Here is a 230686-nt window from a genome sequence, read left to right as displayed (position 1 = left end):
AAGCCCCCTCGCCACACGGCAGTTGCTACAAAACCCCATGCCAGACATCCCCTCCAAGCACTTGCGCAGCTTCCTACACCATCCCCCGACTAAATGCTAGAATCCCCGCCCATCATGCGGTCATTCTTCGTTATGGCCGAACATTCCTTCAAACAGTGCATCCCATGCTGAAGAAGTTGTTCCAGTCATTCCGTTCTCCCAAGCGTCATACGCAACACATTCGCAGTACGCCTGAAGTGCTCAACAGCGGCCAACATTCGCTGCAAAAGGCACAGTTCAGCCGTTACGCGGTGAATATCGTCGAACGCCTGCAGAACGCCGGTTACCAGGCTTACCTGGTCGGCGGCTGTGTGCGTGACATGCTGCTCGGCATCACGCCGAAAGATTTCGACGTCGCCACCAGTGCCACGCCTGAGCAGGTACGCGCCGAGTTCCGCAATGCGCGGATCATCGGTCGGCGTTTCAAACTGGTGCATATCCACTTTGGCCGCGAAATCATTGAAGTCGCGACCTTCCGCGCCAATCACCCGCAAAACGACGAAGACGAAGACAGCAACCAATCGTCTCGTAATGAAAGCGGGCGAATTCTGCGTGACAACGTCTATGGCACCCTGGAAGAAGACGCGCAACGCCGCGACTTCACCATCAACGCCTTGTATTACGATCCGGTCAGTGAACGCATTCTCGACTACGCCAACGGCGTACACGATATCCGCAATCATCTGATCCGCCTGATCGGCGATCCGAAGCAACGCTACCAGGAAGACCCGGTGCGGATGCTGCGGGCCGTGCGTTTCGCCGCCAAGCTGAATTTCGGCATCGAAAAACACAGCGCCACGCCGATCCGCGAACTGGCGCCGTTGCTGCGCGAGATCCCGTCGGCTCGTCTGTTCGAAGAAGTGCTCAAGCTGTTCCTCTCCGGCTATGCCGCGGACACCTTCGAAATGCTGGTCGACCTGCAGCTGTTCGATCCGCTGTTCCCGGCCAGTGCGGCAGCGTTGGAGTACAACCCGACCTACACCCACACGCTGATCAGTGAAGCGCTGATCAACACAGACCTGCGGATCAAGCAGAACAAACCGGTCACCCCGGCGTTCCTGTTTGCCGCCCTGCTCTGGCCTGCCCTGCCGGCCCGTGTGTTGCGTCTGCAAGAGCGCGGCATGCCGCCGATTCCGGCGATGCAGGAAGCCGCTCACGAGTTGATCGCCGAACAGTGCCAGCGCATCGCCATTCCGAAACGCTTCACCATGCCGATCCGCGAGATCTGGGACATGCAGGAGCGTCTGCCACGGCGCAGCGGCAAACGCGCCGACCTGTTGCTGGACAACCCACGGTTCCGCGCCGGTTACGACTTCCTGCTGCTGCGCGAAAGCGCCGGTGAGCAGACCGATGGCCTGGGCGAGTGGTGGACCGACTATCAGGACGCCAACGACAGCGAACGCCGGGACATGATCCGCGACCTCAGCGGCAAGGACGACGGTACTGGCGCTCCGCGCAAACGTCGCCGCAGCGGCGGCGCCAAGCGCAAGCGCGCTGCCGGCGCACCGAGCGCTACAGGCGAATAAGCCATGGAACGCATCTACATCGGCATGGGCAGCAATCTGGCTGACCCCGCCGAACAGTTGCGCAGCGCTGTCGAAGCGCTGGCGCAATTGCCGCAGACCGAACTGGTCGGGGTTTCCGGGTTTTATCAAAGCGACTCGCTGCTGCCCGGCCAACCGCGTTACACCAACGCGGTCGCCGCGCTCGACAGCAACCTCGCGCCACTGGACCTGCTGGATGCGCTGCAAGCCATCGAGAATGGCCAAGGCCGCGAGCGCCTTGAACGCTGGGGCCCGCGCACGCTGGATCTGGACATCGTGCTGTTCGGCGATCGACTGATTGACGAACCGCGCCTCAAAGTCCCCCACTACCACCTGCAGGAACGGGCCTTTGTGCTCTATCCGCTAGCCGAACTGGCACCGGCTGATCTGCGCCTGGCCGATGACCGCACCCTCACAGAATTACTCACTGCCTGCCCGTTCGTCGGGTTGGAACGCCTCTCCCCGAATTGACAAAAAACCCTGTGGGAGCGGGCTTGCTCGCGAAAGCGGTAGCACATTCAACATTGATGTGACTGATACACCGCCTTCGCGAGCAAGCCCGCTCCCACATTGACTTGTGTCGCGCTCACAAAACCTGCTGAATCGCATCAGTAACGCCGGTAACACCCCACACGTAACAATGCGGTAACACACACAATTGACTTCCCGGGTTCTCCTCACGACTATAGGCGTCCCGCTGCCGCCAACGCGGCGCCAAAGGGCGCAATCCAGGCCTTACAAGCACCACGAAAGAAGGTGCGCCTGTATAAATGACGAATCACGCGCGTTACTCGCAGTAGTTTCCATAGCGCCTGTAATGAGGATTTTTTTCATGCCAGCCATCACCCTGACCACGCTCCAGAGCCTCAAGCAGAAAGGTGAAAAGATCACCATGCTGACCTGCTATGACGCGACCTTCGCCCATGCCTGCAATGAGGCCGGGGTTGAAGTGCTGCTGGTGGGCGACTCCCTCGGCATGGTCTTGCAAGGTCACGACAGCACCCTGCCGGTGACCACCGCTGAAATGGCCTACCACGTGGCGGCCGTCAAACGCGGCAACGCCGATGCCCTGATCCTCGCCGACCTGCCCTTCATGGCCTACGCCACCATTGAACAAACCATGACCAACAGCGCCCTGTTGATGCAGGCCGGTGCGCACATGGTCAAGGTTGAAGGGGCATTGTGGCTCGCAGACTCGATCCGTCTGCTAGCCGAACGTGGCATCCCGGTGTGCGCGCACATGGGGCTGACACCGCAATCGGTCAACATCCTCGGCGGCTATAAAGTCCAGGGCCGCAACGAGAACCAGGCGCGGCAGATGCGTGCCGACGCGATTGCCCTGGAACAGGCCGGTGCGGCCATGCTGCTGCTCGAATGCGTACCCAGCGAACTGGCCGAAGAAATCACCCAGGCGGTGGGTATCCCGGTGATCGGCATCGGCGCCGGCAGCGGCACCGACGGCCAGGTGCTGGTCCTGCACGACATGCTTGGCCTGTCTATTACCGGCCGCGTACCAAAATTCGTGAAGAACTTCATGACTGGCCAAACCAGCATTCAAGCTGCCTTGAGCGCTTACGTCACTGAAGTCAAAGCGGCGACTTTCCCTGGCATCGAACACGGATTTTCTGCATGAACACCGTAAAAACCGTACGCGAACTGCGGGCCGCCGTGGCCCGTGCCCGTAGCGAAGGCAAGCGCATCGGCTTCGTGCCGACCATGGGCAACCTGCACAGCGGGCATATCGCGCTGATTACCAAAGCCACCCAACGGGTGGATTTCGTGGTCGCGAGCATTTTCGTCAACCCGCTGCAGTTCGGTGCCGGTGAAGACCTCGACAAGTACCCGCGGACCCTGGCCGCCGATCAGGAGAAACTGCTCCAGGCCGGCTGCCATCTGCTGTTCGCACCAACCGTCGAAGAAATGTACCCCGACGGCATGGCCGGCCAGACCCGCGTCAGCGTTCCGCAACTGTCTGAAGGCCTCTGCGGCGCCAGCCGTCCGGGGCATTTCGAAGGGGTGGCGACCGTAGTCAGCAAGCTGTTCAACATGGTCCAGCCGGACCTGGCGATTTTCGGCCAGAAAGACTTCCAGCAACTGGCGGTGATTCGCGCCCTGGTGCATGACCTGAACATGCCGATCCAGATCATCGGTGAGCCTACCGTACGTGCCGCCGATGGCTTGGCGCTGTCGTCGCGCAATGGTTTCCTCAGCGAAGAACAACGTGCCGTCGCGCCAGTGGTCTATCGCACCCTGACCCATATTGCCGATGCAATTAAACAGGGTGAGCGCGATTACCCGACGTTGATCAACGAACAGATCAAACAGCTTGAAGCCGCCGGCCTGCGTGCGGACTATCTGGAAATTCGCCATGCACTGACCTTGCGTCCGGCGACGGCGGAAGATCGGGATCTGGTGATTCTAGTGGCGGCGTTCCTCGGCACGACGCGGTTGATCGACAATCTGCATCTGAACCTTGACGCTGCGGTTTAAACGGCAAGATCAAACAGCAACATCAAACAAAACGGCGAGATCAAAAGATCGCAGCCTGCGGCAGCTCCTACGCGCCTGTGGGCGCTCCCGCCGTTCGATTCCGACCTGGGGAAACACTCATGCACGCCATCATGCTCAAGGCCAAGCTGCATCGCGCCGAAGTCACCCATGCTGTACTCGATTATGAAGGCTCTTGCGCCATCGACGGCGAATGGCTGGACCTGTCCGGCATCCGTGAGTACGAACAGATCCAGATCTACAACATCGACAACGGCGAACGCTTCACCACCTACGCGATTCGTGGCGAAGAAGGTTCGCGCATGATTTCGGTCAACGGTGCCGCGGCGCACAAGGCCAAGGTCGGCGACCGCGTGATCATCTGTGCTTACGCCCACTACAGCGAAGCCGAACTGCTCAACTTCAAGCCGCGCATGCTCTACATGGCGCCGGGTAACGAGCTGAGCCACACCAGTAATGCCATTCCGGTTCAGGTCGCCTGATCGAGCCGCGTCCCCTGTCAGCCTTCCGTTTGTCGGACCGCTCCCGGTTTAAATGTTAAAAAAGTACCGGGAGCAGGTCAGACAAAGTCAAGACAGATTGCAGCGCGAGGTTTACTGTATTCGCCCTGCGCCATGAAATCGTGTCGACGCAGTTGACCGGACGCCCACCCGCAGCGCTCCGGGATTTTAGTGTTCAAAAGGCCGTTCAAGTAAAAGGAAAACCGCAGCGATGGCGTATTACCGCACTCCTCACGACGTTACCGCTCTGCCCGCCTGGCAAGCGTTGAATGACCACCGCCAAGCCATGCAGGATTTCAGCATGCGCGAAGCCTTTAATGCCGATCCGCAGCGTTTTACTCAATTCACCCTCAGCAGTTGCGGCCTGTTTCTCGACTACTCGAAAAACCTGATCAACGCCGAGACCCGCAACCTGCTGGTGGGCCTGGCCAACGAAGTCGACCTCAAAGGCGCGATCAAAGCGCTGTTCGATGGCGAAATCGTCAACTCTTCCGAAGGCCGCCCCGCGCTGCACACCGCACTGCGCCGCCCGGTGGGCGACAAGCTGTCGGTCAACGGCGTCAACGTGATGCCCGATGTACACAAGGTGCTGAACCAGATCACCGACCTCGTAGGTCGCATCCACGATGGGTTGTGGCGCGGTTACACCGAGAAGCCGATCACTGACGTGGTGAATATCGGCATCGGTGGCTCGTTCCTCGGCCCTGAGTTGGTATCCGAAGCGCTGCTGTCCTACGCCCAGAAAGGCGTGCGCTGCCATTACCTGGCGAACATCGACGGCAGTGAATTCCACGAACTGACCATGAAGCTGCGCGCCGAGACCACGCTGTTCATCGTCTCGTCGAAATCCTTCAACACCCTCGAAACCCTGAAAAACGCCCAGGCCGCACGCGCCTGGTACCTGGCTCAGGGTGGTTCGGAAGCCGAGCTGTACCGTCACTTCATCGCCGTTTCCAGCAACAATGCGGCGGCGGTAGCGTTCGGTATTCGCGAAGAAAACATCTTCCCGATGTGGGACTGGGTTGGCGGGCGTTACTCGTTGTGGTCGGCTATCGGTCTGCCGATTGCACTGGCCATCGGCATGTCGAACTTCAAGGAGTTGCTGTCCGGTGCCTACACCATGGACCAGCACTTCCAGAGCGCGCCATTCGAACAGAACATGCCGGTGCTGCTGGCGTTGCTCGGCGTCTGGTACGGCAACTTCTGGGGCGCGCAAAGCCACGCGATCCTGCCGTACGACCACTACCTGCGCAACATCACCAAACACTTGCAACAGCTGGATATGGAATCCAACGGCAAGAGCGTGCGCCAGGACGGCACGCCAGTGTCCACCGATACCGGCCCGGTGATCTGGGGCGGCGTCGGTTGCAACGGTCAGCACGCTTACCACCAGTTGCTGCACCAGGGCACCCAGCTGATTCCGGCCGACTTTATCGTGCCGATCGTCAGCTTCAACCCGGTGTCCGACCACCACCAGTGGCTGTACGCCAACTGCCTGTCGCAAAGCCAGGCACTGATGCTCGGCAAGACCCGCGCCGAGGCCGAAGCCGAGTTGCGTGACAAGGGCATGAGCGAGGACGAAGTACAGAAGCTGGCGGCACACAAGGTGATCCCGGGCAACCGTCCGAGCAACACCTTGGTGGTCGAACGCATCAGCCCGCGTCGTCTTGGCGCACTGGTGGCGCTGTACGAACACAAAGTCTTCGTGCAAAGCGTGGTCTGGGGCATCAATGCCTTCGATCAGTGGGGCGTGGAGCTGGGCAAGGAGCTGGGCAAAGGCGTCTACAACCGCCTGGTCGGCAGCGAAGAAACCCCGGCCGACGATGCCTCCACCCAAGGCTTGATCAACTACTTCCGCGGTCGTCACCGCGGGTGATAGGCTGAAGGGGCGGTCTACCCGCCCCTTCACTTGTAGCAACGACAGTTCCACGGCACCGCGTTTACCGCAAAATCGGTGGCGTGCGCTATCACTGTAGGAGCTGCCGAAGGCTGCGATCTTTTGATCTTGATTGTAAAAAACAAGATCAAAAGATCGCAGCCTTCGGCAGCTCCTACGAGGGTCGCGCAGCTCCCCTCTTGTCGCAAAACAAGAATAAGGAACCGTCATGTTCGATATCAGCACGTTCCCCAAAGCCGATGCCGTCCGCCGGGCTGCACAGTTAAGTCAAGACGACTACCAACGCCTGTACCGCCAATCCATCGAGCATCCCAGCACCTTCTGGGCCGAACAGGCCACACGCTTTCTCGACTGGAGCGCGCCGTGGCAAACCGTCCAGCGTTACGACCTGAAAACCGGTGAGGCAAGCTGGTTCGCTGGCGCAACGTTAAACGTCAGTTACAACTGCATCGACCGTCACCTGGAAAAGCGCGGCGATCAAATCGCGATCATCTGGGAAGGTGATGACCCCGCCGAATCCGCCCAGATCACCTACAAAAAACTCCATCACAACGTCTGTCGACTGGCCAACGTGCTCAAAAGCCGTGGCGTGAAGAAAGGCGACCGCGTGTGCATCTACATGCCGATGATCCCCGAAGCCGCCTATGCCATGCTCGCCTGCGCGCGCATCGGCGCGATTCATTCGGTGGTGTTCGGCGGCTTCTCCCCGGACTCGCTGCGTGACCGGATTCTCGACGCCGATTGCCGCACCGTGATCACTGCCGACGAAGGCGTGCGCGGCGGTAAATTCGTGCCGCTCAAACAGAACGTCGACACCGCGCTGCAAAGCTGCCCCGACGTGAACACCGTGATCGTGGTCGAACGCACCCAAGGCCAGGTTAACTGGGTCGACGATCGGGACATCTGGTACCACCAGGCTTTGCGCGACGTCAGCGATGACTGCCCGCCAGAGCCGATGGAGGCCGAAGACCCGCTGTTCATCCTCTACACCTCCGGCAGCACCGGTAAGCCCAAAGGCGTGCTGCACACCACCGGCGGCTACTTGCTGCAAGTCGCCATGACCTTCAAGTACGTGCTCGACTATCGCGATGGTGAAGTTTTCTGGTGCACCGCCGATGTCGGCTGGGTCACCGGCCACAGCTACATCGTCTACGGGCCGCTGGCCAACGGGGCGACCACGCTGATCTTCGAAGGTGTGCCGAGCTACCCCAGCACTTCGCGCTTCTGGCAGGTGATCGACAAGCACCACGTGAACATCTTCTACACCGCTCCGACCGCGTTGCGCGCGTTGATGCGTGAAGGCCCCGAGCCGCTGAAGGAAACGTCCCGCGAGAGCCTGCGGTTACTCGGTACCGTCGGTGAGCCGATCAACCCGGAAGCCTGGGAATGGTATTTCAATACGGTCGGCGAGCAGCGCTGCCCGATTGTCGATACCTGGTGGCAGACCGAAACCGGCGGCATCATGCTCAGCCCGCTGGTCAGCACCCAACGGATCAAACCTGGTTGCGCCACCCAACCGATGTTCGGCGTGCAACCGGTATTGCTCGACGAACACGGTAAGGAAATCAAAGGCGCCGGCAGCGGCATACTGGCCATCAAGTCCAGCTGGCCGGCGCAGATCCGCAGCGTCTACGGCGACCCGAAACGGATGATCGAAACCTACTTCAAGCCCTACCCCGGCTATTACTTCACCGGCGATGGTGCTCGCCGTGACGAGGACGGCGACTACTGGATCACCGGGCGCATCGACGACGTGATCAACGTCTCCGGGCACCGCATCGGCACGGCCGAAGTAGAAAGCGCACTGGTGCTGCACGACAGCATCGCCGAGGCCGCCGTAGTCGGTTACCCCCATGACGTCAAAGGCCAGGGCATCTATGCCTTCGTCACGCCCATGAATGGCACCGAACCCAACGACGAACTGAAGAAACAATTGCTGGCGCATGTCAGCAAGGAAATCGGCAGCTTCGCCAAACCGGACTTGATCCAATGGGCTCCGGCCTTGCCGAAAACCCGTTCGGGCAAGATCATGCGACGAATCCTGCGCAAGATCGCCTGCAACGAACTGGACAGCCTGGGCGACACCTCGACCCTCGCCGACCCGAGCGTGGTGCAAGGGCTGATTGATCAACGTCTGAACCAATGAGCCCTTGTTGTGTACTGGCCGTCGAACGCTAATCACATCCCTGTGGGAGCGAGGCTTGCCCGCGAAGAACGATAACTCGGTACAACAGATAAACCGCGTCATCGTTCTTCGCGGGCAAGCCTCGCTCCTACAGGTTCAGGTTCAGGTTCTTCATCGCCCAAGCTGTTAAACTCCCGCGCCCCCAATTCCCTCCTGCAAGGCGCCCAGCATGTCTTCCTTGAATCAGGCGCTGTGCGCCGCCCTCGATCGTCGCCAGGACCTGCTCGCCGAGCTGCATCAGCAAGGCACCGATTGCTATCGCCTGTTCCACGGCAGCCAGGAAGGCGCCGGCGGCCTGACTATCGATCGCTACGGCCCGCAACTGTTGGTGCAGAGTTTTCATCAGGCACTGGAGCGTGACGCCCTGCTGCAACTGCACGAGATCGTCAATCAACAGCTGGGCCTCGACACCCTGCTGGTCTACAACGACCGTTCCCGTGGCAACTCGCGCATCGACCGCGAAGACACCGTCTACCGCGCCGACGAAGCCGCCCTGCAAGATTTGATCGGCCACGAATGGGGACTGAACTACCGGGTTCGCGGGCGCCACGCTGGCCAGGACCCGTTGCTGTTTCTCGACCTGCGCAACGCTCGCGGCTGGGTCAAGGCGCACAGCAAAAACAAAAGTGTGTTGAACCTGTTTGCCTACACCTGTGGCGTTGGCCTCAGCGCTGCGGCGGGTGGGGCGAGCGAGGTGTGTAACCTGGACTTTGCCGAAGGCAATCTGGCGGTCGGCCGCGAGAACGGTCTGCTCAACCCGCAATTGCCAACGATGGAATTCATTCAGTCCGATTACTTCCCGGCGATTCGTCAACTGGCCGGCCTGCCGATCAGCCAGCGTCGCGGCCAGAAACTGCCGAGCTATCAACGTCTGGACCCACGTCAGTACGATCTGGTGCTGCTTGATCCTCCGGCCTGGGCCAAGAGTGCCTTCGGCACAGTCGACCTGTTGCGTGACTACCAGAGCCTGCTCAAACCGGCGCTGCTGACCACCGCTGACGATGGCGTGCTGATCTGCTGCAACAATCTGGCGAAGGTCAGCATGGACGATTGGCGCGAACAGGTTCTGCGCTGCGCAGAGAAGGCCGGTCGCCCGGTACGTGAGTGGACAGCGCTGACACCGGGCAGCGATTTCCCGTCGATGGACCAGCAGCCGCCGCTGAAAACGCTGATCCTGCAGCTCTGAAAATCCACGCCGATAATCAGATAAATCCTATAAAGCCTGGTTGCTTCGGAACCGCAAACGCATGCCATACTCCAAGGCACTCCGATTCCGACAAATGAAGCCGCACATGCCCAAAGGATTGATTCGCGCTATCGGCGCCTTGTTGACTGCCCTGGCTCTTTATAGCCTGCTGGGGTTTCTGATTTTGCCGGGCATCGCGTTGCGAATCGCCAACCAACAATTGGCCAACTACGCCACGACGCCCGCGACGATTTCACGGATCGAACTCAACCCATTCAGCCTCGAAGTCACCCTCTGGGGTCTGGTCATCGGCGAGCCGGGCAAGGAGCAAGTGGGCTTCGAACGTCTATACGCCAACTTGCAGATCGACAGCCTCTGGACCAAGGCGCTGCACCTGTCCGATATCGAACTGGACAAACCCAAGACCGAAATCCTCTTCAGCAAGGACGGCAAACTCAACCTGCTCGGCCTGTTCAAAATCCCCGCCAGCGAACCGACCCCGGTCGATCCGCAAGCCAAGCCATTCCCGCTGCGCGTGGAACGGATCAAACTGGTCAGCGGCTCCGTCCATTTCGAGGATGCACGCCCCAGCGAACCCATCGAATTCCTCTACGACAAACTCGATTTCGAACTGAAAAACCTCAGCACCTTGCCCGAAGACAGCGCCGACATGACGTTGGTGGCCATCGGCCCGGCAGGTGGACAGATCGACTGGACCGGTAACTTCAGCCTGATCCCGATCGCCTCCGAAGGTAAGCTGAAAATCACCGACGGCAAGATGAAATCCTTTTGGCCCTATGTGCGCGATGCTGTGCCGCTCGCACTCGAAGATGGCGTGGTCAGCCTCAGCACCGACTACAAACTCAACCTGGCCAAGGAAACCGAACTGCTGCTGAGCAACGTTGCCGTCAGCGTCGCGCCATTCGCCATCAAGACTGCGGACGGTCGACCGCTGGCGAAGCTCGAGCGGCTGGACATCAGCGAAACCACCGTGGACCTGGCCAAACAGCAAGTGGTGGTCGGCAAGATCCGCAGCCAGAAACTGGAAACCTGGGCCGCCCTCGAAGCCGATGGGCAACTCGATTGGCAAAAACTGTTCGCCAGCCAGCCGTCCAAAGCGGCCAACAAAGCCAATGCCGAGCCAGCCAGCGCGCCGGCAGTAGCCGATTCGCCGAAGCCTGAACCGACCGCGCCGAGCAAGCCTTGGCAGGTTCTGCTCAAAGACGTGCAGCTACGTGATTATCAGGTGCACCTTGCCGACCGCAAGGCCCAACCGGAGGTGGCGCTGGAGCTGGGCCCGCTGAACCTGGACCTGCAAAATTTCGACAGCCTCAATGGCTCACCTTTCAACCTCAAGCTCGACACCGGCGTGGGCAAGCAAGGCAAGATAACAGCAGATGGCGTGGTCAATCTGGCCCCGATCAGCGCCAAACTGAACGTGCAGACCAAGGACATCGATCTGCGCGTCGCCCAGTCCTACATCAACCCGTTCATTCGTCTCGAACTGCGCAGCGGCATGCTGGGCAGTGATCTGGCGGTCGACCTGAAAAGCACCGAACCGTTGGCGTTCAGCGTCACAGGTAAAGCCCAGGTCGATCAACTGCATACCCTCGACACCCTGAAGACCCGCGACTTCCTCAAGTGGCAACAGTTGGTGCTCGAAGGTCTGAACTATCAGCATGGCGACAGCCTGTCGATCGACAAGGTCAACCTGTTCCAGCCCTATGCGCGCTTCATGATCAACGATGATCGCACCACCAACATTGATGACCTGCTGATCCCGCAACCGGCCGATTCCGGCACCACAGCCGCCGCGGCCAAACCGGCAGCCGGAAAAGAAAAACCGCTGGGCATCCACATTGGCGGCATAGCCATCAATGATGGTTCGGCAAACTTCGCCGACTTCAGCCTGACCCCGAACTTCGCCACTGCTGTTCAACAGCTCAACGGGAAGATCGGCACCATCGACAGCCGCCAGGCAAAACCGGCCAGTGTCGACGTCAAAGGCAAGGTCGACCGCTATGCGCCGGTGACCATCAAGGGTTCGGTCAACCCGTTCGACCCGATGGCCAGCCTGGACATCGCCACCAGTTTCAAACGGATGGAACTGACCACCTTGACGCCCTACTCCGGCAAGTTCGCCGGTTACCGTATCCGCAAGGGCCGACTCAATCTCGACCTGCATTACAAGATCACCAACGGTCAGCTCCTGGCCGAAAACAAAGTGGTGGTCGAGCAGTTGCAACTGGGTGAAAAGGTCGACAGCCCGGACGCAGTGAGCCTGCCGCTGAAATTGGCGATTGCCTTGCTCAAGGATGTCGACGGCAAGATTTCCATCGAGCTGCCGGTGAGCGGCGACCTGAACAATCCACAGTTCAGTGTCATGCCTATTATCTGGCAGACCCTGCGCAACCTGATCGTGAAAGCGGCCGCAGCGCCATTCAAAATGATTGGCGGACTGGTCAGCGGTGGTGGTTCGGAAAACTTGGGCACCGTGGCATTCGCACCGGGTTCAAGCGACCTGAGCAAAGACGCTGAAGCGGCGCTGGTCAAACTGTCTCAGGCGCTCAAGGAGCGTCCGGCCCTGCGCCTGGAAATCGAAGGCACCGCCGCCAAGAGCAGCGATGGCCCGCTGATTGCCGAGCAACGTCTGGAGCGGGAATACCAGTACAACTACTACAAAATGCTCCAGCGCCGCGGTGACAAAGTACCGGCCCAGGCCTCGTTGCTGGAAGTGCCGGACAACGAGAAAGGCCCGCTGCTTGAAGGGATCTACCGCACACGCCTCAAGACTCAGCCGCCTGCCGAATGGAAGGACTTGGGCAAGGAAGAGCGCAGTAAAAAAATGCGTGAAGGCGTGATCGCGTTCTGGAGCTCCAGCGAGGTGCTGTTGCGTCAACTCGGGCAAGAACGAGCCAGCAGCATCAAGGATTATCTGGTGGACAAGGGTCAGTTGGCCGATGACCGCGTGTACTTCATCGACGCCAGCCTCGGCGAAGCAGAAAGCGATGGCCGGGTTATCACGCCTTTGCACCTGGATGCCGAGTGATGGGCACTCGCTGGCTTTTGAGCCTGGCTCTGATGCTGATTGCCGGCCAGGCAGCGGCGGCCGACACCTTGCGCTGCGGTAGTCAATTGATCAGCGTCGGGGACAGGGCCGACGAAGTGCTGCAAAAATGCGGAGAGCCTGTTGCCCGCGACGTGTTGGGCTACAAGCGCAGCGCCAATCGGCGGGAAGAGTTTCAGGTCGAGGAATGGACCTACGGGCCCAACAGCGGGATGTACCAGTACCTGCGCTTTGAAGGAAACCGGCTGGTTCGAATCACCAGCAAGCGTGGCAACTGAACAGATCAAAAGATCGCAGCCTTCGGCAGCTCCTACAGGTGTACTCATTCCCATGTAGGAGCTGCCGAAGGCTGCGATCTTTTGATCTTTCTTTTGATCTTTGTTCCCCAAAATAGAACAGGCCCCGACACGGATGCCGGGGCCTGTAATGGCCACGTCCTTGTGGCCTTCGCATGAACTCTCAAGTAGCGGCAGACGTATGACTCGGCCCGTCTACCGCACCTTCTCCCGGTCCAGGCGAGAAGCCTTGTCTTACTCGGATTTCAGGCCGTCAGCGGATACCGCTTTGACACCTTTGATGTTCTTGGCGATAGCCACGGCGGTTGTTTTCTGAGCGTCTGTCAGAACAGTCATGGAAGACAGGGAAACAACGCCTTTGTTGGTTTCGACTTTGATGTCGGTGCCTGGGATGCCTTTTTCGGTTACCAGGTCTGCTTTGACTTTGGTCGTGATCCAGGTATCGGAAACATCCTCTTTCGCTTCAGTAACTTCACCGGCGGCCAGCATCATGGGTGCCTGAGTCGCTTGGGTGGTCTGTGCAAATGCAGCGTTGGCCATGGTCAGGGTCAACGCGGTAGCAGTAGCGGCAGCGATAGCGAACTTCTTCATACGAGTAACTCCTGTATTTCTGGAAAGTCTGCTGCGTGTCTTGTCAGCAGGGTTACAGGAGATAGTGCGAACGCTGTGCCAACGACTCGATAAAAAATAAATACTTGCAAATCAACAGCTTATAAAAATAGGTGACTTTCGAAATCATGCAAATTGCATGACTACGAAATTATCTACATGCAACTTGCGGGTTTTAACGCAGGCCTAAGGCCATGAATTGTCGGGATTTTCTTGATTATCTAAATCGCCCTTAAATGCCGAGCAAAAAAATGCCCCGCGTCGTGGCGCGGGGCCTTTGAAGGATGAAAATGGATCAGGCGCCAGTGCAGCCTTTAGGCGCGTATTCCTGTTCAGCCGTGGTGGCACATGTCCAGCCACCGGTGAGTGTACGTGTAAGCGTAATGGTTTTGCTGAGCACCGGCCCTGGAGCGTTGAGAATCGTGCAGCCAATAGTGCCTGCACCGTCAGCGGCGGTACCCGATGCCGTAATCGTGCAATTACCGGTGGTCACCGTACCGCCGATCAGTGCGAGGGTGGGGTTAGTGCCCTGGTTGATGATGTCTTCGAAAGGCACTTTCAGTGCCGAAATTTCTGCAAGGGCAGCGGTTACTTTCGCCCGCGCCTGGTACTTCGAATACTGCGGCAATGCGAACGTTGCCAGAATCCCGATGATCGCCACCACGATCAGCAGTTCAATCAGGGTAAAACCATTTTGATTTTTCATAGACAGGCTCCATGCATGAGTCGAAATCTCATGATCTGAACAAGGCACAGCACAGGTCATGCCAAGCCGCGCGCGCCCCTGCCTGCGGGGCGCGAGATCACGCTAAAGACCTTTCCTACCCCAAGGATCCGCACTATCTGACACTTTTTGTCACCTCACCCCGGCTGGTTTGGTTCCACTGCTTGACTAGGCTATAAGACATTAACCGCCTGCGTCCGGAATCCCAATGAATGACATCGCCCTTAGCGGTCTGGCCAAGCAATTGGTGCTGGCCGAACTGATCACTGACCAAAGTGCGCAACAGGCGTATCAGCAGGCCCAACGCAATCGAATTTCGCTGGTCAGCTATCTGGTGCAAAACAAGCTGCTGAAAAGCTGGCAGGTCGCCGAGGTGGCCTCGGAACATTTCGGCATGGCCCTGCTGGACCTCAACTGCCTGGACAAGGACACCCAACCCCGAGGGCTGGTCAGCGAGAAGCTGATCCGTCAGCACCACGCCCTGCCCCTCTGGCGGCGTGGTAACAAGCTGTTCGTGGGGATTTCCGACCCGACCAATCATCAAGCCATCAACGACATCCAGTTCAGCACCGGGCTGAGTACCGAAGCCATTCTGGTGGAGGAAGACAAGCTCAGCGACGCCATCGAAAAATTCTTCGACAACCACTCCACTGGCCTGGAAGACATGGCCGATATCGACCTCGACGGGCTGGACATCGAGTCGGTCGATGAGCAGAAACAGGACCCCATTGCAGGGCAAGATACTGATGACGCGCCCGTGGTGCGATTCGTCCACAAGATGCTGCTCGATGCGATCAAGAGCGGCTCTTCCGACCTGCATTTCGAGCCCTATGAAAAAATCTACCGCGTGCGGATGCGCACCGATGGCATGCTGCGGGAGGTCGCCAGGCCGCCGACACAACTGGCCAACCGAATTGCGTCCCGGCTGAAGATCATGGCCAGCCTCGACATCTCCGAGCGACGCAAACCCCAGGACGGGCGAATCAAGATGCACCTGTCCAAAAGCAAGTCCATCGACTTTCGGGTCAACACTCTGCCGACCTTATGGGGCGAGAAAGTGGTGATACGGATCCTCGACCCGTCCAGTGCCCAAATGGGCATCGATGCCCTCGGCTACGAACCCGACCAGAAAGACCTGTACATGGCCGCCCTCAAGCAGCCACAGGGGATGATCCTGGTGACCGGCCCCACCGGCTCGGGCAAGACCGTGTCGCTCTATACCGGGCTGAACATCCTCAACACCGTCGACATCAATATTTCCACCGCCGAAGACCCGGTAGAAATCAACATTGAAGGCATCAACCAGGTCAACGTCAATCCGAGGCAGGGACTGGATTTCGCCCAGGCGTTGCGCTCGTTTCTGCGTCAGGACCCGGATGTGATCATGGTCGGCGAAATCCGCGACCTCGAAACCGCCGAAATCGCCATCAAGGCTGCCCAGACCGGGCACATGGTGCTTTCCACCCTGCACACCAACAGCGCCGCGCAAACCCTGACCCGCCTGCACAACATGGGGATTCAGGGGTTCAACATCGCGACCTCGGTCAGCCTGATCATCGCCCAGCGCCTGGCGCGCAAACTGTGCAGTCATTGCAAAAAGCCCATCGAGATTCCCCGCGAGGCATTGCTCAAAGAAGGCTTTCCCGAGGAACGCATCGGCTCGTTCACGATCTATGAACCGGTCGGTTGCGATCAGTGCAACAACGGTTACAAAGGGCGAGTAGGGATTTATGAAGTGGTAAAGAACACCCCAGACCTGCAGCGGCTGATCATGGCCGAAGGCAATTCACTGGAAATCGACATCCAGATGCGTAAGGACGGCTTCAACGACCTGCGTACTTCGGGCCTGCTCAAGGCCATGCAAGGCATCACCAGCCTTGAAGAAATCAACCGGGTCACGAAGGACTGAACATGGCGGTCAAAGCAGCGAAAATAAGCGTATATGCCTGGGAAGGCACAGACAAAAAAGGCACAAGAATGACCGGCGAATTGACCGGCCAGAATCCCGCGCTGATCAAGGCTCAGTTACGCAAGCAAGGGATCAACCCGGGCAAGGTGCGGAAAAAAACCGCGTCCATTTTCAGTGCCGGCAAACGCATCAAGGCCCTGGACATTGCCCTGTTTACCCGGCAGATGGCGACCATGATGAAAGCCGGCGTACCGCTGCTGCAATCGTTCGACATTATCGGCGAGGGCTTCGACAACCCGAACATGCGCAAGCTGGTGGACGAGGTGAAACAGGAAGTCGCGGCCGGTAACAGTTTCGCCGCCGCCCTGCGCAAAAAGCCCCAGTATTTCGATGAGCTGTACTGCAACCTGGTGGATGCCGGCGAACAGGCCGGCGCCCTGGATACCTTGCTGGAACGGGTGGCGACCTACAAGGAAAAGAGCGAAAGCCTCAAGGCCAAGATCAAGAAAGCCATGACCTACCCGCTGGCGGTGGTGTTCGTCGCGATCATTGTGACCGGTATTCTGCTGGTCAAGGTTGTGCCGCAGTTCGAGTCGGTGTTCTCGGGGTTTGGCGCCGAGCTGCCAGGGTTCACCGTGATGGTCATCGGCTTGTCGGAGTTCCTGCAGGCCTGGTGGTGGATGGTGCTCGGCATGCTGGGCGCGCTGGTCTTCGGCGTCCGCCATGCCTTTAAAAAGTCCCCGGGCTTTCGGGACCGGATGGACACCTGGCTGCTGAAACTGCCGTTGGTTGGCGCGCTCATGTACAAGTCCGCCGTGGCCCGTTACGCCCGCACCTTGTCGACGACATTTGCCGCCGGGGTGCCACTGGTCGAAGCCCTGGATTCAGTGGCAGGCGCGACCGGCAACATCGTGTTCAAGCGAGCGGTGTTACGCATCAAGCAGGATGTTTCCACCGGCATGCAGCTGAATTTTGCCATGCGCACCTCCGGCATCTTTCCGAACATGGCGATCCAGATGACGGCCATCGGCGAAGAGTCCGGCGCACTGGACGACATGCTCGACAAAGTCGCGAGTTTCTATGAGGACGAAGTGGATAACATGGTCGACAACCTGACCAGTCTGATGGAGCCTTTCATCATGGTGGTGCTGGGGGTTATCGTCGGCGGCCTGGTGGTTGCGATGTACCTGCCCATCTTCCAACTCGGCTCAGCGATCTGATATGTCCGTGAACGAATTTTTGAGTCTCGACCCGCTGGCCTTTACGATCACCGCATTGGTGATCGGCTTGCTGATCGGCAGTTTCCTCAACGTGGTGGTTTGGCGCCTGCCGAAAATGCTTGAGCGTGAATGGCGCTTGCAAGCCCATGACGTCCTGGATTTGCCACCCGAAGCCCCCGGCCCGGCTTACAACCTGATACTGCCTCACTCCGAGTGCCCCGACTGCGGCCATCGGATTCGAGCGTGGGAAAACATTCCCGTACTCAGTTATCTGTTTTTACGTGGGCGATGCTCGAACTGCGCGACGCCGATCAGCAAACGTTACCCGCTGACCGAACTGGCCTGCGGCGTACTGTCGGCGTTCGTCGCCTGGCATTTCGGTTTCGGCTGGCAGGCCTGCATGGTGCTGGTCCTGAGCTGGGGCCTGTTGGCGATGAGCCTGATCGACGCCGAACACCAGCTGTTGCCGGACGTGCTGGTGCTGCCGTTGATATGGCTGGGGTTGATCGTCAACAGCTTCGGGCTCTTCGTGTCTCTGCATGACGCGCTCTGGGGCGCGGTGGCCGGCTACATGGCGCTGTGGACGGTGTTCTGGCTGTTCAAGCTGATCACCGGCAAGGACGGCATGGGCTACGGTGACTTCAAGCTCTTGGCGATGCTTGGCGCTTGGGGCGGCTGGCAGATCTTGCCGCTGACCATCCTGCTGTCATCGTTGCTGGGCGCCATCATCGGGGTGATTTTGCTGCGCCTGCGGGATGCGAAAACCTCGACGCCGCTGCCCTTTGGCCCCTATCTGGCCATTTCCGGCTGGATTGCCTTGCTCTGGGGTGGTCAAATAACCGGCTTCTATTGGCAGTTTGTCGGTTTGAAATGAATACCCCTGTGGAAAAACCCTGGATTCTCGGCCTTACCGGCGGCATCGGCAGCGGCAAAAGCGCGGCCGCCCAACACTTTATCGACCTGGGTGTGCACGTGGTCGACGCTGATCATGCGGCTCGCTGGGTGGTCGAACCCGGTCGCCCGGCACTGGCGAAGATCGCCGAGCACTTTGGCCCCGGCGTGCTGCAAGCCGACGGCCAACTGGATCGCGCGGCGCTGCGCAAGCTGATCTTCGAAGTGCCGGATGAACGCCGCTGGCTCGAAGCACTGCTGCATCCGCTGATCGCCGAAGAAATCACCCACCATCTGTCCAAGGCACAATCGTCTTACGCGATTCTGGTTTCGCCGCTGCTGATCGAGTCCGGGCAGTACGCCATGACCCAACGGGTTTTGGTGATCGATGCTCCGGAACAGTTACAGATCGAACGCACGCTGCAGCGTGACCAGACCAGCGAACAGCAGGTCCAGGCGATCCTCAAGGCCCAGTCCAGCCGACAGGACCGCGTGAGCCATGCCGACGATGTGGTGGTCAACGACCGCGACCTCGCCTGGCTGCACAGCGAGGTCGAACGCCTGCATCACTTTTACCTTACTTTGCGTGGAGGCCAGTCATGAGCCAAACCCCAACCGTCGATTGCCCAACCTGTGGCGCCCCTGTCGAATGGAGCCCCGAGAACACATTCCGGCCGTTCTGCTCGGACCGCTGCAAACTGATCGACCTGGGCGCCTGGGCGTCGGAAGAACACAAGATCCCGGTGGGCCCGGATGCCGAGGACGAAATGTTCAGCGAAGACTTCGACCCGCGTCACTGATCACGCCCCTCAGGGCCGCATAAAGCCATAGTCCTGGCCCTCGTCGAGGTTCTCGGCGAGAAACCGCAACTCATCGGCCAGGTCTTCGATATTGCGTACCGCCTTGCTCTGCTGCACCACCGCACTGAGCAAGGCGCGCAGGCTCAATCCCGGATCGAAGCCCACCTCTTGCGCCACATCCAGACTCTGACGCAACTCCTGCCGGGCCCACTCATACACACTCATGCCATTGCTCCTGAAGGTTTTCCAGAGCATGGATTCGGCAACGTTTTTTGGATTTGATGTGGATCAAGATTTGGGATCGTCGTCCTTCCAGGGCGCCGAAAGGTAGCGCGTGCGATTGAACGTCTCCAGCCATTCGGGGCAGAACACCACCAATGCGCTGACCACCATGCCGTTGATAAATGCTTCGGGAAAAATCAGCAGCCATAGATAACCGACAAAATCTTCCAGCCAATAGGGCATGGCGAAACGTTCGTCGTACCACAGCAATGTGAGCGCCAGAATCAAACACAACAGGGCCGACAACGCAGCGGCAAAAAAACCGGAACAGAAGATGTACACAAAAGGATTACGCGGCTGCGCGCGCTCGACCAGAATCGCGCAGCACTCGGTAATCAGCACCGGCAGCAGAATCAGCAACGCGCCATTGACCCCCATGGCCGCCATGTCCTGCCGACCGAGCAGCACCAATCCCGCTTGCGCGACCAACCCGCCGACAATCGCCAACGGCCAATCCAGCAGTAATGTCACCGCCGTCATGCCGATGAAGTGATAGGACACGCCCGTGTCGAAGTCCCGTCGCACCAGCCAGAGCATGAACAGCGCGAACACCGTGCCGAACAACAGATGCTGACGGCGGCTGTCGCTGAACAGTTCGACCCAAGGGGCTCGCGCAATAGCCCAGATCAGCACCGGTACATAGATCAACCACCCCACCGTCAGGGTTTCGGAGGACAGTAACTCGGCACCGATCATGGCTGGGCACACTCCCTTGTCTGCCGAAAGAGAACAGGGCTTCAGTCTACACCGCCCTTTGTACGCCCTTCGACTTTGCTCCGTAGGGTCGTTTTACGATTGGGGCATATCCGTTACCGAAGAAACGGATATCTACACAATCAAAAAGAGGCCGCGATTGTTACGTTTCCTGCAAGGCTGAATCAGACCCAGGCCCCTTTATCGATTGCGGGCAAAGACTAAAATCCAAGCATCGGAATCGACACGGAGCACAGAAAAATGAAAACCTTGATCAGCCTGTTTCTGACCCTCGCCGCCACCTCGGCCCTGGCCGCCGGCAACGAGCCAGCCGCCACCTCGTACAACCCGGCGCAGCCGATGGACATCGCCAAGGTGGTTTCAGTGACGAACACCGCAACCGCCTGCGGGGTTGTGCCTGCGACCATGGAGTATGTCGATCATCAGGGCCAGACCCATCGCGTGACGTACGAAGTCATGGGTGACTGCACCACTGATCTGTGATCGCCCTGGTTCATAACAGCTTCCAGGTGTAACTGAGGATCAGGCGGTTTTCGTCGATATCGCTGCGGTAGTTGGAGCGCGCCATGACGTTGCGAACACGGATCCCGAGGCCTTTGAGACTGCCGCTCTGCAGCACATAGCCGATATCCAGATCGCGCTCGCGGTCCTTGCCTTCAAAGCCTTTGCCGGTATCGACATTGTTGCCGGTGATGTAGCGCACGGTGCTGGTCAGCCCCGGCACGCCGAGGGCCGCGAAATCGTAGTCGTAACGTGCCTGCCAGGAGCGTTCATCGGTGAAGGCAAACTCGTAGGTCGGCACTTCATTGCCCAGTGGCGAGATGTTGGCAAAAACTCGCGGGAAGGCGCTGTCGCCGAACATGCCCTGATAGCCGACATAAAACGTGTGGCCGCCGCGCTTGGCCGACAGCAAGGAGAAGAACGCCTGGTTGTCGATATTGCCCAGCAACTTTTTGCCGTCTTCACGCGAATCGTAATAGCCAAGGTTGGCGCCCAGGGTCCAGTCGCCCATCGGCTCGCTGTGCTTGAGGCCGAGAAAGCGCTGGTTGTAGATATCTTCCAGTTGCCCGAACCAGGCGCTGACCGAGCTGCGTTTGTCATTGAAGGCGTAATCGGCGCCAGCAAAGTTGAAACCATCGCTGCTGACCTGACGCTGCGGTACATGACCGAGCATGGCTTGCATCTTTTCGTCGCCGGCCTCGTTGCGCAGGCTGGTCGAATTCAAGTGGCCACCTTGCAAGGTCAGCCCATCAATCTCATTGGAGCTGATGCTCGCGCCCTGATAGCTGGGCGGCAGCAACCGGATATCGCTGAAGGCCAGCACCGGCACGTTGGGTTGCAACTCACCCACTTTCAGCTCGGTCTTGGAGTAACGCATCTTCAGCGCACCTTCCAGACGGCTGTACTCATTCGCTGCGCGCCCGTTATCGCGCACCGGCAGCAAACCGGTGTTGACCCGGTCCGGACTGCTGTCGAGCTTGAGGCCGAGCAGGCCAATGACATCCACACCAAAACCGACCGGGCCCTGGGTATAACCGGATTTGACGTTGAGGATGAAGCCTTGCGCCCACTCTTCGGCCTTCGACTGTTGATTGGCCCCGACGATGTCCGAGAAGTCCCGGCTGAAGTAATAGTTACGCGCCTGCAAGGTGGCCGTGGTGTCTTCGATGAAGCCTCCCTCGGCAGCCATCACGCCACTGGAAAAAATCGAGACGAACGCCAGGGACAACACTGAACCGGTTGTTGGAAGAATCTGTTTCATCGTTTTTTCTCTTATTTTTATTGATCGACAGGTTGAAGTACTTCAGTCGCAGCGGTTTCGCTGCGTGGGACGGGACGCCCCGCGCTCAACAGCACGTGCGTGACCATGCCGAAAATCAATCCCCAGAAAGCGGCGGACAGACCAAACAGCGACATGCCCGAGGCGGTGGTGAGAAAGGTCACCAACGCGGCTTCGCGATCGCTCGGTACCGCCATTGCGCCGGCCAACGCCCCGGCTATCGCCGCGAACAGCGCCAGCCCGGCCAGGGCCGCGATCAGTTCCTTGGGGAACGCCGAAAACAACGAAACCAGCGTGGCACCGAAGATCCCCAGCACCAGGTAACACAGCCCGCCCACGACCCCGGCCACATAGCGTTTACGCGGATTTTCATGGGCCTCGCGACCGGTACAAATGGCCGCGGTAATCGCCGCCAGATTCAACCCGTGACAACCAAACGGCGCTAACAGCGCAGTGCCCAACGCGCTACTGGCGATGATCGGGCCCGCCGGCGTTGTGTAGCCGCTGGCACGCAGCACCGCCATGCCGGGAACAAACTGGCCGGTCAGCGCCACCATCACCAGCGGCAACGCGACATTCAGGGTCGCGCTCAGGCTGAACACGGGGGTGATCCATACCGGCGTGGCCAAACCGATCACCAGCGCTTCGCGGTGCAAATCACCTGCGAGATACGCGATGGAACAGCCCACCAGCAGCACCATCAACACCGCATAGCGCGGCATCACCCGCTTGCAGATCAGGTACGTGGCAAACATCGCCAGCACCAGCAGCGGCTTGCCTTGTAGCGAGACGAACAACCCCGTACCGAAGCTGAACAGAATCCCCGCCAGCATCGCCGCCGCAATCGCCGCGGGCAGTTTGCCGATGATCCGGTCAAAAGCCCCCGACACCCCGACCAGAAAGACAATCAGGCTGCTGACCAGATAAGCACCCACCGCCTCCGGCATGGAGATTCCCGGCAACAATGCCACCAGCAATGCCGAACCCGGTGCCGACCACGCGATGATTACCGGGACGCGGTAACGCAGGCTCAAACCGATGCCGAGCACGGCGCTGCCGATGGAAATCGCCCAGATCCAGGACGACAACACTTCCCGCGAGAGATGTGCCGTTTCAGCTGCCTGAAAGATGATCACCAACGGGCCTGCGTAGGAAATCACCGTGGCGATAAATCCGGCGACGGCGGCTGACAGGGAAAAGTCCCGCAATAGAGCTTTCATGACTCAAGCGCCGGTCGATGACAGCACTTGGCTGACACCAGAAGCGCTGCGCTGACTGCTAATGGCGAACACAGTCATGGCGACGGCGGCCACCGCACCGGGCAAGGCAAACGCCATGAAGTTCAGTTGCAGCGGCAGGCTGATCCCCAGTAAGGCACCGCCCAACAGTGGACCGACGATGGCACCGTTGCGGCCGATACCCGACGCCCAACCCAAACCGGTGGAGCGAATGGTCATGGAGTAGAACTGTGCGGCGCAGGCGTACAACAGAATCTGCGAGCCGATAGTGGTGGCGCCGGCAAGGGCGATCAGCAGGTACAACACCGGCATCGGACTGTTGAAGCCCAGCAAACTGATCGATACCGCAGCTACAACGAAGAACACCGCCAACACGCGCGGCAGATTGAGCTTGTCACCCAGCACCCCGCCGCCGACCGCGCCGAATATGGCCCCGAAGTTGAGCACCAGCAGGAACGACAGACTCGAGCCCAGGCTGTAACCGGCGTTGGCCATCAGTTTCGGCAGCCAGGAACTCAAGGCGTAAACCATCAGCAAGCAGCAGAAGAACGCCAGCCACAGCATCAGCGTGCGCAACGCACGGCCCTCACGGAACAGTTGCAACACCGGGGTGCCAGTGCCCTTCACTTCGCTCATGTGCAACTGATCGCTGGCGAGTGCAACGTAAGCCGGGTCAACCCGCTCCAGAACGTTGCGCGCCTCGTCATTGCGCCCCTGACGCAGCATGAAACCCACCGATTCGGGCAGGAAGTACATGATCAGCGGCAATAACAGCAACGGCAGCACCGCCACGTAAAACACTGACTGCCAGCCGAAACTCGGGATCAGCACGATGCCGAGCCCCGCCGAGAGCATGCCGCCCACCGAGTAGCCGCTGAACATGATCGCCACCAGCGTGCTGCGAATTTTCTTCGGCGCGTACTCGTTCATCAGCGCCACAACGTTGGGCATCACCCCGCCGATGCCCAGCCCGGCAATGAACCGGCAGAGGCCAAACTCGGTGGGGTTACGGGCAAAACCATTGAGCACGGTAAAACCGCTGAAGAGCACCACGCAGATCGTGATGGCTTTCTTGCGGCCGATCTTGTCCGACAGCGGACCGAAAAACAGCGCGCCGAACATCATCCCGAACAAGGCATAGCTGCCCAATGCGCCGGCTTGCAGGGGACTGAGCCCCCACTCTTTCATCAGCATCGGCAACACCACGCCGTAGATCACCAAATCGTATCCGTCGAAGATGATGATCAGGGCGCACCAGAACAGCACCATCCAGTGAAAGCGGTTGAATCGAGCGTTGTCGATAACCTCATGTACGTCGATCTTGCGCATGGCATCTATCTCTTGTTGTTGTTTTTTTAAGAGTCGGTAACGCGGCTAACGTCCGTACAGCCGAGGGTAGAGACGCCGGGCACGGGGCAATAGCCGCTTTGCGCAGATCGCTATCCGTTTAGTGCAATGTTTCAAGGAGCCTGCAGTAACCCTGTAGAGGGTTGAACCATGGACTAGACTCACGCGGTTGGTATGGAGTTAAACGTCAAGAGCAGAGGGCCGTCTACGACGCCAGTTTTGCTCGAAGCAATACGACTGGCATAGGTGAGGCTTGGGTCATGGCAAAGGACAAGAAGAAAACCCCTGTTAAAAGTAACGCCGCTGAACCTTTGAAACTGAAGAACAAAGACTACCTTGAGCAGTTACGCCGACTTCATGTCGAAATGGTCAAGTTGCAGGAGTGGGTAAAAGCCAAGGGCATCAAGATCTGTATCGTCTTCGAGGGACGCGACGGCGCCGGCAAGGGTGGGACGATCAAGGCGCTCACCGAGAGGGTGAGCCCGCGCGTCTTTCGGGTGGTGGCGCTACCTGCACCGACCGATCGCGAGAAGAGCCAGATGTACATGCAGCGCTACATGGCGCACATGCCAGCGGCTGGCGAAGTGGTGATCTTCGATCGCAGTTGGTACAACCGCGCAGGGGTCGAGCGTGTGATGGGATTTTGTACCGATGAGCAGGTCACCCGTTTCCTGAGCCTGACCCCCCTCATGGAACGCATGATGGTCGACTCGGGCGTAATCCTGTTCAAGTACTGGCTGGAAGTCAGCGAAGAGGAGCAGACCCGCCGGCTCGAGGCGCGGATCAAGGATGGCCGCAAAACCTGGAAACTGACGCCAATGGATCTCAAGTCATACAGCCGCTGGTATGACTACTCACGCGCACGTGACGACATGTTCAAGGCGACCGACACCGAACATGCTCCGTGGCTTGTGGCCAACTCAAACGACAAGAAGCGGGCCCGCCTCAACATCATCTCTGATTTGCTCAGCCGCATTCCGTACAAGAATGTACCGCGCGAGAAGGTGATTTTGCCCAAACGGCAGAAATCAGGCGGCTATCGTGAACCGAATTATCCGCTGCGGCGAATTCCGGAAAAATTCTGACCGGCACGTTCAAGCGGATCTGCGCTGTACACCAAAGGGCCACAGTCCTATGAGCCATTCGGATGCTTCGCCTCCCGTCCCGGAACCCGGCCGGATTGCCCATCGAGATACCGGCGGCGACAAGGCCGGTTGGGATCGCTGGCTACCGGGACTGCGCACGCTACGCGGATACAAAATAGCCTGGTTGAGGCACGACCTTGTGGCCGGTTTGGTACTGACCACGATGCTGGTGCCTGTCGGCATCGCCTACGCGGTGGCATCGGGCGTACCCGGCATCTATGGCCTTTACGCGACCATCGTTCCGCTGCTCGCGTATGCGCTGTTCGGGCCCAGCCGGATTCTAGTGTTGGGGCCGGATTCATCGCTGGCTGCCGTCATCCTCGCCGTCGTCCTGCCACTGTCCGGCGGTGATCCGCATCGTGCAATCGCCCTTGCGGGCATGATGGCGATCGTGTCGGGGGCGGTGTGCATCCTCGCCGGCATCGCGCGCCTGGGTTTTGTCACGGAGCTTCTTTCCAAACCGATCCGCTACGGGTACATGAACGGGATCGCGCTGACGGTTTTGATCAGCCAACTGCCCAAGTTTTTTGGTTTTTCGATTGAATCCGACGGCCCGCTGAGAAACCTGTGGGCGATCGCTACAGCGATAATGGAGGGAAAAACCAACTGGACCGCGTTCATGGTCGGCGCAGGCACCTTGGCCGTGATTCTGCTGCTCAAGGGCAACAAGCGCATACCGGGCATTCTGATCGCCGTGGCAGGAGCGACCGTCGCCGTGGGTGTGCTGGACCTTGCCACGCGTGCAGGAATATCGGTCCTCGGTTCTCTTCCACAAGGCTTGCCTGCGTTCGCCATCCCCTGGATCACTCGCGCTGATATTGTCCCCGTCCTGATCGGCGGTTGCGCCGTTGCCCTGGTTTCGTTCGCCGATACCAGCGTGCTCTCGCGTGTCTATGCGGCGCGAACCCGTACCTATGTGGACCCGAACCAGGAAATGGTGGGGCTCGGCGTTGCCAACCTGGCCGCCGGTTTTTTTCAGGGTTTTCCAATCAGCAGCAGTTCGTCACGGACGCCCGTGGCCGAGGCTGCAGGCGCCAAAACCCAGCTGACCGGAGTCATCGGCGCGCTGGCTGTTGCCTTACTGCTGGTGGTGGCACCGGATCTGTTGAAGGATTTACCCACCAGCGCACTGGCTGCTGTGGTGATCGCCTCCGCCATCGGCCTGATCGAGGTCACCGACCTGCGACGCATTTATCGAATCCAGCGTTGGGAGTTCTGGCTGTCAATCGTCTGCACCGTCGGCGTGGCCGTGCTGGGTGCGATTGAGGGCATCGGCCTGGCCATCGTGATCGCCGTCATCGAATTTCTGTGGGATGGCTGGCGCCCTTACTCTGCCGTTCTGGGACGCGCGGAAGGCGTCAAGGGTTATCACGACATCAAACGCTATCCCGACGCGCGCCTTGTACCCGGCCTCGTACTGTTTCGCTGGGATGCGCCGTTGTTTTTCGCCAACGCCGAGTTGTTCCATGACCGAGTGCTCGACGCCGTCGCGGCATCGCCTACGCCAGTGCGCTGGTTGGTCGTTGCGGCGGAACCCGTCACCAGCGTGGACGTGACCTCCGCCGACATGTTGGCGGAACTGGACGAAACCTTGCACGCGGCGGGTATCAAGTTGTGCGTGGCCGAGATGAAGGACCCGGTCAAGGACAAGCTGAAGCGATTCGGGCTTTTCGCGCGGCTTGGTGAAACGGCGTTCTTTCCAACAATAGGTACTGCAGTCGACAGCTATCTGATGATTCATCCGGTGGATTGGCAGGACCAGGATCACTGAGTGGCAGCGGAGACACCCGCAGCCAGCGCGTAGATTGCCAGCGCGTCTATGCTGGACTTACCGATCGCATGTCTTTGCCACTCTCTACAGGAGGTAATCAATGGTTCCCACGCCCATGCTCGAAAAGATTTTTTCCCGGGATCTGCTCGATGTGCTGATTCGTGCCGGAGTGATTGCCGTTCTGGTGATGTTCTGCTTTCAGATATTCAGCCCGTTCCTCGACCTGATGCTGTGGTCGGTGATCCTGGCAATCACCCTCTACCCCTTGCAAGTCAGGTTCAAAGGCAAGCTGGGGAACAAAGACGGGCTCACCGCGACGCTGATCGTATTAATCGCCATCAGTATTCTTATGGTGCCTGTTTATTTGTTGGGAGCCTCGCTTGCGGAATCCGTGGAGAAGGTCATGACCATGGTCAAAACCGACAGTTTCCATATTCCGCCACCGTCCGATACGGTAGCCAGCTGGCCGCTCGTGGGAAAACCTCTTTATAACTTGTGGGCGCAAGCCACCACTGACCTGCCCGATCTGGCACAGAAGTTCATACCGCAGATCAAAGGTGTCAGCCTCTCCCTGCTGAGCAAGCTTGCGGGTGTCAGCATGGGGCTCCTTTTATTCATCGTCGCACTGATTATTGCCGGTATTTTTTTAGCGTATGGAGAAGGCGGCCACCGCAGCGCGGTGCGAATCGTTTCGCGCTTCAGCGGTCCGATCAACGGGCCAAAAATCGCCGATCTGTGCACCGCCACCATCCGGGCAGTGGCGTTGGGGGTGGTCGGTATCGCGTTCATCCAGATGCTGTTGGTGGGTATCGGTTTTGTGTTCATGGGCGTCCCCGGCGCCGGTCTTCTCGCCTTGGCGGTGCTGCTTCTTGGCATCATGCAGTTACCGGCGAGCCTGATTACCCTTCCGGTGATCGTCTTTGTTTTCATGAGCGAAGGTGCCAGTACGGCGACCATCATATTTGCCATCTATGTCTTCATCGCGGGATTGGTCGATAACGTCCTCAAACCACTGTTGCTAGGTCGTGGTGTCGATGTACCGATGCCTGTGGTGCTGATCGGTGCCTTGGGCGGCATGGTCACGGGCGGTATCCTCGGCCTGTTTATCGGTCCTGTGATACTCGCGGTCGGCTATCAGCTGTTCTGGGAATGGGTGGATCAAGCGCAAGAACCCGGACCAGACAACCAGGGACAGACCTGATACGGCGGCAGAGGAAATTCCCATGCTGTTGAATCTATTGGCCGGCCTTCCCGTGATGTTGTTCTGCCTGCTAATGCAAGCCGTTTTCATAACTGTATGCCTGCGTTATTACGTTCATTTCAGGCATGCCCAATCCGCTCATGAATCGCAATGGCTGAATATCCTGTTGTTGTCGATGGTCATGCTGCTGATGTCGCTCAGTAATTTCGTGCAGATCGCCATCTGGGCCACGCTGTTCATGCTGCTCGACGAATTCGACGAGTTCCTCACCGCGCTGTATCACTCGGCGGTCAATTTCGCCACGCTGGGCTACGGCGACATCGTCATGTCCTCACGCTGGCGTCTGCTTGGGCCATTGGAGGCAGCCAACGGCATCCTGATGTTTGGTGTCTCCACCTCGGTGATGACCGCTGCGGTGATGGATGTCATAAAGCACAGCATGGACAGGCTAAAGCAGCGTGAACACCCATAGGCATGCCAGAAAAAACGGGCAAGACTCTGTCTGAAGAAATCGAGACAGACTTTTTTCTTTTGCGACAGACTTATTATTCAGATCACATTTGAACGCTAAGCTTGGGCCTATGGATGACTCAGATTATTTACGCCTGCTGACCATTGCGGCCGAGCAAGCCAACACGTTCCTCTCCAATGCCCGCAAATGGGAGCGTGAGCGTTGGGTTTGCCAGCGCCTGCTGCAAGGCTTGAACATTCCGTATCGCGCCGACGAATTTTCCCCCGCAGGGGAGCCGCCGGACGTGTTGTTCCGTGACGCGAATTTCGAGGTATTTTTCGTGCTCGACGAGGGCCGACGCCTCAACGACGAATGGCGCGACGAGCTGCAACGTCGACGCAGCGCGTTTTCCCTGAGCCAGTTGGTGCGCCGCGAGGCCAAGCCCCGGCGCATCCCGGCCAATGAATTTCTGCTGAGACTGGCGCCGACCTTGCGTAAAAAAGCCCACAACTACCAAGAGCGGGGCATGGATTTGGGGGAGTTGGACATCATCGCCTTCGCCAGCCTCAAGCGCGAAGTACTGGACCTCAACAGCCACTTTCCACCGCCCACCGAATACCTGCGTCAGGGCTGGCGTTCGTTGTCGCTGGTCGGCCCGACCTTCGCCAGAGTGCTGTTTGCCCACCCGGATGCCCCGGATTTTCTGCGTAGCAACCTGGGTCGCAGCATCGTCTTCGACGTCGGGATCAGCCTGTGATTCCGTTGCGGGAGTTGGTCGCCGAGTGTTACAAAGTGGAATCAATCGCCTGGACAATACGGTGAGCGTCGAGCCATTCCAGCCATCGGCTAAGCTCCGTTCAACGCAGGATCCCCACGCTGTAGCTTCTACACATTCAGCAACGTCTACCTGACGAGGCCCAATATGACCAGCCGCCTGAACCCGGACGACCAGAAGCATGTCGAAGAGTACCTGCACTTGTCCCAGCACCAAGTCGAGCGCCGGCCTTTCCGGCCGTGGATGCTCCTGGTGCTGGTGTTGGCAGTGACCATTGGTCTAGGCCTGTTGAGCCGACTTATCAGTTACCTGACGCTATGAGCAGCATCGCGCTCGCTCGGGTAACTGCACCGATTTCTTTTAGCCTTGCGAGATATCCCCATGACTCATCGTATTGTCATCGTTGGCGGCGGCGCCGGCGGTCTGGAGTTGGCTACCCGTCTGGGTAAGACTCTGGGCAAGCGCGGCACGGCCAGTGTGATGCTGGTCGACGCGAACCTGACCCACATCTGGAAACCGCTGTTGCACGAAGTGGCGGCAGGTTCCCTGAACTCTTCCGAAGACGAACTCAACTATGTTGCCCAGGCAAAATGGAACCACTTCGAGTTCCAGCTGGGGCGCATGAGCGGGCTCGATCGCGCACAGAAGAAAATCCAGCTGGCCGCCACCTACGACGAAGCCGGTCTGGAACTGGTGCCAGCGCGTGAAGTGCCTTACGACTCGCTGGTGATTGCCGTCGGCAGCACCACCAACGATTTCGGCACGCAGGGCGCGGCGCAACACTGCCTGTTCCTCGACACCCGCAAACAGGCCGAGCGCTTCCATCAGCAACTGCTCAATCATTACCTGCGCGCCCATGCCGGGCAAACTGACACGGTGCAACAGATCAGCGTGGCCATCGTCGGCGCTGGCGCAACCGGCGTCGAACTGGCAGCGGAACTGCACAACGCAGCCCATGAACTCGCGGCCTACGGGCTGGACCGGATCAAACCGGAAAACATGCACATCACTCTGATCGAAGCCGGGCCGCGAGTGCTGCCAGCCCTGCCGGAACGAATCGGCGGGCCTGTGCATAAAACCCTGGAGAAACTCGGGGTCAACGTGATGACCAATGCTGCAGTCAGCGAAGTGACGGCAGACAGCCTGATAACCGCCGATGGCAAAGTGATCAGCGCAAGCCTCAAAGTCTGGGCCGCCGGGATTCGTGCGCCGGGTTTCCTCAAGGACATCGATGGCCTGGAAACCAACCGCATCAATCAGCTGCAAGTGTTGCCGACCCTGCAAACCACCCGCGATGAGAACATCTTCGCCTTCGGTGACTGTGCGGCCTGCCCACAACCGGGCACCGACCGCAATGTGCCGCCGCGCGCCCAGGCTGCGCACCAGCAAGCTTCGTTGCTGGCCAAATCGCTGAAACTGCGGATCGAAGGCAAAGCCCTGCCGGAGTACAAGTACACCGACTACGGCTCGCTGATTTCGCTGTCGCGTTTTTCGGCTGTGGGTAACTTGATGGGCAACCTGACCGGCAGCGTGATGCTCGAGGGCTGGCTGGCACGGATGTTTTACGTGTCGCTGTATCGCATGCACCAGATGGCGCTGTATGGCGCATTTCGTACGGCGATGTTGATGCTGGGTAGCAAGATTGGTCGCGGGACTGAGCCGCGGCTGAAGCTGCATTAACACACATCCATTGTGGGAGCGGGCTTGCTCGCGAAGAGGCCATAACATTCAACATTAATGTTGCCTGTTACACCGCCTTCGCGAGCAAGCCCGCTCCCACATTTGTTCTTCATCAGCCGTAAATCTGTGTCTTACTGTATCCCTTCCCCCGATTCAGCCCTTCGCTTACAAAGCCCCCCTTGCGCGACACAGTAGCGATACACCACGCCCGCTAAATGGCCACACCCGAGCAAGGCACCGCCTGCTTCGGCCATCGCCGCATTCACGTGGCGTCCTTTATCGAGCGGTTGTGTCGTGCAACCCAGGAGATTTGTAATGTCCCGTACTCTCAGCAAAAACACCGTTGGCCTGCTCGGCGCTGTCCTGGCCGGTGGCATGATGTTGTCCGGTTCCGTATTCGCTTCGCAGCCGTTGACTCAAGGCTACCTGCTGGCATCGACGGAACAGGTCGTGAAGACGCCGGAAGGTAAATGTGGCGAAGGCAAGTGCGGCGATGCCTCGATGGCCAAGACCGACACCGACGACGATGGCAAGGTATCCCGCGCGGAATTCCTGAAAGTGGCACCCAAGGCTGACTTCGACAAGATCGACACCAACCATGATGGCCAAATCGATGAACAAGAGGCTTTTGATAACGTGAAAACCAACTACGAAGCCAATGGCAAAAAAATGCCGAAGGGCTTGTTCGAGCACTTGAAAGACAATAGTTAAGCCTCTGAAGGCCCAAGCCCTGCCTCTCCATCGAGAAGCGGGGCTTTTTTGCATTTGCAGCAGACAAAAAAAATCCCCGTATCTTTCGATACGAGGATTTTTAATATGGTCGGGGTAAGGGGATTCGAACTCCTGACATCCTGCTCCCAAAGCAGGCGCGCTACCGGACTGCGCTATACCCCGGTAAAAAAAAGGCACCTTTTAAAGGCGCCTTCTTCGATCAGCGCTTTTGGCCTCTGATCTTAAGATTCGATTCCAGCGCTAACTGGTTTCAAAAATGGTGGGTCGTGTGGGATTCGAACCTACGACCAATTGGTTAAAAGCCAACTGCTCTACCAACTGAGCTAACGACCCAAAAATGGTCGGGGTAAGGGGATTCGAACTCCTGACATCCTGCTCCCAAAGCAGGCGCGCTACCGGACTGCGCTATACCCCGGTTTGAAATTGGCTCCGTGACCAGGACTCGAACCTGGGACCCAATGATTAACAGTCATTTGCTCTACCGACTGAGCTATCACGGAACTACATATTTCAATTTACAACAGTGAAGCTTTACTGCGTTCTCTTCGACCCGTTCGCATCGCTGCGTTCGTGTGTCTGAGGCGCGCTATTCTACAATCTTAAGCACCTCTGTCAACCCCCTAAATTGCTTTCAAGTTAATGATTTGCAACTTATTTCAGATTCCTGCTTGGGGAGCAAAAACCCTTCAGGGCGACTTACTGCGGGGCGCACTTTACAAGCCTTTTCCTTTGAGTTCAACAGCCTGGCGAAAAAAAGGCCTCGCGATGCGAGGCCTTCTTTTATTGCACTGCCGCCGAGCGTCAGACGAAAACGATTTCGTCGTTTTCCACGACACCTTTGGCGGTATCGCCGGGCATGAAGCGACCCGACAGAATCAGCTGCGCCAGCGGGTTCTCGATCCAGCGCTGGATTGCTCGTTTGAGCGGCCGTGCGCCATAGACCGGGTCGTAACCGACAGCGATCAGCTTATCCATCGCTTCCGGACTCAGCTCAAGCTTCAGCTCGCGCTCCGTCAGGCGGCTACGCAGGCGTCCCAACTGGATCTCGGTAATGCCGGCGATCTGATCCCGAGCCAGCGGTTCGAAAATCACCACTTCGTCCACCCGGTTGATGAACTCCGGCCGGAAGTGCGTGGAAATCGCATCCATCACCGCCGCGCGCTGCGCTTCACGATCCCCTACCAGTTCCTGAATCTGCACCGATCCAAGGTTGGAGGTCATGACGATCACGGTATTTTTGAAATCCACCGTGCGGCCATGGCTGTCGGTCAAACGGCCATCTTCAAGCACTTGCAGCAAAATGTTGAATACATCCGGGTGGGCCTTCTCGACCTCGTCCAGGAGGATCACCGAATAAGGCTTGCGACGCACCGCCTCGGTCAGGTAACCGCCCTCTTCATAGCCCACGTAGCCCGGTGGCGCGCCGATCAGTCGAGCCACGGAATGTTTCTCCATGAACTCGGACATGTCGATCCGCACCATCGCCTCTTCGGTATCGAACAGGAACTCGGCCAGCGCCTTGCACAGCTCGGTTTTACCGACACCGGTCGGGCCGAGGAACATGAACGAGCCGCTCGGGCGATTCGGGTCGGACAACCCGGCACGGGAACGCCGCACCGCGTTGGAGACAGCGATCACCGCTTCGTCCTGACCGATCACACGTTGGTGCAACAGGCTTTCCATCTTCATCAGTTTTTCGCGCTCGCCCTCGAGCATTTTCGACACCGGAATGCCGGTCCACTTCGACACGACTTCGGCGATCTCTTCTTCAGTCACCTTGCTGCGCAGCAACTGGTTTTCGCTTTTACCGTGCTGATCGACCATTTGCAGGCTGCGCTCTAGGTCCGGGATCACCCCGTATTGCAACTCGGCCATGCGGTTCAAGTCGCCCTTACGGCGCGCGGCTTCCAGTTCCTGACGGGACTGTTCGATCTTCTGCTGGATCTGCGCCGAACCCTGGACTTCGGCTTTTTCCGAGTTCCAGATTTCTTCGAGATCCGAGTATTCACGCTCGTGACGAACGATTTCTTCCTGCAGTTTTTCCAGACGTTTCTTCGCCGCGTCGTCGCTTTCTTTCTTCAGCGCCTGGGATTCCACCTTCAACTGAATCAAGCGACGTTCCAGACGGTCCAGCACTTCCGGCTTGGAGTCGATCTCCATACGGATGCGGCTGGCGGCTTCGTCGATCAGGTCAATGGCTTTGTCCGGCAGCTGACGGTCGGTGATGTAGCGATGACTGAGCTTGGCCGCGGCGATGATCGCGCCGTCGGTGATCGCCACCTTGTGGTGAACCTCGTAACGCTCTTTCAAGCCACGCAGGATGGCGATGGTGTCTTCTTCGCTCGGCTCATCCACCAATACTTTCTGGAAGCGCCGCTCGAGAGCCGCGTCCTTCTCTATATATTGGCGATACTCGTTGAGCGTGGTCGCGCCCACGCAATGCAGTTCACCACGGGCCAACGCAGGCTTGAGCATGTTGCCGGCATCCATCGAGCCTTCGCCCTTGCCAGCGCCAACCATGGTGTGCAGTTCGTCGATGAACAGTATGATCTGCCCTTCCTGCTTCGATAGTTCGTTGAGCAGGGATTTAAGGCGTTCTTCGAACTCGCCGCGGTATTTGGCACCGGCAATCAAAGCCCCCATGTCCAGAGACAACAGACGCTTGCCTCTCAGGCCATCCGGCACTTCGCCGTTGATGATGCGCTGGGCCAGGCCTTCGGCGATGGCGGTTTTACCCACGCCAGGCTCACCGATCAGCACCGGGTTGTTCTTGGTGCGGCGTTGCAGGACCTGAATGGTGCGACGAATTTCGTCGTCACGGCCAATTACCGGATCGAGCTTGCCTTCTTCAGCACGCTTGGTCAGGTCGATGGTGTATTTATCGAGCGCCTGACGGGATTCTTCGTGGTTGGCATCATTGACTGCCTCACCGCCGCGCAGGTTGTTTATCGCGTTTTCCAGGGCTTTCTTGCTCACGCCCTGGCCCAGCAACAATTTGCCGAGCTTGCTGTTCTCGTCCATGGCGGCGAGCAACACCAGTTCGCTGGAGATGAACTGGTCGCCCTTCTGCTGGGCCAGACGATCGGCCTGGTTGAGCAGGCGCGCCAAATCCTGCGACATGTTCACGTCGCCGGTCGGGTTCTGGATTTTCGGCAGCTGATCGAGGGCTTTGGTCAGCTCTTTACGCAGGCTGTTGACGTCAAAACCCACCTGCATCAGCAGGGGTTTGATCGAACCACCCTGCTGCTCAAGCATGGCCTGCATCAAATGCGCCGGCTCAATGGCCGGATGATCGAGGCCGACGGCCAGGGATTGGGCGTCGGACAAGGCTAACTGCAACTTGCTGGTTAAACGGTCTATACGCATGGGTCACCTTCCTTTTGAGCAGGCCGGACCTATAAACATCCTGAATGAAGAAACCTGCCAGATACCGCTATAGATGCGGTCGATTCTGGGAGATTCAAGCGTCGTACAGTTGATGTAGATCAGAGAAGTCTAGCGTTCAAGCCAGACTAAAGAGGCAAACCGACCGGTGCGTGGGCTACGGCGGTAAGAAAAGAAACGTGGATCGGTCACGGTGCAGAAACCGCCACCATAAACAGCGGTAACGCCGCGAGCGGCCAGACGCAAACGCGCCAGCTCATAGATGTCGGCCATGAACTTGCCGGCATTCTGGCTCGGCACAAAGGCTTTGGCGGCTTCAGGCAATTGCTGGACGAAGGTTTCGCGCACTTCAGGGCCGACTTCAAAAGCTTGTGGGCCAATGGCCGGGCCAAGCCAGACCAGCACGTCTTCAGGCGGCACGGCCAGACTGTCGAGGGTCGCTTCCAGCACACCCGCCGCCAACCCGCGCCAACCGGCATGGGCGGCAGCGACGCGGGTGCCGGCACGGTCGCAAAACAGTGCCGGAAGGCAGTCGGCGGTCATCGCGGTGCAGGCGATACCGGGTGTTGCCGTCCAGCTGGCGTCGGCAGTAACTACCAGGCTTGGGTCCGCTTGGGCCACGACAATGCCGTGAACCTGCTTTAACCAGGCCGGTTGAATAGAGAAATGATCGGTGAGACGACGGCGGTTTTCGGCGACAGCTTCGGGGCTGTCGTCGACATGATCGCCCAGGTTGAGGCTGTCGAACGGCGCCAGACTGACGCCGCCCGCACGGGTGGTGACGCAGGCTTTCACCCCGGCAGGCGCAGGCCAGTCGGGAATCAGCCAGTCACTCATCCGATGAACGCCTCACGATCTTGCTTGAGCAGCGTCAGCAACCAGACAAAGTCATCCGGCAGTGGCGATTCCCAGCTCATGCGTTTACCGGTGGTCGGATGATCCAGCTCCAGGAAGCGCGCATGCAGCGCCTGACGCGGGAAATTCTTCAAGGATTCGACCATGGTCACACTGGCGGCCGGCGGAATTCGGAAACGACCGCCATAGGCAGGGTCTCCGACCAACGGGTAGTTGATGTGCGCCATGTGCACGCGAATCTGGTGCGTACGACCGGTTTCCAGCTTCACCCGCACGTGAGTGTGGGAGCGGAAACGCTCGAGCACGCGATAATGGCTGACGGCTTGCTTGCCACCTTCCATCACGGCCATGCGCTGGCGTTGCTGGCCATGACGACCGATCGGCGCGTTGATCTTGCCGCCGGCTGTCACCACACCGATCACGATGCACTCGTAGATCCGGCTTACGCTGCGGCTCTGCAATTGCGTGACAAGCTGTGTCTGGGCCTGAATGGTCTTGGCCACCACCATCAGACCGGTGGTGTCCTTGTCCAGGCGATGCACGATACCGGCGCGGGGCACATTGATAATGTCCGGCACGTGGTGCAGCAAGGCGTTGAGCAAGGTGCCGTCAGCGTGACCGGCAGCCGGATGCACCACCAGGCCCGCAGGCTTGTTGATGACCAGGATGTCGTCGTCTTCATAGACGATGTCCAGCTCGATGTCTTGAGCGATCCATTCGCCCTGAGCTTCCTGCTCGGCAGTCAGCTCAAGAATGGCGCCACCGTGAACGATGTCTCGCGGGCGGATAACCGCCCCATCCACAGTCAGGCGGCCGTCTTTGATCCAGGCGGAAAGGCGCGAGCGCGAGTGCTCAGCGAATAATTGTGCGGCGACTTGATCGAGGCGTTGGCCGCCCAATTCGGACGGCACCTCTGCGCGAAGTTCAATTTTATCGGACATGCTCAGACTAGGCGTCGGCACAGCCTTTGGTTTCGGCTGCGCGCTTGTGGTTAAATACGGCGTCTTTTGCCCCGAGGCTTTTCAACGGGGCACTCATCATAACAGGACGGCCCCGCCCAAGACAGCGGCCGTCATAGGGACGCAAGCCGCCATGCAAGTGAAACACCTGCTGCTGATCGCCATCCTCGCATTGACCGCTGCTTGCTCATCGAAGGAAGTCGTAGACGAAAACCTGAGCGAAGTCGAGCTGTACCAGCAGGCTCAGCACGATCTGGACAACAATAGCTACACCGCCGCCACAGCCAAGCTGAAGGCGCTGGAGTCGCGTTATCCGTTCGGTCGCTACGCCGATCAGGCTCAACTCGAGCTCATCTACGCCAACTACAAGAATGCCGAGCCTGAGGCTGCGAAGTCCGCCGCCGAGCGTTTCATTCGTCTGCACCCGCAGCACCCGAACGTGGATTACGCCTACTACCTCAAGGGCCTGACCTCTTTCGACCAGGACGTCGGCCTGCTGGCGCGCTTCCTGCCGCTGGACATGACCAAGCGTGACCCGGGCGCTGCTCGCGACTCCTACAACGAGTTCGCGCAACTGACCAGCCGCTTCCCGAACAGCCGCTACTCGCCGGACGCCAAGCAGCGCATGATCTACCTGCGTAACCTGCTGGCTTCCTACGAGATTCACGTTGCCGACTATTACCTGACCCGTCAGGCCTATGTCGCCGCCGCGAACCGTGGTCGTTATGTGGTGGAAAACTTCCAGGAAACCCCTTCGGTCGGTGACGGCCTGGCGGTGATGACTGAAGCCTACCAGCGTCTGCACCTGGACGAACTGGCCGCGACCAGCCTCGAAACCCTGAAGCTCAACTACCCGAACCACCCAAGCCTGGTGGACGGTCAGTTCGTGCCCTCAAAGGACGAAGCCGACAACCGTTCGTGGCTGAGCAAGGCCACCTTGGGCCTGATCGAATCCCGTCCGCCGCTGCCGCCGGGTGAAACCCGCGCCAACCAGGACGTGCAGAGGCAGTTCCAGGATGCCAAGGACTCGATTCCGAACGAGCTCAAGCCTAAAGATGAAAACGGCGATGTGATCGAAGAAGAGGAACACGAGTCCGAAGCCAACAACGCCGATCGCTCGTGGTTCAGCTACATGACCTTCGGCGTGTTCGACTGACGCTGGGGTGTTGTGCCAAGAAGGCGCCTTTTGAGGCGCCTTTTTTATTACTGCATTTCAGGGGTGAGCGTATTGCGCTGTGCGCCTGCTCCGTCCTTGGCTAAACTGCCAATTCATTAGTCAAAAAGCAGCTCACCATGCTTCGTTTATTGTTCTGGATCGCCCTGATTGCCGCTGCGGTATGGCTCTGGCGCAAGTTCAAGGCCCCGGCTTCGGGCGCCAACACACCGCGAGAGCAAGATGCTCCCCCCATGGTCCGCTGTGCCCATTGCGGCGTACACCTGCCCCGCGACCGCGCGCTGAAACTCGAACAACAGTGGTATTGCAGCCAGGCTCACCTTGAGCAAGGCCCGGGCTCCAGTGATCGCTGAGACGTCCAGTCCCGGCAACAAACAGGCCCAGCGACTGCTGCGCCTCTATCACCTCTACCGTTTAAGCATCGGCATCACCTTGGTGCTGTTGATCTCCAGCAACATGGACAACCAGTTGCTGACGTTCGCCAATGACGACTTGCTGCGTAACGGCAGCTGGTTGTACCTGGTGCTGAATATCCTGCTGGTGGTCTTTCAGGGAAACACCCGGCGCCCGGCGCAGTTGTTCAGCCTGGCGCTGGTCGATGTCCTGCTGCTATGCGGCCTGTTCTATGCCGCTGGCGGCATGCCCAGCGCCATCGGCAACCTGTTGATCGTGTCGGTGGTCATCAGCAATACCCTGCTGCGCGGGCGCATCGGACTGCTGATTGCGGCAGTTGGCGCCCTCGGCATCGTGGGTTTGAGCTTCCTTCTGAGCTTCAGCCACCCCACCAGCCCCAACGATTACCTGCAAATCGGCACTCTCGGCGCCCTGTGTTTTGCCGCAGCATTGCTGGTGCAAGGCTTGATCCGAAGGCTGGAAGTCAGCGAAACCCTGGCCGAGCAGCGGGCCAGCGAAGTGCTCAGCCTCGAAGCCCTCAACGCACTGATCCTGCAACGCATGCGCACGGGCATTCTGGTGCTCGACGACCAACGGCGTGTGCAACTGGCCAATCACAGCGCCTTGACCTTGCTGGGGCAGGAAAAGCTGGGTGGCCAGTTGATCGACGACTATTCGATGCCATTGGTCGAGCGGCTCCAACTGTGGTTCAACAATCCGACTTTGCGCCCGCAAAGCCTGAAAATCGCCAGCAATGGCCTAGAGCTGCAACCGAGCTTCATTGCCCTGGACCAAAGCCCGCACCACCAGACGCTGGTTTTTCTCGAAGACCTTGCCCAAATCGCCCAACAGGCCCAGCAACTGAAACTCGCCGCTCTTGGCCGCCTGACTGCCGGTATTGCTCATGAGATCCGCAATCCACTAGGCGCCATTAGTCATGCCGCGCAGTTACTGCAGGAATCCGAGGAACTGAACGGCGCGGATCGGCGTCTGACGCAGATTATTCAAGACCACTCTCAACGAATGAATCGGGTAATTGAAAACGTCCTGCAACTGTCCCGTCGCCAGCAAACCGTGCCGCAACGGCTTGATTTGAAGCCGTGGCTGGAGCATTTCGTCGCCGAAACCCGCGAAGGGGCGACCGAGCATCAGCAGATTCACCTGCGCATCGGCTCGGGAAACTTCAAAACCCTGATGGATCCGAATCAGCTGACCCAGATTCTCGACAATCTGCTGCGCAATGCCTGGCGCCATAGCGCCCTGAACCACGATCAGGCGCAGGTCTGGCTCGAACTGTTTGTCGACCCGGACAGCCATTTGCCGACCCTTGAAGTCCTGGACGATGGCCCCGGCGTGGCGCCGGACCAGCGCTCGCACTTGTTCGAACCGTTTTTCACCACCAGCAGCCAGGGTACTGGCCTGGGGCTTTATCTGTCCCGTGAGCTGTGCGAAAGCAATCAGGCCCGCCTAGACTTCAAACCACGCCAAGGCGGCGGCTGCTTTCGCATCACCTTTGCTCACGGACGGAAACAAAGTTGAACATGAGCCCACGGCAAAAAATCCTGATCGTCGACGATGAGCCGGATATCCGCGAACTCCTGGAAATAACCCTGGGACGGATGAAACTCGACACCTTCAGTGCCCGCAACCTTGCAGAAGCACAGGCGCTGCTGGCACGGGAGACGTTCGACCTGTGCCTGACCGACATGCGCCTGCCCGACGGCACCGGCCTGGCGCTGGTGCAGCACATCCAGCAGCGCTATGCGCAAGTGCCAGTGGCGATGATTACCGCGTACGGCAGCCTGGAAACGGCAATCAACGCCCTCAAGGCTGGCGCCTTCGATTTTCTGACCAAACCGGTCGACCTCACCCGCCTGCGCGAACTGGTCACCAGCGCCTTGAGTCTGCCGGCACCAGGCGGTGCCATCAGCGCCATCGACCGTCGGCTACTGGGCGACTCCCTGCCGATGCGCAGCCTGCGCAAACAAATCGACAAACTGGCGCGCAGCCAGGCCCCGGTGTACATCAGCGGCGAGTCCGGCAGCGGCAAGGAGCTGGTCGCCCGACTGATCCACGATCAAGGCCCCCGCGCCAGCCGACCGTTCGTCCCGGTGAACTGCGGGGCTATCCCGTCAGAATTGATGGAAAGCGAGTTTTTCGGCCATCGCAAAGGCAGTTTCAGCGGCGCCATCGAAGACAAACCCGGGCTGTTCCAGGCCGCCCAGGGCGGCACTTTGTTCCTCGATGAGGTGGCAGACCTGCCGCTGGCGATGCAGGTCAAACTTTTGCGGGCCATTCAAGAGAAAGCCGTGCGCAGCATCGGTGGGCAGCAGGAAACCGTGGTCGATGTGCGCATACTCTGCGCCACCCACAAAGACCTCGATACCGAAGTCGCCGCCGAACGCTTTCGCCAGGACTTGTACTACCGTCTGAACGTGATCGAGCTGCGGGTGCCGCCCTTGCGCGAACGCCGCGACGACATTGAGCTTTTGGCCAACAATATGCTCAAACGACTGGCGACCGGCACTGGCCAACCCGCTGCAAAACTCCACCCGCAAGCCCTCGACGCACTGAAAAGCTATCGTTTTCCAGGAAACGTGCGGGAATTGGAGAACATGCTTGAGCGGGCGCACACCTTGTGCGAGAACAAACAGATCGAAGCCAGCGACCTGCGCTTGGCCGAAGGCAACTGCAACCCGGACGGTGGCGTGCCGGACCTGACACAGATCGACAACCTGGAAGCCTATCTGGAAAACGTCGAACGCAAACTCATCCTCCAGGCCCTGGAAGAAACCCGCTGGAACCGCACGGCAGCGGCTCAGCGGTTGAATCTATCATTTCGGTCGATGCGTTACAGGCTCAAGAAATTGGGGTTGGATTGAGGGCCTCTTCGCGGGCAAGCCTCGCTCCTACAGATTGAAGTTGTTCAAAATTTATTGATCGACTCAAATCCGTAGGAGCTAGGCTTGCCCGCGAAGGCGATCTAACCGGCAACAAAGATCGTTCGGTCAGATCCGCCCGGCCGGCACATACGGCGCAGGATCGATAATCGGCGCCCGTCCCAGCATCACATCCGCAAACAACTGACACGACGCCGGCGCCAGCACCAATCCATTGCGGTAATGCCCGCAGTTGAGCCAGAGCCCGTCAAATCCCGGCACCCGGCCAATATAGGGAATCCCTTCCGGCGACCCCGGCCGCAACCCGGCCCAATGCCCCACCACCTCGGCATCCGCCAGCTCCGGAATCAATTCCACCGCCGAGGCCTTCAGGCTTTCCAGCGCCGTGTCGGTTGGCGTTTTGTCGAAGCCTTGATGCTCCAGCGTACTGCCGATCAGAATGTGCCCGTCGCGCCGAGGAATGGCATAACGCCCCTTGGCCAGGACCATGCTCGGAAGGAAGTCCGCCGCGCACTTGTAGAGAATCATCTGGCCTTTGACCGGCTCGACCGGCAGCTCCAGGCCCAGGCTTTTCAGCAAGTCACCGCTCCAGGCCCCGGCCGTCAAAACCACCTGATCACCCGCAATGGCCCCCATCGAAGTCTGTACCCCGACCACCGCAGCGCCTTCACGGATAAACCCGCTGACCTCGCACTGCTCATGAATCGTCACGTTCGGCAGCGCCAGCAAGGCGGCCTTGAGGGACTTCACCAATCGTGGATTGCGCACATTGGCCACATTGGCCATGTAGATCGCCCGCGAAAAACCGGTGCCCAACACCGGCACCGCATCATGTGCCGCCGAGATATCCACAGCCCGCAACGGACGATTTTCCCGTTTGGCCCAGGCGAGCGCTTCGGCTTCGTCATCCAGGTCCAGCCAGTACAACCCGGTGGTGTGAACTTCAGGATCGACACCCGTGGCGGCGAACAAACGTTCCGCCAGCTGTGGATAAAAATCCTGGGACCAATGAGCCAGCGCAGTGACCGCCGGGCTGTAACGCCACGGGTAGAGGGGCGAGACGATCCCGCCACCGGCCCAGGACGACTCCTGGCCGACATTCGAGCGGTCCAGCAGCACGACGCTCTGTACTTCGGACGCGAGATTGAACGCCGTCAGCAGGCCAATCACCCCGCCGCCGACAATCACCACTTGCTGTTGCCTGCTCATGTTCTGATCCAACCGTTCAATAGACAGAGGGCGTAAAGGGCGCCCGAAAAATAAACTCAGCGACCCCAGCAACTCTTGGTGGTCTGGCCGGCCGTCGCATTGACCATGCTTCTGACGCCCGTGTTGGTGAGCGTGAAATCACCACACTTGTCGCTCGCCATGCTCGATCCGGCCTTGCGTGTTGCCGTCAGCAGAAAGGTCTGATCAGTCAGGGTCGGGGTGATCGTGTAGAAATCATTGCCGGCGCTCAGACCGATGGCATTGGTGTAGACATTATTCTTCGAATAAAAACGCTCGAGTATCTGTGCCTGCTCGGAAAGCAGCCCGGCCACTTCAGTGCGGCGACCCTTTTTTACGTACTCGGTGAGGCTCGGGTAGCCAATGGTGATGACGATCCCGATGATCGCAATCACGATCATGATTTCGATCAGGGTAAAACCTCGGTTGGATCTGCGCATGCCTCACTCTCACTTACTGTATTTGTCGCCACATGATGCGACGGCCGCTGCCGCCGCCAGATTTTTCCACCAGAGTGGTCACGCCACCACCGGAGTCGTTCACAATCTTGCGGGTTGCGTCATTGACGACCGCGTTCAGGGTCGGGATACCACCAGTGAAGATCACCCCGCTGGAAATCGTGTCAGTGCTGTCGACCACCCCATCGGCATTGGTGTCGAGCACCGCGTAATTGAGCATCTTACCGCTGAACGCATCGAGTTCGACCAGTTTGCCGGTGCCGAAGCTGGCGCAAGGGTCAGTGGTATCCACACTGGCCGTGGTAAACACGATTCGCCCCGACACCAGATTGGCCTGATTGATCACCCGCTCACCCGTCAGCACGTTGTTGTACACCAAGGGCAAGTACCAGCCTTTCTTTGCCGGGTAGGTCACCTCGTTCTGGCTAGTGGTGATGAATTGCCCGGTGCTGCCCGAAAACACGCCGGTCAACGCCTGCGCCTGCAAGCTGGACACCGTGATTTGACCCGCGCCTCCTTCTGCATCCCATACTGCGTAGAACGCTTGGAGATCCTTGTTGGTCTTGTCGGCAGCCTCATTTAATTTGCCGGTACCGAACAACACTTGCTTACCTCCCGATGCGTGATCGGCGAGCAGCGGCTGCACAGTGATCGGTTGGGTTGCACCGCCTGCTGTGGTGAACAACGGCTTGCCGGAAAACGCTACGCCCCAGGTGTCCGTGGTCGTGCCACTCAAATCGAACTTCCACAACCGCCCTTTCAGATCGCCCCCATAGGCGGCCTGCACCACATTCTGCGAGTCGACCCTGAGCTTCACCGACGACAAACCGTTGGTGGTTACCGTACTGTCGGCCACGATTTTCTTGATCAGCGAGCCATCGCGGATATCCACCACATACAGCGCTGCCACTCCGGAGTGACTGCCATAACCGTTGGAAATGAACGCCGCCCAGCGACCATCGGCCAAGCGTGCCACTTCGGGACGCGCATAGGCATAACCCAGATCATTGAAAACGTTCGCCGCATCGGCCGTGGCCGGCGCACTGATTTCCCATAACGCCCTGGTCACGTTACCGGCCGATGCGTCGAACAATTGCAGCGCATAGAACGTTTTGCCGCCCGCCCCTGTTCCGCCAATCGCCAGGGTTTTCCAGGCGCTATCAAGTTGAGCATCGAACACACCGACCTGACCGTCGACCAAAAACTTGTGGCTTACACCGTTGATGTAAGTGGGGTCAGCGATGTAGTGCAATGATGGCAGCACATTGGAGGGCATATAGCCGTAGCGTCTGACACCGTTGGTCGAGTTGATGACGTTTACAAAACCGTCGTTGGCGTTCACCACCAGGCTGGCATTCATGTTGGCGGCTTTGGTGGCCAGGTAGGTGCTGTAGCTGGTGTCGCCCACCAGATCGGAGGCGGTTTGGTCCGTAGGTGCGGCCAGAACCAGGGGCGAATTGATGATGTCGCCGAGCAAGACACTGCGCGCTTTCAACCCGGTTTTGTTGGTGCCCTTGCTCCACTCCACCAGATCGCTGCCGGTGATGCCGGTGGGCAGGCTCTGGCTGAGGGAGGTCTGCTGGGCCGGGGAAAAATTGCTGTAAGCCAGGGTGACAGCAGCGTTGGTCAGGGTATTCCAGGACTGGTAGGTCGGCGCGGTAGCACCGGGCACGATCGTGGTATCGGTCGTCCATAGCACTGCGGCCGTGTTAACCGCGCCCGCCGCTGTGAAGCCAAAGGACTTGATGGTGCCCCGCCAGTCCTTGGGGTCGTAGGTGGTCTGGAAGTAGGCTGAGTTGCTGGTCAGGGTCGTGCCGCTGGCAACGCCGCTGCCACCTGATCCGGCCTTGGAGGTGATGTCGCTCAAAGCCGCAGACAGTGCACTGTTCAGTCCCGTGCCATCAATCGCCTGGTAGTACCTTCCCTGTCCGTAGATCGCAGCGTCCGCCAACATCTGGTTCGCTGCAGTGAAACCCACGGTGTAGGTATTCATGTTTTGTCTGGGAAAATCCAGGGCATTCCAGCTTTTGCCCCCGGCATCGGTCCCCGTGGAGCGCATGTCGATGTCAAAGGAAAACTTGGCGATGTCATCCAGAAACAGGGTATCGCCCTCATCGTCGCCGAAGCGGTTGGCGCCATCGTTACTGCTGATACCGTCCCAGTTCGGTAACGCACTGCCACCCAGCGGATCGTCGGTCGGAAAGGTTGCGTCGTAGGTCGGCAAACCTCCAGTGATTACCACCCCGTAATTTCTCTGGCAACGATACTGAATCGGACTGGTGTAGGTGGTGGGCGTCGAGTTGTTGTAAGGCGTCATCCCCCGGAAATAGCGGGTGATCTCATAATAGGCTTCAGCCAGCGGTGTATTGGCCTCGGCGCTCAATTCATCGATTCCGGCGATCAATTCGTTGTAATGGGTATCAGCCTGAGCCTGAGTCACGCTGCCGCTGACTGCCGACAAATCACTGACTGAACGGACGATGTAACCGCCGTCATTCTTATGATTGCCGACGGCCAGATTGAATGTCGCAAGGCCGATACGTAGCGAACGGTTGCTGGTCACTAACGTCTTGGAGACGTTGCGCACCACATTCATCCGGTAATCATTGGGAATCGAACCATCAGTGAAATCCCGGTCGGAATTATTGGCCTGGCTTATCAGATAAGACAGGTAATTCGCGGTGTAGAGAGTGTTCTCGCGGCCCACCGGATCGGGAAGCTTGAGGCAAAGCGAATCCTGATCGGAAACGCTGTTCTTATAAAAACCGTACCATCCGTCTCTATCGCATGTTCCTCGCGTCAAACTCGACAACGCAATATTGGTATCGGTCATGTCAAGCTCGCGGCCTTTCTTGCACGTACCGTTGGAAAGGCAAATAGTCACGGGAGTGCGTGCAACCGTCGGGTCAAATCCTGCCGCCCAGATAATGCTGTTCATGCTTTTCGAGTCATCGAGTAACAGCATCACATTGGGGGCCACGGCGGCGGCGTTCAACAGCGGCGAGTCCGAGGGCGTGAAGGCGTAAGCCGGCGCTGCCAGATAAAGGCTCAACGCCGCGCCGCAGAACAACTGCAACAACCCACGACGCCAGCCTGTGCGGGTCTCAGTACTTCGCATAGATACTCTCCACCACACTGCGCGAATTGCCCGCGATGCCCACGGCGGTCACCCGGTAAAGCGTTGCCGACGTGTTGCTCGGTACGTTCACGGCCGTCAGGGTGGTGCCGATGTTCTGCACCCCGTAAAAGCCGCTGCCGGAGGCGATCCATGTCACCCCCGAGGTGGAATTGAACCCGGCGGCGGTAATGACCGACGCTTCGGCCGGCGGCGCACATTGGTTGGTACCGCTGCAAACCGGTAATGAATAGGTGTTCAGTTGCACCGCGCTTTCGCCGACACGCAACGCCGCTTCTGCGCCCTGGAACGACTGGTTGCGCAGGATCACGCTGCCGGCCATTTTTTCCTGCAACGTCGCGCTCTGCATCGACGAAAGGCCGATCAAGGTCAGCACCAGAAGAAACACCAGGCTGACCAACAGCGCCATGCCGCGCTGGGCGCGAGGGGTCACGGGAGCAATACTCATCGGCCCTCCCCTCATGGCAACCGGTTGCGCAAGGCGGCAACCACGTTGAAGGTTTGTTCGCGTACCCGGTTGTTCGGGTCGGTCAGCGTCAGCGTCAGTCGCACACTGCGGATTCGTGCCGGGTCAGATGGGTTGCTGCTGTAGCTGGAGGCGGCCGTATCTGTGGCCGAACTGGCGAGGCCGAAGCTCACATTGAAGGCACTGACATTGTTCACCAGCACCTGCTGCGTCGGCGTGCCGGCACCGGAGCCCATCAGCAGCTGATTGTTGCTGAAGCTGTAGATCAATCGCCGGATCGGAAATGCCAATTGCCCAGACGTCGGCGTTCGTAGTCCGGTGTAGGCCGTGGCGTCGTTGCGGCAGTCCGAAACTACGGTCCAGGTTGGCGCACCGCCACTGCCGCCGACATCGGCAGTAACAAGCGTTAATTTGAGGTTGGCATTGTCCCAACTGATCGGCGTGAGCTGACTGGCATTGAAACTCCCTGCCGAGCTTTCGTCGGTAATCGTGCCCAGGCAACCGAACATGCCGACCATGCGGATTTCCTGAATCATTTTGCTCAGAACAAACCGTGCATCTTCTTGCATGCCGGCGGCAGTGCTCTGGCTGATATAGGTGTTTTTAGCAGCGATGAAAATCTGCGCCACGCCCAGAATCACTACCAGACTCAAGGCCAGAGCGATCAGCAACTCGATCAGGCCGAAACCTCTGTTGGCTTTGATCATGGTGTCGTCGCCGGGTCAACGGTGGCGCGACTGGTGAGGACGAAACTGCGGCGCGAGTCGGCGGTATTGGCGGCTCGTGAGTCGTCCCAGGTAATGGTGATGGTGTACACCCGCTGGTTGCGGGTGATGCTGCCAGTTGCCGTAGCGCCGCCGAAATTGACGATGTTGCTGGTGAAGTCGTAAAGGTCCTGATCCCGGGCCACGCTCAGGTTCCCCGAGGACGGCGGCGTAACGGTGTAATCGGCGCCGGAGTTGGCGCGTATGCGGTCCATCATGTCGTAGGCGATAAAACTCGCCTGACTGGTCATCCGCGAGCTATCGGTGTACTTCAGCGCATTGAGCTGAATCGCCGCCGCGCCCAACAACCCCACAGCCAGAACCAACAACGCGACCAGTACCTCGATCAGCGTCATGCCCTCCTGTGCGCGCTTGCTCCAACCCCTCATCCGCAACTTCCACCCAATAGAATTCGTCCGTTCAAACACACATTCAGCGTCCGGCTCTGCGCCCCCAGTACATAACTGATCACGACTGCCGTGGACGGTGCCGACAAGCCGCCCAGATTGTTGAAATCAATAGCGGTCACTCCTGAGGTTAGCGTCAGAGTTGCACCACTGCTCATCGCTGGAACAACCCGCAATACATTGGCCGGGTTGCCGGTACCGTCATAAACGGTCAGATCGCCGGTCCAGACACTCCCGCCTGCTGTCGGGCGAACCCGGGTGGTAATGCCCCGGTCGATCGCCTCAAGCCGCGCATAGTTGAGCGCACGTTGCAGGTCGCCGATCTCGGTGTCGGCTTTAGTGTTCTGCACCGAGCGGGTAAACGCCGGAACGGCCAAGGTGATCAGGATCAGAAACACGGCGAGCGCGATCAGCAGCTCAATCAGCGTGAAACCTTTTGTACGATGATCCATCGGTGCCCTCCGTTGCCGTCGGCTATACCTGCTTCTACACGCTAGAACATTCGACCGGCGGATGTACGGTTGTTTTGCCATTACTCGCGCAGGATCGTGCGGGCCGCAGCATTCCAGGGAAGGAAATGACATGCATCAGCAAGGTTTCAGCCTGATCGAACTGCTCATGGGACTGACAATTGTCGGGATTGTTCTGCAACTGGTCAGCCCGGCGTTCGCTGCATTCACAGAATCGAACCATCGGAAGCAGGCGGCGCAGGCGATTGTCAGTGGTATGCGCAATGCCAGAACCGCTGCTATCACACGCAATCAGAGTGTTGTGATACACGGCATCAACGGCGACTGGGGTCAGGGCTGGCGGATCATTCTGGATATCAGCGGCAAGGGCCCGGAGGACAGCAGCAATCCGCTGCTGGTTGAGCACGCGAGCAACACCCGGTTGCCGATTGTCGGCAATTGGGCGGTCAGGCGTTTCGTGCGTTTCAGCAGTCTGGGCGAACCACTGATGCCCGGACGGGCCTTTCAAGCGGGAACATTGCACATTTGCGCAAGCCGCGAGCCGGTGAGTCAGCTCCAGGTGGTGCTGGCCCGGACCGGCCGCGTCAGCCTGCGCAGCCATCAGGCCGAGCAGACGCTGTGTCCAGGGGAAAAACGTTAAAGCAAGGAGCGCACGCGCAGCTCTTTAGGCATGGAGAAGGTGATGTTCTCCTCGCGGCCGGCCAGTTCATCGGCCCCGGTGGCGCCCCAAGCCTGCAATTGCTGGATTACGCCACGAACCAGTACTTCCGGAGCGGAGGCACCGGCAGTGATGCCAATTCGCTCGACACCGTCGAACCAGCTCTTTTGCAGGTCTTCGGCGCCGTCGATCAGATAGGCCGGGGTGGCCATGCGTTCAGCCAGTTCACGCAGGCGATTGGAGTTGGAGCTGTTCGGGCTGCCGACCACCAACACCACATCGCATTCGTCTGCCAGTTGCTTGACGGCATCCTGACGGTTTTGCGTGGCGTAGCAGATGTCGTCCTTGCGCGGACCGCCGATCGCTGGGAATCGAGTACGCAGGGCATCGATCACGCGACTGGTATCGTCCATGGACAGGGTGGTCTGGGTGACGAAGGCCAGTCTTTCAGGGTTATTCACCTGCAACGCGGCGACGTCTTTCTCGTCCTCGACCAGATAGATCGCGCCACCATTACTGCCATCGTACTGGCCCATGGTGCCTTCGACTTCCGGGTGACCGGCGTGGCCGATGAGGATGCATTCACGGCCGTCGCGGCTGTAACGCGCGACTTCGATGTGCACCTTGGTCACCAGCGGGCAGGTCGCGTCGAACACCTTCAGGCCACGGCCAGCGGCTTCAGTACGCACGGCCTGGGAAACGCCATGGGCGCTGAAGATCACGATCACGTCGTCCGGCACCTGATCCAGCTCTTCGACGAAGATCGCCCCACGGGCGCGCAGGTCTTCGACGACGAATTTATTGTGGACCACTTCGTGGCGCACGTAGATCGGCGGCCCGAAGACTTCCAGGGCGCGGTTGACGATTTCGATCGCCCGGTCCACACCGGCGCAGAAGCCACGGGGGTTGGCGAGTTTGATTTGCATGCTGTGCCTCGTGTCTTGCGCGCAGGGAAGTTAGATCATTGCAATCCCTGTAGGAGCAGAGCTTGCTCGCGAAGGCGGTGTGCCAGTCAACATTGATGCTGAATGTGATGACGTCTTCGCGAGCAAGCTCTGCTCCTACAGTATTACAGCGCTTTGACGTTGAAGATCTCGACGTCAAAGGTCAAGGTTTTACCGGCCAGCGGGTGATTGAAGTCGATGGTCACCTCAGCGTCATCGAATTCTTTCACCACACCGGGCAGCTCAGTATTGGCCGCATCGTTGAAGATCACCAGCAAGCCAGGCGACAGTTCCATATCCTTGAACTGCGAACGCGGGATGATCTGCACGTTTTGCGGGTTCGGCTGACCAAAGGCGTTTTCCGGCTCGATGGTCAGGGTGCGTTTGTCGCCGGCCTTGAAGCCGAACAGCGCTGCTTCGAAACCTGGCAACAGGCTGCCGTCGCCAACCTTGAAGGTCGCCGGGGCTTTGTCGAAGGTACTGTCGACGGTGTCGCCGTTCTCCAGACGCAATGCAAAGTGCAAGGTGACTTCCGTGTTCTGGCCGATGCGTTGCTCAGCCAATACCTGTTCAGTCATGAACGGTTTCTCCGGTCTTTTTACTTTTGAACATATCCAGTGCAAGCATCACGGCACCGACAGAAATTGCGCTGTCGGCAAAGTTGAACGCCGGGAAATACCAGCGATTCTGCCAATGCACCAGAATGAAATCGATCACATGGCCCAGGGCAATGCGGTCGTACAGGTTACCCAACGCGCCACCCAGCACCAGCGCCAAGGCGACTGCCAGCCAGGTTTCGTTGCGCCCCAGGCGCTTGAGCCAGATCACCAGCACCGCACTGACCACCACTGCGATCAGGGCGAACAGCCAGCGCTGCCAGCCCGAGCTGTCAGCCAGGAAACTGAACGCCGCGCCGGTGTTGTAGGCCAGGGTCCAGCTGAAGTAATCGGGGATCACCACGATTTGCTGGTACATGCTCAGCGAGCCTTCGAAGTAGAACTTGCTGGCCTGGTCGATGACCAGGACCAGCAAACTCAACCAGAGCCAGCTCAGCCGTCCGAAACGGCCAACGGCGTTAGGCATAGTGACGAACCTCGCCAGCGCCGCTGATGTTGTCTACGCAACGACCGCAGATTTCCGGATGCTCCGGGTTCACGCCGACGTCTTCACGACAGTGCCAGCAACGGGCGCACTTGGCATGGCTCGACTTGACCACTTGCAGTTTCAAACCGCCAACTTCGGTGACTACGGCATCGCCCGGCGCCTGAACGAACGGCGCAACGGTGGCAGTCGAGGTGATCAACACGAAGCGCAGTTCGTTGCTCAGCTTGGCCAGGTCGGCGCTCAGCGCGTCTTCGGCGAACAGCGTCACTTCGGCTTGCAGGTTGCCACCGACGGCCTTCGCCGCGCGCTGGATCTCCATTTCCTTGTTGACCGCCACCTTCACCGCCATGATCCGCTCCCAGTAGGCGCGGTCCAGCTCGAAGCCTTCCGGCAATTCGGTCAGGCCTTCGTACCAGGTGTTGAGCATCACAGACTCGTTACGCTCGCCCGGCAGGTACTGCCACAGCTCGTCGGCGGTGAACGCCAGGATCGGCGCGATCCAGCGCACCAGCGCTTCGCTGATGTGGTACAGCGCGGTTTGCGCCGAACGACGGGCCTTGCTGTTGGCGCCAGTGGTGTACTGACGGTCCTTGATGATGTCGAGGTAGAAACCGCCCAGCTCCTGCACGCAGAAGTTGTGGATCTTGGAGTAGACGTTCCAGAAGCGGTATTCACCGTAGTGCTCTTGCAGCTCGCGTTGCAGCAGCAGGGTGCGGTCCACGGCCCAACGGTCCAGCGCCAGCATTTCTTCGGCCGGCAGGATGTCGGTGGCCGGGTTGAAGCCGGTCAGGTTGGAGAGCAGGAAGCGCGCGGTGTTACGGATCCGCCGGTAGGCGTCCGCACTGCGTTGCAGGATCTGCTCAGAAACCGCCATTTCACCCGAGTAGTCGGTAGAGGCGACCCACAGACGCATGATATCTGCGCCCAGGGTGTCGTTGACCTTCTGCGGCGCGATGACATTGCCCAAAGACTTGGACATTTTGCGACCGGACTCGTCAACGGTGAAACCGTGGGTCAGCAGCTCGCGGTACGGGGCGTGGTCGTCGATGGCGCAACCGGTCAGCAACGACGAGTGGAACCAGCCGCGGTGTTGGTCCGAACCTTCCAGGTACAGGTCGGCGCGTGGACCGGTCTCGTGGCCCATAGAGTGCGAGCCGCGCAGGACGTGCCAATGCGTGGTGCCCGAGTCGAACCAGACGTCCAGGGTGTCGCTGATCTTGTCGTACAGCGGCGCTTCTTCACCGAGCAACTCGGCAGCGTCCATCTTGAACCAGGCTTCGATGCCTTCGACTTCGACGCGCTGGGCGACGATTTCCATCAGCTCGACGGTGCGTGGGTGCAGCTCGCCGCTTTCCTTGTTCAGGAAGAACGGGATCGGCACGCCCCAGTTGCGCTGACGGGAGATGCACCAGTCCGGACGGTTGGCGATCATCGAGTGCAGACGCGCCTGGCCCCAGGCCGGAACGAACTTGGTCTCTTCGATGGCTTTGATCGCCCGCTTGCGCAGGGTTTCGCCAGTCGCAGGCTCTTTGTCCATGCCGATGAACCACTGCGCGGTGGCGCGGTAGATCAGCGGAGTCTTGTGACGCCAGCAATGCATGTAGCTGTGTTCAATGGTTTCGGTGTGCAGCAGCGCGCCGACTTCCGACAGTTTGTCGACGATGGCCGGGTTGGCCTTCCAGATAAACTGGCCGCCGAAGAATTCCAGCGACGTCGCGTACACGCCGTTGCTTTGCACCGGATTGAGGATGTCGTCGTTGACCATGCCATAGGCTTTGCAGGTCACGAAGTCGTCTACGCCGTAGGCTGGCGAGGAGTGAACCACGCCGGTGCCCGCGCCCAGTTCGACGTATTCAGCCAGGTAAACCGGCGACAGTCGATCGTAGAACGGGTGACGGAAGTTGATCAGTTCCAGTTCTTTACCGGTGGTGGTCGCAATGACCGAGCCTTCCAGGCTGTAACGGGCAAGGCACGACTCGACCAGCTCTTCAGCCAGCACCAGCAGTTTGTCGCCGACGTCGACCAGTGCGTAGTTGAATTCCGGGTGAACGTTCAACGCCTGGTTGGCCGGGATGGTCCACGGGGTGGTGGTCCAGATCACGATCGAGGCAGGTTTGCCCAGCGACGGCAGACCGAACGCGGCAGCCAGTTTGGCTTCGTCAGCGATCGGGAACGCCACGTCGATGGTCGCGGATTTTTTGTTCTCGTACTCGACTTCCGCTTCAGCCAGGGCCGAACCACAGTCAAAGCACCAGTTCACAGGCTTCAGGCCCTTGAACACGAAGCCACCCTTGACGATTTCCGCCAGGGCGCGGATTTCACCGGCCTCGTTTTTGAAGTCCATTGTCTTGTACGGGTTGGCGAAGTCGCCCAACACGCCCAGACGGATGAATTCGGACTTCTGGCCTTCGATTTGCTCTGTCGCGTAGGCACGGCACAGTTCGCGGGTCTTGTCCGCGCCCAGGTTCTTGCCGTGGGTCACTTCGACTTTGTGCTCGATCGGCAGGCCGTGGCAGTCCCAGCCCGGAACATAAGGCGCGTCGAAACCCGACAGGGTTTTCGAGCGGATGATCATGTCCTTGAGAATCTTGTTCAGCGCATGACCGATGTGAATCGTGCCGTTGGCGTACGGAGGACCGTCGTGAAGTACGAACTTCGGACGATCCTTGCCAATCTCGCGCAACTTACCGTACAGGCCAATGCTGTCCCAGCGCTGCAGAATCTGCGGTTCGCGCTGAGGCAGGCCGGCCTTCATTGGGAAGGCGGTGTCCGGAAGGTTTAGCGTGGCTTTATAGTCGGTCATTTAAGGCTCTTCATTAGCGATTGGCGCTAGGTGCGACAGGGCACGGGCGGCGGCGACATCCGCATTGATCGCCGTCTTAAGCGCCTCCAGAGAGGCGAAACGCTGCTCTTCACGCAGCTTGTGGTGGAAAACCACCGTCAAACGCCGGTCATACAGATCGCCGGCAAAATCTAAAAGATGTACTTCGAGGTGGGCTTTGCCATCACCTTGGACCGTTGGCCGCACGCCGATATTGGCGACGCCTGGCCAGGTCTTGCCGTCGATGTCGACGTTGACCAGAAAAACCCCGGACAGCGGCACACGACGACGCTTGAGTTGTATGTTGGCGGTCGGCGTACCGAGCTGGCGCGCCAGCTTCTGGCCATGCAGGACTCGCCCGGCAATCCGGTACGGACGACCGAGCAGCCGCTCGGCCAAGGCAAAATCCGCAGCCGCCAAGGCGTTACGCACCTGAGTGCTGCTGACACGAATGCCGTCCAGCTCGACGGTCTGCGCCGCTTCGACGGTAAACCCCTGAAGGACGCCAGCCTGTTGCAGGAAATCGAAATCCCCTAGCCGGTCACAACCGAAACGGAAATCGTCGCCGACTTCCAGATGCTGCACGCCGAGGCCATCCACCAGAATGGTATCGACGAATTCGCTGGCGCTGAGCTTGCTCAGGCGCTGATTGAAAGCCAGGCACAGCACCCGGTCGACACCTTCCACGGCCAGCAACTGCAGTTTGTCCCGCAGGCGGGCCAGACGGGCCGGGGCGGTGTCCGGGGCGAAAAATTCTCGCGGCTGCGGCTCAAAAATCACCACGCAGCTGGGCACGCCCAACTCGAGCGCACGCTCACGCAGCCGGGCCAGGATAGCCTGGTGACCACGGTGAACACCGTCAAAGTTGCCAATAGTGGCGACACAGCCCCGATGCTGGGGGCGCAGGTTGTGGAGGCCTCGAACCAGCTGCATAACGCGCTTCTTGCTCATAAAGTGGTCGATTATAACCACACCCGGCGGCCGACGACAGGCAACACCGTAACCCAAAGTGATCGAGCCGACAAAACCGCCGGCTCGCCCGTGTTTATCGAGACAAAAGCCTCAGCTCAACGCTTTGCGATTGAAGTCGCGCAAACGGAAGCCCATCAACAGCAACATGCCGAAATAGACCACAACGCCGGCGATTACCAATGCGCCCAGACGCAGCAAACGCTCCAGCATATGCCCTTCCACCCAGGCCGGCATGAAGTGCATTGCGCCCAGCAATACCGCGGACATCACCGCCACCGCCACCAGCAGTTTGAGCCCGAACTTTGCCCAGCCCGGTTGCGGCTGATACATCTGCTGCTTGCGCAGCTGATAAAACAGCAGCCCGGCATTGATGCAGGCGCCCGCGCTGATGGCCAGGGCCAGACCGGCATGAGCCAACGGACCGATCAGCACCAGGTTGAACAGCTGGGTGACGATCAGGGTGAAAATCGCGATTTTTACCGGGGTGCGGATGTTTTGTTGCGCATAAAAGCCTGGCGCCAGCACTTTGATCACGATAATCCCCAGCAAGCCGACGGAATAAGCAATCAGCGCGCGCTGGGTCATGGCGGCATCGAAAGCGCTGAACTGACCGTACTGGAACAGCGAAACCGTCAACGGCTCAGCCAGAATCCCCAGCGCCAGGGCGCACGGCAATACCAGCATGAAGCACAGACGCAGCCCCCAATCGAGGATCCGCGAGTATTCGTGGCGATCCTGGCTGGCATAAGTCCTGGCCAGCGTCGGCAGCAGAATCGTGCCCAGAGCCACACCCAGCACACCGGATGGCAATTCCATCAGGCGATCGGCGTAATACATCCAGGAAACGGAACCCGCCACCAGAAACGACGCAAATATGGTGTTGATGATCAGCGAAATCTGACTCACCGAAACGCCGATGATCGCTGGCAGCATCTGTTTCATGACCCGCCAGACGCCGCTATCGCGCAGATTCAGGCGCGGCAGCACCAGCATGCCGATTTTCTTCAGGTGCGGCAGCTGAAACAGCAATTGCGCCAGGCCACCCACCAGAACGGCCCAGCCCAGCGCCATTACCGGCGGATCGAAATACGGTGTCAGGAACACCGCAAAGATGATCATGCTGACATTGAGCAGGGTCGGCACGAAGGCCGGGACCGAGAAACGGTTCCAGGTATTGAGGATCGCTCCAGCCAATGAAGACAGGGAGATCAGCAATATATAAGGAAAAGTGACCCGCAGCAGATCGGTGGTCAGCTCGAATTTTTCCGGGGTAGTGACGAAACCCGGTGCCGTGGCCCAGATGACCCAAGGCGCGGCGAGCATGCCCAGCGCAGTGACCAGCGCCAGAACCAGCGTCAGCAGGCCCGAGACATAAGCAATGAAGGTTCGCGTCGCCTCCTCGCCCTGCTGGCTTTTGTATTCGGCGAGAATCGGCACGAAAGCTTGCGAAAATGCTCCCTCGGCGAAGATCCGCCTCAGCAGATTGGGCAGTTTGAAGGCGATAAAGAAGGCGTCGGTCGCCATTCCCGCCCCAAATGCGCGAGCGATAAGGGTGTCGCGAACAAACCCCAAAACCCGGGAGAGCATCGTGATAGAGCTGACAGCGGCCAACGATTTGAGCAGATTCATTGAAAGAGTTTTTGCCTGTCGATAAACAGCAGGCGAACAACGCGCCCACTTATGCGATACTCCGCGCCGCAACAGCACAGAGCCAAAGCTCGCGAGTTTACAGGTCGCACGCCGGAAAGAAATATCCCGACGTTCTATACCTGCCACTTAGCGGATCGTCTCAACCGCCCTTGACAAGACATCAACTCATCGGCATGATTCGCGGCCTATTTTGTTTGCTATTTCCTAAAAAGTCTTTCGAGGAGCTCGACGGTGGCCAACACACCTTCCGCCAAAAAACGTGCAAAACAGGCTGAGAAGCGTCGCAGCCACAACGCCAGCCTGCGTTCCATGGTTCGTACCTACATCAAGAATGTAGTTAAAGCCATTGACGCAAAAGACGCTGAAAAAGCTCAAGCTGCTTACGTTCTGGCTGTGCCAGTTATCGACCGTATGGCCGATAAAGGCATCATCCACAAGAACAAAGCTGCTCGTCATAAGAGCCGCCTGAATGGCCACGTAAAGGCCCTGAACGTTGCCGCTGCTGCCTAAGCGACACGCTCATTAAAAAACCGACCTCAGGGTCGGTTTTTTATTGCCTGCGATTTGGCAAATACACCGCAAAAAAAATGTGGGAGCGGGCTTGCTCGCGAAGGCGGCGTAACAGTCAACATAGATGCTGAATATCACTCAGTCTTCGCGAGCAAGCCCGCTCCCACACCTGGATCTTCGCTAGCTTATTGAGCGTGCGTCCACGGCAGAATCGGAATCGCCGTCACCGCATTCTGCGGGCTGCCCTCAATCAAACGATCGCTATAAACCAGATACACCAGCGTATTGCGCTTCTTGTCGAGGAATCGCACCACCTGCATGGTCTTGAACACCAGGGACGTGCGCTCCTTGAACACCTCCTCGCCATCCTTGAGTTCACCCTTGAAGTTGATCGGCCCCACCTGACGACACGCTATAGACGCTTCAGCGCGATCCTCGGCCAGACCTAACCCACCCTTTACGCCGCCGGTCTTGGCGCGCGAGAGGTAGCAAGTCACGCCATCCACTTTCGGATCATCAAACGCCTCGACAACAATACGGTCGTTCGGGCCGACGAACTTGAACACCGTCGACACCTGACCAACCTCCTCTGCCGAGGCCAGCAGCGGCATCGCCAACAACAAGCCCAATAATCCTTTTGCCACACGCATTCAGGTATTCCTTCAGACCAGAATCAGGTTATCGCGGTGAACCAGTTCCGGCTCCGCCATGTAACCCAGCAGACCGACAATCGCCTCAGACGACTGACCGATGATTTTTTGTGCCTCCAGAGCACTGTAGTTAGCCAGGCCACGGGCGATTTCACGACCGTCCGGCGCCACACAGACCACCATTTCGCCACGACGGAAACTGCCCTGGACCAGTTTGACACCCACCGGCAGCAAACTTTTGTTGCCTTGGGACAACGCCGTCACCGCACCCGCATCCAGCACCAACGTGCCGCGGGTTTGCAGATGCCCGGCCAGCCACTGCTTGCGCGCCGCCAGCATGCCGCGCTCAGGTGACAACAAGGTGCCGATGCGCTCGCCAGCCTTGAGACGATCCAGCACTCGCTCAATGCGCCCACCGACAATGATGGTGTGCGCACCAGAACGCGCCGCCAGACGCGCAGCGCGCAATTTGGTCTGCATACCGCCACGACCCAGCGCACCGCCTGTGCTGCCAGCCACCGCATCCAGCGCCGGATCATCGGCACGCGCCTCGTAAATCAGCTTGGCGTCGGGATTGTTGCGCGGATCGGCGTCGAACATACCGTCGCGATCGGTGAGGATCACCAGCAAATCAGCTTCGACCAGGTTCGCCACCAGCGCCGCCAACGTGTCGTTGTCGCCGAAACGGATTTCGTCAGTGACCACGGTGTCGTTCTCGTTGATCACCGGGATCACCTTGAGCTCGACCAGCGCGCGCAGCGTACTGCGAGCGTTCAGGTAGCGCTTGCGGTCGGACAAATCGTCGTGAGTCAGGAGAATCTGCGCGGTATGCCGGCCATGCTCGGCAAAGCTCGACTCCCAGGCCTGCACCAACCCCATTTGACCGATGGCGGCAGCGGCCTGCAACTCGTGCATTGCACTGGGTCGTACAGTCCAACCCAGACGGCTCATACCCGCCGCCACTGCCCCGGAGGACACCAGCACCAGCTCAACACCCGCCTCGTGCAGGGCAACCATCTGCTCAACCCAGACACCCATTGCCGCGCGATCCAGGCCCTTGCCGTCCGCCGTCAGCAAAGCGCTGCCGATCTTCACGACCCAACGCTGCGCACCTGTCACCTTGCTCCGCATCATCTTCAACCTTAGCTTGAGGACAGCACGACCCAGCGCTGCCCGTAACGTTATTCGTGACTACCGATTTCCAGATACTAAAACGCCGCTCCAGTGAGCGGCGTTTAAGTTTATCGCAACGAATCAGTCACGCACGTAAATGATTTCCGGACCGTCTTCGTCATCCACATCTTCTTCATCCCAATCGTCGTCACCGATGTCATGGACCGACTTCACGCCACTGCGACGCAGAGCACGCTGATCGTCCAGCGCCTGCAACTGGGCGCGCGCTTCATCTTCGATGCGCTGATCGAGCTCGGCCAGCTCTTCCTTGTAGGCCGGGTCGTTAGCCAGACGATCGGCACGATCTTCCAGGTAACGCATGATGTCATGGCAAAGACGCTCGGTGCCTTGCTTGGCGATTGCGGAGATCACGTAGACCGGACCGGTCCACTCCAGACGATCAACGATCTCCTTGACGCGAGCGTCGTGCTCTTCCTCAAGGATCTGGTCGCACTTGTTCAGCACCAGCCAGCGATCACGCTCAGCCAGGGACGGGCTGAACTTGGTCAGTTCGCTGACGATCACTTCAGCGGCATCCGGAGCACTGGTGTCATCCAGCGGCGCCATGTCGACGAGGTGCAACAGCAGACGGGTACGCGACAAGTGCTTGAGGAAGCGAATCCCCAGGCCCGCGCCGTCGGAAGCACCTTCGATCAGGCCCGGAATGTCCGCCACCACGAAGCTCTTCCAGCGATCGACACTAACCACACCCAGGTTCGGCACCAGAGTGGTGAACGGGTAGTCGGCGACTTTCGGCTTGGCGGCCGATACCGAGCGAATGAAGGTACTTTTGCCAGCGTTCGGCAAACCAAGCAGACCGACGTCCGCCAACACCTTCATCTCCAGCTTCAGGTCGCGCTGCTCACCCGGCTTGCCCGGCGTGGTCTGGCGCGGCGCCCGGTTGGTACTGGATTTGAAACGGGTGTTACCCAAACCGTGCCAGCCACCGTGAGCCACCAGCAGACGCTGGCCGGCCTTGGTCAGGTCGCCGATCACTTCCTGAGTCGCGGAATCGATGACGGTAGTGCCGACCGGAACGCGCAGCACCAGCTCCTCACCTTTCTTGCCGGTGCAGTCGGTGCTGCCGCCGTTGGAACCGCGCTCGGCATCGAAGTGCCGGGTATAACGGTAGTCCACCAGGGTGTTCAGGTTTTCGTCGGCGATCATGTAGACCGAGCCGCCATCACCACCGTCACCGCCGTTCGGGCCGCCGTTTTCAATGAATTTTTCGCGACGGAAGCTCATGCAACCGTTGCCGCCGTCGCCGGCCTTTACTCGAATCGATACTTCATCAACAAACTTCATAACAAAACGCCTCTCGCCATACGGACGAGCCGAAAAAACCTAGACATAAGACTCTTGCAAAAATGAGCGCAGCGACCTCAATCAACGACCGCCAATACAGCGCTGGAGCCCATCACAAACAGCTTTGCAAGAGACTCACCCCACAAACGAAAAAGCCCCGTCGCAAGACAGGGCTTTTCCAGCAACTACGTAATTATGCCGCGACGACGTCAGTCTTCGGGACAATGCTTACGTAACGACGACCGAAGGCGCCTTTTACTTCGAACTTGATCACGCCGTCGATTTTAGCGAACAGAGTGTGATCTTTGCCCATGCCAACGCCGTAGCCAGCGTGGAATTGGGTGCCGCGCTGACGCACGATGATGTTGCCCGGAATGATAACCTGGCCGCCATACATCTTCACGCCAAGGCGTTTGGCTTCTGAGTCGCGACCGTTACGGGTACTACCACCAGCTTTTTTGTGTGCCATGAGTTCAATTCTCCTAGTGAGGAATTAGGCTGAAATTAAGCCTGAATACCGGTGATTTTGATCTCGGTGTACCACTGGCGGTGGCCCATACGCTTCATGTGGTGCTTACGGCGACGGAACTTGATGATGCGGACTTTATCGTGACGACCTTGGGAGATCACTTCAGCCACAACGGTAGCGCCAGGAACAACTGGAGCGCCGATATTCACGTCGTCGCCATTGGCAACCAACAGAACGCGATCAAAAGTAACGGATTCGCCGGTAGCGATTTCCAGTTTTTCGATCTTCAGGTATTCACCTGGAGCAACTTTGTACTGCTTGCCACCAGTAACGATTACTGCATAAGACATGGTATTTCTCCGATAATCCTGCTCACCCAGCTCTTTATAAGAAGAGGTATTGGCTGGCATGGCTGCATAAGGCTGGAAGGCCTGTTTGCAATTGCGTAAGGCAGGTGCTGCCCAGGAAGTTCAGGGTGCGCGATTGTACGCAAGCTGCCGGGGCGATGCAAGAGGCTGTCCATCGTGCCTTGACAGGCCCGGACGTGGGTCCTAGCATGCCGCGCAACCCTTCTGGAGCAACTGTCGCTGATGCAACCCCAAGCTTTCTACCGCGCGGTGGCGGACGATTTTAGCGCCGTCGACGGCATCATCAAGAAACAGCTGACTTCCCGAGTGCCGCTGGTATCGAAAATCGGCGACTACATTACCTCGGCTGGCGGTAAACGCCTGCGCCCGTTGCTCGTGCTGCTGTGCGGCAAGGCACTGGGCCGCGAAGGCGATGACCTGCGCCTGTTGGCCGCGACCATCGAGTTCCTGCACACCGCCACCCTGCTGCACGACGACGTCGTCGATATGTCCGGCATGCGCCGAGGCCGCTCGACCGCCAACGCCATGTGGGGCAACGCACCGAGCGTGCTGGTGGGCGACTTCCTGTATTCGCGTTCTTTCGAAATGATGGTCGAACTGGGCTCCATGCCGGTGATGAAAATCCTTTCGCAAGCCACGCGCATCATCGCTGAAGGCGAAGTGTTGCAGCTGTCGAAGGTCCGCGACGCCAGCACCACCGAAGAAACCTACATGGAAGTCATCCGCGGCAAAACCGCGATGCTCTTCGAGGCCTCGACCCACAGTGCCGCGGCCCTGGCCGGCGCCTCGCCGGAACAGAGCGAAGCACTGCGCACCTTTGGCGACCACCTGGGGGTGGCCTTCCAATTGGTCGACGACCTGCTGGATTACCGTGGCGACGCCGAAACCCTGGGCAAGAACGTCGGCGACGATCTGGCCGAAGGCAAACCGACGCTGCCGCTGATCTACACCATGCGCGAAGGCACTCCGGAGCAGGCCGCACTGGTTCGTCAGGCGATTCAGAAAGGTGGCATCGAAGATCTGGAAAGGATTCGCGAAGCTGTTGAAGCTTCCGGTTCGCTGGATTACACCGCACAACTGGCCCGCGATTACGTGGCCCGTGCGATCAAGTGCCTCGACGCCCTGCCCGCCAGCGAATACCGCGATGCATTGGTGGAATTGAGCGAGTTTGCGGTCGCCCGTACGCATTGACACCCTCTTGCAAGGACCGGCTCCTGTGGGAGCTGGCTTGCCTGCGATGGCATCACTGCGGTGCGCCTGAAACACCGGGGCGCCTGCATCGCGGGCAAGCCCGACTCCCACAGGGTAGTGTTGTCCCCCTCCCCGCATAAAACCCTATATAATGTGCGCTTTTTAGCCATCCTGAATCCAAGGAGCTTTAGTGAGCACGTTGCCACCCTGCCCGAAATGCAATTCCGAATACACCTATGAAGACGGCGCACAGCTGATCTGCCCGGAGTGCGCCCACGAGTGGTCCGCCAGTGGCGAAGCCGAAGTGGCCTCCGATGACACCGTGAAAAAGGATTCGGTCGGCAATGTCCTGCAGGACGGCGATACCATCACCGTAATCAAGGACCTCAAGGTCAAAGGCACGTCGCTGGTGGTCAAGGTCGGCACCAAGGTCAAGAACATCCGCCTATGCGATGGCGACCACGACATCGACTGCAAGATCGATGGCATCGGTCCGATGAAACTCAAATCCGAGTTCGTCAGAAAAGTCTGAATCTGCTGTATTCCATCCCGCGCCCGGCGTGGGATGGTGCTTCGCCCTTCCCCGTATCACCCAGCATTCCCGCGCAATAGCCAAACGCCAGTCGTTTTGATGCTCAGCAATTTCCCCGCAGAAAAAGACACAAACCGCCAATAGGCTCTTGCTATTTGATGAATAAGAATTATTCTCATTGAAACCCATCAATGGAGATGAGACCCATGACTTATTTGATCGATGCCTGGCTGGACCGCCCACACCCTTACCTCAGAATCCTGCATCGGGAAACGGGGGAAGTCTGTGCGGTGCTTGAAGAAGAAGCCTTGAACGAGCTACAGGATCAGGGTGATCTAGACGTCAACGGCCTGAGTTCCAGCGAGCCGGTGGTGCTCAAGGAACTGGTACGCAATCTGTTTCTGTTCTGCTATGCCCGGGCGTTGCGCCCGACGAATGAGCTGCATCACAAGATCGAACTATGAGTAACACTGAAAGCCTCTGTAGGAGCGAAGCTTGCTCGCGAAGCAGGCGACTCGGTTTGAACTTGAAACCGAGTTGATGCTTTCGCGGGCAAGCCTCGCTCCTACAGGATCAAAGGCTTACCGGATTACAGAACGTCGAGCAGCTCGACGTCGAATACCAGTACGCTGTGCGGCGGAATGCTGCCAACGCCTTGAGCGCCGTAAGCCAGTTCGCTCGGCACGTACAGACGCCATTTGCTGCCGGCGTTCATCAGTTGCAGGGCTTCGGTCCAGCCAGCGATAACGCCGCCTACCGGGAATTCTGCAGGCTGACCACGATCGTAGGAGCTGTCGAACACAGTGCCGTCGATCAGGGTGCCGTGGTAGTGAGTGCGCACTTGATCTTCACGGGTTGGCTTGGCGCCTTCACCTTGAGTCAGCACTTCGAATTGCAGGCCGGAAGCCAGAGTGGTGATGCCTTCGCGCTTGGCGTTTTCAGCCAGGAAAGCCAGGCCTTCGCCAGCAGCGGCTTCAGCCTTGGCTGCAGCTTCGGCTTGCATGATTTCGCGGATCACCTTGAAGCTGGCGGACATTTCTTCCTGGCCTACACGGCTTTCCTTGCCGGCGAACGCATCGGTCAGGCCAGCCAGGATCGCGTCCAGGCTAACGCCCGGTGGCGGGTTGTCACGCAGCTGATCACCCAACTGACGGCCAATGCCGTAGCTGACGCGGGTTTCGTCGGTGGACAGATTTACTTCGGACATGACACTGCTCCGCTGTGCGGACGGCCCTGGAACTTGCCGTGCGTGCACAGCGCGTCCCGGAACGCGCCCGGAATCAAAAGGGCGAGCAGACTAGCACAGATGCCGCCACGTTTGAGCGGCGTCAGCGCTGTCACGCGGAACGGAAGGTGATCGGTACTTTCAGGCTTTCCTCGGTGCTGGCACCGCACATTTCGTCATGAACCGAGGCATGCACAACGTTGAACGACAGCTTGGGAAAGGCATGAAGCAGGTCACGCGCATGCTCGACCGAGCGCAGATGCAATATCTCGCCGTGGGCCTCGCGCAATGGGTAGGCCGCGCCATGCATCCGAGCCTCCAGCACGTAGCTCACGCCGTCCACCGAGATCAGGTTCAGCTCATCGACCTTTCCGGCGATGGCATACGCATTCAACTCTTGCAGGTTCATGAACGCACCTCACGCAGTGGCGAGCCAGGATCTCTACATGGATAGGCCTCGACGGGCCAAAGTACAAGCTACAAGCGACACCGCCCGTCTGTTTCACACCTCTGTGGGAGCGGGCTTGCTCGCGAAAACGGCAGCATAGTCAACATTGAAGTCGTCTGACACACCGCTTTCGCGAGCAAGCCCGCTCCCACATGGACTGTGCAGATCAGTGCTTGGTCAGCTTGTCCAGATAGCCCATGGCAAATGCCGACACCACGAAAGTCATGTGAATGACCACGTACCACTTCAAATGCTCGGGATCGACGTTCTTGGCGTCCATGAAGATCCGCAGCAGGTGGATGGACGAAATCGCTACGATGGACGCCGCGACCTTCATCTTCAACGAAGACGAATCCATGGTACCCAGCCAGTTGAGCTTTTCCTTGCTGTCGTCGATATCCAGCTGAGAAACGAAGTTCTCGTAGCCGGAGATCATCACCATCACCAGGAGGCCGCCCACCAGCGCCATGTCGATCAGCGACAGCAGCACCAGAATCAGATCCGACTCGGCCATCGAGAACACGTTAGGGATGACGTGGAAGACTTCCTGGAAGAATTTCAGTGCCAACGCCAGCAAACCCAGGGACAAACCGAAATAGATCGGCGCCAGTAACCAGCGGGAGGCGTACATTGCATTTTCGATAAAGCGTTCCATTGAATCTCACACAAGGGGCTGGAAATGGCGGCGAGTATAACAGCCACCTGTTACACCCAGAAACCGCCGGAAAATCCGCAACCTGCGTGTGTGTGACAAAGTTTTTCTGCTAGTGTCCAGATGATTGACAGGTCAGCGACGTCGGACAGGAAAACTGGAAATGGATGTGCGATTGCCTTTAACGAGTGCCGGACTTTGCCTCACGTTGCTGCTCGGTGGTTGTTCACCCAGTGATGAGAAACGTCAGGTCAGCCTCGAAGAAAAGATCGCACAGTTCGAACAATCCCTGGAGACGATCGAGGATCCCAAACTCAAGGATGCCGTGGCCGAGCTCGGCGGCTCACTACTGTTGCTCGAACGCGCGCAACTCAAGCTCGACACCAAACCAGTGGTCACCGAATACGGCGAAGACGCCCTCGCTGTGCTCAAGCACTACCCCACGCCCCAGGCGCTGGTCGACACCTACATCAACGGTCTGTTCGTGCTGCACAAGGAGTCCAGCTCGGATTACCTGACCGATCTGCAGCCGGTATCCCCCTTCAACTTCAACATTCCCGGCGCGTTCCTTTTTCCTCATGGCCTGGAATGGCAATCGGTGACCCTGAGCGACAAGCGCGTCATCGCGTTTCAGCCGGAATGGTCGGAAACCGATCCCGGCATTCAGCTGAGCCCGTCGAGCTCCAACCTGACCAACCCGGATGATTTGACGGTGACCTACCCCTTCATCGAAGGCCTGGATGTGGATAAGAAGAGCCAACCACAACCGGTGAGCCTGCAAGGCAAGGTGGAAGTCATCGCCCCACGCCGGCTCTACAGCTTCGACCTGACGAAAAAGGATGTCGGCCAGACTCGCACCAACGACAATCTCAGTGTCACCTTATTGAAACTGACCAGTAACTACGCCGAGATCGAATTCAGCAACAGCGCGCCGTTGGCCCCCGAGATACGTGACACATCATTCAATCCACTGATCGTTCAGGCCAGGGACGCCACCGGGCAATTCCTCTCGCGCTCAGGTGCGATCAATGAAACCGCCGCGCAAATTGCGTTTTATCAAAAACAACTGGCGCAAATACAACAGCAGAAGGCCTGGAGCGAGGCGTTCGAAAAACAGCTCGATGACGAGCAGCACGCGTTTGAAAAGCAACAAACCCGGCATTACACCAAGGTCTACTTCAACGGGCCGATCGACACCGTCGAAGTCAGCCTGCTGGACTTCTCGGCGGTCACGGTGACCCACAAGGACCTGAACCTGCCGATACGCCGCTTCGACCCGCACACCACGGAAAAAGCCATCCAGCCACTGACCTTGCCGGTGGTGGTGTATGACGACCAGGCCGCTACCTGGCTCAAGGGCGCAACGCTGGGCGAGGAACAACTGAAAAAAAGCATCAGCATCAGTCAGTCGGTGGATGACCCGAGTGCCGCGCGCATCGAATTCGACCACCCCAGAAGCTTCAATGATGAACTGCTGGGCACCTCATTCAATCCCGGCGAAAGCCCGGTGACGTTCTTTACCCAAGACCGTAATGGCCAGCGCGATGGGCCGATCGAGCTGCCGCCAGAGGCGTATCAGGTCGACCCGATACGCGGCGACATCACCTATGATCTGAACCTGTTTCCGGAAACGCCGGCCTACGCCGTGGGCTCCATGCCGCAGTACCTGGCGACTGTCGACCAGCAAACGTACGACGCCCGCCAATTGCCCAAAGGCCTTGAGCTCAAAGGAAATGCGTTGGTGGTGGATTTGAAGCTGTTTCCAGCCCAGGACTGGCGTTTTTTCGCCAAGGACGACAGTGGCAACTATCTGAAGGAGATTCTTTCGGTCAGTCACGACGCGAGCGCGCAAGGCCCGGCGTTATTCGCAGTGCATTACTTCTATGGCCAGCCCACACGTCTGGAAACTTATCAGCGAACCAACCTCACCACCGTGCAATATGGATTTGAGGTCAAACTCGACAAGGCCGAGCCAGGCAGCCTTGATCAATAGTCTGTTCAGTGCTCAGGCCGAAACTCGGGTCCGCTAAGGTTGCGGTAACGACCACCATTGATCTCTCGCAACTGGGCTTGCAGATGCAGGCACCAGATTTGCGGGTCATCGGCCAGCTCATAGCCATGCAAGGTCAGACTTTCAACGATGGTATCGAGGATCGATTCAGCCACGACCGGCCCACGGAACGGGCCTTGGGCCTTGATGGCAGAAGGCTGCTCGCCGGCCATTCCGGCGGCGAAGAGCAAGGTCCACATGCCCGTATCTCCCGCCAGCGGGCGGATAGCACATTCGATACGGGTCACGAGACCCAGGCATTGACGGGTAAGGCAGAGGTTGCGCGACATGGCGGCGACCCTCGGTAGATCCGGTATTCAGCCTCCACGGGAAGGCTGTCTCGATCCAGTGATTACTGTCGATATCCTTGAGCAGATAATAGAAGAAAAGTCTGGTTCGCACGCGAACCAAGACCAGAAGGTGCCGAGTGGTCACTGTGTGAATATTGACGCCATTTTGACGGCGCTTTTAATTTTGCATTGAACACAAAACCCTGTGGGAGCGGGCTTGCTCGCGAAGGCGGCATAACAGTCGACATTAATGTTGAATGTTCGTCAGTCTTCGCGAGCAAGCCCGCTCCCACATGGAGGGTTGCGTCAGGCCGGTTTGATTTCCAGCATTGCTTCCTGCGCCAACTCTTTTTCGGCTTCCTTGAGGTCTTCCTCGCTGATCATTTCCGCGATCACCCGCAAGCGTTCCACTACCCGCGCATTGATGCTGCCTTCAGGGAATTCGCCATTCTCATCCGGCGCACCGGCCGGCTCGCCGACCAACAGGCTCAGGGCCTCGTCGGCCTGGCGCACTGCGTAGACATGGAACTGCCCCGCCCGCACCGCCACCAGCACCTTCTCGTCGAGCATTAGCGTGGCGACGTTGGCCTGAGGAATGATCGCCCCTTGCTCCCCCGTCAAACCACGGGCTTCGCAGAGCCGGAAGAAACCTTCGATTTTCTCGTTGACCCCACCCACCGCCTGCACTTCACCGAACTGGTTGATCGAACCGGTAATCGCAAAGCACTGCTTGAGCGGGGTTTTCGACAAGGCCGAGATCAGCGTGCACGCTTCGCCCAGAGACGCGCTGTCACCGTCGACATAACCGTAGGACTGCTCCAGGGCGATGCTCGCGGAAATCGCCAGCGGGAATTCCTGGGCATAACGGCTGCCCAGATACCCGGTGAGGATCATCACGCCTTTGGAGTGGATCGGCTGGCCGAGGTTGACCTCGCGCTCGATGTCAACAATGCCGCTACCGCCCGGATAAACCGTGGCGGAAATCCGCGCTGGTACCCCGAAAGCCGAATCGCCGACCTCCAATACCGTCAGCCCGTTGCACTTGCCGACAGCCGCGCCATCGGTGTCGATCAGAATGATCCCGGCCAGCATGTCATCGAGAATCCGCGCCGAAACGCGCCCGGTACGGGTGGCCTTGGCCTTGAGCGCACGCTCGATGTGCCCGGCGTCGGTCATGTCGTCACCCGCCAGGTCGCGAATGAAATCCGCCTCGCTGACCAGCTGGAACAGATCGCCGATCCGCGCCGACAAACGCCCCTGGTGTTCGGCCAGACGCGCGCTGTAAGTCGCCAGACGCGCCACCGCATCGGCGGTCAGCGGCGCCATGCCTTCTTCTGAGGTACGGGTTTTGAGCAACTGGGCGAACTGCTCCAGGCTCTCGTCGACCATCGGGATGTCTTCGTCGAAATCCACCAGGACACGGAACATTTCCTGGAAGTCCGGATCGAGGTCCTGCAACGTGTAGTAGAGCTGCCGGGCGCCAATGATGACGACTTTGACCTGCAACGGAATATGTTGCGGAGTAAGGGTCACAGTGGCGAAACGGCCCATCTCGCCCAGCGGCGATTCCATTTTCAGCTTGCGCGATTGCAGGGCGCGTTTGAGCGCATCCCACACGAACGGCTCGCTGAGCATTTTTTCCGCTTCAAGAATCAAGAAGCCGCCGTTGGCGCGGTGCAGCGCCCCCGGACGCAACTGTCGATAAGTGGTGTAGAGCGCGCCCTGATCGGTGGTGTACTCGATGCGGCCGAACAGGTTTTCGTAAGTCGGGTGCGGCTCAAAGACCACTGGCGCACCGCCGCTGAACGGATGACCGACCACCAGGCTCGGAGCGTATTGCTCTTCAAGCATTTTACGGGCGATGGCGTCGGTCTTGCTGTCGTCCACCAGTTGCTCGACCACCGTCTTGAGCAGGTACACCTGCATCGCTTGCAGGTAACCGCAAACGCCTGCGTTTTCCGCGTACTTTTCCGACAGCGGCGCGAGCAATGGCTGCAAAGCCAGGGTGATGGTTTCTTCGTTGAGCTGACGCAGTTGATTGCTCGACTCGCGCTTCCATTGCGGCAAGCTGGCGAGTTCTTCGTTCAATCGCTCTTCCAGCCCGGAAATGTCCTCGTGAAAGCGTTCGCGCTCGGCTTCCGGCAACTGGGCGAACTCAGCCTCATCCAGGGCCTTGCCTTCGCTCATCGGCGTGAAAGCGATGTTGCTGCTGTCGCGGTAGAGCGCGACCTCTTTCTCCAGCGCCAGACGCTCGATCACATCCAGTGCACGGTCATAACGCTGGTTGAAAGCGCGGTCGATGGCGCTTTTCTTCTGCTGATAGGACGGGTGCTCGAACACGGCCGGAAAGGTCGCCAGCAGGTTGTCGATCAAGCCGTTGATGTCACCGATGAAGGCACCGGCGGTGCCCGACGGCAATTCCAGGGTGCGAGGCTCGCGCGGTTCATCGAAATTATTGACGTAGACCCAGTCCGCCGGGGTCTGCAGGCGTTTACCTTCGGCCTTGAGGTAGCGTTTGACGAACGAAAACCGGCCGGTGCCGGGCTCGCCCATGACGAATACGTTGTAACCGGGGCGTGGCATGGCCACACCAAACTGCAAGGCTTCGACCGCGCGTTCCTGGCCAAGCACACCGCGGAAGGGCTCCAGATCATTGGTGGTAGAGAAGCTGAACTGTTCAGCGGAAAACGGACGGGTCAGCGCTTCAGGCGCTAGACGCAAGCTGGCAGCAACAGGATCAGGCATCGGGCTTCCTTACATCAGGCGGGGCAGATAGCGGCATTCTGGCGCTGCCCGTACCTCACTGGCAAGGCGCGCCTCAAGCCAAAGTTTAGACAAAGCGTCAGCCCCGGGCCGAGCAGGTCAAAATCAGTGTTTTCAAGGAATGTTTCGCAAAAGATTACGGAACCCCCGGAACATGCCTAAACTCCATGCTGCGCGGCTGGAACTAATAACCGGCCCACTGGCACCATTAGGGGCCAGCACCCTGTCCATTGGTATGCACACAAAGAGAACATAGCTATGAAACGGATTCTTCTTGGTACTCTCTTCACCGCTGTATCCATCAACGCCATGGCTCAGGCGCCAGGCGGTCCAGACTGTGGTTGGGGCAACCTGCTGTTCGAAGGTCAGCGTGGCACCCCGGCACACTTCCTGGCATCCACCACTAACGGCACTTCCGGTAATGCAACGTTCGGTATGACCTCCGGTACCAACGGTTGCTCGACCAACGCGTCGCTGACCTATGGCGGCAAATCCTGGATTGCCATGAATGGCATGATGAACGAGCTGTCCGAAGACATGGCCAAAGGTCAGGGCGAAGCGCTGACCACTTACGCCGTGGTACTGGGCGTGGCGCCGGAAGACCGTGCGCACTTCGCCGCTGTGACTCATCAGCACTTCCAGCAGATCTTCAGCAAAGCTGACGTGACCGCTGATGACGTGCATACCAACACCCTGGCCGTGCTGAAAAGCGACCCTCGTCTGGCCAAGTACGCTACTCAAGCTTAAGCTCGACCGGCCCGCTCTCTTTGGGGAGCGGGTTTTATTTTTTGAACCTGGCCCTTTTGGCCTGCCCCTTCGGGTCTTTGTTTCTTTCGGCTTAAGTTGCTCACTATGCTCAAACGCCTTGCCTGGCTGGCGCTCTGTGTCTGCGCCCCGCTGTCCGCCGCGCCACACATCGACAATCAACGTTTGCAGCAACTGGCCAACGACCCCTTCTGGATTTCCCTGGGGCATTACGAAACCGCCAAGCTCGGTGGCTGGCGCAGCTATGTCAGCGACAAGAAATTCTTTCTCGCCCCCGATGGCAACGAACACCCCGACCGCGAACTGGCGGCGACCGTGCAGGCACTGTATGCCCCGGCCAGTGCCGGCGAGCAGCATGCCCAATGCGTCTATCCGGCCCGCACCCGCTGGCTCAAGGCGCAACTTGAGCTGAGCGATCTGCCGACACCGGACTGTGCTGAGTTCAAGCAATGGTTCAAGGATGTTTCGCCCCACAGCGCGGTGATGATTTTCCCGGCGGCTTACCTGAACAGCCCATCGTCGATGTTTGGTCACACCTTGCTGCGCATCGATCAGGCCAATGTGCAGAGCGACAAGACGTCACTGCTCAGTTACGCGATCAACTTCGGCGCCTACATCGAAGGTTCGGACAACAGCATTCTTTACGCCTGGAAAGGCTTGATGGGCGGCTATCCCGGGCTGTTCGCGCTGGTGCCGTATCAGGAAAAACTCTCGGAATATCGCAGCCTAGAGAACCGCGACCTGTGGGAATACCGCCTGAACCTGACGCAGCAGGAAACCGAACGCATGGTCGAGCACGTCTGGGAACTCAAGCAAATCCAGTTCGACTACTTCTTCTTCGATGAAAACTGCTCCTACCGCCTGCTTGAGTTGCTGCAAGTAGCGCGGCCGAGCCTGCAGTTGACCGAGCAATTCCCGTTGACCGCTATCCCCACCGACACAGTCAAAGCGGTGAAAGAAGCCGGGCTGGTGGAGTCGATCGAGTATCGCCCGTCCCGTGAGCGCGAACTGCTAAGCCGTGCCGAGCCATTAACCTCCGATGAGCAGGAGTGGGTGCTGAAAGTCAGCGCCGATCAGAAGCAATTGCAGGATTCGGCGTTCAAGGCTCTACCTCGCGACCGTCAGGCGTTGATCATCGATGCGGCTTATCGTCTGGAGCGTTATCGCGCCAACGGTCAGGAGCGTGACCCACAACGGGCTCAACGCAGTTTCGAATTGCTGCGCGCAATCAATCAAAACCCGCCCCCGGAGCTGAAAATTCCGCAACCTGGCTTGCCCGAGGACGGTCACGAATCCCGCACCTGGCAAGCCGGCATCGGCACCCGGGGCGACAAGGCCTTCGGCGAATATGGCTTGCGCATGGCCTATCACGATCTGAATGACAACATGGAAAGCTTCCCCCTCGGTGCGCAAATCGAAATCCTGCAAATGAAGCTGCGCCAATACGAAGGCAATGACTGGCAGTTACAGCAACTGGACCTGGCGACCATCCGCTCGCTGACGCCTCGCAATGAGTTGTTGCAGCCGCTGTCATGGCAAGTCACCGGCGGCCTGGAGCGCGTACCGGGCAAGCATGACGACGAAACCCTGGTCAGCCATGTCAACGGCGGTGGCGGCGGGACCTGGCAACTGGGTGACGACATGCTCGGGTTCGCCTTGGGCACCGTGCGTGTGGAGCATAACAACGACTTCGCGGGCTTCATCGCTCCGGCGGCGGGCTTCAACAGCGGCCTGCTGTGGAAAAACCCGCTGGGCAATTTCAGCCTGGAAGCCAAGGGCGATTACTTCACCAATGGCGAAGTGCGCCGAAGTGTGAGTCTGAATCAGCAGTGGGAACTGTCGCGCAATCTGGGTGTGCGCCTGAGTGCCCAGCGTGAATTCAGCCACCTGGCTTCGCCCGAAAACGAAGTGATGCTTGAGGTGAAGTGGTATCACTATTGATCGTTGTTTAACCGCAAAAGATCGCAGCCTGCGGCAGCTCCTACAGGACCGCATGTAACCGCGCTTTTGTAGGAGCTGCCGCAGGCTGCGATCTTTTGACCTTTCTTTTACTCCCACCCGACAAATCCACTTCTAGACTTCCCTTATAGGCCATTGAACGGTCCAGGAATCCGAGATGTGGCATTGCGATCGCTCGCAATAAGTCGTTTACAGACATTCGTCGAAACTTAAAGCCTGCGACCATGGCCCAAACCCTATAACGGGAGAACAGCATGAGTCGCGCCTTCGTCAATGAAGATAACGCCGCCGCGCAAGCCGATCAGCCAGTCGAACGGCAGGTCAGCGCGCAGCCCAATTACGTCACGCCAGTGGGCCTGGCGCAGCTTCAGGCGAAAGTCGCCGAGCTGCAAAGCCTGCTTGATCAGGAAAGCGCCAAAGGCGAACTGGCCGACAAGCAGCGCCAGGCCGACCTCGATCGCGACTGGCGCTACTTCAAGCAGCGCCTGCAAAGCGCCCAGGTGGTCGCACAGGCCTCCTCGGCCGATAAAGTGCAGATCGGCAACTGGGTGACCTTTGCCGACGAGCACGATCATCAGCAGCGCGTGCAATTGGTCGGAGAAGACCAGGCGGATGCCGCCCATGGCTTGATCAATTGGAGCTCGCCGCTGGGGCGGGCGTTGCTCGGGGCGCAAGTGGGCGATGAGGTGCTGTGGAAACGGCCGGCGGGGGATTTGGTGATTGAGGTGTTGGCCATAGAAATGGGGTGAATTCGATGACGCCGCAATCTCTAAGAACAAAAAAACGGAGCCCTGAAGGCTAATGCCGGTCAGTTAAGCGAATGAACCGCTTTTCGTAGGAGCCAGGCTTGCCGGCGAAGGCGCTCTTAAGGACGCCTTCGCCGGCAAGCCTGGCTCCTACAGGTCCGATTTACCCTTAACTGACTGGCATTAGCCCTGAAGGCTCCGTTTTTTCTATGCGACCAACCTGAAATCAGGCCAGTTTTTTGTGCCGTACGCGGTGCGGTTGGGAAGCCGCTTCGCCGAGGCGTTTCTTGCGATCGGCTTCGTACTCGGTGTAGTTGCCTTCGAAAAACACCGCTTGCGAGTCGTCTTCGTACGCCAGGATGTGAGTCGCGACGCGGTCAAGGAACCACCGATCGTGAGAGATCACAATGGCGGCGCCCGGGAAGTCCAGCAGGGCTTCTTCCAGGGAACGCAGGGTTTCAACGTCGAGGTCGTTGGACGGTTCGTCGAGCAGCAGGACGTTGCCACCCTCTTTCAGGGTCAGGGCCAGGTGCAAGCGACCGCGCTCACCACCGGACAGGTCCTTGACGAACTTCTGCTGATCGCCGCCCTTGAAGTTGAAGCGACCCACGTAGGTGCGCGACGGGATTTCGTAGTTGCCGATGCGAATCTGGTCGGAACCGTCGGAGATCTGCTGGAACACAGTCTTACTGCCGTCCAGGTCTTCACGGGTCTGATCGACGCACGCCAGTTGCACGGTTTCACCGACTTCGATAGAGCCCGAATCCGGTGTTTCCTTGCCCATCAGCATACGGAACAGGGTCGATTTACCGGCACCGTTACCGCCGATCACGCCAACGATGGCGCCTTTAGGCATGGAGAACGACAGGTTGTCGATCAACACGCGATCGCCGTAGCCCTTGCTGACATTCTTGAACTCGATGACCTTGTCGCCCAGGCGCGGACCGGCCGGGATGTAGATCTCGTTGGTTTCGCTGCGCTTCTGGAATTCCTGCGATTGCATTTCTTCGAAGCGTTGCAGACGAGCCTTGGATTTGGACTGGCGGGCCTTGGCGCCTTTGCGCACCCACTCCAGCTCTTCCTTCATGGCCTTTTCGTGAGCCGATTGCTGCTTGGATTCGGCCGCCAGACGATCGGACTTGGCTTCGAGCCAACCCGAATAGTTGCCCTCGTACGGGATACCGGCGCCGCGGTCGAGCTCGAGGATCCAGCCGGCGACGTTGTCCAGGAAGTAACGGTCGTGCGTGATCGCAACCACGGTGCCCGGGAAATCGTGCAGAAAGTGCTCAAGCCAGGCGACGGAATCGGCGTCCAGGTGGTTGGTCGGTTCGTCGAGCAGCAGCATGTCTGGTGCGGACAGCAGCAGGCGGCACAGGGCCACACGACGTTTTTCACCACCGGACAGGAATTCGACCTTGGCATCCCACGCTGGCAGACGCAGCGCATCGGCGGCGACTTCCAGTTGGCGATCCAGGTTGTGACCGTCGCTGGCTTGCAGGATGGCTTCAAGCTTGGCCTGTTCGGCGGCCAGTTTGTCGAAGTCGGCATCTTCGTCAGCGTAAGCCGCGTAGACCTCGTCCAGGCGCGCCTGGGCGTTCTTGATCACGCTGACCGCTTCCTCGACCACTTCACGTACAGTCTTGGTCGGGTCCAGGATCGGTTCTTGCGGCAGGTAGCCGATGTTCAGGTCCGGCATCGGACGGGCTTCGCCGTCGAACTCGGTATCGACGCCAGCCATGATTTTCAGCAGCGTGGACTTACCCGAACCGTTGAGACCGAGTACGCCGATCTTGGCGCCAGGGAAGAACGACAGCGAAATGTTTTTCAGGATTTCCCGCTTCGGTGGAACAACTTTGCCCAGCCGATGCATGGTGAAGACGTATTGAGCCATGGAGAACCTAGGGTCAGTGACTGATGAATTAAAGCGCGGGCGAAGCCCGGGCCAGGCCATGCGCAGTGCAAGCGATTGATTAATCTCAATACCGGCGCGCGGAAAAAGCCTGAGTTTAGGAGCTGGAACGCTCCCGCGTAACCGGCAAAGCTACCTGATTGACGGAAGGCAGTCCAGCCGAGCAGGGCTGGCACTTCGCCACAACTCAAGGCATGCTAGCCGCGCTTCGGGCGCCCGGCTTATAGTGCACGTCGCGCCAGTCCAGCCAAACCGCAGGATTACAGTTTGTCTAATGTCTCTCCGCCATCGTCCGTGAGCGCACTCAATCCTGCGACCGGCTCGCCCCTGCGCGGCACCTTGAAGGGCGCGCTGGCGACCCTCGTCCTGTTACTGCTCGCACTGCTGTTCTGGCAGCTACTGGACCAGCTTCGCGAAACCCAGAAAAACCAGCGCCAGTACACCATCGACTACTCGGCCGACCTGGCTTCGCAAGTCAGCCTCAACATGGCACTCAATGCCCAGATCGCCCTTAATCTGCTACCGATCATCGAACAACCACAAAGCCCCGACGAACAGCAGGCGTTGCTGCGCAAACTGCAGCAATCGCTGCCCGACCTGCGCAGCCTGGCGCTGCTCAGTCCCTCCGGAAAAATCCTCAGCGACAGTGCCGCCGACAGCCCGGACGCCCATTACCTGAGCGAACTGGTTCAGCGCAGCCGCGCCCAGGCCCACTATTTCAGCAATGCAGATGACGGTTCGGTGGTGCACCTGCTCCTGCATCAGGCCAGCGGCAGCAGCCGCGGTTATTGGGTCCTGCGCCTGACGCCAACGTTTTTCTCCTCGCTGACCAAACAGGCCGACGTCGGCATCCGCCCCCAGTGGCTGGTGGAAAACCGCATCAATCATCAAATCATCAGCCGCGATGACGCCCAGCCCTCGGCCAAACCGGCCGTGCTGACAGCCGACGAACTGGCCAACAGCGTGCTGACAATCCCCTTGAGCAGCAGCGATTGGCAACTGCGCGGGCTATTCGACCGGCAACGGGTGATCGAACAACTGCTGCCGGCGTTCATCGGCAAATGCCTGCTGGGCCTGGCCCTCTCCTTGTTGCCGTTCATCGCGCTGCTGAACATTCGTCGCCGTCAACGCCAACTGCATGAAGGCCGTCGACGCTATCAGGACATTTTCGAAGGCACCGGCGTTGCGCTGTGCGTGCTCGACCTGTCCGGGCTCAAAAGTATCTTCGACAGGGCCCAACTCAACAGCAGCGAGCAGTTGAAGGCCTGGCTCGAAACACCGGAGCAACGCCAGCAACTGCTGCAGGAACTGCGCATCACCGAGGTCAATCAGGTCGCCCTGCAACTGCTCAATGTCAATTCCTGCGATCAAGCCTGGAAACTGCTGATCGACGGCTGCCCATTGGATTGCACGGCCATCGGCAATCAAGTGCTCGAAGCGGTGCTGCACCAACAGAAACAGCTTGAGCTGGAAATCAAACTCCAGGACGCCAATGGCCGCGACCAGCATTTGTGGCTGGTGCTGCGCCTGCCGGAAAATCAGGCCGACTACAAAGCAGTGATCCTGAGCATCAGCGATATCACCAGTCGCAAGCTCATCGAATTGTCGCTGCTTGAGCGTGAAGGGTTCTGGTCCGACGTAGTGCGCACCGTCCCGGATCACCTGTATGTGCAGGATGTGATCAGCCAGCGGATGATCTTCAGCAACCATCATCTGGGGCAAACGCTGGGTTACAACCGCACCGAACTGCACCAGATGGGCGAGTATTTCTGGGAAATCCTGTTGCACCCCGAGGATGCCGACTACTACCACCGGTCACGCCAGTCCCAACGTCACGCGGGTTACACCCAACTGATGCAATGCCAACTGCGTTTCCGCCATCGCGATGGCAAATGGCGGCGTTTCGATATTCGCGAACAGGCCCTGGCGCGGGACAAACACGATCAGGTCACGCGCATCATTGGCGTGGCCAAGGACATCACCGAGCAGATCGAAGCCAGCGAGTCCTTGCGCGACAGCGAGCAACGCTACCGGATGCTCGCCGAAAGCATCAGCGACGTGATTTTCTCCACCGACAGCAAGATGTCGCTCAATTACGTCAGCCCCTCGGTGCAAGCCGTGCTGGGCTTCGACGCCGACTGGATATTCCAGAACGGCTGGCAATCGACCATCGCCAACCCGCAACAACTGACCGGCATCTACAGCCTGATGGACCGGGTCAGCAAAGCGCTGGATAAACCCGAACAACTGGCGCTGCTGCGCAGTCAGGTGCAGACCCAGCTGTTTCTGTTCGACTGCCTGCGGGCCGACGGACGCAAGATCCCTATCGAGTTGCGTCTGGTGCTGGTCTGGGACGAACACGGCGCCTTCGAAGGTGTGCTCGGGGTCGGTCGCGACATCAGCCAGCAACGTCGGGCCGAAAAAGACTTGCGCATGGCGGCCACGGTATTCGAGCACTCGACCTCGGCGATTCTGATCACTGACCCGGCCGGCTACATCGTCCAGGCCAACGAAGCTTTCAGTCGCGTCAGCGGCTATGCGGTGTCCCAGGTCCTCGACCAGTTGCCGAACATGCTCACCGTCGATGAGCAGCAGGAAGCCCATCTGCGCTATGTGCTCAAACAATTGCATCAGCACAGCACCTGGGAAGGCGAAGTCTGGCTTAAACGACGCAATGGCGAGCATTACCCGGCCTGGGTCGGGATTACGGCGGTACTCGACGATGAAGGCGATCTGGCCAGCTACGTGTGTTTCTTCAGCGACATCAGCGAGCGCAAGGCCAGTGAGCAACGGATTCACCGCCTGGCCTATTACGACGCCTTGACCCACCTGCCCAACCGCACGCTGTTCCAGGATCGCCTGCACACCGCGCTGCAATCGGCTGAACGGCAGAAGTCCTGGGTGGTGCTGATGTTCCTCGACCTCGACCGCTTCAAACCAATCAACGACTCCCTGGGCCACGCCGCCGGCGACCGTATGCTCAAGGAAATGGCCACGCGCCTGCTCGGTTGCGTCGACGATGACGACACCGTGGCGCGCATGGGCGGCGATGAGTTCACGTTGCTGCTGCAACCGCGGGTCAACCGGGCGATCGCACTGAACCGGGCGATTCATGTGGCCGAGCAGATCCTCGCCAGCCTGGTGAAACCGTTCGTGCTGGAAGGCCGCGAGTTCTTTGTCACCGCCAGTATCGGCATCGCCCTGAGCCCTCAGGACGGCAGCGAACTCAGTCAGCTGATGAAGAACGCCGACACCGCGATGTACCACGCCAAGGAGCGCGGCAAGAACAACTTCCAGTTCTATCAGGCTGACATGAACGCCAGCGCCCTGGAGCGTCTGGAGCTGGAAAGCGACTTGCGTCATGCCCTGGAACAAAACGAATTCGTGCTGTACTACCAGCCGCAATTCAGCGGCGACGGCAAACGCCTGACCGGCGCCGAAGCCCTGCTGCGCTGGCGCCACCCACGACGCGGTCTGGTGCCGCCGGGGGATTTCATTCCGGTGCTCGAGGAGCTCGGGTTGGTGGTGGATGTCGGCGACTGGGTGATCAGCGAAGCCTGCCGTCAGCTCAAGGCCTGGCACCAGGCCAAGGTACGGGTGCCGAAGGTCTCGGTGAATATCTCGGCCCGGCAGTTCTCCGACGGGCAGCTCGGTACGCGGATCGCCACCATCCTCAAGGAAACCGGCCTGCCGCCGGCGTGCCTGGAGCTGGAATTGACCGAAAGTATCCTGATGCGCGAAGTCAGCGAGGCGATGCAGATTCTCGCCGGGTTGAAAAACCTCGGCCTGAGCATCGCGGTCGATGACTTCGGCACAGGTTATTCATCGCTCAACTACCTCAAGCAATTCCCGATCGACGTGCTGAAAATCGACCGCACCTTCGTCGATGGCCTGCCCTCGGGGGAACAGGATGCACAAATTGCCCGGGCGATCATCGCCATGGCCCACAGCCTCAATCTGGCGGTAATCGCCGAAGGCGTGGAAACCCACGAGCAGCTCGACTTCCTGCGTGAGCATGGTTGCGATGAGGTTCAGGGGTATCTGTTTGGCCGGCCAATGCCGGCGAGCCGGTTTGAGGCGCAGTTCAGCAATGATGCGTTGTTCATGCTGGACTGAAGCTTTCGGGTGTAGCTGATAGCCTCTTCGCGAGCAAGCCCGCTCCCACATTTGGAATGCGTTCCCCTGTGGGAGCGGGCTTGCTCGCGAAGAGGCCCACTCAGACACCGCAAATCCCGCGCATGAACACCACTTGTCTGCGACATGATGTCCTTTCATATGCCATCTAAAACCCATTGAGTTAGAATGCCCCCTTTTCTGCCCCGATCCTTGAGGACCGCCATGTTCAGCCGTGATTTGACTATTGCCAAGTACGACGCCGACCTTTTTGCCGCCATGGAGCAAGAAGCTCAGCGCCAGGAAGAACACATTGAGCTGATCGCTTCGGAAAACTACACCAGCCCTGCGGTGATGGAAGCTCAAGGCTCGGTACTGACCAACAAGTACGCCGAAGGTTACCCGGGCAAGCGCTACTACGGTGGTTGCGAGTTCGTCGACGTGGTTGAGCAGCTTGCAATTGATCGAGCAAAACAACTGTTCGGCGCCGATTACGCCAACGTTCAGCCACACGCCGGTTCCCAAGCCAACAGCGCCGTTTACCTGGCCCTGCTGCAAGCGGGCGACACCATCCTGGGCATGAGCCTGGCCCACGGCGGTCACCTGACCCACGGTGCCAGCGTTTCTTCCTCCGGCAAGCTGTACAACGCTGTTCAGTACGGCATCGACGCCAACGGCCTGATCGACTACGACGAAGTCGAGCGTCTGGCGGTTGAGCACAAGCCAAAAATGATCGTGGCCGGTTTCTCTGCCTACTCGCAGATCCTCGACTTCCCGCGCTTTCGCGCTATCGCTGACAAAGTCGGCGCTTATCTTTTTGTTGATATGGCTCACGTTGCGGGGCTGGTCGCCGCTGGCGTCTACCCGAACCCGGTTCCTTTCGCTGACGTCGTGACCACCACCACCCACAAGACCCTGCGCGGTCCACGTGGCGGCCTGATCCTGGCTCGCGCCAACGCCGACATCGAGAAGAAGCTGAACTCCGCGGTATTCCCGGGCGCCCAAGGTGGCCCGCTGGAGCACGTGATCGCTGCCAAGGCGATCTGCTTCAAGGAAGCGCTGCAGCCTGAGTTCAAGACCTACCAGCAACAAGTGGTGAAAAACGCCCAGGCCATGGCCGGCGTGTTCATCGAGCGCGGTTTCGACGTGGTGTCGGGCGGTACTCAGAACCACCTGTTCCTGCTGTCGCTGATCAAGCAGGAAATCTCCGGTAAAGACGCCGACGCCGCACTGGGCAAAGCGTTCATCACCGTGAACAAGAACTCGGTACCGAACGATCCACGCTCCCCGTTCGTCACCTCCGGTCTGCGTTTCGGTACTCCGGCTGTGACCACTCGCGGCTTCAAGGAAGCTGAGTGCAAAGAGCTGGCCGGCTGGATCTGCGACATCCTGGCTGATCTTTCCAACGAAGCGGTGATCGACGCCGTTCGTGAGAAGGTCAAGGCCATCTGCAAGAAGCTGCCGGTATACGGCGCTTAATCAGCCCGCTAAACCGCAGCAATGAAAAACCGGCCAGTGATGGCCGGTTTTTTTTCGTCCGCAATTTTTTCAAACCGCGAAAAGGCTCAAGGTCGGGGCATTGCGCCCAACTGGTAAGACCGGTCATGCCAATTCTTCAAAATATACTTGCGATCACCCAAAAACAGCGCCTAGACTGCGCCTGCACTGGACATACCGGTAAGACCACAATAATTAAGTCCTGAATCTGATGCGCCTCGCGCACGGCAGCCAGGACACCGACCAGGATTCCTCCCATGCTCAGATGGTGCTCGCGTTCAATCTTCCTTCAAGTGGTTCTCGGACTGGTGCTCGGCATCGTCTGCGGGCTGGCCCTTCCTGAATACTCCGCGCAACTCAAACCCCTCGGCGACGGTTTCATTAAACTGATCAAGATGCTCATTGGCTTGATCGTGTTCTGCGTAGTGGTCAGCGGCATCAGCGGTGCCGGCGACTTGAAGAAGGTCGGACGCATCGGCCTGAAATCGGTGATCTACTTCGAAATCCTGACCACCATCGCCTTGGTGATCGGCCTGGTGTTCGCCTTCACGACCGGAATCGGTAGCGGCGCGAACATTCATCTGGACCAGCTCTCCGCCGCCGACATCGGCGACATCGCCCAGCGCGGTCAGCACATGCACACCACCACCCAGTTCCTGATGAACCTGATCCCGACTTCGGTGATCGGCGCCTTCGCGGAAAACAACATTCTGCAAGTCCTGTTGTTTTCGGTGCTGTTCGGCAGCGCGTTGAACCTGGTGGGCGAAGCAGCGTCGGGTATTTCCCGGTTGATCAATGAACTGAGCCACGTGATCTTCCGCATCATGGGCATGATCGTGCGTCTGGCGCCAATCGGCGTGTTCGGCGCCATCGCCTTCACCACCAGCAAATATGGCCTGGACTCGTTGCAACACCTGGGCAATCTGGTCGGCCTGTTTTATCTGACCTGTGTGGCCTTCGTGACATTGATTCTCGGCCTGGTGATGCGCCTTTCGGGCCTGAAGATGTGGCCGTTGCTCAAGTACCTGCGCGAAGAACTGATGATCGTCATGGGCACCGCCTCCTCCGACGCTGTGCTGCCACAAATCATGCGCAAGCTTGAACACCTGGGCATCGGTAGCTCCACGGTCGGGCTGGTGATTCCAACCGGGTACTCGTTCAACCTTGATGGTTTTTCGATCTACCTGACCCTGGCCATCGTCTTCATCGCCAATGCCACCGGTACGCCGCTGGCCATGACCGATCTGCTGACGATTCTGCTGGTGTCGCTGATCACCTCCAAAGGTGCCCACGGGATTCCCGGTTCAGCGCTGGTGATTCTCGCGGCGACACTGACGGCGATCCCAGCGATTCCGGTAGTCGGCCTGGTGCTTGTATTAGCAGTGGACTGGTTCATGGGCATCGGCCGTGCGCTGACCAACCTGATCGGTAACTGCGTCGCCACCGTGGCCATCGCCCGCTGGGAAAAAGATATCGATATCCAACGGGCAAACAAGGTGCTGTCCGGTCAACAGGGTTATACCTTCCAGCCGAGGAAGCCGGTTGCCCCGGCGCATCAGCAGGAATTCTGAATAATCGCCGTGCCTGCCTGCGGGCAGGCACGGCCATCAATCGTTATGGATGCTCATGGAGCGAACAGTGATTACCTCGTCAACCGTTGTAAATTCAGTCGTAGAAAAACTTCGGGCCGCGCTGGCCCGCGGTCAGTGGCGATCCGGCGAAATGTTGCCAGGCCAGCGTGAACTGGCCGAACAACTGGGCATCAGCCGTCCGAGCCTGCGCGAAGCAGTCATCGTGCTGGAAACCCTCGGGCTGGTGCGATCCATGCCAGGCAAAGGCGTGGTGGTGCTGGAAGCCAATCTCAGCGACAGTCAAAGCCACGAGAGCGCGGTAGCCGGGGCCAGCCTGGAAGACGTGCTGCAACTGCGCTACACCCTCGAACCGTTCATCGTCGGCCTGGTGGCGCAGTCCATCAGCAGCAAGGAAGTCGGGCAACTGCGCCTGACCCTGATGGACATGCGCGAAGCCCTTGAGGCCAACGACAGCGAGGCTGGCGTGAATGCCTACATCGCATTCCACGAGGAACTGTTCGCCCTGACCTCGAACCCGATTTTCCAGAGCGTGGTGCAGCAGACCAGCAACGCCCTCAAGCAAAGCGCCGACGTGCTGCGCAATTCACCGGAGCATTTGGCTGAACGCCTTGAAGAAAACGAAGCCGTCGTACGAGCTATTCGCAGCAAGAACAGCGCCCAGGCCAGCGCCGAGATGCGTCGGCACATCCTTCGGGAAGGTCAGCGGATGGGCATCGAATTGAACATCCCGGACGACCATCTCGGCAGTTGAACCCCTCGTCGAACTGGAGACAGGCCATGAACAGCTTCGCCTCACCACAGATATTCACTGCCCTGCCCTTCTCCCGAACGGACAGCGAGAAGCCATCGGTGGATGATGTCTATCCGCGGATCTTCGACGCCATCCTTGAGCAACGCATCAGCCCTTCCAGCCGTTTCACCGAAGAAAGCCTGGGGCATATGTTCGGGGTCAGCCGAAGCACCGTGCGCCAGGTTCTGTCGCGTCTGTCCCATCAGCAGGTCATCATCTTGAGACCTAATCACCGCCCGCGAGTCGCCGCGCCCGCCCCCGAACAAACCCGCCAGGTACTCCATGCCCGTCGCCTGGCCGAAAGCACGCTGGTTCAGCTCGCCTGTCAACGGCGCCATTCCAGCATGCTGGTCAAGTTACGTGAATTGACCGAAGAGCAACGTCAGTGCATGGAGCGAGGCCAGCACGGTACGGCTATCCGTCTGTCCGGCGAATTCCATCTGCAACTTGCCAACATGGCCGATAACGCCCCGTTGGCGCACTTCCTCGAAAGCCTCGTACCTCTGACGTCGCTGGCGATTGCACAACAATATAAGGGACAAACTGGTAGCGCTTGCACCTGGCAGACGCACGTCCGCCTTATGGATGCCCTGGAGCGAACCGACGTCAGTGCAGCAGTGCGCTTGATGACACAATATCTGGATGATCTTGAACAGAGGCTGCTGGGCGAACATCCATAAACATCAACGACAGGACATTCGGCAACGTCGGCTCTACCGCACACAACAACGCCTGACCCACCCCTGTGAGTCCCAGCATCATCCCGAGAACAGGTACGCTGTTTTGCGTCATGAAGTCTTCATTGAAGAAGTTGTCTGCGACCTCGGAGAACGCCTGCTGACTCCTCGCAATTCCCTGATTGTTTCCCGTGCTGCGATACAGCTCCAGCAAACACACCAGATTACCGAAGTCACCATGGCAAAGGCTGTAGCCGGACCCAAGTCCGTGGTGCCAGAGATTGTGCTCGCACTGACTGATATCGTTGTCGACGATCGCCCCCAGCTCCACACTGAATACACCTTTGAGCGCTTTCTTGAGTTGCAACCTGGAGATCAGGATCCCGGCATCGCCGTGACACCACTTGGTCATGTGGGACGACTTCGAGGCATCACGCAGATCCAGCCAGAATCCCTGGGCTTTCAGGCGGTTTTCGTCCTTCAACAAGGCCTCGATCAGCGGGACGAGCGCCGCATTCCCCGTCACCTCATAAGCTTTGCCGAGCGCCTGGAGAATGCCTGAAATCCCGTGGGAGAATCCGGTGAGCAAAGGCGTTCGACAGGACTTGCGCACAAATCTCCCCTCTTCGTTCAGCAGTTCGGCTTGAATGGCTGCCGAGAATTTTTCGATGAGTGGGATCAAACTGTCTCGCTTTTCCAGCTGATACAGATTCACCAGTATCGTGACCGTCCCGCACCATCCATTAAGGAAGTCAAACTCGTCGTCCTGACGCGGAAAGTCGGCGAGCTTGAGCAATAAGTCATCAATGGTCGCGCGATGGATATCCCGCCCCATGACCTGTTGATGGTTGACCAGGACATAAAGGTAAGACGCCAGGCCGAAATAGGCGCTGACCGCAATGTCGCTGTCAAAATGCTCGTGGGATCTGGCCATCGAGTCGACAATTCGGTCGGCCATGCTCAAGTGTTCTGGCTGACCGCTGACTCGAAACAGGCTCATGTAAAAAACAGCCAACCCACCCATGCCGCTATACAGGCTGTTACTCATGGGCGAGAGGTAGTTGCGTCGAGTTGTCGGATGGGTATTGAGGAAAGACCACGCTACATCTCCGTCTTCGCCCTCAATGCTCAACCGTTCGATCACTGCCGCAACTCTCAGCGCCCCTGCAAGATAGTCCGACATCCGCATACCCGGCACACCTTTCTGGCGATGCTGCCTATTCAAGGGCATGGCCCCATTGTCCGAAGGGAACAGGCACTCGCGCAGGATGAGTGTCTGAAAAGCTTTGTCCTTGGCGGACAGATCGCTCAGCTTTCGTCGGCAACTTTCAAGTGGGCTCTCGATGTCGAGTTCAGCCACGAACCCGCCATGACCGCTGAACAATCGATTGGAGCCGATAGGCATGCTGAAACTTGGGATATTTGCCCGCTCCAGATCGACCGACTCGTGACCAGGAACATGCTTGCCAATAAGCGTTTCGCTCAACTCCGACCACAACGTGGCCAACAGCAACTGGCGCTGGAGCATGCATTGCATAAAGCGCGGATGCAGCGTCAATTCGATGAAGTCCACATAACGCTGGGTATTCTTGATTAATACCCGTGTTTTCAACTCACTGGCATGCTGACGGATCAACGCCAGTATCGCGCTCCGATGCTTCATCACCTCATCGTAGGCCAACTCAAATCCTTCAAAAATGTCTTCCTGATAGTCTTCCAGCGAACGTGGCAGGCCATCGAGAACCGGAAGGTGTCGGATAATCGGCGTCTTTTCGATGCTGACCCGCTTCAAGTGATAGAAACCTTGCTCACGAACCAGACGCAGTACATTTGAGGTGAAGTGCTTTTGTCGGGTCAGGCCGCTGAAGTCGTTTTCAGAGCCAGGTGAATAGGGAACAAAACCCGTCGCGAATATCGACTGACCGTTCAGTTTCAAGGTTTTGAACAACGCGCTGGTACCGGGAAGGTCGCCCTTGAGGTCAATCATTGAGGCTGTAAACAGACACTCAAGGTCGATCATGACCGGACTGCTCCCGCACGCGATGATGTTTTCGTAGTGAAAATCCATGCCATTCAAGGCATGGGCGATCGCAATCTGCGCTCCCGTTCTTCGGTAGTACAACGCCACATCACCTACCGTCTCACAGGCTCGATTCTCTACCTTTTCGATCCAGCAATGGTCGTCTCTGCAGATCAACGATGGGGTATGCGCAGAGAAACACTCGTCACGGTTGTTCTCGTGCAACAGCCTCATCAACGCGCCATAGAACTCCGCTTCGCGGTTGCTTCTTGGTTTGTAGACCAACGAAGTGGTAGCGATCTGAACAGCACAGACCGTTTCGCCGTTGGCATGGGGATCGCCCCATCCGAGGTCGATAGAATCGATTCGTCGCCCTCGCAGTGCGAATAGCTGAGCCAGCGCATCGGCGTCCTTGGCAAAATGGGAGATGACTTTGTACAGGTAGGCGGATGTGCTTTCCATTTGCTGGATCAGCAGGTCAGTCAGTACCGGATAGGACGCCAGGAGCGGGCCTATCGATTGGGTACCAAGAAACTGCTCGAAGGTGTTCAGGTCCGTATCGACGCCTTGTGATATTCGCGTATTAAGACAATGGACAAGGGACTTTTGCGACAAACGCTTAAGACAGGCTATTACATAAGGCTGGACACTGGCCAGCAACGATTCGGCATTGAAATACTGACAACTTTCGACATATCTTTTATCGCACCCAAACACTTGCTTAAAGTAACAATAAAAAACCCTATAAAAGCCTTCAAATGCCTCCTGACTCGTACTGCTTGGCTGATCACCATGGCTCAACGCAACGATCAATTGAATTTTATTGTGCAAAACTTCTATCGAGGCGTGCTGTAAAGACTCACAATACTCGGTGCCATTCTCGAGCCGCCCAACCAACTCACTCCTATTCATGCCGAAATATTTTATAACGGCGTCATCATCCTTATGCAGCATCTCCATGGTCTTGCGCAGTAAGTCGATATCGACTCCATTTCCCGCGCCCAATGTTTCACGCTCTTGGAACGTCAGAATATCAGCCAACATGCTTGCCATCCTTGACCAAAATGGCAGGTCATCGACCTGCCATATATTACTGACGATTTAGCAGAAAACCGTGCAACCCAGGCTCTCGCAGGTAATCGCGGTGGTGGACATGACTTCAACGCCCGCCATCTTGTTGATACCGCCTTTCACATAGGCTTCAAACTCACTGTCGAAATCGCCAGACATTTCCAGGATTTGCTCTTTCATATAACGCTCCAATATTAACCTAATAGGTGCCTTCATTGGCACCCAAGAAAGTTAACATCAACGGAACACCAAAGCCCGCTACAAACTCTAACTTAATGTAACCACCCAACTCATCACAAACACTAACAACTTAGTCTATTGCAACTTTTGCGAACCCTTCACGAATTTTTTCTTCGGGCAACTCATCAGCAATAAACACAATGACACTTTCCCGCACTTCATCATCGGCCCACTCGGTATCCCAGTCGAATCCGTACAGCTTCAAGACCCCCTGAAACACCATGCGCCGCGGTTCGCCAAGGATGTTCAAAACACCTTTGTATCGCAGCAATTGCTTGCCATGGTCTTCCAGCAGTTCGTTCATGAACTCACTGAGTTTATCGATATCCAGCGGCTTGTCGGTGCGTAACACCAGGCTGGAGATACGGTCGATGGACGGCGCCTTGCTCACTGGACGCAGACTCACGCCACCGCCGAGATCGGCGTTGAGGTTGAAACCGCGCACGTCGAGCAGTTCTGCCAGGTCGATCTTGCCGTGCTCGACCAAGCGAATCGGCGCGCGGCGGTTGATGCGGGTCAGGCGCTCGCTGAGGGCAGTGAAGGTCGGTTCGTCCACCAGATCCCGTTTGCTCACCAGCAAGCGGTCGGCAAAGCCGATCTGTGCCTGGGCAATGGTCTGGGTCAGGTGCAGGTCGGCGTGGGCCGCGTCCACCAGGGTGATGATGCCGTCGAGGATGTAGCGCTCACGCAGTTCTTCGTCGATGAAGAAGGTTTGCGCCACCGGGGCCGGGTCGGCCAGACCGGTGCATTCGATGACCAGACGATCGAAGGCTATTTCGCCGCTGTCCAGACGTTCGAGCAGCAGGTACAGCGCCTTGGTCAAATCGGTGTGGATGGTGCAGCAGACGCAGCCGTTGGACAGCGTCATCACTTGCACCGGCTCGTCGCCCAACAGTTGGGTGTCGATACCGGCGTCACTGAATTCGTTTTCGATCACGGCGATTTTCAGGCCGTGCTCGGCTTTGAGCAGATAGCGCAGCAGCGTGGTTTTTCCCGCGCCGAGAAAGCCACTGAGGATTGTTACTGGAATGGGAGAGGACAAACGGGTTCTCCTGTTTCACAAAGTTAAGAAACAACACAAAACAAATGTGGGAGCGGGCTTGCTCGCGAAGAGATCGTGTCAGTCGACATGAATGTTGAATGACACACCGCTTTCGCGAGCAAGCCCGCTCCCACAGGGATTGCATCAGCCAGGCTGTTGCATCAACAGCACTTCGGCCCACCCTTGCCACCGTAACGGGCTTCCTGACGTTCGCGAAAGAACATCTCGTAGCTCATCACCGGTTTGTCCGGGTGCTTGGTTTGCATATGCTCGACGTAGTTGTCGTAGTCGGGCATGCCGACCATCAGGCGCGCAGCCTGACCGAGGTATTTACCGAGGCGACTCAGGTCATTGAACATGGTGCAATCCTCGATTACGCATCCGGCTGAGCCTGGAACGGCGATTCTTTATCCGTACGTTCTTTGGTACCCCAGGCGGCAATACCGACCTTGAGCGCATAGAACAGGATGCTGAACACCACGAACAGGAACAGCGCGGTCAGCGTTGCATTGGTGTAGGCGTTATAGATTACATGCTGCATCTGCTCGATGCTCTTGGCCGGGGCCAGAATCTGCCCGTTGGCCAACGCATCGCTGTATTTCTTCGCCAACGACAGGAAGCCGATTGCCGGGTTGGCGTCGAACAGCTTGATGAAGCCTGCGGTGGTGGTGCAGATCAGCAGCCACACCGCTGGCAGCATGGTGACCCAGATGTAGCGTTGGCGTTTCATTTTGATCAGGACAACGGTTGCCAGCATCAGCGCGATTCCGGCCAGCATCTGGTTGGAGATACCGAACAGCGGCCACAAGGTGTTGATGCCACCCAGCGGGTCAATCACGCCTTGGTACAGCAGATACCCCCACATCGCCACGCAACCGGCGGTTGCGATCAGGTTGGCAGTCCAGGACTCGGTGCGTTTGAGCGCCGGCACAAAGGAGCCGAGCAAATCCTGCAACATGAAGCGTCCGGCACGGGTGCCGGCGTCGACCGCGGTCAGGATAAACAGCGCTTCGAACAGGATTGCGAAGTGGTACCAGAACGCCATGGTGTTTTCACCCGGCAACACACTGTGCAGGATCTGCGCGATACCGACCGCCAGGGTCGGTGCACCGCCGGCACGGGCCAGGATGGTGGTTTCACCGATGTCCTTGGCCACCGCCTGCAGCGCTTCCGGCGTAATTGCGAAACCCCAGCCACTGACAGCTTGTGCAACAGCCACCACGTCACCGCCGACGACCGCCGCCGGGCTGTTCATGGCGAAGTACACGCCCGGCTCGATCACCGATGCAGCCACCATTGCCATGATGGCGACGAAGGATTCCATCAGCATGCCGCCGTAACCGATGTAACGGGCGTTAACCTCGTTATCCAGCAACTTCGGCGTGGTGCCGGAGGAGATCAGTGCGTGGAAACCGGACACCGCGCCACAGGCAATGGTGATGAACAGGAACGGGAACAGACCGCCCTTCCACACCGGTCCGGTGCCGTCGATGAACTGGGTCAATGCCGGCATTTTCAGCTCAGGCATGGTGATCAGGATGCCGATCGCCAGCGCGACGATGGTGCCGATCTTGAGGAAGGTGGACAGGTAGTCACGCGGCGCCAGAATCAGCCACACCGGCAATACCGCCGCGACAAAACCATAGCCGATCAGCATCCAGGTGATCTGGACCCCGGTAAAGCTGAACGCCTTGGCCCACACCGGATCAGCGGCAATCTGCCCGCCCAGCCAGATCGAACCCAGCAGCAACGCCACGCCGATCACCGAGATTTCACCGATGCGACCCGGGCGGATGTAGCGCATGTAAATGCCCATGAACATCGCGATCGGGATGGTCGCCATCACCGTGAAAATGCCCCAAGGGCTTTCGGCCAGGGCCTTGACCACGATCAGCGCCAGCACCGCGAGGATGATGATCATGATCAGGAAGCAGCCAAACAGCGCGATGGTCCCCGGGATGCGGCCCATTTCTTCACGGACCATATCGCCCAAAGAACGACCGTTGCGGCGGGTGGACATGAACAGGACCATGAAGTCCTGAACCGCACCGGCCAGCACCACGCCGGCAATCAGCCACAGCGTACCGGGCAGGTAGCCCATCTGCGCCGCCAATACCGGCCCGACCAGCGGCCCCGCGCCAGCGATGGCCGCGAAGTGGTGACCGAAAAGGATGTGTTTGTTGGTCGGCACATAGTCCAGACCGTCATTGTTGAGTACCGCTGGTGTAGCCCGACGCGGATCGAGTTGCATCACATTGTTAGCGATGAACAGGCTGTAGTAGCGGTACGCGACCAGATAAATGGCCACGGCGGCGACCACAATCCACAAGGCGTTGATCGCCTCGCCTCGGCGCAATGCCACTACGCCCAGGGCGCACGCTCCCAGGATTGCCAGCAGCAGCCAGGGTAGGTGGCGTAGCAGGCTATTATTATTTTTCATTTTATGATTCCAGCCAGAGTGGACAAGAAAGACAGCCATCCGGAGTTTAGCGCTACTGACGGCAAAGGCCATACCCCGACATTGATCCAGAGCCTGTCTTTGCTGGCAGGCTTTAACCATGCGGGTCTATAGTCAGCGGACATTCAGAGGATTGCGCCATGAGTGACCACCCTGCTGATCGCCGCCGCTTCAAACGTATTGCGTTCGATGCCCGAACCGAGCTGAGCCAAGGGGAATTCATCTGGCCGGTGAAGTTGATCGACCTGTCGCTCAAGGGGCTGCTTATCGAGAAGCCCGAGCCGTGGCTGGGTAATCCAGACTGGCATTTCCTGGTTGATATTCATCTTAACGAAGACGTCGAGATCAAGATGGATGTGATGTTGACCCACGATGACCATGGTCAACTCGGGTTTGTCTGCAAACACATCAGCCTGGAATCGATTGAACGGCTGCGGCGGTTGATCGAGTTCAACCTGGGCGATCCTCAGGAATTGGAGCGGGAGCTGGGCGCGTTGATCGAAATCTGAAAACACGACGCAATACCCTGTGGGAGCCGGGCTTGCCCGCGATGGCGATTTCAGTCCCACCAAAAATGTCGACTGACAAACCGCTATCGCGGGCAAGCCCGGCTCCCACAGGATGTGTGTTGCTTGCAGCTATTCGAACAATGCGTCGAGCGCCTGTTCGAGACGCGTCACGGCAATAATCTGCAATCCCGGCGGCGCCTCTTTCGGCGCGTTGCCCTTGGGCACGATGGCTCGCTTGAAGCCGTGCTTGGCCGCCTCTTTCAAGCGTTCCTGGCCACTCGGCACCGGGCGTACTTCACCCGACAAGCCGACTTCGCCGAACACCAGCAGATCATGGGGCAGCGGCCGGTTGCGCAAACTGGACATGACCGCCGCCATCAGCGCCAAGTCAGATGCTGTTTCCAGCACCTTCACCCCGCCGACCACGTTGAGGAACACGTCCTGATCGTGGGTCGGAATGCCGCCATGGCGGTGCAAAACCGCCAACAGCATGGCCAAGCGATTCTGATCCAGACCAAGCGTCACCCGGCGCGGGTTGGCCAGATGACTGTCGTCCACCAATGCCTGAACTTCCACCAGCATCGGCCGGGTGCCTTCCCACGTGGCCATGACCACACTGCCCGGGACTTCTTCCTGGGCACGGGTCAGAAAAATCGCCGAGGGGTTGGAGACTTCTTTCAGGCCCTTGTCGGTCATGCCGAACACGCCCAATTCATTCACCGCGCCGAAACGGTTTTTCACCGCTCGCAGCAGGCGCAGGCGCCCATCGGATTCGCCTTCGAAATACAGAACGGTGTCGACCATATGTTCCAGTACTCGAGGACCAGCCAGCGCGCCTTCTTTGGTGACATGGCCCACGAGGAAAATCGCCGTGCCGCTTTGTTTGGCATAACGCACCAGCAACGCCGCACTTTCGCGAACCTGGGAAACGCCCCCCGGAGCCGATTGCAGTTGCTCGGTAAAAATCGTCTGGATCGAGTCGATCACCATCACCTTGGGCTTTTCCTGCCGGGCGGTGGCGATGATGGTTTCAATGCAGGTTTCGGTCATCACCCGCAACTGATCCTGAGGCAAGCCCAAGCGCCGGGCGCGCATGGCCACTTGTTGCTGGGACTCTTCGCCGGTGACATACAGCGCCGGCATGCTCTTGGCGAGGTTGCACAAGGTTTGCAACAAAATGGTCGACTTACCGATGCCAGGATCACCACCGATCAACACTACCGAGCCATCCACCAAGCCGCCGCCCAGAACGCGATCCAGCTCGCTGGACGCCGTGGAGAAACGCGGAATCTCTTCAACACTGACTTCGGCCAGGGTTTTGATCTGTGCCTGCTGGCCGGTCCAACCGGTGCGCCCGCTGGGGGCTGCGGCGCCGCCGCTCTCGACCATGGTTTCGGTCAGCGTGTTCCAGGCCCCGCATTCGCCGCACTGGCCGGCCCACTTCGGGAAGGTTGAGCCACACTCGGTGCAGCCGTACATGCGCTTGGCCTTGGCCATCTGAACTCCCGGCAAAAACCGCGATGATAGCTCAGCTGGCGCGGATCAGCGCGGCGCGGCGGTGCGGATTTCACCGCTGGCCAGACGCGTGGCACTGTTGCCCAGCGGATCTTCGGCGTTCATGTCCGCGCCTTTGGCCTTGAGTGCGTCGAGCAGCTCGACGCGCTTGAACAATCCGGCGTACATCGCCGCGGTCTGTCCCGCGCCGTTGCGTTGGTCGGGGCTGCAATTGGCCGCAAGCAGGGTTCGAGCGATCTGCACTTCGCCTTTGAAAATTGCGCCCATCAACGCCGTGTTGCCGCGTTGATCCTGCGCGCAGGCGTCCGCTCCGGCAGCGAGTAAACGCTCCACTGCGGCACCCTGGCCGTGATAGGCGGCCAGAATCAGCGCGGTGTAACCCTTGCCGTCGCGGGTATCGAGGAAATAGCCGGCCTCGATGAAGGTCTCGAGCATCGGCACATCACCGCGTCGAGCGGCATCGAAATAGTAATCCTGTAACTGGGCTTTCAGCGCCGCAGGGTCTTGCGAGGCTTGCGAGGCTTGCGCGTCAGACCCGGCGAGCACATTGAACGACACGAACGCCAGAAACACAGACAGATAAAAACGCATGACGGAACTCCTTGATCAGACGGGACCTCGCATGAGGTCCCGCTTCAGGCAGATGGATCAGTCGACCAGTTTGGCCGCCAGCGCCTTGACCCGAGCCAGATCACCCTTGGCTACTTTGGCCACTCCGGTCCCGTACTCCGGATCGGCTTTGTAAAGGAAGGACAGGATGATGTGCTTGCTCTCGTCATCGGTGGTGGCCAGGGAGCCACCGAAGCTGTCGATCAGGTCCTGACGTTCCTTCTGGTTGAACGAGCGATACAGATCGCCGGCCTGCTTGAAGTTCTGCTCACGCTGAATCTTCGCCTGCTGCGTGCTGCCCGACAGGGCCGACTGGCTGTAACGCGCGGTTTGCGGCTCTTCACGGGGCAGCAAGCGACTTGGCTGGTAATTCACGCCCGTGCTGCTGGCGCCGAGGTTCATTGCACCATCCTGGTTACCGTTGTTCACGGCGATTTTGGGTGCGTTGATCGGCAACTGCAGAGCGTTGGCCCCCAGACGATACAGTTGGGTATCGGCATATGAGAACACTCGCCCTTGCAGTAAGCGATCTTCCGAAGGTTCGATACCCGGAACCAAATTGGCGGGGGCCATGGCCACTTGTTCGGTTTCCTGGAAAACATTCGCTGGATTACGGTTCAACACCATTTGTCCAACTTTTCGTTCAGGAACACCGGGCCAGATCTTGGTCGCGTCCAGCGGATCGAAATCAAACTTGGACAAGTCTTGTGGATTTAGAACCTGGATGTACAAGTCCCACTTAGGGAAGTCACCCTTGTTAATATGTGACACCAAGTCGTTAGTCATATGACTGTAGTCTTGACCTTGAACACCCGTCACTTCTTTAGGGTCGAGGTTTTTTATCCCCTGCAAACTTTTCCAGTGAAACTTTACATAGTGCACATCGCCTTTGGTGTTAACTAACTTGTAGGCATGTACACCGTTACCGTCCATTTCCCGATAACTGGCCGGCGTGCCGGAGTTGGAATACAACTCGGTCAAGGTGCGAGTGGCTTCCGGAACATGGGAGAAAAAGTCGAAACGACGGGAATCGTCGTCAAGGTTGGTGCGCGGGTCTGGCTTGAAGGCGTGGACCATGTCTGGAAACTTGATCGCATCACGGATGAAGAAGGTCGGAAAATTGTTGCCGACCAGGTCCCAGTTACCGTCTGCGGTGTAGAACTTGGTGGCGAACCCCCGCGGATCACGCAAGGTTTCCGGTGAATGGTTGCCATGGACCACCGCGGAGAAACGCACAAATACCGGCGTGCTCTGACCGCCGGCGAACACCTTGGCCTTGGTCAGGTCACTGAGATCGTCGGTCACGGTGAACGTGCCATGGGCGCCAGTGCCACGGGCATGCACCACGCGTTCGGGAATGCGTTCACGGTCGAAACGCTGGAGTTTCTGGATCAGTTGCACGTCTTGCAACAGCACCGGCCCGGTCGCGCCAGCGGTTTGCGAGTTCTGGTTGTCGCCGACGGCGGCACCGTTATCGCGGGTCAACGTCGCTGCGTTGACGGAGAAGGACAACAGGCTAGCGGTCAGGACGCCAAGGGTACGACGGAGTGGAAAAGCCCCGAGGCCAAGGGGAGTCGTCATGGAAGTTTCCTCTGATTTTATAAGGCGCATCCAGGTGCGCCCCACAGAGGCTAGTGACCCAAAGGCCAAAACATAAATAGAAATCCCGCACCGAGTCGATAGCGAAAAGGTTCTGGAAAGCCCGTTCTAGAGCGGGTAATCGCGCGCGACTGGTGGCACTTTGCAAACTAATTGCCGGAAGATGTGTCGATAAGAGCGAGCATTGTAAGACGGTGTTTCGAGCACGAGCCGTTTTGCTGAATTACACTGCGTTCACCAACCTCATCTGTAACAAGGAAATAACCTATGGGCGTGATAAGTGAGTTCAAGGCCTTCGCGGTCAAAGGTAATGTGGTCGACATGGCCGTGGGTATCATCATTGGCGCGGCCTTCGGCAAAATCGTTTCATCGTTTGTCGGCGACGTGGTGATGCCGCCAATCGGCCTGCTGATCGGTGGGGTGGACTTCAGTGACCTGGCCATTACGCTCAAGGCTGCCAACGGTGATGTCCCCGCGGTGATGCTGGCCTACGGTAAGTTCATCCAGAGCTTGATCGACTTCATCATCGTCGCTTTCGCGATTTTCATGGGCGTCAAGGCCATCAACCGTCTGAAACGCGAAGAGGCCGTTGCACCAACCCTGCCGCCGGTTCCGACCAAGGAAGAAGAGCTGCTGGAAGAGATTCGCGATCTGCTCAAGGCTCAGAACAATCAGCCCTGATAACTGATTGCCCCAACAAACGGCGCCTTTGGCGCCGTTTGTTTACCAGTAGTTTTCCACTGCCACCTGGCCGGGTCGTCGACTGAGGCTCAGGTGCATGTCCCGTTGTTTGAGCAACTTGCGCGTGTCATCGATCATCTGTGGATTACCGCAGAGCATTACCCGCGAATGCTCGGCTGTCAGCGCTACACCGGCCGTCCGCTCTAGCTCGCCACTGTCCATGAGTGTCGTGATCCGCCCATTCAGGGCCCCCGGATGCTGCTCGCGGGTAACGGTGGCGATGAACTGCAGCTTGTGCGCGTATTCGGCCAGATAATCGCGCTGGGACAGCCCTGCAATCAGCTCTTGGTACGCCAGCTCCCGCGCTTCGCGCACGCTGTAGACCAGGATGATTCGTTCGAATTTTTCCCAAACCTCGAAGTCCTGCAGGATCGACAGAAAGGGCGCCAGCCCGGTGCCTGTGGATAACAACCAGAGGTCACGGCCATCGACGAAGCGATCCAGCGTCAGATAGCCAAAGGACTGGCGGTCGACCAGCAGCGTATCGCCGACTTCCAGCCGACTCAATTCACTGGTGAACTCCCCTCCCGGTACGACAATGGAGAAGAACTCCAGGAACTCGTCATAGGGTGACGAGACCATGGAATAAGCCCGCCACACCGTACTGCCGTCCACCTTCGTCACACCCAGCCGGGCGAATTGCCCTGCGCGAAAACGAAAGCCCGGATCCCGGGTGGTCCGCAGGGTAAACAGGTTTGGAGTCAACGTCTGGACGTCAAGCAGCGTCTGGCGCGTGAATTTCTCTGCACTGGCAGTCATGGGTCGCTCCATTCAACAGGTGACTCCAGTGTCCCGCAAAGCAGGCGGCGTAAACACCGGTGATTTGTAATGTCTTTTAGGCACATAACTAAACAGTACAAAATTACAAAACGATAACAGTTGGCATGAAGTCTGTTTGTCCGCTGTAACAGAACCTAAGAACAGGTTATGCAGTTGCAAGCTTTTTCAAGAGCAAAAAAATCCAGCACGCAAATAAGAATTCTCCTACACTCGTGGCGTGCCGGATCTTGGATCCAATCAGCACCAACGCAAGTAAGTCCGCATGGAGTTACCCAATGAAAGTGTGGAAGGAATCACAGTTAGCGCAGCTTTCTTACGCTCAGAAAATGGAGACCGCGTACGAGATTTCTCTTAATCTCGTTAAGAATCTTGGCTTTAATTTCTGTGCATTTTCAATAACCTCCCAAACAAGGGGGATACACCGCCATACGATCAATCTGAATAATTATCCCATCGAATGGAACACGAAATATGAACAAGAGCACTTCAGTGAAGTCGACCCGATACTAGCCCATTGCAATCATTCCGAATTACCGATTCTTTGGCAGGAAGAGGTCTTCTCCAAGACACCGATATTGTGGCAAGCACAAAAACAGCAAGGTTTGCGCTATGGCTGGTCCCAATCCGTTCATGATCAGAATGGTCTTTGCAGCATGCTGAGCCTGGCCAGAAGCCACTGCCCGGTTACTACGCACGATCTGTATAAAAATCTGGGCTACGCGTTGTTCATTAGCCGTCATCTGCACGGGCTTGTCGCGAAGGATCTGCCTGCGCCCTCGAAACCGGGCACCGTGCATTTATCATCCCGAGAAGTCGAGGTATTGAAATATTCAGCCGACGGCAAGACCGCAGGCGAGATCGCGATCATCCTCAGCCTGAGCGAAAGCACGGTACAGTTCCATATACGGGGCGCCATCCACAAATTCGGCGCCAACAACAAAATGTCCGCAGTGATCAAAGCAGCGAGAGCGGGCATTATCTGAAACTGCTCGAATCAGGTAATCCCTGCGAGTAATCCAGACCAAAAAAACGTACCATCTGCGATCCATCCTGAGTGATGCCGTGTGAAGTTCCACGACGCAGTTCGCTCGGATGGTTCCGCCCGCTACAACGCCCCTGAGCGCCGGGCCACTCGTTGTTCATCTTCCGTTGACTACCCAGAGCCCCCGCCTCATGCCTCTGCTCGAAACCCCCTTCGCTCAACTCGATCTGATCCGCCAGCCAGAACAGCAGAACGAACCATTACAAGCGTTTGATGCCGCAGACGAATACCTGCTCACTCATCTGGCCGAGCAACAACCGGCAGCCGATACCCGAGTGCTGGTGCTCAATGACAGCTTCGGTGCTTTGGCCGCCAGCCTGGTGGGCAAGGTTCGGGTGACCAGCAGCGGCGATTCGTTTCTGGCTTTTCAGGGGCTGGAAAAAAACCTGATACGCAACGGCCAGGCGTTTGATGCAGTGCCGAAGGTGCCTGCCAGCGAAGCGTTCATCGGGCCGTTCGACCGGGTATTGATCCGGGTACCGAAAACCCTGGCCCTGCTGGAAGAGCAACTGATCCGGCTACAAGGGCAACTGGCTCCCGGCGCTCAAGTGATTGCGGCCGCGATGGTGAAGCATTTGCCACGCGCTGCGGGCGATCTGCTGGAGCGTTACATCGGCCCGGTGCAAGCCTCGCTGGCAGTGAAAAAGGCTCGACTGCTGATCGCCACAGCCGAAGCCAAAGCCCCTGCTGTCTCCCCCTACCCGACCCGCTATCGACTCGACGCCCCTGCGATCGAACTGCTCAATCACGCCAATGTGTTCTGCCGCGAAGGGCTGGATATCGGTACGCGGGCCTTTTTGCCGCACTTGCCGAAGAACCTCGGCGCAGCGCGAGTTGCCGACCTCGGATGTGGCAACGGCGTGCTGGCAATTGCCAGTGCCCTGCAAAACCCTGAGGCCCACTACACGCTGGTGGACGAATCGTTCATGGCGGTGCAATCGGCCGCTGAAAACTGGCGCGCGGCGCTGGGCGATCGTGACGTGATCGTGCGGGCAGGCGATGGTTTGGCAGAGCAGGAACCTCAATCCCTGGACGTGGTGCTGTGTAATCCGCCGTTTCACCAACAGCAAGTGGTCGGCGATTTCCTGGCCTGGCGGATGTTCCAGCAGGCGCGTGAATCGTTGGTGGTGGGCGGCGCGCTGTACATCGTCGGCAACCGTCATCTGGGTTATCACAGCAAGCTGGCGCGGTTGTTCCGCGGCGTCGAGCAAGTAGCAGCCACCCCCAAGTTCGTCATTCTCAAAGCACGTAAATAAAAGCGAAAAAAAACCCTCCATCAGGAGGGTTATAAATCCGTGCCGCAAGGCAACGGGATGGGAATTTCAGTGGGTGCTCAAACCGGCGGCATTCATGAACATGCGCATCAGCGAGGCCACAATGAACAGTGCCACGACGCTGCCGGTCCAGATCATCGCCAGCCAGCCGAGTCGCTGCCAGAGCGGCTTTTTCTCGGCAGCTTCAATTTCCTGCAACGTAGGTTTGCCCGCCATCATCGCTTTCTCCTCTGGAATGGCGCCGGTATCAATCCTGCGCCGTAGTCGCTAGTGGTAGCCATCTTCGTGGGTGACCTTGCCGCGGAACACGTAGTAGCTCCAGAAGGTGTAACCCAGGATGAACGGGATGATGAACAGCGTGCCCACCAGCATGAAGCCCTGGCTTTGCGGCGGTGCGGCGGCGTCCCAGATCGAAATCGACGGTGGCACGATGTTCGGCCACAGGCTGATACCCAGACCACTGTAGCCGAGGAAGATCAACACCAGGGTCAGCAGGAATGGCGTGTAATGCGCATTGCGCGCCACCGCGCGAATCAGACCGTACAGGGTCACCAGTACCAGAATCGGCACCGGCAAGAACCAGAACAGGTTCGGCAGAGAGAACCAGCGTGCAGCAATATCAGCGTGGGCCAACGGCGTCCAGATACTGACGATGCCAATCACCGCCAGTAACACGAAGGCCAATGGCCGCGCCAGGTCATGCATCTGTTCCTGCAATTTGCCTTCGGTCTTCATGATCAACCAGGTGCAACCGAGCAGCGCGTAAGCCACCACCAGCGCCGCACCGCAGAACATCGTGAACGGTGTCAGCCAGTCAAGTGAACCGCCGGCAAACTGACGATTGACTACCGGTAGCCCATCGATGAACGCACCCAATGCCACGCCCTGGAAGAAGGTAGCGGCGATCGAGCCACCGATGAATGCCTTGTCCCAGAGGTGACGCTTGTCGTCCTTGGCCTTGAAGCGGAACTCGAAGGCCACACCGCGGAAAATCAACCCGATCAGCATAAAAATCAGCGGCAGGTACAGCGCCGAGAGCACCACCGAATAGGCCAGCGGGAAGGCGCCGAACAATGCTGCGCCGCCCAATACCAGCCAGGTTTCGTTGCCGTCCCAGACCGGGGCGACGGTGTTCATCATAACGTCACGATCGCTCTTGCCCTTGATGAACGGGAAGAGAATCCCGATTCCCAGGTCGAAGCCGTCCATGACCACGTACATCATGATGCCGAAGATGATGATCACGGCCCAGATCAGCGGAAGATCAATACCCATGAGTCAAATCTCCTTGGTCAGGCTGGGGCTGTTATCAGCTTCGCTGCCATCGTCATCGGCTGCGGACAGCGGACGGGCCGGTGTGCGTTTCTGGCCAGGACCGCCTTCGTTGGTTTCCTTGCCTTCGTCGATCTTCGGCCCTTTGCGCACCAGACGCATCATGTAGCCAAGACCTGCACCGAACAGCGCGAAATACACCACAACGAACATGACCAAGGTAATGCTCATCTGCACGAAGCTGTGCCCGGAGGATGCGTCTGCCGTGCGCATCAAGCCGTAGATCACCCACGGCTGACGGCCGATTTCAGTGGTGAACCAGCCGGCGAGAATCGCGACCAGGCCGGATGGACCCATCCACAGCGCCAGGTACAGGAATGGACGTGAGGTATAAAGCCTGTCACGTTTGCGCAGCCACAGACTCCACAAACCAGTGAAGATCATCAGCACGCCCAGGCCGACCATGATCCGGAATGACCAGAAGACGATGGTCGAATTCGGCCGGTCTTCAGGCGCGAACTCCTTGAGTGCCGGTACTTGCTTGTCCAGGGTGTGGGTCAGAATCAGGCTGCCGAGGTACGGAATTTCTACCGCGAATTTGGTTTTCTCGGCTTTCATGTCCGGCCAGCCGAACAGGATCAGCGGGGTCGGTTCATCGCCGACGTTTTCCCAGTGGCCTTCGATCGCAGCGATTTTCGCCGGTTGATGCTTAAGCGTATTAACGCCGTGGAAGTCACCGATAACCGCCTGAATCGGAGCAACGATCAGTGCCATCCACATCGCCATCGAGAGCATGGTACGGATTGCCGGGTTGTCCTTGCCGCGCAGCAAGTGCCAGGCCGCCGACGAACCGACGAAGAAGGCGGTCGCCACAAACGCCGCCGTGGACATGTGCAACAGCCGGTAGGGGAACGACGGGTTGAAAATAATCGCCAGCCAGTCCACCGGAATGACTTGGCCATTGACGATTTCGTAACCTTGCGGGGTCTGCATCCAGCTGTTGGAGGCCAGAATCCAGAAGGTCGAAATAAGGGTGCCGATGGCTACCATGACCGTCGAGAAAAAGTGCAGCTTGCGCCCGACCTTGTTCCAGCCGAACAGCATGACGCCGAGGAAACCGGCCTCAAGGAAGAAGGCAGTGAGCACTTCATAGGTCAGCAATGGCCCGGTCACCGAACCGGCGAAGTCCGAGAAACGGCTCCAGTTGGTGCCGAACTGATAGGCCATGACCAAGCCGGAAACCACGCCCATGCCGAAGTTGACGGCAAAGATCTTCGACCAGAAATGGTACAGATCGCGGTAAGTGTCGTTGTGCGTCTTCAGCCACAGGCCTTCGAGCACCGCCAGGTAACTCGCCAGGCCAATGGTGATAGCCGGGAACAGGATGTGGAACGAAATGGTAAATGCGAACTGAATCCGGGCGAGATCAAGTGCCTCCAAACCGAACATAAGTCTTCCTCTGTCAGGTAATACCGGCTGAAGGCTTGCGGCCTACACCCACTGCCCCCACGGATATGGAGTGTGGCGAATTCGAATTCGTTCTTTTTGTACCATCATCACAAACGTAGGGAGTCTGGCCATCTGGCCACCGGATCAATTCCACGAAGGGTCTTGATCTGGATCAAGCAACGTTGAAAGAGTAGTCGCATTTTTGCCGATGGACGGTGTGGTCTTTTGCCGCGTGACAGGTTGCCTCATAGGTTTGGTCATAGGCTGCAATACATTTTTATGGGTGGACTAACTGTGGCGAGGGGGCTTGCCCCCGTTCGGCTGCGCAGCAGTCGTAAATCCGGTTACTGCGGTGTACTTGGCAGAAATGAGTTGCCTAGGTCTGGGGCCGCTTCGCAGCCCAACGGGGGCAAGCCCCCTCGCCACAGGGATTTCGTATGTTCCATAGATCGGTGTCTAGCTAACTAAATTTCCCAGCCTTGCAACTTCTAGTTACAGGTTGGTGATAATCTCGCCCTTCCCTTGCCCAGACCTGCCTTCAGATGCCCAGCCAAGCGCCCCTGCTGTTACGTCATCACCGCCCGTTTATCGCGTTCTGGCTGGCGCGGGTGTTTACCGCCAGCGGTTTTCAGATGCTCACGGTGGCCATCGGCTGGAATCTGTATCAACTGACCGGCAATGTGCTCGATCTAGGCTTGGTAGGTTTGGTGGAATTTGTTCCCCGTGTGTTGTTCATGCTGCACACCGGGCATGTCGCGGACCGCTATGACCGGCGCAAGGTCGCGGCGATTTGTCAGTCCCTGCAAGCGCTGATCGCCCTGTCACTGGCCATTGGCAGCGCGACCGACCAGGTCACCCGGGAGATGATCTTCATCCTCGCCTTCCTGCTCGGTGCTGCCCGCTCCTTCGAAATGCCGACGACCCAGGCATTGCTGCCGAGCATTGTGCCCAGCGCGTTATTCCCCCGTGCCGTTGCCGCCGCGCAATCTGCGCAACAATCAGCAACCATCGTCGCTCCGGCGCTGGGCGGTTTGCTCTACGCCTTCGGCAGCGTTTGGGTGTATGGCCCGACGGTGATCCTTTATCTCATCGCCTGTGCGCTGATGCTCAACCTCCCGGCCCGGCAGACACCGCTGAACAAGGGCAAGGCCACTTTGGATTCGCTGCTGGCGGGCATCCGCTTCATTCGCAGCCGCCCGGATATTCTCGGGGCGATTTCCCTGGATCTGTTTGCGGTTCTGCTGGGTGGCGCGACCGCGCTGCTGCCGGTGTTCGCCAAAGATATTCTGCTGACCGGCCCGTGGGGTCTGGGTCTGCTACGTTCGGCCCCTGCAGTCGGTGCGCTGTTGATGTCGCTGTTTCTGGCGCGATTTGCCGTGGAGCGCAACGTCGGACGAGTGATGTTTACCGCGGTGGGTATATTCGGCGTGGCGACCATCGCTTTCGGCCTGTCGACTTCGTTCTGGTTTTCTCTCGCGGTACTGGTGGTGTTGGGCGCAGCGGACATGATCAGCATGGTGATCCGCGCCTCATTCGTGCAACTGGAAACCCCCGACGAAATGCGCGGCCGGGTCAGCGCGGTGAATGGCTTGTTCATCGGCGCTTCGAATCAGCTCGGCGAGTTCGAATCAGGCCTGACGGCCCACTGGTTCGGCACCGTGCCGGCAGTGGTCATGGGCGGCATCGGCACGCTGATGGTGACCGGGACCTGGATCAAACTGTTCCCGACCCTGGCCAACCGCGACCGCATGCATGTGCCGGTGGAAGAGGTCAGGGCCTGACGTAACTCAGGATACGGAGGTCCCGTACCTGCTTCCAAAAGACCGGAAATCAGCACAAAGCATAAATTCTCCGACCAAGTGCAATACATAGATAGTGCATCAAGTGTAATGTATCGCCTTACACTTCGAGCATGATCAAATCCTTTCAGCACAAAGGCCTTCGTGGCTTCTACGAAACCGGTTCGACTCGTGGGATTCGAGCAGATCATGCGAAACGTCTGGCTCGCATGCTGCAGTTCATGGATCGTGCAGTGGCGCCCGACGACCTCGACCTTCCGGGATGGCGGTTACATCCGCTCAAGGGCGAGCTGACCGAATATTGGTCACTCAGCGTTTCGGGGAACTGGCGGGTGATTTTTCGTTTTATTGGTTCGGATATCGAACTGGTCGACTATCTGGATTACCACTGACAGGAGGCAGGACCATGCCCATGCACAACCCGCCACACCCTGGTGAAACACTCTTGATGGATGTATTGCCCGAGCTTGGTATCAGCGTCACCGAATTGGCCAGGCACCTTGGATTCGCCCGCCCGCATCTTTCGCGAGTGCTGCACGGCCATGCGCCCATCAGTCCGGACTTGGCGGTACGTCTGGAGCGGGCTGGAATCGGTAAGGCCCGGATGTGGTTAGGGGTTCAGACCGACTACGATCTCTGGCAAGCGGAGCAGCGTGAGCAACCCTTTATCGAACCGATTGCTATCCACGCCTGACATTCACTAGACCACCAATTCCCCCGACACCGTCGACCGCGTGGCTTTGCCGCAGAGTTGCTCCACCAGCGTCAGCGCAAACTCCAACGCGGCGCCTGAGCCCTGAGCAGTGATGCAGTTGCCATCGACCACCACCGGTTGATCGACGAAGTTGCAGCCCGACAGTTGATTGCTGACCGTAGGCAGGCAAGTCATGCGCCGCTGACGCAAAACACCAAAGGTTTGCAGCGCCAGTGCCGGAGATTCGGCGATACCGGCGAACAGGCGCCCGGCGGCGGACTGGTCCTTGATCAATTGTTGCAGGGGTTGGTGAGCCGCCAAATGTTGCGCCCCCACGGCACCGCCAGGCAGCACGATCAGGTCGAAGGGTTGGGCCAGCAAATCCACCAACATCGCATCGGCGGTCAAGCGGGTGCCGCGAGCGCAAGTGAGCATGCGCCGTGCCTCGATGCTGGCCACCACCACTTCAACCTTGGCGCGGCGCAGCACATCGATCAGGGTCACGGTTTGCAGATCGTCGATGCCCTCGGCGAGGGTAATCAGGGCTCTAAAGGTCATGGGTGCTGTCCACAGGATAATCTTTAAAGCGTAGTCAGCTTTCCTGACCCTTGTTCGAGCCCAGCCATTACTTGATGTAAAGCTGCGTCGACATCGTATTGCCCGGTGCGTTGATCGAGGTGTTGCTGAACGTGAAGGTGCCGTCCTGCTTGCCCGCCAGGTTGAAGATGTACAGATAGCCGACGGTTTTTTTCCCGGCGGAGCACTCGGTCAGGTTGCCGGTATCAAAAGCACAGACAGGGGTTCGGGTGCCGTTCAACTCGAAACCGTCCAGTGCGACATGGGCTGCACGGCCGTAGCCGACTTCCAGCACGTACACCTTGATGTTTGGCCCTTTGTGGTCGCAACTGGTTTGCGCTTGGCCATCCGCGATATTTTCAAAGCCACAGCCTGGCGATTCGACCTTGAGCACCTTCACCTGGCTCAACGGTTGAGCCATGGCCGCAGAGGCTGTTTGCACGCCGATGAAACAGGTGAGCAGCAACCCGAATGCCGCAATCACACGCTTACTAATGCAATACATATCTACCCCCTCCCTCCCCCAAAAAAACAGCGCGCAGTATGGCGCAGTTCCCTTTTGTGCAAAACATCGACGACGATCGCAGCCATAAGCAGCCATAGCCCCACGCTGCTGGTATGATGCGCGGCTTTTTCCGACCCCACAGAAAATACCCAGGCGCCTGCAGCGGTCTGTGCTTTGCTGTTGAGGTCGATACATTCACGGCGCCGGGCGCGCCACGAGGAGCAGACATGCTGGAAAGGCTGTTTCAACTCAAGGCACACAACACCAACGTGCGGACCGAGATTCTGGCGGGCGTCACGACCTTTTTGGCCATGGCCTACATTCTGTTCGTCAACCCGAGCATCCTCGGCGAGACCGGCATGGACAAGGGCGCGGTGTTCGTCGCCACCTGTCTGGCAGCCGCCATCGGCTCGGCGACCATGGGCCTGATCGCCAACTACCCGATCGCCCTCGCACCGGGCATGGGCCTGAACGCCTTCTTCACTTACACCGTGGTCCTGCACATGGGCCACACCTGGCAAGTGGCGCTGGGCGCCGTGTTCATCTCGGCGGTGATGTTTTTCCTGTTGTCGATCTTCCGCATCCGTGAATGGATCATCAACAGCATTCCGCTGGCGCTACGCTCGGCGATTGCCGCCGGTATCGGCTTGTTCCTGGCATTGATCGCCCTGCACAACGCCGGCATCGTGGTCAGCAACCCGGCGACCATGGTCGGTCTCGGCGACTTGAAGCAACCGGCGCCGATTCTCGCGACCCTCGGTTTTGCCCTGATTGTCGCCCTGGAGGCCCTGAAAGTACGCGGTGCGGTGCTGATCGGTATTCTCGCGGTGACCATCGCTTCGATCGTGATGGGCTTCACCCCGTTCGGTGGCGTGATGTCGATGCCGCCGTCGCTGGCACCGACCTTCCTGCAACTGGACATCAAAGGCGCACTGGACATCGGTCTGGTCAGCGTGATCTTCGCTTTCCTGTTCGTCGACCTGTTCGACAACTCCGGCACCCTGATCGGCGTCGCCAAGCGCGCCGGCCTGATGGGCAAGGACGGCCACATGCCGAAAATGGGCCGCGCCCTGATCGCCGACAGCACCGCGGCCATGGCCGGTTCCTTGCTGGGTACGTCGACCACCACCAGCTACATCGAATCCGCAGCTGGCGTGAGTGCCGGTGGCCGCACCGGTCTGACCGCCATTGTGGTGGCGATTCTGTTCCTGTTGGCGCTGTTCTTCTCGCCATTGGCGGCCAGCGTTCCAGCCTTCGCCACTGCGCCTGCCTTGCTGTTCGTCGCCGTACTGATGACATCCGGCCTGGCCGAAATAGACTGGGACGACATCACCGTCGCCGCGCCGGTCGTGGTCACTGCCCTGGCCATGCCGTTCACATATTCCATCGCCAACGGCATCGCCTTCGGCTTCATCTCCTGGACTGCCATCAAGTTGTTGTCCGGTCGCGGCCGTGAGTTGAATTCGGCGCTGGTGATTCTGTCGATTCTGTTCGTGATCAAATTGGGTTGGTTCAACGCATGACTTTTGACTCCCAGGCCTACGCCGTTCAGCTCGAAGAAAAGGTCACGCGCCTGCGTGACCTGCTGGCCCCGTTCAATGCACCCGAACCCGTAGTGTTCGATTCGCCGCTGAAAAACTTCCGCCTGCGTGCCGAGTTCCGCCTGTGGCGCGAAGCCGGCGAGCGCCACTACGCGATGTTTTCCCAGGAAGACAAACGCACGCCGATCCTGATCGAAGAGTTCCCGATCGCAAGCAGGCGCATCAACCAGTTGATGCCGCAACTCAAGGCGGCGTGGCAAGCGAGTGCGGCCCTGAGCCACAAGCTGTTTCAGGTGGAGTTCCTCACCACCCTGGCCGGCGATGCGATGATCACCCTGTGCTATCACCGCCCGCTGGACGAGCACTGGCACGCAGCGGCGTCGAAACTGGCAGCCGACCTGAACGTCAGCATCATTGGTCGCTCGAAGGGCAAACGCGAAGTGATCGGTCACGATTACGTGGTCGAGAAACTCGAAGTTGGCGGCCGCACTTTCAGCTATCGCCAGCCGGAAGGCGCGTTCACCCAACCCAACGGCACGGTGAACCAGAAAATGCTCAACTGGGCGTACGACGCCCTCGGCGATCGCTCCGACGATTTGCTGGAGCTTTATTGCGGCAACGGCAACTTCACCCTGCCGCTCGCGACCCGCGTGCGCAAAGCGCTGGCCACCGAAATCAGCAAGACCTCGGTCAACGCAGCACTCAGCAACCTGAGTGAAAACGCGGTGGATAACGTCACGCTGGTGCGTTTGTCTGCCGAAGAACTGACCGAAGCCCTGAACGAAGTTCGCCCGTTCCGCCGCCTGCACGGCATCGACCTCAAGAGCTACGAGTTCGGTAGCGTGTTCGTCGACCCGCCCCGCGCCGGCATGGACCCGGACACTTGCGAACTGACCCGACGCTTCGACAACATCCTCTACATTTCCTGCAACCCGGAAACCCTCGCGGCCAACATCGCCCAACTGCACGACACCCACCGCATTACTCAATGCGCGATGTTCGACCAGTTTCCGTGGACCCATCACATGGAGTCCGGGGTGTTGTTGACCCGTCGTTGATTGCAGCCTCCACCTACAAATCGGCCGTCCACTGGACGGCTTTTTTGTGGGCGATTGAAACGCCCTGTATTTGTACGTCCTGATTTGATAAATACAGCCACTGGTACTTCATTTGATTCCCGGTGTAATCAATCATGCAGCGACATTTCGACGATCTTCAGCTGGGCAGCATCGAACTGTTTTGTCTGGCCGCAGAGGCTGGCAGCTTTACTGCCGCGGCTCTGGTGGCAGGCGTGACCCCGGCCGCCGTCAGCCGCTCGGTGTCGCGCATGGAAGAACGTTTGGGTGTGCGGTTGTTTGCGCGTACCACCCGTAGCGTCAAGCTGACCGACAGTGGCCGGCGTTATTTCGAGGAGTGTCGTGAGGCTCTCGCACAATTGGTCGAGGCCCAGCGCGAGGTGATGGGACAGCAGCAAGAACCTTCCGGCACTCTGCGCATCAGCATTCCGACGACCTACGCCCATCATCGAATCCTGCCCTTGCTGCCTGCGTTTCGGGCGCACTTTCCCGCCGTGAAAGTCGAGGCGCACATCAGCAATCGCAACATCGATTTCGTCGGCGAAGGCTATGACATGGCAATCCGCGTGCGGGCTATTCCCGACTCCGGGCTGATTGCCCGGCCGCTGGAGGACGCCGCGCTGGTGATGATTGCCAGTCCTGATTACCTGAAGCGTGCCGGCACTCCGCAAACCCTGGATGACTTGGCTAAGCACGAATGCATCCAGTACGAACTGCCCAGCAGCGGCAGACGGATTGCCTGGCTGTTCAACGACAACGGTGTGCCGCTGGAGATTCTTGCCGAGGGCAACTACTGCTGCTCCGATGACGTATTAGGCGGCGTGACATTGGCGAAACACGGCGCAGGGTTGTTTCAAACCTATCGCTTCATTGTCGAAGACGAACTGGCGGACGGTTCGCTGGTGGAGGTGCTCAAGCCTTATGGCGGACGCTCCCGCCCTTTCACTTTGCTGTATCCGCAAAGCCGCCATGTGCCGTTGCGGCTGAGAGCGTTTATCGATTTTCTGGTTGAACATCTGCCTCGCTGAAAAGATCGCGGCCTTCGGCAGCTCCTACGTTGGAATGCGTTCTCCTGTAGGAGCTGCCGAAGGCTGCGATCTTTTGCATCTGTCCGATCACCGCACAAATAATCCGAACCTGACGCCCTCTTCAATTGACCTTATTAACCAGTTAGTACAATTTCTCCTCACAGGCTGAAACCCTCGGCCAATGCCAAAAATAATATGTGGAGAGACCCCATGTCCCCTATCGTTCTGGTGCTCAACGGCCCGAACCTGAACCTGCTGGGCACCCGTGAACCGGCGACTTACGGCCATGAAACCCTGGCAGACATTTCAGCGCTGTGCGGTCGCGCTGCCGAAGAGTTCGGCCTGACAGTGGAATTTCGCCAGACCAACCATGAAGGCGAACTGCTCGACTGGATTCACGCCGCCCGTGGCCGCTGCGCCGGGATCGTCATCAACCCGGCCGCGTGGACTCACACCTCGGTTGCCATTCGCGATGCCTTGGTCGCCAGCGAATTGCCGGTGATCGAAGTACACTTGTCCAACGTCCATGCCCGCGAACCCTTCCGGCATCACTCCTTTGTTTCGTCCATCGCCACCGCGGTCATGTGCGGTTTCGGCAGCCACGGCTATCGTTTGGCGCTGGAGCATTTCAGCCAACGTTTGGAAGGTTAAGCGTCATGACACAGAACACCGTGATATTGGCCGGGCTGATCGGTGCCGGCATTCAGGCTTCCCGCACCCCGGCGCTGCACGAGCATGAAGGCGATGCGCAGGGTTTGCGTTACCTGTATCGGTTGATCGATCTGGATCAGTTGAAACTCGACAGCAGCGCCCTGCCCGACCTGCTGATGGCCGCCGAACGGATGAATTTCACCGGGCTGAACATCACCTTCCCGTGCAAGCAGACGATCATCCCGTTGCTCGACGAATTGTCGCCGGAGGCACGCGGTATTGGCGCGGTGAATACGGTGGTGCTGAAGGACGGTAAACGCATCGGCCACAACACCGATTGCCTGGGTTTTGCCGAAGGCTTTCGCCGTGGTTTGAAGGACGTTGCCCGTGATCGTGTGGTGCAAATGGGTGCCGGTGGCGCAGGCGCGGCAGTGGCCCACGCGCTATTGAGCGAAGGCGTACAGCTGCTGAGCATTTTCGATGTGGATCAAAGTCGCGCTCAGTCGTTGGCGAACAACCTCAATCAGCATTTCGGTTTCGGCCGCGCCGTGGCCGGGCATGATTTGCCAGGCACGCTGGGTCAGGCTGACGGCTTGGTGAATACCACGCCGATGGGCATGAAAAAGCTGCCGGGCATGCCCGTGCCAGTAGAGCTGCTTCGGGCGCAGTTGTGGGTTGCGGAGATCGTTTACTTCCCACTGGAAACCGAACTGCTGCGCAACGCTCGCGCGCTGGGTTGCCGAACCCTGGATGGCGGCAACATGGCGGTGTTTCAGGCGGTGAAAGCGTTTGAACTGTTCAGCGGCGTGGTGCCGGATGCTCAGCGGATGCTGGCGCATTTTCAGAGCATGAATGGTTGAAGATCAAAAGATCGCAGCCTTCGGCAGCTCCTACAGGGTAATCGGCGTTTAACCGATCCTGTAGGAGTTGCCGCAGGCTGCGATCTTTTAAGGCACCTACAAATCAGGCCTGCAGGTATCGCAAAACCGACTCGCAAATCATCTCCCGATGACGCTGCTTGATGTTTTCGTCCGGCAAATCGATCTGAAAGATCTCACCGAAGGTATGACGGTTCGATACGCGATAGAAGCAAAACGAGCTGATCAGCAGATGCACATCCAATGGATCGAGGTCAGTGCGGAATACACCTTCTTCGGAGCCACGACGCAAAATCTCGCCCAGTGAATCGAGGATGGTGTTGTTCATCGCCTTGATCGCATCGGAGCGCTTCACGTACTCGGCGTTGTGAATGTTCTCGATGCTGACGATACGCACGAAATCGACGTTGCGATCATGGTGATCGAAGGTGAATTCCACCAATCGCCGAATCGCTTCCACCGGCGCCAGTTCGGCCAGGTGCAGACGGTTTTCGGTGCTGCGGATATCCCCGTAGAGTTTCTCCAGCACCTCGACGTAGAGCTGCTCCTTACTGCCGAAGTAGTAATAGATCATGCGTTTGGAGGTGTGGATGCGGTCGGCGATCGCATCGACGCGCGCACCGGAAAGCCCCTGCTGAACGAACTCGACAATGGCCTCTTGAAGGATGTTCTCGCGGGTCTTTTCCGGATTGTTCTTGCGACTCTTGCGAGGCTCGGCAATTGGCATTTCGGGCGCTACGGAGAGTTCTGAAATTATTGTCATTGCGGGCTCACGGCCATCACTGCACAAGCAGGCGATTATGGGCCGCTGCGCGCGGTGAAGGAAGCCGCGAGGCAGCGGTTTTGTACCCGTGTTTACGATTTTCCTACAACTTTGCCTGACGTACGCCACCACTTCGCGATTTAGCCATGGCCGCCAGTCGCACTGCCACGTTGGCCGCGCCGTAACCCGCGTAGCCGTTTTTGCGCTGGATGATTTCAAAGAAGAACCGCCCTTCGAACGGCTCGGTGTAGACATGAAACAGCTCGCCGCCCTGGGCATCGCGGTCATAGAGCACGTTGAAATAGGCCAGTTCGCTGAGGAACTCATCGTCGAAATCGAACCGCGCCGCGAGGTCATCGTAGTAGTTGAGCGGGATATCCAGCAGCGGCACGCCCGCTTCCTTGGCGCGGCTGACCTCGGCAAAAATGTCGTCGCAATCGAAAGCGATGTGATGCACGCCGGAACCGCGATAACTCGACAGCGCGTGAGAGATGGCGGTGTTGCGGTTCTCGGAAATGTTCAGCGGCAAGCGGATCGAACTGCATCGGCTGCGCAATGCGCGGCTCTTCACCAAACCATACGGGTCGGGCAGCACCACTTCATCGTCGGCTTCGAAATCCATCAGGCTTTTATAGAACAGCACCCAACTGTCGAGGCTGTCGGCGGGCAGTGCCATCGCCATATGGTCGATACGCTTGAGGCCACCGCTGGCCACGGCCGTCGGTTGCAGATTGAAGTCGGTGCCGTAGACATCGTCGCCCTGGTCCACCAGGTAAATCAGGCTGCCATCCGGCGCACGCACCGCTGCCAGTTCGAGCTCATTGGGACCAACGAGTCCGCGATAGGGCTGGCCTTTGTAAGCCACGGCACGGGCCAGCGCACTGGCGCTGTCCTTGACCCGCACGGCGGTGGCGCACAGCGATGGGCCGTGTGCCTCGAAAAAACTGTGGGCGAAGGAATAAGGTTCAGAGTTGAGGATCAGGTTGATATCGCCCTGACGCAACAGGCTGACACTCTTGGAACGGTGCTGCCCGGCCTTTACGAAACCCAGCCGCTCCAGCCAATGGGACAGCTTGGCACCGAGGCTTTCGTCCACCGCGAATTCAAGAAACTCGATGCCGTTGTATTCGCTGGCGCTTGGGGTGTCGAACAGAATGTCGCGATTGGTTGCGGGCGTGGCTTCCTGTTCCAGACGTTGGCGGGTTTTCTCTTCCAGATACAGCAACGAACGCAAACCGTCGGCGGCGTTGGCCCGTGGCGGTGCGGCGCGAAAGCCGTCGTTGAAGATCTCCAGCGACAGCGGCCCGGTGTAGCCACTCTTGATGATGGGCGCGAGGAAGCCCGGTAGATCGAATTCGCCCTGGCCCGGGAAACAGCGGAAATGCCGGCTCCACTCCAGCACATCCATGGCCAGGATCGGCGCGTCGGCCATTTGCACGAAGAAAATCTTGTCGCCGGGAATATCGGCGATGGCGCTCGGGTCGCCCTTGAGCGACAGCGTATGAAAACTGTCCAGCAATACACCGAGGCTTGGATGATCGGCCTGGCGAACGATATTCCACACCTGTTGATATGTGTTCACATGCCGGCCCCAGGCCAGCGCTTCATAGCCAATCCGCAGGCTACGAATGCTGGCCCGCTCTGCGAGCTGGTGCAAATCATCAATCAGGATTTGCTCTTCACCTATGGAGTCGGCCGAGGCGTTGCTGCACACCAGCACCAGGTCGGTGCCCAGTTCCTGCATCAAATCGAACTTGCGCTCGGCCCGCTCCAGATTGCGTGGCAGGCGATCGCGGCGGCAACCTTCGAAATCCCGAAAGGGTTGAAACAGCGTGATGGCGATCCCGAGATCGGCGCACATCTGTCTGATTTCCCGTGGGCTGCCGTCGTAGTAGAGAAGGTCATTCTCAAAAATCTCCACCCCGTCAAAACCGGCGGCGGCGATGGCTTCGAGTTTTTCCGGCAGGGTGCCGCTCAAGGAAACGGTGGCAATGGAACGCTGCATGTGTCGACTCCCGGTGGTAGGGAAATTTCTTGTCAGGGCGTAGGAGCTGCCGAAGGCTGCGATCTTTTGACTTTGCCTTCAGCAATAGGTCAGGCGTCAGAATCAAGATCAAAAGATCGCAGCCTTCGGCAGCTCCTACGGGGGTAGCGTTTGTCTTGGGCAAATTATTGGCTTGACGAATCCACACAGCAATTCAAAGTGTACTACCCGGTTAGTTTTGCGGGCGATTATCGAACACAATGGCAGTTGGCGAATTGACGATTTTTCGTCCACTGCGCAACATCGACACCACATTGAGTCCGGTCACAACCCCATGGACTCGGTTACCAAAGACCCTGAACACCACATAAAAATTTCAAAAAACGGGTACACGCTCATGCGCTCATTCAACGCCTTGTTTGCTTGCTCCACCGCCCTCACGCCGTACCTGGCATCCATCCGAACCTTGCGCCCTCTCGGCCGAACCGTGCCGCTCGCTGAATAACGCGTTGTCGTCGGTCCGACGAAAACACCTCAGCCGATCAATCACACCCGCGCCTTGCACCGTCGATTGATCACGCGCCCTTGAAGTCCCGACAAGCCTCGCTTGTCAGTCATTGAACGGATGGCACCTACATGTTTCCTTCTCAAAGCTCTCGCGTGGCTCCGGCCATGGGCGTCGCCACCGGCGGTATCGGCGACAAAATCCGCGGCGCCATGGCAGTCGGCAAAACCCGCTGGGGAATGCTGGCGCTGGTGTTTTTCGCCACCACTCTGAACTACATCGACCGCGCCGCCCTGGGCGTCATGCAGCCGATCCTGGCCAAGGAAATGAGCTGGACGGCGATGGACTACGCCAACATCAACTTCTGGTTTCAGGTCGGCTACGCCATCGGCTTTGTGCTGCAGGGCCGGTTGATCGACCGGGTCGGCGTTAAACGCGTGTTCTTCTGCGCGGTGCTGCTCTGGAGCCTGGCCACCGGCGCCCATGGTCTAGCCACTTCGGCGGTGGGCTTCATGGTCTGCCGGTTCATTCTCGGCTTGACTGAAGCAGCGAATTACCCGGCCTGCGTGAAAACCACCCGCTTGTGGTTCCCCGCCGGTGAGCGTGCCGTGGCCACCGGCATCTTCAACGCCGGGACCAACGTCGGCGCGATGTTCACGCCAATGCTGCTGCCGCTGATCCTCCACGCCTGGGGCTGGCAAGCCGCGTTCCTGTGCATGGCGGCACTGGGCGGCATCTGGTTGCTGTTCTGGGGCCTGAAGTACTTCAACCCGGAAGATCACCCGAGCGTCAAACAATCGGAACTGGACTACATCCAGAAGGAAGTCGAGCCGGAACAATCCCGCGTACCGTTCTCGCGAATCCTGCGCATGCGTGGCACCTGGGCCTTCGCCCTCGCCTACTCGATCACCGCGCCGGTGTTTTGGTTCTACCTGTACTGGCTGCCGCCGTTTCTCAATCAGCAATACAACCTGGGAATCAACGTGACCCAGATGGGTATCCCGCTGATCATCATCTACCTCACCGCTGACTTCGGCAGTGTCGGCGGCGGGATTCTGTCCTCGTTCCTGATCGGTCGCGGGGTCAATCCGATCAAGGCACGACTGATGTCCATGTTCCTGTTCGCCTGCTGCATCATCGGCGTGGTCATGGCCGCCGGCTCAAGCAGCCTGTGGCTCGCAGTGTTTGCCATCTCCCTGGCCATCGGTGCGCACCAGGCCTGGACCGCGAACATCTGGAGCCTGGTGATGGACTACACGCCCAAGCACATGATGAGTACGGTGTTCGGCTTCGGCGGGATGTGCGCGGCCATCGGCGGGATGTTCATGACCCAGTTGGTCGGCCACATTCTGACGATCACCAACAACAACTACACCGTGCTGTTCACCATGATTCCGGCGATGTACTTCATCGCACTGATCTGGATGTACTTCATGGCACCGCGCAAGATTCCTACCGTCACCGAGTAAACTCCCTTCCTCCGGCAGGCCTGATTCCAGGCCTGCCCTCTCCTACTGCCTACGTTGTTGCCACGCCGCCGCCAACCCGCTGCAGCAAATCACCGCGATCCCGACCACGGTGGTCAGAGTCGGCGTGTGAGAAAACAGCAACCAGCCCAGCAAACCGGCAAAGACAATCTGGCAATAGCCGAACGGCGCCAACAACGCGGGCGCGGCGTGACGGAAGGCCTGAGTCAGAAACAGATGCGCCGTCATCCCGCACGCCCCCAGCGCCACCATCAAAAACCCATGACCCAGGCTGGGCACTTGCCAGAAGAACGGCACCAGCGCGCTCATCACCAACGTATTGCAGAGCCCGGCGAAAAAATTGCTGGTGGTCGGGCTGTCGATTTCGCTGAGCTTGCGGGTGAGCAGCTGATAGAAACAGAAAAACAGCGCCGAGCAGAACGGCAGCAACACCGCAGGCGTGAACAGTTCGCCGCCGGGATGGACGATGATCAACACCCCGATAAATCCACACACCACCGCCAGCCATTGGCCGCGCGTCACCTGTTCACCGAGCAGTGGCACCGACAGCGCCGTCACCAATACCGGTGCGAGAAAATTCACCGCCGTGGCTTCGGCCAACGGGATGAACAACAGCGCACTGGTAAATAGCAGGCTGGTTCCCAATAAGCACAACGCCCGCATCAACTGCAGCAATGGCCGCTTGGTGCGCAGGACGCGCAACCCGGATTGCGGCAGAAAAATCCCGGCCATCAACAAGGTGTGAATCACATAGCGAGCCCAGACCACCATGACGACCGGATAGAACCCGCAGAGGTATTTCGACAAGGCGTCATGGCTGGAAAACAGAAAGGTCGCGACCACTACCAGCAGGATGCCTTTGAAAGGATGATTGACGCCGGAGAGCGGGGTACTGATAGGCGACGTCAAGGCGAGGCTCTCTTCTGGCGGGATAATTCCAATAATTTAGAACCAGGTTCCATTTTCTTAAAGTCGCATCGCCTGAAAGTGTGCGAACAACGCACGGTTTTTTAATCGACTTCCAAATCGATGGGTGCAAGCGCTATCAGCTAAAGAGTTCCGACGCCTGACTCGCTGCCGAAAGCTCTTGGGCAAACGCCAACAACGTCGGTGCCAGTTCATGCAGTCGCGCCCCCGGCATCCGCGCGCTCGGTCCGGCAATGCTGAGCACACCGATCACTCGCCCCTGCAATGGATGACGGATAACCGCAGCAATCGCCGACGTGCCTACCGCCGAACTTTCCTCAACCCAGGCATAGCCCTGCTCGCGCGCCAGGCGCAGCCGCTCCAGCAGTTCGATGTTGGAGCGTGGCGCATTGGGTCCCAGGCCCTCGGGCTTCTCGACTGCCTGGCGCTCAACCAGCGACAACGCTTCGGCATCGCTCATGCAGGCCAGCCACGCATGCCCCGAAGCGGTATAGAACAGCGGCGCATCGCGCCCCATGTCCGGGTCGTAACGCAGGCCGGAACGGGCTCCCTGGGATTTGGCGATCCAGGTCTGGCGCTCGCCTTCGATCACCCCAAGACGCACCAGCTCACCGGTCTCCCGGGCCAGCCGATCCAACACTGGCTGCACAATATCCGCACCACTGCCGGACAAATAACGAAAGCCCATGGCGACCAGTTTGGTCGATAAGTGATAACGCAGGTTTTCCGGATTCTGCCGCACATACCCCAGACGAATCAGTTCGGCGAGTAGACGGTGGGTTGCACTCTTGGGAATGTCCAATTGCTCGGCCAGGGTCTGCATCGGTAAACCTTGGGGTTCACCGGTAAGGCTTTCCAGCACGCTGAAAACACGTTCGATCTGACTGCCTGCCATGGGAGATTCCGAATGAAGTTTGGCTGATTCTAAAAGACAACTCTAGGTAAGCAAAATCTGGAACCTGCCCGGCAGTAGTCTTGATCGATCTGCAGTACCCGTCCGTCCATGAAACCGCTAATGTCGCCACTTCTGAGAACCCATGTCGCCAAGGGCTGTCAGACGACCGGACTGGCGCCATACCTACTCACCGGCAACACTCATCACCATGCGCCTTCATCAGGTAAAAAAGAGGATCCCCCATGCTTTGGAAAAAAGGCCGACGCAGCGACAACGTGGTCGATGCACGTGGCGATGGTGGGGGCGGTGGGATGCGCTTCGGTGGAGGCAAGGGCCTGAGCCTGACGGCGATCCTGTTGATCGTCGGGATCGGCTGGATCACCGGCCAGGACCCGCTGCAGATCCTCGGCCAACTGACCGGGCAAATGAGCGAACAGTCAGCCCCGGCCCCCACACAAACCCGCAAGGCGCCACCGGCCAATGATGAAGGGGCCGAATTCGTGCGCTCGATCCTCGGCGATACCGAAGACACCTGGCGCCAGATTTTCCAGCAGGCCGATCGGCAATATAAAGATCCGACCCTGGTGCTGTTCAGCAACCGCGTCAACTCGGCCTGCGGCCTGGCGACTTCAGCAACCGGTCCCTTCTATTGCCCGGCTGACCAGAAGGTCTACCTGGACATGAGTTTCTTCCAAGAGATGTCTCAACGCTTTTCCGCCGCGGGCGACTTCGCCCAGGCCTACGTGATCGCTCACGAAATCGGGCACCACGTGCAGACCTTGCTCGGCGTTTCAGCGAAGATTCAAACCGCTCGCCAACAGGGCCGGCAGATGGAAGGCGACAACGGTTTGCTGGTGCGCCAGGAACTGCAGGCCGATTGCCTGGCCGGCGTCTGGGCCAACAATGCGCAAAAACGTCTGAACTGGCTGGAACCCGGTGACATCGAAGAAGCCTTGAACGCCGCCAACGCCATCGGCGACGACCGCTTGCAACAGCAAGGTCAGGGCCGCGTGGTGCCGGACTCCTTCACCCACGGCACTTCGGCCCAGCGAGTGCGCTGGTTCAAGGCCGGGTTCGCACAAGGCCAAGTTGGCGAGTGCGATACCTTTGCCGCGAAGAATCTGTGATGCGTAAGTGGCTGCTAACTCTGTTAATTACCTGCGCAAGCACCCAGGCTGCCGAGCAAGGGGTCAAGGCGATCAGTTCCGGGCGCTTGTTGCTGAGCGCCGGGGAAATCGCGGTGAGCATTGGCCCGACACCGGCGAAAATCGAACGCGTACTGATCATCGTCCATGGTCGATTACGCAATGCTGAAACCTATCGCCAAAGCGCCGAACGCGCAGCCGAGCAGGCCGGACAAAGCGCCAACACGTTGGTGCTCGCCCCGCAGTTTCTCAACGAAGCCGACATTGCGAGCCATACGGTGCCTGACAGCGTTTTACGCTGGCAAGGTAATGACTGGATGGCCGGCGGCTTATCCACCGCGCCGTTTACGCTGAGTTCCTATGCGGCGCTCGACGAAATCATCGCTCGACTGGGCGATCGGCGACAGTTTCCGGACGTGAAGCAAATCGTCATTGCCGGTCACTCCGGCGGCGCTCAGGTGGTTCAGCGTTATGCCTTGCTGGGTCACCCTCAGCCAGCCCTCGAGACGGAGGGAGTGAAAGTGCGCTATGTGATCGCCAACCCTTCCTCATATGCCTACTTCAATGAGCAACGGCCGGTGGCGTTCAGTCATGCGAAGTGTCCGAATTTCAATCGATGGAAGTACGGGCTGGCGGAGCTGCCCGCTTATGCCGATGGGCAAACACCTGCGCAACTTGAAGAAAACTACGTCAAACGTGACATCGTTTATTTACTCGGGCAGCAGGACATCGACCCGAATCATCCGGCGCTGGATAAAAGTTGTGAAGCCAAAGCCCAAGGTGCTTCTCGACTGATTCGTGGGCGCAATTATTTCAATTATCTGAAGCGACGCCATTCTCAAGGGTTGAGTCAGCAACTGATCGAAGTGCCCGGGGTCGGGCATGATGGTGATGGGATGTTTACATCGCCAGAGGGGCAGAAGGTGTTGTTTGGTCAGTGAGTTTTTTTGGCGTCTGATCTGACGCCTTCGCGAGCAAGCCCCCTCCCACAGGTAATGTCGCGTTCCTTGCTCCCACCGCCATTCTGTAGGAGCGAGGCTTGCCCGCGAAGAGGCCCTCAAGCCAAAAGCATCTGCCGCAACGCCACGCAATCGGCAGCATGCCAATCAGTCAACTCCGGCCACGGATTATCCGGCAGATTCACCAACACCGTCCGCGTCCCCGCCGCACGCCCGCAATCCAGATCGAAGCGGTAATCACCAACCATCACCATTTCGCTCGCCTGCACTTTCCAGGCTTCGGCCAGCTTCAGCAACCCACCAGGATGCGGCTTGGGCGGTGCTTCATCGCGGCCCAGTACATCCTCTGCCGCAAAGCAGTCCGCCAGGCCAATCGCCTCCAGCGTGACATGCGCCAGCTCGCGAGCATTGCGCGTGAGAATGCCCAGACGATAACCGCGCCCGGCCAACTCACGCACCAGTTCCACCGCGCCCGGCGCCGGCTTCGAACCCAACGCCAGATCCCGCTCGTGCTCCAGCAGCCACGCGTGTTTGGCCGCGGCTTCATCGGCCGGCAGTGCCGCGAGGTGGGTGAGGATGTCGTCTTCGGCGGGAATCGCCAACGCCATGCGAATCGCCGCGAAGTCATGCACCGCCACCGTCAGGGTGCCGTCCATGTCGAACACCCAGTGCCGCACCTCAGCCAGGCTCATGCCCAATCCTTGCGATGACGAATCAGGCCTTCCTGAGTGACCGAAGCCACCAGTTGCCCGGCACGGTTGAACACGCTACCGCGGGAGAATCCGCGCGAATTGCCGGCCCACGGGCTGTCCATGGCATACAGCAACCAGTCATCGGCGCGCAGGTCGGCGTGGAACCACAAGGCGTGATCAAGGCTGGCGACCTGCATGTCTTTCTGCCAGACCGATTTGCCGTGGGGCAGCATCGAGGTGGTCAGCAGGCCGAAGTCCGACGCGTAGGCCAGCAGGTATTTGTGCAGCGCCGGGGTGTCGGCCAAGGCACCGTCGGCGCGGAACCAGACGTATTTGACTGGGTCGGCAGGTTGAGGGTTGTAGGGGTCTTTTTCGGTCACCGGCCGGACTTCGATCGGTTTCGGGCACAACAGTTTTTCACGCATGTGCTCAGGGATCAGGTGCGCGCGCTGCTGAGTGAGTTCCAGCTCCGACGGCAGGTTTTCCGGGCCGACCACTTGCGGCATCTCAGTCTGGTGCTCGAAGCCTTCTTCGTCGTACTGGAACGAGGCGCTGCAGGTGAAAATCGGATTGCCCTTCTGGATCGCCGTCACCCGGCGCGTACTGAAACTTCCGCCATCGCGCACCCGATCGACCTGATACACCACCGGCAACTTGGCATCGCCCGGGCGCAGGAAATAACCGTGCATCGAATGCACATGGCGCGCCGGCTCGACGGTCTGACTGGCCGCCGACAGGGACTGGCCAAGTACCTGGCCACCGAACAGCTGACGAAAACCCAGGTCTTGGCTGCGGCCACGGAACAGGTTTTCTTCGATCGGTTCCAGGGTCAGCAGGTCTACCAGATCTTCCAACACTTGGCTCATTCAGACTCTCCTCACACAACGCAATGCCGCGCAGTCTTGGCTGCGGCGGTCGATTCAGTTTATGGCCCGGTTCAACATGAGGGCCATTGTAAACGTCCGCGCCTGCTTATCCATGCAAGGTTTGCAGCCATTGCTCACGGGTGATGCGGTACAACACGTGCGGGCGCAGCGGATGATCGGCTGCAAGCCGCGGGTGCTCGAAGTCATCGGCAGGGGCATGGTGCATGCCGATTGCTTGCATGACTTTCTCGGATGGCAGATTGGTCTTGGTGGTGAATGCGACGACCTCTTGCAGCGCCAACCGATCAAACCCGCAGCGCAGAGCGGTCCACGCCGCCTCACTGGCATAACCCAAGCCCCAGTGCTCGCGTGCCAGGCGCCAGCCGATTTCGATGGCCGGCGTGAATGGCGCATCGAAGCCGACCACGCCGAGGCCGGTAAAGCCGATGAATGCCCCGGTGTCTTTGCGCTCCAGTGCCCAGAGGCCGAAACCATGCTCGGCAAAATGCCCGCGAATCCGCCCGATCAACGAGGCACTTTCCAGTCGACTCAAGGGTGCCGGAAAATAACGCATCACCTGTGGATCGGCGCACATCGCCGCAAACGCCGGTAAATCCTCGTCACGCCACTGCCGCAACAACAGTCGTGCGCTTTCGAGTTCCAGTATCGGCTCCATCTCATCCCCCTTTCCTATCCCGCAAGTCTACATCGCTGGTAGGCACTGCACGAAAACTGCCTGCGCGACGATCATGCTGCGTTAAAAACAGGCTCGGAATGCTCATTTAGGTCCCCTAAACTCCGCGTCCTCGCCTGTTTTTGCCTTGCCTGATCGCCGCTCGGCGAGTTTTCATACAGCCCCTAGGATCCTTCACTCATTCCTACATGCCTTCCTGTATAAATCAGCCATGCCCCTGCCATTGATCTACCACGAAGACTACAGCCCCGAATTCCCGGCGGATCACCGCTTCCCCATGGACAAGTTTCGCCTGCTGCGCGATCACCTGGTGGACAGTGGCCTGACCCGCGACACCGACTTGCTGCGCCCGGACCTCTGCCCGCCAGAGATTCTCGCCCTCGCCCATGACCCTGCGTATATCGAACGCTACATGGGCGGCGAATTGTCCCGCGAAGACCAGCGACGCCTCGGCTTGCCCTGGAGCGAAGCGCTGGCCCGGCGCACGGTGCGGGCGGTCGGTGGCTCGCTGCTGGCGGCCGAACAGGCACTGGAGCATGGTTTGGCTTGTCACCTGGCTGGTGGCACTCACCACGCGCATTACGATCATCCCGCCGGGTTCTGCATCTTCAATGACTTGGCGGTGATCAGCCATTACCTGCTGGAAAGTGGCCGAGTAAATCGCGTGCTGATCTTCGATTGCGATGTGCATCAGGGCGACGGGACTGCACGGATTCTGCACAACACCCCGGAGGCAGTGACCGTTTCCCTGCACTGCGAAAAGAATTTTCCTGCACGCAAAGCCGAAAGTGACTGGGACATTCCGTTGCCGATGGGCATGGGCGATGCCGATTACCTGAAAGTGGTGGACGACGCGCTCAACTATTTGCTGCCGCTCTACCAACCGGACCTGGTGCTGTACGACGCCGGCGTCGACGTGCATAAGGACGACGCCTTGGGTTATCTGAAGCTGACAGACGAAGGCGTCGCCGCTCGCGATGAAAGCGTGATGCGTCATTGCCTGGGCCGGGATATTCCGGTGGTCGGCGTGATCGGCGGCGGCTACAGCAAGGACCGCAAGGCCCTGGCGCGCCGCCATGGAATCCTCCATCACAGCGCCCAACGGGTCTGGCAGTCATCAGGTTGTCATTGATCTATGGGTCTTTACCCACAATGCCTGTGGAACCGCCTGTGGATAACCTGAGTGAAAGGGGCTGCAGGCCATGCGGGGTGTAGGCTTCAGAACGGTGGTTGTTTTTTAACCAGCCTTTTGAGAACACCGAAGATCAAATGTGGGAGCGGGCTTGCTCGCGAAGGCGATTTAACAATCAACATTGATATCGACTGACCCACCGCTTTCGCGAGCAAGCCCGCTCCCACATTGATCGGGGCTGATAGAATGCCCGGCTTCATTCCGCCAAACCGCAGCGCATTCCATGACCCAGCCCTCCACTTCCCTCCCCCCTCGCGTCGCCATCATCGGCGGCGGCCCTGCCGGTTTGATGGCGGCTGAAGTGCTGAGCCAGGCCGGGATCAAAGTCGACCTGTACGACGGCATGCCTTCAGTGGGGCGAAAATTCCTCCTCGCCGGCGTCGGCGGCATGAACATCACCCATTCCGAAACCTACCCGGCGTTTCTCTCACGCTATGCCAAACGGGCGCCGCAGATTGCACCGCTGTTACGGTCCTTCGGCGCCGACGCCTTGTGCCAATGGATTCATGATCTGGGCATCGAAACCTTTGTCGGCAGCTCCGGCCGGGTGTTTCCCACAGACATGAAAGCCGCGCCCCTGTTACGTGCCTGGCTCAAACGCCTGCGCGATGCCGGCGTAGTTATCCACACCCGCCATCGCTGGCTCGGTTGGGATGACAACGGTGACTTGCGCATCGACAGTCCCGAAGGCGAAAAACACGTTCAAGTGGATGCGACCTTACTGGCCCTCGGCGGCGGCAGTTGGTCGCGTCTCGGTTCGGACGGTGCCTGGATGCTGCCGCTGGAACAGCGCGGTGTAGGACTGGCGCCATTGCAACCGAGCAATTGCGGCTTCGAGGTGCAGGCTTGGAGCGAACTGATGGTCAGCAAATTCGCAGGTGCCCCGCTGAAAAACATCGCCATTGGCCTCAATGACGACGTGCCGCGACTCGGAGAATGCGTGATCACTGCCACGGGAATTGAAGGCAGTTTGATCTACGCCTTGTCGGCACCGATCCGCGAAGCGATCAATCAACATGGCTCGGCAACCATTCATCTCGATCTGTTGCCGGGCAAGCCTGTGGATAAAATTCAAACTGCGCTGAGTAAACCGCGTGGCTCTCGTTCCATGTCCAAACACCTGCACAGTCAGCTGGGGCTTGATGGCGTGAAAGCGGCGTTGCTGCGCGAACTGACACCGGCCGACTACTTTACCGATCCGGCATTGCTGGCCAAAGCGATCAAGGCATTGCCGCTGACGCTGGTGAAAACCCGGCCATTGGACGAGGCCATCAGCAGCGCGGGGGGCGTGATGTTCGAGTCGATGGATGAACGTTTGATGCTCAAGCAACTGCCCGGCGTGTTCTGCGCGGGTGAAATGCTCGATTGGGAAGCGCCGACCGGCGGCTATCTGCTGACCGCGTGTTTCGCCAGTGGTCGAGCGGCTGGGTTGGGGATGGTGGAGTGGCTCAAGACCAGCGACAAGCTATAAGCTGCAAGACGGGCGCATTTCAGCTTACCGCTTGTAGCTGACAGCTTGACGCTGCTTCTTCATTGATCGTTCCCACGCTCTGCGTGGGAATGCAGCCCGGGACGCTCCGCGTCCCTACCGAAGCGGACGCAGAGCGTCCATTGAGGCATTCCCACGCAGAGCGTGGGAACGATCTTCAGAGGATCAAGGCTTACGCTTACGCGGCCCGGTATTAAACACTGGCACTTTACGCACAGGCTTGATCGAAGGCTCCGGCGCCGAAGCATCCCCGCTCTCAACCCACTTGCCCAAATTGCGCTTGCCGCCACTCGAAGTTTTTGGCTTCTTCGGTTTTTTCGGCTTCTTGACAACCTGACCGCTGGCATCAGTATCCGGCACGCGGTGCTCAGGCTCGAAGTCCTGTTCCATCTGGCGAGTCAACGTCTGACGGGTCAACATCTCGATGGCTGACAGCTGATTCACCTCATCGGCGCACACCAGCGAAATAGCCTGCCCGGTTGCGCCCGCACGACCGGTGCGACCGATACGGTGGATGTAGTCCTCTGCCACGATCGGCAGGTCGAAATTGACCACCAATGGCAAATCTTCGATATCCAGACCACGCGCTGCCACGTCGGTGGCTACAAGGATCTGCACTTCGCTGGCCTTGAAACGATCCAGTGCCCGCTGACGGGTCGCCTGAGGTTTGTCGCCGTGAATGCCGTCGGCATTGATGCCCAGGCCCTGGAGTTTTTCCACCAGTGCATCTACGCCGTTACGGGTCTTGGCAAACACCAGCACCTGCTTCCACTTGCCCTTGCGCATCAAGTGAACGAACAGCTCCGACTTGCGTTTCTTGTCCACCGTCACCACCCATTGCTTGACGGTGTTGGCGGCCACGTTGCGCGGGCTGACTTCGATACTCAGCGGGTCGTTGAGCATTTGCCCGGCCAGCGTGCGGATGGCGTCGGAGAAGGTCGCGGAGAACAACAGCGTCTGACGTTTCTTCGGCAGCGCTTTGTAGATGTTCCCCAGCTCTTCGGAAAAGCCCAGATCGAGCATACGATCGGCTTCGTCCAGTACCAGGGTTTGCAACTGGTTGAACTTGAGCGCGTTCTGGCGGAACAGGTCGAGCAAGCGGCCCGGAGTCGCCACCAACAGGTCGACGCCTTTGCGCAGCTTCATCATTTGTGGGTTGATGCTGACGCCGCCGTACACCGCGTACGTGCTCAACGGCAGGTTCGCGGCGTACTGACGCACGCTTTCGTGAACCTGCTCGGCCAGTTCGCGGGTCGGCACCAGGATCAGTGCGCGCACGGAGTTGGCGCTGACTTTCGGCCCTTCCATGGCCAGCAATTGCAGCAGCGGCAAGGCGAAACCGGCGGTCTTGCCGGTGCCGGTCTGGGCTGCTGCCATCAGGTCACGACCGGCCAGCACCGCCGGAATCGCTTGTGTCTGCACCGGCGTAGGGGTCTGGTAGCCGAGCGTCTCGAGAGCGCGCAGCAAAGGTTCGATCAGGCCAAGGGTGGCGAAAGTCATGGGAGTACCGTAGGAAAATTCAGCGCGATTGTGCAAAGAGTGTGCAATGGCGCGCAGTTTACCCTAATTCGCGCGGGATTCTGTCGGCACCACTACCGCAGGCCGATTGGCACCTCGGCGCCACTGCGGCAACCCGATCAACACCACGGCACTGATGATCACTGTCATGGCCAGCGCTTCTTCGATACCGATGGTCTCGCCAACAAATACGATACCCAGCAACACCGCCACCGCCGGGTTGACGTAGGCATAACTGGTGGCCGCCGCCGGACGCACGTGTTTCAGCAGGTACATGTAGGCGTTGAAGGCAATGATCGAACCGAAGAACGTCAGATAGGCCAATGCGGCCCAACCTTCGATCGGCGGCATGGCCTCCAGATGCTCGCCACTCACCGCGCTGCCGATCAACAACACCACGCCGCCCACCAGCATTTCCACGGCACTTGCCATCGCGCCCTGCGGCAACGGCAAGTGTTTGCTCCACACCGAACCGAAAGCCCAGGACGCCGCCGCGAACACCAGCAACGCCGCGCCCAATGGGCTCGATTGCAGGTTGGAACCGAGGTTGAGCATGGCGATGCCGATCAGCCCGAGCACAATCCCGGCCCATTCGAGACGGGTATTACGCGCGCCCCAGAAATATCCACACAGCAAGGTAAACAGCGGCACCGTCGCCACCGCCAACGCCGCAACGCCGGAGGCCACGCCCGTATGCTCGGCGACACTCACCGCACCGTTACCGAAGGTCAGCAGTAAAATCCCGATGATCCCCGCCGCTTTCCATTGCGCCCACGTCGGTGCAGGTGCCCCGCGCCAACGCAGGAACGCGTACATCAACGTCCCGGCGATCACGAAGCGGATACCGGCGAGCAACAACGGCGGCCAGTACTGCACGCCGATGCGAATCACCAGGTAGGTCGATCCCCAAATCACGTACAGCGCGAAAAAAGCAGCGATCAGCGGTAAGGAAAAACGGCGTATGCCAGGCATGGGCAGCTCGAGAACAAGACAAAGAGAGCAGCTATTCTAGAAAGGCCAACGGCAGAAAATAAGTTACAAAACCTGTTTATAGCGCCAGTACACTTTTCAAAACACGGAGTTCAGCGCTATAAACCGTGCTTTCGAAAGTCAGCCTTTTTTCAGGAATGCCATGATGGACAAATACGACCGCATGCTCCTCAGCGCCCTGTTGGAAAACGGTCGTGCGTCCTACGCCGAGCTGGCGCGCAAGGTGAACCTGTCCGCTCCGGCGGTGGCCGAGCGCGTGGCCAAACTTGAGACCTGCGGGGTGATCACCGGCTACCAGGCGAAAGTCGACATGGCCAAACTCGGCCTACCGATCCAGTGCGTCATCGAACTGCGCCTGAATCAGCACGGCAACCAGAAAACCTACGACGAACTGATCAAAATCCCACAACTCACCGAATGCCATCGCGTCACCGGCGACCCCTGCGTGATCATGCAAGCGGCGGTGGGCTCGATGCCGGAGCTGGAAGAGTTGATCAACCGGATCGCCACGTTCGGGTTCAGCAAGACCTCGATCGTGCTGTCCAGCGCCATTGAAAAGCGTGTGCCGTTGGGGCAGTTGGAAGGGAATGGCAAATAGTTCTCTTGTAGGAGCTGTCGAGTGAAACGAGGCTGCGATCTTTTGATCTTGATCTTAAAAGTCAAAAGATCGCAGCCTCGTTTCACTCGACAGCTCCTACAGGGGTTCAGTGGTGTTTCTGTCAGAACCCACGATGCCGCTTCAAATGCTCATTGATCTTCGCCGCCGGCACTTTCTGCAAACTGACGAGCAGATCATGGGACAACTCCCGCAACCCATGCTTGCGCCGCAACTCTTCAGCCAAGTGCGCCGTCAGGTTGGCCGCCATTTCGGCATCGGCCATGGCCCGGTGAGCCTTGCCGGTATTGGGCAGGCTGGCGAACGTGGTGAGGGTGCCGAGTTTGTGGTCCGGCGCGGCGGGCATCAGGCGGCGGGCGAGTAACAGTGAGCAGGCAAAGTTCTGCAAGCGTGTGCGCTTGATTCGTCCGAGCTCGTAGTCCCAGAACTTCTGGTCGAACGCAGCGTTGTGCGCCAGCAGCGGTGTGATGCCGACGAATTCATTGACCTCGTTCATCACCTGCTCGGCCGAGGGCGCGGTGCGCAGCATGGCGTTGCTGATGCCGGTGAGTTGCTCGATAAAGGCCGGCACTCGCACGCCGGCGTTCATCAGGCTTTGATAACGCTCGACGATGCGCCCCTGTTCAAGAATCACCACGGCAATTTCCGTGGCCCGGCAGCTGCTGCTCGGGGAGAGTCCGGTGGTTTCAAAGTCGATGACTGCTATGCGTTCCAAACCTGTTTCAACTCCGTAAAAATCAATTCTTGAGCAGCAGCGCGCCTTCGATCGGCACGTAACGGCTGGCGGCGCGGATCAGCGAATTGGCCGTGAGACCGGGCACGCCATAGGCCACCGCTTGCACGCCGTGCTTGCTGATGATGCGTTCCAGCAGCATGTCGAAATCACCATCACCGGAGGCCAGCACCACTTCGTCGACATGGTCGGCGGCATCCATGATGTCGAGGGTGATGCCCACGTCCCAGTCGCCTTTGGCCGAACCGTCGCTGCGCTGGATGTAGGGTTTGAGCTTCACGATGAAGCCGAGATTGCGCAGGATCTGCTGAAACTGCTGCTGCTTGCTGTCGCCACGATCGATCGCATAGGCATAGGCCTCGACGATCTGCCCTTCTTTACTGACGTCAGCCCACAGCGCGGCGTAGTTGAAGTGGCAACCATAAGCCTGACGCACGGTGTAATAGAGGTTCTGGACATCGGCGAACACTGCGATTTTTTTCACCGTACATCCTCATTAGCGTGCCGAAGCGCGGGCAGGTTCAGGCACCAGGGCCTGAAAAGTTGCCCAGTATGCCAGCCCAAAGGATTGTTCCGCGAATAATCGGCCATGTGGCGAGGGAGCTTGCTCCCTCGCCACAGATGTATCAGACGAAGGAGTCGTCATCGCCACCGAAGAACGATGAGCTGTCATCGTTGTAATCAGCGTCGGCGAATCCGCCTTCGTCGCTGGAGTTGTCAGCCACGCGCTGATCATTGCCGCTGTCGCTCTGATCGTTGACCTGAGCCGGTTGTTCCTTGATGACTTCAACCACTTCCGGCTGCTGATTGTGTTGGAACAGGCTGCTGATGCCTTGCGCCAGCATCACGCCACCGGCCACACCCGCTGCAGTTTTCAACGCGCCGCCGAGGAAACCACTGCCGACCGGTTGTTGCGGGGCGTAGTTCTGTTGAGGCGGCGCACCGAAGGTTTGCTGTGGCGGCTGCGAGTTGAACGACGGCCGCCCCGGTTCACGCCAGCCGCCATTCGACGGAGCTGCGCTTTGAGTCGGCGCAGGCTGCGGATCACGGGAGCTACCACCGAAGATGCTCGACAAAAAGCCACCGCCGCTCGGCGCCGGGGCCGCCGTCTGAGCCTTGGCCGATTGCAGTTCAGCCTGCAATTGCTGGACTTGTTGGGTGAGTTGTTTGTTCTGTTCGTCGAGGCTCTTGATGGCTGCCTCTTGCACCAGAATCGCCTGGGTCATGAAATAGCCCGCCGCTGGCTGGCGAGTCAGGTGCTCCTTGATCCGCGCTTCGGCCTGGGCGTCGCGCGGGGCTGAATCCGTTTCGGCCTGTTGCAGCCGGGAAAACAGTCCATCGATCAGGGTTTGTTCTTCGCTGTTCATGGCGACCTCATAGATTGCCGGGAAAATCGTCGCCCTCATCCACGGTGGATAAGGTGCTCACCAGTAATGGGGCTGATACAGAATGTTTCAATGACCTTTACCGAACGTTTACGTTTGCGTCCCAAAGGGGTTCATCGGTTAAAGTGAGGCACTGCTTTCAACCTGCGATACCGACTGATGAATCCGTTCGAAGTACTGCGTGACTCTTTGTATTTCTTCAAGCGCAATCTGCGCCAGATCGTGCAGCTGTGCCTGCCGCTGGTGATTTTCGAGGCGCTGCTGCAACAAGTGGTCGACCACTCCACCGAGCCTGACGGCTTCCCCGGCATCAGTGTATTGGTCGGCCTGCTGGTGTATCCGCTGTACACCGCCGCGCTGATCCTGTTTCTCGATGCCCGCAGCCGTGGCGAATCGCCGCGCACCCGCGATTTGCTGGCGACCTCCGCGACCCTGTGGCCGCGTTTCGCCCTGCTGACCGCCCTCAATACACTGCTGATCCTGATCGGCCTGTCGCTGTATTTCCTGCCGGGCATCTGGTTGATGGTGACGCTGGCGTTCGGCGAATACCTGCTGGTGCTGCGCGGCCTGGCACCGCTGGCGGCGATGAAGGAAAGCCTGCGCCTGACCCGCGGAAACTTCCTGCGGATTCTGGTGTGCATTTTGTGCGTGATGGCCCCGCTGTGGGTACTCAAGGGGGCGACGCTGGCGGTTTACCCTGATCCGCAGAACCCGGTGATCTCGCTGCTGATCGACAGCGCCCACAGCTTTCTGCAGCTGTTCACCAGCGTGGTGGTGTTCCGTTTGTTCATGCTGATCGCCGATGCACCCGAGAAAGCTGACGGAGCGCTCTGAGCGCTCTACCCTTGGGCCTGGGCGATGCTCTCGGTTATGCTCGGGGTCAATTTTGTAACGCTATAAGCCGAGCCATGACCCGTCTACTGCGCTACACCCTGCTGTGCTTGCTGATTGCCATTGGCCTGATTGCATTGCTGATCTACAACCTGACCTGGCGCCCCCAAGCCAAGGAAGTGCTGTCAATCAGTTGCAACGCCCAGGCGCCGACGCTGGTGCCCGGCCAGGCACTGAAGGTGATGACCTGGAACGTCCAGTATCTGGCAGGCAAGCGCTACGTGTTCTGGAACGACCTGGCCGCGGGGAACGACGAGCGTCCTACACCTGAAGACATGGCCTTCAGCCTCGACGAAGTGGCGCGGGTGATTCGCGACGAGCAACCGGACATCGTGCTGTTGCAGGAGCTCGATGACGACGCCAAGGCCAGTGACTACCAGAACCAGTTCAAATTGCTTCAGGATCGAGTCACCGACCTGTATCCGTGCAGCGCTCAAACCTTCGACTGGAAAGCCGACTTCGTGCCTGAACCGCACATCTACGGAAGCGTTGGCCGGCAATTGGCAACCCTGAGCCGCTACCAGATCGAACACGCCGAACGCCTGCAATTACCGGTCGCACCGACCCATTTCATCAGCCGTCAGTTCGAGCCGAAAAACGCCTTGCTGGTCACTCACCTGCCATTGAGCAACGGCGGCCAAATGGCCGTGTTCAACACCCATCTGGAACGTGCCACCACCGCGCTCGACGAAACCTTGCAACGCCAGGTGACGGCCGTGGCCAAGGTCCTCGACAAGTATGAAAGCCGCGGCACGCCGTGGCTGATCGGTGGCGACTTCAACCTGTTGCCGCTGGGCCAGTATCGACGCCTGCCCGCTGAACAACGCACGCCCTACTCCGCCGACAGCGCGCTGCATGTGCTGTGGGACAAATACCCGATGATCCCCACCAACAACGAAGCCAGCGGTATCGACCGGGCGCAATGGCTGACGCATTACCCGAATGATCCAGGCTTGAATGGCCCGGACCGGACCGTCGATTACCTGTTTTACAGCCCGCACCTCAAACGGGTCGAAGCGCGGGTGCGGCAGGACGATACGTTACGGATTTCCGATCACTTGCCGGTGATTGCACGGTTTCTGTTGCCGGCCGCGCCTTAGATTTGCGGCGTTAGTGAAAAAAATCGCAGCCTTCGGCAGTTCCTACAAGGGATCGCATTCCAATGTAGGAGCTGCCGAAGGCTGCGATCTTTTGATCTTCAGCTTTTACGAGGCTTGATCCGCGCCGTCGCCTCGGCCACCAGCGGATCATCCGGCCAGTAGTGCTTCGGATACCGACCCTTCAAATCCTTCTTCACCTCGGCATACGTACTGCGCCAGAAGTTCGCCAGGTCCTGAGTCACCTGCACCGGTCGCCGCGCCGGAGACAGCAGATGCAGTTTCACCACTTGCCGGCCACCGGCAATGCGCGGCGTCTCGGCCAAGCCGAACAGTTCTTGCAACCGCACCGCCAGAATCGGCGGCTGCTCGCTGTAATCCAAACGGATCGATGAACCCGAAGGCACGCTCAGGTGATGCGGCGCCAGTTCGTCGAGCCGTTGCGGCAGCGGCCACGGCAACAAGTTGTGAACAATGCTCGACAAGTCCAGGTTAGCGAAGTGACTGAGGCGCGAGACTTTCCCCAGATAGGGCATCAACCAGTGTTCGAGACTTTTGAGCAGAGCGGTGTCGCTGACATCCGGCCACTCACTCTCACCCTTGCTGCCAAGGTCCAACTGCCGCAATAACGCAACTCGTGCCTGCCACTGACGCAGTTCCGGAGTCCACGGCAACAGCTCCAGACCTTTGCGCCGCACCAGGTTCACCAGCGCCTGACTGCGGGCGCTTTCTTCGAGCCCGGTCAGCGGCTCACGGCTAAGAATCAATTCGCCAACCTTGCGCTGACGCTCGGCCCGCAGCACGCCTTCGCGCTCATCCCAATCCAGTTGATCGACGCAACGCACCTGCTCGGCCAGCACCGAATCGAACAACGCCGGATCGAAATCCGTCGCCAGATAAATCCGTTCCTCACGCTGGCCCTGACGACTGCCCAGATCGGCGATCACCAGCCACGGTTGCTTCATCAAGCTGTCCGCTTCGGCAAACAGTGCCGCACGACCATTAGCCAATCGATATTCCGCCCCACCGGCCCGCCGCTGTTGGGCGACCCGATCGGGATAAGCCAACGCCAGCAACGCGCCAAGCCAGCGCGGATGCTCAGGATCGCTGACCGGCTCCGACGCTTTGCCCCGCAGATAACCGCGATACTGCCGCGCCAGTTGCCGGGCCCGTTGAACACCCCCCTGAGCGCCGCGTGCGGCCCGTTCTTCGCCGGACAACAGCACCAGTCGGCTGTGCAGATCCGCCCCGGCGCCACGCAAAATATCTCGCTCGCCGAGCAGTGCCGCGACATCGCAGGCCATGTCGGCCAAGCCGAGCGCCTGACCGCGCAACAGCAAATGCGCGATCCGTGGGTGAGCCGGCAGTTCGGCCATGGCCTGACCGTGTCGGGTCAGCGCGTCCCCCTCCAGCGCACCCAAACGTTCAAGCAGATCCTGAGCCTGTGCATAAGCCGCTGCGGGCGGGATATCCAGCCAAACCAACTGACCCGGTGTCACGCCCCAACGACCCAGTTGCAAGGCCAGCCCGGCAAGGTCCGCCGAGAGGATTTCCGCACTGGCGTAGGCAGCCAGTTGCTCGTGCTGATCCTGCGACCACAACCGATAACACACGCCCGGTTCCAATCGCCCTGCCCGGCCCGCGCGCTGCGTGGCGCTGGCTTTGGAAATACGCTGAGTATCGAGGCGGGCCATGCCGCTGCCCGGATCGAAACGCGGCACACGCGCCAACCCCGCATCGATCACCACGCGCACACCGTTGATGGTCAGGCTGGTCTCGGCGATGTTGGTGGCCAGCACCACTTTGCGTTTGCCGGCGGGGGCCGGATCGATCGCCGCGCGTTGCGCCGCCAAGTCCAGTTCACCGTGCAACGGGCAAAGCAAAACCTGTGTGCTATCGCCCAGTGCATCGGCAAGCTGCTGATGCACCCGACGGATTTCCGCCTGCCCCGGCAGGAACACCAGAAGGCTACCGGTCTCGTCGTTCAGCGCGTCGAGGATGGTCTGCACCACCCTGGGCTCGATAAATTCACCCGGTTGAAACGGCCGGCCCCAACGCATTGCCACCGGATACATGCGACCTTCGCTGCGCAGGATCGGCGCATCATCAAGCAACCCGGCCAGGCGTTCACCTTCCAGCGTTGCCGACATCAACAGAATTTTCAGCGGCTGATCGTCACGAAACAGCTCCCGGCCATTCAGGCTCAGGGCCAACGCCAGGTCGGCGTCGAGACTGCGTTCGTGGAATTCGTCAAAGATCAGCAAGCCCACGCCATCCAGCGCCGGGTCATCCTGCAAGCGCCGGGTGAGGATGCCTTCGGTAACCACTTCGATCCGAGTGTTGGGGCCTACTTTGCTGTCGAGACGAATGCGGTAACCAACGGTTTCACCGACCTTCTCGCCCAGTTCACTGGCCAACCGCTCCGCCGCCGCCCGCGCGGCCAACCGGCGCGGTTCGAGCATCAGAATGGTCTGCCCGGCCAGCCACGACTCATTGAGCAAGGCCAAAGGCACACGGGTAGTTTTACCGGCGCCGGGCGGTGCTTCAAGCACGGCTTCGTGGCGTGTAGCGAGGGCTTCACGCAGGGCGGGTAAAACTTCATCAATCGGCAAAGAAATCATGCTGGCTCCAAAACAGAGCCACGAGTATAACGGCGAACTGCTCGGTGTTTGTCGCGGTCCTAATTCATACAGACGCCCCTTCGTTTCCAGATAACTCAGGAGATTTCACATGCGTGCTCCCTTTCGCTTGATTGGCGGTGTACTGGTCGCGACCTTGCTGACCCAAATGACTGCCTGCGGCACGATCTTCTACCCCGATCGTCGAGGTCAGATCGACGGCAAGATCGACCCGGCCATCGCCGCGCTGGATGCTGTGGGTCTGCTGTTCTACATCATCCCGGGCCTGATCGCCTTTGCGGTGGACTTCGCCACGGGCGCCATTTACTTCGAGCCCAGCCGGACCGCTCAGGTGGCTCCGGAAAAACTCAAGGAAGCCATCGGTGCCGACGGCAAGGTCGATAACCACAAGTTGCAGACTATTCTCGAAACTGAGTTGGGCCGCAGCTTCCCGCTGGACGATCCACGCCTGATCCAGCACAAGGGCAGCACCCAGCAACTGGCCATGTTCGGCCTGCAACCCGCCGCGTAATCTGCGCACTAAAAGGAAAAGCCGCACCTATGACCACCAGTACCGAACACGCCCGCCTGCTGCGGCTGGCGACGCGCGCCTCGGTGGCGGTGGCGTGCATATTGATCGTCGCCAAAGCCATCGCCTGGTGGCTGAGTGGTTCGGTGAGCATGCTCGCCGGGCTGACCGACTCGGCACTCGATGGCGTCAGCTCGCTGCTCAATCTTTTGGCCGTGCATTACGCCTTGCGCCCGGCCGACGACGATCATCGTTACGGGCATGGCAAGGCCGAATCATTGGCAGGCATGGCTCAGGCGCTGTTCATTGGCGGCAGTGCGGTGCTGATTGCCTTGCAGGCGATCGAGCGGTTGAAGCATCCAGAGCCGGTAGGCGCAGCGTGGCTCAGCATCGGGGTGATTGTGTTCTCCCTCGCCCTGACCGTGGCCCTGCTGATGTTGCAGCATCGGGTAATCAAGGCAACCGGTTCCAACGCCGTGAGCGCCGACTCCTTGCATTACCGCTCAGACCTGCTGCTCAACGGCAGCATTTTGGTGGCGCTGGTGCTGGCCGGTTTTGGCTGGCATCAAGTCGACCCTTGGTTCGGATTGGGGATTGCCGCCTACATCCTCTGGAGCGCCATTCATATCGCCCGGGAAAGTTTTGCGGTGCTGATGGATGAAGAGCTGCCGCCGGATGTCAGCCAGCACATGCTTGAACTGGCCTGCAGCGTACCGGGAGTTTTAGGCGCCCATGACCTGCGCACACGAATTTCCGGTAACCAGTGGTTCGTGCAGTTGCACCTGGAATTGCCGGGGGAGCTGACGCTGTCAGTCGCCCACGGCATCAGCGATCAAGCCGCCGATGCGATTCACACCGCCTACCCGCGAGCCGAAGTGCTGGTGCACGCCGACCCGCAGGAAGTGGTGAAAGCCGCCAGGGCTCAGTAACTCACCTGATAACCGCGACTGCTCAGGCAGTTGCCCTGGGCCTGTCGGTAAACTTGCACCACCGACGGGGCCGGTTGATAGGTGACGGCACGCGGATCGAAGCCGCTCTGTTCCACGGCCCAGCGATAGCACTCGTAACCGTCCCGACTGACCTCCTCTGGCGACTGGCCGTTGGCCGGATACGCCACCACGTCATAACCACTGCTCACCGGTTGCGGCTGCACGGGGGGTTCGACCACGACGTACTCCTGCGTGCTCGCCTGGTAGGCGTAATACGCGCCGGCCGCCAGGAACAACAGTGCCCCGCCGATCCACACTTCACGGGCGTAATCGGGCAAGTAGCGGACACGAATCCCGCGAGGCGGTTGAACCACCACATAACGGGGGCCTTGCGGGCGATACCAGTAACCGCCGGAATAGAAATAATCCTGGCCACGATACGGCACGCGGTAATTGCGCTCCGGGAAGCGATCGATCACGTACCCCGGACGATACTGCGGACCGGGGCCCCAGCCATTGCCGCGCCCATCCGGGCGACCGGGCCAGCGACGATCATCATGACGTGAGCCCTGACCGCCAGTCTGCCAATTCCGGTTGTCATTGTTGCGCCGCGGTTCGTCCTGATAGTAGCCACGCCGGGGTTCCTGGGTCTGGCGCACGGTGTCGGGCCGGCCCTGGATCGGCAGATTGTTACTGGGTTGTTGCGGCGGTCGGCCCTGAACATTGGGATCGTGCGACGGACGGTTCTGCCGCTCGCCGCCCTGATTCTGGTCGTGGAGCTCGAACTGGCGGCTGTTGTCGCCACGAATGATTTCGTTGTTCTGCCGGCGTGGCTGATTGTTACCGTCATGACCCTGGCCGCGCCCCTGATGATCCGGCCCACGTTGCCCATCATCAGGCCCACGCATTTGCGGCTCGTCGGCAAGCGATTGCGCAGTGACACTCACACACAGCAAACCAACACCGGCCAAACGCCAGATGCGCGACTTCATGCTTTTCCTCACTGCGGGTTAGGGCCTGTACGTAAGACTGGGAAAGCGCAGGCCGGTTCTGCAACAGGTTATCAGTCACGCAACTTATTTATTGAGGGTCGCCCACAAATTCCGGGCAATAAAAAAGGGAGACCCGTCGGCCTCCCCTTGAGAACTTCGTCCGTGCTCGACGCTTATGACGTCGGCTCACCTCACGCCGTCTTCTGGACAGTGTGTAGCTCGGGGGCCGACACATCCCCGGTGGGGGTGGCGACCGCAGCTGGCCTGATTGGGCGAGCCGCACTGGACTGTTTGTCCGAGCAGTGATTCTGGTGATAAGAATAGGCCCGGGGCGACGACAGAGGATTGCGAAGATTGCTCAAATAAACATCACTTGCGCAATTTTTACCTCAAGATAGATAATCCGCCGCAATAGTTATGACAAAGGCCTGATTGATGAGCAAACTCGACCGATACGACCTGAGCATTTTGGCTGAATTACAGCGCGACGCGCGTATTTCCAATCAGGAGCTGGCCGAACGCATCGGCCTGTCGCCTTCGCCTTGCTCGCGGCGGGTCAAGCAACTGGAAGACGACGGTTACATCACCCGTCAGGTCGCCCTGTTGGACCGCAAGATGCTCGGCCTGAGCCTGACCGCCTACGTGCTGATCGGCATGGACCGCCATACTCCCGAGCGTTTCGAGAACTTCGAAGCCGCCATTCGCACCTTGCCGCAGGTACTGGAATGCAGCCTAGTGACGGGGATGGATGCGGATTATCAGCTCAAGGTAGTGGTGCCGGACATGGATCACTATCAGAAACTGCTGCTGGGGCATCTCACCCGGATTGAAGGGGTGACCAGCGTGCGGTCGAGTTTTGTGTTGAATCAGGTGCTCAACAGCACTGAATTGCCTCTAACCCATCTACGCAGCTGAGACGCGCTTCTGTAGGAGCTATGTAGGAGCTGTCGAGTGAAACGAGGCTGCGATCTTTTGATCTTGTTTTTAAAAAGCAAAATCAAAAGATCGCAGCCTCGTTTCACTCGACAGCTCCTACAAGAGTGCGCTGGGCGACGAATAGCCGCGACACACTGCCGCAGGTCAATGATCCGTCAATCTCCCTTGCCGTATACTCCCCCCGCCCTTTTTAGCCCCACCCACGCTGGAGATGTTCAATGGATCCTGCAGTACTCGAAGAGTGGATGATGACTGGTCTGGTCAGCATCCTGATCATTTTCATGGGTTTCATCGTCTGGGATCTGGCGAAAAAATCCAAGGCCGGGCGCTTCGGCTCGTTCATTCTGTTCTTCGTACTGGGGCTGGGTGTGGCCGCATTCGTGATCAAAGGCGTGGTGATCGGCATGATCGAATCCGGCACTCTATAAGCGCGCCGGCACTTCCTTCCACTGGCCCTGATCGAGCCCTTCGATCGACCAGTCACCGATTCTGACCCGCACCAGACGCAACGTCGGCAAGCCGACCGCCGCGGTCATGCGCCGTACCTGACGGTTGCGGCCTTCGCGAATCACCAGCTCCAGCCAACGGGTCGGCACGCTTTTACGAAAGCGCACTGGCGGGTTGCGCGGCCACAGTTCAGGCTCATCCAATTGTCGCGCTTCGGCCGGCAACGTCATGCCGTCGTTCAGCTCGACGCCATCACGCAAGCGCTGCAACTGCTCAGCGGTTGGCTCACCTTCAACTTGTACCCAATAAGTCTTGGCCAATTTATGTTTCGGGTCGGCAATTCGCGCCTGAAGCTGACCGTCATTGGTCAGCAACAGCAAGCCTTCGCTGTCGCGGTCCAGCCGCCCTGCCGGGTAGATTCCCGGAATCTCGATGAAATCCTTGAGCGTCGCCCGCCCTTCGCCGTCGCTGAATTGCGTCAGCACATCGAAAGGTTTGTTGAACAGAATCAGTTTCGGCTCGGCCGGCGGCGCTTTGGCGACACGGCGCGGGGCGGAAGAGGATGGCACAGGCTTCACGCCAGGGCGACGGGAAACGGGACGTGGGGGACGAGACATGGGAAATGGAATCTAACGGTCAGGGCTGCTAATGCTAGTGCCCTGACCGCTAAATGACCATGAGAACAATCAGCGGAACGGCGGTTCGTCGAAGCTGCGCAGTTTGCGCGAGTGCAGCGAGTTGAGTTCGGTGCGCAACAGATCCACCGCTTCGATGCCGATCTTCAAGTGCTGGCTGACCGCGCGTTCATAGAAGGCGTTGGCCGAACCCGGCAGTTTGATTTCGCTGTGCAACGGTTTGTCCGATACGCAGAGCAACGTGCCGTACGGCACCCGCAAGCGGTAACCCTGCGCGGCGATGGTGCCGCTTTCCATGTCCACCGCCACGGCGCGGGACAGGTTGATCAGCGGACGCTCCTGCGCCCAGCGCAGTTCCCAGTTACGGTCATCGTAGGTCAACACGGTGCCGGTGCGCAGACGCTTCTTCAGCTCGTCGCCCTTCTCACCGGTGATGTTGGCCGCCGCTTGCTGCAACGCCATCTGCACCTCGGCCAAGGCCGGAATCGGAATGTTCGGCGGCACAACCCGGTCGAGAATCCCGTCGCGGCGCATATAAGCGTGGGCCAGCACGTAGTCGCCAATGGTCTGCGACTGACGCAAGCCGCCACAGTGGCCAATCATCAGCCAGCAATGCGGACGCAGCACGGCCAGGTGGTCGGTGATGTTCTTGGCGTTGGACGGGCCGACGCCAATGTTCACCAGGGTCACGCCATGGCCGTCGCTGGCGATCAGGTGATAGGCCGGCATCTGGTAACGATGCCAGACCACGCCTGCGGCAATCGCTGACGCCTCGCCGTGGTCCATGCCCTTTTCGATGATCACGTTGCCCGGCAACACCATGCGCACAAAACGCGGATCGTTGCGCAGTTGCTCAAGACCATGAACGATGAACTGGTCGACGTAGCGGTGGTAGTTGGTCAGCAGAATCCATGGCTGCACATGGCGCCAGTCGCTGCCGGTGTAGTGCACCAGTCGGCGCAGGGAGAAGTCCACCCGCGCGGCGTCGAACAGGGCCAGCGGCAGCGGGTCGGTGTTTTCCCAATCGTACAAGCCATCGGCGATGCCATCGGTCGCGGCCGACAAATCCGTACTCGGGAACACTCGAGCCAGCACCGCCGCCGTGACGCCAGAGCCGGCCAGTTCATCGCCCTGCTCGACCACGTACGGATAAGGAATGTTCTGCTGACTGACGCCGACTTCCACGGTCACGGTGAAGTCGTGCATCAACGGAACAAGTTGCTCCAGCAGGTATTTGCGGAAAGCGCGGGGATGGGTGACGGTGACGCTGTAAGTTCCCGGTAACTGGACCTTGGCATAGGCGCGAGTGGTCTGTGGGACTTCGCCCTGGCAAAGGTAGGTCAGACGCAACTCGGGGTAACGAAACAGAGCACGCTGCTCCGCGTCCGGCTCGACGCGATCCTTGAGATAACGCTTGAGCGCCTGATTCAGCGCTGTGGTTGCACGCTCGTGCAAGGCAGCAAGCCGATCCACGGCTTGCTCGGCGGTTTGAACGACAATAAACGCTTCGGTCACGATCAGCTTCCTGTGTTCTGACTTGCAGACCTTCATCTTGCCTGCATCGTCGCTTCACGGGAACAGTGGCGTGTTGGCTGCACATCAATTCCGGACACAGACAAACCCTGTGGGAGCGGGCTTGCCCGCGATAGCGGTGTGGTCAGACAGCATCAATGTTGAATGTTGAACCGCTATCGCGGGCAAGCCCGCTCCCACAGGTTTCAGTGCTGTTGATCAAATTGTGGTCAAAACCCTTGCGGAGTCGACCGGGCCACAATCGCTTCCACATCCAGTCCGCGCGGCAACGTTCCATACACCCGACCGGCCGAACCCAGGCGACTGGCGATGAAAGCATCACTAACCGCCGCATTCCCCGCCTCCAGCAACAGCTTGGCCTGAAGCCCCAAAGCAATGTCTTCGGTAAGCTGGCGGGCGCGGTATTGAATGTCGGCGGTATCCTTGAACGCTGCCTGCAACTGGCTGATGTGCGCGGCCAGGCGTTTGTCGCCATGACCGTCACCCAACTCGCTGAACAACACATCAAGCACGCCCGGCTCTTTCGACAGCGCGCGCAACACGTCGAGGCATTGCACGTTGCCAGAACCTTCCCACGTCGAGTTGACCGGGGCCTCACGGTACAGACGCGGCAGGATGCTTTCTTCGACATAACCGGCGCCGCCCATGCATTCGGCAGCCTCATTGATCATCGCGGGCGCGCGTTTGCAGATCCAGTACTTGCCCACCGCCGTCACCAGCCGGGCGAATTTCGCTTCGCGGTCGTCATCCAGATGATCCAGCGCCCGGCCCATGCGCAAACTCAAGGCCAACGCCGCCTCGCTTTCCAGGGCCAGGTCGGCCAGTACGTTTTGCATCAAGGGTTGCTCGCTGAGCAACTTGCCTCCGACCTTGCGATGGGCGCAGTGATGGCTGGCCTGGGTCAGCGCCTGGCGCATCAGCGCACTGGAGCCGACCATGCAATCGAAGCGGGTCATGGCAACCATTTCGATGATGGTCGGAACGCCCCGGCCCTCTTCGCCGACCATCCAGGCCAGGGCGCCACGGAACTCCACTTCGCTGGAGGCATTGGACCAGTTGCCGAGTTTGTTCTTCAGCCGCTGTATGTAGAACTGATTGCGCGTGTCGTCCGGTCGATGACGCGGCAGCAGGAAGCAGGTCAAGCCTTTGTCGGTCTGGGCCAAGGTCAGAAAGGCGTCGCACATCGGCGCCGAGCAGAACCACTTGTGGCCCACCAGTTCATACGCCTGACCGGGACCACTGGCGCCGACCGGATAAGCCTTGGTGGTGTTGGCCCGCACGTCGGTGCCGCCCTGTTTCTCGGTCATGGCCATGCCGATGGTGACCCCGGCCTTGTGGGCCATGCCGACGTTGCGTGAGTCGTATTCGGTGGCGAGGATTTTCGGCAACCATTGGTCGGCCAGATTCGGTTGCAGGCGCATCGCCGGGACGCTGGCGAAGGTCATGGTCAGCGGGCAACCGCTGCCGGCTTCAGCCTGACTGTGCAAATAGGTCATGGACGCGCGGGCAACGTGGGCGCCCGGTTGTGGGTCGGTCCAGGGCAAGCCTGTCAGGCCATGCTCCACCGCCGTGCGCATCAACTCGTGGTAGGCCGGGTGAAATTCCACCAGATCGATGCGATGGCCGTAACGGTCATGGCTGACGAACACCGGTTTGTTCTGATTGGCCGCAAACCCCGCCTCCATCAGCGACCCGCCGGCCAATGCGCCGTAAGCGTCAATCCGCGACTCGGCCCAACCGGCATCGAAACGCCGCGACCACTCCTGCAAAGGCAGGTCGATGCGATAGAGGTTGGTACCGTCCAGCGACGGTGGCTGGTTGGTGACTTCGTGGGTTTCGGCGAACTGATGCAGGTTCATGACAGGGCTCCTTTGGTCAGCCAAGGGACTTTCAGTTAAGCACCGCCCCGAGGTTGAACAAAGTGGCATATCTGCCTAACTGTCGGCGCTTTCGCCTTGCCCTGGACAGAGCACCCGCCGATAGAGCGCCGCCTGCAAGTCCTCGAATTTCACCGGCTTGCTCAAGTAGTCGACCAAGGTGTCGCTCGGGCAATAGGCCCGGTCCGCACTCAGGGCAATCATGAACACGGGTAATTCGGCACAACCTGGCAAGGCGCGGATCCGACAGCAGATCGAGGCGCCGTCCAGAGGCGGCAGCTGACAGTCGAGCAGCACCGCGTCAACGGCTTCACGCTGCAAGTGATCGAGCGCGGCGACGTCGCTGTCAGCGGTGCGCACGCGGAACCCAAGCTTGAGCAACATGCCACGCATCACCAATTGATTGATGCTGTTGTCGTCGACCAGCAACACCGTGCAGTCCTGAGGCAAACGCAGGTGGGAGGTTTGCCGGATAATCGAAGGCGCAGATTCCACCACCGGCAGCTCAAATTCAACGTCCAGTTGAAAGCGACTACCACGCCCCGGTTCCGAGCGGTGGCTCAGGCGCCCGCCGAGCAATTCGACCAGTTGCCGACAAATGGCCAGGCCAACGCCCAGGCCACCGTATTCACGGGTCATCGAGCCGTCGAGCTGGAAGAAGCGCTGATACAGCGTTGCCGCCCCCAAATCGGTAAAGCCAATGCCGGTGTCGATCACCGCAAAGGACAGCGCCAGCCGATCGGACTCCACCGGTTTGCCCGTCACCCGTAACGCCAGCCCGCCGACCCGGGTGAATTTGATCGCGTTATCCAGCAGGCATTCCAGGCATTGCGTCAACTTGTCACTGTCGCCGTGCAAGCGGTCCGGGAGCCCCGGTGCAACCTCGACCTTGAAGTCCAGCGACTTGCTCGACGCATTGCCATCGAACTGCAGGCGCAAGGCCTCGACCACACTGCGCAAACTGAACACGTCCGGATAGGCCTTGAGCTTGCCGGCCTGCAATTCGGTCAGGGTGAGGATGCCATTGACCATGCGCATCATGTCCCGTGCCGAACCTGCAGCCGTCTGCTGATATTGCTCCAGCTCCGGGTCCATCTCGACGGTCTGCATCAACTCCAGCGAACCGATCACACCATTCATGGGCGTGCGCAGTTCGTGGGTCAGGGTGGCGAGGAATTCGTCCTTGAGCTTGTTACTGTGAGCCAGTTGCTGGTTCAGTACTTCTAGCTTCTGGCCGGCATCGAACAACGTCTGGGCCTGTTGCTCGCGCATGGCGTTGATGCGATCGGCCAGGGCCAGGGACAGCAGCGCCACTTCGATCGCCGAGCCGATCTGGCTGGCGTACATGGTCAGGAATACGTTGGGTAAATAACCCAGCACCATCAGGGTATTGACGACGCCACCGAGCAGGAACGCCGACCAGGCGATGATGAAATACCGTGCGACCCGCAGGCCACGCCACCAGGCGAAAATCCCGGCGGCGAAAATCACTACGGTAAAGACCAATGCCAGCAGCGTTGCCAGACGCAGGGCCAGGGCGTAACTGGTCATCAATGACAACCCGACCACCAGCGCACTGAACGCAATCAACGCCAGCAGCAAACGGTCGAGCCAGCGACTGAGGGTGGCCGTCTGCAAAAAGCTGCGGGCGAACTGGCTGCCGAACAATCCTGAACAGCCGATGAAGAACGGCGTCGCGGCGTTGGCCCACCACGGATTGTTCGGCCAGAAATACTCCACGGCCGCGCCATTCACCGACAGCTGATACAAGCCGAACGAGGCGATATAGACGATGTAATAGAGGTAGCTGGTGTCGCGCACGCTGAGGAAGATGAACAGGTTGTAGACCAGCATCCCCAGCAACACACCGTAAATCAGCCCCAGCACATAGAGGCGGACCGGCTGCTGTTCGAGGTAAGCGGTGCTCGACCACAAGGTGACAGGTGCCTGAACCGACCCTTGGCTTTGCAGGCGCAGGTACACGGTTTGCGCCTGCCCAGGCGCAAAGTTCAGATCGAACAGATAGTTGTTCTGGCGGATCTCGCGAGTGGCGAACGGCAACGCATCGCCGGTCTGTCGGACCAACTGATAGTCACCGCCAGCATCGGCCAAGTACAGATCAAGGTGATCGAGGGGCGGATAGGCCAACTCCAGCAACCAGGTCCGTTGCGCCGACGGGTTGGTCGGGCGGTACTGCAAGTCGATTTTCAGCCAGAACGCCGAACGCGAATAACCGGCGTTCAGGGTGGCTTTATCGTGGGATTTGAAGCGCCCGGCCGCCACTTGCGCACGGACATCGGCGATGGTCGCCTGACCGCCCGCGTCTTCATAAACCTGCATCGTTCGGCCCAGGGGAAGGCTCTGGGTGAACTCGTCGAATTCGACGGCGCTCGCCAGGAGGGGCAAGCACAACAGCAACATCAGCAAATAGCGCATTTAAGCCCCAGCGTGGCCTGTCCGGTTGTGTCAGGAAGCCCCCCATTCCTTTTGAGTAGACGTAAAACCGGTATTACCTGTTATTGGTTTGGATCCACTCTAGCATAGCCGTTGATGGCCATTGAACACCATTGAAATTTTTCCCACAATGGCTCTAGCACGGGCGTTCCAGCGCTACACATTGAGTTAGAGCTGTTGGCTTGGTCAGGTTGTGACAATGCCTCAGCGCGTAGCGATTACTTGTGGCTAGGGGGCAAGCCCCCTCACCACGATGTATCGGCCGCGATGCCTGCCACAACACCCGAAAAAACATGTTTGGTGGTAAGCTCGCGCACCATGAATATCTACAGCTCTCGCCCCGTTGTCCTCTGTCTCTCCGGCCACGACCCTAGTGGTGGCGCCGGCTTGCAGGCAGATATCGAAGCCCTGCTCGCTCAGGGTTGTCATGCGGCTCCGGCCGTCACCGCCCTGACCGTGCAAGACACCGTCAACGTCACTGACTTCCGCGTTCTCGATCGCGAGTGGGTGTTGGCCCAGGCCAACGCCGTGCTCAACGACTCCGAAGTCGCCGCCGTCAAACTGGGCATGCTCGGCTCCCTGGAAATGGTCGACACCGTGGTTGAACTGCTTTCAGCGCACCCGCATTTGCCGGTGGTCTGCGACCCGGTGCTGCGCGCCGGTGGCGGCGGACGACTGGGCAAGGACGAAGTCGGCTACGCCATGCGCGAACGCCTGCTGCCGCTTTCGATCATTGCCACCCCCAACCTTCCCGAAGCCCGCATCCTCGCCGAACTGCCCGAAGGCACCGCGGACGAGTGCGCTGAAAAACTCCTGCCGTTCGTCAAACACCTGCTGATCACCGGCGGTCATGGCGACGAACACGAAATACACAATCGCCTGTACAGCCGCGACGGTCGCCGCGAAACCTTTACCTGCCAGCGCTTGCCCGGCAGCTATCACGGTTCCGGTTGCACGCTGGCCAGCGCCCTTGCCGGTCGCCTGGCCCAGGGCGAACATCTCGCCAGTGCCGTAAAGAGCGCGCTTGACTACACTTGGCGCACCTTGCGTGATGCGGAGCAGCTGGGCAAAGGCCAGTTCGTGCCGCGCCGCTTGCCACTGGACTTCTGTTCGTAACTTTTTATTAGTATTGCGGTGAGGCTTGTCCGATGAAACTACGTGGCCTGTACGCCATTACCGACAGCCAGTTACTGGCCGGGAAATTTCTTTCGTACGTGGAGGCGGCGCTTGAGGGCGGCGTCACCCTGCTGCAATACCGCGACAAGAGCAGCGACGAGGCCCGCCGCCTGCGCGAGGCCGAAGCCCTGCGCGACCTGTGCGAACGCTACAAGACCCACCTGATCATCAACGACGACGCCGAACTGGCTGCGCGCTTGAATGTCGGTGTGCACCTGGGCCAGACCGATGGCCCGCTGATGCCGGTTCGGGCACTGCTCGGTCGTCAGGCAATCATTGGTTCGACCTGCCATGCGCAACTCGAACTCGCCGAACAAGCCGCCAAAGAAGGCGCCAGCTACGTCGCCTTTGGCCGCTTCTTCAATTCCAACACCAAGCCCGGCGCACCGGCCTGCAGCCTCGAACTGCTTGATCAGGCCCGCAGCAAATTGCATCTGCCGATCTGCGCGATCGGCGGCATAACCCTGGATAACGCAGCACCACTGGTGGCCCACGGGGTCGATCTGCTGGCGGTGGTGCATGGTCTGTTTGGCGCCGAGAGCACGGCTGAAGTGACGCGCCGCGCCCGCGCCTTTAATGAATTATTCAAATCCTGATTTTCTGAGAGCCCGATCATGTCTCGTTCCGAAACCCTGTTTGCCAATGCCCAGAAACACATTCCCGGAGGCGTGAACTCGCCTGTTCGCGCGTTCAAGAGCGTTGGCGGCACGCCGTTGTTCTTCAAACACGCCGAAGGCGCCTACGTCACCGACGAAGACGACAAGCGTTATGTGGATTACGTCGGTTCCTGGGGGCCGATGATTCTCGGCCACAGCCATCCGGACGTGCTGGACGCGGTGCGCAAACAGTTGGAACACGGCCTGTCCTACGGCGCCCCGACCGCGATGGAAACCGAAATGGCCGATCTGGTCTGCTCGATCGTGCCGTCGATGGAGATGGTGCGCATGGTCAGCTCCGGCACCGAAGCAACCATGAGTGCTATCCGTCTGGCCCGTGGCTTTACCGGCCGTGACAGCATCATCAAATTCGAAGGTTGCTACCACGGTCACTCCGACAGCCTGCTGGTCAAGGCCGGTTCCGGCGCCTTGACCCAAGGCGTGCCGAGCTCGGCCGGTGTACCGGCGGCGTTCGCCAAACACACCCTGACGCTGCCGTTCAACGACATCGACGCGGTAGAAACCATGCTCGCCGAAGTCGGCCAGGACGTGGCCTGCATCATCGTCGAACCAGTGGCCGGCAACATGAACTGCGTACCACCAGCACCGGGCTTCCTCGAAGGCCTGCGGACCCTGTGCGACAAGCACGGCGTGGTGCTGATTTTCGACGAAGTGATGACCGGTTTCCGCGTCGCCCTCGGTGGTGCCCAAGCCCATTACGGCGTCACGCCGGACCTGAGCACCTTCGGCAAGATCATCGGTGGCGGCATGCCGGTTGGCTGCTTTGGTGGCAAACGCAAGATCATGGAGCAGATCGCACCACTGGGGCCGGTCTACCAGGCCGGCACGTTGTCGGGTAATCCGCTGGCGATGGCGGCTGGCCTGACCACTCTGCGCCTGATCAGTCGTCCTGGTTTCCACGCCGAGTTGAGCGACTACACCAGCCGCCTGCTCGATGGCCTGCAACAGCGCGCCGATGCCGCCGGCATTCCGTTCGTGACCACTCAGGCGGGCGGCATGTTCGGTCTGTACTTCAGCGGCGCCGACGACATTGTGACCTTCGATGATGTGATGGCCAGTGATGCCGGCCTGTTCGGGCGTTTCTTCCACCTGATGCTCGAAGGTGGGGTGTACCTGGCGCCAAGCGCCTTCGAAGCCGGCTTCACCTCGATCGCCCACGGCGAAACAGAGTTGAAACTGACGCTGGACGCCGCCGAGCGTGCATTCGCCGCACTGAAATAAAGCAGCGACGCTGACGTTGGCTATTGCCAGCGTCAGCTTTCACCTACATTCGCGTCCTTTTTCTTACTCATCTGCCAATAATTCCCCGCAAATTGGGCGATATATTCCCCGCGCAGCAGAAAAACGAGTAAAGACTTTGTAAGGTTGGCCCCGCTTATTTCATAATGCGCGCTTATTGGATCCCTCGATGGGTCCACGCGCCCCTCAGAGGTAAGTCGATTCCCATGAACCGCACCGGCCGCACCCTTGCATTGGGCTGCCTGTTGCTCCTTCAGCCCCTGCTCGCGCTCGCACAAGCAGGCGGCAACTCGTTGTTGATCCCGGCGATGGGTCGCTGCACCCTCAATACTCAGCCGCAAGACCTGACACAAGCGCTCGCCGCCTGTCAGAAAGCGTCGGATGAAGGGGATGCGCAAGCGCAATACGAGTTGGGTGAGTTCTACTACGACGGCAAAAACGCGCCGCGCGACCTCAATCAAGCCCTGAGCTACTTCGAAAAGGCCTCGCTGCAAGGCCACGCCCAGGCGCAATTCAAACTCGGCACCATGTTCTTCCACGGCGAAGGCGTACCGGCCAATAACGTTCAGGCGTATATCGTGCTGAAAATGGCCGCGGTCAACGGTGCCGAAGAGGCACTGGACACCGCCGACGAAGTCGCCGAGAAAATGCCCCGCGAAGATCTGGAAGTCGCGACCCAGGTGCTGGGGCAAATTTTCCGTAAATACCTGATGGAATTGCAAAGCGCCGATGGGCGTACGCCGTTTTCGCCACTGCCTTAAATTCTGCGTTGGTCTTTCTGGCCTCTTCGCGGGCAAGCCTCGCTCCTACAAGGGCAGCGCTGGCCTGTAGGAGCGAGGCTTGCCCGCGAAGGGAGCCACCCGGTCTCGAAGACTACTTCTCAGGCATCGGCATCGGAAACGGCATGACATTGCCGACCGCGCCACGGGCTTCGCTGATTTTCGGGGTGCCGAGGCGCTCGACCTCGTCGATGCGCACAATCGAATGCATCGGCACAAAACTGCGCACAACGCCTTCGAACTGAGCCTTGAGCTTCTCTTCGCTCGGATCGACGACCACTTGCGTGCGCTCGCCAAAGACGAACTCTTCCACTTCCAGGAAGCCCCACAGATCACTTTGATAGATCTGCTTGGCATACATTTCGTACACCTGGCCTTGGTTGAGGAAAATCACCTTGTAGATTGGAGCTTCACGTTTGGTCATGGTGGGCGGGTAACACATCGGGGATAAAAATGAGGGCGCGAACTATAGCATAGCCGCCGGACGCGCAACGGTAGGAACCTTGGTGCATGTTCCCTATAATGCGCGGTTCTTTGAATCACGTGATGACTCTGTCCATGGCCAAGAAGCTTTACATCGAAACCCACGGTTGCCAGATGAACGAGTACGACAGCTCGCGCATGGTCGATCTGCTGGGTGAACATCAGGCCCTGGAAGTCACCGCTCGCGCAGAAGACGCCGACGTGATCCTGCTCAACACGTGCTCGATCCGCGAACGCGCCCAGGACCGGGTGTATTCCCAGCTGGGCCGCTGGCGCGAATTGAAGCTGGCTAATCCTGACATGGTCATCGCCGTCGGCGGTTGCGTGGCCAGCCAGGAAGGCGCGGCCATCCGTGATCGCGCTCCGTACGTGGACGTGGTATTCGGCCCGCAGACCCTGCACCGCCTGCCGGAAATGATCGACGCAGCGCGCCTGACCAAACTGCCGCAAGTCGACGTCTCGTTCCCGGAAATCGAAAAATTCGACCACTTGCCCGAGCCACGCATCGACGGGCCGAGCGCTTACGTGTCGGTCATGGAAGGCTGCAGCAAGTACTGCACCTTCTGCGTAGTGCCATATACGCGCGGTGAAGAAGTCAGCCGACCGTTCGACGACGTGATTGCCGAGATCATTCACCTGGCCGAAAACGGCGTGCGCGAAGTGACCTTGCTGGGGCAGAACGTCAACGGTTATCGCGGGACTACCCACGATGGTCGGCTGGCCGATCTGGCGGAATTGATCCGCGTAGTGGCCGCTGTCGATGGCATCGATCGCATTCGCTACACCACCTCGCACCCGCTGGAATTCTCCGACAGCCTGATCCAGGCCCACGCCGACGTGCCGGAGCTGGTGAAACACCTGCATTTGCCGGTGCAATCGGGTTCCGACCGGATCCTCGCGGCGATGAAACGCAACCACACCGCGCTGGAGTACAAATCCAAACTGCGCAAGTTGCGGGCCGCCGTGCCGGGGATCTGCATCAGTTCTGACTTTATCGTCGGTTTCCCGGGTGAGACCGAGAAAGACTTCGAACAAACCATGAAGCTGATCGAAGACGTCGGTTTCGACTTTTCCTACTCGTTCGTCTATAGCCAGCGCCCGGGCACGCCGGCCGCCGATCTGGCCGACGAAACGCCGGAGGAACTGAAAAAAGAACGCCTGAACGCCCTGCAACATCGCCTGAACCAGCAAGGTTTCGAGATCAGCCGACAAATGGTGGGCTCCATTCAGCGGATTCTGGTAACCGATTATTCGAAAAAAGACCCCGGCGAACTGCAAGGCCGGACCGAGAATAACCGTATCGTCAACTTCCGCTGCGACAATCCGACCCTGATCGGCCAGTTCGCCGACGTGCATATCGATGCCGCGCAACCGCACTCGCTGCGGGGCTCGCTGATCCAATAACACCGCAAAACCTGTAGGAGCGAGGCTTGCCCGCGAAGGCAGACTGACATTCAACATATGAGTCGTCTGTAATGCCGCCTTCGCGAGCAAGCTTCGCTCCTACGGGACGGTGTTCAACATTGGTCCGTATAAGAGCTTTCGTACCCAGGCGACTGGCGCTATCCTTTATTCATCATAATTGCCCCAGGGCGGCTAAATACGACCTTGAACGCACCCATAGAACCACATCGTTTCATCCTCGAGCCTTTTGAAGCTCGCCGCTTCGCCAATCTGTGCGGGCAATTCGACGAGCATCTGCGCTTGATCGAACAGCGCCTCGCGATCGAGATCCGCAACCGTGGAAACCAGTTCGAACTGATCGGCGAGCCCAAGCACACCACCTCCGCGGAAAACCTGCTGCGCCGCTTGTACCGGGAAACCAAAGGTACCGAACTGTCGCCAGACATGGTTCACCTGTTCCTGCAGGAATCGGCCGTCGAGGAATTGGACAACCACTCCCCCGCCGAACCGTCCGTCGCCTTGCGCACCAAGAAAGGCATGATTCGCCCTCGCGGCTTGAATCAGCTGCGCTACGTGAAGGAAATCCTTGGTAACGATATCAACTTCGGCATCGGCCCGGCCGGTACCGGCAAGACCTATCTGGCCGTTGCCTGCGCGGTAGACGCGCTGGAACGCGAGCAGATCCGCCGCATTCTGCTGGTACGTCCGGCGGTTGAAGCGGGCGAAAAGCTCGGCTTCCTGCCCGGCGACCTGTCCCAGAAAATCGACCCGTACCTGCGCCCGCTCTATGACGCGCTCTACGAAATGCTCGGTTTCGAATACGTCGCCAAGCTGATCGAGCGTCAAGTTATCGAAGTTGCGCCGCTGGCCTACATGCGCGGTCGTACGCTGAACAATAGCTTCATCATCCTCGACGAAAGCCAGAACACCACCGTTGAGCAGATGAAAATGTTCCTGACCCGGATCGGCTTTGGCTCCACTGCGGTCATCACCGGTGACATCACCCAGGTCGACCTGCCGAAAGGCACCAAGTCCGGGCTGCATCATGTGATCGAGGTGCTGAAAGACGTACCGGGTATCAGCTTCACCCATTTCATGCCCAAGGACGTGGTGCGCCATCCGCTGGTGCAGCGCATCGTCGAAGCCTATGAGCGCTTCGAAAATCGCGCGGCCGACGAACCGGCGAAGTTATCTTCCAAGGACACTCGCCCCGATGCTTGAGCTTGATCTGCAACTGGCTACCGAAGCGTCTGCCCCAAGCGAAGCCGAATTCCGTCAATGGTGCGAACTGGCCCTGCGCCAGCGTACTGCCGACTCCGAAATGACCATCCGTTTGGTCGACGAAGAGGAAGCCCGCGAACTGAACTTCACCTGGCGGCAGAAAGACTATGCCACCAACGTTTTGTCATTCCCGGCCGATGTCCCGGATGAGTTTCTCGACATTCCCCTGCTCGGCGATCTGGTGATCTGCGTAGCAGTGGTCGAGCGCGAAGCGGCGGAACAAGGCAAGGAATTAAAGGCCCACTGGGCGCATCTGGTCATTCACGGCTGCTTGCATCTGCTTGGTTACGACCATATAGATGATGACGAAGCCGAAGAAATGGAAGCACTGGAACGAACGTTGCTTGCAGAGTTGGGTCACCCTGACCCTTATGCGGACGACGAAACCGATACATCCCCTACCGTAACAACAAAGGATTCAGAGTAATCGCTATGAGCGAAGATCGATCGAGCAACGGGCAGAAGTCATGGCTGGGTAAGCTCACCCAGGCTTTTGCCCACGAGCCGAAGAACCGCCAGGAGCTGCTGGAGCTGCTGCGCGATGCACATCAAAACAAGTTGCTGGACAGCGAAGCGCTGGCCATCGTCGAAGGCGCCATCCAGGTTGCTGACCTGCAAGTACGGGACATCATGGTCCCGCGCTCGCAGATGATCAGCATCAAGGCGACCCAGACACCCCGCGAGTTCCTGCCGGCCGTGGTCGACTCGGCCCACTCCCGCTACCCGGTGATCGGTGAAAGCCACGATGACGTGATGGGCGTGTTGCTGGCCAAGGACTTGCTGCCGTTGATCCTCAAGGAGAACGGCGACAGCTTCAACATCAAGGACCTGCTGCGCCCGGCCACGTTCGTGCCCGAGTCCAAGCGCCTGAATGTGCTGCTGCGCGAGTTTCGCGCCAACCATAACCACATGGCCATCGTCATTGACGAATACGGCGGCGTGGCCGGTCTGGTGACCATCGAAGACGTGCTGGAACAGATCGTCGGCGACATCGAAGACGAGCACGACGTCGAAGAAGACAGCTACATCAAGCCGCTGCCCAGCGGTGACTTCCTGATCAAGGCCCTGACGCCGATCGATAACTTCAACGAGTTCTTCGACAGCGAATTCTCCGACGATGAGTTCGACACCGTCGGCGGTTTGGTGATGAGCGCGTTCGGGCACTTGCCAAAACGCAATGAAATCACTGAAATCGGCGCCTATCGCTTCCGCATCCTGAACGCCGACAGCCGTCGGATTCATTTGCTGCGTTTGACACCTATCGCCCGGTAATTCTAAGGACTGAAATGCTCCGTATCACCCGCCCCGGCTGGCCCGGTAACCTGCTGGCCGTGGCGGCCGGTGCACTCACCACCCTGGCCCTGGCGCCATTCGATATCTGGCCGCTGGCATTGCTGGCGGTCGGTTTCTTTTATGCCGGTTTGCGTGAACTGAACCCCCGTCAGGCCCTGGGCCGTGGCTGGTGTTTCGGTTTTGGCTTGTTTGCCGCAGGCACCAGCTGGATCTACTACAGCATTCACAACTTTGGCGGCGCCTCTGTGTTGCTGGCCGGGTTCTTGATGCTGCTCTTCACCGCGGCGATTGCCTGGTTCTTCGCCCTGCCCGCCTGGATTTGGGCGCGCTGGCTGCGCCGTAATGAAGCGCCGCTGGCCGATGCCTTGGCATTTGCGGCGTTGTGGGTGGGTCAGGAAGCCTTTCGCGGCTGGTTCCTTACCGGTTTCCCATGGCTCTATTCGGGCTATAGCCAACTCGATGGCCCACTGGTCGGGCTCGCGCCGGTCGGCGGAATGTGGCTGATTTCCTTCACCCTGGCCCTGACGGCTGCGCTGATCTACAACGCTATGCGACTGGTGCGCACTGGCCGTAAAGGCTTCATCGCCGCGGGCGTGTTGCTGCTGGCCGGCCCTTGGGTGGCTGGCATGGCGCTTAAGGAGCATGCCTGGACCAGCCCTTCGGGCGCGCCGCTGAGCGTCGCGGCGATTCAAGGCAACATCGAACAAAGCATGAAGTGGGATCCGTCGCAGCTCAATGCGCAACTGGCGCTGTACCGCGACATGAGTTTCAGCTCCAAACGCGTCGACCTGCTGATCTGGCCGGAAACGGCGGTCCCGGTGCTCAAGGAGTCCGCCGAGGGCTACCTGAACATGATGGGAAGCTTCGCCGCCGAGCGTAAATCCGCGCTGATTACCGGCGTGCCGATTCGCCAGGAAGTCCATCACGAGAAGCGCTTCTTCAACGGTATTACCGTTGTTGGTGAAGGCGATGGCACTTACCTGAAGCAGAAACTGGTGCCGTTCGGCGAATACGTTCCATTGCAGGAAGTCTTGCGCGGCCTGATCGCTTTCTTCGACCTGCCGATGTCCGACTTTGCCCGTGGCCCGGCCGATCAAGCGCTGCTGCAGGCCAAGGGTTATCAGATTGCGCCATTCATCTGCTACGAAGTGGTCTACCCGGAATTCGCCGCGAGCCTCGCTGCCCGTAGCGATTTGCTGCTGACCATCAGCAACGACACTTGGTTCGGTACTTCGATCGGCCCGCTGCAACATTTGCAGATGGCACAGATGCGCGCACTTGAGGCTGGTCGCTGGATGATCCGCGCCACCAATAACGGCGTGACCGGCCTGATCAACCCGTTTGGCCAGATCACTGCACAGATCCCGCAGTTCGAACAAGGCATCCTGTATGGCGAAGTGGTGCCGATGCACAACCTGACGCCGTACCTGGAATGGCGTTCGTGGCCGTTGATCATTGTTTGCGTGTTGTTGTTTGGCTGGGCGTTAGTGGCCAACCGGATGGCGAAAACCGTTTGAGTATCGCGCCGCCTGCAAAAAGATCGCAGCCTTCGGCAGCTCCTACATGGGAATGTGTACACCCTGTAGGAGCTGCCGAAGGCTGCGATCTTTTGCTTTTTCAGCGATAAAACAACGAATACCCGATCTGCCCCACCGCCTCATTCATCAACTGCCCGCTCTGCCAGATCGATTTGAATTCCGGCATCCAGCCGCCCAGCGGCCGGGCATTGTCCACGCCCAGAAACCCCACTGGTGCGGGCACAACCTCAAATCCTGCCTGCTGAAAACTCCAGACTGCCCGCGGCATGTGCCAGGCCTGAGTCACGACCACCACCCGCTTGATCCCTTCCGGCAACAACACTTGGGCGCTGAGTTGCGCATTTTCCCAGGTCGTGCGGCTGCGCCCTTCCTGCCAGCGCACCGTCACGCCGAAATCATCGAGCAACGAGTCCGCCATCAGCTTCGCTTCGGTCGGTGGCGTGCCGTAATGCAGCCCGCCACTGGTCAGAATCGGCAAACCGGACGCCTTGGCCAGGCGCGCGGCATAACGCTCGCGCCCCAGGCCTACGCCGGTCGGCTGGTCGGCGCCCCAAGCCGGGTCGCCACGCTCACGCCCTGAACCCAGTACCACGATCGCATCGGCGCGCCGCCCCAAGGTTGCCCATTCCTCGCGCGCCAGCGGCGGCTCGCGCTCCAAGGCCTTGGCACTCCACTCCACCACCACCGGCAGGCTCATCAGCCAGAAGCCGCCCACGCCCAGGATGAAACACAACCCCGCCAGCCTCGGTCTTGAGCGGCGCCACCACCAGGCAAGTACCAGCAACAGTAATAAAATGCCGGGGGGCAGTAGAAGTTGTTTAATGAAATAACGAAAAGGCATCGGGCATCTCCATAGATGCCCGAAGCCTAGGTGGGTTGACGCAATGCGACAACAAATGTGGAAGGACTTTGCTTCAAAAAACCATATTCCATGGCTTCAAGTGCCCTTACTTGAATTGCAAAGACCGGACCTTTACCGCGCCTTTGCCAGGTGCCTTATCCTTGAGCCAGATGATCTTGGCCGAACGTGGTGCCTCGAGTTGCTTCATTGCTGCTGACAAGCATCCGTGCGTTTCACGCTCACTACGATCCAGATAGGCCTTGACCAGTTCAAACTCTGCGGGACTCAAACCACGCAGCTCCAGCTCCAGGGGACGCTCATCGCGAAGCCGACCGCCGGTTTTGGCCACATCCAGGGCCATTGCGAGACGGTCTATCAGTCTTTCGTACAGCTCCGGTTTTGTAGCTTTTTGCTGTGACTCAACCATCCATCACCTCATTGAAGATAAGACTCACTCCCCTTTTAGAGCTTAGCCTCGCTGAAAAAACCGGCTGAGTGCCGCGACCAACGGCCCTCGGAGCGGGTATTGGCCACGTCCTTGCGTGTAATCAGGGTTTCCCTCGGTAGAGTGCGGTCATGTATGCTACGGCGCTTCCTGTAACTCCACTTCCAGCTCGCCTGGGCACCGAAACGTCGATTTGGCGTTATCACCGCCCAGCGTTGCATTGAAGAGGATTAGGCCACCCCTATTCAGTTCAAAAGTAGCCATGCACGAACAATATCAGCCCCGTGAAATCGAAGCCGCCGCCCAGTCGTTCTGGGACGAGCAAAAGTCCTTTGAAGTCAGTGAACAGCCAGGCAAGGAGACGTTCTACTGCCTGTCGATGTTCCCTTACCCCAGCGGCAAGCTACACATGGGGCACGTGCGCAACTACACCATCGGCGACGTGATCTCCCGCTATCAGCGCATGCAAGGCAAGAACGTCCTGCAACCCATGGGTTGGGACGCCTTCGGCATGCCGGCAGAAAACGCCGCGATGAAGAACAACGTAGCGCCCGCCAAGTGGACCTACGAAAACATCGCCTACATGAAAAACCAGCTGCGCAGCCTGGGCCTGGCGGTGGACTGGTCGCGTGAAGTGACCACCTGCAAGCCCGATTACTACCGCTGGGAACAATGGCTGTTCACTCGCCTGTTCGAAAAAGGCGTGATTTACAAGAAAAGCGGCACCGTGAACTGGGACCCGGTCGACCAGACCGTTCTGGCCAACGAGCAAGTGATCGACGGTCGCGGCTGGCGTTCCGGCGCGCTGATCGAAAAGCGCGAAATCCCGATGTACTACTTCAAGATCACCGCCTACGCGGATGAGCTGCTGGAAAGCCTCGACGAACTGACAGGCTGGCCTGAGCAGGTCAAGACCATGCAGCGCAACTGGATCGGCAAATCCCGCGGCATGGAAGTGCAGTTCCCGTACGACGTCGCTTCCATCGGCGAAACCGGCGCGCTGAAAGTATTCACCACCCGTCCAGACACCCTGATGGGCGCGACCTACGTTGCCGTGGCCGCCGAACACCATTTGGCTGCCCTGGCCGCACAGAACAACCCTGAGCTGCAAACGTTCATCGCTGAATGCAAGGGCGGCAGCGTCGCCGAAGCCGACGTCGCCACTCAAGAGAAAAAAGGTCTGCCAACCTCGCTGTTCGTCGAGCATCCGCTGACCGGTGAGAAACTCCCGGTATGGGTCGCCAACTACGTACTGATGCATTACGGCGATGGCGCGGTAATGGCTGTACCGGCTCACGACGAACGTGATTTCGAGTTCGCCACCAAGTACAACCTGCCGATCAAATCCGTGGTGCGCACCAGCTCCGGCGAGACCAACCCGGCCCCGTGGCAAGACGCCTACGGCGAGCATGGCACGCTGATCAACTCCGGTGAATTCGACGGTCTGGACTTCGCCGGCGCGTTCGACGCCATCGAAGTTGCGCTGATCAAGAAGAGCCTTGGCGCCTCGCGCACCCAGTTCCGTCTGCGCGACTGGGGCATCAGCCGCCAGCGCTACTGGGGCTGCCCGATCCCGATCATTCACTGCACCACCTGCGGTGATGTGCCGGTGCCGGAAGATCAACTGCCAGTCGTGCTGCCGGAAGACGTCGTACCGGACGGCGCCGGTTCACCACTGGCGCGCATGCCCGAGTTCTACGAGTGCAGCTGCCCGAAATGTGGTCAGCCTGCCAAGCGTGAAACCGACACCATGGACACCTTCGTCGAGTCCTCTTGGTACTATGCCCGCTACGCCTCGCCACACTATGAAGGCGGCCTGGTGGAAAAAGCGGCGGCCGACCATTGGTTGCCGGTGGATCAGTACATCGGCGGTATCGAGCACGCGATTCTTCACCTGCTTTATGCGCGTTTCTTCCACAAGCTGATGCGCGACGAAGGCCTGGTGAGTTCCAACGAGCCGTTCAAGAACCTGCTGACCCAGGGCATGGTAATCGCCGAGACTTACTATCGTCGCGAAGCCAATGGTGCTTACACCTGGTTCAACCCGGCGGACGTGGAGCTTGAGCGTGACAGCAAGGCCAAGGTTATTAGCGCCAAGCTGATCGCAGACGGCCTGCCGGTGGAAATCGGTGGCACCGAGAAGATGGCCAAGTCAAAAAACAACGGCGTCGACCCACAGTCGATGATTGACCAGTTTGGCGCAGACACCTGCCGCCTGTTCATGATGTTCGCCTCGCCACCAGACATGAGCGCGGAATGGTCCGACTCCGGCGTAGAGGGCTCGCACCGCTTCCTCAAACGCGTCTGGCGTCTGGCTCAAGCGCACGTCACTCAGGGCCTGCCGGGCAAACTGGACGTCGCCAGCCTCAATGACGAGCAGAAAGCCATTCGCCGTTCGATCCACCAGGCCATCAAGCAGGCCAGCCACGACGTCGGCCAGAACCACAAATTCAACACCGCCATCGCCCAAGTGATGACGCTGATGAACGTGCTGGAAAAAGCCGCGCAAGGCACCGAACAGGATCGCGCACTGATTCACGAAGGTCTGGAAACCGTAGTCCTGCTGCTGGCGCCGATCACCCCGCACATCAGCCACGAACTGTGGCATCGACTGGGCCATGCTGACCCGGTAATCGATGCCGGTTGGCCAGTACTGGATGAAAACGCCCTGGTGCAGGACAGCCTGCAGCTTGTCATTCAAGTGAATGGCAAATTGCGCGGCCACATCGAAATGCCGGCCAGCGCCAGCCGCGAAGAAGTCGAAGCTGCCGCACGGGCCAACGAAAACGTCCTGCGCTTCGTCGATGGCCTGACTATTCGCAAAGTGATCGTAGTGCCCGGGAAACTGGTCAATATCGTCGCCAGCTAAATTGGATCGGGCGCCAGGTCATGCCTGGCGCCGAGTAAAACCTTTCGGGCCGCTTGACCGGCCCACATGGTTTCAAGGGGAGCAACAAGATGATCAAACGCAATTTGCTGGTGATGGGCCTTGCAGTCCTGCTGAGCGCCTGCGGTTTCCAGCTGCGCGGCACCGGCACCACTGAACTGGCGATCAAGGAACTCGATCTGAGTGCCCGCAATGCCTACGGCGAAACCGTGACGCAACTGCGTCAGGTGCTGGAAAGCAGTGGTGTCAAGGTTTACAGCGGCGCGCCTTACAAGCTGTTTCTGGCCGATGAGCAGGAAAGCCAGCGCATCCTCAGTTACGCGGGCGCCGGTCGTACTGGCGAGTACCAGATGAGCACGGTGCTGAGCTACGACATCCGGGGTCAAGGCAACCTGCAACTGCTGAGCGACAAGCTCGAAGTACAGAAAGTCTTCATCCATGACGGCAACAACCTGGTGGGTTCTGACCAGGAAGCCAACGATGCCCGCAAGGAAATGCGTCGTGAACTGGTTCAACGCATGATGCTGCGCCTGCAACAGCTGACCCCGACTCAGCTGGAACATCTGCAACAGACCGCAGACGCCAGGGCCAAGGCTGAAGCCGACGCACTGGAAGCGGCGCAGAAGGCTGAAGCGGAAACTCCGCGTCAGTCGCCTGTCGAACTGCCGCAGCAATAAGCCTTACGGGGCGCTCAGGCGCCCCGTTCGCCTCTTCTTATGAAACTCGCCCCCGCCCAACTCGGTAAACACCTGCAAGGCGCCCTCGCGCCGGTCTACGTCATCAGTGGCGATGACCCGCTGCTGTGTCAGGAAGCCGCCGATGCCATCCGCGCGGCTGCCCGCCAACAAGGTTTCGATGAACGCCAGGTCTTCGCCGCCGACGCCAGTTTCGACTGGGGTACGCTGCTACAGGCCGGCGCCAGCATGTCGCTGTTCGCTGAAAAACGTCTTCTGGAACTGCGTCTGCCTTCTGGCAAACCCGGTGACAAAGGCGCCGCGGCATTCATCGAGTATTGCTCGCGCCCGGCTGAAGACACGGTGCTATTGATCAGCCTGCCCAAGCTTGACGGCAGCGCGCAAAAGACCAAGTGGGGCAAGGCACTGATCGAAGGTCCGCAAACCCAGTTCGTGCAGATCTGGCCAGTGGACACCAACCAGTTGCCGAGCTGGATCCGCCAACGCCTGTCCCAGGCCGGGCTTTCCGCCAGTCAGGACGCCGTCGAACTGATCGCCGCTCGGGTCGAGGGCAACTTGCTGGCTGCCGCTCAGGAAATCGAAAAGCTCAAGCTGATGGCCGAGGGTGGCCAGATCACCGTCGAAACCGTGCAAGCGGCAGTGGCCGACAGTGCGCGTTTCGACGTCTTCGGCCTGACCGATGCGATTCTTAATGGCGAGGCTGCTCACGCCCTGCGCATGCTCGAAGGGTTGCGCGGCGAAGGCGTCGAACCGCCGGTGATTCTCTGGGCGCTGGCCCGGGAGCTGCGTCTGCTGGCCAACCTCTCGCTGCAATACAGCCAGGGCGTGCCGCTGGACAAAGCCTTCAGCCAGGCTCGACCGCCAATCTGGGACAAACGCAAACCGCTGATGAGCAAGGCGCTGCAACGCTACTCGGCGCAACGCTGGGCGCACTTGTTGCTCGAAGCGCAGCGAATTGATGCGCAGATCAAGGGCCAGGCGGCAGGTTCGCCGTGGATGAGCCTTAGTCGGTTGACGCTGTTGATGGCCGGTCAGAGATTGTCGTTGCCTGCCGAATAAAATCAAAAGAAAAATCAAAAGATCGCAGCCTTCGGCAGCTCCTACGCGCCCGTTGGGCGCTGCCGAAGGCTGCGATCTTTTGATCTTGCTTTCCTACAAACACACCTGCATTTGCCCTATAGACAGAATCCCTGCTTCGGCAGATTATTCCCCCCGCAACACCCACTCACTTGCGAGAGATCATCATGAGCAAAAAGCCATCTAGAAATGGCCCCAACAAGGCCAAATCCATCATCGCCCAGCCACTGTTCCGCAGCCGTCAGGAACGAGCCGGCAAGGGCAAAGGCAGCTACCGCCGCGAAGCCTTCCAGTCTAAAAGCTGGGAGGCTTCTTGCTTTCTGGCCGCTTGAAATGAACGTCAGTTGACCGCTTGATCAGCCTCCAGATAGGCGAATGTAGTGCTTTCTTCAAGCGTTCTAGGCATGGTGACTTTGATGATCGGGATCGCAACCCCAGTCAACACCTTGAATCGACGCTGATCGACCTGAACGTCCGCCAATCCGGATTTGCCATCCCGAACATAATAAAAAAACGCTTCAATCGGTAATGTCTTCGCCAGACCCGCCTGCCACGTCTTAAGCTTTACGTCGTTTGGAATATTAAAGGTTATAGGCGAAATCGCACGCCCTCCTATCATCCCTTGATAGAAGTTCGGCCCGGAGAGATTGTTAGCCGCATCTCTCACATCAAAACTGCATACCGCGCGAAAGTGGTGCCCCGTAGACGCATATTTGCGATAGTTCGCAGCCCATTGCTCACCCGTGCGAATATTTTGCGAATTGCAAGCAATGCTACTTGGATAGCCTGGAACTTCACCACAACCATTATTGGTGCGCGAATCTGATGTACCATCCACCGGAAAGAAACACAGCACTTCGATATTTGCCTTGCCCGCGGGCGTGCTCAGTATCGGAAAAAAGATAAGACCCTTGTTATAAGTAAACGCCAGACGCTTCATTTTGTAGTCGGATCTGACATAAGAAAAAGATGTACCTCCAGTCCTGATCGCCGTCGGACTTGGATCCCATACATCAAATCCCGCAGCGAGTGCTGTGCCCCGTAATAAAATGCCTGAACATAAAAAAGCCGGCATCGATTCCTTTCCACAATTAATTCGGGTGTCTCGATAGCGCCGAGTCAACTCCGCGGCCACTTGCGGCCCCGTCGAACTGGCATCGATAGACTCTGTAGCACTGGCAACTACAGCTCCATCCGACAGCAGGCTCGTATCCGAATGATGCTGTGACGAACAGCCAGCCAACAACCCAATTATCAACATCCACAGTACACATTTCATTTCAGCGCCCTCATGGGTACGTGCTTAATAAGAGCGGAGCCAACACTTGCAAGCCCGCCCAATAAGTCGTCACACTCATTAAATACGCCAAACCATAGCCCGGATAGCTGTCATAAATGACAGTTGATTTCACTAGAACAATGGCGCTATTTTGGCAAGCCGGCTGATCAGCGCCCTCAAAATCCATTCCTGTGTAGCCCGATTCATTCCACAGGCATGTTAAGGTCTGCACCTGATTCGTATCCTCTGGACCTGTGCATGCCCCTTTGTCTTTCCCGTCGTTGGCACCTTCGCCAACTGATAGCTGCCTCCAGCCTCGTTCTGCTTGTCGCCTGTGCGGAAAAACCCACCGCCGCCGACGCCCAACCGCTTCAGACCCGCACCGTTGCGACGGCCCCCGCGATCATTCCGCCGGTGGTGCCAACCGGTGAGAATCTCGACATCCAGCCTACCCAGACCTTTGCCGAATGGCAGGCGGGTTTTCGCAAAGACGCCCTCGCCGCCGGGATTCGCGCCGACCTGTTCGACCGTGCGTTTGCCAATGTCAGCGTGGACGACAGTGTGATCCGTGCCGACCGTAGCCAACCGGAATTTACTCGCCCGGTGTGGGAGTACCTCGACGGGGCGCTGTCGCCGCTACGGGTGCGCAAAGGTCAGGCGCTGGTCAGCCAGTACGCCGACATCCTGCAAAGCATCGAGCAGCGCTACGGCGTCGACCGCCAGGCATTGGTCGCGGTGTGGGGCATGGAAAGTAACTTCGGTCAGTTCCAGGGCAGCAAGTCGGTGATCAACTCCCTGGCGACCCTGGCTTATGAAGGTCGACGTCCGGGCTTTGCTCATGCGCAACTGATCGCTGCCCTGCAAATCCTGCAGCAGGGTGATATCGAACCAGAGAACATGCTCGGTTCCTGGGCCGGCGCCATGGGTCAGACCCAGTTCATTCCGACCACCTACAATACCCACGCTGTGGACTTCGACGGCGATGGCCGCCGCGACATCTGGAACAGCTCCGCTGATGCATTGGCCTCGACTGCGCACTACCTGCAAAGCTCCGGCTGGCAGAAAGGCCAGCCCTGGGGCTTCGAAGCGCAATTGCCGAGCGGCTTCAATTACGCCCTGGCCGATGGCACGATTCGCAAGAGCGTTACCGAGTGGCAGCAACTGGGGGTGACCCTGCCCAATGGCGGCCAGGTTCCAGCAGGTTCCGAACACCTGTCGGCCGCCCTGCTGCTGCCTGCCGGCTATCGCGGCCCGGCGTTCCTGGTTCTCGATAACTTCCGCGCGATTCTCAAGTACAACAACTCTTCGTCCTATGCCTTGGCCGTGAGCCTGCTGTCCGAACGTTTCAATGGCGGCGGCTTGATCAGCGGTCTATGGCCGAAAGATGACTTGCCGCTGAGCCGTACCGAGCGAATCGAGCTGCAAAACCTGCTGAGCGCCCAGAACTACGACGCAGGGACCGCCGACGGGATTATCGGCGCCAATACCCGCAAAGCGATCCGCAGCGCCCAGCAGTCGTTTGGCTGGCCAGCAGATGGTTATCCGACGCACAAGTTGCTGGAAGGGTTGCGTAACCGCTAAAAGCTTCGCGGGCAAGCCTCGCTCCTACAGAGATTGCGTGATCAACGTTCCCCTGTAGGAGCGAGGCTTGCCCGCGAAGACTGACTAACAGACGCTAACGAACTACCGCTCGATCACCACATCCTGCTCCAACACCAACACCTTGTTCCCCGCATCCAGCCTGACCAGCGCGCCCATCGGCAGCGTCAAATTCGGATCACAATGCCCGCTACGCCATCCGGCCAGCACGGGTATGCGCAAAGGAGCAAAGGTCTGCTTGAGCAACCTCTCCAGCGCAATCGCATCAACCCCCGCCACATCCCCCACCAGAACCCCACGCAGCTTGTGCAGCGTGCCGGCCAGACGCAAATGAGTCAGCAGCCGATCGATGCGATACAGCGGTTCGTTGATGTCCTCGATGAACAGGATGACGCCTTCGGCATCGATCTCGTAAGGCGTGCCCATGGTCGCGGCGATCATCGACAGATTGCCCCCCAGCAAACGCCCATGAGCGATGCCGGGCTCGATTGTGGTCAACGGCCAGGCCACCGGGTGAGAAAGCACACTGCCCGCCTTCACCTGCCCGCGCAGCATGTTGAAAAACGAGAACTCGGTGGGTTGTTGCTTGTCACCCAGCAGGTCAGCGTTGAGCATCGGGCCATGGAAGGTCACGAACCCTGCATAACGACTGATGGCCGAGTGCAGTGCAGTGACGTCGCTGTAGCCGACGAACGGCTTGGCGTTGTTGCGCAGTAATTCGAAATCGATGCGATCGAGCAAACGTGGCGTACCGTAACCGCCACGCAGACAGATGATCGCGTCGACCTCGCTGTCAGCGAATGCCGCGTGCAAGTCATTGAGCCGCACCTCGTCGCTGCCGGCCAGATAGCCATCTGTCTGGTAAACGCCGGGAAACACCCGCAATGAATAGCCGCGAGCGCGCATCCAGGCAATGGCTTTGTCGGTATCCAGTGCTGCGGGGCCGGCGGGCGCGATCACGCCGATCAGCCCTTGCGACGATAAGGCCGGAACGGGGGCGTGAGGACAAAGGGTGTGGGTCGGTCGAGCGGTCATCCATGAATCTCCCTGTGTAAAAGCTTCAACACACAGTAGTCAGGAACGGGGACAAACAGAAGAGGGTCCGTCGCCCCGCAGGTTGCAGGAAAAGTCTGTAATTGCCGTGAGCAAGGCAAAAAAACGCCCGCAAGGCTGAAAACCTTGCGGGCGTTTTTTCATTTTTCACAGCAGATCAGGACGACATCAGCTCGGCCTTGACCAGCTTCGCCTGCTCGTCGGCGTGGTACGAGGAACGTACCAACGGGCCGGAAGCGACGTTCTTGAAGCCCATCTTGTAACCTTCCTCGGCAAACCAGGCGAAAGTGTCCGGGTGCACGAAGCGCTGGACCGGCAAGTGGCTGCGGGACGGTTGCAGGTACTGGCCCAGGGTCAGCATGTCGATGTCGTGTTCGCGCATGCGCTTCATGACTTCGATGACTTCTTCGTCGGTTTCGCCCAGGCCCAGCATCAAACCGGACTTGGTCGGAATGTGCGGCATCATCTGCTTGAAGCGTTGCAGCAGAGTCAGCGACCACTGGTAATCCGAACCCGGACGCGCAGCCTTGTACAGGCGCGGTACGGTTTCCAGGTTGTGGTTGAACACATCCGGCGGCTCGGCGGCGGTGATTTCCAGCGCGACGTCCATGCGACCACGGTAGTCCGGGACCAGGGTTTCGAGCTGCACGTTCGGCGACAGTTTGCGGATTTCGCGGATGCAGTCGGCAAAGTGCTGGGCACCGCCGTCACGCAGGTCGTCGCGGTCTACCGAAGTGATGACGACGTACTTGAGTTTCAGGTCGGCGATGGCAATGGCCAGGCTTTCCGGCTCGTTGACGTCCAGTGGCTTCGGACGACCATGGCCAACGTCGCAGAACGGGCAGCGACGGGTGCAGATGTCACCCATGATCATGAAGGTCGCTGTGCCGCCGGAGAAGCACTCGCCCAGGTTCGGGCAGGACGCCTCTTCGCACACGCTGTGCAGCTTGTGTTTACGCAGCAGGGCCTTGATGCGATCGACTTCCGGGGAAACCGGGATGCGCACGCGAATCCAGTCGGGTTTCTTCGGCAGTTCAGTGGTCGGGATGATCTTCACCGGGATGCGTGCAACCTTCTCGGCGCCGCGCAGCTTGACGCCGGCTTCAACCTTGGCACGCGGGGCCGGACGCTCGGTGACATCGAGCGTCGGGATCATGGTTTGCACTGCATCAGTAGTCATATCAGTCGATTCCGCCCGTTAGGGTCGTCTGCTCAGCATAGTCGAGGTGTTTGACGAGCTGCGCGCGCAGCCGGGCACTTACCTCGGCAAATTCAATCGATCCTGCGTGATCGCTCAGCTGGGTCATCGCCAGCCCGGCGTAGCCGCAGGGATTAATCCGTCGAAACGGTTCCAGGTTCATATCCACGTTCAAGGCCAGGCCATGAAAGGAGCAACCGTGGCGGATCCGCAGACCCAGAGAAGCGATTTTCGCGCCATCGACATAGACACCCGGCGCATCCGGCTTGGCCACCGCGGTCACGCCGTAGCTGGCCAGCAGCTCGATCAGGCATTGCTCCATGCGGCTGACCAGGTCGCGCACGCCGAACCCCAGTTTGCGCACGTCCAGCAACAGGTAGGCCACCAATTGGCCGGGACCGTGATAAGTCACCTGACCACCGCGGTCGACCTTAACCACCGGAATATCCCCGGGCAGCAACAGGTGTTCAGCCTTGCCGGCCTGGCCCTGGGTGAACACCGGCGGGTGTTCCACCAGCCAGACTTCGTCGGCGGCATCGCTGCCGCGCTCGTTGGTGAAGCGCTGCATGGCATGCCAGACCGGCTCGTAAGCCATCTGACCGAGCTCGCGAAAGCCCAGCGTGCCAGACATCACAGCACCATGTGCACGAAACCGGTAGCCCGCAACTCGCTGTTGATGTCGTACAGCTGTTCCTGGCCGGTGGCGATGATGTGCAACTGGATGGTCGTGTACTTGCCGTTGGTACTCTGCCGTTCGGCAAAGGTTTTGTGGTCAACGGTCGCGTGTTTCTCAAGGATCGCGATGATCTTGTCCTTGAAACCCACGCCTGTGTCGCCAATTACCTTGATCGGGTAATCCGCGCAGGGGAATTCGATTTTTGGCGCCTTTACTTCAGTGTCTGTCATGGCGTAACGGCCTCGTAAGCCGTGGCAACGGACATGGCCCCGCTCCGGATTGGAACGAGGCCATGCAGGTCCACACTAATTCAGTTGAACAAGCCGTAGAAGAATAGACGGATGCTATCCCACATGCGGCGGAAGATACCACCCTCGTCGACCGCGTCCAGAGCGATCAGGTCGGCGCTGTGCACCACCTTGTCGTCCAGTTTCACTTCGACTTTACCGATCACATCGCCCTTGGCGATTGGCGCGACCAGTTGTGGGGTCATGGTCATGCTGGCAGCGAGCTTTTTCAGCTGGCCTTTTGGCAGGGTCATGGTCAGGTCTTGAGCCAGACCGGCCTTGACTTGATTGGTCGTGCCTTTCCAGACAGGTGCCTGAGCCAGCTCGGCGCCCTTCTGATAGAAGGTCTGGGTTTCGAAGAAGCGGAAACCATAGGTCAGCAGCTTCTGGGTTTCGGCAGCACGGGCCACTTCGCTGTTGGTGCCGAACACCACGGCGATCAGGCGCATGCCATCGCGTACAGCCGAAGACACCATGCAGTAGCCGGCTTCGTCGGTGTGACCGGTTTTCAGACCGTCGACGGTCTTGTCACGCCACAGCAGCAGGTTGCGGTTAGGCTGCTTGATGCCGTTCCAGAAGAACTCTTTCTGCGAGTAGATCGCGTAGTGAGCCGGGTCTTCGTGAATGATCGCGCGAGCCAGCACGGCCATGTCGTGAGCCGACGAGTAGTGCTCCGGGTTCGGCAGGCCGGTCGGGTTCATGAAGTGGCTGTTGGTCATGCCCAGATCGCCAACGGTTTTGTTCATCATGTCGGCGAATGCGTCTTCGCTGCCGGCGATGTGCTCGGCGAGCGCAACACTGGCGTCGTTGCCCGACTGAATGATGATGCCGTGCAGCAGGTCGCTGACAGTCACTTGCGTGCCGACCTTGATGAACATCCGCGAACCGCCGGTACGCCAGGCGTTCTCGCTGACGGTCACTGGATCGTTTTCACCAATCTGGCCACGACGGATTTCCAGGGTCGCGATGTAGGCGGTCATCAGCTTGGTCAGGCTGGCCGGTGGCAGACGCTGGTCACCGTTGTTCTCTACCAGCACGTTGCCGCTGCTGGCGTCCATGAGTACGTAGGCTTTGGCGGCCAGTTGCGGTGGCGACGGCATCATCTCGACCGCGAATGCGGCAGGCGAGAGGAGCAGCGGGACTAGCAGGCACAGGCGTTTGGCAAAGGTGGTGATGTTCATCCGTCTCTCGAAATCGCTAATGGAAACTGCCCTAGGGCAAAACTAATCAGACAACTCTCTAAAAAGTTGTCGCGTGTTCAGTTGCTCACTCTGCAACCCTTGCCGGGCTTTTGTTCTTCAACGAGCCAACAACCCGGTTCCCCCCCCAAACCGCAAGCGAACCGTCAAACAAGAACCAGGTATTACTCGGCGCTGACCAGGCTCGGCGAACCGAGATTGGCCAGCCGCACGCTGTTCTGCACTTGCTGAATTTCACCCGGCGAGCCGATCGGCCCCAGGCGCACTCGATGCAATGTCTGCTGGTTACGCACGATCGAGCTGATGAACACCGGAGCGCTCACCATCCCGCTGAGCTTCGATCTCAGGAGTTCTGCAGCGTCCGGGTTGGCGAACGCGCCCACCTGCAGATACTGGCCAGAGGCTGGTACAGAAGCGTTTTTTTTTGCATCGATTTGCACGGGCACTACGGCCGCGGCGTGTTGCTGCGGCGGTGGCGTCCATTGTTCGACGGTGCCGGCCGACGCCGTAATCACCGGGGCGCTATTTTGCGCGACTTTCGGCTCATTAAGCATCAAGGGCGCCGGACGGCCTTTGGCTGCCCACCATTGCTGCGGGTCGATGCCTTCGACCTTGACCCGCGCCGTGCCGGTTTCGGCATAGCCGAGCTTTTTGGCGGCAGCATAGGACAAGTCGATGATGCGGTCAGAGTAGAACGGCCCACGGTCGTTGACCCGCAGGATCACGGTTTTGTTGTTGTCCAGGTTAGTCACCCGAACGTAACTGGGCAGTGGCAAGGTCTTGTGCGCGGCACTCATGCCGTACAGGTCGTACACCTCGCCATTGGCGGTGTTCTGGCCGTGGAACTTGGTGCCGTACCAGGACGCCGTGCCCGACGCGACGTAGGTCTTGGATTCCTGCTGCGGGAAATAAGTCTTGCCCAGCACGGTGTACGGGTTGGCTTTGTAAGGACCACTGTGCAGGGTCGGCGTGGCATCCGGGATACGCGATACGTCGACGTCCCACCAGGGTGCGCCATCCTTGTGAGCCCGGTTGATATCCAGGCCAGGTGCCGAACGAACGGCGGTCGGAGACTTCTGAGCCGGCGCGCGGCTGGTCGAACAACTGGCGACCAGGACCGTCAACGCGGCGAACGCCATGAGCTTCAGGGGTTTATTCATAGGCAATGCCCGCATTACTTGACGCCCCGTGCTTGGACCAGCTGTTCAGACAGTTGATGTACGGCCATGGCGTACATCACGCTGCGGTTATAACGCGTGATCGCGTAAAAATTCGTCAGGCCCATCCAGTATTCAGGGCCATTGTCACCTTCCAGACGGAAAGCCGTGACTGGCATATCATCGCGCAGCGCATCATGACTCGACCAGCCCAGCGCCCGCAACTCCCCGACGGTTTTCGTCGGCTCGATGCCGGCGGTCAAACCCTCGTCTACCTGATCGCCACGCACATCGGCGCGGCTGACCACAGGTTCGCCGGCAACCCAGCCGTGACGCTTGAAATAACTGGCGACGCTGCCGATGGCATCATCCGGGTTGGTCCAGATATTAATGTGACCGTCACCGTCGAAATCCACCGCATAAGCGCGAAAACTGCTCGGCATGAACTGCGGCAAACCCATGGCTCCGGCGTAGGAGCCTTTGAGGGTCAACGGGTCGACCTGCTCCTCGCGGGCCAGCAGCAGGAATTCACGCAATTCCTTGCGGAAGAATTCGGCACGGGGAGGATAGTCGAAACCCAGGGTCGACAAGGCATCGATTACCCGGAAATTGCCGGTATTTCGACCAAAAAAGGTCTCGACGCCGATGATCGAGACGATCACCTGCGCCGGCACGCCGTATTCCTGCTCGGCGCGAGCCAGGACCGCTTCGTGCTGACGCCAGAAGTCCACACCACGAGCGATGCGCGCGTCGGTGATGAACATCGGGCGATATTCTTTCCACTGTTTAACCCGTTCGGCGGGCTTGGAGATCGCGTCCAGAATCGACTGTTTGCGCTCGGCTTCGCGGAACACGCCCATCAGCTGTTCGCCGGCAAAGCCATAGTCGCGGGTCATTTCACCGACGAACTCGGCCACCTGGGGTGAGCCTTCGTAATCGCCGGCCCACGCTTGCTGCGCGGTACCAAGGATGCTTACCAGGCCGACCCACGGTGCGTATCGAGTCGCCCAGCCACGCATTACTTGCATTGAAATCTTCACCTTATTCAAACCTGTGCGATCCACTTACGATGGGTATGGATCGACATCAAAACCCCAAACGCTGACAGTAGCGTCACCAGCGAAGTTCCTCCGTAGCTAATGAACGGCAACGGCACTCCCACAACCGGCAACAGGCCACTGACCATACCGATGTTGACGAAAACGTAAACAAAAAACGTCATGGTCAGGCTGCCCGCGAGCAATTTGCCGAACAATGTCTGCGCCTGGGCGGTAATCACCAGTCCGCGACCGATCAACAGCAGGTAAATCAGCAACAGTGCGCAGATGCCCACCAGGCCGAATTCTTCGCCCAGCACCGCAATAATGAAGTCGGTGTGGCTTTCCGGCAGGAAGTCCAGGTGCGACTGAGTGCCAAGCAACCAGCCTTTGCCGAACACGCCACCGGAACCGATGGCGGCTTTCGACTGAATGATGTTCCAGCCGGTACCCAGCGGATCGCTCTCCGGGTCGAGGAACGTCAGGACGCGCTGCTTTTGGTAATCGTGCATCACGAAGTACCACATGGCCACAGACACCGGCACGGCGGCAGCAATTACGCTGAGAATCCAGCGCCAGCGCAGGCCGCCCATGAACAGCACGAACGCGCCACCGGCGAGAATAAGCAGTGAAGTGCCGAGGTCGGGCTGGCGCACGATCAAGATGAATGGCAACCCGATCAGAAACAGACTGACGCCCACATGCTTGAGCTGTGGCGGCAAGGAGCGCTTGGCCAGGTACCAGGCGATAGTTGCCGGCATCAGGATCTTCATGAACTCCGAGGGCTGGAAGCGGATCACCCCGGGAATGTTGATCCAGCGCGTGGCACCCATGGCGTTGTGGCCCATGACGTCCACCACCACCAGCAACAGCACGCCGATCACATAACCGACGGGCACCCAGCGGGCCATGAAGCGCGGCTCGAACTGGGCGATGACGATCATCGACACCAGGCCGATGCCAAAGGAAGTCGCTTGCTTGGCCAGCAAATCCCAGCTTTTGCCGCTGGCCGAATACAGCACGAACAGGCTGCCGGCCGCGAGGGTCAGCAGCAGGATCAGCAACGGGCCGTCGATATGCATGCGTTGCAACAGCGTCGCACGGCGACGCATCACATCCTCGCTGGAGAGGATGCGATCGAAATTACTCTTCACGGGCCGTAGCCTCCGCACTGATAGGGCTGGCGTATTCGGCTTTCAGTCGGCCGTCCTGGTCCAGGAGCCAGGCGTCCATGACTTGACGCACCACAGGCGCGGCGACACCGGAGCCGGACTCACCGTTCTCGACCATCACCGACACTACGATTTTCGGGTTTTCGGCCGGCGCGAAGCCAACGAACAAGGCGTGGTCGCGATGGCGCTCCTGAACCTTGGAGCGGTCGTATTTCTCGCCCTGCTTGATCGCGACCACCTGAGCCGTACCACTTTTGCCGGCGATCCGGTATTGCGAACCGATCGCGGCCTTGCGCGCGGTACCGCGGGCACCGTGCATCACCTGCTGCATGCCGTGGTTGACCTTGGCCCAGTCCGACGGGTCGCGCAGGATAATGTCCGGCATCGGATTTTCGTCCACCGGCTTCGCGCCTTCGAGGGTCTTGGCCAAATGCGGACGATTCCAGACCCCCTTGTTGGCCACCAGCGCCGTGGCCTGCGCCAACTGCAACGGAGTGGACTGCATATAGCCCTGACCGATCCCGAGAATCAGCGTTTCGCCCGGGTACCAGGCCTGACGACGGGTCGCGCGCTTCCATTCCCGGGTCGGCATCAACCCCGGCGACTCTTCGAACATGTCGAGGGAGACCTTCTGGCCAATGCCGAATTTGCTCATGTAGGCCGACAACCGATCGATCCCCAGCTTATGCGCCAGGTCATAGAAGTAGGTGTCATTGGAGCGCATGATCGCCGTGTCCAGATCCACGTAACCGTCGCCGGTACGGTTCCAGTTACGGTATTTGTGATCGTAGTTGGGCAGTTGGTAGTAACCGGGATCGTAGACCCGGGTCGACGCCGTAACCACGCCCGCATCCAGACCGGCAATCGCCACCGCTGGTTTAATCGTCGAGCCCGGCGGGTACAGACCACGCAACACGCGGTTGAACAGTGGCCGGTCGATGGAATCGCGCAACTCGGAATAGGCTTTGAAGCTGATGCCGGTGACGAACAGGTTCGGGTCGAAACTCGGCTGACTGACCATCGCCAGCACTTCGCCGGTTTTCGGGTCCAGCGCCACCACCGCGCCACGGCGACCGCCAAGCGCGGCTTCGGCGGCCTCCTGCAATTTGATGTCCAGGCTCAGGACGATGTCCTTGCCGGAAATCGGTTCGGTACGTTTGAGTACCCGCAGCACGCGGCCGCGGGCGTTGGTCTCAACTTCTTCGTAACCCACCTGACCGTGCAGCTCGGGCTCGTAGAACCGCTCGATGCCGGTTTTACCAATTTGATGGGTGCCGCTGTAACCCACCGGATCCAGAGTCTTCAGCTCTTTCTCGTTGATCCGCCCCATGTAACCCACCGAGTGCGCAAAGTGCGCGCCCTGCGGGTAATGCCGCACCAGTTGCGCGACCACTTCCACGCCAGGCAGGCGGAACTGGTTCACCGCGATGCGGGCGATCTGCTCTTCGGTCAGCTCGAACAGGATTGGCACCGGCTCAAACGGTCGGCGCCCCTGACGCATGCGCTTTTCGAAGATCACCCGGTCCTCGGGCGTCAGCTCCAGCACTTCAACGATCACGTCGAGCACTTGCTGCCAGTCACCGGAGCGTTCGCGGGTCATGCTCAGGCTGAAGCTCGGCCGGTTGTCGGCCACCACCACGCCATTGCGGTCGAAGATCAACCCGCGTGTCGGCGGAATCGGCTGCACATGGACGCGGTTGTTTTCCGAGAGGGTCGAGTGGTACTCGTACTGGATCACCTGAAGGAAATACAGCCGAGCGATCAGCACGCCAATCAGCGCCACCACTGCAATTGCCCCGAACACGACGCGGCCACGCACCAGACGGGCGTCTTTTTCGTGGTCCTTGATACGGATCGGCTGGGGCATGAGGGCAGAACTACTTGTGGTAAGGGTGGCCGGACAACACTGTCCAGGCACGATACAGCTGTTCGCCGATCAGAATCCGCACCAGCGGGTGCGGCAACGTCAACGGTGACAACGACCAGCGTTGATCCGCCCGGGCACAGACTTCCGGCGCCAGCCCCTCGGGGCCGCCGACCATGAAATTCACCGTGCGCGAGTCCAGCCGCCAACGATCGAGTTCGACCGCCAGTTGCTCGGTGCTCCAGGGCTTGCCGTGGACTTCGAGGGTGACAATGCGCTCGTTCGGCCCGACCTTGGCCAGCATGGCTTCGCCTTCCTGACGGATAAAGCGCGCCACGTCGGCGTTCTTGCCGCGAGTGTTGAGCGGAATTTCCACCAGTTCCAGCGCCAGCTCGGACGGAAGACGCTTGGCATATTCATGCCAGCCTTCTTCCACCCATTTGGGCATGCGTGAACCGACGGCGATCAGTCGCAGTCGCACAGCGTTCCCTTATTGCTGGTCTTTGTTGAGCTTGATGAAATGCTCATGGGTGTTTTCCGGGCTGTGGTGCGCGGCGCTGCCGGCACGGCTCTGCTCAGCACCCTGCCACAAACGCTCCAGGTCATAGAACTGGCGAGCGCTGGCAGTCATCATGTGCACGATGACATCGTCCATATCCAGCAACACCCAGTCGCTGTCGCCCTTGCCCTCTTCACCCAACGGCTTGACGCCCTGGGCCTTGACCGCCTCGCGGACCTTGTCCAGCATCGCGCCGATCTGGCGGTTGGAAGTACCGGTAGCAATGATCATGAAGTCAGTGATGCTCTGCTTTTCACGAACGTCGATCACCAGAACATCCTGGGCCTTGACGTCTTCCAGGGCTGCAACGGCAACCTTGACCAGCTCTTCGCCGCGCAGTTCCGGGCCGGTATTGGCCACTACTGGCAGCGGAGCGCTCTTGAACGTGCCCTTGCGCTTTACTTTGTTTACGTCTTTGTCAGTCATATAAAACTCGTTTTGCTCGTGTGTTCGGGCGCTTCGATACACGCATTCACGTGCCTTGAAGCGCGCCCTTTTTCAGTTCGACGCACGGTAAAGCCCGTGCGCATCGATGTAGGCCAGGACCGCGTCGGGCACCAGGAAACGTACCGACTTACCGCTGGCCAGCAGTTGACGGATCTGGGTGGCGGATACCGCGAGCGGCGTCTGCCAGACGAATGCAATCTGTCCGCTCGGCCCTTTGAGGGCCAGCGGGTCGCTCACCGAGCGCGCTGCCAGCAGGTTGCGCAAGGCATCCGGCGGTTCGCTGTCGGCATCCGGGCGTTGCAGCACCAGGATGTGGCAATGCTGGAGCAACTCTTCCCAGCGGTGCCAAGTGGGCAGGCCGCAAAATGCGTCCCAGCCCAAAAGTAGAAAAACCTGGTCTGGGGCGGCCAATTCGGCGCGCATCAGTTCCAGGGTGTCGATGGTGTAGGACGGTTTGTCCCGCTGCAATTCGCGGGCGTCCACCACCAACGGAGGCACACCGGCCACCGCGCACTTGACCATCGCCAGACGGTCCTTCGCCGACACTTGCGGCGTACCGCGATGAGGCGGCCTGGCACTGGGTGTCAGACGCAACTCATCGAGCGCCAGCGATTCGGCGACTTCCAGCGCACCGCGCAAATGGCCGATGTGCACCGGGTCGAAGGTCCCGCCCAGTACGCCAATGCGTCGAGGCAGAGGCTCGCTGGCGGTCACTTGGATTGACGGGTCGAAGTCGCCCAAGTCAGACCGACTCCTGGCCGCGCAACTGACCGTCACCGATCACGATGTACTTCTCGCAGGTCAGACCTTCGAGGCCCACCGGGCCGCGGGCGTGCAGCTTATCAGTAGAAATGCCAATCTCGGCACCCAATCCGTATTCGAAGCCATCGGCGAAGCACGTCGGGGTGTTGATCATGACCGAAGACGAATCGACTTCAGCCACGAAACGCCGGGTGTCTGCCAGGTTTTCGCTGACGATCGAATCGGTGTGATGGGAGCCGTACTTATTAATGTGCTCGATGGCCTGATCCAGACCGTCGACCACGCGGATCGAGAGGATCGGCGCCAGGTATTCGGTGTGCCAGTCTTCTTCAGTCGCTGCAATGGCCTCGATGATCGCCTGGGTACGCTCGCAACCGCGCAGTTCGACGCCTTTTTCGCGGAACTGGGCAGCCATCGATGGCAGGAAATCCTTGGCGACTGCCTGATCGACCAGCAAGGTTTCCATGGCGCCACAGATGCCATAACGGTAAGTCTTGGCGTTGAACGCGATGCGCTGGGCTTTCGGCAGATCGGCATGAGCGCTGACATAGACGTGACAGATGCCGTCCAGGTGCTTGATGACGGGCACGCGGGCATCGCGACTGACCCGTTCGATCAGGCCACGGCCACCACGGGGCACGATGACATCAACGTATTCGGGCATGGTGATCAGCGCGCCGACGGCCGCACGGTCGGTGGTTTCGACCACTTGCACCACGGCGGCAGGCAGATCGGCCTCGGCCAGGCCGCGCTGGATGCAGGCAGCAATAGCACGGTTGGAATGAATCGCCTCGGAGCCGCCACGCAGGATGGTCGCGTTGCCGGACTTCAGGCACAGGCTGGCGGCATCGATGGTCACGTTCGGCCGTGATTCGTAGATGATCCCGATCACGCCCAATGGCACACGCATCTTGCCGACCTGGATGCCGGACGGGCGATAACTCATGTCGCGGATCGCACCCACCGGGTCCGGCAGTGCCGCGACCTGACGCAAACCGACGATCATGCCGTCGATGCGCTCCGGGGTCAGTGCCAAGCGTTCCAGCAGAGCAGGCTCCAGACCATTGGCGCGACCGGCGGCCAAATCCAGCTCATTGGCAGCCGTCAGTTCGGCGCGTGCAGCGTCCAGCGCATTGGCAGCCGCCTGCAGCGCACGGTTTTTCTGCGCGGTGCTGGCACGGCCGATCACGCGGGAAGCTTCGCGGGCGGCGCGACCCAAACGGGTCATGTAGTCAAGAACGGACTCAGTCATGGTCTGCAATGGTCTTTGCTAAGGTCTTGGTAAAGAGTAAAGCGGCAGATTATAGCTGTCGCGTCCCGGGACTAACAGCGGTGACAGGCGGATGGTCGAAATGGAGGGCAATTTGCCGACGTTCAGCCGGGATTAAGCTGCATATTGTTATCATCACGACTCAATCAGCCCTGATAAACGCTGTTCATCATGACTAACCTGCCTGTTTCTGCATCCACTACGCGCCAGCCCAAGGGGCTGCCGGATGCATTTTTCGACCGCGATGCCCAAACGCTGGCCCGGGATTTACTGGGCAAAATCATCCGTCATCGGGTCGGCGACCTGTGGCTCAGTGCCCGGATTATCGAGACCGAAGCCTATTACTGCGAAGAAAAAGGCAGCCACGCCTCTCTTGGCTACACAGAAAAGCGTAAGGCTTTGTTTCTGGATGGCGGCCACATCTATATGTATTACGCCCGCGGCGGCGATTCGTTGAACTTCAGCGCTCAGGGCCCCGGCAATGCGGTGTTGATCAAGTCCGCCTATCCATGGGTCGACGAACTGAGCGGGCCGGCGAGCCTGGCGCAGATGCTATTGAACAATCCCGATGCCCGGGGCCGCCCTCGCCCCTCACAAAAATTGTGTGCTGGACAAACGCTGCTCTGCAGAGCGCTGGGGCTGAAGGTGCCAGTCTGGGACGCCAAACGCTTCGACCATGAAGTGCTGCTGGTGGAAGATGTCGGGCCAGCGCCCGGCCACATCATCCAGACCACACGCCTGGGCATTCCCCACGGGCGCGACGAACACTTGATGTACCGTTTTGTTGATGCGGCTTACGCACTTTACTGCACGCGCAACCCGCTGCGCCGGGGGCAAGTCGAAGGTCGCGATTATTTTTTGTTGTCCTGATACCTGCTGAATCTTGATGCAAAGGAGATCCCTGTGGGAGCGGGCTTGCCCGCAAAGAGGCCATCACATCCAGCATAAATGCTGAATGACAGATCGCTTTCGCGAGCAAGCCCGCTCCCACAGGGAAATCTGTGGCGTAGTGAAGATTGCGCTCGTCCTTTGGGACCGATTGATTATTCGATGGAGTTGTTTTTATGGGCCCATGGCTCGATAGCGTGACCGGTTGGCTGACGGTCAATCCGCAATGGCTGGCCGCGGCAGTGTTCATAGTGGCTTGTATGGAATGCCTGGCGATTGTCGGACTGATCGTGCCTGGCACGGTGTTGCTGTTTGCCGTAACGGTACTGGCTGGCAGTGGCGCGTTGCCATTGGGTGAAACGCTGCTGCTGGGCTTTCTCGGCGGTGTGCTGGGCGACATCGTTTCGTACTTTTTAGGGCGACATTTCCACCAGAACATCCGTCGCCTGCCGGGGTTGCGCCATCATCCGGAATGGATGGCCGGGGCCGAGGCTTATTTCCAGCGTTATGGCATCGCCAGCCTGTTGGTCGGACGCTTTATCGGCCCGCTGCGGCCAATGCTGCCAATGGTCGCCGGGATGTTCGACATGCCATTCCCGCGCTTCGCCGTCGTCAGCCTGTTGGCTGCCGCGGGCTGGAGCCTCGCCTATCTCCTGCCGGGCTGGGCCACCGGGGCGGCGATTCGCTTGCCATTGCCGGAAGGTTTCTGGCCTGAAGCCGGGATTGTCGCCGGCAGCATTGCAGTGATGGTCGGTCTGAGCGCAAACAGCAGCCTGCGCCGCCATCGCCGGGCGACCCTCTGGATCAGCAGCATGAGCCTGTTGATCCTGATCGGCCTGTTCATCGGCTATCCGCACCTGACCGCCCTTGACCAAGGACTGATGACCCTGATACAGGAACACCGTAGCCCGGTGCTTGATGAAGTGGCTGTGGTGTTCACGCTGATCGGTGAGTTCCGCAACATGTTCATGTTCAGCGCGCTGCTGACAGTCTTGCTATTGCTGACACGACAATGGCGACACGCACTCTTCGCCGGCGGCACCCTGCTGTTCACCGCACTGGGCAACACCGCGACCAAGCACTTTTTCGCCCGTGTGCGCCCGGAAGTGCTGAGCGATCCACTGACCAGCTACAGCATGCCCAGCGGCCATGCCTCGGGCTCTTTCGCGCTGTTCTTGACGCTCGCTGTGCTGGCGGGTCGCGGGCAACCGCCGCGCATGCGCCTGACCTGGTTATTGGTGGGCTGCTTGCCGGCGCTGATGATTGCCTTCTCGCGGGTGTACCTGGGCGCGCACTGGCCGACCGATGTACTGGCCGGCGCGATGCTGGCGGCGTGCGTGTGTGCAGTGAGTCTTTGGCTGACTCAACGCCAGACTTCGCTCAACGCCATGCCGCCGAAAATCTGGTGGCTGGTATTGCCGTCGTTGGTGGCGTTGTTCGGTTTCTTTGTGTTGAGACACATGCCGCATGCGATGTTGCGGTATGCGTACTGAAAAAATCAAAAGATCGCAGCCTTCGGCAGCTCCTACAGGGTGTACGCCAATTTAATGTAGGAGCTGCCGGAGGCTGCGATCTTCTAGCGGACGTCAGGCAAACAACTCACCCTGCAACTCATCCAGCAACGCCTGAATCGCATCCAGCCGCTGCTGCGGATCATCAAGTTGCAGCAGGTCTATCTTGTCCACCTCGGCAAACGGCAACAGGTAGGCCAACTGATTGGCCAGCGACTGTTGCCCCGTCGCTTCGGTGCCCATGCTCAACGCTTCGACCATCGGGTGCTCCGCCAAAGCCTTGAGCAGCGCGACAAGGTCGGCGTCGTCATCCTGTAGCGGTTGCTCAGGCTCATCTTTGAGCCACTCGACTTCGGCGACGATCAACTGGTCGCGCTGCACCTCAGTGCGCACTACATGGAAACGCCGCCCGCCCTTCACCCGAATGCCCAGCAGGCCATTGTCCTGCTGGTGGAAGTCGGTGATCAGCGCCTCGCACCCCACTCGTGCGTAGCCTTCGGGGGCGATGCCGACTTCTTCACCGTCGAGGATGCACACCACACCGAAGCCGCCGCCCTGTTTCATGCAGCGACCGATCATGTCCAGGTAGCGCGCCTCGAAGATCTGCAAGTCGAGGATGCAATCCGGAAACAACACCGTGTTCAGCGGAAAAAGCGGCAAGCTCATAGACATTTCCTTACACCACCATCGACACCGCCAACGGCAGGAACACCGCCGTGGCCACGCCCATCAGACTCATCGCCAGTGCCGCAAAGGCACCGCACTCTTCACTTTCCTGCAAGGCCACCGAAGTGCCGACGGCGTGGGCGGTCATGCCCAGGGCCATGCCGCGGGCCTCTGGGCTGTGGACACCGAGGCGGGTCAGAAGACTCGGCCCGAAGATCGCCCCGATCACTCCGGTAATCAACACGAACACCGCGGCCAACGCCGCGACGCCACCAATCTGCTCCGCCACCAGCATGGCAATCGGCGAGGTCACCGATTTGGGTGCCATGGTCATCAGGATCATGTGTTCGGCGCCGAACCACCAGCCCAGCAGTACACCCATGCCCGTGGCGACTACACCACCTATCACCAGCGTAGTAAATATCGGCCAGAACAACTGCCGGATCCGTCGCAGGTTGAGGTACAGCGGCACCGCCAGCGCAACAGTCGCCGGCCCGAGCAAGATGCTGAGGATCTCGGTGCTCTTGCGGTATTCGGCGTAACTCAGACCGCAACCGACCAGTACAGCGATGACCAGCAACATGGAGACCAGCACCGGTTGCAGAAAAACCCAGCGGGTTTTCTCAAAGGCTGCCAGCACCAACTGATACGCCCCCAGCGTAATGCCAATACCGAACAATGGATGATGAATCACCGACGCCCAGGCGCCGTGCCAATCGAAAATCATTGGCCGTCCTCGCGATGAGCGTGAGGCTTGACCATGCGCTGCATCAGCACGCCGGCGAAGGCCATCGACAACAGCAGTGACAGCACCAGCGCACCGGTGATCGCCCAGAAATCCGCGGCAATGTCGGCGGCGTAAACCATCACGCCTACGGCCGGGGGAACCAGCAGCAACGGCAGGTAACGCAACAAACTGCTGGCCGCGAGGTTCAGGGGTTCACCGACTTGACCGCGGATAATCAGATATCCCAGCAGCAGCAATAGGCCAATGATCGGCCCCGGCAGTACCGGCAAAAACAGATGATTGAGGGCGGTGCCGAGCAATTGAAAAAGCACCAGCCAGGTCAGGCCACGTAACAACATCCATCATCTCCCACGCGCTCTCCCCACAAAGAAGGGGCCCGACATTATAAGCACGCCGACGCTATGAATCGGCATTCGCCAAAAGCATGGTTAGTTGACCGGAACAATTTGTCATGTTGATCTAAAGTGGTTCGCAAGGGAGGTCATCCCCCCGCTCGAAAAACCAAAAACCGATGAACCCAAGGAGAGTCTCAATGCCCTATGTTCCAGTTGCGGAGCTCAAAGATTATGTCGGCAAGGAACTCGGATGTTCCCAGTGGCTCACCATCGATCAGGAACGCATCAACCTGTTCGCAGAAGCCACAGGCGATTATCAGTTCATCCATGTCGATCCGGTCAAAGCTGCGCAAACACCTTTTGGCAGCACCATTGCCCATGGCTTCCTGTCGTTGTCGCTGATCCCCAAACTGATGGAAGACATCCTCATCCTGCCCGAAGGCGCGAAGATGGTGGTCAACTACGGTCTGGACAGCGTTCGTTTCATCCAGCCTGTGAAGGTCAATTCCAGGGTGCGACTCAAGGTCGATATGAACGAGGTCATCGAGAAGAAACCCGGCCAATGGCTGCTCAAGGCCACCGCCACGCTTGAAATCGAAGGGTCGGACAAACCGGCGTATATCGCCGAGCCACTGTCCCTCTGCTTCGTGTAAAGCATCCCGGATGCGAAGCAGCTCACGCTGTTTCGCGCCGTGTCTGTGCTGTGTCCCTATAAATGCGACACATAGCTGCGGCATACTCGGTCGCCTAATTGCCCGGATCCCGCTATGCGCTCACTTGCACTCCTTGCTCTGACCCTGTTGCTCACCGCTTGCGGCGATGGCGAATCGCTGTTGCCCCCCGATGCCCGCCTGCCGGACGGCGGACGCTATCGCGGTGATCTGGTCAACGGCTTGCTGCAAGGTGAAGGCCGCATCGATTACCCGAACGGCAGTTGGTACGCCGGCCAGTTCGACAAAGGCCAATGGCATGGCCAGGGCGAATGGCATGGCAGCAACGGCGAGGTCTATCGCGGGCAATTCCAGCAAGGGCTGTTTGACGGCCAAGGCACGCTGACCACCACTGGCAGCAGCTATACCGGCGGTTTCAAGGCGGGCCGACGCGACGGTGAAGGTACCCTCAAAGAAAACGCCATGACCTACCGCGGCGAATTCAAGGCCGATCAATATTCAGGGCTCGGTCGTCTGGAACTCGCAGACGGCAGCCAATACCAGGGGCAATTCGCCCACGGCAAACCCAACGGCGAAGGCCAGCGCAGCGATGCCAGCGGCAATCAGTTCACCGGGCATTTCGCCAACGGCCAGCTGGAAGGCAATGGCACCTTCAACAGCGCCGATGGCGATATCTATGTCGGCGGTTTCAAGAACAATCAACTGCATGGCAAGGGCCGCTACGAAAACGCCGATGGCGATGTCTGGCTCGGTCAGTTCAAGGAAGGCGCGCTCAGCGGCAAGGGCGAGTTGATCGGCGCCGACGGCAGTCACTACATCGGTCAGTTCAGCGACTGGCGTTTCACCGGTCAGGGTCGCTTGAACCTGGCCGATGGCAGCTTCTATATCGGCCAGTTCGACGGCGACAACTATCAGGGCAAAGGTACTTTGGTGCTGACCGATGGCACGGTGCAGAGCGGCACCTGGGTCAATAGTCAGCGCGTGCGCGACGTCGACGGCAAGCTGCTGCCCGACCCCCTCGAACTCGGCTTGCTGGCCCAGGGTCGCTTGCTCGATGATGCAATGGCCAACGTGCCCGCCTCGACCCCGGCGGTCGAACTGTACACCTTGACCTTGGGCGGCGATGGCAAGCAGAGCGTGTTCCTGCGCGAGTCCGACTACGTCGCCAACATGCTCGCCAGCCGTTTCGGCGCCTTCGGTCAGATCCGCCTGGTCAACCATCGCGATCACCTCGGCGACCGGCCGATGGCCACCCGGGAGAACCTGCGCCGCGCCGCCCAAACCCTGGCCGAACGCAGCGGCCCGGAAGACTTGCTGTTCATTTACCTGACTAGCCACGGCACCAGCGAACACGAACTGGTGCTCGACCAGCCACGCATGGAACTGGCCGATTTGCCGGCCGACGAACTCGCCGCCGTCCTCGCGCCCCTGAAGAAGCGCGACAAGATCATTGTGATTTCGTCTTGCTATTCCGGCGGCTTCATCCCCGCCCTCAAGGACGAACGCACCCTGATCATGACCGCCTCGCGCGCCGATCGAGTGTCCTTTGGGTGCTCCGAAGAAGCCAACTTCACTTATTTCGGCGACGCGCTGTTCGCCCAGGCGCTGAACCAGACCGACGATCTGGAGCAAGCCTTCAAACTGGCCAGCGCCACCGTGGCCGAGCGTGAACTGGCCGACAGCTTCGAAGCTTCCGAGCCACAGATCTGGGCGCCGAAAACCGTTCTCAGCCACTGGCAACTGTTGCGCAAACAACAGGCACGAAAGGCACTGCAAAGTGTCTCTATCAGCAAGGATGAAAAGAGCAACTAAGCTGAATAGTATCAAGGGGGAATGACTATGTACTTGACGCCTCAGCATGTATTGCTTGCCGGAGCTACCGGGTTAACCGGTGAACATTTGCTTGACCGTCTACTCAACGAGCCAACGATTACACGGGTATTAGCCCCCTCACGTCGGCCACTGGCAGAGCATCCTCACCTGGAAAACCCGGTCGGCGACCCGGCAGTGTTTTTGCCGCAATTGAACGGTCGCGTCGACATTGCCTACTGCTGCCTGGGCACCACGATCAAGCAGGCCGGCTCCGAGGAAGCGTTTCGCGCGGTGGACCTGGACATGGTCGTGGCCTTCGCCAAACGTGCACGGGAAATGGGTGCACGGCACTTGATCGTGATCAGCGCTCTGGGTGCCGATCGGCGATCCTCGATTTTCTACAACCGGGTTAAAGGGGAGATGGAACACGCATTGCGCGCGCAGAATTGGCCGCAGCTGACCATTTGCCGGCCTTCGCTGTTGCTGGGCGATCGCGTCGAGCCACGACTGGGCGAGAAAGTCGCCGGTCCGTTGTCCCGATTGATTCCGGGCAAATACCACGGCATCGAAGCCTGCCAACTGGCCCGCGCCATGTGGCGCCTGGCGCTGGAAGAGCAGGATGGGGTGCGGATTGTCGAGTCGGATGAGTTGCGTAAGTTAGGCAAGTAAGATCAAAAGATCGCAGCCTTCGGCAGCTCCTACATAGGTATGTGTACACCAGTAGGAGCTGCCGAAGGCTGCGATCTTTTGCTTTTTACAATCCGCCAGTCGCTTGAAAACTTACGCCAATCACCGTCAACAACGACAGCGGCAACAGCAGCGTGTCGAGCAAGGCACTGGCCGGCAGGTCAACACCCGGATAACTCGGCGCTTCTGCGCCGAACCTATCCATGGCGCAGCACCCGCCGTTCATCGCATACCAATCCAGACGTGTTCCCGAATACACCACCGGAGCTCCAGGCTTGGCGGCATCGAGCGTGCGCGCCGTGGCGCAGCCCGCCAACTGCAAAGCCAGCAGGATGATCAGCAGCTTATTCATCGCTGCTCAAATGGTGTTCGCCCCAGCGCGGCAGCATGTCTTGCGGGATGTTCAAACAGTTGAGAATTCGCGCCACGACGAAGTCGATCAAGTCATCGATGGTTTGCGGCTGGTGATAGAAGCCCGGTGACGCCGGCAGAATGGTCACGCCCATGTTCGACAACTTGAGCATGTTCTCCAGATGAATGCTCGAATACGGCGCCTCGCGCGGCACCAGAATCAGCTGGCGGCGCTCCTTCAAGGTCACGTCGGCAGCCCGTTCGATCAAGTTGTTGCAGGCGCCGGTCGCGATAGCCGACAAAGTCCCGGTGGAACACGGCACCACCACCATCGCCGCTGGCGAGCCAGACCCCGAAGCCACCGGCGACATCCAGTCTTCCTTGCCATACACCCGAATCTGCCCGGCGGCGGCGCCGGTGTATTCAGTGAGGAAGGCTTGCATCATCTGCGGTTTCGACGGCAGCGAGACATCGGTCTCGGTGGCCATCACCAGTTGCGCGGCCTTGGAGATCAGGAAGTGCACCTCGCGGTCTTCACGCACCAGGCAATCGAGCAGGCGCAAGCCGTACTGGGCGCCCGAAGCGCCGGTCATCGCCAGCGTGATGCGTTCCGGGCCGTTGTTCATTGCAGCGCCTCGGCCAATTTGCCGTGCAGGCCGCCGAAGCCGCCGTTGCTCATGATCACCACATGCGTGCCGGGCTGGGCCTGGCTCTTCACGCGCTCGATGATGCCTTCCAGCGAATCGCTGACGATCGACGGGACGGTGCACAACGCAGCGGTGCCGCCAAGATCCCAACCGAGGTTGGCCGGCGAATACCAGATCACCTGATCAGCATCGACCACACTTTCCGGCAAGCCATCGCGGTGAGCGCCGAGCTTCATGGAATTGGAGCGCGGTTCGATGATCGCGATCAACGGCGCGTCGCCAATGCGTTTACGCAGGCCGTCGAGGGTGGTGGCGATGGCCGTCGGGTGGTGAGCGAAGTCGTCGTAAATGGTGATGCCACGCACTTCCGCGACTTTTTCCATCCGGCGCTTCACGCTTTTGAACGCGCTCAATGCAGCAATGCCCATCGACGGTACAACGCCGACGTGACGTGCAGCGGCCAAGGTGGCCAAGGCGTTGGCGACGTTGTGCTGACCGGTCATGTCCCACTCGACCATGCCTTGAACGGCGCCTTCGAACATCACTTCGAATTTCGATCCGTCTTCGCTGAGCAGTTTGACCTGCCACTGACCGCCGGCACCGGTGGTTTGCACCGGGGTCCAGCAGCCCATTTCGATCACGCGCAGCAATGCCGGCTCGGTGGTCGGATGGATCACCAGGCCTTCGCTCGGGATGGTCCGCACCAAGTGGTGGAACTGACGCTCGATGGCCGGAAGATCGGGGAAGATGTCGGCATGATCGAACTCAAGATTGTTCAGAATCGCCGTGCGCGGACGGTAGTGAACGAACTTGGAGCGCTTGTCGAAGAATGCACTGTCGTATTCGTCGGCTTCGATCACGAAGAACGGCGTATCACCCAGACGCGCCGACACCGAGAAATTCTGCGGCACGCCGCCGATCAGGAAACCCGGGCTCATACCGGCATGTTCCAGGACCCAGGCGAGCATGCTGCTAGTGGTGGTTTTGCCGTGAGTGCCGGCAACCGCCAGCACCCAGCGACCTTGCAGTACGTGATCGGCCAGCCATTGCGGGCCGGAGACGTATGGCAGGCCTTTGTTCAACACATATTCGACGGCCGGGTTGCCGCGCGACATCGCATTGCCGATCACCACCAGGTCCGGGGCCGGATCGAGCTGCGCCGGGTCGTAACCTTGGGTCAACTCAATGCCCTGGGCTTGCAGCTGAGTGCTCATTGGCGGATAGACGTTGGCATCGGAGCCCGTCACGTGATGGCCCAGCTCTTTGGCCAGAACCGCCATCGAACCCATGAAAGTGCCGCAGATACCAAGAATATGAATGTGCATAGTCGACCTCGTAAAACATGGCCGCAGGTTAGCGTAGGGAGGGGAAAATCGCACTCTTTAGCTGAGATTGGCCGCGACCTCTGTGGCGAGGGGGCTTGCCCCCGTTCGGCTGCGCAGCAGTCGTAGATCCTGAGCTTGCGATGCATCTGACACACCAAAATTGCAGGTTTTGGGGCCGCTTCGCAGCCCAACGGGGGCAAGCCCCCTCGCCACAAAAGCGGTTTACCGGGCGATCCCATGCTTACGCAGCTTTCTGTAGAGGGTATTGCGGCTGACGCCCAGCTGCTCAGCCGTGTGCGTCATGTGCCAGCGCTGCTGTTCGAGCACCGTCAGCAAGGCCAGCCGTTCGGCATCATCCAGCGGATACTCGGACGGTTCTTCAACCGCCGACGCCGTCACCGGCCGGGCCTGGCGAATCATCGCCGGCAAATCCTCCAGCCCGATCCGACCGCCGTCACATAGCGCCGCCAAAGTCCTCAGCACATTGCGCAACTGCCGCACATTCCCCGGCCAGGCAAAATCCAGCAAGGCCTGCCGCGCCGGCCCGTCGATCAATACCGTCTCCCCACCCGCCTCTTCGGCCAGCAAAAAGTCGAGTAACTGTGATTTGTCAGCGCGCTCACGCAGCGCCGGCAATGCGACCTCCAGCCCATTGAGCCGGTAATACAAATCCTCGCGGAAACTGCCGTCCTGCACCCGCTCAAGCAAATTGCGGTGGGTGGCGCTGATGATCCGCACATTGACCGATTCCGGCTCACCGCCAATCGGCACCACCTGACGGTCTTCCAGCACCCTTAAGAGACGGGTCTGCATGCTCAGCGGCATGTCACCGATTTCATCGAGGAACAACGTCCCGCCATCGGCCTGTTGCAACTTGCCGCGCATGCCTTCCTTGCGGGCACCGGTGAAGCTGCCGCCGCGATAGCCGAACAGTTCGCTTTCGATCAGGCTTTCGGGAATCGCCGCGCAATTGAGAGCAACGAAAGATTTTGCTGCCCGTTGACTGGCCTGATGCACGGCTTTGGCGAAGGCTTCCTTGCCGGAACCGGTTTCGCCGTTGATCAGCAACGGCACATCCCGTTCAAACACGCGCAAGGCCTTGCGGAAATCCTCCTGCAACGCGGCATCGCCCAGGCAAATGCCCGACAAGCGCGGACGCTCGGCAACCATCGGGCTTTGCACCACTGGCACCGGAATACTGCGCGGCTGCCCGCGCAACACGGCAAACAGCCGCCGTCCGTCACGGGTGCGCAATGGCCAACTGGCGCTGGCACTAGAGCTCGCGCGGCCGAGCAATTCATCCAGCGAGCAGTCGAAAAACGCCTCCACCGGTTTACCCAATAGTCCGCCACGAATATGCCCCAGCAAATTCAGCGCACTCTGGTTCACCGCACAGATCCGCCCTTCCCCGTCGAACGCCAGCAACCCTTCGCTGAACAGCCCGACAGATTCGGCCTGCAGGTGAAAACGCAGCAACCATTGATTGTCGAAGTAACGCAGGAAATAGCAGCTCTCGATCATCTTCGCCGACAGATTGACCAGGGCCATGGTGTGGAATTGGCTCTGCCGCGAAACCTCGTGACGCGCCGAAGACACGTCGAGCACCGCCAGCAGCTCGCCGTGCGGATCGAACACCGGGCTCGCCGAGCAGGTCAGGCCGGTGTGACGGCCACGAAAATGTTCGTCTTGATGGATGGTCAGGGACTGACGCTCCACCAGGCAGGTGCCGATGCCATTAGTGCCTTCGCAGGCTTCGCTCCAGTCGGCGCCCAGCCAAAGACCGGCGCGCTCGAAAATCTTCCGTTCGGTGGGCGCAGTGACGCAGTTGAGGATCACCCCGCGGGCGTCGGTCAGCAGCACCGCGTGGCCGGCGCCGGAAAGTTGCTGGTGGAGGCTGGTCATTTCGTTGCCGGCGATCTGCAGCACTTGCTGCAAGCGTTCGCGGCTTTCCAGCACGCGGCCATGTTCCAGCACCGTCGGCGCCATGGTCAGGGCCGGGTCGAGGTGATAGTCCTCAAGACAACGCAGCCAGGAACGGGCAATGGACGGATCGCTGCCGGGACCGTGCAGGTGGGATTTACCTTGGGTCACGGTCAGCACTTGCTGGGCATGGCGACTCAAATGGTTGTCGTGCATTTCTTATTATTCTCCCCGAGCGGTTTACATCCCCCTGTAGGAGCGAGGCTTGCCCGCGAAGAACGATAACGCGGTGCATCAGGCAAACCGCATCATGGCCTTCGCGGGCAAGCCTCGCTCCTACAGGGAGGGAGGTTCGAGCATCCTCCAGCCTGGCCTGCATTGCAATGCTGGCAAGACCCGCCAGTCACACGTTGTGCCACAAACGGTACAAAGTGTCACGGCGGCTGTACCGCAAGCGTCACAAACGCCACCCATCCGTCCGACAAAAAACACGCAAGGCCTTGATTTACCTGACCTGCAAGGCGCTGGCCCGACCTTTGCTCTACGCTTAATGCAGCGCTTTAGCGCGTCCTCCCTTATAAGCACAAAAGCCAAGGAGAAACCCATCATGCGTTACGCTCACCCCGGTACTGAAGGCGCTATCGTTTCGTTCAAGAGCAAATACGGTAACTACATCGGCGGCGAGTTCGTCGCGCCTGTCAAAGGTCAGTACTTCACCAATACGTCGCCGGTCAACGGCCAACCTATTGCCGAATTCCCGCGTTCCACCGCCGAAGACATCGAAAAGGCCCTGGACGCTGCCCATGCCGCCGCCGATGCCTGGGGCGCCACGTCCGCCCAGGCTCGCTCGCTGGTCCTGCTGAAAATCGCCGATCGCATCGAACAGAACCTGGAAGTGCTGGCGATCACCGAATCCTGGGACAACGGCAAGGCCGTTCGCGAAACCCTCAACGCCGACATCCCGCTGGCCGCCGACCATTTCCGCTACTTCGCCGGTTGCATCCGCGCTCAGGAAGGCAGCGCCGCCGAGATCGACGGCAACACCGTGGCGTATCACATCCATGAACCGCTGGGCGTGGTCGGGCAGATCATTCCGTGGAACTTCCCGATTCTGATGGCCGCCTGGAAACTCGCCCCGGCCCTGGCCGCCGGTAACTGCGTGGTCCTCAAACCGGCCGAGCAAACCCCGCTGGGCATCACCGTGCTGATGGAACTGATCGGCGACCTGTTGCCACCCGGCGTACTCAATGTGGTGCAAGGCTTCGGCAAAGAAGCCGGGGAAGCCCTGGCCACCAGCAAGCGCATCGCCAAGATCGCCTTCACCGGCTCGACCCCGGTCGGCTCGCACATCATGAAATGCGCCGCCGAGAACATCATTCCGTCCACCGTGGAGCTGGGTGGCAAGTCGCCAAACATCTTCTTCGCCGACATCATGCAAGCCGAAGAAACCTTCATCGAAAAAGCCGCCGAAGGCCTGGTGCTGGCGTTCTTCAACCAGGGCGAAGTCTGCACCTGCCCATCCCGTGCATTGGTGCAAGAGTCGATCTACGACGACTTCATGAAAGTCGTGATGAAGAAAGTGCTGTCGATCAAACGTGGCGACCCGCTGGACACTGACACCATGGTCGGCGCCCAGGCGTCCGAGCAGCAATTCGACAAAATCCTCTCGTACCTGGAAATCGCCAAGGGCGAAGGCGCCGAGCTGCTGACCGGTGGCAAGGTGGAAAAACTCGAGGGCAGCCTGGCGACCGGGTATTACATCCAGCCGACCCTGCTCAAGGGCACCAACAAAATGCGCGTGTTCCAGGAAGAAATCTTTGGCCCGGTGGTGAGCATCACCACCTTCAAGGACGAAGCCGAAGCCCTGGCCATCGCCAACGACACCGAGTTCGGCCTGGGCGCCGGTCTCTGGACCCGCGATATCAACCGCGCCTACCGCATGGGCCGCGCCATCAAGGCCGGTCGCGTGTGGACCAACTGCTACCACCTGTACCCGGCGCACGCCGCGTTCGGTGGTTACAAGAAGTCCGGCGTCGGTCGTGAAACCCACAAAATGATGCTCGACCACTATCAGCAGACCAAAAACCTGCTGGTGAGCTACGACATCAATCCATTGGGCTTCTTCTAAACGCCTGTCGCGAGCAAGCCACTTCCCCTGTGGGAACGGGCTTGCTCGCGAAGCGGTTGAACATTCAGCAGAAATATCTAGCGCCACCCCGGCAAAAACGCCGACTAAAAAACAATAAGAACAGGTGAACCCTATGCCTAGCGATCAAGCCAGCGCGCAGCCGGCTATCTCCTCGGTCGACTTCGAAAAAGTCGGCTCCGATTATTTCCAACAACGTGAACTGAAAAAAGGTGCGGCGGGCTGGGTCCTGCTGGTGGGCCTGGGTGTGGCTTATGTCATCTCAGGTGACTACGCCGGCTGGAACTTCGGTTTGGCCCAAGGCGGATGGGGCGGCATGTTTCTCGCCACGTTGCTGATGGCCACCATGTACTTGTGCATGTGCTTCTCCCTGGCCGAATTGTCTTCGATGATCCCGACCGCCGGCGGGGGCTACGGATTTGCCCGTAGCGCATTCGGGCCGTGGGGCGGGTTCCTCACCGGAACCGCGATCCTGATCGAGTACGCCATCGCCCCAGCGGCGATCGCAGTGTTTATCGGGGCGTATTGTGAGTCGCTGTTCGGCATTGGCGGCTGGATGATTTACCTGGCGTTCTACATCATCTTTATCGCCATTCACATTTTCGGTGTCGGCGAAGCCCTGAAGTTGATGTTCGTCATCACCGCCGTCGCGGCCTTGGCATTGGCAGTATTTCTGATCGCGATGGTGCCGCACTTCAATGTCGCCAATTTGCTGGACATCCCGGTGACCGAGGCCAAGGGCGCCAGCAGCTTCCTGCCCTTCGGCTATGTCGGCGTCTGGGCAGCCATTCCTTACGCAATCTGGTTCTTCCTGGCCGTCGAAGGTGTGCCACTGGCGGCGGAAGAGACCAAAAACCCGAAACGCGACCTGCCCCGCGGGCTGATCGGCGCCATGCTGGTACTGGTGAGCTTTGCCTTGCTGATTCTGGTCATCGGCCCTGGTGGTGCTGGCTCCAACGCCCTGCTGACCTCCGGTAACCCATTGGTCGAAGCGCTGACCAAAGCCTATGGCGGCTCGACCTGGATGGGCAGCTTCGTCAACCTTGTGGGCCTGGCCGGGCTGATCGCCAGTTTCTTCTCGATCATCTATGCCTATTCGCGGCAGATCTTTGCCTTGTCCCGTGCCGGCTATCTGCCGCGTAAACTGTCCGAAACCAACAAGAGCAAGGCGCCGGTACTGGCGTTGATCATTCCCGGCATCATCGGCTTCGGTCTGTCACTGACCGGCCAGGGCGACCTGCTGATTCTGGTGGCGGTGTTCGGCGCGACCATCTCCTATGTGCTGATGATGGCCGCACACATCACCTTGCGTATCCGTCGCCCCAAAATGGATCGGCCGTACCGCACGCCGGGCGGTATCTTCACCTCAGGCGTGGCACTGGTGTTGGCTTGCATCGCCGTGGTGGCGGGTTTTCTGGTGGATCCGCGGGTGGTGATTGGCGCCGCGATCATCTATGGAGTGTTAATTGCTTACTTTGCTTTCTACAGTCGGCATCACTTGGTAGCAGGCACGCCCGAAGAAGAGTTCGCGGCCATTCAGAAAGCTGAAGAAGCCTTGCACTAACGGCCGCAAATCCCGGCGCAGGCCTTGTCTGCGCCGTCACGGAGAATCTGTATGGCGAGTTTTGCTCACACGGTCGGCGCCCACACCTACCGCTTCGACAGCCTCAAGGACGTCATGGCCAAAGCCAGCCCGGCGCGCTCCGGGGACTTTCTGGCCGGCGTTGCCGCCCTCAATGATGGCGAGCGCGTGGCCGCGCAGATGGCCCTGGCAGACATACCGCTGACTCACTTCCTGCAGGAAGTACTGATTCCTTACGAGGCCGATGAGGTCACCCGGCTGATCATCGACACTCACGATAAACAGGCTTTTAAAGCAGTCAGCCACCTCACTGTCGGCGGCTTTCGCGATTGGCTGCTCAGCGACGCCGCCGACGAACAGAGCCTGCGCGCCCTCGCTCCGGGCCTGACCCCGGAAATGGCCGCCGCTGTGTCGAAGATCATGCGCGTGCAGGACTTGGTGTTGGTGGCGCAGAAAATCCGCGTGGTCACCAAATTCCGCGGCACTCTGGGCCTGCGCGGACGGCTCTCGACACGCCTGCAACCCAATCACCCCACCGACGAACCGGCCGGCATCGCCGCGAGCATCCTCGACGGTCTGCTGTACGGCAACGGTGATGCAATGATCGGCATCAACCCGGCCACCGACAGCATCGCTTCGATCTGCGCCATGCTGGAAATGCTCGATGCGATCATCCAGCGCTATGAAATTCCTACACAGGCCTGCGTGCTGACCCACGTCACCACCTCCATCGAGGCGGTGAATCGCGGCGTTCCGCTTGACCTGGTGTTCCAGTCGATCGCTGGTACGGAAGCGGCCAATGCCAGTTTCGGCATCAACCTCAACGTCTTGCAGGAAGGCTATGACGCGGGCTTGAGCCTGAATCGCGGCACGTTGGGCCAGAATCTGATGTACTTCGAGACCGGCCAGGGCAGCGCCCTGTCGGCCAACGCCCACCACGGCATCGATCAACAAACCTGCGAAACCCGCGCCTACGCCGTGGCACGCCATTTCAAACCGTTTCTGGTGAACACCGTCGTAGGCTTCATCGGCCCGGAATACCTCTACAACGGCAAACAGATCATCCGTGCCGGGCTCGAAGACCACTTCTGCGGCAAGCTGCTGGGTGTGCCCATGGGTTGCGACATCTGTTACACCAATCACGCCGAAGCCGATCAGGACGACATGGATACCCTGCTGACCCTGCTGGGCGTGGCCGGGATCAACTTCATCATGGGCATTCCCGGTTCTGACGACATCATGCTCAACTACCAGACCACGTCGTTCCACGATGCTCTCTACGCCCGGAAAACCTTGGGCCTGAAACCGGCGCCGGAGTTTGAACAGTGGCTGGCGAACATGGGCATCTTCACCCAGGCAGACGGCAAAATTCACTTCGGCGACAACCTGCCGCCGGCCTTCCGTCAGGCCATGGCGCAACTGGGATGAGTATTGAGATGGATAAACCACCTGTCGACCCGCAAAACCCGTTGCTGGAGCTGCGCCGCCTGACCCCGGCACGTATTGCCCTCGGTCGCACCGGCACCAGTATGCCGACCAGCGCGCAGCTGGATTTTCAGTACGCCCATGCACAGGCCCGGGATGCGGTGCACCTGCCGTTCGACCACATGGGGCTCAGTTCGCAACTGGCCGAGCGCGGACGTGAAAGTTTGCTGCTGCACAGCGCCGCCACGGACCGGAACAGCTATCTGCAGCGCCCTGATTTGGGGCGAAAGTTGAGTGATGAGTCGGCGCAGACCCTGCGCGACTACGCGCTGAGCCATCCTGGTGGGATCGATTTGGCCGTTGTGGTGGCTGATGGCCTCTCGGCATTGGCCGTTCATCGCCATACCTTACCGTTTCTGGCGCGCATAGAAGAGCAGACAGCCGCTGAGGGTTGGTCCCTGTCACCGGTGATCCTTGTGGAACAGGGCCGAGTCGCGGTGGCCGACGAGATTGGCGAGCTGCTCGGCGCCAAAATGGTCGTCATATTGATCGGCGAACGCCCCGGCTTGAGCTCGCCAGACAGCCTGGGGCTGTATTTCACCTATAATCCCAAGGTCGGACTAACGGACGCCTATCGCAACTGCATCTCGAATATCCGGCTCGAAGGCTTGAGTTACGGCATGGCGGCACACCGTTTGCTGTATTTGATGCGCGAAGCTTGTCGGCGGCAGTTATCGGGGGTCAGTCTGAAGGACGAAGCCCAGGTTCAGACGCTGGAGTCGGATAATGGTGCAGACATGAAAGGTAATTTCCTACTGAGCCCGTCGGCTACCTGAACCGTTTCCGCATTGCGTTTCTATTCAGGTTTCAGGCAGGATCGATGCACGGCCGCCAGGGTTTCCCGTCGCCGTCACCACGTAAGACAGCCACTTGAAGACGAGACCTACCATGCGGATTATTCAAGCGACCCTCGAACACCTCGACCTGCTGACCCCGTTGTTCGTCAAATATCGTGAATTTTACGGTTCCTTGCCGTATCCAGACTCGTCCCGGGCATTCCTCGAGAAACGCCTGCGGCGCAAGGAATCGGTGATCTACCTGGCCCTGGCCGATGACGACAACAACAAACTGATGGGTTTTTGTCAGTTGTACCCCAGTTTTTCGTCTCTTTCGCTTAAACGCGTATGGATCCTCAACGACATCTACGTCGCCGAAGACGCCCGCCGCCAGTTGGTGGCCGACAACCTGATCCGCACCGCGAAAAAAATGGCCAAAGAAACCAATGCCGTGCGCATGCGCGTTTCCACCAGCAGCAATAACGATGTTGCGCAAAAAACCTATGAATCCATCGGGTTCAAGGAAGACACCGAGTTCAAGAACTACGTGTTGCCGATCAGTGACGGGATTTAAGCACCTTGGCAGCGAGGCAGACTTCTGTGGCGAGGGGGCTTGCCCCCGTTCGGCTGCGCAGCCGTCGTAAATCACGCCGGTCGGATCAGGAGCGCTTCGCACTCCAACGGGAGCAAGCCCCCTCACCACAGTGGATTGTGCAAAGCCAACAGACCTATGGTCGACCCATCGACATCCCCCGCTACAAACTCGACGCGTTTTTCACTTGTCACCCCGTATAATGCCCATTCTTCCGGCTCGTAAGAAAAATCACACTTAGCTGTAGTCTTACGCGAAGCCATCCGCACAGGCCTGCAGAGTCGGGCCATCACCACAGGTGCTTTCCATGGATTTCAACCCTATCGACCTTATCCTGCATCTCGATGTTTACCTCGACATGCTGGTGACTAACTACGGGGCATGGATTTACGCCATTCTGTTTCTGGTGATCTTCTGCGAAACCGGTCTGGTGGTGATGCCATTCCTGCCGGGCGATTCTCTGCTGTTCATCGCGGGCGCCGTGGCGGCCGGTGGCGGCATGGACCCGGTGCTGCTGGGCGGCCTGCTGATGCTGGCGGCGATTCTCGGTGACAGCACCAACTATGTAATCGGCCGCACCGCTGGCGAACGGCTGTTCAGCAACCCGAACTCGAAAATCTTTCGCCGCGACTACCTGCAACAAACCCACGACTTCTACGACAAGCACGGCGGCAAAACCGTGACCCTGGCGCGCTTCCTGCCAATCATTCGCACCTTTGCCCCGTTCGTCGCCGGCGTTGGCAAAATGCCTTACCCACGTTTCTTTGCCTTCAGCGTCCTCGGCACCATCCTCTGGGTGGGTGGCTTGGTCACCCTCGGTTATTTCTTCGGTAACGTACCGTTCATCAAGAAAAACCTGTCGCTGCTGGTGGTGGGCATCATCCTGCTGTCTCTGCTACCGATGATCATCAGCGTGATCCGCAGCCGCCTCGGTCATGCCGCGTCCAAAGCCGAACCCCGCTGACTCACGATGTGGTCCCTTAGCGCCTGGCGACGCCAGCGCACCCTGACCAGGCATCCGATTGCCGACGACATGTGGCAACGGGTGCGCCATCACCTGAGCTTTCTCGATGGTCTCAGCGCAGCCGAAGACCAATGGCTGCGTGAAGCCTGCGTGCTGTTCCTGCAAGACAAACACTTGACCGCCCTGCCCGGCGTAGAACTTCACCAGGAACAACGCCTGCTGCTCGCCGCCCAGGCCCAATTGCCGCTGCTGCATCTGGGCGATCTGAACTGGTATCAGGGCTTTCACGAAATCATCCTCTACCCCGACGATTTCCTCAGCCCCCAGCGCCATCGCGATGCCAGTGGCGTCGAACACGAATGGGACGGCGAACACAGTGGCGAAGCCTGGCCACAAGGCCCGATCATCCTCGCCTGGCCGGGCGTGATGGCCAGCGGTGGCTGGGAAGGCTATAACCTGGTCATCCACGAACTCGCGCACAAACTCGACATGCTCAACGGCGACGCCAATGGCCTGCCCCCGCTGCATGCCGATATGCGCGTCAGCGACTGGGCCAAAGTCATGCAAGAAGCCTATGACGACCTCGATCGGCAACTGGACCGCAACCCTGACGCGCAAACCGCCATCGACCCGTACGCAGCGGAAAACCCCGCCGAGTTCTTCGCGGTCACCAGCGAATACTTCTTCAGCGCCCCGGATTTGCTGCACGAGGCTTATCCACAGGTCTATGAGCAGCTGAAGCTGTTTTATCGGCAGGATCCATTGGCCCGACTGCGGCAACTTCTGGCAGAGAACCCTGTCTATCAGGCACACGACTAAGGTCTACACGACCTCTGGCACATAGCAACGGTGGCGGAATATGCCTATAATCGCCGCCACTTTTTGGTCAATCCGGCCAAGTGTTTTTGGTCAACTAACGGGGGCACCGCCCAATGAGCTACAGCAAGATTCCGGCTGGCAAAGACCTGCCGAACGACATCTACGTCGCGATCGAGATCCCGGCCAACCACGCGCCGATCAAATACGAAATCGACAAAGACAGCGACTGCCTGTTCGTTGACCGTTTCATGGCCACCCCGATGTTCTACCCGGCCAACTACGGTTACATCCCGAACACCCTGGCCGACGACGGTGATCCCCTCGACGTGCTGGTCGTGACCCCTTACCCGGTTGCTCCAGGTTCGGTAATCCGCGCGCGTCCAGTCGGCATCCTGAACATGACCGACGACGGCGGCGGCGATGCCAAAGTGATCGCGGTTCCACACGACAAGCTGTCCCAGCTGTACGTCGACGTGAAGGAATACACCGATCTGCCACCTCTGCTGATCCAGCAGATCGAGCACTTCTTCGCGAACTACAAAGATCTCGAAAAAGGCAAATGGGTGAAGATCGAAGGCTGGGCCGGCGCAGATGCCGCCCGCGACGCGATCACCAAGTCGGTTGCTGCCTATAAAGGCTGAGAAGCTGCGGTAAGCTTCTAGCTGCGACGGTTGAAGAAGAACCCCGGTTGATCCGGGGTTTTTTGTGGGCGCTCCGCCCAGATACTGACCTTTAACGGTACGTGGAACGCTTCTTGGCTTTGGTGTTTTCCTGTTTAAATTCCACTAAAAGCGCCTTACATCCAGTCTTAAATTTCCCTCGAAATTTGAACGGATCGTTTATTCAAACCCCCATCCTGCGCCAGTAAACTCGTGTTTATGAAAAAGAACACTAGCGGCCCACGGTTTAAAGCGCTCCTTGAAGCAGCGAAAATCACAACCACAGGATTTGCCGTTTTCTTCGACACGGAAGCGCAAAATATCCACAACTGGTACACCCGAGGTGTGCCCGCCTACCGCATGGAAGAGGTCGCCAGACTACTGTCTGTAAACAGCGACTGGCTGAAAACCGGCGAAGGCCCGAAAGAGTCCTCACGCCTGCGCGTGCTCGACGAGGCCGGCAATACCTTCGATGCCCAGGCCATCCGTGGCATTTACACGGTGATCGAACCCATCGACGTAGAGCTGCCCTTCTACAAAGAAACAGCCACCGCCCCGGGCTCCAACAAAACTCACGTCGTCAAAGACCCCAGCCAATCCATCCGCCTGCCACGCGGCCACCTGGACTCCCTGGAAATAAACCACGCCGACGCTATTTGTACCCACATGATCGGCAACAGCATGGGCGAAAAGATAGAAGACGGTTCGACGCTTGCGATCGACCGCGGGCTGACTCAGGTTATTGATGGGGAGATTTATGCGATCGAGCATGACGGGATGTTGCGGATCAAATACCTGCATCGGATGCCAGGGAATGCGCTGCGGTTGCGCAGCTATAACAAAGCCGAATATCCAGACGAAATCTTCAATGCCGAGCAGATCGACAAGCAGAACATCAGGGTATTGGGATGGGTATTCTGGTGGTCGACGCTCAATAAACGCCGGCCGTCTGTGCCCTTTCTGTAATCAACCATGGCGAGGGGGCAAACCCCTGTAGGAGCGAGGCTTGCCCGCGAAGGGAACGCCGCGGTCCGCCAGGCAGACCGCGTCATCGTTCTTCGCGGGCAAGCCTCGCTCCTACAGGGGCTTGCCTCGTCAGCTGCTACACCTCAGCGCAATCCCTCTATCCCGCATACCAAGCTGGGAATTTCTCAAAAAAATCAGTATGCTGCGCCCCACATTTGCGCATCGACTCTTCTTCAGGCTCAGATCGCACCGACAAGGCAGATGACTTTCTCGCCAAGTCCCACAGCCGGACGCAAGATCCGGGTGTACGTTTTGAAGGCTGGCGCGGTTTACCAAAAATAAACCAAGCCAGTCCCCGAGAAGCCGGCCACAAGCCGGCTTTTTTAATGCCTGAAAGATATGCTTTGACCTGCAGCCCATTGCAAATGGGTAGAGTCCAGACCGCGATATTGCGCGATTCAGTCGCACCCGGACGTGGGGCGACACCTGTCGATGGCTGGCCGGTGAGCCGAACAGACGTCATATTCGGCTCACTATATGAGCCGAATAGCATTTTTAATCGGCTCATCCCAGTTCTACTATCCCGATTACTCAACACATTAATCATGATCGACACAGCCCCCTCGCCACGGAAGTCACATTCACCCCCAAAACTCGTTGGCCGAAACACCCCGCTCATTTGCCCATAACCCCTATGTCTGCTAGTGTCGCGCCGGTTTAACGTCAACCGGAAATAGCCGCCATGGCCCGCAAAAAAGCTGCACTGGATTTCGAACAATCTCTCGCTGACCTGCAAACGTTGGTGGAGCGTCTGGAGAACGGCGAATTGTCGCTGGAAGACTCGCTGACCGCTTTCGAGCAGGGCATCGGTCTGACCCGCGATTGCCAGGCGGCGCTGGCTCAGGCCGAGCAGAAGGTTCAAGTGCTGCTCGAGCGTGATGGTGAGCTGGCCGAGGAACCCTTCGACGCGGATCAGCCAGAATGATTGCGGCGTATTCGGCGACCAGCCAGGCTCGCGTCAATGCTGCACTGGAAACCCTGTTCAACGCGCCAGGGCCTGAGCTTGCCCGTCTCTACGAAGCCATGCGCTACAGCGTGATGAATGGCGGCAAGCGTGTGCGCCCGCTGCTGGCTTACGCCGCGTGTGAAGCGCTGGGCGGCAAGGCCGAGCAAGCCAACGGCGCGGCCTGTGCGGTGGAGCTGATCCATGCCTATTCGCTAGTGCACGATGATTTGCCGGCCATGGACGACGACGATCTGCGTCGCGGCCAGCCGACTACGCATAAGAAATTCGACGAAGCTTGCGCGATTCTCGCTGGTGACGGTTTGCAGAGCCTGGCCTTCAGCGCCCTGCTCGACCCGCGCCTGAGCAGTTGCGACGCCGAAACCCGTCTGCAGATGGTCAGCGCCTTGGCGTTGGCGGCGGGCCCGGCGGGCATGGTCGGCGGGCAAGCCATCGACCTCGGCTCGGTGGGCCTGAAGCTCGATCAAAAAGCCCTTGAGTACATGCATCGGCACAAGACCGGCGCGTTGATTGAAGTCAGCGTCAAGCTAGGTGCCCTGGCCAGCGGTCATGCCGCGAAGGACGAACTGAAGTCCCTGCAGAGTTATGCACAGGCCATTGGCTTGGCATTTCAGGTCCAGGACGACATTCTTGACGTCGAAAGTGACACCGAAACCCTCGGCAAACGCCAAGGCGCCGACATCGCCCGGGACAAGCCGACCTACCCGGCCCTGCTCGGTCTCGACGCGGCCAAGGCTTACGCCCTGGAACTGCGCGACCAGGCCCTGCACGCGCTGCGACCGTTTGACGCGGCGGCCGAGCCATTGCGCGATCTGGCCCGGTACATCGTCGATCGCCGCAGCTGACGGCGTATCTGCCAAAAAAAACCAACGCGTGGGCAGGGGGCGATGCATCAGGTAAACTGCCGCATCTTTTATACCTATAACGATTCGCCTGATGCCCACGACGTTTCATGAGATTCCCCGCAAGCGCCCGACCACGCCCCTGCTCGACCGTGCCAACACGCCGGACGGCCTGCGCCGGTTAGGCGAAGCCGAGCTGGAAACCCTGGCTGATGAGTTGCGCCTGGAATTGCTCTACACGGTCGGTCAGACCGGTGGGCATTTCGGTGCCGGCCTGGGCGTCATCGAGCTGACCATCGCGTTGCATTACGTCTTCGACACCCCGGATGACCGGCTGGTGTGGGACGTGGGTCATCAGGCCTATCCGCACAAAATCCTCACCGGCCGTCGCGAGCGCATGGGCACCCTGCGCCAGAAGGACGGCGTTGCCGCCTTCCCGCGTCGTTCCGAGAGCGAGTACGACACCTTTGGCGTCGGCCACTCCAGCACCTCGATCAGCGCAGCGCTGGGCATGGCGATTGCCGCCCGCCTGCAACACAGTGATCGCAAGGCGATTGCAGTGATCGGCGACGGCGCACTGACCGCCGGCATGGCTTTCGAGGCGCTGAACCACGCGCCGGAAGTGGACGCCAACATGCTGGTGATCCTCAACGACAACGACATGTCGATCTCGCGCAACGTTGGCGGGCTGTCGAACTATCTGGCGAAAATCCTTTCCAGCCGCACTTACGCGAGCATGCGCGAAGGCAGCAAAAAGGTCCTGTCGCGTCTGCCCGGCGCCTGGGAAATCGCCCGTCGCACCGAAGAATACGCCAAAGGCATGCTGGTTCCCGGCACGCTGTTCGAAGAGCTGGGCTGGAACTACATCGGCCCGATCGATGGCCACGACCTGCCGACTCTGGTTGCCACCCTGCGCAATATGCGTGATCTGAAAGGCCCGCAATTCCTGCACGTGGTCACCAAGAAAGGCAAAGGTTTCGCTCCGGCGGAAGTCGACCCGATTGGTTACCACGCCATCACCAAACTCGAACCTGTGGATGCTCCAGCCGCGGCGCCGAAGAAAGCCGGCGGGCCGAAGTATTCCGGTGTGTTCGGTGAATGGCTGTGCGACATGGCCGCTGCCGATCCGCGCCTGGTCGGGATTACCCCGGCGATGAAGGAAGGCTCCGATCTGGTGGCGTTCAGCGAGCGCTTCCCGGAGCGTTATTTCGACGTGGCGATTGCCGAGCAACACGCCGTGACCCTCGCCGCCGGCATGGCCTGCGAAGGCGCCAAACCGGTGGTGGCGATCTATTCGACCTTCCTGCAACGCGCTTACGACCAGCTTGTGCATGATGTGGCGGTGCAAAACCTCGACGTGCTGTTCGCCATCGACCGCGCGGGCCTGGTGGGCGAAGACGGCCCGACGCACGCGGGTAGCTTCGACCTGTCGTTCCTGCGTTGCATCCCCGGCATGCTGGTGATGACCCCGAGCGACGAAAACGAACTGCGCAAAATGCTCAGCACCGGCCATCTGTACAACGGCCCGGCGGCGGTGCGTTATCCGCGCGGCACCGGCCCCAATGCGCCGATCGCGAAAGACCTCGAACCGATTGAAATCGGCAAGGGTGTCGTCCGCCGTCAGGGCAGCAAAGTCGCCCTGCTGGTGTTCGGCGTGCAATTGGCCGAGGCACTGAAAGTCGCCGAGAAGCTGGATGCGACCGTGGTCGACATGCGTTTCGTCAAACCGCTCGACGAAGCACTGGTTCGCGAAATCGCCGGCAGCCACGAGTTGTTGGTGACCGTCGAAGAGAACGCAATCATGGGCGGTGCCGGTGGCGCGGTCAGCGAGTTTCTCGCCCGCGAAAACATCCTTAAGTCGGTGCTGCACCTGGGCTTGCCGGATGCCTATGTGGAGCACGCCAAGCCTGCGCAAATGCTGGCTGAGTGTGGGCTGGATGAAAGCGGGATCGAAGAAGCGGTGCGTCAGCGCCTGCAGCTGCTCAACTTGTAAACCCGATCCTCTGTAGGAGCTGCCGAAGGCTGCGATCTTTTGATCCTGATCTTTGGCGGCTCCAAACCTGAAAAAACAGAATCAAAAGATCGCAGCCTTCGGCAGCTCCTACGGGGGGTTGTGTCGTATCTGAATTCGCCTCGGATAATCCATGAAACTCTCCCCTTTTGCCCTGACGCTGACGCTTCTGCCGGCCGGCCAACTCTTGGCCGACACCTTCGAACGCGACCAGGCCCTGAAACTGCCCGACGTGTTGATCAGCGCTAACCGTCAAGTCGAAGCGCGCAACGACAGCAGCGCTGCCAACACGGTGTTCACCCGCGAAGACATCGACCGTCTGCAACCGAGCAGTGTCACGGATCTGCTACGCCGGGTACCGGGCGTGCAGGTCGGGCAAACCGGTGGGCGTGGCAGTCTGCCGGGGGTCTACATTCGTGGTACCAAGTCGGCGCAAAGTCTGGTGCTGGTCGACGGCCAGCGCATCGGCAACTCGACCTCCGGCGACAGCAATCTGCAACACATCAACATCGAACAGGTCGAGCGCGTGGAAGTGCTGCGTGGTTCGCGTTCAGTGATTTACGGCAGCGATGCGATTGGCGGGGTGATCCAGATCTTCACTCGCCGTGGCGACGAACAAGGCCTGCAACCACGCATGCATGTGGGAGTGGGCAGCAATCAGACCTGGGAGCGCAGCCTCGGATTGTCCGGCGGCGACGCGCAGACCCGCTTCAATCTCGGTGCCAGCCTTGATGAAACGTCAGGCATCAATCGCACGCACGAGTCTTATCCCAGTGATGGCGACCACGACGAATACCGCAATAAATCGGTCAGCTTAAGCCTGAGTCACACCCTCAACGACGACATCGAAATTGGCGCCAACCTGCTGGATAACCAGGGCAAAAGCGCATTCGACAACCCGTTCGGCCGCTTCGACATGAACACCTTCGAATCGGTCCAGCAGCAGCCCTACAGCGAGTTCTCTGTGAGCAGCGTCAGCAGTTATGTCGATGCGCGGATCAATGACCAATGGAAGACCCGCGTCGAGTTCGGCCACAGCGAAAACCGCGAGAAGACGCTCGACAAGCTCAGCGACGAGCGCAGCGTGTTCAACACTTACCGCGATTCGGTGAACTGGCAAAACGACCTGACCCTGGATGAACGCAACAGCCTGATCCTCGGCGGCGACTGGTACGAAGACCGAATCAACAGCAGCACAGCGTTCGACGAAGACAGCCGCTGGAACCGTGCAGCGTTTATCCAGCATCGCTATCAGACCGACAGTTTCTCTACCGAACTGGGCCTGCGTCGCGACCAGAACCAGCAGTTCGGCAGCCAGAACAGCTGGAGCGGCACGTTCACCCTGCCGCTGAACCCGGACAACGATGTGCTGCTGACCTACAGCGAAGGCTTCCGCGCACCGACCTTCAATGACCTGTACTACCCGGACTTCAGCAACCCTGACTTGAAGCCCGAAACCTCGAAAAGTTATGAGCTGCAATGGCGCAGTCAGCTGACGCAGAACAGTCGCCTGGAAGCCTCGCTGTACCGCACCGATCTGGAAGACGCGATTATTTTCGGCAGCAACAACCGCCCGGCTAACGTCGCTTCGGCGCGAATCAATGGTTTTGAAGCGGTCTTGAAGCAGGAGCTGTTCGGCTGGCAGAGCAACCTCGGCGTGGCGATCATCGACCCGCGGGATCGCGACAGCGGCCACACCCTCGCCCGTCGTGCACGACGGACTTTGAGCCTGGATCTGGATCGGCAATTTGATCGGCTCGGCTTCGGTGCCAGTTGGCAAGCGGTGAGCAGCAGTTATGACGACGAAAACAACCAGCAGCCATTGGGCGGGTATGCGTTGTTGGGGTTGCGTAGCAGTTGGGCGCTGAATCGCGAGATCAAGCTGGAGTTGAAGGTCGATAACCTGCTGGACAAGAGCTACAGCCGGGCGTTGTACAGCCATGATGGCAGTCAGTATGGGTATCGCGAGGAAGGCCGGGCGTGGATGTTCGGGGTGACCTGGACGCCGGGGTTTTGACCGTGTTTGAGCCGGCCTCATCGCGGGCAAGCCCGCTCCCACAAGGATCACACTGAACCTGTGGGAGCGGGCTTGCCCGCGATGAATGCGCCTCGGTCTTAATGGTCGGGCGCGATCAACTGGCACAGCTTGGCAGTCGCTTCGATCATCTGCCCGCTCGGCCGCTCCAGGCCTTTGTCCGTCACCAGCAGCAATTGCCCCTGCGCCACCGCCGTCACCTGAGGCCAGCTCTTCCATGCGTCGAGTTGCGCCTGATCACTGGCCAGAATCACCTCGGGATTGCGCTGCAACACTGCCTCCACACTGACCTGCGGAGCAGGCTGCGTCAGGTCGGAAAACACATTACGCGCCCCACAAACCTGCAGCGCATCACTGATGATCTGCCCGCCGCCCACGGTGTACAGCGGCCGATCCCAGACTTGATAAAACACCCGTAACGGCTCATCCCTTCGATAGCGTTGGCGCAGGGAATCGAGTCGTTGACGCAGATTTTCGGCCACTGAAATGCCACGCTCCGCTCTGCCGAGTTGTGCAGCGATCACTTCAATCTGGGCGGTAAGTTGTTCGAGGTTGTGAGGTTCGGCGACAAAGGTGGGAATGTTCAGCCGTTTGAGCTGCTCACGCTGAGCCGGCCCCACACTGCCCGGCCAGAGCAGCAGCAAATCGGGCTTGAGGCTGAGCAGTCGTTCCATGTCCAACTGGCCGTAGCTGCCAACGGAAGGAATGTCTTTGAGTTCAGCGGGACGTTCACCGGCATCCAGCACACCGACCAGCAGGTCAGCCGAGTTCAGCTCAACGACGATTTCAGAAAGCGACGGTGCCAGACTGACAACCCGCTCGACCGCAGTCGCCGAACCGCTGACGGCCAGCAGCAACACCGCCAGCCAGACGCTGCGCATCAGCCGAGTTGACGCGGGATACGGTAGAGGTAGAACAGCACCGCGGTCGACAGCGCCAGCAGCACCAGCGGCACAGCTTCAAGCCCGACGAATACCGCCACTGCACCGGTCCAGGCAGGCAGGCCGGCGACCAGAAACGCGGCACGGCGTTTTGCGGCCAAGGCGATCCAGGCGGCGGGTTCTTCAGGGGTATCGAGGGCTTTCTGGGTGGCGATCAGGGCGTGCTTGTAGCCACCAAAGAACTTCAGGCTGACAAACATCGAGGCCACACCGGCGATGAACAATGGCATCGCCAGCACCGGCAGAATCGCCTCGCTTTGGCCGAATACCCCGTTGATCACGAACAGCGGCACCAAGGCCAGCGCCAGGTATTGCCACCAGTTGACGGACAGTCGCCGCCGTACCTGACCGCGGGTCACGCCCGGTCAACCTCGCCCTGATGCTCGTTGCCCATCATATGGTCGAGCTTGCTCGCCTTGGTCGCCAGGTAGAGTTTGTTATGCGGGTTGTGCCCAGTGTGCAGCGGTACGCGCTCGGCAACCACGATGCCCATGTCGGTCAAGGCTTTGACCTTGCGTGGGTTGTTGGTCATCAGACGCAAGGACTTCACGCCCAGGTGCTCCAGCATCGGCAGGCACATGGCGTAGTCGCGCTGATCGGCGGCGAAACCCAGACGCTCATTGGCTTCAACGGTATCGGCACCGCCGTCCTGCAATTCATAGGCGCGGATCTTGTTCAACAGGCCAATGCCGCGACCTTCCTGACGCAAGTAGAGCAACACGCCACGGCCTTCACGGGCGATTGCCTGCAAGGCTGCCTCGAGTTGCGAACCGCAGTCGCAGCGCTGGCTGAACAAGGCATCGCCTGTCAGGCATTCGGAGTGCAACCGGCCGAGTACCGGAGCACCGTCAGCGAACTCACCCAGGCTCAGCACCACGTGCTCGCGCCCGTTCTCTTCATCGAGAAAGCCATGCATGGTGAATTGCGCAAAAGGCGTTGGCAGCTTGGAAGCGGCGACAAAAACGACAGGCACCGGTGTGCTCCTGATCTATATGTACTGAAGATTCGCAGAGGCGGCATTGTAACAGCACGTTCCTGCAGACGCTTAGGCTGAATTATGGGGCATAACGATCAAAATGTTTGATCAAGAGGCCTAGCCAACGACCCTGTGGGAGCGGGCTATGTTCAGTTTGTGCCAAACGGGTACGGCTGCTTCCACTTTGCGAAGATCGGTTTCAACTGGCCGTTTTTTACCAGCACTTCCATGCGCTGATCGAACAACACCATCAATTTGCGGGCATTCGGTGTGTCGGCAAAGCACAGATAAAGCGGCAAATCCACGATGTGCGTGCGGCGAAATTGCGATGGGGCCTTGGCTCGGTTGACGATGGAGTTAACCTCGTCCAGCGCGTCGATGTAGTAATCGATGCGGTTGTGAATCAGCATCGAAAGAATCCCGGTACGCCGCACGATTTCGTTGTAGCTCTGCACATTGGGTAAATAATCCTGGAATTTGTAGCCACGCACCCAAGCCAATCGATAGTTGCCCAGGGTTTGCAGGGTCGGCTCCGGATTGCTGGCCAGACCCAGTGCATAGATCGGATCGGTATCGAAATGCCAGCGCGGATAGAGCACGTCGCTGACTTCATCCCGATAGGCACCGACACAAGCATCCACTTCGCCGCGCTGTGCCAGGCCCGTGGCGCGCGTGTAGGGTTCGGTTCGAATATCCAGTTTGACGCCCGCCGGCTCAAACACTTCGCGCAGCACATCCCACCCCAAACCACGACCATCGGCGTTGGTGAAGTCTTCCCAGGCTTCGCTGGCCAGATGAATCACGGACGGCGTCGTCGGTGCATCCCCCGCCTGGGCGAACGAGCAAAATAGCGCGAAAACAATCAGCAGCAACCCGCGTCGCGCCATCCCCGGTTCTCTCACTTGACGCCTCAGACGAAAAACCACACCAGCCCTTGCATCGCCAACCACGCAAATACGCCTGCCAGCACGTCGTCGAGCATGATCCCGACACCACCGTGCACATTCCGGTCGATCCAGTGAATCGGCCAGGGCTTGAGGATGTCGAAGAAACGGAACATCAGGAACCCCGCCAGCAACCAATACCAGCCTTCCGGTACCAGCCACAGGGTGATCCACATCCCGACCATTTCGTCCCAGACGATGCCTTCGTGGTCGTGCACGCGCAAATCATCGGCGACCTTGCCGCACAGCCAGAAGCCGAACAGCATGGTGATGCCGAGCATCAGCCAATAACCCCAATCGGGCAGCATCTGCCACAACGGAATGAAGGGTAACGCCACTAACGAACCCCAGGTGCCCGGCGCTTTTGGCAGGGTGCCCGAGCCGAAGCCGAACGCCAGGAAATGCCATGGATTGCGCCAGACCGACGGCGGTACGAACTCCGCCGGGACCTGTTTGGGATGATCTGTCACGGTGTCTCCCGAAAATGTTGATAACCCCGGATTGGCGGGGTGATGTCGTGTCCGTCGACATCCAGCAGCGTCACGCCCTGCCCTGCTACGACCCGCCCAAGCACATGGATCGGCCAGCCGTCCGCCAGCAACGATGGCAACTCGGCGGGCGGCAAGGTGAAGGCCAGCACGTAATCGTCACCGCCGCTCAGGGCAGCTTGCTCAGCGCCAGACTGACCGAGGAAGGCCAGCAGCGCCTTCGACAACGGCAGCTTACTGCGCTCTACCTGAACCCCGACTTTCGACGCCAGGGCAATATGACCGCAGTCGGCGAGCAGGCCGTCGGAGATGTCCAGCGCCGCAGTGGCTTTGCCGCGCAACGCCATGCCCAGACCCAGCTGCGGTTGCGGCGACCAGTAATGGGCACGCAACGGATCAGCGATGGCCGCTTCAGCCATCCGCTGGCCGAGCACCAGCGGCAATGCGCCCGCGCCGTTACCCAGCTCACCGCCCACGCAGAGCAAATCGCCCGGCTGTGCGCCGCTGCGGGTCAACGCCAGACCGGCCGGCACCCGACCGAACACGGTCATGGTCAGGCTCAACGGCCCGCGAGTGGTATCGCCACCCACCAGCGCTACACCACAATTTTGCGCCATGAGGTTCAAACCACGGGCGAAGGCTCCCAGCCAATCGGTGGTCACCGTCGGCAAGGTCAGGGCAAGGGTAAAGGCAATGGGAGCGGCGCCCATGGCGGCCAGATCACTGACAGCCACAGCCAGCGAGCGCTGACCGAGCAGAAACGGGTCGCAAGGGTCTGCGAAATGCACACCGGCCACGAGCGTGTCGGTGGAAATCGCCAACTGCTCCCCGGGGGGAACAGCCAGCAAGGCGCAGTCGTCGCCGATCCCGAGGGCAACGCCTTCGCCGCCTTGCGCACAAGGCGCGGCGGCGAAGAAATTGCGGATCAGCTCAAACTCGCCCATCGCAAACTCAAGCGCTGGTTAGCGCTTGAACGCCTTCACTTCAGCTTCACGCAGACGCGGGGCCAGCTTGTCGAGCACACCGTTGACGAACTTGTGGCCGTCGGTGGAACCGAAGACCTTGGCCAGTTCGATACCTTCGTTGATCACAACGCGGTACGGCACATCAACGCGCTCGAGCAGCTCCCAGGTGGACAGGCGCAGAACCGCCAGTTCAACCGGGTCCAGCTCTTCGATGGTGATGTCCAGGCATGGCGCCAGTGCGGCGTCGATCCGGTCCTTCTGAGCCGGAACCCCATGCAGGATTTCACGGAAGTAGGCGCCGTCGACATCACTGAAATCGTTATCGACCCGAAACTGCGCTTCGATCTCGTTCAGCGACTGCTTGGCCATATGCCATTGGTACAGCGCCTGAGTCGCGAGCTGACGGGCTTCGCGACGCTTGACGCTTTTCGATGGCTTGCCGGCATCCGCAGGCTTTGGATCGCGCGGGTTGAAACGATCGCTATCGTCGCTAATCACTTGGCCTCCAACTGCGCCAGCAGGCTGACCATTTCCAGGGCGGACAGGGCAGCTTCAGCACCTTTGTTACCGGCCTTGGTGCCGGAACGTTCGATGGCTTGTTCGATGGAATCAACGGTCAGTACGCCGAAAGCGACCGGCACGCCGAATTCCATGGACACCTGGGCCAGGCCCTTGGTGCATTCGCCAGCCACGTATTCGAAGTGCGGAGTACCGCCACGAATGACTGCGCCCAGGGCGATGATTGCCGCGAACTCGCCCTTCTGAGCGACTTTTTGCGCAACCAGCGGGATTTCGAAGGCGCCAGGCGCACGGATGATGGTGATGTCGCTTTCGCTCACGCCATGGCGAACCAGGGCATCAACTGCACCGCTGACCAGGCTTTCAACGACGAAGCTGTTGAAGCGGCCCACTACCAAAGCGTAGCGGCCTTTAGGGGCGATGAAGGTACCTTCGATGGTCTTCAGGGTCATTCGTTAGATCTCTTAAAGAGCCGGGACGCGTTTTCTACGCGTCCCTCAGTGATGTGTTAACCGCGAATACAGGCCCGCAAATTGCCGGTCATTATTCGGAGGGCACGTATTCTACAACTTCCAGATCGAAACCGGATATCGCATTAAATTTCATCGGCGCACTCATCAGGCGCATTTTGCGCACGCCCAGGTCCCGAAGGATCTGCGAACCGGCACCGACGATGCTGTAGGTGGTCGGTTTTTTCACGGCGCTGTGATCCGCGGTTTCGCGGATATGCGCCAGCAACACGTCGCCATCGAGCGGGTGACCGAGCAACAGCACCACGCCACTGCCAGCCTCGGCAACCGCAGCCATGGCGGCGCGCAGGCTCCAGCGGCCCGGTTGCTTGACCATCAACAGGTCACGCAGCGGGTCCATGTTGTGTACCCGAACCAGCGTCGGCTCTTCGGCGCACACGGTGCCCAGGGTCAGTGCCATATGCACGTCGCCTTCCACCGAATCACGGTAGGTCACCAGGTTGAACTGGCCCAGTTCGCTGTCCAGCGGCTGCTCGGCAATCCGCTGAACGGTACGTTCGTGGATCATCCGGTAGTGAATCAGGTCGGCGATGGTGCCGATCTTGATGTTGTGTTCGGCGGCAAACGCTTCGAGTTCGGCGCGACGGGACATGGTGCCGTCGTCGTTCATCACTTCGCAGATCACACCGCTCGGCTCGAAACCGGCCATGCGCGCCAGGTCGCAGGCAGCTTCGGTGTGGCCGGCGCGGGCCAGCGTACCGCCGGCCTGGGCCATCAGCGGGAAGATGTGGCCGGGGCTGACAATGTCTTCAGCCTTGGCGTCTTTGGCGGCAGCGGCTTGCACCGTGCGCGCACGGTCGGCCGCGGAGATACCGGTGGTCACACCTTCGGCGGCTTCGATGGACACAGTGAACTTGGTGCCGAAACCGGAACCGTTGCGTGGCGCCATCAACGGCAGCTTGAGCAGTTCGCAGCGCTCGCGGCTCATCGGCATGCAGATCAGGCCACGGGCGTGCTTGGCCATGAAGTTGATGTGTTCAGGCTTGCAGCACTCGGCGGCCATGATCAGGTCGCCTTCGTTCTCGCGGTCTTCGTCATCCATGAGGATGACCATCTTGCCTTGGCGGATGTCTTCAACCAGTTCTTCGATGCTATTGAGCGCCACAAGGCACCCCCCTTCTTTCGAAATTTGAGCTTCAGGATTTGAGGTAGCCGTTTTGGGCCAGAAAGCTTTCAGTAATGGTGCTGCCGGAGGTCGGCTCTGCGGCCTTATCGCCCAACAACAGGCGCTCCAGATAACGTGCCAGCAAGTCGACTTCCAGGTTCACCCGGCGACCAGGCTGGTACGACGCCATGATGGTTTCGCTCAGGGTGTGCGGAATGATGGTCAGCAAGAACTCGGCGCCATCGACCGCGTTCACGGTCAAGCTGGTGCCGTCGACGGTGATCGAGCCTTTATGGGCAATGTACTTGGCCAGGTCTTTCGGGGCACGGATGCGAAATTCCACGGCGCGGGCATTTTCGGTGCGGGCAACCACTTCGCCCACGCCATCGACGTGGCCGCTGACTAGATGCCCGCCGAGGCGAGTGGTCGGGGTCAGGGCTTTTTCCAGATTGACCGGGCTGCCACTTTTCAAGTCATTCATTGCGGTGCAGTCGAGGGTTTCGCGACTGACGTCCGCCGCAAAGCCATTGCCCGGCAATTCAACCGCGGTCAAGCACACGCCATTGACGGCAATGCTGTCGCCCAGCTTTACGTCGCTCAGGTCGAGCTTGCCGGTTTCTACGTAAACCCGCACATCTCCGCCTTTTGGGGTCAATGCACGAATACTGCCGATGGATTCGATGATGCCGGTAAACATGGAGTCCTCCTCGAGAACAGAGCCAGCGCTAGAGCAATGGCCGGGAATTATACGCTCGCCGATGGCGCAGGGATGGCAGTGACTCGCCAGTCATCGCCAACCGCACGGATTTCGGTGATTTTGAGCTCGGGCGCGTCTTTCATCTGCGCCAGTGGCCAGTCCAGTAAGGGGCGGGCCGAGGAGCCGAGAAACTTGCCGGCGATGAAGATCTGGAATTCGTCCACCAACCCGAGCTGGGCAAACGCGCCAGCCAGTCGCGGGCCGGCTTCGACTAGCACGTCATTGACGCCACGGTTAGCGAGTTCGACCAGTAACTGATGCAGATCGACCTGGCCATCGTCGCCCGGCACGATCAGGCATTCCGGGCCGTTGGCGTACTGTTCTTCCACCGCGACACACGTGGCGACCAGTGCGGGACCGGCCTTGAAGAACGGTGCATTCAGCGGCACCCGCAGACGACCGTCGATCAGCACGCGAAGCGGCGGGCGGCTCATGGCCAAGGCTGTTTGTTCAGCATCCAGACCTAACTCGTCGGCACGTACGGTCAAGCGCGCATTGTCCGCCAGTACCGTGTCGGCGCCGGTCAGCACCACGCTGGCCTCGGCGCGCAAACGCTGTACCGCCGAACGCGCCGCTGTACCTGTGATCCACTGGCTCTCGCCGCTTTCCATCGCCGTGCGACCGTCGAGGCTCATCGCCAACTTGACCCGCACGAACGGCAAGCCGTGTTCCATGCGTTTGAGGAAGCCTTGATTGAGCTTGCGCGCCTCGCCTTCCAGCACGCCGCTTTCAGTGGCGATACCGGCCTGGGCCAGGCGCTGCAGACCGCGACCGGCGACTTCCGGGTTCGGGTCCTGCATCGCCGCAACGACACGCGCCACACCGGCATTCACCAGCGCATCGGCGCAAGGCGGCGTACGGCCGTGGTGACTGCAAGGTTCGAGGGTCACGTAAGCCGTGGCACCCCGCGCCTTGTCGCCAGCGGCGCGCAGGGCGTGGACTTCGGCGTGCGGTTCGCCGGTGCGCACATGCCAGCCTTCGCCGACAATCTGCCCGTCACGCACCACCACGCAGCCAACACGAGGGTTGGGATGCGTCGTGTAATGACCTTTGCGCGCCAGTTCCAGGGCCCGGGCCATGTAATGCGCGTCGAGGATGGCTTGTTCGGGAGGTGTGGTCATTCTTTCACCGGCTCACGGGCGAGGCGATCGATCTCTTCGCGGAACTCGTTGAGGTCCTGGAAGCGTCGGTACACCGAAGCGAAGCGAATATAGGCGACTTCATCAAGCTTCTTCAGCTCGGCCATCACCAGTTCGCCAACCACGAGGGATTTGACCTCACGTTCGCCGGTGGCGCGCAGCTTGTGTTTGATATGCACCAGCGACGATTCGAGGCGCTCGACACTCACCGGGCGCTTCTCCAGCGCCCGCTGCATACCGGCACGGAGTTTTTCTTCGTCGAACGGCTGGCGACTGCCGTCGGTTTTGATCAGGCGCGGCAACACCAGTTCAGCGGTTTCGAACGTCGTGAAACGTTCGCCGCAGGCCAGGCATTCACGCCGGCGGCGCACCTGTTCGCCCTCGGCGACCAGACGCGAGTCGATGACCTTGGTGTCGTTGGCACCGCAGAAGGGACAGTGCATGGTGGCAGGCAACAAAAAATGGGAGGGCCATGGTAGCGCATCCCCGTGGCAAGACAAGCCATAGGGTTTGCGGTATACAGACTGGCTGTATATGGATTTCGCTTGCTGGAGCCGCCAATGTCTTTACGACCACTCATTTTGCTCAGTCTTTTCAGCCTGTTGGTGGCCTGTGGCAGCGATGCGCCCAAGCCCCAGCCGCCAACGCCCGGCCCTGCACCGCAACAGGCGCAGAAGAAAGCCAGGGCGTCGGCCGAGCTCGGCCCCCTGCCGGCATATCAACGTGAATTGAGCGGCACCCTGCAGGGCGTGCCGGCCGGTGCCGAAGTCGAACTGGCGTTGCTGGTGATCGACGAAAAGGATCGTCCGCAACTACTGCTCGCCAGTTCCAACCTGATCGGCACCAATCAAGTGTTGCCGTTTCGTCTGCGTTTCAACCCCGAGTCCTTTCCGGTCGGTGCCCGCGTTGAGCTTCGTGGCCGCGCCAGCCAGTCCGGGCAGTTGATTCTGCATCTGCCAGCGCAAATGATCACACAGCCAACCACCCAGGCATTGGGTCAGCTGCAATTCGTCAAAGCGCCATGATTGCACCGCTCGACCTGCAACAGGCGTTAAGTGAACTGCTCGGCGATGCACAGCTTGTAGCCTGTGAGTTACCAGACACCGAGCTGAAACTCTGGCTGATCGACGGCGACAACATGGACCGTGCCTTCAGCCCGGAAGAAACCCGACGGATTCTCCACGAGCCGCCGTACTGGAGTTTCTGCTGGGCCAGTGGGCTGGCCGTGGCGCGTTATCTCGCCGAGCACCCGCAATGGGTCGAAGGTAAGCGGGTGCTGGATTTCGGCGCCGGCTCTGGGGTCGCCGGGATTGCGGCGGTGAAAGCCGGGGCACTGGAAGTGGTGGCCTGTGACCTGGACCCGCTGGCGATTGCCGCGTGTCGGGCGAATGCCGAACTCAATGGCGTGCAACTCAGTTACTCGACGGACTTTTTCGCCGAGGCCGATCGGTTCGATCTGATTCTGGTGGCCGATGTGTTGTACGACCGGGCGAATCTGCCGTTGCTCGATGAATTTCTTAGCCGTGGCCGGGAAGCGTTGGTGGCGGATTCGCGGGTGAGGGATTTTCGCCATCCGTTGTATCAGCGCATTGAAATGCTGGAAGCGATGACGTTGCCGGATCTGGCCGAGCCCGAAGAGTTTCGGTATGTGAGCCTCTACCACGCCACCCGAGCTTGATCGTTCCCACGCTCTGCGTGGGAATGCAGCCCGGGACGCTCCGCGTCCCAAAGCGGACGCAGAGCGTCCATTGAGGCATTCCCACGCAGAGCGTGGGAACGATCAACGTTACGACTTTCAGCTGCCCCCCGCCAAGCCTTATAGTGACCACATCCACGCTTTTACGAGATCCCCCATGAGTCAGGAAACGCCGTACATTTTCGACGCCACGACTGCCGATTTCGACCAGTCGGTGATCGAGAACTCTTTTCACAAACCGGTGCTGGTGGATTTCTGGGCCGAATGGTGTGCGCCATGCAAGGCCTTGATGCCGATGCTGCAAACCATCGCCGAGAGCTATCAGGGCGAGTTGCTGCTGGCCAAGGTCAACTGCGACATCGAGCAGGACATTGTTGCGCGCTTCGGCATTCGCAGCCTGCCGACGGTGGTGCTGTTCAAGGACGGTCAGCCGGTGGACGGTTTTGCCGGTGCGCAACCGGAATCGGCTGTGCGCACGATGCTCGAACCCCACGTGCAAATGCCGCCGCCCGCTGCGGCCGACCCGTTCGAACAGGCTCAGGCGCTGTTCGATGACGGCCGTTACGCCGACGCCGAAGCCACCCTCAAAGTACTGCTGGCTGAAGACAACACCAATGCCAAAGCGCTGATCCTCTACGCCCGCTGCCTGACTGAGCGCGGCGAGCTGGGTGAAGCGCAAATCGTGCTCGACGCGGTCAAGACCGATGAGCACAAGGCTGCGTTGGCCGGCGCCAAGGCGCAGATCCAGTTCCTCGGTCAGGCCAGGGATTTGCCGGACGCGGCAGACCTGAAAGCACGTCTGGCGAAAAATCCGCAGGACGATGAGGCGGTCTATCAACTGGCGATCCAGCAATTGGCCCGTCAGCAATACGACGCTGCGCTGGATGCCTTGCTGAAACTGTTCATCCGCAATCGCAGCTACAGCGAAGGCTTACCGCACAAGACCTTGCTGCAAGTGTTCGAATTGCTGGGCAACGATCACCCGCTGGTGACCACGTACCGTCGCAAGTTGTTTGCTGCGCTTTATTAAAATCAAAAGATCGCAGCCTTCGGCAGCTCCTACAGGGGAAATACAAATCCCGCGTAGGAGCTGCCGCAGGCTGCGATCTTTTTTGCGGCTTACTCGATCCAGCCGTGTGAACCCGATTCCTACGCTGGCTTGCGCCAGCTGTACAGCGGCGTATCCCCGCCGCTCACCACTTTGACGTTTGCGCAGTGGCGCAAGCGCACCAACAAGCGCTTGCCCGCCGCTGCGCTGCCGGTCAGCCCTTCCAGCTGCTCCAGCAGATCCGGCCCGCTCAATTGCCCGGCCTTGCGCAGCAACTCTTGGGCTATCTGCCACAGCGCATCGTCCTGATTCACCGGTTTGGCGGGCGCCGCACTCGCCTCGGGTTTTGCTGCCTGCAACTGCGCACCAAGCTGCGCCCAGTCGCCCTCATCCAGTTCCAGGGTCAAATCCACCGGCCAGTCGCCGATGCTTCCGCGTATTCGCAACATAAGTCTGCTCCTGCACATACCTGACTCGCATGCTCCCATGGGTCTTGCGCTACGCCAAGCAGACGGTCAAACTCTCCGCACTTTCGTTATAAGATCACATAACAATTTTTACATTTTACTTTTCGGAGACCCGTCATGCGCCGTCTGCTGCTCGCTTTGCCGTTTGCCTTGTTGCCGCTGGCTGTCGCCCATGCGGCGGTCGAGCATGATCACGATCATGATGAACATGGCAGCCTCAGCGCCCACGAACACGGCGTCGGTCGCCTGAACGCGGCGTTGGATGGCCAGACTCTGGAGCTGGAGCTGGAAAGCCCGGCGATGAACCTGGTGGGCTTCGAACACGCCGCCACCACCGACGCCGACAAGGCCAAAGTCGCCGCCGTCCGCGCGCAGCTGGAAAAACCACTGGTGCTGTTCAACCTGCCGAAAGCCGCCGGTTGCGTGGTCGCGACTCAGGAACTGGAAAGCCCGTTGTTCGGTGACGACGAAGATGATCACGAGGCGGCCAAGGACGGTCATGAACATCACCATGACCACAGCGAAATCCACGCCCATTACCAATTGAGCTGCTCGGCCCCGGGCGCGCTGAAGACCCTGGACCTGGCGAATATCTTCAACACATTCCCGGCCACCCAGAAGATTCAGGTACAACTGATCAGCCCGAGCGGGCAGCAAGGGGTTGAAGTGACGGCCAAGGCTGCTGCCCTCAAGTTCTAAACCCACCCCGATCCCCTGTAGGAGCTGTCGAGTGCAACGAGGCTGCGATCTTTTGACTTTAAAGATCAAGATCAAAAGATCGCAGCCTCGTTGCACTCGACAGCTCCTACAGGTCATCAGCACTCATGAAACCGGTTAAATGACCCAAGCACTCATCGAACTGTCCGACCTGGGCTTCAGTTGGCCCGGTCATCCGCCGCTGCTGGACATCCCGGCGTTTCGCCTCATGCCAGGTGAAACCCTGTTCCTCAAAGGCCCCAGCGGCAGCGGCAAGACCACCCTGCTGGGCCTGCTCGGTGGCGTGCAAAAGCCTGATCACGGCAGCATTCGCCTGCTCGGCCAGGAGCTGACCGAGCTCTCTGCCGGCGCCCGCGATCACTTCCGCGTCGATCACACCGGCTATATCTTCCAGCAGTTCAACTTGCTGCCGTTCCTCTCGGTGCGCGAGAACGTTGAGCTGCCCTGCCACTTCTCCAAGCTGCGTGCCGAACGGGCGATCCAGCGCCACGGCAGCGTCGATCAGGCCGCGGCCACCCTGCTCGCCCACTTGGGTCTGAAGGATGAAAACATCCTCAGCCGCCGTGCCGATTCGCTGTCCATCGGCCAGCAGCAACGGGTCGCTGCCGCACGCGCGCTGATCGGCCAACCGGAACTGGTGATCGCCGACGAACCGACCTCGGCGTTGGACTACGACGCCCGCGAGAACTTCATTCGCCTGCTGTTCGCCGAATGCCGCGAAGCCGGGTCGAGTCTGTTGTTTGTCAGCCATGACCAGAGCCTAGCGCCGCTGTTCGATCGCCACCTGTCGCTGGCCGATCTCAATCGCGCCGCCACCCCGTCCGAGGTCTGAGATGTATTTGTTTCGTCTAGCCATGGCCAGTCTGGCTAACCGTCGCTTCACCGCGATCCTCACCGCGTTCGCCATCGCCCTGTCGGTCTGCCTGTTGCTGGCCGTGGAGCGGGTGCGCACCGAAGCCAAGGCCAGTTTCGCCAGCACCATCAGCGGCACCGACCTGATCGTCGGCGCACGTTCCGGCTCGGTGAACCTGCTGTTGTATTCGGTGTTCCGCATCGGCAACGCCACCAACAACATCCGCTGGGACAGCTTTGAACATTTCGCCAACAACCCGAAAGTGAAGTGGGCGATCCCGATGTCCCTCGGCGATTCCCATCGCGGATATCGGGTGATGGGCACCACCGAGGCGTACTTCGAGCACTACCAGTACGGCCATCAACAGCACCTCGAACTGGCCGACGGCCGCGCCTTCGCCAGCGATCCGTTCGAAGTGGTGCTCGGCGCCGAAGTGGCCGATGCGTTGCATTACAAGCTCGGCGACAAACTGGTGCTGGCCCATGGCGTGGCGGTGATCAGCCTGGTCAAGCACGATGACAAACCGTTCACCGTGGTCGGCATCCTCAAACGCACCGGCACCCCGGTGGACCGCACGCTGCACATCAGCCTTGGCGGGATGGAAGCCATCCACGTCGACTGGCACAACGGCGTGCCGGCACGCGGTAACGGCCGGATCAGTGCCGATCAGGCGCGCAACATGGACCTGACGCCGCAAGCGATCACTGCGTTCATGCTCGGCCTCAACAGCAAGATTTCGACGTTTGCGCTGCAACGGGAGATCAACGAATTCCGTGGCGAACCGATGCTGGCGATCCTGCCGGGTGTGGCATTGCAAGAGCTGTGGAGTTTGATGAGCACGGCGGAAAAAGCCTTGTTCGTCGTCTCGCTGTTCGTGGTCCTGACCGGGTTGATCGGCATGCTCACGGCGATCCTCACCAGCCTCAATGAGCGGCGCCGCGAGATGGCGATTCTGCGTTCGGTCGGCGCTCGGCCGTGGCACATCGCGACCTTGTTAGTGCTGGAAGCCTTTGCCCTGGCGTTGTCCGGAGTGATTGCCGGCGTCGCGCTGCTGTATGTGTGCATCGCCCTGGCACAAGGTTACGTGCAGGCGAATTACGGCTTGTACTTGCCCCTGGCCTGGCCGAGCGAATATGAATGGACGCTGCTCGGTGGCATCCTGATCGCCGCGCTGCTGATGGGCAGCGTGCCGGCCTGGCGCGCTTATCGCCAATCCTTGGCCGATGGCCTGTCGATCCGACTATGAGGACATTAATGATGCCCCGCGCTGTGCTTGCGCTATTGATGCTGGTTGCCCTTCCGCTGTGGGCGGCCGAGCCGAAAGACCTGACCTGGTCGGAAATGATCCCGCCGGATGCTGCGCCAGAAGTGCCGAACATGACGCCGCTGCATGACCTGTCGAAGATGAGCGACGCGTTGTCCGCGGAGTCAGCCCCGGCCGTCAAGCAGGACATGCCGAACGCGCCAGTGGTGAAGAGCCTCGACGGCAAGAATATTCGTTTGCCGGGGTACATCGTGCCGCTGGAAGTCAGTGAAGAAGGCCGCACCACGGAGTTTCTGCTGGTACCGTATTTCGGCGCCTGCATCCACGTTCCGCCTCCTCCGTCGAACCAGATCGTGCATGTCAAAAGCGAAGTCGGCGTGAAGCTTGATGAGCTGTACCAGCCTTACTGGATCGAAGGTGCGTTGCAGGTCAAGGCATCCACCAGCGAGTTGGCGGATGCCGGGTATCAGATGGAGGCGGACAAGATTTATGTGTATGAATTGCCGGAGTGATCCGGGAGTTCTGTGTTGTCTGTTCAATCGCCATCGCGGGCAAGCCCGCTCCCACAGTGTTCTCTGTTATTCACAAATATTGCATTCACAGAAGATCCCTGTGGGAGCGGGCTTGCCCGCGATGAGGCCATCAAAGACTCCACCAAAAAACCGCCTATCACTGTTTCATTGAGCTGAATCAAAAGACCGTATCAGTTGGATCCCTACCATTGGACATCGAACATTTTTAACGTCCTTTGGAGCCCCCCATGCACAAGTCCTTGCTCTGCGCTTCGCTGTTCGCCCTCGCGCTCGCAGCCCCGCTCGCCCATGCTCACACCGCCGGTGACATCATCGTTCGGGCCGGTGCGATCACCGTCAACCCGGATGCCGACAGCTCCAGCGTCAAGGTCGATCAAGGCCCGCTGAAGGGCGCCGACCTGGGTGGCAAGGCCACCATGAGCAGCGACACGCAACTGGGCCTGAACTTCGCCTACATGATCACCAATAACCTGGGGATCGAATTGCTCGCGGCCTCGCCGTTCGAGCATGACGTGAAGCTCAAAGGCACCGCCCTCGGCGCGGCCAATGGCAAACTCGGTACGCTGAAACACCTGCCGCCAACCCTGAGCCTGGTCTACTACCCGCTGGACGCCAAGTCCGCGTTCCAGCCGTACATCGGCGGCGGTATCAACTACACCTGGATCTACGACGAGCACGTCGGCAGCGAAGCCGCCGCTAACGGCTTCAGCAACTTCAAGGCAGAAAACTCCTGGGGTCTGGCCTGGCAGATCGGTGCCGACTACATGCTGACCGACAACGTAATGATCAACGCCCAAGTACGTTACATCGACATCGACACCACCGCGACCGTGGAAAACAACGCCGTCGCACCGGGCACCCGGGCCAAGGTCGACGTTGATGTGGACCCGTTCATTTACATGGTTGGTTTGGGTTACAAGTTTTAAGCAATCCACCGCTGTAATGGCGAAAGCGATTCCTGTGGCGAGGGGGCTTGCCCCCGTTGGGTTGCGAAGTAACCCCCAAATCTACGAGCGCATTTCGCCTGACATACCTCATTGTCCGGATAGCGCCTGCTGCGCAGTCGAACGGGGGCAAGCCCCCTCGCCACAGGGGTCTGCATTGGCCCTGAAAGTGATATCCGACCCACAAAAAAGGCGCCTTCAAAGGCGCCTTTTTCATGGCCGTACAAAATGTCAGCGTCCCAGCAATCGCGCCAGACCAACACTCATCGGTGTCTGCTCCGGGTAGGTAAACCGCTCCAGCAAACGCCGGTTGTTCGCGCGTGAATGGCGGATGTCACCGGAGCGTGCCGGGCCGTAGCTCACGGGCGGCAGCTTGCCGACCACCGCTTCAAGGGCTGCAAGCATTTGCTTGAGGGTCGTCGCCTGATTCCAGCCAACATTCACCGCACCGACTTCGACCTGCGGTTTCTCGATGGCTTGCACCAACACGTCCACCAGGTCCTCGACGTAGACAAAATCCCGAGTCTGCTCGCCATCGCCGAACACGGTGATCGGCAAGCCTTTCTGTGCACGCTCGCTGAAAATGCTGATCACCCCGGAATACGGCGAGGACGGATCCTGGCGCGGGCCGAAGATGTTGAAGAAACGAAAAACCACCGGCTCCAGAGCATGCTGGCGACGATAGAAATCGAAGTAATGTTCGCTCGCCAACTTGTCTGCCGCGTACGGCGTCAACGGTGCCTTGGGCGTGTCTTCGTCGATCGACTCGCCTTCGCCATTGTTGCCATAGACCGCTGCGCTGGACGCGTACAGCACCCGTTTGACGCCAGTCTGACGCATGGCTTCGCAGACATTCAGCGAGCCGATGAAATTGCTCTGATGGGTCTTCACCGGGTCATCCACCGAGGCCTGCACCGAAGCCACCGCAGCCAGATGCGCTACCGCGCTGCAACCGGCCATCGCACGCGCCACCAGTGCGGCATCGGCGACGTCGCCCACGATCAGTTCGATGAGGGGATTGTCCAGCGGCAGGTTGCTGCGTTTGCCGGTGGAGAGGTCATCGAGAATGCGCACCGAGTGCCCCTTGGCGAGCAAGGCGTCGGTCAGGTGCGAGCCGATGAAACCGGCGCCGCCGGTGATTAAAACAGGGCCGTCAGCCATGGCGATAAAACCTATCCAGTAAGCCCGGGAGTGCCGCGCGCCAGGCGCGGGGCTTGATCCCGAAAGTGTGCAGAATTTTCTTGCAGGCCAGCACTGCGTGTTGCGGTTCTTCGGCGGCGTCGGGCCGCGCGGCGTGAGCCTGGGCGGTCGGCGCTTCGATGGCCAACGGGTGCAGGGCGCGTGCTTCGGTAAGGATAGCCTGCCCCAGTGCCAGCGGCGTGGTCGCCTCATGCCCGGCGTAGTGGTAAGTGCCCCATAGCGGCGCGGAGCAATCGAGTTGCTTGAGCACCGAAATGATCACCCGGGCAGCATCGTCCACCGGCGTCGGATTGCCGCGACGATCATCGGCCATCAGCAGTTCTTCAGCTTTCTCGGCCCGGTTCAGGAATCGCCCGAGGGTGCCGTCGGGGCTGTCATCGAGCAGCCAGCCGAAACGCAGCAGCACGTGCTGCGGACAGGTGGCGCGTACGCTTTGCTCGATTCGCCACAAGGCCTGACCGCGCAGGCCCAGCGGTACCGGTTCGTCTTTTTCGCTGTAAGCGGTCGCCCGGGAGCCATCGAACACGCGATAACTCGACGGTTGCAGCAGCACAATGTTGTGATGCTGGCACAACTCGGCCAGCCGCTCGATGGCTCGCTCCTGCCCGGCCAGACGCTGTTCGCTGACGGTTTCCGCCTGGAACCAGTCAAAGTAATAGGCGAGATTGATCAACGCATCCGGACGGGTATCGTCGAGCAGTTGCGTCAGGCTCGCGGCGTCCCAGCCGTCTTGCGGTGGGCGGGGGGCGAGGAAACCGATGTCTTCCTCCGCACCGAGGCGAATCAGCGCCTGCCCAAGGGCATTTCCGCCGCCCAGTAACATAAGGCGCATTCGCATAGAGTCAGCAGGCCCAGTCTGATTGGAACGATGGCTTTATCGACAGCGCCCGCAGGCGATGTCCTCAATAATTGCCGGAATCGTTGCATTTTGCGGGTTTAGTGCGCAACCGTCATCCGTAAAGTGTAGATCCCCGGGATTTGTGGTGCTGCTACTGGCCTCTTCGCGGGCAAGCCTCGCTCCCACAGGGATCTTCTGTGAATGCAATATTTGTGAACAACAGAGAACTCTGTGGGAGCGGGCTTGCCCGCGATAGGGCCCTAAAGGCCGGCAAAGGTCGTGAGCGGTACTTGCATCTTCCCCGACTCGCCCGCATAAATCAGGACATGAATCTGCCCATCCCCACGAACGCTGCACTGGCAGGCTTTCACCCCGCCGTCAGCGCCTGGTTCAGCAACACCTTCCCAGCGGCCACCGCCGCCCAGGCCCGGGCGTGGCCGTTGATCCGCCAGCGCCGTTCGACCCTGATCGCCGCGCCCACCGGTTCCGGCAAGACCCTCACCGCGTTTCTGGCGGTGCTCGACGATCTGGTCCATCGTGGCCTGGAGAGCCCGGATGGCCTGCCGGACGAAACCCTGGTGGTCTACGTTTCGCCGCTCAAGGCGCTGTCCAACGACATCCAGATCAACCTGCAAAACCCGCTGGCCGGCATCACCGAACAGTTGCGGGTGATGGGCCTGCCCGATGTGCCAATCAGCACTGCCGTGCGCACCGGTGATACGCCGCAAAAAGAGCGTTCGGCCATGCGCAAAACCGCGCCGCACATTCTGGTGACCACCCCGGAATCCCTATACGTGCTGCTCGGCTCCGATTCCGGCAGGCAAATGCTCGGCACCACCCACACGGTGATCGTCGACGAAATCCACGCCATTGCCGCCAGCAAACGCGGTAGCCACCTGGCCCTGAGCCTGGAGCGCTTGCAGGCACTCTGCTCCCAACCGCTGGTGCGTATCGGCCTGTCCGCCACGCAGAAACCCATTGAAGCGGTCTCGCGCTTTCTGGTCGGCCGTGATCGCGACTGCGAAATCATCGACATCGGCCACGCCCGTCCACGGGATCTCGATATAGAGGTGCCGCCCGTGCCGTTGTCGGCGGTAATGGCCAACGACGTCTGGGAACTGGTCTATGACCGACTCGCCGCCCTCGCCCGTGAACACCGGACCACGCTGATTTTCGTCAACACCCGGCGCCTGGCCGAACGCCTGAGTCGGCACTTGAGCGAACGCCTCGGCAAGGATGCGGTAGCGGCCCACCATGGCAGCCTGGCCAAAGAGTTTCGCCTGGATGCAGAACAACGGCTCAAGCGCGGCGAGCTGCAAGTGCTGATCGCCACTGCTTCGCTGGAATTGGGGATCGATATCGGCGACGTCGACCTGGTGTGCCAGATCGCTTCACCACGCTCGATTGCCGGGTTTCTGCAACGGGTTGGCCGCTCCGGGCACCAGGTCGGCGGCACGCCCAAGGGCCGGTTATTCGCCACCACCCGCGACGACCTGATCGAATGCGCCGCCCTGCTCGATTGCGTCCGCCGTGGCGAACTCGACACGTTGCTGATCCCCGAAGCGCCGCTGGACGTGCTGGCCCAGCAGATCGTCGCCGAGGTCAGCTGCCAGGAATGGCAGGAACAGGCGCTGCTGGAAATGCTGCGCAACGCCTCGCCGTACGCCACGCTCGACGAAAAGCACTATCAGGCACTGCTGCAAATGCTCGCCGAGGGTTACAGCGGTCGCCTGGGTATTCGTAGCGCTTACCTGCACCGGGACGCCGTAAGCCACACTCTGCGCGGCCGTCGAGGCGCCAAGCTGACCGCCGTGACCAGCGGCGGGACGATTCCCGACAACGCCGACTACAGCGTTCTGCTGGAGCCTCAAGGGCTGAACATCGGCAGCGTCAACGAAGACTTCGCGGTGGAAAGCATTGCCGGGGATATCTTTCAGCTGGGCAATACGTCGTATCGAATCCTGCGGGTCGAAACCGGCAAGGTCCGGGTCGAAGACGCTCAGGGTCAACCGCCGACCATTCCGTTCTGGCTCGGTGAAGCACCCGGGCGCAGTGATGAGCTGTCGTTCGCCGTGGCCCGCCTGCAAGCGCAACTCGATGAGCGGCTCGGTGCCACACCCGGCAACTTGCAGCCAGCCGTCGACTGGCTGACCGACACCCTCGGCCTGAACCTCGCCAGCGCCGAGCAACTGGTGGATTACCTGGCCCGGGCACGCCAGACCCTCGGCGCCTTGCCATCGCAAGACACGCTGCTGATGGAGCGGTTTTTCGACGAGTCCGGCGGTACGCAGCTGATCATCCATTCGCCGTTCGGCAGCCGCATCAACCGCGCCTGGGGCCTGGCCCTGCGCAAGCGTTTCTGCCGCACGTTCAACTTTGAATTGCAGGCCGCCGCCAGCGAGGACGCCATCGTGCTGTCGCTGTCCACCGGTCATAGCTTCGAGCTGGACGAGGTCTGGCGTCATCTGCACAGCAACAGTGCCGAACATATTCTGATTCAAGCAGTGCTCGAGGCGCCGCTGTTCGGCGTGCGCTGGCGCTGGAACGCCGGGGTCGCCCTGGCGCTGCCGCGTTACAGCGGCGGACGCAAAGTACCACCGCAGATTCAGCGGATGAAAAGCGAAGACCTGATCGCCAGCGTATTTCCCGATCAAATCGCCTGTGTGGAAAACCTCGCCGGCGAGCGCGAGATTCCCGACCATCCGCTGGTGGAACAAACCCTCGACGATTGCCTGCACGAAGCGATGGACAGCGAAGGCTGGCTGGCGTTGTTGCGGCGCATGGAACAGGGCGACATCCGCCTGATCAGCCGCGATTTGCCGGCGCCCTCGCCACTGGCGGCGGAGATTCTCAGCGCCCGCCCCTACACCTTTCTCGACGATGCGCCGCTGGAAGAGCGGCGCACTCAGGCAGTGCTCAGCCGCCGCTGGAGCGATCCGCAATCCACCGATGATCTCGGTGCGCTGGACGCCGAGGCGATTGCCGCGGTGCGTGATGAAGCCTGGCCAACGCCAACCGGCATTGATGAAATGCATGAAGCGCTGATGAGCCTGGCGTGCATCGCCGACGCCGAGGCCCAGGCCAACCCGAATTGGCTCGATTGGCTGAATGCCTTGGCCGACAGTGGCCGGGCCAGCCGTTTGCAGATCAACGCCGAGCAATCGCTGTGGTTGGCGCTGGAACGACTGACCTGCCTGCGAGCGATTTATCCACAAGCCATATTGGTTCCACCGTTGGAGGCATTGCCCGGTTTCGATGAAACCTGGGAGCCGGACGAAGCAGTGCTGGAACTGATTCGTGCACGGCTCAGCGCGTTTGGTCCGTTGCTGCTAAAGGCGATTGCCGAGCCGCTTGGATTACCGGCGATTCAAGTCACTCAGGCTTTGGCGCAACTGGAGCGCGAAGGCTATGTACTGCGCGGGCAATTCACCCCAGGCGCCCCTGATGAAGAATGGTGTGAACGGCATCTGCTGGCGCGGATTCATCGGTATACGGTCAAGCGTCTGCGACGGGAAATCGAGCCGGTGGCGTTGCAGGATTTCATGCGATTCCTGTTCGACTGGCAGCATCTTTCCACCGCGAGCCAAGGCCAGGGCCGCGCGGTGTTACCGGCGATCATCAGCCAGTTCGAAGGCTACCCCGCCGCCGCGTCAGCGTGGGACAGCGACATTCTGCCGGCGCGTCTCAAAGACTATTCGGCGAGTTGGCTGGATGAGTTGTGCCGCAGCGGCAAACTGGTCTGGACCCGTCTGACCGCGCGCAACAAGAGCGCCAGCACGGCATTGCGCAGCACGCCGATTCTATTGCTGCCGCGCAGTCAGGTCGGGTTGTGGAGCGGCTTGACCGAGCAGACGCCAGTCAGCGAACTGTCGCCCAAAACACAAAAAGTCCATGAAGCGCTCAGTCAGCACGGCGCACTGTTTTTCGATGAGCTGATTCATGAAGCCCATCTGCTGCGCTCGGAACTGGAAATCGCCTTGCAGGAACTGGTCGGTGCCGGGCTGGTTAACGCCGACAGCTTCGCCGGCTTGCGCGCGCTGATTACCCCGGCCAGCAAACGCCAGAATCGCAGCAGCCGACGTGGGCGCGGAGCGTTTGTCGGCGGCATGGACGATGCCGGACGCTGGGCGTTGCTGCGCCGCGGTGCTGCCGCCCCAGTTGTGGATAAGCAACGACCGGCGCCCACACCCAGCGAATCCCTGGAACACATCGCCATGACCTTGCTGCGCCGTTACGGCGTGGTGTTCTGGCGCTTGCTGGAGCGTGAGGCGGACTGGTTGCCGAGTTGGCGGGAATTGCTGCGCACGTTCCATCGGCTCGAGGCCCGGGGCGAGATTCGTGGCGGGCGGTTTGTCAGTGGTCTGGCGGGGGAGCAATTTGCGTTACCCGAGGCGATTCCATTGCTGCGCGAAGTCAGGCGGCGACCGCATGATGGAAGTCTGATCGCGGTGTGCGGGGTGGATCCGCTGAACCTTGCCGGCACCTTGTTGCCAGGCGCGAAAGTGCCGGCGCTGGCGAGCAATCGACTGGTGTATCGCGACGGTTTACCGGCCGCCGCCGAGATCGCCGGCAAGCAGCAGTTCTGGCTGGAGCTGGATCAGCAGGCCAGTACCGAGGTCCGAAACAAACTGATCCGGCATTGATGTGGTCTGGAACGGCCCCATCGCGGGCAAGCCCGCTCCCACAGGGATCTTCTGTGAATGCAATATTTGTGAACAACAAAAAACACTGTGGGAGCGGGCTTGCCCGCGATGGCGGTCTAACCGTCGACATCAATGTTGAATGTTCTGGCCTCATCGCGAGCATGCCCGCACACATTTGATTTGTGGTGTTTTTGAGTTTTACCGTCCGTAGCCCCGTCGAAACTTTCTCGCACGCCCGACAGTCATCAAAAGACAGAGGCTGTCCGAGGGCAACATAGACGGGAGGCGACATGGCGGCGATTCATATTGGTATTTCAGGCTGGCGCTACACGCCTTGGCGGGGGGAGTTCTACCCGAAGGGGCTGACCCAGAAGCGCGAATTGCAATTCGCTTCTCGGGCAGTGAACAGCATCGAAATCAATGGATCGTTTTACGCCCTGCAACGGCCCGAACGTTATGCCCAGTGGTACGACGAAACCCCGGCGGGCTTCGTCTTCAGCGTCAAGGCGCCGCGTTTTATCACCCATATCAAGCGCTTGCGGGACATTCATAAGCCGCTGGCGAATTTCTTTGCCTCCGGGGTGCTGGAGCTCAAGGAAAAACTCGGCCCGATCCTCTGGCAATTTCCGCCCAACTTCAAATTCGACCCGGAATTGTTCGAAAGCTTTCTCGAACAATTACCCCACGACACGGAACAGGCCGCCGCCCTCGCCCGCCAACATGAGCCGCGCTTGAACGGTCACGCCAGCATGAAAGCCTACGGCAAAAAACCGCTGCGCCATGCCGTGGAAATTCGCCACGAAAGCTTTGTCGATCCCGCCTTCGTCCGGCTGCTCAAACGCTACAACACCGCGCTGGTCATCGCTGACACCGCCGGGAAATGGCCGTATCGCGAAGACCTCACCAGTGATTTCGTCTATCTGCGTCTGCACGGTGCCGAAGAGCTCTACGCCAGCGGTTACACCCCACAAGCGCTGCAACGCTGGGGCGACCGGATCGAGGCCTGGTATCACGGACAGCAACCGGCGGATCCGCAATTGATCGCGCCCCGGCAAAAAACCAAGACACGCAAGTCTCGGGAAGTGTTCTGCTATTTCGATAACGACATCAAGGTCCGGGCGCCCTTCGATGCCCGCCGCTTGCTTGAGCGTTTGCATCTCGACAAAGACCTTGCCACCGCCCCCGGTGAGCCAGTTGCCGAAGGAGTGCTGCCATGAGCGTTCCCGAACCGGTCGGCACAACGGATGAACAGCAACCCATTATCAGCGCCGTGAGCCGTTTCACCGTGCTGACGGTCAACACCCACAAGGGTTTCACCGCGCTCAACCGGCGCTTCATCCTGCCCGAGTTGCGTGAGGCGGTGCGCAGTGTGTCCGCCGACGTGGTGTTTCTGCAGGAAGTCCATGGCACCCACGAGCATCACCCCCAGCGCTACAACAATTGGCCAGCGATGCCCCAGTACGAGTTTCTGGCCGATACCCTGTGGCCGCAATTTGCCTATGGGCGCAACGCGGTTTATCCGGCGGGCGATCACGGCAATGCGCTGTTGTCGAAATTCCAGATCATCCGCCACGACAACCTCGACGTTTCCATCCACGGCCATGAGAACCGTGGAATCCTGCATTGCGTGCTGCGCATGCCCGGCGATGGTCGGGAAGTGCATGCCATTTGCGTCCATCTGGGGCTTCGCGAAAGTCACCGGACGGCACAACTCAAGCTGCTGAGCCAACGCATGGAAGAGTTGCCGCAGGATGCCCCGGTGGTGGTCGCCGGCGACTTCAACGACTGGCGCCTGCGCGCCGATGCACTGCTCAAGCCCTGCGGTTTGCGTGAGGTGTTCGCCGAGCTGCATGGCAAACCAGCGCGCAGTTTCCCGGCGCGTCTGCCGGCGTTGCGCCTGGACCGCATCTACGTGCGCAACCTCAAGGCCAGCCATCCGCAAGTACTGGCGGCACGGCCCTGGTCACACCTTTCTGACCATGCACCGCTATCGGTGGAGATCGAGCTATGACCGGCCCATTGATGGAAAAAACCACGATCGAACACGTCTCCGCGCCTCCGCCCGTGCGTGAGCCGGCGGTCGTTAACGTCGAATACGGTTGGCACGGTAACAACCGGGTCCAATTGCTGGAGAACGGTGAGGAATACTTTCCACGGGTGTTTGAAGCGCTGCGCCAGGCCCAGAGTGAAATCCTGCTGGAGACTTTCATTGTGTTCGAGGACAAGGTCGGCAATGAGCTGCAAAAAATCCTGATTGAAGCGGCTCAACGGGGTGTGCGCATCACCGTCAACCTCGACGGTTTTGGCTGTGGCGAATTGAGTACGGAGTTCCTCGCCGCCCTGAGCAATGCCGGTGTGCGCCTGCAAATATTCGACCCCGCCCCGCGTCACTTTGGCATTCGCACCAACTGGTTCCGCCGCCTGCACCGCAAGATTGTGGTGGTCGACGGGACGATTGCGTTCCTCGGCGGAATCAACTTTTCCGCCGACCATTTGGCCGACTTCGGCCCCGAGGCCAAACAGGATTATTCGGTTGAAGTACAAGGCCCGGCGGTGGCCGATATCCATCATTTCGCCTTGCTGCAAAGCGGCCGCCCGGCCCGGGCCAAATATTGGTGGCAACGCCGCAGACAGCGGCGCGCGGAACTGGCGGTCAGCGATCATGATGGTCAGGTCCGGCTGGTGTATCGCGACAATGGCGAACACCCGGGCGATATCGAAGAGGTGTACTTGCAGGTCGTGCGCGGTGCCCGGCATCGCGTGGTGATCGCCAACGCCTACTTCTTTCCAGGCTATCGGCTGCTGCGGGAGATCCGCAACGCGGCGCGTCGAGGGGTCGAGGTGCGCCTGATTCTTCAGGGCCAGCCGGATTTGCGGGTGGCCAGGCTCGCCGCGCGCATGACCTACGATTATCTGCTGCGGGCCGGCGTAGCGATTTACGAATATTGCGACCGGCCCCTGCATGGCAAAGTCGCCCTGGTTGACGAGGACTGGAGCACCGTAGGCTCAAGCAACCTCGACCCGCTGAGCCTGTCGCTGAACCTGGAGGCCAACGTGTTGATCCGCGACCGCGCCTTCAACCGCGATCTGTTCGAGCGTCTCGACGAGTTGAGCAGCAACCACTGCAAGGTCATGTCGGCGGACAAGGCGCCTCGCGGGCGGATCTGGCACATGACTGTCGGCTTTCTGGTGTTTCACTTCCTGCGGCATTTCCCGGCGTGGGCTGGTTGGCTGCCGGCGCATAAACCGCGCCTGAAACCCTTCATCCATCCGACTGGGAGCGATAAGGCATGAGGCATTCTGATGCGCAGCCTGCCCCTCACTCCGACACGCCGCGAAAATCCCACTGGCACCGCTGGAAAAAGCCCCTGACGATGCTGTTTTTTCTGGCGTTGATCGTGCTGTTCACGATGCTTGCCCAGCGCATCGAATGGGGCGAAGTGTTCGATACCCTCGCCGATTTCAAAGTGCGCACACTGATCATCGCGTCCGGACTGACGTTGATGAGTTTTCTGGTGTACGCCTGTTTCGACCTGATCGGTCGCACCTATATCCGACAGGACCTGACCTGGCGGCAGATCCTGCCGGTGGGCATCATCAGCTATGCCTTCAACCTTAACCTGAGCGCCTGGGTCGGCGGAGTCGCGATGCGTTATCGGCTGTATTCACGGCTCGGCGTGAGCAAAAGCAACATCGCGAAGATTCTCGGGCTGAGCCTGGCGACCAACTGGTTCGGCTACATGGTGATTGCCGGCACCGTGTTCAGCAGCGGATTGGTGAGGATGCCGCCAGGCTGGAAACTGAGCAGCGGTGCCCTGCAAGGCGTGGGCGTGTTATTGCTGCTGTTGAGCGCGGGGTATCTGGCGGCCTGTCGGTTTTCCAGGCGGCGGGAATGGTCGATTCGTGGCGTTGAAATCAACCTGCCGTCAATGCACATGGCCGTCCTGCAACTGGCCCTCGGCGCGCTGAACTGGTCGCTGATGGCGGCGGTGATCTTCACTCTGTTGCCGAGCAAGCTGGACTATCCGCTGGTGCTTGGCGTGTTGCTGATCAGCGCCATCGCCGGGGTCATCACCCACATTCCAGCCGGGCTTGGGGTGCTGGAGGCAGTGTTCGTGGCGCTGCTGCAACACGAGGCTTCGCGGGGAAGTCTGGTGGCGGGGTTGCTCGCTTATCGGGCGATCTATTTCCTCCTGCCGCTACTGATTACCGTGGTGATGTACCTGGTG

The 230686-nt window shown here is 59.4% G+C and carries 215 protein-coding genes, 4 tRNA genes and 1 pseudogene (1 of these 220 only partly in view); 111 read left to right on the top strand and 109 right to left on the bottom strand.

The features are described from left to right. Positions 1-164 precede the first annotated feature (164 nt). From F6R97_RS19135 to F6R97_RS19090, 10 genes are all read left to right on the top strand, one after another. Positions 165-1565, top strand: coding sequence for a polynucleotide adenylyltransferase PcnB (locus F6R97_RS19135; RefSeq protein ID WP_008068509.1), 1401 nt, complete (start codon positions 165-167; stop codon positions 1563-1565). A gap of 3 nt (positions 1566-1568) precedes the next feature. Continuing rightward, positions 1569-2054, top strand: coding sequence for a 2-amino-4-hydroxy-6-hydroxymethyldihydropteridine diphosphokinase (folK, locus tag F6R97_RS19130; protein WP_315866938.1), 486 nt, complete (start codon positions 1569-1571; stop codon positions 2052-2054). A 361-nt stretch (positions 2055-2415) separates the two neighbouring features. Then, the gene (gene panB / locus F6R97_RS19125) at positions 2416-3216 is read left to right on the top strand and encodes a 3-methyl-2-oxobutanoate hydroxymethyltransferase (RefSeq protein WP_048396496.1); all 801 of its coding nucleotides are present in this window, start codon (positions 2416-2418) and stop codon (positions 3214-3216) included. Then, positions 3213-4073 carry a pantoate--beta-alanine ligase gene (gene panC / locus F6R97_RS19120; protein WP_315866937.1) on the top strand — a complete coding sequence of 287 codons (861 nt, stop codon included), beginning with the start codon at positions 3213-3215 and terminating at the stop codon, positions 4071-4073. Before panB ends, panC begins: the two co-directional genes overlap by 4 nt. Before the next feature lie 119 nt (positions 4074-4192). Further along, entirely contained in the window at positions 4193-4573 is a 381-nt protein-coding gene (panD, locus tag F6R97_RS19115) for an aspartate 1-decarboxylase (protein WP_008153310.1), read from the top strand. Positions 4574-4802: 229 nt separating this feature from the next. Beyond that, positions 4803-6467, top strand: a complete 1665-nt coding sequence (gene pgi / locus F6R97_RS19110; RefSeq protein ID WP_038981528.1) for a glucose-6-phosphate isomerase — start codon at positions 4803-4805, stop codon at positions 6465-6467. Positions 6468-6696: 229 nt separating this feature from the next. After that, positions 6697-8634: an acetate--CoA ligase gene (gene acs, locus F6R97_RS19105; RefSeq protein WP_038981527.1), complete on the top strand. Its 1938-nt coding sequence runs from the start codon at positions 6697-6699 to the stop codon at positions 8632-8634. Positions 8635-8842: 208 nt separating this feature from the next. Then, positions 8843-9859, top strand: a complete 1017-nt coding sequence (locus tag F6R97_RS19100; RefSeq protein WP_063342503.1) for a class I SAM-dependent rRNA methyltransferase — start codon at positions 8843-8845, stop codon at positions 9857-9859. A 61-nt stretch (positions 9860-9920) separates the two neighbouring features. Beyond that, positions 9921-12908 (top strand): DUF748 domain-containing protein, encoded by a 2988-nt coding sequence (locus F6R97_RS19095; RefSeq protein WP_315866936.1) that lies wholly within the window; start codon positions 9921-9923, stop codon positions 12906-12908. Next, positions 12908-13204 (top strand): DUF2845 domain-containing protein, encoded by a 297-nt coding sequence (locus F6R97_RS19090; protein ID WP_048396493.1) that lies wholly within the window; start codon positions 12908-12910, stop codon positions 13202-13204. Before F6R97_RS19095 ends, F6R97_RS19090 begins: the two co-directional genes overlap by 1 nt. Positions 13205-13456: 252 nt before the next feature. Here the strand turns inward: F6R97_RS19090 and F6R97_RS19085 are convergent, their stop codons facing one another. Then, complete coding sequence (locus F6R97_RS19085; protein ID WP_048396492.1) at positions 13457-13813, bottom strand: BON domain-containing protein; 357 nt, start codon at positions 13811-13813, stop codon at positions 13457-13459. Between the two features lie 313 nt (positions 13814-14126). Beyond that, on the bottom strand, positions 14127-14537 hold the full coding sequence (locus tag F6R97_RS19080) for a pilin (RefSeq protein ID WP_038981523.1): 411 nt from the start codon (positions 14535-14537) through the stop codon (positions 14127-14129). Between the two features lie 226 nt (positions 14538-14763). On the opposite strand from F6R97_RS19080, the gene pilB reads away from it, so the two are divergent. From pilB to yacG, 5 genes are read left to right on the top strand one after another with little or no spacing between them, the layout of a single operon-like run. Further along, positions 14764-16464, top strand: a complete 1701-nt coding sequence (gene pilB, locus F6R97_RS19075) for a type IV-A pilus assembly ATPase PilB (protein ID WP_315866935.1) — start codon at positions 14764-14766, stop codon at positions 16462-16464. Positions 16465-16466: 2 nt separating this feature from the next. Further along, positions 16467-17684 carry a type II secretion system F family protein gene (locus F6R97_RS19070; RefSeq protein ID WP_038981521.1) on the top strand — a complete coding sequence of 406 codons (1218 nt, stop codon included), beginning with the start codon at positions 16467-16469 and terminating at the stop codon, positions 17682-17684. A gap of 1 nt (position 17685) precedes the next feature. Next, positions 17686-18558, top strand: a complete 873-nt coding sequence (locus F6R97_RS19065; protein WP_038981520.1) for a prepilin peptidase — start codon at positions 17686-17688, stop codon at positions 18556-18558. Then, positions 18555-19178, top strand: coding sequence for a dephospho-CoA kinase (gene coaE / locus F6R97_RS19060; protein WP_315866934.1), 624 nt, complete (start codon positions 18555-18557; stop codon positions 19176-19178). The genes F6R97_RS19065 and coaE overlap by 4 nt, the downstream gene beginning before the upstream one ends. Beyond that, complete coding sequence (yacG, locus tag F6R97_RS19055; protein WP_038981518.1) at positions 19175-19375, top strand: DNA gyrase inhibitor YacG; 201 nt, start codon at positions 19175-19177, stop codon at positions 19373-19375. The genes coaE and yacG overlap by 4 nt, the downstream gene beginning before the upstream one ends. A 9-nt stretch (positions 19376-19384) precedes the next feature. Here the strand turns inward: yacG and F6R97_RS19050 are convergent, their stop codons facing one another. Further along, positions 19385-19600: a hypothetical protein gene (locus F6R97_RS19050; protein ID WP_007938959.1), complete on the bottom strand. Its 216-nt coding sequence runs from the start codon at positions 19598-19600 to the stop codon at positions 19385-19387. A gap of 63 nt (positions 19601-19663) precedes the next feature. Then, positions 19664-20353 (bottom strand): energy-coupling factor ABC transporter permease, encoded by a 690-nt coding sequence (locus tag F6R97_RS19045; protein WP_038981517.1) that lies wholly within the window; start codon positions 20351-20353, stop codon positions 19664-19666. A 258-nt stretch (positions 20354-20611) separates the two neighbouring features. Between F6R97_RS19045 and F6R97_RS19040 the strand changes: the two genes are divergently transcribed. Next, entirely contained in the window at positions 20612-20854 is a 243-nt protein-coding gene (locus tag F6R97_RS19040; RefSeq protein ID WP_050681447.1) for a DUF2790 domain-containing protein, read from the top strand. A 10-nt stretch (positions 20855-20864) separates the two neighbouring features. Here F6R97_RS19040 and F6R97_RS19035 read toward each other — a convergent pair whose 3' ends face one another. Genes F6R97_RS19035 through F6R97_RS19025 form a run of 3 tightly spaced genes read right to left on the bottom strand, consistent with a single transcriptional unit; the run spans position 20865 to position 24718 of the window. Next, the gene (locus F6R97_RS19035) at positions 20865-22133 is read right to left on the bottom strand and encodes an OprD family porin (protein ID WP_050681445.1); all 1269 of its coding nucleotides are present in this window, start codon (positions 22131-22133) and stop codon (positions 20865-20867) included. 17 nt (positions 22134-22150) lie between these two features. After that, complete coding sequence (locus F6R97_RS19030; RefSeq protein ID WP_315866933.1) at positions 22151-23371, bottom strand: benzoate/H(+) symporter BenE family transporter; 1221 nt, start codon at positions 23369-23371, stop codon at positions 22151-22153. A 3-nt stretch (positions 23372-23374) separates the two neighbouring features. Then, positions 23375-24718, bottom strand: coding sequence for an aromatic acid/H+ symport family MFS transporter (locus F6R97_RS19025; RefSeq protein ID WP_038981513.1), 1344 nt, complete (start codon positions 24716-24718; stop codon positions 23375-23377). A 278-nt stretch (positions 24719-24996) separates the two neighbouring features. Between F6R97_RS19025 and ppk2 the strand changes: the two genes are divergently transcribed. The 8 genes from ppk2 to F6R97_RS18985 all read left to right on the top strand — a co-directional run bounded on the left by ppk2 (position 24997) and on the right by F6R97_RS18985 (position 32470). Continuing rightward, on the top strand, positions 24997-25821 hold the full coding sequence (gene ppk2, locus F6R97_RS19020; RefSeq protein WP_038981512.1) for a polyphosphate kinase 2: 825 nt from the start codon (positions 24997-24999) through the stop codon (positions 25819-25821). 49 nt (positions 25822-25870) lie between these two features. Next, a complete protein-coding gene (locus tag F6R97_RS19015; RefSeq protein ID WP_048396490.1) occupies positions 25871-27652 on the top strand; it encodes a SulP family inorganic anion transporter in 1782 nt (593 codons plus the stop codon). 100 nt (positions 27653-27752) lie between these two features. Continuing rightward, positions 27753-28853 (top strand): AI-2E family transporter, encoded by a 1101-nt coding sequence (locus tag F6R97_RS19010; RefSeq protein WP_038981510.1) that lies wholly within the window; start codon positions 27753-27755, stop codon positions 28851-28853. A gap of 22 nt (positions 28854-28875) precedes the next feature. Then, positions 28876-29325, top strand: coding sequence for a potassium channel family protein (locus tag F6R97_RS19005; RefSeq protein WP_315866932.1), 450 nt, complete (start codon positions 28876-28878; stop codon positions 29323-29325). A gap of 109 nt (positions 29326-29434) precedes the next feature. Beyond that, positions 29435-30061, top strand: coding sequence for a DUF1780 domain-containing protein (locus F6R97_RS19000; protein ID WP_038981508.1), 627 nt, complete (start codon positions 29435-29437; stop codon positions 30059-30061). Between the two features lie 165 nt (positions 30062-30226). Beyond that, positions 30227-30400, top strand: a complete 174-nt coding sequence (locus tag F6R97_RS18995; RefSeq protein ID WP_085718464.1) for a DUF3094 domain-containing protein — start codon at positions 30227-30229, stop codon at positions 30398-30400. A 60-nt stretch (positions 30401-30460) separates the two neighbouring features. Next, positions 30461-31759 (top strand): NAD(P)/FAD-dependent oxidoreductase, encoded by a 1299-nt coding sequence (locus F6R97_RS18990; RefSeq protein WP_038981507.1) that lies wholly within the window; start codon positions 30461-30463, stop codon positions 31757-31759. Between the two features lie 315 nt (positions 31760-32074). Next, positions 32075-32470, top strand: a complete 396-nt coding sequence (locus F6R97_RS18985) for an EF-hand domain-containing protein (RefSeq protein ID WP_315866931.1) — start codon at positions 32075-32077, stop codon at positions 32468-32470. A 106-nt stretch (positions 32471-32576) separates the two neighbouring features. Here the strand turns inward: F6R97_RS18985 and F6R97_RS18980 are convergent. The 7 genes from F6R97_RS18980 to rluD all read right to left on the bottom strand — a co-directional run bounded on the left by F6R97_RS18980 (position 32577) and on the right by rluD (position 37671). Beyond that, positions 32577-32653, bottom strand: a tRNA-Pro gene (locus tag F6R97_RS18980). Between the two features lie 95 nt (positions 32654-32748). After that, positions 32749-32824 (bottom strand) — tRNA-Lys (locus F6R97_RS18975). A 5-nt stretch (positions 32825-32829) separates the two neighbouring features. Then, positions 32830-32906, bottom strand: a tRNA-Pro gene (locus F6R97_RS18970). A gap of 9 nt (positions 32907-32915) precedes the next feature. Beyond that, positions 32916-32991: transfer RNA gene (locus tag F6R97_RS18965), tRNA-Asn, on the bottom strand. Positions 32992-33292: 301 nt separating this feature from the next. Continuing rightward, on the bottom strand, positions 33293-35857 hold the full coding sequence (gene clpB / locus F6R97_RS18960) for an ATP-dependent chaperone ClpB (RefSeq protein WP_048396488.1): 2565 nt from the start codon (positions 35855-35857) through the stop codon (positions 33293-33295). Between the two features lie 129 nt (positions 35858-35986). Next, entirely contained in the window at positions 35987-36712 is a 726-nt protein-coding gene (pgeF, locus tag F6R97_RS18955; RefSeq protein WP_315866930.1) for a peptidoglycan editing factor PgeF, read from the bottom strand. Then, positions 36709-37671, bottom strand: a complete 963-nt coding sequence (rluD, locus tag F6R97_RS18950; RefSeq protein WP_038981503.1) for a 23S rRNA pseudouridine(1911/1915/1917) synthase RluD — start codon at positions 37669-37671, stop codon at positions 36709-36711. Before rluD ends, pgeF begins: the two co-directional genes overlap by 4 nt. Before the next feature lie 151 nt (positions 37672-37822). Here rluD and F6R97_RS18945 point away from each other — a divergent pair, with 151 nt between their 5' ends. From F6R97_RS18945 to F6R97_RS18930, 4 genes are all read left to right on the top strand, one after another. After that, positions 37823-38845: an outer membrane protein assembly factor BamD gene (locus F6R97_RS18945; RefSeq protein WP_038981502.1), complete on the top strand. Its 1023-nt coding sequence runs from the start codon at positions 37823-37825 to the stop codon at positions 38843-38845. Positions 38846-38982: 137 nt separating this feature from the next. Continuing rightward, complete coding sequence (locus F6R97_RS18940; RefSeq protein ID WP_038981501.1) at positions 38983-39216, top strand: PP0621 family protein; 234 nt, start codon at positions 38983-38985, stop codon at positions 39214-39216. Continuing rightward, positions 39206-40795: a sensor histidine kinase gene (locus tag F6R97_RS18935; RefSeq protein WP_038981500.1), complete on the top strand. Its 1590-nt coding sequence runs from the start codon at positions 39206-39208 to the stop codon at positions 40793-40795. The genes F6R97_RS18940 and F6R97_RS18935 overlap by 11 nt, the downstream gene beginning before the upstream one ends. Before the next feature lie 2 nt (positions 40796-40797). Continuing rightward, positions 40798-42138 carry a sigma-54 dependent transcriptional regulator gene (locus tag F6R97_RS18930; protein ID WP_315866929.1) on the top strand — a complete coding sequence of 447 codons (1341 nt, stop codon included), beginning with the start codon at positions 40798-40800 and terminating at the stop codon, positions 42136-42138. A 126-nt stretch (positions 42139-42264) separates the two neighbouring features. On the opposite strand, the gene thiO is transcribed toward F6R97_RS18930, so the two are convergent. Genes thiO through F6R97_RS18895 form a run of 7 tightly spaced genes read right to left on the bottom strand, consistent with a single transcriptional unit; the run spans position 42265 to position 49066 of the window. Further along, the gene (thiO, locus tag F6R97_RS18925) at positions 42265-43365 is read right to left on the bottom strand and encodes a glycine oxidase ThiO (RefSeq protein WP_315866928.1); all 1101 of its coding nucleotides are present in this window, start codon (positions 43363-43365) and stop codon (positions 42265-42267) included. Between the two features lie 56 nt (positions 43366-43421). Beyond that, positions 43422-43823: a type IV pilin protein gene (locus F6R97_RS18920; protein WP_048396484.1), complete on the bottom strand. Its 402-nt coding sequence runs from the start codon at positions 43821-43823 to the stop codon at positions 43422-43424. A 13-nt stretch (positions 43824-43836) separates the two neighbouring features. Further along, a complete protein-coding gene (locus tag F6R97_RS18915; RefSeq protein ID WP_315866927.1) occupies positions 43837-46959 on the bottom strand; it encodes a pilus assembly protein in 3123 nt (1040 codons plus the stop codon). Next, positions 46946-47425 (bottom strand): PilX N-terminal domain-containing pilus assembly protein, encoded by a 480-nt coding sequence (locus F6R97_RS18910; protein WP_038981495.1) that lies wholly within the window; start codon positions 47423-47425, stop codon positions 46946-46948. Before F6R97_RS18910 ends, F6R97_RS18915 begins: the two co-directional genes overlap by 14 nt. Before the next feature lie 11 nt (positions 47426-47436). Continuing rightward, a complete protein-coding gene (locus F6R97_RS18905; RefSeq protein ID WP_038981494.1) occupies positions 47437-48150 on the bottom strand; it encodes a PilW family protein in 714 nt (237 codons plus the stop codon). After that, on the bottom strand, positions 48147-48596 hold the full coding sequence (gene pilV, locus F6R97_RS18900) for a type IV pilus modification protein PilV (RefSeq protein ID WP_038981493.1): 450 nt from the start codon (positions 48594-48596) through the stop codon (positions 48147-48149). Before pilV ends, F6R97_RS18905 begins: the two co-directional genes overlap by 4 nt. Further along, positions 48593-49066 (bottom strand): GspH/FimT family pseudopilin, encoded by a 474-nt coding sequence (locus F6R97_RS18895; protein ID WP_038981492.1) that lies wholly within the window; start codon positions 49064-49066, stop codon positions 48593-48595. Before F6R97_RS18895 ends, pilV begins: the two co-directional genes overlap by 4 nt. A 130-nt stretch (positions 49067-49196) precedes the next feature. Here F6R97_RS18895 and F6R97_RS18890 point away from each other — a divergent pair. Further along, positions 49197-49752 (top strand): annotated as a pseudogene (locus F6R97_RS18890) (GspH/FimT family pseudopilin). On the opposite strand, the gene ispH reads toward F6R97_RS18890, so the two are convergent. The 6 genes from ispH to murJ all read right to left on the bottom strand — a co-directional run bounded on the left by ispH (position 49721) and on the right by murJ (position 57212). Next, entirely contained in the window at positions 49721-50668 is a 948-nt protein-coding gene (ispH, locus tag F6R97_RS18885) for a 4-hydroxy-3-methylbut-2-enyl diphosphate reductase (protein WP_008008700.1), read from the bottom strand. The pseudogene F6R97_RS18890 and the gene ispH sit on opposite strands and share 32 nt — an antisense overlap. 143 nt (positions 50669-50811) lie before the next feature. Further along, positions 50812-51249 carry an FKBP-type peptidyl-prolyl cis-trans isomerase gene (fkpB, locus tag F6R97_RS18880; RefSeq protein ID WP_173667539.1) on the bottom strand — a complete coding sequence of 146 codons (438 nt, stop codon included), beginning with the start codon at positions 51247-51249 and terminating at the stop codon, positions 50812-50814. Positions 51250-51256: 7 nt separating this feature from the next. Continuing rightward, the gene (gene lspA / locus F6R97_RS18875; protein WP_038981489.1) at positions 51257-51769 is read right to left on the bottom strand and encodes a signal peptidase II; all 513 of its coding nucleotides are present in this window, start codon (positions 51767-51769) and stop codon (positions 51257-51259) included. Continuing rightward, positions 51762-54593 (bottom strand): isoleucine--tRNA ligase, encoded by a 2832-nt coding sequence (gene ileS / locus F6R97_RS18870; protein ID WP_315866926.1) that lies wholly within the window; start codon positions 54591-54593, stop codon positions 51762-51764. Before ileS ends, lspA begins: the two co-directional genes overlap by 8 nt. After that, a complete protein-coding gene (gene ribF, locus F6R97_RS18865; RefSeq protein ID WP_038981487.1) occupies positions 54594-55544 on the bottom strand; it encodes a bifunctional riboflavin kinase/FAD synthetase in 951 nt (316 codons plus the stop codon). Between the two features lie 129 nt (positions 55545-55673). Further along, the gene (gene murJ, locus F6R97_RS18860) at positions 55674-57212 is read right to left on the bottom strand and encodes a murein biosynthesis integral membrane protein MurJ (RefSeq protein ID WP_315866925.1); all 1539 of its coding nucleotides are present in this window, start codon (positions 57210-57212) and stop codon (positions 55674-55676) included. Positions 57213-57464: 252 nt separating this feature from the next. Between murJ and rpsT the strand changes: the two genes are divergently transcribed. Beyond that, on the top strand, positions 57465-57743 hold the full coding sequence (rpsT, locus tag F6R97_RS18855; protein WP_003185593.1) for a 30S ribosomal protein S20: 279 nt from the start codon (positions 57465-57467) through the stop codon (positions 57741-57743). Positions 57744-57928: 185 nt separating this feature from the next. Here rpsT and F6R97_RS18850 read toward each other — a convergent pair whose 3' ends face one another. From F6R97_RS18850 to rplU, 5 genes are all read right to left on the bottom strand, one after another. Continuing rightward, a complete protein-coding gene (locus tag F6R97_RS18850) occupies positions 57929-58393 on the bottom strand; it encodes a CreA family protein (protein ID WP_038981485.1) in 465 nt (154 codons plus the stop codon). Positions 58394-58405: 12 nt separating this feature from the next. Next, positions 58406-59524: a glutamate 5-kinase gene (gene proB, locus F6R97_RS18845; protein ID WP_038981484.1), complete on the bottom strand. Its 1119-nt coding sequence runs from the start codon at positions 59522-59524 to the stop codon at positions 58406-58408. A 123-nt stretch (positions 59525-59647) separates the two neighbouring features. After that, positions 59648-60871 (bottom strand): Obg family GTPase CgtA, encoded by a 1224-nt coding sequence (cgtA, locus tag F6R97_RS18840; RefSeq protein ID WP_315866924.1) that lies wholly within the window; start codon positions 60869-60871, stop codon positions 59648-59650. Between the two features lie 193 nt (positions 60872-61064). Continuing rightward, positions 61065-61340, bottom strand: coding sequence for a 50S ribosomal protein L27 (gene rpmA, locus F6R97_RS18835; protein ID WP_007901871.1), 276 nt, complete (start codon positions 61338-61340; stop codon positions 61065-61067). Between the two features lie 35 nt (positions 61341-61375). Further along, positions 61376-61690, bottom strand: coding sequence for a 50S ribosomal protein L21 (gene rplU / locus F6R97_RS18830; protein ID WP_007901869.1), 315 nt, complete (start codon positions 61688-61690; stop codon positions 61376-61378). Between the two features lie 240 nt (positions 61691-61930). Here rplU and F6R97_RS18825 point away from each other — a divergent pair, with 240 nt between their 5' ends. The 3 genes from F6R97_RS18825 to F6R97_RS18815 all read left to right on the top strand — a co-directional run bounded on the left by F6R97_RS18825 (position 61931) and on the right by F6R97_RS18815 (position 63895). After that, positions 61931-62899: a polyprenyl synthetase family protein gene (locus F6R97_RS18825; RefSeq protein ID WP_038981482.1), complete on the top strand. Its 969-nt coding sequence runs from the start codon at positions 61931-61933 to the stop codon at positions 62897-62899. A gap of 190 nt (positions 62900-63089) precedes the next feature. Further along, positions 63090-63431, top strand: a complete 342-nt coding sequence (locus F6R97_RS18820; RefSeq protein ID WP_007901863.1) for a zinc ribbon domain-containing protein YjdM — start codon at positions 63090-63092, stop codon at positions 63429-63431. Positions 63432-63637: 206 nt separating this feature from the next. Further along, positions 63638-63895: a hypothetical protein gene (locus F6R97_RS18815; RefSeq protein WP_030129462.1), complete on the top strand. Its 258-nt coding sequence runs from the start codon at positions 63638-63640 to the stop codon at positions 63893-63895. 125 nt (positions 63896-64020) lie between these two features. On the opposite strand, the gene F6R97_RS18810 is transcribed toward F6R97_RS18815, so the two are convergent. The 3 genes from F6R97_RS18810 to F6R97_RS18800 all read right to left on the bottom strand — a co-directional run bounded on the left by F6R97_RS18810 (position 64021) and on the right by F6R97_RS18800 (position 65759). Then, entirely contained in the window at positions 64021-64638 is a 618-nt protein-coding gene (locus F6R97_RS18810) for an FKBP-type peptidyl-prolyl cis-trans isomerase (protein WP_038981481.1), read from the bottom strand. A gap of 130 nt (positions 64639-64768) precedes the next feature. Continuing rightward, entirely contained in the window at positions 64769-65065 is a 297-nt protein-coding gene (locus F6R97_RS18805) for a DUF6482 family protein (RefSeq protein WP_315866923.1), read from the bottom strand. A gap of 205 nt (positions 65066-65270) precedes the next feature. Then, a complete protein-coding gene (locus tag F6R97_RS18800) occupies positions 65271-65759 on the bottom strand; it encodes a TIGR00645 family protein (protein WP_007901849.1) in 489 nt (162 codons plus the stop codon). A 160-nt stretch (positions 65760-65919) separates the two neighbouring features. Here F6R97_RS18800 and F6R97_RS18795 point away from each other — a divergent pair, with 160 nt between their 5' ends. Further along, positions 65920-67749: a hypothetical protein gene (locus tag F6R97_RS18795; RefSeq protein ID WP_315866922.1), complete on the top strand. Its 1830-nt coding sequence runs from the start codon at positions 65920-65922 to the stop codon at positions 67747-67749. A gap of 5 nt (positions 67750-67754) precedes the next feature. On the opposite strand, the gene F6R97_RS18790 is transcribed toward F6R97_RS18795, so the two are convergent. Together F6R97_RS18790 and F6R97_RS18785 are read right to left on the bottom strand one after the other, a co-directional pair. Beyond that, positions 67755-68096 (bottom strand): hypothetical protein, encoded by a 342-nt coding sequence (locus F6R97_RS18790; RefSeq protein ID WP_007901845.1) that lies wholly within the window; start codon positions 68094-68096, stop codon positions 67755-67757. Positions 68097-68402: 306 nt separating this feature from the next. Beyond that, the gene (locus F6R97_RS18785) at positions 68403-70841 is read right to left on the bottom strand and encodes a Lon protease family protein (RefSeq protein ID WP_315866921.1); all 2439 of its coding nucleotides are present in this window, start codon (positions 70839-70841) and stop codon (positions 68403-68405) included. A gap of 276 nt (positions 70842-71117) precedes the next feature. Between F6R97_RS18785 and F6R97_RS18780 the strand changes: the two genes are divergently transcribed. The 3 genes from F6R97_RS18780 (at position 71118) to F6R97_RS18770 (ending at position 74332) form a co-directional block, all read left to right on the top strand. Continuing rightward, positions 71118-71606: a DUF3015 domain-containing protein gene (locus F6R97_RS18780; RefSeq protein WP_038981477.1), complete on the top strand. Its 489-nt coding sequence runs from the start codon at positions 71118-71120 to the stop codon at positions 71604-71606. Positions 71607-71711: 105 nt separating this feature from the next. Next, positions 71712-73565, top strand: a complete 1854-nt coding sequence (locus F6R97_RS18775; RefSeq protein ID WP_315866920.1) for a DUF4105 domain-containing protein — start codon at positions 71712-71714, stop codon at positions 73563-73565. A 272-nt stretch (positions 73566-73837) separates the two neighbouring features. Then, positions 73838-74332: a GreA/GreB family elongation factor gene (locus F6R97_RS18770; protein ID WP_038981475.1), complete on the top strand. Its 495-nt coding sequence runs from the start codon at positions 73838-73840 to the stop codon at positions 74330-74332. 223 nt (positions 74333-74555) lie between these two features. Here F6R97_RS18770 and ettA read toward each other — a convergent pair whose 3' ends face one another. Next, entirely contained in the window at positions 74556-76220 is a 1665-nt protein-coding gene (ettA, locus tag F6R97_RS18765) for an energy-dependent translational throttle protein EttA (RefSeq protein WP_038981474.1), read from the bottom strand. 285 nt (positions 76221-76505) lie between these two features. Between ettA and F6R97_RS18760 the strand changes: the two genes are divergently transcribed. The 5 genes from F6R97_RS18760 (at position 76506) to F6R97_RS18740 (ending at position 84910) form a co-directional block, all read left to right on the top strand. Continuing rightward, on the top strand, positions 76506-80354 hold the full coding sequence (locus F6R97_RS18760) for an EAL domain-containing protein (protein WP_315866919.1): 3849 nt from the start codon (positions 76506-76508) through the stop codon (positions 80352-80354). Positions 80355-80576: 222 nt separating this feature from the next. Further along, complete coding sequence (glyA, locus tag F6R97_RS18755; protein ID WP_315866918.1) at positions 80577-81830, top strand: serine hydroxymethyltransferase; 1254 nt, start codon at positions 80577-80579, stop codon at positions 81828-81830. A 275-nt stretch (positions 81831-82105) separates the two neighbouring features. Beyond that, a complete protein-coding gene (locus tag F6R97_RS18750) occupies positions 82106-83419 on the top strand; it encodes a C4-dicarboxylate transporter DctA (protein ID WP_038981471.1) in 1314 nt (437 codons plus the stop codon). A gap of 67 nt (positions 83420-83486) precedes the next feature. Then, on the top strand, positions 83487-84191 hold the full coding sequence (locus F6R97_RS18745; protein ID WP_038981470.1) for a FadR/GntR family transcriptional regulator: 705 nt from the start codon (positions 83487-83489) through the stop codon (positions 84189-84191). Positions 84192-84217: 26 nt separating this feature from the next. Further along, complete coding sequence (locus tag F6R97_RS18740) at positions 84218-84910, top strand: GntR family transcriptional regulator (RefSeq protein WP_082157866.1); 693 nt, start codon at positions 84218-84220, stop codon at positions 84908-84910. Here F6R97_RS18740 and lanM read toward each other — a convergent pair. The 5 genes from lanM to F6R97_RS18715 form a co-directional block, all read right to left on the bottom strand. After that, positions 84837-87971, bottom strand: a complete 3135-nt coding sequence (gene lanM, locus F6R97_RS18735; protein WP_315866917.1) for a type 2 lanthipeptide synthetase LanM — start codon at positions 87969-87971, stop codon at positions 84837-84839. The genes F6R97_RS18740 and lanM overlap by 74 nt on opposite strands. A 57-nt stretch (positions 87972-88028) precedes the next feature. After that, positions 88029-88178 (bottom strand): hypothetical protein, encoded by a 150-nt coding sequence (locus F6R97_RS18730; RefSeq protein ID WP_167344826.1) that lies wholly within the window; start codon positions 88176-88178, stop codon positions 88029-88031. 130 nt (positions 88179-88308) lie between these two features. After that, entirely contained in the window at positions 88309-89280 is a 972-nt protein-coding gene (yjiA, locus tag F6R97_RS18725; protein WP_038981467.1) for a GTPase, read from the bottom strand. A 161-nt stretch (positions 89281-89441) separates the two neighbouring features. Continuing rightward, a complete protein-coding gene (locus tag F6R97_RS18720; RefSeq protein ID WP_007895266.1) occupies positions 89442-89639 on the bottom strand; it encodes a YbdD/YjiX family protein in 198 nt (65 codons plus the stop codon). 14 nt (positions 89640-89653) lie between these two features. Continuing rightward, complete coding sequence (locus F6R97_RS18715; protein WP_038981466.1) at positions 89654-91720, bottom strand: carbon starvation CstA family protein; 2067 nt, start codon at positions 91718-91720, stop codon at positions 89654-89656. A 158-nt stretch (positions 91721-91878) separates the two neighbouring features. Here F6R97_RS18715 and F6R97_RS18710 point away from each other — a divergent pair, with 158 nt between their 5' ends. Beyond that, a complete protein-coding gene (locus F6R97_RS18710) occupies positions 91879-92247 on the top strand; it encodes a PilZ domain-containing protein (RefSeq protein ID WP_048396474.1) in 369 nt (122 codons plus the stop codon). Positions 92248-92376: 129 nt separating this feature from the next. On the opposite strand, the gene radA is transcribed toward F6R97_RS18710, so the two are convergent. From radA to katB, 3 genes are read right to left on the bottom strand one after another with little or no spacing between them, the layout of a single operon-like run. After that, the gene (gene radA / locus F6R97_RS18705; RefSeq protein WP_007937264.1) at positions 92377-93744 is read right to left on the bottom strand and encodes a DNA repair protein RadA; all 1368 of its coding nucleotides are present in this window, start codon (positions 93742-93744) and stop codon (positions 92377-92379) included. A gap of 45 nt (positions 93745-93789) precedes the next feature. Continuing rightward, positions 93790-94353, bottom strand: coding sequence for an ankyrin repeat domain-containing protein (locus F6R97_RS18700; RefSeq protein ID WP_048396473.1), 564 nt, complete (start codon positions 94351-94353; stop codon positions 93790-93792). Between the two features lie 57 nt (positions 94354-94410). Next, a complete protein-coding gene (gene katB / locus F6R97_RS18695; RefSeq protein WP_315866916.1) occupies positions 94411-95952 on the bottom strand; it encodes a catalase KatB in 1542 nt (513 codons plus the stop codon). Between the two features lie 285 nt (positions 95953-96237). Between katB and mscL the strand changes: the two genes are divergently transcribed. Next, entirely contained in the window at positions 96238-96651 is a 414-nt protein-coding gene (mscL, locus tag F6R97_RS18690) for a large-conductance mechanosensitive channel protein MscL (protein ID WP_007895273.1), read from the top strand. A 42-nt stretch (positions 96652-96693) separates the two neighbouring features. Here the strand turns inward: mscL and F6R97_RS18685 are convergent, their stop codons facing one another. Further along, the gene (locus F6R97_RS18685) at positions 96694-97470 is read right to left on the bottom strand and encodes a ferredoxin--NADP reductase (protein WP_315866915.1); all 777 of its coding nucleotides are present in this window, start codon (positions 97468-97470) and stop codon (positions 96694-96696) included. Positions 97471-97766: 296 nt separating this feature from the next. On the opposite strand from F6R97_RS18685, the gene F6R97_RS18680 reads away from it, so the two are divergent. Then, positions 97767-98474: an autoinducer binding domain-containing protein gene (locus F6R97_RS18680; RefSeq protein ID WP_038981459.1), complete on the top strand. Its 708-nt coding sequence runs from the start codon at positions 97767-97769 to the stop codon at positions 98472-98474. Between the two features lie 190 nt (positions 98475-98664). Then, a complete protein-coding gene (locus F6R97_RS18675) occupies positions 98665-99789 on the top strand; it encodes a methyltransferase (RefSeq protein ID WP_217858116.1) in 1125 nt (374 codons plus the stop codon). Between the two features lie 66 nt (positions 99790-99855). On the opposite strand, the gene F6R97_RS18670 is transcribed toward F6R97_RS18675, so the two are convergent. From F6R97_RS18670 to F6R97_RS18660, 3 genes are read right to left on the bottom strand one after another with little or no spacing between them, the layout of a single operon-like run. Beyond that, positions 99856-100023 (bottom strand): DUF2474 domain-containing protein, encoded by a 168-nt coding sequence (locus tag F6R97_RS18670; protein WP_080772158.1) that lies wholly within the window; start codon positions 100021-100023, stop codon positions 99856-99858. 51 nt (positions 100024-100074) lie between these two features. Further along, entirely contained in the window at positions 100075-101082 is a 1008-nt protein-coding gene (gene cydB, locus F6R97_RS18665; RefSeq protein ID WP_038981455.1) for a cytochrome d ubiquinol oxidase subunit II, read from the bottom strand. A 3-nt stretch (positions 101083-101085) separates the two neighbouring features. Continuing rightward, positions 101086-102528 carry a cytochrome ubiquinol oxidase subunit I gene (locus tag F6R97_RS18660; protein WP_048396469.1) on the bottom strand — a complete coding sequence of 481 codons (1443 nt, stop codon included), beginning with the start codon at positions 102526-102528 and terminating at the stop codon, positions 101086-101088. A 542-nt stretch (positions 102529-103070) separates the two neighbouring features. Here F6R97_RS18660 and F6R97_RS18655 point away from each other — a divergent pair. From F6R97_RS18655 to F6R97_RS18645, 3 genes are all read left to right on the top strand, one after another. Next, positions 103071-104309, top strand: coding sequence for an MFS transporter (locus tag F6R97_RS18655; protein WP_315866914.1), 1239 nt, complete (start codon positions 103071-103073; stop codon positions 104307-104309). Between the two features lie 131 nt (positions 104310-104440). Beyond that, positions 104441-104719 carry a type II toxin-antitoxin system RelE/ParE family toxin gene (locus F6R97_RS18650; protein WP_038981449.1) on the top strand — a complete coding sequence of 93 codons (279 nt, stop codon included), beginning with the start codon at positions 104441-104443 and terminating at the stop codon, positions 104717-104719. A gap of 14 nt (positions 104720-104733) precedes the next feature. After that, positions 104734-105021, top strand: a complete 288-nt coding sequence (locus tag F6R97_RS18645) for a HigA family addiction module antitoxin (RefSeq protein WP_038981447.1) — start codon at positions 104734-104736, stop codon at positions 105019-105021. 6 nt (positions 105022-105027) lie between these two features. Here F6R97_RS18645 and F6R97_RS18640 read toward each other — a convergent pair whose 3' ends face one another. Then, positions 105028-105579, bottom strand: a complete 552-nt coding sequence (locus F6R97_RS18640) for a DJ-1 family glyoxalase III (RefSeq protein WP_038981446.1) — start codon at positions 105577-105579, stop codon at positions 105028-105030. Positions 105580-105646: 67 nt separating this feature from the next. Continuing rightward, the gene (locus tag F6R97_RS18635) at positions 105647-106102 is read right to left on the bottom strand and encodes a DUF4879 domain-containing protein (RefSeq protein ID WP_315866913.1); all 456 of its coding nucleotides are present in this window, start codon (positions 106100-106102) and stop codon (positions 105647-105649) included. Between the two features lie 227 nt (positions 106103-106329). Here F6R97_RS18635 and F6R97_RS18630 point away from each other — a divergent pair, with 227 nt between their 5' ends. From F6R97_RS18630 to F6R97_RS18610, 5 genes are all read left to right on the top strand, one after another. Further along, positions 106330-107625, top strand: coding sequence for an NCS2 family permease (locus tag F6R97_RS18630; RefSeq protein WP_038981444.1), 1296 nt, complete (start codon positions 106330-106332; stop codon positions 107623-107625). Beyond that, positions 107622-108701, top strand: a complete 1080-nt coding sequence (trmA, locus tag F6R97_RS18625; protein WP_315866912.1) for a tRNA (uridine(54)-C5)-methyltransferase TrmA — start codon at positions 107622-107624, stop codon at positions 108699-108701. Before F6R97_RS18630 ends, trmA begins: the two co-directional genes overlap by 4 nt. Before the next feature lie 134 nt (positions 108702-108835). After that, positions 108836-109747, top strand: coding sequence for a LysR family transcriptional regulator (locus F6R97_RS18620; protein WP_315866911.1), 912 nt, complete (start codon positions 108836-108838; stop codon positions 109745-109747). 210 nt (positions 109748-109957) lie between these two features. Beyond that, positions 109958-110398 carry a type II 3-dehydroquinate dehydratase gene (gene aroQ / locus F6R97_RS18615; protein WP_030129491.1) on the top strand — a complete coding sequence of 147 codons (441 nt, stop codon included), beginning with the start codon at positions 109958-109960 and terminating at the stop codon, positions 110396-110398. Positions 110399-110403: 5 nt separating this feature from the next. Further along, complete coding sequence (locus F6R97_RS18610; RefSeq protein ID WP_048396464.1) at positions 110404-111258, top strand: shikimate dehydrogenase; 855 nt, start codon at positions 110404-110406, stop codon at positions 111256-111258. A 103-nt stretch (positions 111259-111361) separates the two neighbouring features. Here the strand turns inward: F6R97_RS18610 and F6R97_RS18605 are convergent, their stop codons facing one another. Together F6R97_RS18605 and quiC are read right to left on the bottom strand one after the other, a co-directional pair. Beyond that, positions 111362-112039, bottom strand: coding sequence for a TetR/AcrR family transcriptional regulator (locus F6R97_RS18605; protein WP_050681423.1), 678 nt, complete (start codon positions 112037-112039; stop codon positions 111362-111364). Positions 112040-112142: 103 nt separating this feature from the next. Beyond that, positions 112143-114044, bottom strand: a complete 1902-nt coding sequence (quiC, locus tag F6R97_RS18600) for a 3-dehydroshikimate dehydratase QuiC (protein ID WP_315866910.1) — start codon at positions 114042-114044, stop codon at positions 112143-112145. Positions 114045-114659: 615 nt separating this feature from the next. On the opposite strand from quiC, the gene F6R97_RS18595 reads away from it, so the two are divergent. Further along, a complete protein-coding gene (locus F6R97_RS18595; protein ID WP_409999805.1) occupies positions 114660-115997 on the top strand; it encodes an MFS transporter in 1338 nt (445 codons plus the stop codon). A gap of 42 nt (positions 115998-116039) precedes the next feature. On the opposite strand, the gene F6R97_RS18590 is transcribed toward F6R97_RS18595, so the two are convergent. Further along, on the bottom strand, positions 116040-116924 hold the full coding sequence (locus F6R97_RS18590; RefSeq protein ID WP_038981431.1) for a DMT family transporter: 885 nt from the start codon (positions 116922-116924) through the stop codon (positions 116040-116042). A gap of 136 nt (positions 116925-117060) precedes the next feature. After that, positions 117061-117837, bottom strand: coding sequence for an IclR family transcriptional regulator (locus tag F6R97_RS18585; protein WP_048396459.1), 777 nt, complete (start codon positions 117835-117837; stop codon positions 117061-117063). 242 nt (positions 117838-118079) lie between these two features. Here F6R97_RS18585 and F6R97_RS18580 point away from each other — a divergent pair, with 242 nt between their 5' ends. Together F6R97_RS18580 and F6R97_RS18575 are read left to right on the top strand one after the other, a co-directional pair. Beyond that, complete coding sequence (locus F6R97_RS18580) at positions 118080-118964, top strand: neutral zinc metallopeptidase (RefSeq protein ID WP_038981429.1); 885 nt, start codon at positions 118080-118082, stop codon at positions 118962-118964. Further along, positions 118964-119923: an alpha/beta fold hydrolase gene (locus F6R97_RS18575; RefSeq protein ID WP_050681420.1), complete on the top strand. Its 960-nt coding sequence runs from the start codon at positions 118964-118966 to the stop codon at positions 119921-119923. The genes F6R97_RS18580 and F6R97_RS18575 overlap by 1 nt, the downstream gene beginning before the upstream one ends. A gap of 116 nt (positions 119924-120039) precedes the next feature. On the opposite strand, the gene F6R97_RS18570 is transcribed toward F6R97_RS18575, so the two are convergent. The 3 genes from F6R97_RS18570 to F6R97_RS18560 all read right to left on the bottom strand — a co-directional run bounded on the left by F6R97_RS18570 (position 120040) and on the right by F6R97_RS18560 (position 122175). Beyond that, positions 120040-120633 carry an HAD family hydrolase gene (locus tag F6R97_RS18570; RefSeq protein WP_048396457.1) on the bottom strand — a complete coding sequence of 198 codons (594 nt, stop codon included), beginning with the start codon at positions 120631-120633 and terminating at the stop codon, positions 120040-120042. Further along, positions 120630-121499 carry an acyl-CoA thioesterase II gene (gene tesB, locus F6R97_RS18565; protein ID WP_050681419.1) on the bottom strand — a complete coding sequence of 290 codons (870 nt, stop codon included), beginning with the start codon at positions 121497-121499 and terminating at the stop codon, positions 120630-120632. The genes F6R97_RS18570 and tesB overlap by 4 nt, the downstream gene beginning before the upstream one ends. A 106-nt stretch (positions 121500-121605) precedes the next feature. After that, positions 121606-122175: a GNAT family N-acetyltransferase gene (locus F6R97_RS18560; RefSeq protein ID WP_038981423.1), complete on the bottom strand. Its 570-nt coding sequence runs from the start codon at positions 122173-122175 to the stop codon at positions 121606-121608. A gap of 229 nt (positions 122176-122404) precedes the next feature. Between F6R97_RS18560 and F6R97_RS18555 the strand changes: the two genes are divergently transcribed. Together F6R97_RS18555 and F6R97_RS18550 are read left to right on the top strand one after the other, a co-directional pair. Beyond that, positions 122405-123325 (top strand): histone deacetylase, encoded by a 921-nt coding sequence (locus tag F6R97_RS18555; protein WP_038981422.1) that lies wholly within the window; start codon positions 122405-122407, stop codon positions 123323-123325. Positions 123326-123608: 283 nt separating this feature from the next. Further along, complete coding sequence (locus F6R97_RS18550) at positions 123609-124856, top strand: TIGR03862 family flavoprotein (protein WP_315866909.1); 1248 nt, start codon at positions 123609-123611, stop codon at positions 124854-124856. Positions 124857-125039: 183 nt separating this feature from the next. Here F6R97_RS18550 and F6R97_RS18545 read toward each other — a convergent pair whose 3' ends face one another. Then, positions 125040-126374: a DEAD/DEAH box helicase gene (locus tag F6R97_RS18545; RefSeq protein WP_315866908.1), complete on the bottom strand. Its 1335-nt coding sequence runs from the start codon at positions 126372-126374 to the stop codon at positions 125040-125042. A 63-nt stretch (positions 126375-126437) separates the two neighbouring features. Then, positions 126438-127364 (bottom strand): drug/metabolite exporter YedA, encoded by a 927-nt coding sequence (gene yedA, locus F6R97_RS18540; RefSeq protein WP_038981419.1) that lies wholly within the window; start codon positions 127362-127364, stop codon positions 126438-126440. 163 nt (positions 127365-127527) lie between these two features. On the opposite strand from yedA, the gene F6R97_RS18535 reads away from it, so the two are divergent. Next, a complete protein-coding gene (locus tag F6R97_RS18535) occupies positions 127528-127980 on the top strand; it encodes an Lrp/AsnC family transcriptional regulator (protein WP_038981418.1) in 453 nt (150 codons plus the stop codon). A 121-nt stretch (positions 127981-128101) separates the two neighbouring features. Here F6R97_RS18535 and F6R97_RS18530 read toward each other — a convergent pair whose 3' ends face one another. The 3 genes from F6R97_RS18530 to F6R97_RS18520 all read right to left on the bottom strand — a co-directional run bounded on the left by F6R97_RS18530 (position 128102) and on the right by F6R97_RS18520 (position 130098). Then, positions 128102-128713, bottom strand: a complete 612-nt coding sequence (locus F6R97_RS18530; RefSeq protein ID WP_038981417.1) for a PolC-type DNA polymerase III — start codon at positions 128711-128713, stop codon at positions 128102-128104. Positions 128714-128735: 22 nt separating this feature from the next. After that, a complete protein-coding gene (locus F6R97_RS18525; protein ID WP_030129509.1) occupies positions 128736-129215 on the bottom strand; it encodes an NYN domain-containing protein in 480 nt (159 codons plus the stop codon). 142 nt (positions 129216-129357) lie between these two features. Further along, positions 129358-130098, bottom strand: a complete 741-nt coding sequence (locus F6R97_RS18520; protein ID WP_050681417.1) for a DUF2076 domain-containing protein — start codon at positions 130096-130098, stop codon at positions 129358-129360. Positions 130099-130275: 177 nt separating this feature from the next. Between F6R97_RS18520 and F6R97_RS18515 the strand changes: the two genes are divergently transcribed. Beyond that, positions 130276-130950 carry a YciC family protein gene (locus F6R97_RS18515; RefSeq protein WP_038981414.1) on the top strand — a complete coding sequence of 225 codons (675 nt, stop codon included), beginning with the start codon at positions 130276-130278 and terminating at the stop codon, positions 130948-130950. Between the two features lie 74 nt (positions 130951-131024). After that, positions 131025-132107: an endonuclease/exonuclease/phosphatase family protein gene (locus F6R97_RS18510; RefSeq protein ID WP_048396453.1), complete on the top strand. Its 1083-nt coding sequence runs from the start codon at positions 131025-131027 to the stop codon at positions 132105-132107. A 98-nt stretch (positions 132108-132205) separates the two neighbouring features. Here F6R97_RS18510 and hrpB read toward each other — a convergent pair whose 3' ends face one another. Beyond that, complete coding sequence (gene hrpB / locus F6R97_RS18505) at positions 132206-134725, bottom strand: ATP-dependent helicase HrpB (protein WP_315866907.1); 2520 nt, start codon at positions 134723-134725, stop codon at positions 132206-132208. Between the two features lie 109 nt (positions 134726-134834). On the opposite strand from hrpB, the gene F6R97_RS18500 reads away from it, so the two are divergent. Then, positions 134835-135254 (top strand): polyribonucleotide nucleotidyltransferase, encoded by a 420-nt coding sequence (locus F6R97_RS18500; RefSeq protein WP_315866906.1) that lies wholly within the window; start codon positions 134835-134837, stop codon positions 135252-135254. 29 nt (positions 135255-135283) lie between these two features. Then, on the top strand, positions 135284-136180 hold the full coding sequence (locus F6R97_RS18495) for a cation diffusion facilitator family transporter (RefSeq protein ID WP_315866905.1): 897 nt from the start codon (positions 135284-135286) through the stop codon (positions 136178-136180). Here F6R97_RS18495 and F6R97_RS18490 read toward each other — a convergent pair. Further along, positions 136174-137172 carry a DUF6515 family protein gene (locus F6R97_RS18490; protein WP_315866904.1) on the bottom strand — a complete coding sequence of 333 codons (999 nt, stop codon included), beginning with the start codon at positions 137170-137172 and terminating at the stop codon, positions 136174-136176. The two genes, F6R97_RS18495 and F6R97_RS18490, sit on opposite strands and share 7 nt — an antisense overlap. Positions 137173-137607: 435 nt before the next feature. On the opposite strand from F6R97_RS18490, the gene F6R97_RS18485 reads away from it, so the two are divergent. Further along, on the top strand, positions 137608-138087 hold the full coding sequence (locus F6R97_RS18485) for an Lrp/AsnC family transcriptional regulator (protein ID WP_007894448.1): 480 nt from the start codon (positions 137608-137610) through the stop codon (positions 138085-138087). A 239-nt stretch (positions 138088-138326) separates the two neighbouring features. Next, positions 138327-138536 carry a DUF2788 domain-containing protein gene (locus tag F6R97_RS18480; protein WP_052967423.1) on the top strand — a complete coding sequence of 70 codons (210 nt, stop codon included), beginning with the start codon at positions 138327-138329 and terminating at the stop codon, positions 138534-138536. On the opposite strand, the gene F6R97_RS18475 is transcribed toward F6R97_RS18480, so the two are convergent. The 4 genes from F6R97_RS18475 to F6R97_RS18460 all read right to left on the bottom strand — a co-directional run bounded on the left by F6R97_RS18475 (position 138531) and on the right by F6R97_RS18460 (position 145036). Continuing rightward, on the bottom strand, positions 138531-139172 hold the full coding sequence (locus tag F6R97_RS18475) for a pseudouridine synthase (RefSeq protein ID WP_315866903.1): 642 nt from the start codon (positions 139170-139172) through the stop codon (positions 138531-138533). The genes F6R97_RS18480 and F6R97_RS18475 overlap by 6 nt on opposite strands. A 69-nt stretch (positions 139173-139241) precedes the next feature. Continuing rightward, the gene (gene amn / locus F6R97_RS18470) at positions 139242-140741 is read right to left on the bottom strand and encodes an AMP nucleosidase (protein WP_161794734.1); all 1500 of its coding nucleotides are present in this window, start codon (positions 140739-140741) and stop codon (positions 139242-139244) included. A gap of 191 nt (positions 140742-140932) precedes the next feature. After that, positions 140933-142582 (bottom strand): acyl-CoA dehydrogenase family protein, encoded by a 1650-nt coding sequence (locus tag F6R97_RS18465; protein ID WP_315866902.1) that lies wholly within the window; start codon positions 142580-142582, stop codon positions 140933-140935. A gap of 75 nt (positions 142583-142657) precedes the next feature. Further along, on the bottom strand, positions 142658-145036 hold the full coding sequence (locus F6R97_RS18460; RefSeq protein WP_315866901.1) for a 7TM diverse intracellular signaling domain-containing protein: 2379 nt from the start codon (positions 145034-145036) through the stop codon (positions 142658-142660). 336 nt (positions 145037-145372) lie between these two features. On the opposite strand from F6R97_RS18460, the gene F6R97_RS18455 reads away from it, so the two are divergent. From F6R97_RS18455 to F6R97_RS18440, 4 genes are all read left to right on the top strand, one after another. Then, entirely contained in the window at positions 145373-146170 is a 798-nt protein-coding gene (locus tag F6R97_RS18455) for a hydroxymethylpyrimidine/phosphomethylpyrimidine kinase (RefSeq protein WP_008012635.1), read from the top strand. Positions 146171-146202: 32 nt separating this feature from the next. Next, positions 146203-146826 (top strand): thiamine phosphate synthase, encoded by a 624-nt coding sequence (gene thiE / locus F6R97_RS18450; RefSeq protein WP_008070084.1) that lies wholly within the window; start codon positions 146203-146205, stop codon positions 146824-146826. A gap of 18 nt (positions 146827-146844) precedes the next feature. Next, positions 146845-148128: a glutamate-1-semialdehyde 2,1-aminomutase gene (hemL, locus tag F6R97_RS18445; RefSeq protein ID WP_050681410.1), complete on the top strand. Its 1284-nt coding sequence runs from the start codon at positions 146845-146847 to the stop codon at positions 148126-148128. 224 nt (positions 148129-148352) lie between these two features. Further along, on the top strand, positions 148353-148907 hold the full coding sequence (locus F6R97_RS18440) for a tetratricopeptide repeat protein (RefSeq protein ID WP_008070087.1): 555 nt from the start codon (positions 148353-148355) through the stop codon (positions 148905-148907). 112 nt (positions 148908-149019) lie between these two features. Here the strand turns inward: F6R97_RS18440 and F6R97_RS18435 are convergent, their stop codons facing one another. After that, positions 149020-149349: a DUF1820 family protein gene (locus tag F6R97_RS18435; RefSeq protein ID WP_007894425.1), complete on the bottom strand. Its 330-nt coding sequence runs from the start codon at positions 149347-149349 to the stop codon at positions 149020-149022. 134 nt (positions 149350-149483) lie between these two features. On the opposite strand from F6R97_RS18435, the gene miaB reads away from it, so the two are divergent. The 5 genes from miaB to lnt all read left to right on the top strand — a co-directional run bounded on the left by miaB (position 149484) and on the right by lnt (position 154903). Beyond that, the gene (gene miaB / locus F6R97_RS18430) at positions 149484-150812 is read left to right on the top strand and encodes a tRNA (N6-isopentenyl adenosine(37)-C2)-methylthiotransferase MiaB (RefSeq protein WP_038983596.1); all 1329 of its coding nucleotides are present in this window, start codon (positions 149484-149486) and stop codon (positions 150810-150812) included. Positions 150813-151016: 204 nt separating this feature from the next. Further along, on the top strand, positions 151017-152033 hold the full coding sequence (locus tag F6R97_RS18425) for a PhoH family protein (protein ID WP_038981394.1): 1017 nt from the start codon (positions 151017-151019) through the stop codon (positions 152031-152033). Then, the gene (ybeY, locus tag F6R97_RS18420; RefSeq protein ID WP_038981393.1) at positions 152026-152520 is read left to right on the top strand and encodes an rRNA maturation RNase YbeY; all 495 of its coding nucleotides are present in this window, start codon (positions 152026-152028) and stop codon (positions 152518-152520) included. Before F6R97_RS18425 ends, ybeY begins: the two co-directional genes overlap by 8 nt. A gap of 5 nt (positions 152521-152525) precedes the next feature. After that, complete coding sequence (locus F6R97_RS18415; protein ID WP_007894419.1) at positions 152526-153365, top strand: HlyC/CorC family transporter; 840 nt, start codon at positions 152526-152528, stop codon at positions 153363-153365. Between the two features lie 14 nt (positions 153366-153379). After that, the gene (lnt, locus tag F6R97_RS18410; RefSeq protein WP_038981392.1) at positions 153380-154903 is read left to right on the top strand and encodes an apolipoprotein N-acyltransferase; all 1524 of its coding nucleotides are present in this window, start codon (positions 153380-153382) and stop codon (positions 154901-154903) included. 100 nt (positions 154904-155003) lie between these two features. On the opposite strand, the gene F6R97_RS18405 is transcribed toward lnt, so the two are convergent. Both F6R97_RS18405 and F6R97_RS18400 read right to left on the bottom strand, forming a co-directional pair. Then, entirely contained in the window at positions 155004-155765 is a 762-nt protein-coding gene (locus F6R97_RS18405; protein ID WP_038981391.1) for a YdcF family protein, read from the bottom strand. Between the two features lie 106 nt (positions 155766-155871). Further along, on the bottom strand, positions 155872-156192 hold the full coding sequence (locus F6R97_RS18400) for a hypothetical protein (protein ID WP_038981390.1): 321 nt from the start codon (positions 156190-156192) through the stop codon (positions 155872-155874). A gap of 280 nt (positions 156193-156472) precedes the next feature. Here F6R97_RS18400 and leuS point away from each other — a divergent pair, with 280 nt between their 5' ends. From leuS to arfA, 4 genes are all read left to right on the top strand, one after another. Next, positions 156473-159079, top strand: a complete 2607-nt coding sequence (leuS, locus tag F6R97_RS18395) for a leucine--tRNA ligase (protein ID WP_315866900.1) — start codon at positions 156473-156475, stop codon at positions 159077-159079. 89 nt (positions 159080-159168) lie between these two features. Next, positions 159169-159774 (top strand): LPS assembly lipoprotein LptE, encoded by a 606-nt coding sequence (gene lptE / locus F6R97_RS18390; RefSeq protein WP_048396445.1) that lies wholly within the window; start codon positions 159169-159171, stop codon positions 159772-159774. Positions 159775-159813: 39 nt separating this feature from the next. Then, positions 159814-160851, top strand: a complete 1038-nt coding sequence (gene holA / locus F6R97_RS18385) for a DNA polymerase III subunit delta (protein ID WP_315866899.1) — start codon at positions 159814-159816, stop codon at positions 160849-160851. A gap of 185 nt (positions 160852-161036) precedes the next feature. Next, positions 161037-161201 (top strand): alternative ribosome rescue factor ArfA, encoded by a 165-nt coding sequence (arfA, locus tag F6R97_RS18380; protein ID WP_038981387.1) that lies wholly within the window; start codon positions 161037-161039, stop codon positions 161199-161201. 8 nt (positions 161202-161209) lie between these two features. On the opposite strand, the gene F6R97_RS18375 is transcribed toward arfA, so the two are convergent. Beyond that, positions 161210-161944: a hypothetical protein gene (locus F6R97_RS18375; RefSeq protein WP_156320465.1), complete on the bottom strand. Its 735-nt coding sequence runs from the start codon at positions 161942-161944 to the stop codon at positions 161210-161212. Positions 161945-162406: 462 nt separating this feature from the next. Between F6R97_RS18375 and F6R97_RS18370 the strand changes: the two genes are divergently transcribed. Beyond that, positions 162407-163729: a lytic murein transglycosylase gene (locus tag F6R97_RS18370; RefSeq protein WP_038981386.1), complete on the top strand. Its 1323-nt coding sequence runs from the start codon at positions 162407-162409 to the stop codon at positions 163727-163729. A gap of 102 nt (positions 163730-163831) precedes the next feature. On the opposite strand, the gene F6R97_RS18365 is transcribed toward F6R97_RS18370, so the two are convergent. From F6R97_RS18365 to F6R97_RS18305, 13 genes are all read right to left on the bottom strand, one after another. Further along, positions 163832-164782 (bottom strand): LD-carboxypeptidase, encoded by a 951-nt coding sequence (locus F6R97_RS18365; protein WP_048396442.1) that lies wholly within the window; start codon positions 164780-164782, stop codon positions 163832-163834. A gap of 175 nt (positions 164783-164957) precedes the next feature. Continuing rightward, on the bottom strand, positions 164958-165980 hold the full coding sequence (gene lipA / locus F6R97_RS18360) for a lipoyl synthase (RefSeq protein WP_007946663.1): 1023 nt from the start codon (positions 165978-165980) through the stop codon (positions 164958-164960). A gap of 1 nt (position 165981) precedes the next feature. Next, a complete protein-coding gene (gene lipB, locus F6R97_RS18355) occupies positions 165982-166629 on the bottom strand; it encodes a lipoyl(octanoyl) transferase LipB (protein WP_038981384.1) in 648 nt (215 codons plus the stop codon). Continuing rightward, on the bottom strand, positions 166629-166904 hold the full coding sequence (locus tag F6R97_RS18350) for a DUF493 domain-containing protein (RefSeq protein ID WP_038981383.1): 276 nt from the start codon (positions 166902-166904) through the stop codon (positions 166629-166631). The genes lipB and F6R97_RS18350 overlap by 1 nt, the downstream gene beginning before the upstream one ends. 80 nt (positions 166905-166984) lie before the next feature. Next, positions 166985-168142 carry a D-alanyl-D-alanine carboxypeptidase family protein gene (locus F6R97_RS18345; protein ID WP_038981382.1) on the bottom strand — a complete coding sequence of 386 codons (1158 nt, stop codon included), beginning with the start codon at positions 168140-168142 and terminating at the stop codon, positions 166985-166987. A 182-nt stretch (positions 168143-168324) separates the two neighbouring features. After that, entirely contained in the window at positions 168325-169335 is a 1011-nt protein-coding gene (locus tag F6R97_RS18340) for a septal ring lytic transglycosylase RlpA family protein (RefSeq protein ID WP_038981381.1), read from the bottom strand. After that, a complete protein-coding gene (gene mltB / locus F6R97_RS18335) occupies positions 169335-170345 on the bottom strand; it encodes a lytic murein transglycosylase B (RefSeq protein WP_315866898.1) in 1011 nt (336 codons plus the stop codon). Before mltB ends, F6R97_RS18340 begins: the two co-directional genes overlap by 1 nt. A gap of 17 nt (positions 170346-170362) precedes the next feature. Then, positions 170363-171466, bottom strand: a complete 1104-nt coding sequence (gene rodA, locus F6R97_RS18330) for a rod shape-determining protein RodA (protein ID WP_048396506.1) — start codon at positions 171464-171466, stop codon at positions 170363-170365. A 31-nt stretch (positions 171467-171497) separates the two neighbouring features. After that, positions 171498-173393, bottom strand: coding sequence for a penicillin-binding protein 2 (gene mrdA, locus F6R97_RS18325; RefSeq protein ID WP_315866897.1), 1896 nt, complete (start codon positions 173391-173393; stop codon positions 171498-171500). Between the two features lie 10 nt (positions 173394-173403). Then, entirely contained in the window at positions 173404-173871 is a 468-nt protein-coding gene (gene rlmH / locus F6R97_RS18320; RefSeq protein WP_003185785.1) for a 23S rRNA (pseudouridine(1915)-N(3))-methyltransferase RlmH, read from the bottom strand. 9 nt (positions 173872-173880) lie between these two features. Further along, positions 173881-174375, bottom strand: a complete 495-nt coding sequence (gene rsfS / locus F6R97_RS18315; protein WP_038981377.1) for a ribosome silencing factor — start codon at positions 174373-174375, stop codon at positions 173881-173883. 72 nt (positions 174376-174447) lie between these two features. Beyond that, a complete protein-coding gene (gene nadD / locus F6R97_RS18310) occupies positions 174448-175092 on the bottom strand; it encodes a nicotinate-nucleotide adenylyltransferase (RefSeq protein ID WP_161794745.1) in 645 nt (214 codons plus the stop codon). Between the two features lie 46 nt (positions 175093-175138). Continuing rightward, a complete protein-coding gene (locus F6R97_RS18305; protein ID WP_048396438.1) occupies positions 175139-176410 on the bottom strand; it encodes a glutamate-5-semialdehyde dehydrogenase in 1272 nt (423 codons plus the stop codon). Between the two features lie 189 nt (positions 176411-176599). Between F6R97_RS18305 and F6R97_RS18300 the strand changes: the two genes are divergently transcribed. Together F6R97_RS18300 and F6R97_RS18295 are read left to right on the top strand one after the other, a co-directional pair. Then, positions 176600-177298, top strand: a complete 699-nt coding sequence (locus tag F6R97_RS18300) for a DNA-3-methyladenine glycosylase (RefSeq protein WP_038981374.1) — start codon at positions 176600-176602, stop codon at positions 177296-177298. Positions 177299-177492: 194 nt separating this feature from the next. Further along, positions 177493-178809 carry a bifunctional DedA family/phosphatase PAP2 family protein gene (locus tag F6R97_RS18295; protein WP_038981373.1) on the top strand — a complete coding sequence of 439 codons (1317 nt, stop codon included), beginning with the start codon at positions 177493-177495 and terminating at the stop codon, positions 178807-178809. Between the two features lie 93 nt (positions 178810-178902). On the opposite strand, the gene F6R97_RS18290 is transcribed toward F6R97_RS18295, so the two are convergent. The 3 genes from F6R97_RS18290 to F6R97_RS18280 are packed head-to-tail and all read right to left on the bottom strand — an operon-like array spanning position 178903 to position 180579. Further along, positions 178903-179493, bottom strand: coding sequence for an LON peptidase substrate-binding domain-containing protein (locus F6R97_RS18290; RefSeq protein WP_038981372.1), 591 nt, complete (start codon positions 179491-179493; stop codon positions 178903-178905). Positions 179494-179503: 10 nt separating this feature from the next. Next, positions 179504-180220, bottom strand: a complete 717-nt coding sequence (locus tag F6R97_RS18285) for an LrgB family protein (protein WP_008009037.1) — start codon at positions 180218-180220, stop codon at positions 179504-179506. Beyond that, on the bottom strand, positions 180217-180579 hold the full coding sequence (locus F6R97_RS18280) for a CidA/LrgA family protein (RefSeq protein WP_038981371.1): 363 nt from the start codon (positions 180577-180579) through the stop codon (positions 180217-180219). The genes F6R97_RS18285 and F6R97_RS18280 overlap by 4 nt, the downstream gene beginning before the upstream one ends. A gap of 194 nt (positions 180580-180773) precedes the next feature. On the opposite strand from F6R97_RS18280, the gene F6R97_RS18275 reads away from it, so the two are divergent. The 3 genes from F6R97_RS18275 (at position 180774) to F6R97_RS18265 (ending at position 183728) form a co-directional block, all read left to right on the top strand. Beyond that, positions 180774-181229: a MaoC family dehydratase gene (locus F6R97_RS18275; RefSeq protein WP_038981370.1), complete on the top strand. Its 456-nt coding sequence runs from the start codon at positions 180774-180776 to the stop codon at positions 181227-181229. Between the two features lie 114 nt (positions 181230-181343). Further along, positions 181344-183059, top strand: coding sequence for a C13 family peptidase (locus F6R97_RS18270; RefSeq protein WP_315866896.1), 1716 nt, complete (start codon positions 181344-181346; stop codon positions 183057-183059). Positions 183060-183086: 27 nt separating this feature from the next. Further along, positions 183087-183728 carry an oxidoreductase gene (locus F6R97_RS18265; protein ID WP_048396435.1) on the top strand — a complete coding sequence of 214 codons (642 nt, stop codon included), beginning with the start codon at positions 183087-183089 and terminating at the stop codon, positions 183726-183728. Positions 183729-183813: 85 nt separating this feature from the next. Here F6R97_RS18265 and F6R97_RS18260 read toward each other — a convergent pair whose 3' ends face one another. The 4 genes from F6R97_RS18260 to F6R97_RS18245 all read right to left on the bottom strand — a co-directional run bounded on the left by F6R97_RS18260 (position 183814) and on the right by F6R97_RS18245 (position 188205). Beyond that, positions 183814-184098, bottom strand: coding sequence for a YceK/YidQ family lipoprotein (locus tag F6R97_RS18260; protein ID WP_008070158.1), 285 nt, complete (start codon positions 184096-184098; stop codon positions 183814-183816). Then, positions 184091-184723, bottom strand: a complete 633-nt coding sequence (gene ubiX / locus F6R97_RS18255; RefSeq protein ID WP_007894343.1) for a flavin prenyltransferase UbiX — start codon at positions 184721-184723, stop codon at positions 184091-184093. The genes F6R97_RS18260 and ubiX overlap by 8 nt, the downstream gene beginning before the upstream one ends. Next, positions 184720-186069: a UDP-N-acetylmuramate:L-alanyl-gamma-D-glutamyl-meso-diaminopimelate ligase gene (gene mpl, locus F6R97_RS18250; protein WP_050681917.1), complete on the bottom strand. Its 1350-nt coding sequence runs from the start codon at positions 186067-186069 to the stop codon at positions 184720-184722. Before mpl ends, ubiX begins: the two co-directional genes overlap by 4 nt. Positions 186070-186291: 222 nt before the next feature. Next, positions 186292-188205 carry a sigma-54-dependent Fis family transcriptional regulator gene (locus F6R97_RS18245; protein ID WP_038981366.1) on the bottom strand — a complete coding sequence of 638 codons (1914 nt, stop codon included), beginning with the start codon at positions 188203-188205 and terminating at the stop codon, positions 186292-186294. Positions 188206-188596: 391 nt separating this feature from the next. Between F6R97_RS18245 and F6R97_RS18240 the strand changes: the two genes are divergently transcribed. The 13 genes from F6R97_RS18240 (at position 188597) to F6R97_RS18180 (ending at position 203872) form a co-directional block, all read left to right on the top strand. Next, positions 188597-190117, top strand: coding sequence for an aldehyde dehydrogenase family protein (locus F6R97_RS18240; RefSeq protein WP_038981365.1), 1521 nt, complete (start codon positions 188597-188599; stop codon positions 190115-190117). Between the two features lie 133 nt (positions 190118-190250). Next, on the top strand, positions 190251-191699 hold the full coding sequence (eat, locus tag F6R97_RS18235; protein ID WP_038981364.1) for an ethanolamine permease: 1449 nt from the start codon (positions 190251-190253) through the stop codon (positions 191697-191699). A gap of 51 nt (positions 191700-191750) precedes the next feature. Next, on the top strand, positions 191751-193145 hold the full coding sequence (locus F6R97_RS18230) for an ethanolamine ammonia-lyase subunit EutB (protein WP_048396432.1): 1395 nt from the start codon (positions 191751-191753) through the stop codon (positions 193143-193145). An 8-nt stretch (positions 193146-193153) separates the two neighbouring features. Continuing rightward, positions 193154-193978, top strand: coding sequence for an ethanolamine ammonia-lyase subunit EutC (gene eutC / locus F6R97_RS18225; RefSeq protein WP_161794733.1), 825 nt, complete (start codon positions 193154-193156; stop codon positions 193976-193978). Positions 193979-194090: 112 nt separating this feature from the next. Beyond that, a complete protein-coding gene (locus F6R97_RS18220; protein WP_038981361.1) occupies positions 194091-194552 on the top strand; it encodes a GNAT family N-acetyltransferase in 462 nt (153 codons plus the stop codon). 325 nt (positions 194553-194877) lie between these two features. Next, a complete protein-coding gene (locus F6R97_RS18215) occupies positions 194878-195534 on the top strand; it encodes a DedA family protein (RefSeq protein ID WP_038981360.1) in 657 nt (218 codons plus the stop codon). A gap of 6 nt (positions 195535-195540) precedes the next feature. Further along, positions 195541-196353 carry a zinc-dependent peptidase gene (locus tag F6R97_RS18210; protein ID WP_048396431.1) on the top strand — a complete coding sequence of 271 codons (813 nt, stop codon included), beginning with the start codon at positions 195541-195543 and terminating at the stop codon, positions 196351-196353. Positions 196354-196466: 113 nt separating this feature from the next. Further along, complete coding sequence (ppa, locus tag F6R97_RS18205) at positions 196467-196994, top strand: inorganic diphosphatase (protein WP_008052339.1); 528 nt, start codon at positions 196467-196469, stop codon at positions 196992-196994. 237 nt (positions 196995-197231) lie between these two features. Next, on the top strand, positions 197232-197978 hold the full coding sequence (locus tag F6R97_RS18200) for a helix-turn-helix transcriptional regulator (RefSeq protein ID WP_038981356.1): 747 nt from the start codon (positions 197232-197234) through the stop codon (positions 197976-197978). Between the two features lie 742 nt (positions 197979-198720). Continuing rightward, entirely contained in the window at positions 198721-198963 is a 243-nt protein-coding gene (locus F6R97_RS18195; RefSeq protein ID WP_007894317.1) for an exodeoxyribonuclease VII small subunit, read from the top strand. Beyond that, the gene (gene ispA / locus F6R97_RS18190; protein WP_038981355.1) at positions 198960-199847 is read left to right on the top strand and encodes a (2E,6E)-farnesyl diphosphate synthase; all 888 of its coding nucleotides are present in this window, start codon (positions 198960-198962) and stop codon (positions 199845-199847) included. Before F6R97_RS18195 ends, ispA begins: the two co-directional genes overlap by 4 nt. A 91-nt stretch (positions 199848-199938) precedes the next feature. Beyond that, positions 199939-201837 carry a 1-deoxy-D-xylulose-5-phosphate synthase gene (gene dxs / locus F6R97_RS18185; protein ID WP_038981354.1) on the top strand — a complete coding sequence of 633 codons (1899 nt, stop codon included), beginning with the start codon at positions 199939-199941 and terminating at the stop codon, positions 201835-201837. Positions 201838-201988: 151 nt separating this feature from the next. Next, the gene (locus F6R97_RS18180) at positions 201989-203872 is read left to right on the top strand and encodes a TonB-dependent receptor domain-containing protein (RefSeq protein WP_315866895.1); all 1884 of its coding nucleotides are present in this window, start codon (positions 201989-201991) and stop codon (positions 203870-203872) included. 98 nt (positions 203873-203970) lie between these two features. Here the strand turns inward: F6R97_RS18180 and F6R97_RS18175 are convergent, their stop codons facing one another. From F6R97_RS18175 to nrdR, 12 genes are all read right to left on the bottom strand, one after another. After that, positions 203971-204771, bottom strand: coding sequence for a cobalamin-binding protein (locus F6R97_RS18175; RefSeq protein WP_050681913.1), 801 nt, complete (start codon positions 204769-204771; stop codon positions 203971-203973). Beyond that, positions 204771-205190, bottom strand: a complete 420-nt coding sequence (locus F6R97_RS18170; protein ID WP_038981351.1) for a hypothetical protein — start codon at positions 205188-205190, stop codon at positions 204771-204773. The genes F6R97_RS18175 and F6R97_RS18170 overlap by 1 nt, the downstream gene beginning before the upstream one ends. Further along, entirely contained in the window at positions 205187-205804 is a 618-nt protein-coding gene (ribA, locus tag F6R97_RS18165) for a GTP cyclohydrolase II (protein ID WP_007906827.1), read from the bottom strand. Before ribA ends, F6R97_RS18170 begins: the two co-directional genes overlap by 4 nt. Before the next feature lie 152 nt (positions 205805-205956). After that, positions 205957-206694, bottom strand: coding sequence for a substrate-binding periplasmic protein (locus F6R97_RS18160; protein ID WP_038981350.1), 738 nt, complete (start codon positions 206692-206694; stop codon positions 205957-205959). A gap of 23 nt (positions 206695-206717) precedes the next feature. Further along, entirely contained in the window at positions 206718-207221 is a 504-nt protein-coding gene (locus tag F6R97_RS18155; protein ID WP_050681910.1) for a phosphatidylglycerophosphatase A, read from the bottom strand. After that, positions 207218-208183 carry a thiamine-phosphate kinase gene (gene thiL, locus F6R97_RS18150; protein ID WP_315866894.1) on the bottom strand — a complete coding sequence of 322 codons (966 nt, stop codon included), beginning with the start codon at positions 208181-208183 and terminating at the stop codon, positions 207218-207220. Before thiL ends, F6R97_RS18155 begins: the two co-directional genes overlap by 4 nt. A gap of 18 nt (positions 208184-208201) precedes the next feature. Further along, positions 208202-208702: a transcription antitermination factor NusB gene (gene nusB / locus F6R97_RS18145; RefSeq protein ID WP_038981348.1), complete on the bottom strand. Its 501-nt coding sequence runs from the start codon at positions 208700-208702 to the stop codon at positions 208202-208204. Then, on the bottom strand, positions 208699-209175 hold the full coding sequence (ribE, locus tag F6R97_RS18140) for a 6,7-dimethyl-8-ribityllumazine synthase (RefSeq protein WP_003228649.1): 477 nt from the start codon (positions 209173-209175) through the stop codon (positions 208699-208701). The genes nusB and ribE overlap by 4 nt, the downstream gene beginning before the upstream one ends. Before the next feature lie 91 nt (positions 209176-209266). Continuing rightward, positions 209267-210358, bottom strand: coding sequence for a bifunctional 3,4-dihydroxy-2-butanone-4-phosphate synthase/GTP cyclohydrolase II (gene ribBA, locus F6R97_RS18135; RefSeq protein WP_038981347.1), 1092 nt, complete (start codon positions 210356-210358; stop codon positions 209267-209269). 31 nt (positions 210359-210389) lie between these two features. After that, a complete protein-coding gene (locus F6R97_RS18130; protein WP_050681909.1) occupies positions 210390-211055 on the bottom strand; it encodes a riboflavin synthase in 666 nt (221 codons plus the stop codon). A gap of 47 nt (positions 211056-211102) precedes the next feature. Next, a complete protein-coding gene (ribD, locus tag F6R97_RS18125) occupies positions 211103-212236 on the bottom strand; it encodes a bifunctional diaminohydroxyphosphoribosylaminopyrimidine deaminase/5-amino-6-(5-phosphoribosylamino)uracil reductase RibD (RefSeq protein WP_217858196.1) in 1134 nt (377 codons plus the stop codon). Further along, a complete protein-coding gene (gene nrdR / locus F6R97_RS18120; protein ID WP_007906838.1) occupies positions 212233-212697 on the bottom strand; it encodes a transcriptional regulator NrdR in 465 nt (154 codons plus the stop codon). Before nrdR ends, ribD begins: the two co-directional genes overlap by 4 nt. A gap of 117 nt (positions 212698-212814) precedes the next feature. On the opposite strand from nrdR, the gene F6R97_RS18115 reads away from it, so the two are divergent. The 3 genes from F6R97_RS18115 (at position 212815) to trxA (ending at position 214980) form a co-directional block, all read left to right on the top strand. Beyond that, the gene (locus tag F6R97_RS18115) at positions 212815-213279 is read left to right on the top strand and encodes a hypothetical protein (RefSeq protein ID WP_315866893.1); all 465 of its coding nucleotides are present in this window, start codon (positions 212815-212817) and stop codon (positions 213277-213279) included. Next, positions 213276-213932 (top strand): class I SAM-dependent methyltransferase, encoded by a 657-nt coding sequence (locus F6R97_RS18110; protein WP_315866892.1) that lies wholly within the window; start codon positions 213276-213278, stop codon positions 213930-213932. The genes F6R97_RS18115 and F6R97_RS18110 overlap by 4 nt, the downstream gene beginning before the upstream one ends. A 175-nt stretch (positions 213933-214107) precedes the next feature. After that, positions 214108-214980 (top strand): thioredoxin, encoded by an 873-nt coding sequence (trxA, locus tag F6R97_RS18105; protein WP_007906841.1) that lies wholly within the window; start codon positions 214108-214110, stop codon positions 214978-214980. Between the two features lie 119 nt (positions 214981-215099). Here the strand turns inward: trxA and F6R97_RS18100 are convergent, their stop codons facing one another. Beyond that, the gene (locus F6R97_RS18100; protein ID WP_050681906.1) at positions 215100-215447 is read right to left on the bottom strand and encodes a hypothetical protein; all 348 of its coding nucleotides are present in this window, start codon (positions 215445-215447) and stop codon (positions 215100-215102) included. Between the two features lie 135 nt (positions 215448-215582). Here F6R97_RS18100 and F6R97_RS18095 point away from each other — a divergent pair, with 135 nt between their 5' ends. The 5 genes from F6R97_RS18095 (at position 215583) to F6R97_RS18075 (ending at position 219758) form a co-directional block, all read left to right on the top strand. Then, positions 215583-216164 (top strand): DUF2796 domain-containing protein, encoded by a 582-nt coding sequence (locus F6R97_RS18095; protein WP_050681905.1) that lies wholly within the window; start codon positions 215583-215585, stop codon positions 216162-216164. A gap of 139 nt (positions 216165-216303) precedes the next feature. Further along, the gene (locus tag F6R97_RS18090) at positions 216304-217014 is read left to right on the top strand and encodes an ABC transporter ATP-binding protein (RefSeq protein ID WP_050681904.1); all 711 of its coding nucleotides are present in this window, start codon (positions 216304-216306) and stop codon (positions 217012-217014) included. 1 nt (position 217015) lies between these two features. Next, positions 217016-218281, top strand: a complete 1266-nt coding sequence (locus F6R97_RS18085; protein ID WP_050681903.1) for an ABC transporter permease — start codon at positions 217016-217018, stop codon at positions 218279-218281. Positions 218282-218292: 11 nt separating this feature from the next. Further along, positions 218293-218811 carry a DUF3299 domain-containing protein gene (locus tag F6R97_RS18080; RefSeq protein WP_050681918.1) on the top strand — a complete coding sequence of 173 codons (519 nt, stop codon included), beginning with the start codon at positions 218293-218295 and terminating at the stop codon, positions 218809-218811. Between the two features lie 248 nt (positions 218812-219059). Next, positions 219060-219758 carry an OmpW/AlkL family protein gene (locus F6R97_RS18075; protein WP_050681902.1) on the top strand — a complete coding sequence of 233 codons (699 nt, stop codon included), beginning with the start codon at positions 219060-219062 and terminating at the stop codon, positions 219756-219758. Positions 219759-220007: 249 nt separating this feature from the next. Here F6R97_RS18075 and F6R97_RS18070 read toward each other — a convergent pair whose 3' ends face one another. Both F6R97_RS18070 and F6R97_RS18065 read right to left on the bottom strand, forming a co-directional pair. Further along, complete coding sequence (locus tag F6R97_RS18070; RefSeq protein ID WP_038981337.1) at positions 220008-220937, bottom strand: NAD-dependent epimerase/dehydratase family protein; 930 nt, start codon at positions 220935-220937, stop codon at positions 220008-220010. Then, positions 220930-221814, bottom strand: coding sequence for a sugar nucleotide-binding protein (locus F6R97_RS18065; RefSeq protein ID WP_038981336.1), 885 nt, complete (start codon positions 221812-221814; stop codon positions 220930-220932). The genes F6R97_RS18070 and F6R97_RS18065 overlap by 8 nt, the downstream gene beginning before the upstream one ends. Before the next feature lie 326 nt (positions 221815-222140). Here F6R97_RS18065 and F6R97_RS18060 point away from each other — a divergent pair, with 326 nt between their 5' ends. The 5 genes from F6R97_RS18060 to F6R97_RS18040 all read left to right on the top strand — a co-directional run. Further along, on the top strand, positions 222141-226457 hold the full coding sequence (locus F6R97_RS18060) for a DEAD/DEAH box helicase (protein WP_315866891.1): 4317 nt from the start codon (positions 222141-222143) through the stop codon (positions 226455-226457). A gap of 290 nt (positions 226458-226747) precedes the next feature. After that, the gene (locus F6R97_RS18055) at positions 226748-227674 is read left to right on the top strand and encodes a DUF72 domain-containing protein (RefSeq protein ID WP_038981334.1); all 927 of its coding nucleotides are present in this window, start codon (positions 226748-226750) and stop codon (positions 227672-227674) included. Next, positions 227671-228468, top strand: coding sequence for an endonuclease/exonuclease/phosphatase family protein (locus F6R97_RS18050; protein WP_038981333.1), 798 nt, complete (start codon positions 227671-227673; stop codon positions 228466-228468). The genes F6R97_RS18055 and F6R97_RS18050 overlap by 4 nt, the downstream gene beginning before the upstream one ends. Next, positions 228465-229751, top strand: coding sequence for a cardiolipin synthase ClsB (gene clsB / locus F6R97_RS18045; protein WP_038981332.1), 1287 nt, complete (start codon positions 228465-228467; stop codon positions 229749-229751). The genes F6R97_RS18050 and clsB overlap by 4 nt, the downstream gene beginning before the upstream one ends. Further along, positions 229748-230686: the 5' portion of a lysylphosphatidylglycerol synthase domain-containing protein gene (locus tag F6R97_RS18040; RefSeq protein WP_038981331.1), read on the top strand. 48 nt of this gene lie beyond the right edge of the window; 939 of the gene's 987 nt are visible here — the first part of the coding sequence; it begins with the start codon at positions 229748-229750; its stop codon lies beyond the right edge, outside the window. The genes clsB and F6R97_RS18040 overlap by 4 nt, the downstream gene beginning before the upstream one ends.

This window comes from Pseudomonas sp. JV414, from assembly GCF_032424305.1.
Classification (GTDB): Bacteria; Pseudomonadota; Gammaproteobacteria; order Pseudomonadales; family Pseudomonadaceae; genus Aquipseudomonas; species Aquipseudomonas lini.
The sequence above is the reverse complement of the archived record's forward strand: the minus strand, read 5'-3'. Positions and strand labels throughout refer to the sequence as shown.

Coding starts and splice junctions, on each gene's coding strand:
- F6R97_RS19135 (WP_008068509.1), top strand. CDS start 165: ATGCTGAAGAAGTTGTTCCAGTCATTCCGTTCTCCCAAGCGTCATACG.
- folK (WP_315866938.1), top strand. CDS start 1,569: ATGGAACGCATCTACATCGGCATGGGCAGCAATCTGGCTGACCCCGCC.
- panB (WP_048396496.1), top strand. CDS start 2,416: ATGCCAGCCATCACCCTGACCACGCTCCAGAGCCTCAAGCAGAAAGGT.
- panC (WP_315866937.1), top strand. CDS start 3,213: ATGAACACCGTAAAAACCGTACGCGAACTGCGGGCCGCCGTGGCCCGT.
- panD (WP_008153310.1), top strand. CDS start 4,193: ATGCACGCCATCATGCTCAAGGCCAAGCTGCATCGCGCCGAAGTCACC.
- pgi (WP_038981528.1), top strand. CDS start 4,803: ATGGCGTATTACCGCACTCCTCACGACGTTACCGCTCTGCCCGCCTGG.
- acs (WP_038981527.1), top strand. CDS start 6,697: ATGTTCGATATCAGCACGTTCCCCAAAGCCGATGCCGTCCGCCGGGCT.
- F6R97_RS19100 (WP_063342503.1), top strand. CDS start 8,843: ATGTCTTCCTTGAATCAGGCGCTGTGCGCCGCCCTCGATCGTCGCCAG.
- F6R97_RS19095 (WP_315866936.1), top strand. CDS start 9,921: ATGCCATACTCCAAGGCACTCCGATTCCGACAAATGAAGCCGCACATG.
- F6R97_RS19090 (WP_048396493.1), top strand. CDS start 12,908: ATGGGCACTCGCTGGCTTTTGAGCCTGGCTCTGATGCTGATTGCCGGC.
- F6R97_RS19085 (WP_048396492.1), bottom strand. CDS start 13,813: ATGAAGAAGTTCGCTATCGCTGCCGCTACTGCTACCGCGTTGACCCTG.
- F6R97_RS19080 (WP_038981523.1), bottom strand. CDS start 14,537: ATGAAAAATCAAAATGGTTTTACCCTGATTGAACTGCTGATCGTGGTG.
- pilB (WP_315866935.1), top strand. CDS start 14,764: ATGAATGACATCGCCCTTAGCGGTCTGGCCAAGCAATTGGTGCTGGCC.
- F6R97_RS19070 (WP_038981521.1), top strand. CDS start 16,467: ATGGCGGTCAAAGCAGCGAAAATAAGCGTATATGCCTGGGAAGGCACA.
- F6R97_RS19065 (WP_038981520.1), top strand. CDS start 17,686: ATGTCCGTGAACGAATTTTTGAGTCTCGACCCGCTGGCCTTTACGATC.
- coaE (WP_315866934.1), top strand. CDS start 18,555: ATGAATACCCCTGTGGAAAAACCCTGGATTCTCGGCCTTACCGGCGGC.
- yacG (WP_038981518.1), top strand. CDS start 19,175: ATGAGCCAAACCCCAACCGTCGATTGCCCAACCTGTGGCGCCCCTGTC.
- F6R97_RS19050 (WP_007938959.1), bottom strand. CDS start 19,600: ATGAGTGTGTATGAGTGGGCCCGGCAGGAGTTGCGTCAGAGTCTGGAT.
- F6R97_RS19045 (WP_038981517.1), bottom strand. CDS start 20,353: ATGATCGGTGCCGAGTTACTGTCCTCCGAAACCCTGACGGTGGGGTGG.
- F6R97_RS19040 (WP_050681447.1), top strand. CDS start 20,612: ATGAAAACCTTGATCAGCCTGTTTCTGACCCTCGCCGCCACCTCGGCC.
- F6R97_RS19035 (WP_050681445.1), bottom strand. CDS start 22,133: ATGAAACAGATTCTTCCAACAACCGGTTCAGTGTTGTCCCTGGCGTTC.
- F6R97_RS19030 (WP_315866933.1), bottom strand. CDS start 23,371: ATGAAAGCTCTATTGCGGGACTTTTCCCTGTCAGCCGCCGTCGCCGGA.
- F6R97_RS19025 (WP_038981513.1), bottom strand. CDS start 24,718: ATGCGCAAGATCGACGTACATGAGGTTATCGACAACGCTCGATTCAAC.
- ppk2 (WP_038981512.1), top strand. CDS start 24,997: ATGGCAAAGGACAAGAAGAAAACCCCTGTTAAAAGTAACGCCGCTGAA.
- F6R97_RS19015 (WP_048396490.1), top strand. CDS start 25,871: ATGAGCCATTCGGATGCTTCGCCTCCCGTCCCGGAACCCGGCCGGATT.
- F6R97_RS19010 (WP_038981510.1), top strand. CDS start 27,753: ATGGTTCCCACGCCCATGCTCGAAAAGATTTTTTCCCGGGATCTGCTC.
- F6R97_RS19005 (WP_315866932.1), top strand. CDS start 28,876: ATGCTGTTGAATCTATTGGCCGGCCTTCCCGTGATGTTGTTCTGCCTG.
- F6R97_RS19000 (WP_038981508.1), top strand. CDS start 29,435: ATGGATGACTCAGATTATTTACGCCTGCTGACCATTGCGGCCGAGCAA.
- F6R97_RS18995 (WP_085718464.1), top strand. CDS start 30,227: ATGACCAGCCGCCTGAACCCGGACGACCAGAAGCATGTCGAAGAGTAC.
- F6R97_RS18990 (WP_038981507.1), top strand. CDS start 30,461: ATGACTCATCGTATTGTCATCGTTGGCGGCGGCGCCGGCGGTCTGGAG.
- F6R97_RS18985 (WP_315866931.1), top strand. CDS start 32,075: ATGTCCCGTACTCTCAGCAAAAACACCGTTGGCCTGCTCGGCGCTGTC.
- clpB (WP_048396488.1), bottom strand. CDS start 35,857: ATGCGTATAGACCGTTTAACCAGCAAGTTGCAGTTAGCCTTGTCCGAC.
- pgeF (WP_315866930.1), bottom strand. CDS start 36,712: ATGAGTGACTGGCTGATTCCCGACTGGCCTGCGCCTGCCGGGGTGAAA.
- rluD (WP_038981503.1), bottom strand. CDS start 37,671: ATGTCCGATAAAATTGAACTTCGCGCAGAGGTGCCGTCCGAATTGGGC.
- F6R97_RS18945 (WP_038981502.1), top strand. CDS start 37,823: ATGCAAGTGAAACACCTGCTGCTGATCGCCATCCTCGCATTGACCGCT.
- F6R97_RS18940 (WP_038981501.1), top strand. CDS start 38,983: ATGCTTCGTTTATTGTTCTGGATCGCCCTGATTGCCGCTGCGGTATGG.
- F6R97_RS18930 (WP_315866929.1), top strand. CDS start 40,798: ATGAGCCCACGGCAAAAAATCCTGATCGTCGACGATGAGCCGGATATC.
- thiO (WP_315866928.1), bottom strand. CDS start 43,365: ATGAGCAGGCAACAGCAAGTGGTGATTGTCGGCGGCGGGGTGATTGGC.
- F6R97_RS18920 (WP_048396484.1), bottom strand. CDS start 43,823: ATGCGCAGATCCAACCGAGGTTTTACCCTGATCGAAATCATGATCGTG.
- F6R97_RS18915 (WP_315866927.1), bottom strand. CDS start 46,959: ATGCGAAGTACTGAGACCCGCACAGGCTGGCGTCGTGGGTTGTTGCAG.
- F6R97_RS18910 (WP_038981495.1), bottom strand. CDS start 47,425: ATGAGTATTGCTCCCGTGACCCCTCGCGCCCAGCGCGGCATGGCGCTG.
- F6R97_RS18905 (WP_038981494.1), bottom strand. CDS start 48,150: ATGATCAAAGCCAACAGAGGTTTCGGCCTGATCGAGTTGCTGATCGCT.
- pilV (WP_038981493.1), bottom strand. CDS start 48,596: ATGAGGGGTTGGAGCAAGCGCGCACAGGAGGGCATGACGCTGATCGAG.
- F6R97_RS18895 (WP_038981492.1), bottom strand. CDS start 49,066: ATGGATCATCGTACAAAAGGTTTCACGCTGATTGAGCTGCTGATCGCG.
- ispH (WP_008008700.1), bottom strand. CDS start 50,668: ATGCAAATCAAACTCGCCAACCCCCGTGGCTTCTGCGCCGGTGTGGAC.
- lspA (WP_038981489.1), bottom strand. CDS start 51,769: ATGCCTAACGCCGTTGGCCGTTTCGGACGGCTGAGCTGGCTCTGGTTG.
- ileS (WP_315866926.1), bottom strand. CDS start 54,593: ATGACCGACTATAAAGCCACGCTAAACCTTCCGGACACCGCCTTCCCA.
- ribF (WP_038981487.1), bottom strand. CDS start 55,544: ATGCAGCTGGTTCGAGGCCTCCACAACCTGCGCCCCCAGCATCGGGGC.
- murJ (WP_315866925.1), bottom strand. CDS start 57,212: ATGAATCTGCTCAAATCGTTGGCCGCTGTCAGCTCTATCACGATGCTC.
- F6R97_RS18850 (WP_038981485.1), bottom strand. CDS start 58,393: ATGCGTGTGGCAAAAGGATTATTGGGCTTGTTGTTGGCGATGCCGCTG.
- proB (WP_038981484.1), bottom strand. CDS start 59,524: ATGCGGAGCAAGGTGACAGGTGCGCAGCGTTGGGTCGTGAAGATCGGC.
- cgtA (WP_315866924.1), bottom strand. CDS start 60,871: ATGAAGTTTGTTGATGAAGTATCGATTCGAGTAAAGGCCGGCGACGGC.
- rpmA (WP_007901871.1), bottom strand. CDS start 61,340: ATGGCACACAAAAAAGCTGGTGGTAGTACCCGTAACGGTCGCGACTCA.
- rplU (WP_007901869.1), bottom strand. CDS start 61,690: ATGTCTTATGCAGTAATCGTTACTGGTGGCAAGCAGTACAAAGTTGCT.
- F6R97_RS18825 (WP_038981482.1), top strand. CDS start 61,931: ATGCAACCCCAAGCTTTCTACCGCGCGGTGGCGGACGATTTTAGCGCC.
- F6R97_RS18815 (WP_030129462.1), top strand. CDS start 63,638: ATGACTTATTTGATCGATGCCTGGCTGGACCGCCCACACCCTTACCTC.
- F6R97_RS18810 (WP_038981481.1), bottom strand. CDS start 64,638: ATGTCCGAAGTAAATCTGTCCACCGACGAAACCCGCGTCAGCTACGGC.
- F6R97_RS18805 (WP_315866923.1), bottom strand. CDS start 65,065: ATGAACCTGCAAGAGTTGAATGCGTATGCCATCGCCGGAAAGGTCGAT.
- F6R97_RS18800 (WP_007901849.1), bottom strand. CDS start 65,759: ATGGAACGCTTTATCGAAAATGCAATGTACGCCTCCCGCTGGTTACTG.
- F6R97_RS18795 (WP_315866922.1), top strand. CDS start 65,920: ATGGATGTGCGATTGCCTTTAACGAGTGCCGGACTTTGCCTCACGTTG.
- F6R97_RS18790 (WP_007901845.1), bottom strand. CDS start 68,096: ATGTCGCGCAACCTCTGCCTTACCCGTCAATGCCTGGGTCTCGTGACC.
- F6R97_RS18785 (WP_315866921.1), bottom strand. CDS start 70,841: ATGCCTGATCCTGTTGCTGCCAGCTTGCGTCTAGCGCCTGAAGCGCTG.
- F6R97_RS18780 (WP_038981477.1), top strand. CDS start 71,118: ATGAAACGGATTCTTCTTGGTACTCTCTTCACCGCTGTATCCATCAAC.
- F6R97_RS18775 (WP_315866920.1), top strand. CDS start 71,712: ATGCTCAAACGCCTTGCCTGGCTGGCGCTCTGTGTCTGCGCCCCGCTG.
- F6R97_RS18770 (WP_038981475.1), top strand. CDS start 73,838: ATGAGTCGCGCCTTCGTCAATGAAGATAACGCCGCCGCGCAAGCCGAT.
- ettA (WP_038981474.1), bottom strand. CDS start 76,220: ATGGCTCAATACGTCTTCACCATGCATCGGCTGGGCAAAGTTGTTCCA.
- glyA (WP_315866918.1), top strand. CDS start 80,577: ATGTTCAGCCGTGATTTGACTATTGCCAAGTACGACGCCGACCTTTTT.
- F6R97_RS18750 (WP_038981471.1), top strand. CDS start 82,106: ATGCTCAGATGGTGCTCGCGTTCAATCTTCCTTCAAGTGGTTCTCGGA.
- F6R97_RS18740 (WP_082157866.1), top strand. CDS start 84,218: ATGAACAGCTTCGCCTCACCACAGATATTCACTGCCCTGCCCTTCTCC.
- lanM (WP_315866917.1), bottom strand. CDS start 87,971: ATGTTGGCTGATATTCTGACGTTCCAAGAGCGTGAAACATTGGGCGCG.
- F6R97_RS18730 (WP_167344826.1), bottom strand. CDS start 88,178: ATGAAAGAGCAAATCCTGGAAATGTCTGGCGATTTCGACAGTGAGTTT.
- F6R97_RS18720 (WP_007895266.1), bottom strand. CDS start 89,639: ATGTTCAATGACCTGAGTCGCCTCGGTAAATACCTCGGTCAGGCTGCG.
- F6R97_RS18715 (WP_038981466.1), bottom strand. CDS start 91,720: ATGAAAAATAATAATAGCCTGCTACGCCACCTACCCTGGCTGCTGCTG.
- F6R97_RS18710 (WP_048396474.1), top strand. CDS start 91,879: ATGAGTGACCACCCTGCTGATCGCCGCCGCTTCAAACGTATTGCGTTC.
- radA (WP_007937264.1), bottom strand. CDS start 93,744: ATGGCCAAGGCCAAGCGCATGTACGGCTGCACCGAGTGTGGCTCAACC.
- F6R97_RS18700 (WP_048396473.1), bottom strand. CDS start 94,353: ATGCGTTTTTATCTGTCTGTGTTTCTGGCGTTCGTGTCGTTCAATGTG.
- katB (WP_315866916.1), bottom strand. CDS start 95,952: ATGACGACTCCCCTTGGCCTCGGGGCTTTTCCACTCCGTCGTACCCTT.
- mscL (WP_007895273.1), top strand. CDS start 96,238: ATGGGCGTGATAAGTGAGTTCAAGGCCTTCGCGGTCAAAGGTAATGTG.
- F6R97_RS18685 (WP_315866915.1), bottom strand. CDS start 97,470: ATGACTGCCAGTGCAGAGAAATTCACGCGCCAGACGCTGCTTGACGTC.
- F6R97_RS18680 (WP_038981459.1), top strand. CDS start 97,767: ATGAAAGTGTGGAAGGAATCACAGTTAGCGCAGCTTTCTTACGCTCAG.
- F6R97_RS18675 (WP_217858116.1), top strand. CDS start 98,665: ATGCCTCTGCTCGAAACCCCCTTCGCTCAACTCGATCTGATCCGCCAG.
- F6R97_RS18670 (WP_080772158.1), bottom strand. CDS start 100,023: ATGGCGGGCAAACCTACGTTGCAGGAAATTGAAGCTGCCGAGAAAAAG.
- cydB (WP_038981455.1), bottom strand. CDS start 101,082: ATGGGTATTGATCTTCCGCTGATCTGGGCCGTGATCATCATCTTCGGC.
- F6R97_RS18660 (WP_048396469.1), bottom strand. CDS start 102,528: ATGTTCGGTTTGGAGGCACTTGATCTCGCCCGGATTCAGTTCGCATTT.
- F6R97_RS18655 (WP_315866914.1), top strand. CDS start 103,071: ATGCCCAGCCAAGCGCCCCTGCTGTTACGTCATCACCGCCCGTTTATC.
- F6R97_RS18650 (WP_038981449.1), top strand. CDS start 104,441: ATGATCAAATCCTTTCAGCACAAAGGCCTTCGTGGCTTCTACGAAACC.
- F6R97_RS18645 (WP_038981447.1), top strand. CDS start 104,734: ATGCCCATGCACAACCCGCCACACCCTGGTGAAACACTCTTGATGGAT.
- F6R97_RS18640 (WP_038981446.1), bottom strand. CDS start 105,579: ATGACCTTTAGAGCCCTGATTACCCTCGCCGAGGGCATCGACGATCTG.
- F6R97_RS18635 (WP_315866913.1), bottom strand. CDS start 106,102: ATGTATTGCATTAGTAAGCGTGTGATTGCGGCATTCGGGTTGCTGCTC.
- F6R97_RS18630 (WP_038981444.1), top strand. CDS start 106,330: ATGCTGGAAAGGCTGTTTCAACTCAAGGCACACAACACCAACGTGCGG.
- trmA (WP_315866912.1), top strand. CDS start 107,622: ATGACTTTTGACTCCCAGGCCTACGCCGTTCAGCTCGAAGAAAAGGTC.
- F6R97_RS18620 (WP_315866911.1), top strand. CDS start 108,836: ATGCAGCGACATTTCGACGATCTTCAGCTGGGCAGCATCGAACTGTTT.
- aroQ (WP_030129491.1), top strand. CDS start 109,958: ATGTCCCCTATCGTTCTGGTGCTCAACGGCCCGAACCTGAACCTGCTG.
- F6R97_RS18610 (WP_048396464.1), top strand. CDS start 110,404: ATGACACAGAACACCGTGATATTGGCCGGGCTGATCGGTGCCGGCATT.
- F6R97_RS18605 (WP_050681423.1), bottom strand. CDS start 112,039: ATGACAATAATTTCAGAACTCTCCGTAGCGCCCGAAATGCCAATTGCC.
- quiC (WP_315866910.1), bottom strand. CDS start 114,044: ATGCAGCGTTCCATTGCCACCGTTTCCTTGAGCGGCACCCTGCCGGAA.
- F6R97_RS18595 (WP_409999805.1), top strand. CDS start 114,660: ATGTTTCCTTCTCAAAGCTCTCGCGTGGCTCCGGCCATGGGCGTCGCC.
- F6R97_RS18585 (WP_048396459.1), bottom strand. CDS start 117,837: ATGGCAGGCAGTCAGATCGAACGTGTTTTCAGCGTGCTGGAAAGCCTT.
- F6R97_RS18580 (WP_038981429.1), top strand. CDS start 118,080: ATGCTTTGGAAAAAAGGCCGACGCAGCGACAACGTGGTCGATGCACGT.
- F6R97_RS18575 (WP_050681420.1), top strand. CDS start 118,964: ATGCGTAAGTGGCTGCTAACTCTGTTAATTACCTGCGCAAGCACCCAG.
- F6R97_RS18570 (WP_048396457.1), bottom strand. CDS start 120,633: ATGAGCCTGGCTGAGGTGCGGCACTGGGTGTTCGACATGGACGGCACC.
- tesB (WP_050681419.1), bottom strand. CDS start 121,499: ATGAGCCAAGTGTTGGAAGATCTGGTAGACCTGCTGACCCTGGAACCG.
- F6R97_RS18560 (WP_038981423.1), bottom strand. CDS start 122,175: ATGGAGCCGATACTGGAACTCGAAAGCGCACGACTGTTGTTGCGGCAG.
- F6R97_RS18555 (WP_038981422.1), top strand. CDS start 122,405: ATGCCCCTGCCATTGATCTACCACGAAGACTACAGCCCCGAATTCCCG.
- F6R97_RS18550 (WP_315866909.1), top strand. CDS start 123,609: ATGACCCAGCCCTCCACTTCCCTCCCCCCTCGCGTCGCCATCATCGGC.
- F6R97_RS18545 (WP_315866908.1), bottom strand. CDS start 126,374: ATGACTTTCGCCACCCTTGGCCTGATCGAACCTTTGCTGCGCGCTCTC.
- yedA (WP_038981419.1), bottom strand. CDS start 127,364: ATGCCTGGCATACGCCGTTTTTCCTTACCGCTGATCGCTGCTTTTTTC.
- F6R97_RS18535 (WP_038981418.1), top strand. CDS start 127,528: ATGGACAAATACGACCGCATGCTCCTCAGCGCCCTGTTGGAAAACGGT.
- F6R97_RS18520 (WP_050681417.1), bottom strand. CDS start 130,098: ATGAACAGCGAAGAACAAACCCTGATCGATGGACTGTTTTCCCGGCTG.
- F6R97_RS18515 (WP_038981414.1), top strand. CDS start 130,276: ATGAATCCGTTCGAAGTACTGCGTGACTCTTTGTATTTCTTCAAGCGC.
- F6R97_RS18510 (WP_048396453.1), top strand. CDS start 131,025: ATGACCCGTCTACTGCGCTACACCCTGCTGTGCTTGCTGATTGCCATT.
- hrpB (WP_315866907.1), bottom strand. CDS start 134,725: ATGATTTCTTTGCCGATTGATGAAGTTTTACCCGCCCTGCGTGAAGCC.
- F6R97_RS18500 (WP_315866906.1), top strand. CDS start 134,835: ATGCGTGCTCCCTTTCGCTTGATTGGCGGTGTACTGGTCGCGACCTTG.
- F6R97_RS18495 (WP_315866905.1), top strand. CDS start 135,284: ATGACCACCAGTACCGAACACGCCCGCCTGCTGCGGCTGGCGACGCGC.
- F6R97_RS18490 (WP_315866904.1), bottom strand. CDS start 137,172: ATGAAGTCGCGCATCTGGCGTTTGGCCGGTGTTGGTTTGCTGTGTGTG.
- F6R97_RS18485 (WP_007894448.1), top strand. CDS start 137,608: ATGAGCAAACTCGACCGATACGACCTGAGCATTTTGGCTGAATTACAG.
- F6R97_RS18480 (WP_052967423.1), top strand. CDS start 138,327: ATGGATCCTGCAGTACTCGAAGAGTGGATGATGACTGGTCTGGTCAGC.
- F6R97_RS18475 (WP_315866903.1), bottom strand. CDS start 139,172: ATGTCTCGTCCCCCACGTCCCGTTTCCCGTCGCCCTGGCGTGAAGCCT.
- amn (WP_161794734.1), bottom strand. CDS start 140,741: ATGAAGGTCTGCAAGTCAGAACACAGGAAGCTGATCGTGACCGAAGCG.
- F6R97_RS18465 (WP_315866902.1), bottom strand. CDS start 142,582: ATGAACCTGCATCAGTTCGCCGAAACCCACGAAGTCACCAACCAGCCA.
- F6R97_RS18460 (WP_315866901.1), bottom strand. CDS start 145,036: ATGCGCTATTTGCTGATGTTGCTGTTGTGCTTGCCCCTCCTGGCGAGC.
- F6R97_RS18455 (WP_008012635.1), top strand. CDS start 145,373: ATGAATATCTACAGCTCTCGCCCCGTTGTCCTCTGTCTCTCCGGCCAC.
- thiE (WP_008070084.1), top strand. CDS start 146,203: ATGAAACTACGTGGCCTGTACGCCATTACCGACAGCCAGTTACTGGCC.
- hemL (WP_050681410.1), top strand. CDS start 146,845: ATGTCTCGTTCCGAAACCCTGTTTGCCAATGCCCAGAAACACATTCCC.
- F6R97_RS18440 (WP_008070087.1), top strand. CDS start 148,353: ATGAACCGCACCGGCCGCACCCTTGCATTGGGCTGCCTGTTGCTCCTT.
- F6R97_RS18435 (WP_007894425.1), bottom strand. CDS start 149,349: ATGACCAAACGTGAAGCTCCAATCTACAAGGTGATTTTCCTCAACCAA.
- miaB (WP_038983596.1), top strand. CDS start 149,484: ATGGCCAAGAAGCTTTACATCGAAACCCACGGTTGCCAGATGAACGAG.
- ybeY (WP_038981393.1), top strand. CDS start 152,026: ATGCTTGAGCTTGATCTGCAACTGGCTACCGAAGCGTCTGCCCCAAGC.
- F6R97_RS18415 (WP_007894419.1), top strand. CDS start 152,526: ATGAGCGAAGATCGATCGAGCAACGGGCAGAAGTCATGGCTGGGTAAG.
- lnt (WP_038981392.1), top strand. CDS start 153,380: ATGCTCCGTATCACCCGCCCCGGCTGGCCCGGTAACCTGCTGGCCGTG.
- F6R97_RS18405 (WP_038981391.1), bottom strand. CDS start 155,765: ATGCCTTTTCGTTATTTCATTAAACAACTTCTACTGCCCCCCGGCATT.
- F6R97_RS18400 (WP_038981390.1), bottom strand. CDS start 156,192: ATGGTTGAGTCACAGCAAAAAGCTACAAAACCGGAGCTGTACGAAAGA.
- leuS (WP_315866900.1), top strand. CDS start 156,473: ATGCACGAACAATATCAGCCCCGTGAAATCGAAGCCGCCGCCCAGTCG.
- lptE (WP_048396445.1), top strand. CDS start 159,169: ATGATCAAACGCAATTTGCTGGTGATGGGCCTTGCAGTCCTGCTGAGC.
- holA (WP_315866899.1), top strand. CDS start 159,814: ATGAAACTCGCCCCCGCCCAACTCGGTAAACACCTGCAAGGCGCCCTC.
- arfA (WP_038981387.1), top strand. CDS start 161,037: ATGAGCAAAAAGCCATCTAGAAATGGCCCCAACAAGGCCAAATCCATC.
- F6R97_RS18375 (WP_156320465.1), bottom strand. CDS start 161,944: ATGCCGGCTTTTTTATGTTCAGGCATTTTATTACGGGGCACAGCACTC.
- F6R97_RS18370 (WP_038981386.1), top strand. CDS start 162,407: ATGCCCCTTTGTCTTTCCCGTCGTTGGCACCTTCGCCAACTGATAGCT.
- F6R97_RS18365 (WP_048396442.1), bottom strand. CDS start 164,782: ATGACCGCTCGACCGACCCACACCCTTTGTCCTCACGCCCCCGTTCCG.
- lipA (WP_007946663.1), bottom strand. CDS start 165,980: ATGACTACTGATGCAGTGCAAACCATGATCCCGACGCTCGATGTCACC.
- lipB (WP_038981384.1), bottom strand. CDS start 166,629: ATGTCTGGCACGCTGGGCTTTCGCGAGCTCGGTCAGATGGCTTACGAG.
- F6R97_RS18350 (WP_038981383.1), bottom strand. CDS start 166,904: ATGACAGACACTGAAGTAAAGGCGCCAAAAATCGAATTCCCCTGCGCG.
- F6R97_RS18345 (WP_038981382.1), bottom strand. CDS start 168,142: ATGAACATCACCACCTTTGCCAAACGCCTGTGCCTGCTAGTCCCGCTG.
- F6R97_RS18340 (WP_038981381.1), bottom strand. CDS start 169,335: ATGCGGGCATTGCCTATGAATAAACCCCTGAAGCTCATGGCGTTCGCC.
- mltB (WP_315866898.1), bottom strand. CDS start 170,345: ATGCAAGTAATGCGTGGCTGGGCGACTCGATACGCACCGTGGGTCGGC.
- rodA (WP_048396506.1), bottom strand. CDS start 171,466: ATGCGTCGCCGTGCGACGCTGTTGCAACGCATGCATATCGACGGCCCG.
- mrdA (WP_315866897.1), bottom strand. CDS start 173,393: ATGCCCCAGCCGATCCGTATCAAGGACCACGAAAAAGACGCCCGTCTG.
- rsfS (WP_038981377.1), bottom strand. CDS start 174,375: ATGACTGACAAAGACGTAAACAAAGTAAAGCGCAAGGGCACGTTCAAG.
- F6R97_RS18305 (WP_048396438.1), bottom strand. CDS start 176,410: ATGACTGAGTCCGTTCTTGACTACATGACCCGTTTGGGTCGCGCCGCC.
- F6R97_RS18300 (WP_038981374.1), top strand. CDS start 176,600: ATGACTAACCTGCCTGTTTCTGCATCCACTACGCGCCAGCCCAAGGGG.
- F6R97_RS18295 (WP_038981373.1), top strand. CDS start 177,493: ATGGGCCCATGGCTCGATAGCGTGACCGGTTGGCTGACGGTCAATCCG.
- F6R97_RS18290 (WP_038981372.1), bottom strand. CDS start 179,493: ATGAGCTTGCCGCTTTTTCCGCTGAACACGGTGTTGTTTCCGGATTGC.
- F6R97_RS18285 (WP_008009037.1), bottom strand. CDS start 180,220: ATGATTTTCGATTGGCACGGCGCCTGGGCGTCGGTGATTCATCATCCA.
- F6R97_RS18280 (WP_038981371.1), bottom strand. CDS start 180,579: ATGTTGTTACGTGGCCTGACCTGGCTGGTGCTTTTTCAATTGCTCGGC.
- F6R97_RS18275 (WP_038981370.1), top strand. CDS start 180,774: ATGCCCTATGTTCCAGTTGCGGAGCTCAAAGATTATGTCGGCAAGGAA.
- F6R97_RS18270 (WP_315866896.1), top strand. CDS start 181,344: ATGCGCTCACTTGCACTCCTTGCTCTGACCCTGTTGCTCACCGCTTGC.
- F6R97_RS18265 (WP_048396435.1), top strand. CDS start 183,087: ATGTACTTGACGCCTCAGCATGTATTGCTTGCCGGAGCTACCGGGTTA.
- F6R97_RS18260 (WP_008070158.1), bottom strand. CDS start 184,098: ATGAATAAGCTGCTGATCATCCTGCTGGCTTTGCAGTTGGCGGGCTGC.
- ubiX (WP_007894343.1), bottom strand. CDS start 184,723: ATGAACAACGGCCCGGAACGCATCACGCTGGCGATGACCGGCGCTTCG.
- mpl (WP_050681917.1), bottom strand. CDS start 186,069: ATGCACATTCATATTCTTGGTATCTGCGGCACTTTCATGGGTTCGATG.
- F6R97_RS18245 (WP_038981366.1), bottom strand. CDS start 188,205: ATGCACGACAACCATTTGAGTCGCCATGCCCAGCAAGTGCTGACCGTG.
- F6R97_RS18240 (WP_038981365.1), top strand. CDS start 188,597: ATGCGTTACGCTCACCCCGGTACTGAAGGCGCTATCGTTTCGTTCAAG.
- eat (WP_038981364.1), top strand. CDS start 190,251: ATGCCTAGCGATCAAGCCAGCGCGCAGCCGGCTATCTCCTCGGTCGAC.
- F6R97_RS18230 (WP_048396432.1), top strand. CDS start 191,751: ATGGCGAGTTTTGCTCACACGGTCGGCGCCCACACCTACCGCTTCGAC.
- eutC (WP_161794733.1), top strand. CDS start 193,154: ATGGATAAACCACCTGTCGACCCGCAAAACCCGTTGCTGGAGCTGCGC.
- F6R97_RS18220 (WP_038981361.1), top strand. CDS start 194,091: ATGCGGATTATTCAAGCGACCCTCGAACACCTCGACCTGCTGACCCCG.
- F6R97_RS18215 (WP_038981360.1), top strand. CDS start 194,878: ATGGATTTCAACCCTATCGACCTTATCCTGCATCTCGATGTTTACCTC.
- F6R97_RS18210 (WP_048396431.1), top strand. CDS start 195,541: ATGTGGTCCCTTAGCGCCTGGCGACGCCAGCGCACCCTGACCAGGCAT.
- ppa (WP_008052339.1), top strand. CDS start 196,467: ATGAGCTACAGCAAGATTCCGGCTGGCAAAGACCTGCCGAACGACATC.
- F6R97_RS18200 (WP_038981356.1), top strand. CDS start 197,232: ATGAAAAAGAACACTAGCGGCCCACGGTTTAAAGCGCTCCTTGAAGCA.
- F6R97_RS18195 (WP_007894317.1), top strand. CDS start 198,721: ATGGCCCGCAAAAAAGCTGCACTGGATTTCGAACAATCTCTCGCTGAC.
- ispA (WP_038981355.1), top strand. CDS start 198,960: ATGATTGCGGCGTATTCGGCGACCAGCCAGGCTCGCGTCAATGCTGCA.
- dxs (WP_038981354.1), top strand. CDS start 199,939: ATGCCCACGACGTTTCATGAGATTCCCCGCAAGCGCCCGACCACGCCC.
- F6R97_RS18180 (WP_315866895.1), top strand. CDS start 201,989: ATGAAACTCTCCCCTTTTGCCCTGACGCTGACGCTTCTGCCGGCCGGC.
- F6R97_RS18175 (WP_050681913.1), bottom strand. CDS start 204,771: ATGCGCAGCGTCTGGCTGGCGGTGTTGCTGCTGGCCGTCAGCGGTTCG.
- F6R97_RS18160 (WP_038981350.1), bottom strand. CDS start 206,694: ATGGCGCGACGCGGGTTGCTGCTGATTGTTTTCGCGCTATTTTGCTCG.
- thiL (WP_315866894.1), bottom strand. CDS start 208,183: ATGGGCGAGTTTGAGCTGATCCGCAATTTCTTCGCCGCCGCGCCTTGT.
- ribE (WP_003228649.1), bottom strand. CDS start 209,175: ATGACCCTGAAGACCATCGAAGGTACCTTCATCGCCCCTAAAGGCCGC.
- F6R97_RS18130 (WP_050681909.1), bottom strand. CDS start 211,055: ATGTTTACCGGCATCATCGAATCCATCGGCAGTATTCGTGCATTGACC.
- ribD (WP_217858196.1), bottom strand. CDS start 212,236: ATGACCACACCTCCCGAACAAGCCATCCTCGACGCGCATTACATGGCC.
- nrdR (WP_007906838.1), bottom strand. CDS start 212,697: ATGCACTGTCCCTTCTGCGGTGCCAACGACACCAAGGTCATCGACTCG.
- F6R97_RS18115 (WP_315866893.1), top strand. CDS start 212,815: ATGTCTTTACGACCACTCATTTTGCTCAGTCTTTTCAGCCTGTTGGTG.
- F6R97_RS18110 (WP_315866892.1), top strand. CDS start 213,276: ATGATTGCACCGCTCGACCTGCAACAGGCGTTAAGTGAACTGCTCGGC.
- trxA (WP_007906841.1), top strand. CDS start 214,108: ATGAGTCAGGAAACGCCGTACATTTTCGACGCCACGACTGCCGATTTC.
- F6R97_RS18100 (WP_050681906.1), bottom strand. CDS start 215,447: ATGTTGCGAATACGCGGAAGCATCGGCGACTGGCCGGTGGATTTGACC.
- F6R97_RS18095 (WP_050681905.1), top strand. CDS start 215,583: ATGCGCCGTCTGCTGCTCGCTTTGCCGTTTGCCTTGTTGCCGCTGGCT.
- F6R97_RS18090 (WP_050681904.1), top strand. CDS start 216,304: ATGACCCAAGCACTCATCGAACTGTCCGACCTGGGCTTCAGTTGGCCC.
- F6R97_RS18085 (WP_050681903.1), top strand. CDS start 217,016: ATGTATTTGTTTCGTCTAGCCATGGCCAGTCTGGCTAACCGTCGCTTC.
- F6R97_RS18080 (WP_050681918.1), top strand. CDS start 218,293: ATGCCCCGCGCTGTGCTTGCGCTATTGATGCTGGTTGCCCTTCCGCTG.
- F6R97_RS18075 (WP_050681902.1), top strand. CDS start 219,060: ATGCACAAGTCCTTGCTCTGCGCTTCGCTGTTCGCCCTCGCGCTCGCA.
- F6R97_RS18070 (WP_038981337.1), bottom strand. CDS start 220,937: ATGGCTGACGGCCCTGTTTTAATCACCGGCGGCGCCGGTTTCATCGGC.
- F6R97_RS18065 (WP_038981336.1), bottom strand. CDS start 221,814: ATGCGAATGCGCCTTATGTTACTGGGCGGCGGAAATGCCCTTGGGCAG.
- F6R97_RS18060 (WP_315866891.1), top strand. CDS start 222,141: ATGAATCTGCCCATCCCCACGAACGCTGCACTGGCAGGCTTTCACCCC.
- F6R97_RS18055 (WP_038981334.1), top strand. CDS start 226,748: ATGGCGGCGATTCATATTGGTATTTCAGGCTGGCGCTACACGCCTTGG.
- F6R97_RS18050 (WP_038981333.1), top strand. CDS start 227,671: ATGAGCGTTCCCGAACCGGTCGGCACAACGGATGAACAGCAACCCATT.
- clsB (WP_038981332.1), top strand. CDS start 228,465: ATGACCGGCCCATTGATGGAAAAAACCACGATCGAACACGTCTCCGCG.